The sequence below is a fragment of the Streptomyces sp. NPDC096079 genome (assembly GCF_040303145.1).
In the GTDB taxonomy this organism is placed as follows: domain Bacteria; phylum Actinomycetota; class Actinomycetes; order Streptomycetales; family Streptomycetaceae; genus Streptomyces.
Map to the genome: position 1 here is coordinate 56,102 of NZ_JBEOST010000012.1, position 181,150 is coordinate 237,251.

Sequence of the window (181,150 nt, forward strand, 5' to 3'; positions counted from 1 at the left end):
GACTACCGGTCCTCGAACGCGCTCGGCCACCACGGTCGCCTGCCCGGGTGGTGGGACGACCTCGACGCCGACGCCGTGTCGGCCCGGTGCGTGGCCACGGCCCTGCGTCAGGTCAGGGACACGGGGTGGACGCACCACATCCCGCGCCTGATGGTCCTGGGCAGTTACGCCCTCCAGCGCGGCTGGGACCCGGCCGCCGTGACGGACTGGTTCCACCGCTGCTTCGTCGACGGGTACGACTGGGTGATGCTGCCCAATGTGGTCGGGATGTCGCAGTACGCCGACGGCGGCCGGATGACGACCAAGCCGTACACCTCCGGCGGCGCCTACATCGACCGCATGAGCGACCTGTGCGGGCCCTGCCCCTACCGGCCGGACCGGCGCGTCGGCGAGGACGCCTGCCCGTTCACCGCCGGGTACTGGACGTTCCTCGACCGGCATCGCGACACCCTCGGCCGCAACGCCCGCATGGCCCGCGCGGTGCGGGGCCTCGACCGGCTGAAGGACCTGCCCGCCCTCCTGGAGCAGGAACGGGAGCGCGAGCGCCTGCGGGGTGACCGACCGCCGTGACGGGCGGTGGACCGGCCGGCCGGCCGAGCCCCCCGCTCAGTGCCGAGCAGCCCGCGACGCGCCGAGTTCCTCGTTCAGGGCGTCCAGGTACCGCAGGACGACGGCGAGTTCGTCCTTGCTGAACCGGTCGCGCGCCCGGCCCGCGGCCTCCGCGAGCGGCATGAAGTGGGTCCGCGCCAGGGCTCTCGCTCCCGGGGCGTAGCGGATGCGGACCACCCTGCGGTCGTCGGCGGCCCGGCTGCGCTGGATGTGTCCGGCCTTCTCCAGGCGGTCGAGGCAGGCGGTGACCGCTCCGGAGCTGAGCCCCAGGTGCTCCCTCAGGAGACCGGGGGTGGCCGTGTCGGGGTGGTCGAGCACCAGCGCCAGGGCGTGGACGTCGGTGGGATGCAGGCCCTCTGTGGCCGCGAAGTCGTGGACCAAACGGTTCGTCTCGCCGATCGTCCGTCGCAGGGCCACCGCGAACCTCTGCAGGTCGGCCATGCCCCCGTCGTCCGTCACGATCATCTCCGTCTGCGCGTCACCCACCCGGCAAGCCTATGCGGACGCCCACCGGGCCGTGCCGCCGCACGGCGGATCCAGAGCGGAACGCATCCGGGCGGGCGGTGGGACCGGAATCGGGCAGGAGAGGCTCCCGCTCCTGGAGGCAGACATGGCGGACGGCAGACGAGTGCTCGTCGTGGGGGCGACCGGAGCCGTCGGAGGTCTGGCGGCACGGCTGCTGGCCGACCGGGGGGCCGCGGTGGCGCTGGCGGGGCGCGACCGCGTACGGCTGGAAGAGCGGTCCCGTGGGCTGGACGGCTGCCCGGCGCTCCCCTTCGAGGCGTACGACCTCGAACGCTGCGCCGCGCTGGCGCCGTGGGCGGCCCGGGCCCTGGGAGGGCTGGACGCCGTCGTCGTGACCGTGGGCGTGGCGGGCTTCGGCTCCGCGGAGGAGGTCACGAACGCGGCGGCCGAACACCTCATGACCGTCAACGCCCTCGCCCCCATGGCGGTGGTACGGGGAGCCCTGCCGGTCCTGGGAGCCGCGGGTTCCGTCGCGGTGGTCACCGGCGCGATCGTGGACAGGCCGATGCGCGGCACGGCCGACTACGCGGCGGCGAAGACCGCCCTCGCGGCCTGGCTCGGCGTGGTGCGGCGGGAGCAGCGCGGCCGCGGGACCTCGGTCCTGGACGTACGGCTCCCCCACCTCGACACGGGCTTCGCCGACCGGGCGGTCGTCGGGAGCGCCCCGAGCCTGCCTCCCGGTGGGGACGCCGCCACGGAGGTCGACCGGCTCCTGGTCACCCCTGTCATGTCGGGCGCCGCCCCGACGTGAGCGCGCCGGCGGATCCCCGACCGCGCGAGCGGTGAGATGCGCCACAGCGGCGCGGGGCGCGGTGGTCCGCCGTCCGCCCCGTGCGCCGCCTCATGTCGGTGTCGGCGCCAGCACGGGCGACCACCCCCACAGGGCGAAGGTGATTTCCACCCTTTCGCGCCCCGGACCCGTTCTGGTAGACGTGGCGGATCCCGTTCGACTCCCGTCGAACGCATCAGGCTGTCCCTCCCGAGCACCGGCGAAAGCACTCCCATGAACCAGGCCCCCGATCCCGACCACGTCACCTTCAGCATCGACCTCACCTTCGAGGAGGCCCGCCGCCGGGCCGAGGTCGTGGCGGCGCTGGGGCCCGACTGGGACCCCGTCGCCGTCCTGCGCGAGGAGCAGGCCGCGCACGAGCTGCTCTACTCGGGTCTGGACGAGGAACAGCAGCGGATCCACTCCATGCTGGTGGCGGCGGGTGTGCTGCCGGGAGAGGAGCCCGGCCGTGCGGCTGCCCATTGACCCCCACGCCGACCGGGCCCGCCGCGCCTGGGTCGCCTGCCCGGGCTGTGACGACGCCCGCGGCTGCGGGCCCTGCACCGAGCGCCGCAACTGCGCGGAGCACTGGCGCTACCTGATCGCCAACAAGGGGCCCAAGGTCCATCTGCAGTGCCCGAACTGCACCCACACATGGACCCTGGACACCGCCCGCGACCGTCGCCGCGACAGGCGGGCCTGACGCTCAGCAGATGCGCGGCAGCTGCTCCCCGAGCGGCATGTCCACCACGCGCGTACCGCCCAGACCCGTACGGGCGACGACCATCCCCGGGTGCTCCCCGACGACCTCGCCGATCACGGCCGCCTCGGCGCCCAGCGGATGCGCGCGCATCGCGGCGAGCACGCCGTCGGCCTGGGCGCGGGGGACGAAGGCGACCAGCTTCCCCTCGTTCGCCACGTACATCGGGTCGAGACCGAGCACGGCGCAGGCGTTGGCCACCGGTGCGGGGACGGGCACGGCCCGTTCCTGGACGACGATGCCGGTGCCCGACGCGGCGGCGATCTCGTTGAGCGAGGCCGCGAGGCCCCCTCGCGTGGGGTCCCGCAGCGCGTGCAGGTCGGGGGTGACCGCGAGCATCGCCTCCACCAGGCCGCCGAGCGGCGCGCAGTCGCTCTCGATCTCGACCCCGAACTCCAGGCCCTCGCGCACGCTCATGATCGCCACGCCGTGGACCCCGACGGGTCCGCTGACGATCACCACGTCCCCGGGTACGACGCGCTGGGGCCGCAGGTCGACGCCGGGCGGGATCAGGCCGATGCCGGAGGTGTTGATGTAGACGCCGTCGCCGTGGCCGGCCTCCACCACCTTGGTGTCGCCGGTGACCACGCGGACGCCCGCCGCGCGGGCCGCGGCGCCGAGCGCGTTCGCCACGCGCGTCACGACGTCGGTCTCCACTCCCTCCTCCAGGATGAAGCCGCAGGAGAGGTAGGCGGCGCGGGCACCGCTCATGGCGAGGTCGTTCACGGTGCCGTTGACGGCCAGGTCGCCGATGCTCCCTCCGGGGAAGAACAGGGGGCGCACCACGAACGAGTCGGTGGAGAACGCCAGCCTCGCGCCGCCGAGTTCGACGGTCGCGGAGTCGGTCGTGACCGAGAGCGCGGTACTGCCGAAGGCGGGCGCGAAGATCTGCTCGACCAGTTCGGCGGAGAGCGTGCCGCCTCCGCCGTGGCCCATCACCACGCGCGGCCGGTCGCGCAGCGGGGCGGGGCACGTCCAGGCCAGCATGTCGGGTGCTTCCGCCCCGGGGGTGTCGCGCGTGAGCTCAGACAACGGAACTGCCTTCCAGGGCCGGGGAGTCGACGGTCGAGGACTTCGGCGACGGAGTTCCGAGGTCGAGGCGCCGGTAGAGGTAGTAGGCGGCGCAGGCACCCTCGCTGGAGACCATCGTGGCGCCGAGCGGGGAGCGGGGGGTGCACGTCGTGCCGAAGGCCTCGCACTCGTGGGGCTTCAGCAGCCCCTGGAGCACCTCGCCGCTGCGGCACTCGGCCGGTTCGCGGGTGTCGATGCCCTCGACGGAGAAGCGGTGCTCGGCGTCGTGCTCGCGGTAGCGCTCCGAGAGCCGCCATCCGCTGTCGGGGATGACGCCGATCCCCCGCCAGGCGCGGTCGGTGACCTCGAAGACGTCGTCCAGCATCGCCCGGGCGGCGGGGTTGCCCCCGGGCAGGACGGCGCGCGGATAGGCGTTCTCGACGGTGTGCTCCCCGCGCTCCAGCTGGAGCACCGTCCGCCGTACGCCTTCGAGGATGTCCAGGGGTTCGAATCCGGTGACGACGATCGGAACCTTGTGGCGTTCGGCGAGTTCGGGGTACTCCGCCGTGCCCATCACGCTGCACACGTGGCCCGCCGCCAGGAAGCCCTGGACGCGGCATTCGGGTGAGCGCATGATCGCCTCGATCGCCGGGGGGACCCGGACGTGCGAGACGAGCAGGCTGAAGTTGCGGATCCCGAGCTTGCGCGCCTGGTGGACCGTCATCGCGTTGGGCGGCGCGGTCGTCTCGAAGCCGATGCCGAAGAAGACGACCTCACGGTCGGGGTTCTGCTCGGCGATGCGCAGCGCGTCGAGCGGCGAGTAGACGACCCTGACGTCTCCGCCCTGCCCACGGACCTGGAACAGGTCCCGGCCCGTGCCGGGAACCCGGAGCATGTCCCCGAACGAGCAGAAGATGACGCCGGGGCGGGAGGCGATCTCCAGCGCCTTGTCGATCACGTCCAGCGGCGTCACACACACGGGACAGCCCGGGCCGTGGATCAACTCGATCTCGGGGGGCAGCAGTTGGTCGATGCCGTGTCGGATGATGGTGTGGGTCTGACCGCCGCAGACCTCCATGAGCGCCCAGGGGCGGGTCACCGTCGCCCGGATCTCGTCGAGCAGCCGCCGGGCCAGCCCGGGGTCCTGGAACTCGTCGATGTACTTCACTGCCGCGCCTCTCCGGCCACGCCCTCATGCGCCGGCCGCTCGTTTCCCGTCGCTTCGGCGGCCGACTCCCAGGGGTCGCCGAACTCCTCCTGGAGCATGCCGAGGGTCTCGAACAGCTCCAGCGTCCTCCTGGCCGACTCCTCGTCGAGGCGCTGCAGGGCGAACCCGACGTGGACGATGGCGTACTCGCCGGGCTTCAGGTCCGGCAGGTACTCCAGGCAGACCTCCTTGACCACGCCGCCGAAGTCGACCGTGGCCATCCGGGTGCCGTCCCGGTCCTCGACGTCCAGCACTCTTCCGGGTACCGCCAGGCACATGGGTGTCTCCTCACTGTCGCTCTCGTGGTGGCGCGCCGGGGCCCGCCCCGTCCGTGACCCGGGCGGCCACGACGAGCTGGCCGAGGGCCAGTCCGCCGTCGTTCGGCGGGACCAGGCGATGGCGCAGCACGGTGAAGCCGTCTTCCCGCAGCCCCGCGGCGCAGACCGAGGAGAGCAGTGTGTTGGCGAAGACTCCCCCGGTCAGCGCGACGGTCTCCACGCCGGTCCGGTCGCGGGCGGCGGCGCACACCGTCCGCACCAGCCGCGCCACGGCGTGGTGGAACCGCGCCGCGACGACGGCGGGCGGGGTCCCGTCGAGCACGTCGGCGACGGCGGCCGTCAGCAGGGGCGCGGGGTCGGCGCTGAGCGCGGTCCCGGGCCGTGGGGGGCCGATCCGGAACGCGTACCGTCCGTCCTCGGCGACGTCGGGCGCGCGCAGGGCCGCCGCCTCCAGCTCGATCGCGGCCTGTGCCTCGTAGGCGGCGTGGTGGCAGATCCCCGCGAGGGACGAGACGGCGTCGAACAGGCGCCCCATGCTCGATGTGGGAGCGCAGTTCACCTCGCGGTCCAACTGCCTTTCCAGGAGCGGTAGTTCCCCGGGAGGACAGACGCTCGCGCAGGGCAGTGCGAGGTCGGCGGCAAGCCCCGCGGCCCTGAGGTGGGCCAGGGCCATGCGGTAGGGCCGCCGGACGGCCGCGTCGCCGCCCGGCAGGGGTACGTAGGCCAGGTGGGCGAACCGCTCGAACCCCGCGTAGTCCGCGAGCAGGAACTCACCGCCCCAGACGGCGCCGTCCAGGCCGTAGCCGGTGCCGTCGAAGGCGACGCCGATCACGGGAGCGGTGCCGTCGAGGCCGTTCTCCGCCATGGCGGCCGCGACGTGCGCGTGGTGGTGCTGCACGGGGACGACGGGCCGCCCGGCGGCGCGGTCCCGGGCCCAGCGGGCCGACCGGTAGGCGGGGTGGCGGTCCACGGCCAGCACATAGGGCCGTACGCCGGTGACGGACTCGAGCTGCGTCTCGGCGGAGGTGAGGGCCAGCTGGGTGGCGAGGTCGTCCATGTCGCCGATGTGGGCGGAGAGCCACGCCTGGCGCCCGGCGCCGAGACAGAAGGCGTTCTTCAGGTCCCCGCCGACGGCGAGGGCGGGGGCGACGTCCACGGGCAGCGCGACCGGCAGCGGCGCGTAGCCCCGGGAGCGGCGCAACGTCAGCTGCTCGCCGTCGCAGACGCGGACGACGGAGTCGTCGCAGGGCACGTGGATCGGGCGGTCGTGCAGGAGCCAGGCGTCCGCCAGACCCGCGAGCCTGGTCAGTGCCTCCGCGTCGTCCGTGACGATCGGTTCGCCCGAGCGGTTGCCGCTGGTCATCACCAGCAGCCGGGGGCCTTCCGGGTCGGTCGTGCCGAGGCCGAGGAGGAGGTGGTGCAGGGGGGTGTACGGGAGCATGAAGCCGAGGTCGGGGCTGCCGGGTGCCACCGTCGGTGCGGGGACGGCCCCTCGGTGCTCCGGGGCGTCGAGCCGGCGGCGCAGCAGGACGACGGGCCGGACGCCGCCGGTGAGGAGGGCGCGTTCGAGCGGGCCGAGCAGCGCGAGGGGCTCGATGTCCGCGAGCTCCGCGGCCATCATCGCGAACGGTTTGTCACCGCGCGCCTTGCGGCGGCGCAGTTCGGTCACCGCGTCGGGGTTCGTCGCGTCGCAGGCCAGGTGGTAGCCGCCGAGGCCCTTCACCGCGAGGATCGCGCCCGCCGCGAGCATCCGGCGCGCCGCGGCGACGGGGTCCTCACCCGAGCCGGAGGACGAACCCGAGGACGAACCGGAGTACGGGCCGGAGTACGGGTCGGAGTACGGGTCGGAGTACGGGCCGGAGCCTGCGGACGGGTACGGATCGGCGTGCGGATCCGTGCCGGCGGGAGCCGGGCCGTCCGCCGCGGTGACCAGGCGCAGCCGGGGTCCGCACCGGTGGCAGGCGACGGGCTGTGCGTGGAAGCGCCGGTCGGCGGGGTCCGCGTACTCGCGGGCGCAGTCCGGGCACATCGGGAAGCCGGCCATGGTGGTGTGGGCCCGGTCGTACGGCAGACCCGTGACGATCGTGAACCGGGGCCCGCAGTGGGTGCACGTGATGAACGGGTGCAAGTACCGCCGGTCGGCGGGATCCGCCAGCTCCGCGAGGCAGGCTTCGCAGGTCGCGGTGTCCGGCGGGACGAGGGTGCGCACCGCGCCGCCCCGACGGGAGGGCACGATCGTGAACCCGCTGCCGCCGCTCGCGGTCACCTCGGCCGCCTCGACGGACTCCACCCGGGCCAGCGGCGGGGCGTCGGGGGCGAGGCGGGCGCAGAAGGCGGCGACGTCCTCGGGGGCGCCCTCGACCTCGGCGACGACGCCGTCGGCCGTGTTGGTGACGTGGCCGGAGAGGCGCAGCCCGGTGGCGAGGGTGTAGACGAAGGGCCGGAAGCCCACTCCCTGTACGACGCCGCGGACGACCACCCGGGTGCGCCGGGCGACCGCGGCGGGTGCGGGGCCGGGTCGCGCCGTGGTCACGCGCCGGCCCGTGCCATCACCGGGGTGTGGACGCGGTTGCCTTCGGCGACCGCGAGGGCCCGGTCGAGGAGCGCTCCGGTGCCCCGGCCGTCCCGCACCGAGCTGAGGACGACCTCGACGCCGGGGTTGACCTGTTCGACGTGGGCGCGGAAGGCCGTCTCGTCGAACTCCGCCGCCTCGGCCATGTCGGTCTTGGTGACGATCACCAGCTGGGCGAGCCCGAACGCGGTGGGGTACTTGAGCGGCTTGTCCTCCCCTTCGGTGACCGAGGCGAGGACGACGCGGAGCGACTCGCCGAGGTCGTATCCGGCGGGGCAGACGAGGTTGCCGACGTTCTCGACGAACAGGAGCCGGGTGGACTCGGGCAGCCAGTCGTGCAGGTGCCGGGCGACCATGTCGGCCTCCAGGTGGCACAGCCCGTCGGTCAGCACCTGCTTGACGGGGGCGCCCGAGCGGGCGAGGCGGCGGGCGTCGTTCTCGGTCGCCAGGTCGGCGGTGAGCGCGGCGGCGGTGACTCCCCGTTCGCCGGCGAGCAGCAGTTCGCGCTCCAGGAGGGCGGTCTTGCCGCTGCCGGGGCTGGAGAGGAGGTTGACCACGGTGGTGCCGCGGGCGGTCAGTTCGGTGCGCAGGATCTGCGCCGCCGCCTCGTTCCTGGCGAGGACGGCGCGCTGGAGATCGACTGCTCGGCACATGCTCAGCTCTCCTCGGTGATCGGTCGGCGGTGTTCTTCCCGCGGCGTCCCGGGTTCGGTCCAGCGGACCTCCCGGATCCGCAGTTCGCGGCCGGAGACGAGTTCGTCGGCGGCGCCGCCGCAGCCGGGGCAGAGCAGTCGCGGCGGCATGCCGACGGCCCAGACCTCGTCGCAGGGCGCGCAGCGCGCGGTGCCGGGGACGGTACGGGTGATCAGCTCGGCGCCTTCGAGGACCGTTCCCGCGCAGGCGAGTTCGAAGCTGAAGGCGAGGGCGTCGGCGACGACGCCCGCCAGTTCGCCCACGTCGAGTTCGACGCGGCTGACCCCGACGGCCCCGCGGGTCCTCGCCGCGGTCTCGACCTGGTCGACGACGGCGACCGCGAGGGACATCTCGTGCATCGCTCTCCGTCCTGGGCGCGGGGGTGGGCCTCGGGCGCCATTAGAGGACGGGTGCCGGCGCGCCTCCGTCCGGCGCGCCGGTGCCGCGGTGCGGTGTCGTCCGTTCGGTGCAGCCGCCGTCGCACCCGCGGGGGTTCACATCCTGCTGATGCGCAGATAGCGCCGGAGGTCGGGGAGGACGGCGACGGCGACGGCCGCCGCGGCCACGGCGAGGGTGGCGGCGAGGAGGGTTCTGGGCATGGTGCTCTCCGTTTCGGTCTTCATACGACGGCTTCCTGGCGGACCAGTTCGGTCACCATGCGCACCGCTTCGGGCACGGCCGCGGCGACCTGCGGGCTGAGCCCGATGCCCTCGTCGAGGCAGGCCGGTTCGCAGCCGACGACGAGGATCCGCCGGGGCGGCGCGGCCCCGGTTCCGGCGCAGAGGGTGTCGAGCAGGGCGAGGACGGCGTCGGGGGTCATCCGGTGGCCGTCGAGCGGCGCGGGTTCCGGGTCGCGGTCTCCGGGGGCGGAGGCGTCGATCAGGTAGAGCGTTCCCGGTTCGCCTCCGCGGGCGGTGACGTCGACGAGGACGAGGGTGTCCCAGCCGTCGAGGAGTTCGTAGGCGAGGTGGACGCCGCGTACCCCGACGTCGGCGAGTTCGACGGTGGCGGGGAGTTCCTCGCGGGTGAGCCACCGCAGGGTCTCCACGCCGAAGCCGTCGTCGCCGAGGAAGATGTTGCCCACTCCGGCCACCAGGGTGCGGGCCGTGCCGGGCGCCGGGCCCTGCGGCGCGGGGCTGTTCATCTGTCCTCCAGGGCTTCGACCTCGTCGGTCTTGAAGTAGAGGAACCGGCCCTGCTCGCGGCGGATGTCGGCGCCCGGGTCGTCCTCCACGGTCACCGCGACGTGGACTTCGCCGTCGACGTCGTGGAGGACGGCCTCGACGACGGCGCTGCGGCCGTCGAGGAACAGGTCCTGTGCGTCCGTGCGGCGCAGCCTGGGGCGCAGGACGACCCTGCTGCCCGCGCGGACCGCGCGTCCGTCGACGAGGACGTGGTCGCTGGCCGGGTCGACGCCGGTGTCGCCGCCCGGGTCCCACCAGGGCGTCTCCGGTTCGAGGATGTTCCCGGTGGGCTTCGGCGGCCCGGTGACGCTCTGGAGGCTGCGTACCGCTCCGTGCAGACGCTCCAGGACTTCGGGGGGCATGGTGTCCGCCAGCTCGATCACCGCCGCCGCCCGGGCGTCGGTCCCCCTGGCCTCGCGCTTCTCCTCGTCGGTGAGGGCCGCCGTGCGCAGGGCGAGGATCTCGTCGATCTCGGTCGCGTCGTAGAGGGCGCCGGGGCTCTCGGGCGCGATGGCCGGATGGTCCTCCAGGATGATCGGCGAGGAGAGCATCAGGTCGTCACCTCCCGGTTCGCCGGCGAGGACGGGCCAGGTGTGCAGGTTCCGGCAGGCGGCGACCGCGCCTCCGGCCCATTCCGGCGGGTCGGTCATCGACAGGAACGAGCCGCCGTCGACACGGAGCAGGGTGTGGGTGGCGACGAGGGAGTACGGCAGGGCCGCGTGGCGGTCGGCCGCGGGCTCGGCGGTCCAGTCGCTGGTGTTCTCTACGGTGACCGTGAGGCGCTCGACGCGGTACGGGCCGTCGAGTTCGGCCGCCGAGAGCCTCAGGGTGCCGCTGATCTCCTCCCGGCGGCGTACGAGCCGGCCGAGGACGCGTCCGCCCGCGTCGGCGACCTCCTCCGTCTCCTCGGCGGCGGGGCGGGTGAACGGCAGGGCGACGCCGTCACCGCGCAGTTCGGCCACGGGTACGGTGAGGGTGACGCGCTCCTCGACGCCTTCGTCCCAGGCGACCAGGACCCGGTCGGCCAGGCGGAGTTCGGTGGCCGGAGCGAAGGTGCCGTCCTCGCGGAGTTCCTCGACGGTGCGTCGCTGGGCGCGCAGGAAGCGGACCTCCACGGCGAGTTCGGCGCCGGTCCTGGGTTCCATGAGGCACTCGGTGAGCTGGAAGTCGTGCTCCTCGCCGGCGGCGCTCCAGGACGGGGGCACCAGGACCCCGAACTGCCAGCGGAGCCGGTTCTTCGCGGCGGACGCACGGTACGGGTAGAGGACGTAGCCCTCGAAGAGGACGGCGTCGGCGACGTGCCGGGCGACGGCGAACCGGGCCTCGGTGCCGGGGCTGAACGCGACGGTGGTCATCGTGTCCTCTCCCCCGCCGCTTCGAGCAGGGAGTCGAAGGTGGCTTCCCAGGACGGAAGGGCCCGGCGGGAGCGGTAGGCGAGCAGGGCGTCCATCGCGTCGCCCGGGAGCCGGATCCATCCGCAGCCGGGGAAGTGCTGGTCGATCATCTCCCTCCACACCTTCACGGGCATGCGGTGGGAGACCTCCTTGTCCCAGGGGACGGGCTCGACGTGGAAGCCGCCCGCGCCGGTGAAGGCCGTGCCGGAGAAGAGCAGCAGCAGGGGCACCTCTCCGTCGGACAGCGCCCGGAAGTACCGGGAGGCCGCGATGTCGGTGTCGTACGTGCAGGGCACGACGAGGTCGGTCTCGATCTCGCCGGTGAAGCCCGGCACCATGACGGAGGCGTGGGCGAACTGCACCGGGTTGAGGCTGCTGCCCCACCGGGACCGCTCGCCGAACAGGTCGCCCAGGGCCGCGGCCTCGTGGTCGTCGTATCCGCGCCGGGCCGGCTCGATGCGGATCTGGCACCGCAGGGCCATGGCGTGGACCCGGGTGCCGCCGGTGGCGGTGATCCGCAGCCGGAACACGAGCGTGGGTCCTGCGGCGTAGGCGTCGGCGCGGACGTCGGTGCAGTCGAAGGAGAACTCGGTCATGGCCGGCTCCCCTGCGGCTCGCGCGCGCGGTCGCGGACGTGGGCGAAGAGCGCGTCGAGCTCCGCCCGCGCCTGCGCGCCTCCGTCGAAGCCCTGCCAGTGCAGTCGCATGCGGCCCACCAGTTCGTAGCAGAGGTCGATCGGAACGAGGAAGCACTCGGTACGGCCCTCGTGGCGGCGCAGCAGCAGGGCCTCCACGTCGGGTTCGAGGAGCCCGGCGAGCCGGGTGGCGTCGAGGACGGAGCGCCAGGCCTCGTCGTCCGGTTCGCTCTCGGTGGCGCCGGCGGGGCTCGGGTAGAGCGCCACCGTCCGGTCGAGAGCGGAGTTGCGGAAGAAGTACGCGACCGAGACCGGGATCCGCAGCGACTCCCAGGCCCGGTCGTCGATCCGGTGGTCCGGGTCGCTGAGGAAACGGCCGGGGACCGCCCGGAACCGTCCCGGGGAGGCGCCGGAGCGGTCCATGAGCTGCGCGCACGGACCGCAGGCGCAGACCAGGGCCCGCTTGTCCGTGTCGACGAGATGCGGGTGCCGCTCCTCGGCCGCCAGGAGGGCGCCGCACAGTTCGCAGCGCTCCTCGCGGGGCGGTCGCGGGGTGGTGAACCGGCGCAGTCCGGTGGGTGCCGGGGGGCGTGCGGCGCCGTGCGGCGGGCCGTTCACCGGGCGGCCGACGAGCGGTCGGCGGCGCCCGTGAGCGAGGGGCGGGTGCCGATCTGGAGCAGCGCCGGTTCGCGCGGGGCGCTCTCCAGCTCCACGCCCGTGACCTCGGGGGCGAAGCAGGCGAGGGCGTCCGCGGCGGCCTGCCGGACGGAGTCCTGGGTGCCGGAGCAGCCGCAGCCCGCCGAGGCGGTGACCCTCAGCCGCAGCACGCCCGTCGCCCGGTCGAATCCGGCGCTCTCCACGGAGTGCGGCACGGTGGACAGGGCACGGCCGATCCGGGCCTGGACGTCCTCGGGGTGCAGGCCGTGCAGGGTGAGGAGGCTCGCGACGAGTTCGTCCGCGAGCAGCGGGTCCAGCGGTTCGGCGTGCGGACCCGCGGGGTGCCCGAGGAGCTCGACGACGCGGGCGAGGCCGCTGCCGTAGAACTCCATGAGGACCCGTACGACCTCCTCCGCCGCCGCGCGGGCCTCGGTGTCGCCGTGCTCCGCCAGCCGGTCCAGGACCTCCTCGACCCGGCGGCCCGCTTCCTCCGCGGTGACCGCGCTCATCCGGCCAGGCCGCTCAGGCCGGTGGGGACGTGCATCTGCTTCACGGTCCGACCGTTGCCCGTGTACATGTGGACGCCGCACGGCAGGCAGGGGTCGAAGCTGCGCACGGCGCGCATGATGTCGATGCCCTTGAAGTTCTCGGGGGTGTTCTCCTCGAAGATCGGGGTGTTCTGCACGGCGTCCTCGTAGGGACCGGGTGTGCCGAACGTGTCCCGGGTGGAGGCGTTCCACGGCGTCGGCGGATAGGGGTGGTAGTTGGCGATCTTGCCGTCCCTGATCACCATGTGGTGCGAGAGGACACCGCGGACGGCCTCGGTGAAGCCGACGCCGATGGACTCGTCCGGCACCTCGAACTTCTCCCAGGTCTGCGTGCGTCCGGCCCTGACCTCCTCAAGGCCCTTCTCCGCGCAGTGCAGGGCGACGGCGGCGGCGTACGCCTGGAAGTAGGTCCGGGCGCGGTTGCGCTCCAGGGCGTTGCTCCACTTCGGGATCTTCCACTCGAAGGTGGTCTCCGGCTTCGTCATCGTGCGGGGCAGGTTGATGACGACGCTGTGCCCGGTGGCCTTGACGTAGCCGATGTCGACGAGGCCGGAGAGCGCGGTGGACCACAGGCGCGCGATCGGTCCGCCGCCGGTGTCCAGTGCCAGGTGGTCCTTGCCGTCGAACCAGCGCGGGGACATGACCCAGCTGTACTTGTCGTCGAAGTTCCGCTTCTGCGGGGCCGGGATCGTGTGCTGGTTCCACGGGTGGCGCGGGTCGACCGGGTTGCCCAGGGGGTCGTGGGTGACGAACTGCTCCTGACCCTGCCAGTCCTCGTAGTACGAGCTGCCGAGCAGGATGCGGATGCCGAGGTTGATCTCCGTGAGGTCGTTGGTGACCAGCTTGCCGTCGACCACGACACCGGGGGTGACGAACATCCTCCGGCCCCAGTCGGTCATGTTGGCGTAGGTGAAGTCGCAGTGCTCGGGGTCGTTGAGCGCGCCCCAGCAGCCGAGCAGCACGCGGCGGCGGCCGACCTCCTCGTAGCCGGGCAGTGCCTCGTAGAAGAAGTCGAAGAGGTCGTCGTGGAGCGGGACGACACGCTTCATGAACTCCACGTAGCGCATGAGGCGGCTCATGTAGTCCGTGAAGAGCTGGACGGAGGCGACCGTGCCGACACCGCCGGGGTAGAGCGTGGAGGGGTGGACGTGCCGCCCCTCCATGAGGCAGAACATCTCCCGGGTGTAGCGGCTGACCTGGAGCGCCTCGCGGTAGAACTCGCCTTCGAGGGGGTTCAGGGAGCGCATGATGTCGGCGATGGTGCGGTAGCCGTGCTCGGCGGCGTGCGGTGCTTCGGTGCGCTCGGCCAGCTCCAGGACCCCGGGGTTGGTCTCGCGGACCATCTTCTCGCAGTAGTCGACCCCGACCAGGTTCTCCTGGAAGATGTTGTGGTCGAACATGTACTCGGCGGACTCGCCGAGGTTGATGACCCACTCGCCGAGGTGCGGGGGCTTCACGCCGTACGCCATGTTCTGCGCGTACACGGAGCAGGTGGCGTGGTTGTCACCGCAGATGCCGCAGATGCGGCTGGTGATGAAGTGCGCGTCGCGGGGGTCCTTGCCCCGCATGAAGACGCTGTAGCCGCGGAAGACGGAGGACGTGCTGTAGCACTCCGCGACGCGCTTCTGCTTGAAATCGATCTTCGTGTGGATGCCGAGGCTGCCCACGATCCGGGTGATGGGGTCCCACGCCATCTCCACAAGGCCGGAGCCGTCACCCGTCGTCTTCGCCGGAGATGCCATGGTCGCTGCGATGCCCTTCGTCACACTCTTCGACTGCGCGAACAGTGGGGTTGGATGGAGAGGTGGGGGGTTGGTGCGGGGGGGGCGACACGGTCACCAGGGGGGCCGGTAGCCGGTGGTGATGCGGTCGCCGGTGTGCCGCCACTTCGGCTCCTTGTCCACGGTCCTGGCCGTGATGGTCCGCAGGCGGCGGATGACGGAGCCGTACACGCCGCTGGCGGTGCTGGAGACCTTGCCTCCGGGAGGTTCGTCCATGAACGGCATGAACTTGTCCGGGAATCCGGGCATCGTGCAGGCGATGCAGATTCCGCCGACGTTCGGACAGCCGCCGACGCCGTTGATCCAGCCGCGCTTGGGGACGTTGCACTTCACGACCGGCCCCCAGCAGCCCAGCTTGACCAGGCACTTGGGCGAGTCGTAGGTCGAGGCGAACTGGCCCTGCTCGTAGTAGCCGGCCCGGTCGCAGCCCTCGTGCACGGTCGCCCCGAACAGCCAGGTCGGACGGAGCTTGTCGTCCAGCGGGATCATGGGCGCGGAACCGACCGCCTGGTAGAGCAGGTAGGTCAGCGTCTCCGCGAAGTTGTCCGGCTGGATGGGACAGCCGGGAACGCAGACGATGGGAATGCCGGCGTGCGACTTCCAGTCCCAGCCGAGGTAGTCCGGGAGGCCCATCGCGCCGGTCGGGTTCCCCGCCATGGCGTGGATGCCGCCGTACGTGGCGCAGGTGCCGATCGCGACGACGGCGAGGGCCTTGGGCGCGAGCCGGTCGATCCACTCGCTGGTGGTGATGGGCTGACCGGTCTCCGGGTCGTCGCCGAAGCCGCTCCAGTAGCCCTCCTGCTTGATGGCCTCGTTCGGGATGGACCCCTCGACGACCAGCACGAACGGGTCGATCTCGCCCCGCTCCCCCTTGAAGAACCACTCGATGAACGTGTCGGCGCCGCCCACCGGACCGCACTCGAAGTCGATCAGCGGCCAGTGGACCGCGATCCCGGGCAGCCCGGGCAGCCCCGCGAGGGCGATCTCCTCGATGCTGGGCTGCATGGCGGCGGTCAGGGCCACCGAGTCGCCGTCGCAGCTCAGACCCGCGTTGATCCAGAGGATGTGGATCGGCTTCTCTTCGCTGCCGGGCGCTGCACCCTGGTCGTGGACGGGGGCGGGCGTTGCTGCGCTCATGGGTGGCCTCCTGAGGAGGGGTGGGGCGAGGGGCTCATGTCAGGCCCGGGTCTTGCTCAACAGTCGTCCGATCCGTCCGCGCGCGCACCCCGACCGTCCGGAGACGGGGCTCGGGCGGCTCCTTCCGGACGAAGGAACGGCGCAGCGCGTGGTAGGGCGCGGCGGGGTCCTCGAAGATCCCCCGCATCCGGGCGAGCTCCCGCTCACGGTGGGCCGCAAGGGGGGCGACGGACTCCCGGCGGTCGTGCTCGGCCTTCTTCGCGGCGATGCGCGGCTGGAGCCCTTCACGGGACGCGAGGCGCAGGGCCATCCGGGTGACTTCCGCGGCGAACTCGCCGGGTCCGCGGTCGACGACGCGGTCGACCAGGCCCATGTCGAGCGATGCCGCCGCGGACACCGGCCGCGCCTCTTCGACGAGGCGCGCGGCCAGGGCCTCGCCGACCCTCCCGGGCAGGGTGCGGGTCCAGTACTCCGATCCGCACAGGCCCATGAGCCGGTAGTGCGGATTGAGCACGGATCCCGTACGGCACCAGACCTCGTCGGCGGCGAGGGCGAGCATCACCCCGCCGGCCGCCGCGTTGCCGCCGATCGCGCTCACGACGAGCCGGTCGGTCGTGGTGAGGACGGCCTCGACCAGGTCGTTCATGGCGTTGATGTTGGCCCAGGACTCGGCGGCGGGGTCGGCGGCCGCCTCGATGACGTTCAGATGGATGCCGTTGGAGAAGAAGTCGCGCTGTCCGCCGAGGACGAGGACGGAGGTGGGACGTGTCAGGGCGGTCCGGTACGCCGCCAGCAGACGGCGGCACTGGTCGGTGCTCATCGCCCCACCGGGAAAGGCGAAGGACAGGACACCGACCGGTCCCTGCTCGCGGTACCGGATGTCGGTCCAGGTCCGCCGTCCCGGCGCCGGGTCGGCGGGGGCCGGGAGTTCGGGGAGTGCCGGCAGCCGGCCCGCGAGGGCCAGCGTGGCGGGGAGCTTGCAGGCGCGCGGCCCGCCGGGGCCGGTGCGGGCGCGCAGCTCGGGGAGCCACACCGCGCCGTCGACGGTGGCGCGGCAGACCGCGCCCGCCCGGGTGGCGAGCAGCGCGCCGGGCCGCCCGCGCAGGCCGTCCTCGGCGTGGCCCCCGTGCAGGAACCATGCGGCGCCGAGGAGCCGGTCCGGTACCCCGGGCTGCGAGTCGGCGGCCCGCAGCGTGCGCAGGACGGTCTCGGTGGTGTCCTCGTCCCACGAGATCCGGCGCTCCGTCTGCCGCAGGGCGGGGCGGACGCGGATCCCGCCGCTCTGCGGACGCGGTGTCGCCCCGGCGGCGACCCTCTCGACGGCTAGGAGCACGGCGGCCACGGCGGCGTCGGACAGCTCGTTGCGGTACAGGTCGCTCTTGCCGACCGCCGGGACGGGGAAGGACGCGGACGCCCAGACGTCACCCGCGTCCATCTCCTCGTCGGCCTGGAGGACGGTGACGCCCCACTCCTCGACCCCGTCGAGGATCGCGTGATCCAGCGAGGACGGGCCCCGGTCGCCCACCGGCCCCGGGTGCACGATCAGGCAGCGGTGCGCCGACCACACGTCGCGCGGCACGGCGGCCTTCAGCATGGGGGCCACGACCAGGTCCGGCGCGTGGCGCGCCACGGCCTCACGGACGGCGGCCCCGTCGGGGGTGACCTCCACGGGAACGGCGTGCCCGCGGTCGCTCAGCTCGACCAGCACGCGCTGGGTGAGGCTGTTGAAGCTGCCGGCGACGAGCAGGATGCGCATGGGCGGCCTTTCCGGGTCGCGGTGGACGGTGCGGGCCCTGGGGAACCGCGTCCACCGAGCGCTTGCGATCCTCGGGCAGCGCGAGCCGCACAGCGGGGCGACGCAGCCCGCACCTCACCCGTTCGAGGTGTCCCTCCGACCGATTGGCGGGCCGGTCGCCACCGTGGCCGGTCCTTCCTCCGCGGCCCCGGTCCCGCCGACGCGCGGAATTTTCTCCGGCCCGTCGCATCCGGGGCTCCCCCTCCCCCGGTAGCAAGCATCAGAGTCCGGGATGCCGCCGGAGGGCCGGCGGCGGAGAGGGAGGCCGCGCGGTGATCGACGTGGAGAGGATTCTCGTGGTGGGCCTGCCCCTCCCCGAGCTCGTGGCGTACCTGGAGGACTTCGGCCACGCCGAGGAATGGGACCCCGGGACGGTGTCGTGCGTACGGCTCGACGACGGGCCGGTGCCCGCCGGAGCCCGATGGCGCAACACCTCGGTGTTCCGGGGCCGTACGACCGACCTGGAGTACCGGCTCGACGTGCGCGAGCCGGCCCGGCTGCGGTTCGTCGGGGAGAACAGGACGGTGACCGCGGTCGACGACCTCCGCTTCACCGCCGAAGGGAACGGCACACGGCTGACGTACCGGGCCTCGCTGACGTTCCACGGCGTCGCGAAGCTGGCGACGCCGTTCCTGCGGGGAGAGTTCGAGCGGCTGGCCGACGGAGTCGCCACCCGCCTTCCGGCTGCCGCCGCGGCGAAGGGCACATGACCGGGCGCGCACTCCGGGTCACCCGATGCCGCGGCGGCGTGGGGGCTGGGGGCTGGGGGCGTCAGCCGGTCTCGTCGCCGCGCGCCTCTTCCAGTGAGGCGCTCATGATGGCCGTCGCGCGCGTGAGCCAGTCGGACAGTACGGCGATCTCCTGTTCGGAGTAGTCGGCGAAGAGTTCCCCGATGCGGCGGTAGTTGGCGCCGTAGACCGCGAACAGGCGCTCCGCGGCCGTGGCGTCGGCCACGACATGCACCCGCCTCCGGTCGCTCGGATCGTTGCGGCGCTGGGCGTACCCCGCCCGTTCGAGCCGGTTGATGACACCGGTGATGGCCCCGGTCGTCAGGTTCGCCCGCTGCGCCAGGTCACCGGCCGTGAGCGCCGTGCCCGCGCCGTCGGCTTCCAGGATGAATCCCATGCACGTGAGATCCGTGACGTTCAGCCCCAGGCGTTGAGCCATGTGGTGCTGGGCCACGATGCCCAGCGCGATGAGGTGATCCATCTGAGCGTGTGCCTGCTCAGGGGTGGAACGGGGGCGCTCCTTGCCGGCCAACGCAAATTTCCCTTAGTCTCTAAGTAGCTTAGCTTGTGAGATAAAACTTCCTCCTCATCAGCGTATCTCCAGCCCCTACAGACAGAAGGGATGCCATGAGCGCACACGGCCACGTCGACCTGGGCCACACCGTCGCCGGCTGGACCGGAACGGTCATCGGCCTCGTCAGCCTGAGCGTCCTCGGACTCTCCGTCATCACCGTCTCCCCGCCACTCGCCCTGACCGGCGCGGGCGTCGGCGTGCTCGCCGGCCTCGTCACCTGGTGGCTCCACCTCGCGGGATGGGGGAAACCCACCGGCCCCCGACCCGAGAGCGAATGGCCCTGGCGCGTGAAGGACGACACGGCCCGGCACGGACACCCCGGCTGCCTCGGATGCCGCATGGCCGGGCGGCGTCGCACCCGGCAGCACCTCGTCCCGACCCCCGGGATCGTCGGCGCCCGTCAGGGCCGCCAACGCGGGGCGGCGCCGGACTCGGCGGGGAGTCCGGCACCGCTCGGGTGATTCAGCCGGGCCACGTGCCGGTCAGCCGCCGGATCGCGGTGGCTCCCGTACGGTCGACGGCTGCCTTGACGACCGCGAAGATCGCCCCTTGCAGGGCGGCCGACACGAGGATCTCCCGCCAGGCGCGGCTCTCGTCGGTGGCGGCCGGCGCCTCCCCCTCATGGCCCAGCGCCTTCCACGCCTGTCGGAAAGCGAAGCCGGCGACGAGGCCGCTCGCCGCGCCGAAGGCCAGCCCGACCGGCCTGTAGGCGATCTTGGATGCCTTCATCGTCGCCTCCGGCTGCGCCGCAGGAGCAACACGGCGACGAGCGCGGTGGCGGCCCCGATCAGAGGGGCACGCTTGCCCCGGGCCAGGGTCGCGGCGGCACCGGCCTTCTCGCGGACCGGTTCCGGGGTCCTCTCCACGGCGAGACGTCCGACGCGCGTCGCGGTGTCGTGGACCTGCGCCGCCGCCTGGGACGCCTTGTCCAGGACCGGATCCGGTGTCTTGTCCTTGACCAGCCGGGCGGCGTGCGCCGTGCTCTCCCGGATCCGGTCCGTGACGACGACGGCCTGCTCCTTGATCTCGGCCGCCTTCACCTTGGCGTGCGCCTTGACGTCGGCCTTGGCGGCCAGCGCCTCCACCGTCGTGCCGAGCTCGTCCCGGGTGCGCTCGACCTGCTCGCGCAGCGCCTCGGGCGTGGGCGCGGCCTTCTTCCCGTCATGCGAGGGGGTGTTCATCGGTGTGCTGCCTCCTTGATCTCGGCGACGTCGGCCTTGACGCCGTCGATGGCCTGCTCCGGCACGGGAGCGCCGGCCTTGGCGATCTCCTTCTTCCCCACGCCGGCCGTCACCGCGGCGACGGCCGCCAGCAGGGCTGCGGCGACCAGGCCCGCGGCCCACAGCGGGAGAACGAGCGCGAGGGCTGCGATCAGAGCGACCACCAACGCCTGCGCGGCCAGCAGGCCGAGCAGACCGGCACCGCCGAACAGGCCGCCGCCGATGCCGTACCGTCTGCCCTTCCGGCTCATCTCCGCCCGGCCCAGCCGCAGCTCCGCACGGACCAGCTCCGCGATCTGCTGTGACGCCCGTGAGACGAGGTCACCCACGGGTGCCTCGGTGTGGTCCGGGTCCCGTCCGACGGCGCTCATCGGATCCTCACCTTTCCGTGTCCCTGCACGTCATGTGCGTGTGTCGCTGTCACGGCCCGCGTACCCCGCGAGAGACGACTCACCCACCCGTGCCGGGACGTCTCCGGGGCGGACTCGGGACGGCCCCTCAGGCGGAGAACCACGCGGCACGGTGCGAACTCCCCGTATCCGCCGGTGGCGTGGCCCTGATCTCATGGGTTCCGCCAAGGGCCGGGGGGCCGCCCGGGCCGGTACGTTCACGCCGTCTGCGACTGGGGAGGGTCGGCGTGAGCGGTGTGGTGTCGGTGCTGGTGGCGGCGGTGTTGTGGGGCACCGTGGGGCCGGCTCAGATCTGGGCCGGGAGCGGGGCTCACCCGGTGTCGTTGGGCGCGGCCCGCATGCTGCTGGGCGGGCTGGTGCTGACGGTGGTCATGGTGCGGCCGGCCGGGCTGCGCACGCTGCTCCGGCCCGGTCTGCGGCGATGGGTCGTGGCGAGCGTGCTGGTGACGGCCGCGTTCCAGGTGTGCTTCCTCCAGGCCGTCGAGCGGTCGGGAGCGGCCCTGTCGACGGCGACGACCTTCGGGACGGTACCGGTCGTGAGCGGGCTGTGCGGCCTGGTGCTGTCCGGAGAGCGGCCGTCGAGGCGGTGGGGGGCGGCCACGCTGTGCGCGGTCGTCGGCATCGGGCTGTTGCTGCTGCCCGGGAGCGAGGGACGCGCGGACGTCCTGGGTTCGGGATTCGGAGTGGCCTCGGGCGCCGCCTACGGCGTCTACATCGCGGCGACCAAGGAGCTGGGGGCGCGGGGTGGTGATCTGGACGCCGCCGCTCCGGTGAGCGTGCTGGGCGCCGGTCTGCTCGTCTCCCCGTCTCTCCTGCTGGCTCCGGAGGGTCTGTCCACGGCGCGAGGTTCGGCGCTGGTGCTGTGGCTGGCGCTGGGGACGACGGCCCTGGGCTATCTGTTGTTCACGCGGGGCGTGGGCGGGCTCAGCGCAGCCACGGTGGGAACGCTGAGCCTGACCGAACCTCTGGTGGCCACCGTGCTGGGAGTGGCGCTGCTCGGCGAGCGGCCGGGACCGATCGCCGTCGTGGGTGGTGTGCTGCTGCTGGGCGGTCTGGTGGCCGTCTCACGGCCGACGCGCCCACGGGCGGCCGCCCGGGAGGCCCGGGAGATCCGGAAGACCGAAGAGGCCCAGGAGGCCCGGCCCGAGCCGGCCGGGCCGTGACGAGCGCGCCCTACCGGTCCTGGTAGCCGCTCATGTTCGCCCGTACGTGGTCGGAGAAGAACCTCGGGCCGATGGCGTCGGCGCGGGCCATGCCCTCCGGGGTCAGCAGCACCACCGTGCCCGCCGTCCGGACCCAGTGGCGTACCAGGAGGGTGTCGAGCTGGGTGGCGAAGTCGGTCTCGAAGCGGGTGCCGAAGTGGCGTTCGTAGCGGACGACGTCGAGCCCGGAGGCTTCGAGGAGGTGCTGGAGGACGTACATCCGGCGCCGTTCGTCCTCGTTCATGGCGAAGGCCCACTGGGCGCGGCGGAACCGCTCGCTCGGGGTCGCTATGTAGTCGTCGATGATGCGGCGCACTTCGGGGACGGCGACGGCGTAGTCGGTGGTGTAGTGGAGGCCGGTGGTGAAGGAGCGGGCACCGACGCCGAGGCCGACCATGCCGGCCTGCTGGTTGTACTCGTTGATGCTGCTGCCCTCCTCGTCCTCGGTGGCGGCGGTGCCGAGGCGCCGGAAGACCCGCATGGACGTCTGCTCGTAGCCGGCGGACAGGAGGTGGTCCCGACCGAAGCGGTAGAGGCGCAGCCGCTGGTCGTCCCAGTCGGCGGGGCCGGTGGTGTGCCGGGAGCTGAGTCCGGTCAGGGGGCGGACGTAGAGGGGGTAGAGGTAGATCTCCTCGGGTTCCCAGGCCAGGGCGGCGTCGAGCGAGACCTGGAAGGTGCGTTCGGTCTGGCCGTCGATGCCGTAGATGAGGTCGATGTTCAGGACGGGGAAGCGGGCGTCGCGCAGGCGGCCGAGCGCGGCTTCGACCTCGTGGCGCTTCTGCGGCCGGACGGCGGCCCGGACTTCGTCGTCGAGGAAACTCTGCACGCCGATGCTGAGTCGGGTCGCACCGCGTTCCGCGAGGACGGCGAGCCGGTCGGCGGTGGCCGTGTCGGGCGAGGTCTCGACCGACCAGGACGCCGCCTGCAGGTCGGCGCCCATGATGTTCTCGGAGATGTCGCAGAGACGGGTCAGTTCGTCGGCCGTGAGGTAGGTCGGGGTTCCGCCGCCGAAGGCGGCGAGGGTGAAGCGTAAGGGCTCTCCCTGGGCGTCGAGGGCTTCCCTGGTGACGCGGGCCTGTCGTTCGAGGGTGGCCAGGAAGGCGGAGGTGACCTCTTCGGGGGCGCCGGTACGGGTGAAGAGGTTGCAGAACCCGCACCGCATCTCGCAGAAGGGGACGTGGACGTAAAGGGAGAGGGCGTCGAGACGTTCGCCCGACCACAGATCGCTCAGGAGCGGCCCGTCGTCGAGGAGCCGGTAGGCCTTCTGGTGCGGGTAGGCGTAGACGTACTGCTCGTAGGGGGTCTCGGCCTCCGTGGACGTCAAGACGGGAAGGGAGGGGGACGGAAGCATGACGGGCTTGCTCACGGGCGATGCGCCTCGCTTTCTGAGGGTTCGTCACAGGCGTGGACAGCTCGGCACCTTAGGGCGCGCCGCGAGGTGATTTCTGTAGTGTGATCCACAAAAGATCGGGTTCGCCACCTAGAGTTTCGTCCGCACTTTTCGCGGAAGATGCGCTTCCTCCCGAAATGCCGCCCCGGGTGCGGGTGACGGACGATCCGGGCGGCGCGAAACGCCTGACGCACCGCGCGTTCCTGGGGTTGTGTGTCCGCCATGAAGCGACTTCTCATCGCCGCGGGAGGTGGCGGGGACGCCATCACGGCGGCCATGGTGCACGCCGCGCTGCACGGCGCGCGCACTCCGGCCCTGGTGCTCACCTACGCGTGGGAGCGACTCGCCGTCGACCCCGTGCCCGGCCCGCGCGGCACGGCCGACTTCATCGCCCTCGACCGTCCCGCGCCCCATCTGGCCCTCGTCACGTCCCGGAGCGCACCGAGGGCACCGGCGGGATCCCTGCTCCCCCGGCTGGCCGGCTCCCTGCGGCCCGCGCTGGGGCTGCTCGACCCGTACGGCGGAGTGGCCGGCCTGGCCCGTCAGATCGAGGCGGCGGCCCGCTGGTGCGACGCCGACCGGGTCGACCTCGTGGACGTGGGGGGCGACATCGTCGCGCGCGGGGACGAACCGACGCTGCGCAGCCCCCTCGGAGACGCGCTCGCCCTGGCCGCCTGCGCCGCGGCAGGACTCCCGACCACCGTGTACGTCGCCGGGCCCAGCCTGGACAACGAGGTGCCGCGGGCCGTCCTGGCGCCCCGGCTCGGCGAACCGGCGTTCGCCCTCGCACCCGAGGACACGGACGACGTCCTGCCCGTCTTCGACTGGCACCCGTCCGAGGCCGGAGCGATGCTCGTCGCCGCCGCCCGGGGCGTCCGCGGCGTCTGCGGCACCCGCGACGCGCCCGCTCCCGTCCTCCTGGACGACTCCTCCCACCAGGTGCACCGGCTCACCGGCGACGAGGCCCTCCGGCTCAGCCCGCTCGCGCGGGCCCTCGCCGACTGCCCCGGCCTGGAGGCCGCCGAGACCGTCTCCCGGACCGTCTGCGGCTTCTCCGAGATAGCCCGGGAACGCCGGCGCGCGGCCGCCCTCCCGGCACCACCCGGTCCCCGCCCGGCCGCGGCGGACGGCGCGGTCCTGGAGCGCTACCTCGCCTTCGAACGCGCCCTTCGCGCCGCGGGCCTCGGCTATGTCACGACCCGCAGGATCACCGAGGAACTCGACCTCACCCCGGCCGAGGCGGACGTCCTGCACCGTTCCCTGGCGGCCGGCTCGCCACCCCGGCGGGCTACCCCGCTCTGGCGGCTGGCGGCGGAGTGACGAGCGCCTCCGGCGGGGTCCGGAGGCGCTGAGCCGCCGGGCGGGCCGGACGTCGCCCCCCTGTGCCTCGTGTTCCGGACACGGCCCTTCCCGTCCGGGACAGCGGCATTCCCTCGCCCGGGCGCCCGGTCAGCTCGGACTCCGGGTCACAGCCCTCCCCACCGATGCCCCACGACGGGAATCTGCGCGGCGGGTTTCGGCGGCGTGTCAGGGGTGAGGTGGATCTTCCTCGGCAGTCGATCCTCGGCCGGAGCGGTCGTGTTCGCCGGCGAGCAGGCCGGGCGAAGGGTGACCGGGCCGAGGGGCGTACCGAGGGGGAGGCGGCCGGCCGGGCCGCGGGCGACGAATGAGGAGGGGGCCGCATGGCCGTGGTCGCTGGCAGGGGCAGGGACAGGGGTGAGCGCGCGATGCGACGGGAGGGACCCGCTGGGACTGTCCGCGACCTTGTGCTCGCGGTGGGGCTCGCGGGCGTGGTGGTCGGCGGCGTGGCCCTGATGTTCAAGACGACCCGCTCGACCGGCTCCCACCTGCCGGTGGTCCTCGTCGTCCTCGTACTGGTGCTGGGTGCCGGCGCGGCGCTGGCACGGTGGGGCAGGGGCCCGGTGCGCCGGACCGGTGCTTTCGGTGCCGGTGCGGGAGTGAGAACCGGTGGCGGGACAGAACGTACCGCGCGCCTGCTGGACGGGGATGCGGTCGCCGCCTTCCCGGAAGGGGGTGCTCCGAGCAGCCCCACCATCCCTTCGGACACTGTCCGGTTCGTTCCCGAGTCCGCTGCGCCGCCGCCCGCCGTCGGCTCCGAGGCACTGGACCACCTGGCCGTCGACCCCGACGGCTTCGAGCACACGATCGCCGCATTGTGTGCCCGGGACGGCTGTTCGCCGGTGGAGGTGGTCGGCGGCGCCGGTGACCTCGGCGCGGACGTGGTCGCGACGACCGCCGACGGAAGGCGTGTGGTCCTACAGTGCAAGCAGTACGGGGAGGAGCACCGGGTCGGTTCTCCCGACCTCCAGCGTTTCGGCGGCACCTGTTACGCCGTGCACGAGGCCGATGTGGCCGTCCTCGTCACCACCAGCTCCTTCACGGAGCCCGCCCTGGAGTACGCGGCCTCCTGCGGGATCGTCTGCGTCGACGGCACGGAGCTGGCTGCCTGGACCGAGTCGACGGTGCCGGCGCCCTGGGTCGCCCCGATGAGCCAACCGGTGACGGAATGATCACCGACAGCTGAGAGGGACGCGACCGGGGGGCTGGTGGTGCTCGTACGCCTCTGCTTCCTCCCGGCGGAGGGTGTCCCGGGTGAGGGTGCCGGGAGTGGGCACGGTTCTCGCGACCTCGCGACGTGGTGCTTGCGCGCAGAGAACGCGGGCATGCGGGTGGGGAGCGCATGGGACCGCTCAGGAATGGGCCTGCGGCCTCCCCCGTCCGTGGGGCCCGACACGGTGGAGACCGGCCCGCACGGGTGGGGTGTGCGGGCCGGTGTCTCAGACCGTGTTCTGTACGGACGTGGTGCCCGTGCCGTTGTCCGAGATCGCGGGGGTGCCGGAGCCGCGGGCGGTGAGGTCGTTGCCGACCAGCCAGGTGCCGCTGGAGCCCGCCATCACGCCGATCGCGGCCCCCGAAGCGCCTCCGGTGACCGTGCCCACGGTGGTGGTCTGGACGAAGGTGCCCGCCGCGCTGCCGCCGACCCGGACGGCGTAGCCGGTGGCTCCCGTGATCCGGTTGCCTCGCAGGGTGGCGCCGTTCACCCCCGCGTTGATGCCGGGGCCGGTCGTGGTGAGGACGGTGTTGTCGGCGATGAGTGCGCCGGTGGACCCGCTGTCGACGCCGATGCCGTCGCCCTGGATGTCCGTGAGGCTGTTCTGGGCGACGACGGCCTGCGGGGAGCTCTGGACGTGGATGCCCTGGCTGTTGCCGGTGGGGGTGGGGCGCAGAGTCGCGGTGACGGTGTTGCGGGTGACGGTGAGGCGGTCGGTCTGCGTGGCGTAGATGCCGGCCTCGCCCTTCACCGACTCGACGGTGTTGCCGGAGATGGTGATGTCGTTGTGGCGGGCGCCGCCGGCCGGGACGGTGACGGAGATGCCGCCACTGCCGTCGATTCCGCGGACGGTGTTGCCGCTGATCGTGATGCCGCTGAGTCCGTTGCCCTGGGGCGAGTTGACGTAGATGCCGTGCAGCGCGACGTCGCTGACGGTGTTGTCGGCGATGACGGAGTCCTGCCAGTCGGCGGCGCGGATGCCGAATGCGCCGCTCTTCTGGACCGTGTTGCCGATGACCCTGATCCGACGGTGGAACACGCCCTTGGCGCCCCAGTGGTCCCCGCACAGGGCACCGAACGGCCCGGTCGTGGTGCCGGCGCGCAGGGTGCAGCCGGTGATGAGGACGTCCTCGCAGCCAGTGGCGTCGTAGGCGGGCGCGGGCAGGTTCCCCTCGGTGGCGCAGGTGATCTGGACGGCTTCCTTGGTGGTCAGGCTCGCGCCGTCTCCAGGGTGGTGGCCGTCGAAGACGCAGTTCACGACGGCCGCGTTCCGCACGGCGTTCAGCTCGACGGCGTGCGCCGAAGGGGTGTCGACGAAGGTGCAGTCCTTGAGGAGGACGCCTTCGCAGTGGGCGAAGCCGACGGCGTCGCTCTGCTTGCTGAACTGGGCGCCGCGCATGTCCCAGGTGCCGCCGAGGACGGCGATGTTTCCCGCGCCCGCGTAGCCGTACACGGGGGTGACCGAGTCGAAGTTCTTGAGCAGCGCGCCGCTGTCCTTGGTGCGCACGACGCGGGCGCCGTACGCGGACACGGTGGTGTCGGCGGCGAGGACGAGGCTCACACCGACGGGATAGGTGCCGGGCGGCACCAGCAGGGTGGCCGCGCCCGGTACGGCCTTCACCGCGGCGAGGGCGCTCTGGAAGGCTGCCGTGTCGTCGGTGGTTCCGTCGCCCTTAGCGCCGTGTGCCGTGACGTCCACCACGGTTCCTCCGGCGGCCGCGGCGGGCGGCGCGGCCAGCACGGACGCGCCGCCCCATGCCCCTACGAATCCGCCCATGGCCAGTATCAATGCACGACGTTCCATGCGCCCTCCCCCGTTCGCTCGATGATCAACGGGAGCCTACGTCAAGGGCCCTGGCACAGCGGACGGCGGGTCGAGTGACAGCGCACACGGATGCCCCGACGCCACGTGCGTGGCCTGCTTGACCTGCCAGGCGGTCCCCTGCACAGTCGGGGTGCGGCGGTTCCGGGGCGACGTCCCGTCCTCGTGCCGGCCGCTCCCGCATCCGGAAAGCGACAGCCCCGAGCCACAGGAGTGACGGAACCGGTGCTCCTCGACCTGGCAGTGATCGGTCTGGCCATCACGTTGGGGCCGCTGCACAACAGCGCGTTCATCCTGCTGCTGTCCTCGATGCGCGGCGTCCGCCTCGGTCTGGCGTTCCTGTTGTCGTGGCTGGCCAACCTGGTCGTGGTGATCACCCTCGTGATGCTCCTGACGAACGGCCACCCCCCGACCCGTCACAGCACCCCTTCGACCGCTGCGATCGCCGCGAAACTCGCCATCGGCGTGGCGTTGGTTCTGTACGGCGCCCACCGCCGCCGCCGGCCTCCCCGCCCCCACGGACCGCCCCGCTGGGCCGCCCGGATCGACAGCGCTTCCACGGTCACCGCTGCCGGTCTCGCCTGGGCGCTCCAGCCCTGGGGGCTGGTCGCCGCCGGCGCCGCCACCGCACTCGACGCGGACCTCTCCACCGTCTCCGACTGGCTCGCGCTGTCCGGCTACTGCCTCCTGGCCACGCTCAGCCTGATCGTCATGGAGATGTACGTGGTCTGGGCCCCCACGAGCGCGAACGCCCGGCTCACCGCACTGCGGAGCTGGCTGAGCCGGCATCAGGAACAGCTGATCGTCACGCTTTCCCTGCTGGTCGGCCTCTGGCTCATGGCCCGCAGCATCTACGACCTGGTCTCCTGAGCCTCCCCTCGGCTCCCCGCGTGTGCGAGCCGGACCCTCCCGTCCGTCCGCCGGATCGGTGGAGGGCAGGGGCGAGGGACCCGGGACTGCCCTCGTGCACCTGTACCGGGTGCCCTCGGGCTCGGTAGGCATCGTTCGTGGCCGGAGTGGCGACAGGAACAGCGAAGGGGGTCCTGTGTCGGCGAGAGCCAAGGGGCGGGGCGACGCGTCCGGCGAGCGGGCGGCCGGGAGCGGCGGACACGCCGGCAGCGAGCGTACGGGGCAGGGGCAGGGTCCGGTTCAGGTCGGAGCGGCCGGGGCCGGTGCCGTGTCGCCGCGGCAGGCCGGGGAGCTTCAGTCGGTCATCGGGAACGGCGCGGTGGCCCGGGCCGTGCAGCGCGCCCGAAGCGCGCACGGCACGGACGCCGCACCCCGTTCGCTCGTGCCCGAGGTGCTGCGGTCGCCGGGCCGGCCGCTCGCCGAGCCGCTGAAGCAGGAGATGGAGGACCGGCTCGGCGCCGACTTCGCAGACGTACGGCTCCACACCGGCGCCGACGCACAGCGCTCCGCAGCCGACCTCGGAGCCCGCGCCTACACCTCAGGACACCACGTCGTCATCGGCCCCGGAGGCACCGACAAACACACCCTCGCCCACGAACTCACCCACGTCATCCAACAACGCAACGGACCCGTCCCCGGCACCGACAACGGAACCGGCCTGCGCGTCAGCCACCCCGACGACACCTTCGAACGCGCCGCCGAAGCCAACGCCACACGCGCCATGACCGGACCCCCCGTCCAGCGCGCCACGGAGCGGCCCGGGCCCTCGGACGGACCTGCGCCACGGTCCGCGGGCGGCGACGCTCCCGTACAGCGCATGATGGGTTTCGAGGCCGAGGTGGCCCTGCCGGTGCAGGACCCCGCGGGAGCGAAGTACCCGGGCGACACCGACCTGGCCCAGAGCACCGTGCAGGACTTCAAGGTGGTGTCCGACAGCCGGATGCTCAAGGACGGCCACGGCTACTCGAACATCGAGTTCGTGACCGGGGCCGTCGAGGTGGTCGGGGCGAAGAACGAGACCGGCCGGGAGCGGCTGGTCCAGCTGGCCGACGAGATCAAGCGGGTGCGGGACGGCTTCTACGCGGCCACGGACCGGACACCGCTGGCGGACGTGCCGCTGGACCTGCGGATCCTTCCGGCGGGCGAGGGGGCCCGGGTGGCGCCGGGTCTGCCGTACACCGAGGACGCGGGCCGGGAGGGCCTGGGCGACGGCCTGTTCGTGCACTACTCGGTCGGTGTGCCGCTGCGGGGCATGCCGCTGTTCTTCGACCATCTGCGGGAGGCGGCGCCGGACGTGCGGGGCGCGACGAGCCGCCGGGCACGGTTCCGGCTCGGGCAGGCGAGGAACTTCGCCGCCGACGTCCTGGAGCGGTACGAGAACTGGCGGGCGGCCCAGGAGCCCTCGAAGAAGCGCAAACGGGTGGAGACGGACGCGCTCGACGGCTTCGCCCAGCTGTTCTTCATGCAGATCGCGGCGGTGGCCGACTATCTCGCGGAGGACAAGGACAAGGGGCAGATCAAGAACCTGACGGCGGTGCTGTCCCGCTCCCGGCTCTCGGACGTGCGCGCGCTCCTCGACGAGGAGTTCCGCACCTTCCTGACGGCCGAGCACGAGCAGGTCCTCAACCGGCTCTCCGACTATCAGGAGGACTCGGGAGACGGCAGGAAGCTGGACTTCCGCGACAACGCCACCCGGCACATCGAGGGCGAACCGGTCTCGCTCATCGAGTTCGCCAACTCGGCGATCCTCGGCAGCACCCGGGTGGACCAGCAGAGCGTGTTCGGCGGCATGAACCAGATCGCCCCGCATCCGGAGGCAGGGGCGACGATGGTGCCGTTCGAGATCCGCACGATCGGCGCGTACAAGAAGACCTGGGAGCAGCTGAAGGCCGAACTGGACGACCTCGCGCGGTGGGCGGACGAGGCCTACCGGCACGACGTCGGCGAGGCGGGCACCGCCCGCCGGGCCCGCGGTGGAGGCCGGGGCGGGGCCGGGGGCAGTACGGACTGAGCGTCCGGGCGTGTCCACCGCGTGGGCGGGAAGGGCGGCGGCACCCTCGGCCCTTCCCCCGGTTCTGCCCGAACGGACATGTCCGCGCGGCTCGTTCGGGGGTATCCAGGAGGGTGACCCACCCCCGTCTCCCGGGAGGCAGAGACCCCATGCGCACCCCCGCCCACGGCAAGGCCCCGGCCGATGCCCCGAAGGACGGCACCGCCCGGTCCCGGCAGACCGGCCGGGCCGAGGAGCGGCCGGGCGCCGTGGCGCCGCCGGCGAACCCGACGGCCGGCGCCCTGCCCGCGCTCCAGCGGGCCGTCGGCAACGCGGCGGTGACCCGGATGCTGGCGCAGCGCCGTGCCGACGGCGTCCGGGCCGAGCAGGAGAGCGGCGAGGGCGCGCCGGTGCGGCGGCCCGCCGTGCCCGAGGTGCTGCGGTCGCCGGGCCGGCCGCTCGCCGAGCCGCTGAAGCAGGAGATGGAGGACCGGCTCGGCGCCGACTTCGCAGACGTACGGCTCCACACCGGCGCCGACGCACAGCGCTCCGCAGCCGACCTCGGAGCCCGCGCCTACACCTCAGGACACCACGTCGTCATCGGACCCGGAGGCACCGACAAACACACCCTCGCCCACGAACTCACCCACGTCATCCAACAACGCAACGGACCCGTCCCCGGCACCGACAACGGAACCGGCCTGCGCGTCAGCCACCCCGACGACACCTTCGAACGCGCCGCCGAAGCCAACGCCACACGCGCCATGACCGGACCCCCCGTCCAGCGCGCCACGGACGACGGGCACGACCGCGTCCCGGGGGACGGGCATCACGGGCCCCCGCACCACGGCGGTGCGGGCGTGGTGCAGCGCAAGGGCCACGAGAAGCTGGGCAAGGGCCTGCCGGCCCCGAGTCAGCCCGCGACGTCGAGCGGCAGCGGTCTGATGAGCCGCTTCAAAGCCTCGTTCAACCGCCCGCAGGCCGATCCCGGCGGCGCCCTCGTCGCCGCTGTACGCGAGGGCATCAGGTCGTACGACCAGGATCCCAACCGGGACCCCATGGACGGTCTGATGGCGCTGACCGGACTCCAGCACATGATCGCCCCGGAGGTGGAGGGTGCGAGCGGTGCGACGGCCGAGTTCCTGACCGCGGCGCTGACCGCGGTCAACGGCGAGCTCGACGTGGTGCGCCGGCAGATCACCCGCGACGACGCCCTGCCGGACGCGGCGCGCGAGCCGTTCCGGGCGATGACCGACGGCGGCATGCTGTGGAACCGTGAGGAGTGGGCCGACAGCGCCGCCGTGTTCAAGATGAAGGGGCCGAGCTACTTCCGCGAGCTGTCGGAGATCAACCGGGCCGGCATGGCCGAGCAGATCCGGCCGCAGAGCGGCGCGGCCTGGGTGTCCGAGGTCCGCACCAAGCTGGATACGGCGCTGCAGGGGAGCGTGCTCACCCACTACACGCCCAAGGAACGCGCCGAGCAGATGCTGGGTCTCGGCCACATGAAGTCCAAGACCGAGCTGCTGAAGGCGAATCCGGACGCGGCGAACAACTCGGAGGCGTACGACAAGCACGTGCTGGCCAACGAGGGCTTCGTCTTCTTCTTCCTGGAGGTGCCGGGCAGCCCGTTCCGCGAGACGCGGTTCGGCGGCTCGGAGCCGGCCCGGATCGAGATCCCCCTGGCCGGTTCTCCCCTGATCTCGCAGGGCTGGCTGATGCTCAGCGACTTCGCGCAGCGCGAGTTCCCGACGCTGCGGGCCCAGCCCGGTGACCCGGCGCGGACCCAGAGCCGGCTGGCCACCCGTACGGACGCCTTCTCGCCCGAGTACAGCCGGTCCGTCCGCAGGTTCGACCTCGGTTCCGCCGAGGGCGGGGCCAAGATGGACATGGACGCCATGATGGAGGAGATGGGCTCCGAGCAGGACCCGGACCGGCGCGGTCTCGTCCCGCTCGTGATGGGGCAGGCGCTGGCCGACGAGTTCAGCACGATGACGTACGGGGACGGGGCGGAGGCCGAGGTCCACGAGGAGCGGCTGCGGTCCAACACGCTGATGGGCGCGGACATCGTGCCCGGTCTGGTCGAGCGGGGGATCGTCGAGATCATCCGGATCGCGAAGGTCAACCCGCAGCTGGCCGAGCGGCTCAAGGCCATGTCGGGCGACGAGTTGATGCGCTATCTGCTCAAGGACCTGCTGCGGCCGCAGGCGATGCTGCCGAACACCGTCGACCTCAGCGGTGCCCGCGCCGTGACGGCCTCGGGCCGGCAGCTGGGAGTGCCGGTCCCGTAAGGGGGCGGTGCCGGCGGCCGGTCCTGCAGAGGGAGCGGTACTGGCGACCCGGTTCCGGTAAAGGGGGCGCGCCGGAGGCACGGCTCCCGTAACGTGCACGTCACATTCGCGCAGGGACGCGCGTGTGACGTGCACATCACGTGCACACCCGTCTTGACCTGCCGGAACGCGCGGGTTTCAGCCTTCCTGCAAGACTCGTCATCCGTGGGATGCAGGCCCCGAATGCGCCGATCTGTGCGCTTCTTCTACTCGTCCGTAACTCTGCAAAGTGGACAGGGCCGCTCCGGCCGAAGGCATCGCCTTCCGGTCAGAGCGGCCCCGGAACAGTTTGCGTGGGCGTGGAACTCATCCAGGATGAGTGAAGCCGCCCGGGTCACCTGAGGTCGCTGAGCACTCCGCTCACGTTGAGAACCTCATGGCACTCCCGCGCCTGTTTCCCGGTGGCCGGGGTGCCCGGCTTCGCGCAGGTCACCTGGATGGTCACGGTCTGGTTCTCGACGATCCTGATGGGGGTGACCCAGTGATAGTCCTGATTGCGGAAGGTCTCCAGCGCGATCGTGGTGATCTTCCGGTCGCCGAACTGAATCGTCATCACGCCCTCGTCGCCCTGGAAGTTGGCGACGACGATGTCCGTGATGTCGAAGGTCTTGTCCTTCGGCACGGTGTAGGTGCCGGACTCGGTGCGGCCGGCGGAGGTTTCGAGGTCGATCGTGGTCGAGCCCTGCGCGCCGCCACCGGTGCCACCGGGTCCCGTGCCCTGACCGGAGCCGCCGCCCTTTCCGTTGCCCTTCCCGTTGCCCGTGCCGGGCTGCCTGCCGTCACCGTTCCCGTCGGTGGGCGGTGCGACGCTCGGTGGCGCGCTGGGCGCGGGCCGCTTCTGGACGAGCTCGTCGGCGGCCTCCTTGGCGGTGCTGCGCACCGCCGGGCGCACCAGCGCGAACCAGGCGACGACGAGCGCGATGAGCAGCGCCAGGAGCGCGAGCAGCCAGCGCGGGAAGATCGGTATCTGGACGAACTCGACGTCGAGCGGCGGCCTGGCGAGCGCCGGGTCCTGGGGCTCCCCGTCGCCCTGCTCCTCGGTCACGTCCACGGTGAACGGCCAGGTGGCCGCCGTACCGAACCAGATCGGCCGGCCGGTGGCGACCCGCAGGCCGACCTCGGCCGACTCGCCGGGATCGAGCGCACGGGCGGTGGGCGTGAAGTCGAACTTCAGCTCCTCGCCGCGCTGCCCGGCCGCGAAACCGACCCGTACGGGCGCGTTGCCGTCGTTGCGCACGGCGAGCCGGTAGCGCCCGCGGAGCCAGCCGCGCCGGCGGCGCGGGACCGCGGCGGTACGCAGTTCCCGGAACTCCTCGACGTGCACGAGGGTTTCGGGGACGCGCACCGCCTCGGGATGCTCGGTGGGCAGGACGCGCACGGCGAGCGGCACATCACCTGCCGGCACCTGCGAGGAGCGCGGCGGCGCGAGACGGATCGTCACCGTCTCGGAGGTGCCCGGATACAGCGATACCCGTTCGGGTTCCACCGTCGTCCAGGCGGCGCATTCGCCGACCACCTCCAGGCCGTACGCCTCGACGACGTCGCCGTCGTTGCGGACGGTCAGGCTGGTGATCGCGGTGTCGCCCGGCGTCACGGACACCCGGGGAATCTCGGGTGCGGGCGCGCCGGGGCTGGAAGAGGCTGCTGGAGACGTCACCGCCCCGACGCTAGCGGCGGCGCCCCGGCCGCTCCACGGGCCGGAGGGCAGTCCCCCGGGCAACCTCGGTGCCCCGTCGGACTTCCCCACGACACGCCGAGTGGCCGCGCGCACCGGAACTCGTCCGTCCCGACCTGCATCTTCTTATTCCGTCACACCTCCTCGAACAGGGAACCCCACATGATCGGAACTCAGGCGCATGGCGCCGTCGGCTCGGCCGGCGCCGCACCGTCCACGCCCTCCGCGCCGTCCCGCACGTCCTCGCCCGCCGTCTCCGCGTCCGCGGTGTCGGCCGGGGCCTCGACGCCGCGGGTGCCCGGCCAGGCCGGACCGTCCGTCGGGCCGGCGCAGGGCGGCCCGTCCCGGGGCGGGTCGGTGATACCCGAACCCCGCTCGACGCGCCGGATCTCGGTTGCGGTGTACGCGGCGGACCCGGTGCTGCACGTCGGTGTGGTCCACCAGCTGCGGCAGCGACCTGAGTTAGAGCTCGTCGAGGGGGGACGGCCGGAGGGCGCGCAGGTCTCGCTGGTGACCGTGGACAGTGTCGACGACGAGACCGTGGCGCTGCTGCGGCGGCTGCGGCAGGACCCGCGCACCCGTACCGGGCTCGTGGTCGGCACCTTCGAGTCGGGCGACGCGCTGCAGCGGGCCATCGAGTGCGGGGTCACGGCGGTTCTGCGGCGCGCCGAGGCCGACCAGGACCGGCTGCTGCGGCTGGTCCTCGCGATGGCGAACGGCGAAGGGGTGCTGCCCGGTGACCTGCTGGCCCGGCTCCTGCACCACGTCGGCAGCATGCAGCGCGCCGCGCTCGATCCGCACGCCTCGTCGCTGTCCACGCTGACCGGGCGCGAGGCGGAGATGCTGCGGCTGGTGTCGGAGGGCCTGGACACGGCGGAGATCGCGCGGAGGACCTCGTACTCCGAACGGACCGTCAAGAACGTCCTGCACGAGGTGATCACCCGGCTTGAGCTGCGCAACCGCACGCACGCGGTGGGCTTCGCTCTGCGCAACGGTCTGATCTGACCCCGGCGTTCGCGCGGGGCCCCTCGCACGGACTCCGGGGCGCGACTGCCCGAAAGCGCACCGCGCGCTTCCCCCCGGTGCGGCCTCCTGGCCCTCCCCGGGAGCCGGCGGGGGCGCGACAGTGGATCTGTCGTACGTCTCGTACGTCGTACGCGCAGCGAACAGAACGCGCCGGACTGTGAGGTGGACCCTGATGAGCACGGGTGGCTCTGGTGGCCGGCGGTACCGCTGGGGAAGAGTCACGGCAGCGTTGCTGCTGTTGGCGCCCCTTCTCGCGGTGACCGCCGCCTCCGCCCCGGACCGGGCCGAGGCCGGCCCCCGGGCCGCCGAGGCGGGTGACGCCCGGATGGCGTTCGCCGGGACCCGGCACCGCAGTCTCGGCACGGTGGCGTCGGACGAGTCGAGCACGCCGCTGTTCGGTCCGGGGCCGACCCACATGGACGTGCAGCCGGCCGCGCTCGGCGACCTGCTGGTGTTCGCCAGCCGTCGTGACGAGCGGTTCCCGCAGATCTATCTGCGGACCGCGGACACCGCGGTGCACCGGTTGACCAGCGGTCTCGACGCGGCGAACCCGCGGCTCACCCCGGACGGCCGGTCGGTCGTGTTCGACGCGGCCGGTCCGGACGGCGAACAGCGCGACATCTGGCGGGTCGGCGCGGACGGCACCGGCCTGACCCGGCTGACCGAGACCCCCGCGAACGAGGTTCACCCGACGGTGTCCCCGGAGGGCGCCCGGCTCGCGTACGTGAGCGACGCGGACGCGGCGGCCGGGCCGCAGGTGTACGTGCGCGCCCTGGACGGCGGGCCGGCCGCCCTGGCCAGCGACCCGGGCGACGGCGAGGCGTCGGAACCGGTGTGGAACCCGGTGGACGACGCCGAGAACCGCAACGTGATCGCGTACACCGCGACCGGGGCGGGGGGCCCGCGACTGAAGTGGACCGACGGGGTCGGCAGGGGTCCGCTGCTCTCGGGCGCGCAGGCACAGTGGCGGACCCACGGGGCAGCCTGGCTGCCCGACGGGGACGGTGTGCTGTTCCTCAGCCCGGACCGCACCTGTGTGTGCAAGGGCGACTGGAACCACGTCTTCCAGGTCCCCGCGCACTCGGAGGCCACCCCGGATCTCGTGCTCAGCGAGGACCGTGAGGTCGGCGAGGTCACCTGGCTCGGGCCCCGCGACGGCGGCCGGGCGATCGTCGAGCGCGTCACGGCCAGGGGACCGCACGAGGTCACCCTGCAGGACGCCCGGCTGGACGGTGCCGACCCGCGCGACCTGAACCTGCCGATCCTGAACGAGGACCCGGCGGCCGACACCAACACCGATCCGACGAAGGACCCCCTGTTCCAGCCGGGCGCCGGGTTCGACCCGTGGACCGAGCGGCAGAACTACACGCCCGACGGCCGCCGGATCGTGCTCTCCCGGTTCGTCGGGCCGAAGGACGCGCGGATCCAGCAGATCTGGATGGCGGACGCCGACGGCACCAACGAGTCGGTGCTGCCGCTCCAGGGGCGCGGCCCCCGGGACTGGGACACCGACCCGACGTTCTCGCCGGACGGGCGGTACCTGGCGTTCACCCGCACGTCCCCCGGCGGCGCCGGCGGGGAAGCGGGCCCCAGCCGCATCCTGATCGCGGAGGTCACCACCGGCGCGATCACCGGTGAGATCAGGCCGCCTGACGGTCAGCCGGCCGGCGGCGACGCCCAGCCCACCTGGTCGTCCGACGGCACCACGCTCGCCTTCACCCGCAACCAGGTGATCAACGGCAACGGCGGCAGCAAGCACGTCTGGACCGTGCCGGTGGACCGGCTCGACCAGCAGCGCGACCTGAGCGCCGTGATCTGCCCGGCCGGCTGCGAGGTGATCGACGACAGCCCGGCCTTCTCCCCCGACGGCACCACGATCGCGCTGAACCGGAAGGGCGGCGGCGGCCGGATCGACGAGCGCAACGGCATCGTGCTCACCTCGCCCACCGGGGACCGCTGTCAGGTTCTGCTGCCCGGGGCTGCCCGGGGGGAGCCGGACGCCTGCCTGCGTGAACTGCCGGAGAACCCCGGCCCGTTCCAGCCCCGGGACGCCGCCTGGACCTCCGACGGCACGAGCCTGATCGTCAGCGTGCGGCCCCAGCGGAAGCCCAACAGCCCGGAGAAGCTGAAGAGGGTGGACGTGACCACCGGCGAGATGGTCCCGCTCACCCTGGATCTGCCGGGCCGCCAGAAGGAGCCCACCGTCCAGCAGTCGGTGGACCTCGCGGTCCAGGCGCCCGGAACGGTCCCGGAGTTCACCATCGGCACGCCCGGCACCGTGCGCGTGGACGTGGTCAACCGCGGCCCGGCGGCCTCACCCGGCACCCGGCTGACCATCACGCCGCCCACGGGGCTGACCGTCACCGGAATCAGCGCGCCGGGCACCGACTGCGACGCGGCGGCCCTCTCCTGTGTCCTCGGCATCGTGCCGCCCGGCACCACGGTCCCGGTGACCGTGACCCTCACCGGGCTCGTCACCGGCGACCAGCCGGTGGACTGGAACGTGACCGGCGCCGTCCTCGACCCCCGCCCCACCGACAACACCGGCCGGACGGTGGTGCCGGTGCGCGAGGCACCGGAACCGACGCCCACCCCGACCACACCGACGCCCACGCCCACCACACCGGCCCCGACCACGCCGCCCCCCACTCCGGACCCGACCACACCGCGGCCGACGCCCCCGCCGCCGGTCCAGGAGGCCGGACCCGGCCTGCGGATCACCGCCCAGCCCGACCCGGGCTACGTCGGCGGCCGGGTCGTCCTCACGTACACCGTCCGCAACGGGCGCGAAGCGCTGGCCACCGGGCTGCGGCTCCGCGTCGGACTGCCCACGGGCATCCGGCACGACGGGCCGCCGCCCGGCTGCGACGCCGCCTGGTCCTGCGCGCTGCCGGACCTCGCGCCCGGTGCCCGGGCCGTCGTCCAGGTCGTGCTGCGACCCGACCGCGCGCTCACGGCGCGGGCCACCGGCCGGCTGACCACCAGCGGCACCGACGCCGATCCGCGCGACAACACCGCCCAGCAGCGGATCCGGATCCTCCAGCCGCGGATCGTCGCGGTCCCGCCGATCGGCAAGCCCGGCTTCGTCACCTCGGTGCGCGGCAAGGACTTCCCGCCCGGCGTGCCGGTCACGTTCACCTGGCAGCCCGGCATCACGGCCACGGCGGCGCCGACCGTGCCGCGCCGCGACGGCACCTTCATCGGCCAGTTGCTGATCCTCGCGAAGGACCAGACGGGTCCGCGGACCATCACCGCGAGCGGTCCCGGGTTCTCGCCGGTGAAGACCGACTTCCTCGTGGTCACGGGCACCGTGCAGCCTCCGGACACGGTGGCGCGCCGGTGATCCACGACGTCGACGAGGCGCTGCGGCGGCTGCTCATCGAGTCCGGTCTCGAGCAGTCGGGCGTCGAGGTGGTCTTCGACGCGCCGACGAAGGACTGGGCGGCCCGCCGCAGCGCCCCCACGATCTGCGTGTTCCTGTACGACGTCCGCGAGGACCCGGCGCGTCGCGGCAGCGGCGGGGGTGAGGTGTACGACGCCGACGGCTTCGTCGTCGCGCGCCGCACCCCGCCCCGCTGGTTCGACCTCACCTACCTGGTGAGCGCGTGGGCGGGCCGGCCGCAGGACGAGCACCGGCTGCTCTCCGAGGTGCTGTCCTGTCTGATCGGGCATGACGCCATCCCGCCGCGGCTGCTCGGGGGGAGCCTCGCCGAACTCGGCCTGCTGGTCCCGCTCGACGTCGGCGGCACCGGCGCGGACGCCCCGGCGGCCTCCGACGTGTGGTCGGCGCTCGGCGGCGAGCTGCGGCCGTCGATCGGGCTGCGGGCCTGCGCGCCGCTGGCCGGGATCACCCGGGGCACGGCCCCGCCGGTCACCGAGGGCCTGCTGATGCGGTCGGGGCCCGGGCTCCGCCCGGACGGCGGACCTGCCCGCCTCGATGGCGAGGGCATCCGGCTCAGCCACGGCGCAGGCGTCGGCGTCGGCGTCGGCACCGGCACCGGCACCGGCACCGGCGACAGCGACAGCGACAGCGACAGCGACAGCGACGAACAACACCGGCTGCGGTACGTCGAGCTGGGCGAACCCGCTCCGGGCGAGGGCTTCGGCCCGCTCCGGGAGCGGCGCCCGGCGCCCGCCCGCCGCCGCCGAGGAGGAAGACAGCCGTGACCAGCACCGCCCCGGCCGCGCCCGCGGCCCGGACCCCCGTACCGCCGTCCGCGCCCGAGCCCACGCCCGTACGCGATCGCGCCCCCTTCCCCGTACGGGATTCGGGCGCGTGGCTGTGGGAGCGGGTGCGGATCGCGGTCGCGGCGCGGCAGGCCGTCGACCCCGATCCGGACGATCCCTACCGGGGGCAGTACCTGACGCCGGAGGCGGTCGCCCGGGTGCTCGATCCGCCGTACGACCCCGGGCTGCCCGCTCTCGATCCCGCCGACCCGCCGCCCGGTTCGCCGGCGGCGGTGCTGGCCGCCCGCTTCGGGCTCGCGCCACTGGACCTCGATCTACTGCTCGTCGCGCTGGCACCGGACCTGGACTCCCGGTTCGAGCGGCTCTACGGCTATCTCAACGACGATCTGACCCGTCGTCGGCCCACGGTCGGGCTCGCCCTCGAACTCCTCGGGCGGGCGGGGATCCCCTCGGCGCGGTTCCGGCTCTCCCCCGGCGCACCGCTGGTCGCCGGCGGTCTCGTCGAGGTGGCCGAGCCGGAACGACCGCCGCTGTCGCGGGTGCTCACGGTGCCGGACCGGGTCACCGCGCACCTGCTCGGCGACGACACGCCCGATCCGCGGCTCGCCGAGGTGCTCGGCGAACAGCCCCCGGACCCGGTGACCGATCCGGACGTGCGGGACCGTACGGTCGCCGCGCTGGGCACCGGCACCGGGCATGTGCACCTGCGGGCCCGGGGCGGCGACGCCGCCGGGCTCGGCGCCGCCGCGCTGCGGGCCGCCGGGTTGCCCGCGCTGCCGCTGGACGCGTCGGCGTTCGGCCACGACGAGCGGGCGGTGCCCGCGCTGGCCGGGGCCGTGGCCCGGGAGGTGCGGCTGACCGGCGCCGGCGTGCTGCTCGGCCCGCTGGAGGCACTGCCCGACCAACCGGGGGTACGGGACCGGATGCTGCGGGCGGTGTGCGCGGCGCTGCGCGGGCTGCCGCTGCTGACGTACGGCGCGAGCGGCTGGGAGCCGGCCTGGGCTGCCGACACCCCGGTCACGCTCGCCGTGTCGGCGCCCGCGCCGGAGACCCACGCGGCGCGCTGGCGGCACGCGCTCGGGGAGGCGTCGGCCGGGCTCGGGGCCGTCACGGCGCCCGGCGGCACCGCCGCGTCTGCCGACCGGGGCGAGGTCCCCGGCGTCGACGCGCTGTCCGTCACCCCGGGCGAGGTCCCCGGCGTCGACGCGCTCGCGCTGTCCGTCGCCGCCCACCGTCTGGACGGCGGACAGGTGCGGCGCGCGGCCGGTACGGCGGTGCGCACGGCGGCGCTGGAGGGCCGGCCGGTCGACGCCGACGACCTGCGCGCGGCGGTCCGCGGCCAGAGCGGCGCGGGCCTGGCCCGGCTGGCCCGCCGGGTCGAGCCCGGCGTGGGCTGGGACGACCTCGTGCTGCCCGCGCCGACCCACCGGCAGCTGCGCGAACTCGCCGTGCGCGCCCGGCACCGCGACCAGGTGCTCGGGCAGTGGGGCATGCGGCCCGGCGGCGGGCGCGGACGGGGTGTGATCGCCCTGTTCGCGGGCGCCTCCGGCACCGGCAAGACGATGTCCGCCGAGGTGGTCGCCGCCGATCTCGGCATGGACCTCTATGTGGTCGACCTGTCCACGGTCGTCGACAAGTACGTCGGCGAGACGGAGAAGAACCTGGAACGGATCTTCACAGAGGCCTCCTCCGTCAACGCGGTGCTGCTGTTCGACGAGGCGGACGCGATCTTCGGCAAGCGCTCGGAGGTCAAGGACGCCCACGACCGGCACGCCAACGTCGAGTCGGCCTATCTGCTGCAGCGGATCGAGTCCTTCGACGGCATCGCCGTCCTGACCACCAACCTGCGGGCCAACCTGGACGAGGCGTTCACCCGGCGGATCGACGTCATCGCGGACTTTCCGGTGCCCGATGCCGTGCAGCGGCTTGCCCTGTGGGAACGCTGTCTGGGTGACCGGTTGCCCCGCGCGGCCGAGGTCGACCTGGCCTTCTGCGCGGAGCGCTTCGAACTGGCCGGCGGCAACATCCGCGCCTGCGCCGTCACGGCGGCCTACGCGGCGGCCGCGGCAGGCGGCCCGCTGACCATGATCCAGCTGGTGACGGCGATCGCCGAGGAGTACCGCAAGCTCGGCCGGCTGGTGCTCGCCGGGGAGTTCGGCGCGTACCTGTCCGCGGTCACCGGGCGCTGAGGGACGGCGGGGCGGGCCTGCCCCGTCAGCGAGGGCACCCGCCTTGCCCCCGCGCTGGTCCGCGTGCCCCTTTCGCCCCGGCGACCTGCGGGAAAGGCTGGACCGGGCTTGGCCGCCCCGGGGTGCCGGATTCCGAGACCCCGGCTTCGCGCGCTCCGCCTCCCGGCACTGGGCCCTCAGTCCTGGGCCTTGGGCTTTGGGCCCTGGGTCCGCAACGGTGCCGGGGCGTCCGGCGGGCACGGGCCGCGCCACGAACGAACCCTGATCGAACGAACGAAGGAGCGAGCATGCCGACGTACCTCACCCCGGGCGTGTACGTGGAGGAGGTGCAGTCCGGTGCTCGCCCGATCGAAGGCGTAGGCACCGCCGTGGCCGCGTTCGTGGGCTTCGCCCGCAGCGGCCCCTTCCACGAGCCGACCCTGGTCACCAGCTGGGACCAGTACACCGAGACCTTCGGCGGCTTCGCGGAGGGCACCTACCTGCCGCACTCCGTCTACGGCTACTTCGCCAACGGCGGCGGCGCCGCGTACGTCGTGCGCGTCGGGCAGTCCGCCGAGGGCGGCGCCGGTTCCGCCGCCGCGGGCGGCCGTCCGGAGCTGCCCGGTCAGCCGGTCGAGCTCGGCGGTTTCCTGGTCGCCGCGAAGCCGGGCATCGCGGGGGTGTCCGTGGAGATCGCGGACGTCGAGGGCGACAACCCGCCCGAGGACCGCTTCAAGGTCGTGGTCCGCACGGGCGACCAGGTCGCCGAGACCTACGACGTCTCCACCCGCAAGTCCGTCAAGGGCTACTTCGTCACCCAGACCCGCGGCTCGAAGCTGATCGAGGTCGCCGAGCGCGAGGGCGCCCAGACCCGCCCCCAGGCCCAGACCGTCGCGCTTCCTGCCACCGCCGCCCCGGCCGCGCCGGGCCGCGGCGGCCCGGCGCGCCTCGACCCGGCGGAGTACATCGGTGAGGCCGGCGCCCGCACGGGCTTCGCCGCTCTGGAGACCATCGACGAGATCACCATGGTCGCGGTGCCGGACCTGATGAGCGCCTACCAGCGCGGCGCGATCGACGACGAGGGGCTGCGCACCGTCCAGCTCGCCGTCATCTCGCACTGCGAGCAGATGGGCGACCGCGTCGCCGTCCTGGACGCCCCGCCGGGGCTGAACGCGCGGCAGGTGCGCGACTGGCGGATGGACGAGGCGGGTTACGACTCCCGCTTCGCCACCCTCTACTACCCCTGGGTGCGGGTCTTCGACCCCGCGGCCGGCCACAACACGACGGTCCCGCCGAGCGGTCACATCGCCGGTGTGTGGGCACGCAGCGACGCCGAGCGCGGAGTCCACAAGGCCCCCGCCAACGAGGTGATCCGCGGCGCGGTCGACCTGGAGATCCGGCTCAGCAAGGGCGAACAGGACCTGCTGAACCCGATCGGCGTGAACTGCGTGCGCGCGTTCCCCGGTCGCGGCATCCGGATCTGGGGCGCCCGCACCCTGTCCTCCGACCCTGCCTGGCGCTACCTCAACGTCCGCCGGCTCTTCAACTACCTGGAGGAGTCCATCCTCCTGGGCACCCAGTGGGTGGTCTTCGAACCGAACGACGACCGGCTGTGGTCCAGCATCCGGCGCAACGTCACCGCGTTCCTCACCGAGGAGTGGCGCCGCGGGGCGCTGTTCGGCCGCACGGCCGCGGAGGCGTTCTACGTCAAGTGCGACGCCGAGAACAACCCGCAGGAGTCCATCGACCAGGGCCGGGTCGTCTGTGAGATCGGCGTCTCGCCGGTCAAGCCGGCCGAGTTCGTGGTCTTCCGGCTGGCGCAGTTCTCCGACAGCACCAGCCTCATCGACGAGTGACCCGCGGGTCCGCAAGGAAAGGTTGAGAGACACACATGGCAACGGGCGATGCTCTTTCCACCCATGTCTTCGGCGTGCAGCTCGGTGGCTACCTGGTCGAGTCGATCCAGGAGATCAGCGGCTTCACCGTCGAGGAGGACGTCGTCGAGGTCAAGCAGGTGACCTCGGAGGGCAAGCAGATCATCCGCAAGCAGCCGGGCGCCCGGCAGGCCGGCGAGATCACGATCACCCGCGGGCTCGACCAGAGCAGCGAGTTCACCAAGTGGATCAAGGAGACCCTCAACAACGGGGCCGTGAACGCCGCTCGGCAGAACCTCACGATCGAGATCAAGGACACCGAGGGCAACACGATCCGCCGCATCCAGTTGATGCAGGGCTGGGCCTCCAAGTGGGAGGGCCCGTCCCTCAAGGCCGGCGAGTCGTCGGCGGCGACGGAGACCGTGACGATCGTGTTCGAGGAGATCGTCGTCGAATGAGGCGTCGTACCGTCACGGCGGGCAACCTGGACGAGTTCCTCCAGGCCACCGCGCCACCCGCACCGACCGGGGCCGGCGAACAGCCGGCGCCGGCCGCGCCCCCGGCGCCCGCTCCCCCGACCGCGCCGCGCGCGGCGGACCACGGGCTGCGCACCGAGTTCGAGTTCGAGCTGCCGCGTGGCTACGTGGACGAGGCGGGCACCGTGCATCGGCACGGTTCCATGCGGCTGGCCACCGCCCGCGACGAACTGCGCCCGCAGATCGACCTGCGGGTCAAGGAGAACCCCGCGTACCTGAGCGTGGTCCTGCTCAGCCAGGTGATCACCCGGCTCGGTTCGATCACCGACGTGCACGCGGGGGTCGTGGAGCGGATGTACGCGACGGACGTGGCGTTCCTCCAGGACTTCTACCGGCGCGTCAACAGCGAGGGCCACACCCGCGCCGCGGTGACCTGCCCGCACTGCGAGGGCGGCTTCGAGGTCGACCTCTCCGGTGGGCGCCTGGGGGAATCGTGACGTACGCCCTCCCCCGGCTCCGGGAGGAGATCGCGTACATCGCCTACCACTTCCACTGGCAGCGCGACGAGATCCTCGACCTTCCGCACCGCGAGCGGCAGGAGTGGGTCAGCGAGATCGCGCGCATCAACACTCGCGTGAACGAAGGCGGTTGAGCACATGGGATGGCGGGACTGGCTGCGTCGGCGGCCCGTCGCGCCGGAGACCGCACCCGCCCGGCGGGCGGCGGCCTCCGGTGCCACGGCGGACGCCGCCCCGGACTCCGGCGTGCCCGGGACACCGGCTGTGCCCGGGGACTGGGACGGCGGCTGGCGCGCGACCTCGCCGCCCGCGCTCACCGTCTCGCGCGCGCCGCTGGGCGTGAGCGACGGGCTCGCCTTCCGGGACCGCCTCGCCTCATGGCACGACCCGTCCTTCGACAGGGGCCTCGCCCACGCGGTGCTGCCGTCCGCGCCGTCCGGCCTGCTCCGCGGCGTGGCCCGCCCCGCCGCCGCGACCCCGCGCTCCTCGGCGCCGGGCGGACCGCTGCTGCTGCGCGCGATCCGTCCGCGGGGCACCGAGGACGCCGCGGAGGGCCCGGTCGAGACGCCCGGACCGGCAGCGCCGGAAGCGGTCCTGGGATCACCTGCACGTACGCAGACGCCGACTGGCACCGGTTCGGGCGCGGGTACCGGCGGCGCGCCGGTCGTGCTGCCCGAGTCCGGGCGCCCGGGGCGCGGCGGCGCGGGGCCGGTGGGTCCGGTCGTGGCACGTGCGGTCGCGCCGGACGCGGGCCGGCCCGGTGCTTCCGGTGCTTCCGGTGCTTCCGCCACTTCCGGTGCTTCCGGTACGGCTCCGAGCGCACCGTCTGCCGGGACCGGGAGCGGTCCGGCTGGGGCGACGGTGCAGCGGGCGCGGGCGCAGAGGCCTTCGCGGCCGAAGGATGGGGGCCGCACGGGCGCCGATCCTGGTACTTCCCGTGGCTCCGGTGCTTCCGGTGCTTCGCTCCGTTCCCGTACTTCCGGTGGCTCCGGTGGCTCCGGTGCGGGGGGTCGCACCAACGGTCCCTTCGGTGACTCCCCCGCCCAGCGGGCCGAGGCGTCCGGTGCGACGTCCGGTGGAGTCGCCGCTGAGCTTGACGGCGCGGCCGGTGCGCCGGGAGCCGCGTCGCCGGGAAGGCCGGCCGGGCCGGGCTCCGCCGCGAAAGGTTCCGCCGTAGAGCGCGCCGGGCTGACGGGCCACGGAGACTCCCCCGCCACCGCGGCGAGTCGGGAGCTCGTCTCCCCACGGTCCCCCGCTGTGCTCGGGCCGGTTCAGCGCACGGACGCCGGGCCCGCTGCCCGCGCCGTGCCCGGGCCCGCGATGCCTACGTTTCCGCTGGTCCGCCGGATCGCCGTGGTACCCGAGGCGTCGTCCGGAACCTCAACCGGACCGTCGACAGGGGCTGTCGCGGCGGCTTCCGCCCCGCGCGTGCAGCGCGCCGCGACGCGGGACGCGCAGGAAGTCCCCGGAACACCCGTTGCCGCCAGTCGGGCCGCCGTACGTCCGGGCACGGTCGGGCGGAACCTGACGGTCGCCGCCCACGTACCGGCTGTACCCCGGCGCCGGGTGAGCATCGTCCCTGCCTCGGCGACCGCCGCACCACCGCCCGCGCGGCCCGTGCGACGCGACCAGCACGGGCCGAAGGCTTCCGAGGGCCGTGCGCCGCTCGGTGCCGCAGCGCCCGAATCGCCGTCCGCCACGGGAACGACGCGGACGTCCGAGCCCGCTCCGGCACGGTCGGCCCCCACGGCCGCCGCGGTGCCCGCGATGCCCGTGCTCCAGCGCGCGACCGACTCGTCTGCGGACGGCCCGGCCGTGCCCACCCGTACGGCCGCGCAGCCTTCCAGTCTCACGGACAGGGCCGCGCCGTCAGCACCCGTCCTGCGCAGGGCTGAGGCCACGACCGGCGGGCCGGCCGGCCCGCCCCGGCTGGGCGCGCCGCTGACCGAGCTCCCCGCCACCGCGATCCCGACGCGGACTCCGAACCCGTCCCGAGCCCCTGCCCCTGCCCCTGCCCCTGCCCCGAACATGCCGGTGCTCCAGCGGAAGTCCGACGAATCCCCGGACAGCGCGACCACCCCGCCTGTCACCCCCGCCACACCCACAACACCCGCCACACCCACCGCGCCGATCCCGCGGCGCGATGCGGCCGAGCGCCCGAACGCCCCGGTACTCCCACGCGCCACGGGCGGCTCCTCCCCCAGTGGCCGGAGACGCGGGCCCGTCGTGGGGCTCGGTGCGCCGCTGAACCACCTGCCGCCGACCGCACAGCCGGCCGGCGGCTCTCCCGGCGCGCCCCCGGTCCCTGCCGCGCCCGCCGCCGCGAGCCTCCCCGTCGTGAACCCGTCCACGTCCCAGAACCCGGACGCGAGCGCGCCCGGCCGTGTCGGTGTGACGGGTCCGGTGCCGCTCGTGATCGCCCGCCGGATCGCGGACCTCGGCGACCGGGCCGCGCCGCAGCAGCCGCGCACGCCCGACGCGCCGCGTGGGCTCCAGTTGCTCTCCGCCCGGTCTCTGACGCCGGGACTGGGCGTGGCCCCGCCCGGATTCCCCGTGGCGCCGGCTCCGCCCGGCCCCGGCGGCTCACGCCCCGTGGTCCCGGCCCGCTGGGCCGACTCGCCGGGCACCGGTACCGCCCATCCCATCGGATCGGCCGGTTCACCCGCCGTACAGCGCGCGGCGGTCGCCGCGGTCTCCCCGGATCGGGCCCCCGCGCGCGCCGCTTCCTCCTCCGCCGCGCTGCCCGAGGCGCGCCGGGCGGGCGGGCCGTTGCCCGTCGCCGGGCCGCACGGGCCGGTCGTGGTCCAGCCCGGTCCGGCGCCGCTGCCGCCTCTCGGCGCGGCACGGCCCGAACCGCACGCACCGGCCGTCCCCATGGTCCCCGCGGTCCCCCAGCTGAGGTCACGGCCCGCGCCCTCGCAGACCACCCCTCCGGTGCAGCGGGCCGCCTCCGGCCCGCCCACGGCCACGCCCGCACCCGTGCAACGGAAGGACGGTGGCGGGCCGAGGTCCTCGTCGGTGCCGGTCCGCGGCGAGCGCGACAGCGGCAGCACCAAGCAGAGCACCTCAGCCGACACCGACCTCGACGACATGGCGCGCAAGCTCATCGAGCCCGTCACCCGGCTGCTCCGGGCCGAGCTGCGGCGCGGCAGGGAACGCGCGGGCCGGCCCTTCGACGGACGCCGTTGAGCAGCCGCACCCGAACCCGCAGCACGCACGAGAAACGGACCACCGACCGATGACCGACAACATCTTCGCGACCAGCGTGTTCTTCCGGCTGGCGATCGGCGGCAACGACCTGGGCGCCTTCAACACCTGCTCGGGGATGGGCGCCGAGGTCGAGATGGAGAGCTACGCCGAGGGCGGCAACAACGGCTTCACCTGGCAGTTGCCGGGCCGCGTTACCTGGTCGAACATCACGCTGACCAGGCCGGTCACCGCCGACACGGCGAAGATCGGGCGCTGGCTGGACGAGACGCTGCGGAAGGTCGAGCCGAAGGACGGCGAGATCGTGGCGCTGCGGCCGGACCGGAGCCGCATCATCAGCTGGCAGGTGTTCGGGATCGTGCCGGTGCGCTGGCAAGGGCCGTCGTTCGACCCGTCGAACTCGGAGGCCGCGCTGGAGACTCTGGAGATCGCCCACCAGGGCCTGGTCCCGAGCTGATCCCGGGCCCGTGCCCGTACGGCCGCCGTCCGCACGTCCACCCCTCCGAACCGTACGAAACCGTCCACCGCACCCTGCTTCGTCCCCGTCACCCCGGAAAGGAGTTCCCGGCATGGCCGCATCGGCTCGCGCCCATCGCGCACGGGCGCAGCTCACCCTCAAGGAGCCCCCTGCCTCGGTCGGGGCCAAGCCCGGCGGGACGATCGCCAAGCTCGACCTCCAGTTCAACCCTTCGACGCTGCAACTCGGCAAGACGACCGAGTGGCGGCGCTCGCCGTCCCGGATGGCGGGGCAGTCGGCGCTCCCCGAGTTCGTCGGCAGCGGGCCGCGCACGCTGAGCCTTGAGGTGTTCCTCGACGCCACCGCCAAGCACGACAACTCGGTGGAGCAGGCGGTGGAGAAGCTGATGAAGGCGTGTGTGCCGACCCCGGCGAGCCTCGGCCGCAAGAAGCCGGCCAGCCCGTGGGTGCGGTTCGAGTGGGGCAACGCGCGGACCACCTCGTTCGACGGGGTGCTGTCGAACCTCTCGGTGTCGTACACGCTGTTCGACGTGGACGGGAAGCCGCTGCGTGCGACCTGTTCGCTGTCCATCGAGGAGGCGAGCGTCGATCCACCGGGGCAGAACCCGACTTCGGGCTCGCGCACCGCGCGCAGCACGCACACCGTGGTGGCGGGCGACAGTCTGGCGATGCTCGCGTGGCGCGAGTACGGGGACGCGACGGCCTGGCGGGCCATCGCGGAGGCGAACGGGATCGACGATCCGATGGCCCTGGTCCCCGGCACCGAACTCGTGGTGCCGGGGCTGCGGGACGCGGACGCCGAGGAGGAGGACCGATGAGTACGTCCGACAGCGGTGGGCGGTCCTTCGCCGCCGATCCGATCGTGGAGGCGCCCGGTCCGCTGCCGCCGGTCTGGGCGGCGCAGCTGGTGAGCTGTGTCGTCGACGAGAACGTGGGCCTGCCGGACACGGCGCTGCTGACGTTCCGCGACCCCGACCACGAGTTCCTGCGGACCACCGGGATCACCATCGGCACCCCGCTGAAGGTGTCGGTGGTGACCGTCAAGGGCCAGGCTCGGGAGCGGCTGTTCAACGGCGAGGTCGTCGCCCTGGAGATCGACCGGGACCGCACGGGTTCGTTCACCGTCGTGCGGGCCTACTCGAAGGCACACCGGCTGCAGCGCGGCCGGAAGGTGGTGGCCTTCCGGAACATGACGGCGGCCGCGATCGTCCGCAAGGTGGCCGCGGGAGCGGGCCTGGCGGTCGGAAGGGTGGAGGCCGCGCCCGTGACGTACAAGCAGCTGTCCCAGGCGAACGTCTCGGACTGGGAGTTCCTCCAGTACCTGGCGGGTGAGAGCGGCGCCCAGGTGCGGGTGGACGACAAGGGCGTCCTGCAGTTCACGAAGCCGGAGAAGGCCTCGGGCGCGCCGGCACCGTCGACCTCGGCCACCCGCAGTCCCATGGTCCTGGAGTACGGGCGGAACCTGCTGGCGCTGCGGGCCTCGCTGTCGGCGGGCGACGGCGCGGCGAAGGTGCGGGTGCGTGGCTGGGACACCACGACCAAGCGTCCGCTGAAGGCGGAGAAGCCTGCCGTGGTGAGCGACACGGTGGTGCCGGGTCTGCGTCCGCAGGCCGCGGCCGCGTTCGGCGCGCCGGTGGTGACCGTGGCGGACACTCCGTACCGTACGCAGGCGGAGACGGCGGCGGTGGCGGACGCGACGGCCGCGCAGATCAGCGCGGGCTTCGGGGAGCTGGAGGCGCTGGCCGAGGGCAATCCGATGCTGCGGGCGGGCAGGCCGATCGCGCTCGGCAACGCCGGTCCGGCGTTCTCCGGCAAGTACACGGCGACGGCGGTGCAGCACGTCCTGGAGCCGCACGGCGGCTACCGCACGACGGTGTGGGTGAGCTCCAGTCCCGACCGCTCCCTGACCGGTCTGGTGACCGGCGCGAACGCGCCGGGCCGTGGGCCCCGGATGCCCGGTCTGGCGATCGGGATCGTCACGGACGTGCGCGAGCCGAACGGTTCGCAGCGCGGCGCGGTGCGACTCCGGTTCCCGTGGCTGGACGACTCCTATGTCACGGACTGGGTGCGGACGGTGCAGTGGGGCGGCAGGGGCGGCGGCGGGGTCGTGAGCCCCGAGGTGAACGACGAGGTGCTGGTCGGCTTCGAGCAGGGCCTGCTGGACAGCCCGTACGTGATCGGCGGCCTCTACAACGGGGTGGACCAGCCCTCCCCGCACGACGTACCGCTGATCGACAGGAGCAGCGGCAAGGTCAACCGCCGTTCGGTGGTGTCGCGTTCCGGGCATCGTGTGGAGTTGCTCGACGCCCGGGCGCCGGGCCCGTCCGGGCTGCGCCTGGTGACCGGTGACGAGCGTCTTGAGGTGCGCATGGATGACCGGCGCGACCGGATCGTGCTCACCGTCTTCGCCGGCAAGAACCGCCCGCTGAGTTCGGTGCGGCTCGACCGGGACGGCATCTCGCTCGACGCGCCGAACGGCACCGTGAAGGTGAACGGCCGTCAGGTCGACATCAGCGGCGCCGTCGGCGTCAGCGTCGACGGACGGTCGGTCAAGGTGTCCGGCAAGACCGACGTCACGGTCGACGGCGGTCTGCTCGCGGTGCTCAAGGCACGGCTCATCCGGATCAACTGAGTGCCGTCGCTCCCCTGCCCCTTCCCTGCTCACGTCAAGGAGTCCGAGATGCCAGCCGCGGCCCGTACGGGCGATCCCACCGACCACGGAGGAGCGATCGGCACCCCGCCGCCCGCCGCCGCGAGCAGCGTGGCCACGGTGCTGATCGGCGGCCGGCCGGCCGCCGTGACCGGAAGCCTGCACGTGTGCGTGGTGCCGCCGCACGCGGCGCTCGGACCCGGCAACGTGATCATGCCCAATCCGGCGGCCGCCACGACGGGACCGGTGCTCATCGGGGGGCTGCCCGCCGCCCGCGCCCGGGACCGGACGACCTGCGGCGCGACCATCCTGACGGGCGCGCCCGACGTCCTGATCGGGGGTGTGTGATGAGCGAGCGGTTCATCGGCCGCGGCTGGGGCTTCCCCCTGCGGGTGGGCCCGACCGGCGGCATCGTCCTGGTCGAGCGTGAGCGGGAGCTGGAGGAGGCGATCCGGCTGATCCTCGGCACCGCGCCCGGCGAGCGCCCGATGCGGCCGGAGTTCGGCTGCGGCATCCACGAGTACGTGTTCGCCCCGGGCGACGGCGACACCGCCGGCCGGGTCGCGCAGCAGGTGCGCGAGTCCCTGGAGCGGTGGGAGCCGCGGATCTCGGTGGACGAGGTCGTGGTGGCCTTCGACTCCGTGGACGAGGGCACCCTCTACATCGACGTGCACTACACCGTGCGCAGCACCAACGACCGGCGCAACCTGGTCTTCCCCTTCTACACGATCCCCTCCGAGGAGGGGGCCGAGGAAATGGTCGCGGACTGATGGCCCTCCCCTCCCCCAACCTGGACGACCGACGGTTCCAGCAGCTCGTCGACGAGGCGAAGCGCTACGTGCAGCAGCGGGCGCCCGAGTGGACCGACCACAACGTGTCCGATCCGGGCGTCACGCTGATCGAGACCTTCGCCTATCTGGTCGACCAGCTGCTCTACCGGCTGAACCGGGTCCCGGACAAGAACTACCTGGCGTTCCTCGACCTGTTGGACATCCGGCTGTTCCCGCCGTCGGCGGCCTCGGCCGAGGTCGACTTCTGGCTCTCGGCCCCGCAGCCCGAGACGGTCTCGGTACCGGCCGGCACCGAGGTGACGACCGCGACCGGTGACACGGAGGAGGCCGTGGTCTTCGCCACCACCGAGGAACTCGCCATCCTGCCCAGCGAGTTGATCACGCTGCTGACCGCGCCTCGGACCGGTGAGCAGACCGACCGGACCGCGGAGCTGGCCGAGCGGCGTGACATCCCGTGCTTCCAGGCCGCGCCGGAGCCGGGCGACGCGCTGCTGTTCGGGCTGCCGTCGGCGGTGCCGCGGTGCGTGGTCGTGGTGAATCTCGACAGCCAGGTGCAGGGTGTCGGTGTCGACCCGCGCCAGCCACCGCTGGTGTGGGAGGCGTGGGACGGCGGGCGCTGGCAGCGCTGTGAGACCGGCGAGGACACGACCGGCGGCCTCAACCGGCCGGGCGAGGTCGTCGTGCACGTGCCGGCCGGACACCGCGCCTCGCTGATCGGCGGCACCCGCGCGGGCTGGCTGCGCTGCCGGGTCACCGAGGCGGAGCCGGGCCAGCCGTTCTACTCGGAGTCCCCGACGGTCCGCGAGGCCTCCGTCTTCACCATCGGCGGCACCATGACCGTCGAGCACGCCGAGACGGTCACGGACGTGCCGCTCGGCACCTCGGAGGGTGTGGCCGGTCAGCGGTTCCGGCTGGGCCGGCCTCCGGTGCTGCTCGACGGCGAACCGCCGGTGGTGGAGGTGTCGTCCGCGGACGGCTGGCAGCGCTGGGCCGTGGTGGACCACTTCGGGCGCTCGGGCCCCGAGGACCGGCACGTCCAGGTGGACGCCACCACCGGTGAGTTCGGCTTCCCGCCGGTGCTGCGCGAGCCGGACGGCTCGCTCGGCGCGCGCGGCGCCGTGCCGCCCAAGGGCGCGCACATCCGGGTCGCCCGCTACCGCACCGGCGGAGGCCCGGCGGGCAATGTGGCGCGCGGCGCGATCTCCGTGCTGCGCAGCTCGGTGCCGTACGTGGCACGGGTCGACAACCGGGAGGCGGCACGCGGCGGGGTCGCCGGAGAGACCCTGGAGAACGCGAAGCTGCGGGCCCCGGAGGCCCTGCGCATGCAGGAGCGCGCGGTGACCGCCGAGGACCACGAGGTGATCGCCCGGCAGGCGGCTCCGTCGGTGGCCCGGGTACGGTGCCTGCCGGCCGCCCCGGGCGGTTCCGGCGGCGCCGGGGACGGCGCGGTGCGCGTCCTGGTGGTGCCGGACGCCGTCGCCGACGAGGGCGACCGACTCCGATTCGAGCAGCTCATCCCCTCCGAGCAGATGCTCGGCTCGATAGCCCGCGCGCTCGACGAGCGGCGGCTCATCGGCACCCGGCTGGTCGTGGAACCGCCGGTCTACCAGGGCGTCACCGTCGTGGCCCGGCTGTCCGCACCGGCCCTGGTCGCCGACCAGGTCCGGGAAGCGGCGCTCGCGGCGCTGTTCCGTCACCTCAATCCGCTGAACGGCGGGCCGGAGGGCAAGGGCTGGCCGTTCGGCAGGCCGGTGCAGTACGGAGAGCTGTTCGGGGTGCTGCAGCAGGCCGTCGGAGACGCGCTGGTGGAGGAGATCCGGATGTTCGCCGCGGACCCGATCACGGGCCGACGCGGCACGCCGGTCGAGCGGATCGACCTCCCTCTCGGCTCGCTGGTCTTCTCCTACCAGCACCAGGTGGTCGTCACCGCCACGGACCCGGAGGCCGGGGCGTGAGCCGGGCGGCCGTCCCCGGCCTGCCCAGCCGGCACCCGATCGGCGAGCAGCTGCCCGCGCTGTACCACGAGGACGATTTCGCGCAGCGGTTCACGGCGGGGCTCGACACGGTCCTGGCCCCGGTCTTCGCCACCCTCGACAACCTGGCGGGCTACTTCGACCCGCGGCTCGCACCGCCCGACTTCGTGTCCTGGCTGGCCGACTGGGTGGGCGCCTTCGACGACCCGCGCCGGCCGCTGGAACTGCGTCGCGAGGCGGTGACCCGCGCCGTCGAACTGCACCGCCTGCGCGGCACTCGACGTGGCCTGACCGAGGCGCTGCGGCTCGTCCTCGGCGTCTCGGCGGACGTCAGCGGCGACGGCGGCACCACCTGGTCCACCACCGCGGGCAGCGCCCCGCCGCCGCCGGCCGTGGACACCGTGCGCGTACGGGTCTGGCCGGGCCGCACGGCCGTGGTCGACGCCGACCGCGTCGAGGCCCTCGTCCGCACCCTGTGCCCGGTCCACGCGGTCTGCCGCGTGGAGGTCCTGCCGGGCCCACCAGCCGATCTCGAGCGACTCGACGAGAGTGATCCCCGTGCGTGACTGTCCCGTGTGCGGAGCGTCCAACGCCCCGACGGAAGACTTCTGCCACAACTGCGGCTCCTACCTGGGCTGGTCCACCGAGGGCCCGCCCGCGGGCCCCCGGAGCTCCGCGTCCGACGCCCCGAACCCCTTGGACGCACTGCTCGAACCGGAGCGCCCCGCGGGTCCGCGGGCCGTCGGCCCCGCCGCGTCGCCCTCGCCGGGGGCGGAGCGGGGCGGGACCGTCGAGCCGACGGGCCCGGTCGTCGCGGGGAGTCGCGACGAGCGGGCGGCGACACCGCCGCGTACGGGCGCGGGCGCGGGGGCGTCGGCCGGGGCGGGCACCACCACGTCGGCGGGGTCGGCCGAGGTTCCGCCCCACGTGCCGGACACCGACGGCCGAACGGCTACCGCGCCTCCCCCGGTGGCGAGCGTGCCCGCACCGACCGCCGCCCGCGACGCCGGAGGCGGGAACGCGCCCTCAGGGGGCCGGGCGAACGAGGTGGACGAGGTGGGCCCGGACGGACCCTTGTCAGGTACGGCGACGAACCTGGGGGCGGCCACGCCGAGCGGCGGGGTCCCGGTGCCGCCGCCCCCCGCGCAGCCGCACCCCACGACGCAAGGCCCCGGCCCCCGCCCCAACGGCGACGTCGCCAAGGGTGATTCCGACGACGCCCCACGGCCCGAGGGCCGAAGCCAATCGCGTCGCCCCGACGACGAGCCCGGGCCGGCTTCCGGGTCCACGTCCACGTCCACGTCCACGTCCACGTCCACGTCCACGTCCACGTCCTCGGTCGGATCCGGGCACGAGAACGCCGAGATGGCGCGGGCCGGGGCCGGTTGGCTTCGGCAGGTGGCGCAGCGGTTCGGGCTGGCGCCCGACGTGCCGACGATCACGCCACCACGGTTGCCCTCGATCCCCGGCATGCCGTCGACGTCGCTGGGCGATCCACGGTCGGACCAGGGTCAGGACGACGGTCGGCGCCGGGACGATGACGACGATGTCGTCGAGTCCGCGTCCCCGACCGCGGCCCAGTCCCCGTCCGTGCCCCCTCCGGTGCGCCCCGGCGTGCCGCCGCCCCCGTCAAGGCCCCACCGCCCCGCGACGCCCGGGCAGCAGCCGTCGGCGCCGGTCGAGGAGGGTTCGCCCAGGCCTGTGCAACCCGCGAAGGCGGTGGCCGCGCGGCCGGTGGTGCGGCCGGTGCCGGTGGACGAGGACGCGTCGGGTGCGCCCTGTCCGGTGTGCGGGACGCCGAACGCGCCCGGGCGGAACTTCTGCCGCACGTGCGCGGCGCAGCTGACGGCGGCGACGGCCTCGGAGCCGTTGCCGTGGTGGCGGACGGTCTGGCCGTTCCGGCGGCGGGTCCGCAGTGGTTCGGGGCGCTTCGCGCGGTTCCTGACGGTGCTGGTCGTGGTGCTCGCGCTGTGCGCGGGCGGTTTTCTGCTGCTGCCGGCCGGGCGGGCGCTCATCGAGGACACCCGGGACAAGCTGGGCAAGGCGAAGCCGGTGACGCCCGCCGGCGTGCGTGCGAGCGCAGAAGTGCCGGGGCACGCGGCGACCAGGACGACCGACGGGCTGACCAACCGCTACTGGGGTGCGTCACGTTCGGGCGCGTCCGTGACGTACGGCTTCGCGACGCCGTTCCGGATGGTCGACGTGATCGTGACCAACGGCGCTTCGGCGGAGCCGGAGGTGTACGCGACGCAGGGGCGGGCGCTGCGCATCGAGATGGAGGTGACGTCGAAGGACGGCGAGGTGGTGCGCAAGACGCTGAATCTCAGCGACAAGCCGGGCCCGCAGACCTTCCAGACCGGGATCAGCGACGTGGCCACGGTCCGGCTGACGCTCGAATCGCCCACCGGGCTGACGGGCGGCCGGCATCTGGCGGTGGCGGAGGTGGAGTTCTTCCAGCGCGGCTGAGCCGCTGCCGCGCCCCGCCGCGCAGGACTGGTGCGCCGCAGGGGGTCCGCGGGGCACGGCCGGACGCCCGCGTGGGGCGCCGGCCGGGCCGCCGCGATCACCAGGCGGGTGTCAGCATCGATGACGACCCGCCCCGTGGTCCGGAGCGCGTGCGGCCCCGACGGAACTACGGGAAGCTCACCCCGTACCGCTGCCAGGCGTTCCACGTCCCGCTGGGCTGGCGGTACTTCGACCACCAGTACCCGTCGGTGCCGATGACGCCGATGAGGATGGCGTCCTGGGTGAAGTGCTCCTTGACCGCCACGGCGGACCGGGCCTCCCCGCCCATCGACTCCCAACTGGACCAGCTGGTGCGCTGCGGGTTGGTCCAGCGCGTCCACACCGCCGAGTCCGTACCGATGACGAACTGCTGCAGTGAGCCGTTGCTGAATCCATGCTCGGCGATGGCGTAGTCGCAGTTGATCGTGACACCACCGAACTTGCAGTTCGAGGCCTCAGCCGGCGCCGTCGCCACCGCGAGAGCCGCGGCTGCGACGACCGCCATGATTCCGGCCTGGAACTTCTGGAACTTCACCACGTTCTCCCAAAGTCTGAGAAGGCCGGCCCGTCGACACGGGGCCACGCCTTGAGGACGGCCCTCATCGTGTCCCGCGCCGCTTGCGTCCCACTAACGCTTCTCTCACGCGTCACTACTGCGAGGAGTCAGTCGCAGTCCTCTGGGTGATCGCCCGCGCCCCCTTTGAGTACACGTACTCACGTCATGGCAGTCATACGGCGGCAAGAGTGGGGCAGAGCAAGCGACCAAGTGACTGGAGATCAGCATGCCCGTGTTCCCCACGACGAGCCGCCCCGCCCGTGCCCCGCACGCTGCGCGACTCCGTTTCGCTGCGGCCGCACTCGTCACCGCGGCGACAGCCGTGGCGCTGACGGGATGCGCGGGCCTCCAGTACGAGGAGCACATCTGCAGCAGCGGCGAGTACCCCGTCATGTCCGTCGGCGGCACCGGCTCCGCCTGCGTCTCGGACGGGCAGGAACCCCCGGCCGGCTTCGTGCGCTACCCCGAGGGCAAGGTGCCGCAGAAGGTCGGCGACACCTGGGACCTGTACTGGGACACCCATACCCTCGACAAGAACGGCAACATCATCGACGCCCCGAGCGCCGGCTGACCTGGCGAGGGTGGATCCGACCACGTCGTCGCCCGCCTGCGGACGTGTCGTGGACCGCCTCGGGGGCCCGGCGGCAGTCGCTCCCAGGAGGCCGTCCCTCTACCTCAGGTGCGGCGCGATCCTCAGGATGCTCTTGCCGAGCGTCCTCCCCTCCGCGAGCCTGCCCAGGGCCTCATCGAGGTCGGCCAGCTCGTACTCGACGGTCACATCGGGCCGTACGGTGCCCTCCGCGACCGCCCGCAGTGCGTGCCGGGCGCTGTCGGCGAGCCGTTCCGGGTGGGTCCGGCTGAGCAGGTCGCTGTTGTAGGAGAGCGCGGACCGGCCGCTCATCAGCAGTTCGTCGCTGTCGAGCGCGGCGGGTGCGGGGCCGCCCAGGGTGCCGTACATGGCCAGCCGGCCGTGCGGGGCCAGCTGTCGCAGGCCTGCCAGGCGGGTGGGGCCGCCCACTGGATCGAGGACGACGTCGAACTCCTCCTGTTCTGCTCGCCCGTCCGCGATGTCGGCGAACTCCGCCCGGGTGATCAGACGGTCGTACCCGAACCGGGCGGCGTAGGCGGCCCGTTCGGTGTCGCCGACCACGCCGACGATACGGCCCGCTCCGGCGGCCCTGGCGAACTGGGCGGCCATGGTGCCCACGGCACCGGCCGCCGCATGGATCAGGACGCGCTCGCCCGGCCGCACCCGGGTGACCGTGTGGATCAAGTCGTACGCGGTCGGGGTCGCCCAGCCGAACCCGGCGGCGGTGCGCGGGTCGAGCCCCTCGGCGTCGAAGGTGAGCGCGGCCGATGCGGTCACCACCTCCGCGAAGGCACCCCCGCCGGTGAGAGCGGTCACGGACCGTCCCAGCAGGGACTCGTCGGCACCCGGGCCGACGCCGACGACCCGCCCGGCGGCCTCGAACCCCGGCACGAAGGGCCGCGGCACCGGGAAGTGGCCGCGGCGCACGAGTACGTCGCCCCACTGGATTCCGGCGTGGGTGACGGCGATGGCGACCTCGCCGGGGCCGGGCACGGGCCGGTCCCGTTCGGTCAGGCGGAACCGGTCGTCGGTGTCGAGAACGGCAGCCTTCATGTCTCTACCCCCAGGTGAATCAGTATGCTGATACGCGCGGATGCACCGACCGTATGCGTCTCAGCATGCTGAGTCAACTAAGGGAGCTGATTAACGGTGACAGGATCGACGGCCGGCGCGGCCGCGCACCGGAAGGCCCAGACCCCGGCCGAGGACTACCTCTGCGGCCGCATCCGGCGTGCCGAGCAGGCCTTGATGGGCCACCATGAGGCCGTCCTGCGGGGCTACGGACTGACCATGACGCAGTACACCGTGCTGCTCGCACTCTCGGCCGAACCCGATCAGTCCGGCGCACAACTCGCCCGGGCCTGCGGCGTCACCCAGCAGACCATGGCCACGGTCCTGACCGGCCTGCACAAGAAGGACCTCATCTCCCGCACACCGTCGCCGGCCCACGCCAAGGTGCTCCTCACCTCCCTGACCGATCAAGGCCGCACCGTGCTGGACGACGCCTACCGGGAGGTCATCGTCCTCGAACGCGCCCTCGCCAAGGCGTTCGAGCCCGAGGAACTCACCGCTCTCTGCGCCCTGCTGGAACGCGCCACCAGCGTGCTGACCCGGCAGACCCCCCGCCGCCAGTAGACAGCGCTCCCGTAGCAGCAGGTGGGGGCGGAGGATACGGTCCTCCCCGTGACGCGGATCGACATCACGCCCGCGTCGCTTCAGGGAGGGAATTCATGCGTACACCCCTGTTCCGGCGTCTGGCCCCCACGGCTGCCGCGCTGGGACTCACTTCGCTCGGCCTGCTCGGCGCGGGCGCCGCACCCGCACAGGCCGCGGTGAGCGACTGCCCCACGGGGTACTTCTGTGCGTGGGCGAACACCGACAGCACGGGCTCGATGTTCAAGACGCAGTCGAGCAAGGCGACACTGGGCACGTGGGACAACAAGTTCCGCCTGATCATCAACCGCACGCCGGGTTTCGCCTGCACCTTTGACGAGCCGAACTACGAGGACGCTGCCGGGCGGTACGAGAACGACGGATATTCCACCAGCATCGCCAGCAGGTCCGTCAGCTCGGTGAAGGTCGTCCGCACGATCCGGGAGTGCGAGGGACCCGCGTACCCCCACTGGCTCGCGGAGACCTCGCCCAAGGTCGCCGGATTCGGCGACCTGAACGGCGACCGGAGGGCGGACGTCCTCGTCCGTGACCTGGTCGGACGCCTGTGGTTCCTGCCCGGCGACGGCAGTGGCCGACTGGTCGGCACGGGCGGCTGGAACGTCTTCAACGCCCTGGTCCGGCACGGCGACTTCAGCCGTGACGGACGGGAGGACGTGATCGCCCGCGAGACGTCCACCGGCAAGCTGTGGCTCTACCCCGGCACCGGGACCGGCGGCCTGGGCGCGCGCAAGCTGATCGGTTCCGGCGGCTGGAACGCCATGAGCCGGATCGCCGCGTTCGGCGACATGACCGGCGACGCGCGGGCCGACCTGCTCGCGGTGGAGAAGTCCACCGGCAAGCTGTGGCTGTACCCGGGCACCTCCACGGGCACCCTGGGCGCACGCAAGCTGATCGGCGCCGGCGGCTGGAACGGCATGAACGCCCTGGTGGGCGTCGGTGACATGAACGGCGACGGCCGGGCCGACCTCTACGCCCGCGAGGCGTCGACCGGCAAGCTCTGGCTCTACCCGGGCAAGGCCGCCGCACTCGGTTCGCGGGTCCTGGTCGGCAGCGGCGGCTGGAACGGCATGCCGACGATCATCGCCAACGGCGACTGGTCGGGAGACGGCCGACCGGACCTCATCGCGACGAGGGCCGACGACGGCATGCTGTACCGGTACGCGGGCACGAGCAGGGGCGGTCTCGGAGCGGGCGACTGGCTCGGCGGCGGCGACTGGCAGAATCTGAACGGCGCCTTCTGAGTCTTGCTCGAAGGGGCCACAGCCGGGCGGATCTCTTGGTGCGTGGGCGGGTTACGTGACGGGGAAGCCCTCGTTCGTCAGGATCTGGGCGGTCCAGCGGGTGAAGTATCCGTTGCCGGTCCTCCGCGCCAGCTCCATGGCCTGTCCGCAGACGGCTGTGGCCTCTTCCTCGTTTCCCGTGTCTCTGAGTGCCAGGCCGAGGATGAGCAGGGCCGCCACTCTGCCCTGCTGGTCGTCCGTCTCTCCGGCCAGGGCTTCCGCGCGGCGCGCGGCGGGGAGGGCCTGGTCCGGACGGCCCGACCGGTAGAGGGCGTTGGCCAGGGTACTCAACGCACGGCCCGCCCCGGCTCTGTGGTCGTTGTCGACGAGCAGGTCGATGGCCGGCTCTGCCGATGCGGCGGCCTGCTCGTAGTCGCCGAGCAGGAGGAAGGTATGGGCCAGCTCCGCGAGGGCCGTGCCCTGGCCGGCCGTGTCGCCGAGTTCCCTGAGGAGAGTGAGCGCGCGACGGTGGCCGGAGACCGCCAGGCGGTAGTCGCCGGACTCGAAGCCTTCCCGCGCGAGGCCGCTCTGGAGCCGTGCCTGCCCGGCACGGTCGCCGAGCCGCCCGTAGGCGAGCACGGCGGTGTCGGTGGCGGCCTGGAGGAAGCGCAGCCCTTCGTCGCGCCAGCGTGTCGCGTTGAACGTGCCCTCCGCGCGCGCGGTCCGGCCTTCCGTCGCCAGGGCACGGCAGAAGCGCTCAAGGAGTGCGCACACCTCCCGCCAGGACGCGGCTTCGTCGTGGCCCCCCTCCTCGGGTATGAGCTCCAGCGCGCGCGTGCATCCGTCGAGGGCACCGGTCATGCGGCCGGTGCGGTGCCGCTCCAGGGCGAGGCGGGCGCTGGCCAGGGCGTTGTCGAGGTGGTTCCCGGTGCGTCGTGCCGTCTCGGCGGCGGTCTCCAGCGAGCGCAGGCCGAGGTCCGCGTAGGCCTCGCCGAGCCCATACCGGCCGAACTCGGCAACGGTCTCGGCGATCTTCACGCACAGGTCGTACACGAGCCGGCCGTCGTGCTCCCCGAGCAGACGGTCTCCCTCCAGCACCGCGTCGAGCGCCTGGCGCAGGGCCTCTCCTGCGTCGTAGGCCGACGCCGCGTTCCATGCGGCGTCGACCACCTCGTACTGGAAACGCAGCATCTGCTCGGTCGTCTCGGCCGCCTCCTCCGGGCGGCCCGCCGCGGCGAGGGCGAGGGCCACGTTGTCCAGCGCCCACGTGTGGCCCGCGTGGTCGTCCGCCTCGACGGCGAAGCGCAGCGCCGACCGGGCGGCCGCTTCCCATTCCGTGGTCTGGCCGCGATGGGCGTGGAGCGCGACCAGCCCCTCCTGGAGGCGCAGGGCGCCGTCCCTGTCACCGAAGGTCGCGGCCATCGAGATGGCGGCTTGGAGGTTGGGGTGCTCTCGGTCGAACCAGCCCAGGGCCTGCTCGTCGTCGTCGAAGTGCGGGGTCGCCCGGCCGGTCCCGTGCCGCAGGATCCGGACCGCCTCCGCTGCCAGCGAGACGTAGTGGTCGAGCAGCCGGTTCGACGCCTGGTCCTGGTCGTCGCCCTCCTGGTTGAGGATCTCGATCGCGTAGGCCCGGATGAGGTCGTGCTGGCGCCACAGTCCCGCCCCGGCACGCTCGATGACGTGGGCGCGGGCGAGTTCACGGATCACCCCTCCGACCGTGCCGTCGGTGCCGTCGACGAGTCGGGCGGCGGCCTCGGTGCTGATGTGCGGGCCCGGGTTGAGCGGCAGCATCCGGAAGAGGCGGGCCTGGTCGGGTGTCAGGCGGCGGTACGAGAGGTCGAAGGCGGCACGGACGGCGCGTTCCCCGTCGTCGAGCACGTCGAGTCTGCTGTGCGCGCGGGCCAGTTCGTCCGCGAGCGCGCCCGGAGTCCGGTCGGGGTCCCGGGCGAGCAGGGCGGTCGCGATGTGCAGGGCCAGCGGCAGGTGTCCGCACAGTGCGCAGAGACGTGCCGTCCCGTCCGGGTCGTGCCGGACGCGTCGGTCGTGCGGGACGAGCAGGCCGAGCTGCTCCTCGACGAGCGTACGCGCGTCGGCCGGGGAGAGCGTTCCGAGGACGAGGGTGCGTGAGCCGCGGGCGCTGAGCGTGTGCCGGGAGGTGATGAGCGCCCGGTGTGCGCGGGAGCGTGGCAGGAGGTCGGCCACCTGGGTGGTGGTGGAGGCGTTGTCGAGGACCAGCAGCACCGGGCGGCCTTCGGCGGCGCGTTCGACGAGCAGCCGGTGGTACTGGGCTGCTTGCCCCCGCGGGTCGGTGTCGACCGGGTCCCGCCAACCGAGCGCGTGGAGCATGGGCCCGAAGACGTGATGGGGCATCACCTGGTCGGTGGGGTGCGGTGCGTACCCGTTGAGGTCGACGAAGACCGCTCCGCCCGGATACCAGCCGCGCGCGACGGCTTCGGCGGCGCAGGAGCGGGCGAGGGCCGTCTTGCCGATGCCGGCGAGCCCGGCGACGGAGGAGACGACGACCATGCCGGTGGCGCCGTGGGCCGGATCGAGGATGGCGAGGACGTCGCGGGATTCCTCGCCGCGGCCGACGAAGACGTCTCCCACCGCCTCGTCGGCGGGCAGGACGGGTTCGACGACGGCCGCGGGCCCGGCGGGGCCCGCGTGCTGGTGGATCTCGGACAGATGGAGGTCGCGTGCGGCCTGGTAGACCCGGCCGCCGCCGGTGGCCACGGCCTCCAGGTGGGGGACGTGCGGGGGGACGCCGGGGATCGCGGGGGCGGAAGCGGGCGGAGGAGCGGGGTTCGGGGGTGACGGCTCGCGCGCGGGCTCCGTTGCCACCGTCGCCCCTGTCAGTGCTCGGTGATGTTCATGTCGCGACCGGCCTGGTAGACCCGGCCCCCGTCGGAGGCGTGCGCCTCCATGTGCTGGGTGTCGACGACCTGGCCGTCGGTGCCCCGCGTCCCGATCTCGTCGGCCAGGCGAACCAGCCGGTCCATGAGCTCAGTGGTGAGTGCCGCGTCGGCGAGGAGCAGGTCCCGCAGCCGCGTCTGCCACACCTGGACCATCGCCTCGGTGACGTCGCTGCTGCCCTGTCCGTCGCCGACGAGCGTGTGCAGTCGGGTCAGGTCCCGCTCCACGTCGGCGGCCCGGTCGGGGTGCACCCGCTGCCAGAGGGCGACGACGCCGTCCCTCGCTTGCTGCCAGGCGTCGGTGGCCATGGCGCCGACGAGTGCCGTACCTGCCAGACCTGCTACAGCGATCGGATCCAACGCATCCCCCTCGACGCAACTCCGAACACCTGTCCCCTGGGTGCTCAGGATAGGGCCTCGGTGCCAGGAGTGCGGGGCAGTTCACTCCTCGGTGCTGGGTGCGTCTTGATGGTGTGGCCGACCGTCACGTCCAGGGGATGCCGAGGCTGTGCCCGTGGTCCTGGCCGTCGGCGAGGATGCGGTGCTATGTCGGGGAGGCGGCCGTCGGGCTTGGCGGCGGGCTTGGCGGCGGCGCGCGCGGCGGGGGCAGGTGGTGACGCTGCCAGTCCGGGGGCCCGGTGTCTGCGGCGACCGGCGGGCCGGCCGTGTGCCTCGCCGTCGGACGGGCGCAGGTTTGCGGAGCCGGCCGGACTCGCGGCACCCTGGTAGTCGAGAGCAGGTGCCGACGTGCACACCAGTGACGAGATCTACCACCGCGTGCTCTGGGACCCGCGGTTCGATCCCGAGCGGTTCGTGATCGGGATCGCGGAGCGCGGAGCCCCGCCGAAGCGTGTCCTGCTCGGCGATTTCGTGCCCGGCGGGGAGATTCCCTGGCACCGGGTCGTGTTCTTCGAGGCGGACGGCCAGGTCGTGTGGGACCGCGCCTCGGGCGTCGACCGGCTCGACGAGACGCTCGCCGGGCAGACCGGCCCCGTACCCGTCCCTGCGCCCGGCGACATCCTCGCCGTCTCTCCGACGAACCGCAGTGCCGTCGCCTGGCTGCCGCCCGAGGAGTTGTGGCCACCGATCCAGCACATACGCCGCACACACGACCGGCAGATCCGCCGCTGGCCGCCGCACGTCAACGTGCTCTTCGGCTTCGTCCCCGAGGGCGAGTTCCCCCGGGCCCTGCCGCTGATCTCCGCGGCACTCGCCGAGACGCCGCCGTTCACCGCACGCCTGTCGGGCGTCCACTGGTTCGGACACCGCGAGGACGCCACCGTCTGGCTCGACCCGGCCGCCGCCGGTCACGATCCTTGGGCACGGGTGCGGGAGTCCCTCGAACTCCGCTTCCCCCTGTGCGGATCACAGTCCCACGGCTTCACCCCGCACCTGTCCCTGGGCCGCACACCCGACCCGCAGGACCTCGCCCGCACGGCGGAAGCGCTCCTGAGCCCCATGTCCGCCCGGGTCGACGAGCTGGTCGTCCTGTCCCGCCGCGGCGACGAGCCGATGCAGGTACGAGCCCGTGTCGCCCTCGGCGACGGCGACATACGCCACCCGCACGAACCAGCTGCCTCCCCGACCGCCGCCCCTGAGCCACCACCACCCCCACCCCGGTGACTCCTCGGCCACGAGCCGGCACCTCGCCCGGTCAGACGGCCGTGTCCTCGCTGTCTGCTGTGATGCGCTCCCGGGCAGACGCCGCGGATGCCGCGTCCCCGTCGAGTCGTTGGGCCCGCAGTGCCGCCCGCGCCGCGGCGGCTTCCCGCTCGACATGGGCCGTCAGCAGCCGGATACGAGCTTCTCTCTCCGCGCCGGTCAAGCCCGTCAGGCCCAACCTGGCGTCACGCGCCTCCTGCGACACCGCACCTCTCCCTTCCACAGCCGGCCCCGGAGGTCCGCGCGCCCCACGGAGTGCGGTCGCCGAACCCGCCGGCCGGCAGCCAGAACAGCGATCGCCTCTCTACCGCTCGGCGCTGTCGTCCTCACCGTCGACCTCGTAGATCCGCTCTTGGAGCCGTTCACCGGCCCACTCCAGCCCGGCGCCCAGATCGAACCAGTGCCGATCCCTCCGTCCTCGGGAGGTACGTAGCCGTTCGGGTCGTCGATGTACGTCGGGTCGATCTCGGCGACGCTGCCACCGGGATTCCCGGCCGCCGCGGCCAGCAGCGCCGGCTCGTCCGGCATGCCTTTGCGTCGGCTTCGCGAACCGAAGAGGCCCACGTCCCCACCCCCACCGTCGGCCAACTCGTCGGCTCCGATTGTGCCGCAGCGGTCAGGACCGCATGAGGCGGGTGCGGCGGGAGCAGCCACGGCTTCGGCGCGGCCGCTGCTCGAACTAGTCTTCGCACCATGGCTTTGCGACCTGACGAGTTCTACGACCACGCGCTTGCGGTCTCAGACGCCGAGCAGCGGCTTCCACTGGCGCGGATGACCGGCTGGGACATCAGCCCGTTCGAGGAGGACGGCCTGCGCGTCTCGCCCTTGCGGCCACCCGTCCTGCCCGAGCCTGCACGGCACGGCGAGGATCCGTCGGACTGCGGTGCGTGCCGCGACCGTCGTGACGGCATCTGGTTCAACGACAACTGGCGGCTGACGCGGATCACGGGCGTCGGGGTGCCGCTGGTGCTCATGCTGCATCCGCTCGACCACCACGACATGGCCGACCTGCCCGACGAGCTGGCGGCCGAACTGGGCGTGCTGACCACGCACATCGTCCGTCACGTGCATGCCTTGGAGCACGTCTCGCGCGCTCACGTGTACCGGATCGGGGACGGTGGGGCGCACCTGCACATCTGGTTCTTCGCCCGGCCCGCGGGGCAAGCCCAGCTGTACGGTTCGTGGCTGCCGGTGTGGGACGACCTGCTGCCGGAGTATCCGGCGGATGTCGCGGAGGCGGACGCGGCGGTCGTCGCGGACGCGCTGGTCGCCTCCGCGGGAGGGCGCCGCCGGGCCGACGGAGAGACACCCGGCGGCTGATCCCCCCGGCCGGCCACCCGCTCGGTGATCGGGACATGCCCGGCCCGTACCCGGAACCGGCGCCGCCGGCGGGGCGGGGACGCCGCTGCGGGTACCCGGGGCCCTTGCTCGTACGATCCGTCCGCCGGACAGAACCACTGGAGGACGTATGGCTGACACCAGTAACACCCGATCCGCCGCCGGGGAGTCGCCCGCGGCGTCACCGGGCGGACTGCAGCGCCTGATGCGGTACCTCCCCTTGATCGCTCCCGTCCTTCTGTGGTCGGTGCCGTGCTGGGTCCTCCTGCACGCGGGGCAGCACTGGCCTCTGCCCGTAGCGGTGACCGGGACCGCGCTGTTCGCCCTCGGCCTGATCGGGATGCCGCTCGCGATGGTGCGCGGCCACGGGCGGCGCCAGCAGGACCGGGCCGCGATCGTGGGCGACACGTTGCTGGGCGGCGTCTGGGTCCTGTTCACGTGGTCGGTGCTGCTCGGCGTCCTGTTGCGGCTCGCGCTGACCGTGGCCGGTGTCGGTGACGGACAGGACCGCGCGCGGATCGTCACCTGGGCGGTCCTCGGGGTGACCGCCGTACTGCTCGGGTGGGGGTACGTCGAGGCCCGGCGCGTACCACGCGTACGCCGGCTCGACGTGCGACTCCCGCGTCTGGGCGCAGGCCTCGACGGCACCCGGGTCGCCCTGATCACCGACACCCACTACGGTCCCCTCGACCGCGCCCGCTGGTCGGCCCGGGTCTGCGAGACGGTGAACGACCTGGAAGCGGACCTGGTGTGCCACACCGGCGACATCGCGGACGGCACGGCCGAACGCCGCCGTGCGCAGGCCGCCCCGCTGGGCACCGTGAAGGCGACCCGGGCCCGTGTCTACGTCACCGGCAACCACGAGTACTACAGCGAGGCCCAGGGCTGGGTGGACCTGATGGACGAGCTGGGCTGGGAACCGCTGCGCAACCGCCATCTCCTGCTGGAGCGCGGGGGTGACACCCTCGTGGTCGCCGGCGTGGACGACGTCACGGCCGAGTCCTCCGGGCTGGTGGGGCACCGCGCCCACCTCGCCGGAGCCCTCCAGGGCGCCGACCCCGACCTGCCCGTCCTGCTCCTCGCGCACCAGCCCACGTTCATCGACCGGGCGGCGGAGCACGGCATCGACCTCCAGCTCTCCGGCCACACGCACGGTGGCCAGATCTGGCCCTTCCACTACCTGGTCCGCCTCGACCAGCCCTCCGTCGCGGGGCTCAGCCACCACGGCGCTCGCACCCTGCTGTACACCAGCCGGGGCACCGGCTTCTGGGGCCCGCCCTTCCGCGTCTTCGCCCCGAGCGAGATCACGCTGCTCGTACTCCGCTCCACGCGAGAGCCCGCGTCGGAGTAGAGCGTGTCGGAGCAGGCCACGTCGGAGCAGGCCGCGTCGGAGTAGGCCGTGTCGAAAGTTGCCGAAGGGCAACCTCGTGGCGGGCCGGCGCGTCCATGGGACTGTCGGACTCGGCTTGGCCAGGGTGTGTCGAGGGGGCTTGTGGAGCGGGGCGAGGGGAAGCAGGACGGTCCGAGGCGAGAGCCGAACGCTTACGAGAGGGTTCTCGCAGAGGACCGTCGCGTCGTGCGCGACATGTTCCGCGTGAGCGTCGGCGGTGCCCACGCCGGGTTCGTCATCACGCTCCTCATCGTCGTACGGACCTCCCTCGTCGTAGCCTGGAACGCACCGCGGTCGACCGGCGCGGCCCCTACGACGCACACACCCGGCATCCGGCGACCGGTATCGGGCAGGAGATGGGCATGGACGGATCCTTCTGGGCCATCGCGGCCGTGGTGCTGCTGCTCGTACTGGCCGGCTTCGCCGCCGTACTGCTCGTCCGCGTCTTCCGCGCCCGTCGGCTGCTGCTGGACGCCGGCGTCCCGTTGCAGTCCAAGGCCCTGTTCTGGGCCGCCGTGGCCTACACCATCTCGCCCGTCGACCTCATTCCGGACCCGGTCTACCTGGACGACATCGGTGTGCTCCTGATCGCCCTGCGGGTGCTGCACGCGGCGGCCACGAAGAGCAAGGCCGCGACCGAACAGCTTCCCGAAGGCCCGTAGCGGAGCTCCAGGCCCCCCGCCGACGTCCGGGCCACACGGTGTCTTCGCCGAGGAGGTACCGGCAGGTGGTCTTCCACTCCGATGATGCAGGCGGCGGAATGCGTCGCCCGCGCTTCGAGGTGGCCACCGCCGGCTGCGGGAAGGACGTCGGCGCCGCGGCCTCGCCCCGATGCCCGAGGAACCCGCCGGATACCGCCGGATACCGCCGGGCACCGCCGCCAGACCTGCGACGGAGAACCCCCTCATCAGTGACCCGCGGGTGATTCATCCGCTTTTCTCATATCGGCGCAATGTAGGCCACGCGCCCCGGGCACCCCGGGGCCACGGTCGACGCGCCCTCGCGTGACGTCATGAAATCGGTATAAATCGGCATCTGAGCAGTTAGATTCCCCTGTTACTGCCGCAACGGAACGCTCCCGTCTACGAGGTGCCCCATGACCCATGCGGAAAGCAGCACCGAGGCCTCCTCAGGCGGTTCCCCGCCCACGGCCAAGCTGACGCTGCTGACGCTCACCGCCATGGTCGTCGGCTCCATGGTCGGAGCCGGCGTCTTCTCGCTGCCCCGGCGGTTCGCCCAGGAGACCGGGGTCGCCGGCGCGCTGATCGCCTGGGCGGTCGCCGGCCTCGGCATGCTGATGCTGGCCTTCGTCTTCCAGACCCTGGCGGTCCGGCGCCCCGACCTGGACGCCGGCGTGTACGCGTACGCCAAGGCCGGCTTCGGCGAGTACCTCGGCTTCTTCTCCGCCTTCGGCTACTGGGCCAGCGCCTGCGTCGGCAACGTGACCTACTGGGTCCTGATCATGTCGACGATCGGCGCCGTCGCCCCGGCGCTGGGCGACGGCGACACCGCCCTGGCGATCATCCTGTCCTCCGTCGGGCTCTGGTGCTTCTTCCTCCTCATCCGCCGGGGCGTGAAGGAGGCGACGGCGATCAACCGGATCGTCACCATCGCCAAGATCGTGCCCATCCTCGTCTTCATCATCCTGGCGCTCTTCGCCTTCGAGCCGTCCGTCTTCGCCGACAACTTCGCAGGCGCCGACTACGCGGGATCGCTCTTCAACCAGGTCCGCGGGACGATGCTCGCCACCGTCTTCGTCTTCCTCGGCGTCGAGGGCGCGAGTGTCTACTCGCGGCACGCCAAGCGCCGGGAGGACGTCGGACGGGCCACGATCCTGGGCTTCCTCAGCGTCTTCGCGATCTTCGCCTCGGTGACCATCGTGTCGTACGGGATCCTGCCGATGAGCGAGATCGCCGAGCTGCGGCAGCCCTCCATGGCGGGCGTCCTGGAGGCCGCCGTCGGGACCTGGGGCAAGGCCTTCGTCAGCGTCGGTCTGATCGTCTCCGTGCTCGGCGCCTATCTCGCCTGGACGCTGATGGCCGCGGAGGTGCTGTTCGTCGCGGCCAAGGACAAGGACATGCCCCGCTTCCTCGGGCGCTCCAGCGGCGACGACGTTCCCGTCCCGGCCCTGCTCCTGACGACGGCCCTCAGCCAGGTCGTCCTGGTCGTGACGGCCTTCTCCGACGACGCGTTCAACTTCGCCCTGGACCTGACGAGCGCCCTGAGTCTCATCCCGTTCCTGCTGGCCGCCGCCTTCGCCGTGAAGATCGCGCTGCGGCCGGAGGCGGAGCGGGTGACCGGGCGCGGCACCCGGCGGGAACTGGTCGTCGCCGTCGTCGCCACGCTCTACACGGCCTTCCTCCTCTACGCGGCCGGACTCAAGTTCGTCCTCGTCTCCTTCATCCTCTACGCCCCCGCCACCTTCCTGTTCGTCAAGGCCAGGCGCGAGCAGAACCGGCGCCCGTTCTCCCCCGCCGAGGCCCTCATCTGCGCGGTCTCCGTCGTCGGGGCGGTCATCGGTGTCGTCGCCCTCGCCGCCGGCTGGATCGAGCTCTGAACCCGCACGGACACGTATCCGGTCGGAACCGCGGCCGCACGGACACGCACCCGACCGGACACGCACCCGACTCCCCTCGGAAAGGCTGACCATGAACAGCACCCAGACCGGCTCCGCACCGTCCGCGCTCGGCGTCCACTCCGAGGTGGGACGGCTGCGCAAGGTCCTGGTCTGCTCCCCCGGTCTCGCGCACCGGCGGCTGACGCCGACCAACTCCGACGACCTGCTCTTCGACGACGTCATGTGGGTGGAGAACGCGCAGCGCGACCACGCCGACTTCGTCAACAAGCTCACCCGACGCGGTGTCGACGTCGTCGAGCTGCACCAGCTGCTCGCCGAGACCATGGCGATCCCCGAGGCGAAGGCCTGGCTCCTCGACCGGAAGATCGCGCCCAACGAGGTGGGCCTCGGACTGGTCGACGACACCCGAGCGTTCCTCGACTCCCTCGACCCCCGCGCGCTGGCGGAGTTCCTCATCGGCGGACTGTCCACGGCCGACCTGCCCGATGACTTCCGCTCCGGGTACGTGTCCCTCGCCCGGGAGGGAATCGGGGCACGCGAGTACCTCATGCCGCCGCTGCCCAACACGCTCTACACCCGCGACACCACCTGCTGGCTGTACGGCGGCGTCACCCTCAACCCGCTGTACTGGCCCGCCCGTCACGGCGAGACGCTCCTCATGAAGGCCGTCTACACCTTCCACCCGGACTTCAAGGGCTCCACGGTCTGGTGGGGCGATCCCGAGCAGGACTGGGGCCAGGCCACCTTCGAGGGCGGTGACATCATGCCGGTCGGCAACGGGGTCGTGCTCATGGGCATGAGCGAGCGCACCTCACGCCAGGCCGTCACCCAGGTCGCCGCCGCCCTGTTCCGGAACGGCGCGGCCGAGCACGTGATCGTGGCCGGCATGCCGAAGCTGCGCGCGGCGATGCACCTCGACACCGTGTTCACCTTCGCCGACCGCGACATCGTCACGGTCTATCCGACGATCATGGACGCCGTGCACACCTTCTCGCTCCGGCCGACCGACAGGGCGCCGGGTGTCGAGATCACCGACGAGGGCTCCGCCCCGTTCGTCGACGTCGTGGCCAAGGGCCTCGGTCTGCCCGGGCTCCGGGTGATCGAGACCGGCGGAGACGTCTACGCTTCCGAGCGCCAGCAGTGGGACAGCGGCAACAACGCCGTGGCCCTCGAACCCGGTGTCGTCTTCACGTACGACCGCAACACCCAGACCAACACCCTGCTGCGCAAGGCGGGGGTGGAGGTCATCACCATCGTCGGCGCCGAACTCGGCCGCGGCCGGGGCGGCGGGCACTGCATGACCTGCCCGCTCATCCGCGACGCCGTGGACTTCTGAAGCGCCCCGGCCCCATGTGCCCCCGTCGGCCACGGGCTGCCGACTCCCCGGTGAGGGGTGTCGGCAGCCCGTGGAGGTGCGGCGGTGGCGGTGGGACGGTGCGATGGCGGTGGGTGCGGCGGTGGCGGTGGGACGGTGCGGATTCCGCGTCAGCCCGCCGTCTCGGGCTCGGGACCCGCGAGCTGCTCGGCGAGTTCCCGCTCGCTCTCCTCCGGGAGGGAGGTCTTGAGCACGGTTCCGCCGAAGGGCTCCATGGCCGCGGCGAACCGGTCCTCGGTGATCGTGGATGCCATGATCACGACGGCTGCCGCACCGGGCTCCAGGAGATCGCTCACCTTCTTCCGGAACCCGTTGTCGACGCCCATCTGGGTCAGTTTGCCGATGAGGCCTCCGAGTGCCGCGCCCACCACTCCGATGCCCGGGGTGAGGATCAGCATGCCGAAGACCATGCCCCACAGCGCGCCGGCCGTGGCGGAGAGGGCGACCTCCTCCTTCTTGGCGGGGGTGTCCACATGGGTCTCGCCGTCCTCGTCGACCCTGACGACGGCGAGACCCTTCAGCTCGACCACACGGTCGTCGCGGAGCTTCTGGACCTCTTTGAAGGCCTTGGTCGCAACCGCGTGATCGTCGTACCCGATGACGATGAGCTCGGACATGCGGTGATCCTCTCTCCGTACCTCTGCGCCTTGGTGAGTCGCGGCATGAGCACCGGCTCGGGGGGCTGCCTGCTGATGACCAGGGGCTGCTTCCGCTCGCAGTTCACGGTGCCCTCCGGTGGCGTGCGGTCGTGGGCCGTCGTCAGTAGCGCAGGGCCGCGGCGATGCGGTTCACGTCCGCCAGGGCGTCGTCGCGGACGAACCGCACCTCGGCGCCCGTCTCCAGGGCCTTCTCGACGATCTCGTCCACGATGTCGTCGCGGGAGTCGAGGTCGGACGCGTCCGCGGGTTCGAGGTGATCGCCGTAGTCGCGTACGACGGTCCGGTAGTGCTCCTCGACGGCGAGCAGGCGGATCCGGCCCTCCTTCGCGGCCTCGTGCACCTCGTCGAGGCCGCCGGCGTACTCACGCCGGCCGCGTGCCGCGTCCAGCTCGGCCAGCACCGTGGCCGTCACCGCCTCCTCGTGGGCGGTGAGGAGCGGCTCCACGGCCTTGCGTACGGCCGCCTCGGGTCCCTGGCCGAGACCGCCCTGGTGGAGGGTGGACGTGCCCTGCGGCAGCGAGCCCGTCTCCTCGAGGAGAGCCACGGCGGGCGGCTCGCCGATCACGTACAGCTGGCGGGGCTCGGAGGCGAGGACGGTCCGCAGTGCCTCGTGCGCCTCCCGGAAGAAGGTGCGCGCGTCCTCGTCGCGGAAGGTGCTCGGCAGGTCCCCGATGCGTTCCTTGCGTTCGGCGTCCGGGTCCTCCAGGCTCCGCGTCAGCGGGAAGCCGTCCCCCGTGTGCTCGACGGCCCGTTCGCGTGAGCCGTTCCACAGCGAGATCCGGTCCGCCGCGACCGTCAGGGCCCAGTAGGGCCGCTCGGCGGAGCGGGCGGCGACGAGGTTGCGCGTGAGGAACGTGTCGGCGACGACCACCCGCTCGGGGACGGTCCGGGACACCGTCCACACGTGGTGCTCGCCCGGCGCCACGTAGATCACCAGCCCGTCCTCCGCATGGACGAGGTCGACCTCGGCGATCGCCCGCTCCAGCCGGCTCAGCACGTCCGCACGCCGCTCCCGCGTCACGCCGGGGTCGTCCTGGAGGTCCTTCTCCGCCCGGGCCAGGAGGTTGCGCAGGCGTACGGGATCCTGCGCGTTGTCCGGCTCGCGACGGTGGGTCGGCATCAGGAGCGACACGGCGGGGTACGGACGGGGCTGACGCAGCTCGGCGAGCGCGGTGGTACTGAGCTCGGGGTTCATCAACTCACCTTTCGATGGGCGGGAGGGACTCCGGCCGCACGGAGGGCGGGCCGGGCCGCTGCTCGACGCCGCTGAGCCGCCCGGTCGAGTCCTGCCGTGCCGAGTCCCCGTCGGGGACGAAGAACCCGCCGAAGGCCGGTCCACACTCCGCCATCCTTGCCCGAAATGACCCCTTTCGCGATCTGGCGTACCGCCGTCCGAGGGCCGACGACGACGGGAGTGTGGAGGGGTCACGCGGCCCGTTGCGATCCGAGCGCCGCCCGTGCGGCCACGGCTGTCAGCGGGTGCCGGTGGCGGTCCGCGTGACGTACGCGTCGATGTGGGTCTGGGTCAGCGTGTTGCCCAGTACGTCGGTCAGCTGCGCGCGCAGCGACACCGTCATGCCGGGAGCCGGTGTCGTCACCGTGATCCGTCCGCCGGTCACCGCCGCCGGCGTCCAGGTGGCGCCCCGGTCCGTCGACACGGAGACGGTCAGCGACCGCACGCCCGACTGCCGGGCCGCGCCTTCCACCGTCACCGCCACCCGGCTCGTGGTGTGCGCGGGGGCGGTGCCGTCGAGCGCGAGGTCGGGGCCGAAGCGTACGGCGCTCAGCGGGAGGTCGGTGGCGGTGGCCGTCGCGGCGGAGGTGAACGTCCACGCCGCCGTGACGCTGCCCCGCGACCGCGTCGCGCTCGCCGTCAGCCGGTAGGCGGCCCGCCCCGCCGGCACCGTGAACCGGGCGTGCCCGGGCTTCTCGCCGCGGAGGGTCGCGAGCAGCGTGCCGTTGCGGTGCAGCGTGACGGTCGACGCGGTGAACCGGGGCGAGGACGGCGCGTGGCCGTCGCCGTCGGCGAGCAGCGGCACCGCCAGGTCCAGGGTGTCGCCGGTGCGCTGCGCGAGTGGCCGGGCGCCGTGCGAGGAGTCCAGGGTCGGGCCGAAGACCGGGGTGTCGAAGGTGTGCACCGTGGTCGAGCCGGGCGTGAACGACTGCCCGAGCAGGAAGTAGTTGTTGGCGGGCACCTCGGGTTCGGACGGCGAGCCGTACACCAGGTCCCAGGGGCCGCGCTCGGGCGTGAGGAGGAACGTCCCGGTGCCGCCCGGCCGCACCGGCAGCCCGAGTGCCGGGGACGCTCCCTGGGACGGCGAGAAGGAGACGAGGGCCGCTGCCTCGCCGGACGTGGACGCCGCGGCGCGGACCTCCAGCGTGGCCAGGTCGCCGAGCGCGGGGTGCCGGACCAGCCCGTTCAGGGCCCGCTCGCCCCGGAAGGCGTAGCCGAGGGCGCAGACGCCGCCCGGCCGGCTCCAGTACGCGTCCACCCAGGTCCGCACGGACCCGCGCTCGGCGGCCGGCCCCAGGTGTGCGACCCGCAGGTCGGGCGACATCGTCAGCAGGTGCACGAACCCGGTGACCCCCTCGTACGTCACCTCGGCGAACACCCCGTTCTGTTCGAACCTGGCGTCGGCGACCGGCGGCAGGATGTCCACCGGGCGCGCGACCCGGGCGTCGAGCACGACGGTCATGTCGCGGTCCACGTCCAGCCGGGGCTGCACGAGCCAGTCGTTCCCCCAGTTCTCGTCCCCCACCGGCTTGGTGGAGATGCTCGCGTCGAGCACGTACCGCCCGCCGGGCACCTGGAGGGTGACGGTGCTGGGCGAGTCCTTCAGCTCCCGTCCGCTGCCGGCGTCGGGTCCGGACAGGGCGGTCAGCAGGGTGCGGTAGGCGGTGGTGGGCGTGCCGTCGCGGCCCAGGTGGACGAGGGTCAGCGCGTACGTGCCGGAGGCACCGCGCGTCCGCCGCGCGGCGGGGCCGGCGGGCGCGGCGTGGGCCGTGACGGCCGGGAGGCAGACGGCGGCGGTGCCCGCGGCCGTCGCGACGCCGAGCCCGCGCAACACGGAGCGGCGGGTCGCCGTCCGGTCGGGGGCGGAGGCGACGGACGAGGGAGAGTTCTTCGAGTTGACGTTCATGATCAGCACTGGACGGGCCCGCCCCCTGGTTCCCGTGAGCCGGATCACATCTCCGGGATGGACCGCCACCCGTTCTGCGTCCTGCTCCCCGGGGTCGTCCAGGCCCCGCGCTCCACCAGGTCCAGGACGAGGGCGGCGATGTTCCAGGCGTCGTCCTCGCCCCGATGGTGACGGCCCTCCAACGGCAGTCCCGCGAGCCGGAGGGCGCCCGCCATGCCCGGCCGCTTCCGCAGGCCGTACGCCTCGGTGAAGACCGCCTTGGCGTTGGTGTGCCCCCGTTCGGCCGGCCGGCCGAACGGGTAGGGCGCTCCGGCCGCCCGGCACTGCCGTTCGAACTGCTTGCGGTCGTAGTCTCCCCAGCTCGCCCAGGGGCGGCCGCGCGCGTCGTGATCGTCGGCGAGCGTCCGGCACGCCTCGGCGAAGCCGACGCCACGGGCGACCTCGGCCTGGGTGAGGCCGGTCAGCTCGGTGCAGAAGGCGCTCACCTGGGAGCGTTCGGGCCGTACGAGGATGCGGTGCCGGCCCGCGCGCCGTCGGGCCGTCAGATCGACGACGGTCAGTCCGATCTCGATGATCTCGCTCACCGCACCGGGCGGCGGCTGCCCCTCCCAGCAGGTGGCCTCGACGTCGATGACGTTCAGCAGGGCCGGTCCGTGTTCCATGACGGCAGGTTAGGGAGCCGGGGCGGGGCGGGGCATCCGGTTTTCGACCGGCCGGACGGCTCGGGGGAGCGGTGCGGGCTCGGTGCGAAACCGCCGGCGGGGCGGCCCGCAACTCGCTTGCCGGGTTGGCACGACAGGACGGGGTGCCCCCCGACGAAGGGGGCACCCCGTCCTGTCGTCTGCCGATCGTCAGCAGCTGATGGTGCCCTTGCGGATCGCGTGACCGCTGGTGTTGCTGTCGTCCGCCCAGTAGACGGGCTTGGTGCCGGCCACGCACTCGTCGGCGGCGGCGAGCGTGAAGCCCTCGTTGTTCAGGTTGGACATGCCGGCCGGGCGGTTGTAGACGGCGGCCGTGGCGAAGGCGCCGTCGGCGCCGATCCTCATGGTCCGGTGCTGACCGGAGCAGGTGTCGTCGCAGACCAGCCACAGGCGCGCGGCCTGCGGCTCCCACTGGACCTCCATGACACCGGCCATGCCGCTGCTGAGGGTGGCGACCCGGGTGGCGGTGCCGCCGTCCTCGAGTACGTAGCCGTAGACCGATCCCGTGCCCTCCACACCGACGAAGAAGACGCCGCCGGTGTGCGCGCCGAAGCGGTTCGGGTCGTAGGCCGCGCCGGTCGACTCGTCCTTGAAGCCCGCCGTGGCGAGCGTGGCGTCCGGGATCCAGGTGATGGCCTCGAAGCCGGCGTTGGAGCCGACCGCGGGCAGGCCGGCGGTCAGGTTCCACTCCTTGGTGGCGGTCAGGCTGGTGCCGGTGCCCGTGGTGACGTCGTACCGGAGGACGGACAGGCGGCTGGTGCCGGAGGCGTCGCCGTTGCGCTCGCTCGCCACGTACGCGCCGCCCGCGGCGCCCGCGGCCGTCAGGGTCACGGCCTCGCTGTCGGCGGTGCCGGTGCCGCCGGGGAACCGGAGGGTCTTGCCGGAGGTCCAGCCGTTCGCGGTGTCCGGCCGCCAGCCGCCGGACCCGTCACGGACCAGCCGCCACAGCTTGCCGGAGTTCTGGGCGCCCCACATCACGGAGCCCTCCTCGTACAGGCCGCTGAGGTCCGAACCGAAGACGTCGGAGCCGTCGGCCGTGGCCACGGAGCTGCCGCCGGGCCAGGCCTCCGGTCCCGTACCGCCCCCGCCGCAGGAGTTGAGGGTGCCGAGCGTCAGGGGCGCCTGGCGGAAGGCGCCGGTGCCGTCGGGGCACCGCGACCAGGACGGGGCGGAGTGACTCGTCCACGTGAAGCTGTCGACCAGCGTGCTGCCGCCGGGCAGGTAGAGGCGGGCCTTGTCGCCGGAGCCGAGACCGAACGACGCGGAGACGTCGAAGGCCTTCACGGCGCCCGCGCCGAGCGTGGTGCCGGACGGCACGGTGAACTTCGAGCTGTTGTTGTCGTCCTTGAGGACCCAGCCGGAGATGTCGACGGCGGCCGCGCCCTTGTTGAACAGCTCGATCGAGTCGTTGACGCTGCCGGTGGTCACCACCTCGTTGATGCGGATGTCGTCCGCCGGGGCGGCCTGGGCCGGGGACACGAGCGCCGACGCGGCCGCGGCCATCGTGGAGCCTGCCACGACCAGGCGGAGCGAGGCGCGGCGGAAGAGGGCGAGCCGACGACGCCCGCGGGGAGCGCGTACTTCGAACACGGTGTCCGTCCCGGGAGGAGAGGAGGAGTGGTGACTGGGCGAGACGAGAGTCCCGGCCGATGCCGAACGGCGGTCGGCGTCGGTCCGGTTGCCGGGTGAACGCACGTCGAACGACGGGTCGACGCGCTGCCGGGGAGCGTGCGCGAGGCCGTCGGAGCCGGGGAGACGGGGGCGCGCACCCGGTGTACGGGGAGGGGGACGGCGGCCCGTACGGTGGTCGCCATGACGATCAACCGTCCGGGACTGCCGGAGGACCTTCCGCCCGCCGAGAAGTTGTGGGCCCGCTGGGCGCTCGTCGCCGCGCTCGCGGCGACCAGCGCGGACGAGCGCGTGCCCGGCGTGCACCGCGTCGGTCGCTGGATCGACGACGACGGACTCCACTGGGACGACGCGGGCTGCACGTGGTGGGTGATGTCCCGCATGGGCGAGGGCCGTTACGTGCTGTACGGCGAGGACGAGTCGAGCGGGGTGAAGTGGCACGAGCCGCCGATCGACATGTTCGCGGGCGGCCCGGCGTGGCTGCCGTGGGACGAGCTGCGGGACCGGCTGTCGGGCAACGAGCTCGGCTGCGTCTACTGGTTCGAGGACGGCGCCTGGGCCCGCGCGCCCTACCCCGACAGCCTCGACGACGACGGCCTGGACTGCGGAATGAGCGCGCTCGCCGTCCGTACGGAGGCGGTCGGCCTGCTGGCCGAACGCCTCGTACCGGTGGACGGCGGGCCCGACGCCGACACCGTCCTCACCGAGGCGGAGGCCGGCCGGCTCCGGGACGTGGACGCGCTGCTGGCGCGCCTCCGCGATCCTGACGGGGACGGGCCGGACCCGTCCGCCGCGGCCCGTGCCCTCGCCCGCGGCGGGCTGGTGGACGGGGCCGGCGGCTGAGCGCTGCCCTTCGCCGAGACCGCCCCGGGCGGCGAACGCGTCGGTCGGGGCAGGGCCGCCCGTCCTTGCCCCGGGGCCGAATACTCGGGTGTGGCCGGGACGCCGGGGCTCTACCGTGGCGGCTTCGTACGTGGTGAAGGAGGGGCGCGGTGCTGGTCATGCCCGGTCGGCGGACGTCGACGATGGAGCTCTTGGCCGCTGAGGCGACGCGGCGGGGAATGAAGGTGCCGGCCGCGGAGGAGGTCGGTGCGGCGGTGGGACCGGCGTACTGGTACGGCGGTCCGGTGGCGGGGGCGCGGCTGGCCGGACGGCTCGGGTTCGCCTTGCTCGAACCGGCGGACGACTGGCTCGCCCGGCTGCCGGAGGATTTCACCGGGCGCACGGTCCGTGCGGCGACCCTCGCGGACGCGTGGGCGGTCGGGCGGCCGACGTTCGTGAAACCGCCGCGGGACAAGTCCTTCCCCGCGGACGTCTACGCCGACGGCTCCCGGTTGCCCGCCGATCTGGACCCGTCGACTCCGGTGCTGCTCTCCGAGGTGGTGACCTTCGCCGCCGAGTACCGGCTGTTCCTGCTGGACGGCCGGATCGCCACGGGCAGTCGGTACGCGGTGTTCGGCCGGCTGGACCCCGGCCCGCTCGACGGCCGAGGGGCGGTCGCCGGGGAGATCGCGGCGTTCGTCGAGCGTCTGGTCGCCGAGGCCGGGACCGCCCTCCCGAGCGCCGTCGTCGTGGACGTCGGGCAGCTCCTCGACCCGTACCGTCCGGGCCACCGGTGGGCGGTGGTCGAGGCGAACATGGCGTGGTTCTCCCACGCGTACGCCGCCGACCCGGCGCGCGTGCTGGACGTGGTGCTGCGGGCTGCGGGGCCGCGCGAGGCGGTGCGGCCCGGGGATCTGCCCTTCGTGCGGCACTGATCCGGTGAGACGCCGGTGGGGCGTGGTCGCGCCCGGGGTGCGCCGCGACGGTGGCCATTCGGCACAGTACGGCGTGCCGTGCGGCGGGCGCCCGGGCACAGTGGTGGGGAGCGGTGGTCGCAGCCGCTCACCATGCACGGAACGGACGGTGCCCTCCGATGACCTCGGGAAGCGACGACCTCCTCGACGTGGGGCACGCCGCCGCTCTCGTGGTGGACGCCCGGGGGACCGTCCTGGGGTGCACACCCGCGGCGGAGAACCTGCTGGGGCGGTCGGCGCGGGACCTGCACGGGCGGCTGGTCCGGGAGCTCCTGGCGGTTCCGGGGAGCTGGCGGACGGTCATGGAGCAGCGTGACGGACCGGTGTGGGAGGGGCGCGCGGAGCTCGCCGCGGACGGCGCGGGCGAGGTGGACTTCCGTGTCCTGCCGCTGACCGACGGGCTGGGCGGTTCCCCGCCCCGGTTCCTGGTGCTGGGCGCTCCCCGTGCCCTGGTGTCGCAGTGGCGTCAGGGCCATGCCTTCATGCGGGAGCTGTTCCTCCAGGACCGGATCGGTCTCGCGGTCTTCGACAACGGTCTGCGCCTGGTGAGGACGAACACGCACCTCCTCCCGTACACGGGTCTCCCGGGCGATCTGTACGGGGCCCGGCTGACCGAGTTCCTCCGGGAGTCGGACGCCCGCGTGATCGACTCCCGGCTGCGCGAGGTGCTGACGACCGGGATTCCGCTGGTCGCGGTCGACGTCGAGGTCCGCACGCTGGTCGACCCGGGTCACGGACGGACCATGGCGCTCTCCGCCTTCCGCCTCCAGGAGGCGAACGAGTTCGTGACGGGCGTGACGGCCCTGTTCGTCGACGTCACGGAGGAACGGCTCTCGCGTCGTCGCCTCGACCTGCTGCACCGGGCCACCAGCGTCCTCAGCACGAACCTCTCCGCCGAGGAGACCACCCGCGACCTCGTCGGCGTGCTCGTTCCGGCGCTGGCCGACGTGGTCGTCGTCGAGGTCGCCGAGGCGGTGTTCACGCACGAGGAGCCGGCTCCCGAGCACCGCCGTCGGCATGTGCTCCGCCGCACCGCGGTGGCCGGGATCGCCGCCGGCCTGCTCGGTTCCGTCACGTACGAGGTGGACACCGGCGGCGTGCTCACGGGCCGGGTGCGGCCGCACACCGCGCAGGCGAGCACCGGCCGTCCTGACGCGGTCGGCGCACTCGCGCACGGCATGACCGTGTGGCTGCGGGCACGCGGGGCGCTCCTCGGCCGGATCCGGGTCGGGCGGGACGAGAGCCGGCCGTCGTTCACCGACGACGACCTCGCCCTCCTGGAGGAGATCGCCTCGCGTACGGCTCTGGTCGTGGACAACGCGCGCCGCTACGCCCGCGAGCGGAACGCGGCGGTGGGTCTGCAGCGGAGTCTGCTGCCCTCCGCCACGACCGACACGTCCACGGTGCACACCGCGAGCGTCTACCTCCCCACCGACACGGCGACGGGTGTCAGCGGTGACTGGTTCGACGTCATCCCGCTGTCGTCCGGACGGGTCGCCCTCGTGGTCGGCGACGTCGTCGGGCACGGTCTCCAGGCGACCGCGACGATGGCTCGCATGCGTACCGCCGTGCGGACGCTCGCGGACCTCGACCTGGAGCCCGACGAACTGCTGACGCATCTGGACGACCTCGTGTCCCAGTTCGTCATCGACGCCGACGGTGCGGAGGCCACGCGGCCGCCGGGCACCGAGATCCCCTTCGGCTCCTTCGGCGCCACCTGCCTCTACATGACGTACGACCCGGTGACCCGGCGGTGTGTCGTGGCCAGCGCGGGGCATCCGCCGCCCGCCCTGGTGGATCCCGACGGCGGTGTCGTCTACGTCGATCTCAGCCCCGGTCCACCGCTCGGGGTCGGCGGGCTGCCGTTCGAACCCGTCGAGACGGAGGTGAGGGACGGCAGTGTCCTCGCGCTCTACACCGACGGCCTGATCGAGCGGGGGCACTCCGATCTGGACGAGGGGATGGAGGCCCTCCGCGACGCGCTGGGGTCGCTCGGGTCCGGGCGGACCCTGGAGGAGGTGGGCCCCGAAGTGGTCCGGCGACTCGTGCCGGCTCCGCTGTCGGACGACGTGACGCTGCTGCTCGCGGCGGTCCGCGGGGTCCCGGCGGAGTCCACCGCCGCCTGGACGTTCGCGGCGGATCCGTCGGTGGTGTCCGAGGCGCGGGCCCATGTGCTCGACCAGCTGACCCGGTGGGACCTGGACGAGCTCGCCTTCACCACCGAGCTGGTGGCCAGCGAGCTCGTCACCAATGCCATCCGGTACGCGGGCGGGCCGATCTCGCTCCGGCTGATCCGTACGTCGACGCTGATCTGCGAGGTGTCCGACGGCAGCAGCACCCAGCCCCGTATGCGCCGCGCGCACGCGACGGAGGAGGGGGGCCGCGGGCTGTTCCTGATCGCGCAGCTCGCCGACCGGTGGGGAAGCCGGTACACGCGCACGGGCAAGACCATCTGGACGGAGCAGTCCCTGCCGTCGCGGCGCTGAGGCCTCGGGCTCGACGCCGACGGCTCGGGTCCCGCGCGCCCGGCGGAAGGGACGCCGAGGGTCCCGCTCGCCGCCGTGGGGGGCGGTGCATCCTGCCCTATCGACGCACAACCGATGCGGGTTGCTGCGTGTCGTCGGCCTGGAAGAGGCTGACGAACGAGGGCAGGACACGACGTCACGATCGAGGAGCGGCTCCGCACAGCCTCCGACCGACAGCTCTTGCCCGCGGTCCCAGGTCACGGCAAGGAGGGGTGGGCAGATGAACCGCCGGAACATCGCGGTGGTGGGGGCGGGGGTGGCCGGGCTGACGGCCGCCCACATCCTGGCGCGCGCGCACGACGTCACCCTGTACGAGGCCGACGACCGCCTCGGAGGGCACGCCCACACCCATGAGCTGCCCCTGCGTGAGGGTGGCGTCGTCCGGGTCGACTCGGGGTTCATCGTCCACAACGAGCGGACCTACCCCCACCTCCTGCGGCTCTTCCGGGAACTGGGGGTGACGACCCAGGACGCGGAGATGAGCATGTCCGTACGGTGTGACGGCTGCGGACTGGAGTACGCCGGCGCCCGAGGTCCGCGGGGTCTCCTGGGCGGCGGCAACCTGCGGCGCCCGGCCCATCTGCGCATGCTCGCCGAGGTTCCCCGCTTCCACCGGGCCGCGCGCCGCCTGCTCGACGCCGGCGACGAGACGATGACATGGGGGGACTTCCTCCGGGCGCACACGTTCACGGCCTACTTCGTCAGCCACTTCGCGATCCCCCTCGTCTCGTCGGTGTGGTCGTGCGCACCGGAGACCTCGCTCCGCTACCCCGCGGCGTACCTCTTCCGGTTCCTCGGCCACCACGGGCTCCTGTCGGTGACGGGGTCGCCGCAGTGGAAGACGGTCACCGGAGGCTCCTCCGCCTACGTCGAGCGCGTGGCCAAGGGTCTGACCGCCGTCCGGACCGCCACGCCGGTCCGCTCCGTCCTGCGCGGCCCGGACCACGCCCGGGTCGTCACCGAGGACGGCGAATCGACCACCCACTCCGCCGTCGTCCTCGCGGTCCACCCCGACCAGGCTCTGCGGCTCCTCGCCGACCCGACCGCGCGGGAACGACGGGCCCTGGGAGCGTTCGCCTACTCCCGGAACCCGACCGTGCTGCACCGCGACACCTCGCTCCTGCCACGGAGTCCGCACGCGCGCGCGTCCTGGAACTACTGGCTTCCCACGTGCACGGCTCGTCCCGAATCGGTCCAGGTCAGCTATGACATGAACCGGCTCCAGCGCCTCACCGCCGCCGAGCCCCACATCGTGACGCTCAATCCCGGTGACCGGGTCGACGACTCCACGGTCCTGGCCCGCATGACGTACGAGCATCCCGTGTACACGCCTGGATCCGTCGCGGCCCAACGCCTCCTGCCGGGTCTCAACACCTCTGTCACGGCGTACGCCGGCGCCTATCACGGCTGGGGCTTCCACGAGGACGGCTGCCGGTCGGGAGTCGAGGCGGCCCGGGCCCTCGGGGTGACGTGGTGAGCGGGCGATCAGCGGGAACCGGAGGGGGCGGTACGCTCCCCCGCGTCCCCGCCCTCTACCGGAGCGAGGTCGTCCACACGCGGGTCGCCCCCGTGCGGTACGGGTTCCGCCACCGCACGTACTTCTGGCTGGTCGACCTCGACGCCCTCCCCCGCCTTCCCCGCGTGCTCCGTCCGCTCGCCCGGTTCGACCCCCGTGACCATTTCGGCGGGAACGCGCCCACCCTGCGCGCCGGCCTGGACGCCTTCCTCCGGGCCAACGGCGTTCCCGACGCCGACGGAACGGTCCTGATGCTCGGCCACGCACGTGTCCTCGGGCACGTCTTCAACCCGCTCACCCTGTACTGGTGCCACAGCGGCGCGGGGCGCCTGGTCTGCGTCGTCGCGGAGGTGCACAACACCTACGGGCAGCGCCACTGCTACCTCCTGCGACCCGACGCCCAGGGCCGCGACGAGACACCCAAGGTCTTCTACGTGTCGCCGTTCCTCGATGCCGAGGGCTCCTACCGGATGCGTCTGCCCCTCCCCGGCGACCGACTGGACCTCACCGTCCAGCTCCGGTACGGGGCGGGTCACCGCCCGCTGACCGCGACCGTCGTCGGCACCCACCGCCCCGCGGGGACCCGGACGCTCCTCGCCGCCGCGCTCCGTCACCCGTGGTCGACCGCTGCCGTCTCCCTCGGCATCCGCCTCCATGGGATCCGCCTCTACCTCAAGGGACTTCCCGTCCGGCCCCGGCCCACCCCTCCCCCTCAAGAAGGCATGCTGTGACACTCCTGTCGCCCTTGGTCTCCGCACGAGCCACCGAACCCGGCCTCCTTCCGATCGACGCCGAACGCTGGCCGGACGTGGCCCGGCTCCCCCGCGCCTCCGCTCTGCGCACCGCCGTCGCGCGCACGCTCGTGGAGCGCGCCCTCAGCCGCCTGCCGCTGCGGACGGTCACCCCCCGGGACCTGTCGTCGGCGGACGGCTCGTCGTCCGCGCCCACGCTGACGCTCCACGACCCCCGGGCCTTCCACCGACGCATCGGCGCGGACGGACTCATCGGCTTCGGCGAGTCCTACATGGCCGACGAATGGGACAGTGACGACCTCGTCGGTCTGCTCACGGTCCTCGCGCGTCACGTCGACGACCTCGCCCCGGCACCGCTCCGCCGGCTGCGCGGCGCCTGGGTGCACCACAGGCCCCGGAACGACCGCAACTCGCTCGACGGAGCCCGTCGGAACATCCACCGCCACTACGACCTGTCCAACGAACTCTTCGCGCTGTTCCTCGATCCCGGCCTGACGTACTCGTCCGCGGTGTTCGACTCCCTGCCCGCCCGGGCCGCCGACCTGGAGGCCGCCCAGCACCGGAAGATCGACCGGCTCCTCGACCTGGCACGGGTCGGCCCCGGCACCCGGCTCCTGGAGATCGGCACGGGCTGGGGCGAACTCGCGCTGCGCGCCGCCGCCCGCGGGGCCCACGTCCGTACCATCACGCTCTCCGCCGAGCAGCGGACCAAGGCGGTGGAACGCGTCCGGGCCGCCGGTCTCTCCGACCGGGTCGACGTCGAACTCCGCGACTACCGGCGGACGAGCGGACGCTACGACGCCGTGGTCAGCGTGGAGATGATCGAGGCCGTCGGCCCCGAGTACTGGCCCGGCTACTTCGGGTCCCTGCGTGACCTCCTGGCGCCCGGCGGCCGCGCCGTGCTCCAGGCCATCACCATGCCGCACGACCGGATGCTCGTCACCGCCCGCACCCACACCTGGATCAGCAAGTACGTCTTCCCCGGCGGCCTCATCCCCTCCCGGGAGGCCATCGCCCGGCACAGTGCCGCGGCCGGCCTCGGGATCGTCCACGACGCCGGTTACGGCGAGCACTACGCCGAGACGCTCCGGCTGTGGCGCGAGAGGTTCCTGGACCAGGAGAAGGCCGTCGAGGCACTCGGCTTCGACCGCGTCTTCCGGCGCATGTGGGAGCTCTACCTCGCCTACTCCGAGGCCGGCTTCCGCGCCCACTACCTCGACGTACGCCAGATCGTGCTCACCACGACCGGCGGTCAGGAGGGGTAGGAACGATGGAGCCGGACCTTCACGACCGTCACGGGCGAGGCGCGCGCGCATGACGGGCATCGACACCGGCGCCCTCGCGGTGCTCCTGGCCGCCTCGGCCGGCACGGCGACGGCCGTCATGCTGATCACGTTCGTCATCGGGAACACCAGGGGCCTGCACCGGATCGTCGACGTGGCGTGGGGTGTCGCCTTCGCCGCCGTGGCCGTCGTGTCCTGGTTCCTCTCCGACGGGTACGGCGACGACGGCCGCAGGGCCGCCGTCACGCTCGCCACCGTCGTGTGGGGGCTGCGGCTCGCGGTCCACATCGCGCGACGGGGGCGGGGGCACGGCGAGGACCCGAGGTACGCGCGGATGCTGGACCGGGCCCGGGGCAACCGAAGCCTCTACGCCCTGCGCACCGTCTATCTCCTCCAGGGCGGCCTGGTCTGGCTCGTCTCGCTGCCCGTCCAGGTCGCCTCGCTCGCGCCCCGGCCCCTGGACGCGACGGCGGGTGCCGGACTGGCGCTGTGGGCGGCCGGGGTGTTCTTCGAGGCGACGGGGGACCACCAGCTCGCCCGGTTCAAGGCCGACCCCGCGAACAAGGGGCGGATCATGGACCGGGGCCTGTGGAGCTGGACCCGCCACCCCAACTACTTCGGCGACTTCCTCGTGTGGTGGGGCCTCTACCTGACGGCGTGCGTCTCGTGGCAGAGCGCCCTGCTCACCCTGGTCTCCCCGCTCGTGATGAGCGGGCTCCTCGTCTTCGGGAGCGGCAAGCGACTCCTCGAGAACCACATGGCACAACGCCCCGGTTACGCCGAATACCGCGCGCGGACGAGCGGCTTCTTCCCGCGTCCCCCACGACGGACCGCCCGTCCGCCGCGTCCCGGCGAGCCGTGACGGCTTTTCGACGCACCATCGCTGCGGGCTCAGGGCTGCTTCCGGCCCCCGTCGAGGTCGGCCAGGACCTCCCGGGCGGCGCGGGCGCCGGACGCGAGCGCACCCTGGAGCGACCCCGTGGCCCGGTGGTCGCCGCAGACGTAACGGCCGGTGCGAACCCGCGTCGTGCGCGACAACGGATGGGGCGGGGGCATGGCCGGCAGCGCGTCGGGCACCGTGGTCCGGTGCACCGTCTCCCAGGTGGCGGTGTCCACCCCGTACACCTCGGCGAGAGCCGCGAGGAGCCGCCCGTGCCGTTCCGGAGAGAGGTCTCCCAGGACCGAGGTCGAGATCAGGGCCCGGCCGTCCTGCGCGAAGTGCGGGTGCACCTCGGTCAGGACACAGGTGTTCAGGAAGCGCCGACGGGCGTCCACGACGAGCGTCGGTTCGGTCAGCGGGGAGCGTTCGGCCGCGTGGTAGACCGTGCTCACGGTGCGGCCCGCGGGGATCTCCAGGCCCGGCAGCAGACGGGCCGCGGCGCGCGGGCCCGCGGCCACGACGACGCACCGGGCGTCGACCTCGGTGCCGTCGGCGAGCCGCACTCCCCCGTCGGTGAGGCTCTCGACCGGTGCCTCGGTGAGCAGCACGCCGGACGGCAGTGCGGTGGCGAGCTGGAGGGGCACCGCCTGGATTCCGTCGGCGGGCAGGCAGTGAGTGCCTCTCAGGAAGGTGCGCCAGACGAGATGGAAGACGCGTGCCGAGGTGTCCAGGTCCTCTTCGAGGAAGACACCGGACAGGAAGGGCCGGAAGAACGTCTCGATCAGCTCCTCGGAGATCCCGGCCTTCCTGAGGGTGACGTGCGTGGTGGTGTCGGGCCGGGAACGCAGCCGGGCCGTCGGCTCCAGCACGTCCCGGGCCGACAGGGCCCCCACGGCGAGCACGTCCCTCGGCGCGGCCACGCGGCCCGCCAGCAGGTCCTTGCCGCCACGGAGATCACGGCTGGGATCGGTGAACCGCCGGATCCCGCGCGGGGTCGCGACGAGTACGGCGGGGGTGAAGCGCCGGAGCCGCAGCCCGCGCAGGTCGAGACGCTTCCCGACCTGCGGGTAGGCCGTGTTGAACACCTGGAATCCGCGGTCGACCGTGAACCCGGAGACACGGTCGGTGCGCATCCGTCCACCGGGCGACGCGTCGGCCTCCACGAGGCGGACGGCGAGCCCGCGCGCGGCGAGGTCCGCGGCACAGGCGAGGCCGGCCGCGCCGGCTCCGACGACGATGACGTCGAGACGTCCTCCGACTGACGCGACCATGGGTGTGCCCCTCTGTAGGCCACGCGCCCGCCGTCGGTGTGTGGCGTCGCGACGGGCCCGCGGTGATCCGGGACGGCACCGCGGACGGCGCCGTCCTCTCCTCTTCCGCACCGGGACCGTGCCTGGATGCGGCTCCGGGCGGTGACCGGAGGCTTCGGTCACCGCCCGGGTGCGCGTCAGCGCACGCGGATGTGGTCCACCGCCCAGTACCAGTTGTTCCCGGCGTCGTACATCCGGAAGCGGAGGGTCACCGTGCGCGCGCCCGCCGGGACGGTGAGGTCCTGGCCGACGGACGTGTTCTCGGCGTCCGGCGAACCGGGGCCGTACCGCAGCACGGTCTGCTCCACGCCCGTGTCGAAGACCGCGCGGACCTCGGCCTTCTGGTCGCCCTCCTGCCGGTAGTGGGAGTCGAATTCCACCCGGAGCGTCGTACGGCCGGCCGGGATCGGGACCGCGGGCGAGACCAGGGTCGAGTCGAAGCGGCCCTTGCTCGCGGGGGCGCCCGTGTCGTCCCAGTCGTCCGGGTCGGCGACGGCGACGATGCCGAGGCCCCGGGTGAAGTTCGGCCTGTTCTGCGCGCCGGCGGACCAGGAGCGCCGGGTGTGGAAGGTCCAGCCCTGGAACATCGGCGTGCCCTGCGGCATCGCGGCCGCGTTGACGACCGACCAGCCCTCCGGCGCCGTCGCCGTCCAGCCCGGCACCTGGCCGCGCTTGACCAGCTTCCCGGCGAGGGACTGGAAGTCCTCCGCGAGCAGATGACCGGTCATGGTCGGGGCGATCCGGGCCTGGATCTCGCCGTCCGCGAGGCGCAGGCCGTCGGCCGCGCGCCCGCGGGCGACCGCGAGCAGCCGGGCGGAGCCGTACGCGGGGGCGTCGGCGGGGGCGGTGACGTCCCAGTCGGTGGCGTACGAGGCACCGGGGGCCAGGGTCCTCGGCGGGACGTCCGCGACGGGCTTCGCCGTCCATCCGGACGGCACCGTGAGGAGGACGGTCACGTCGTGGAGTTCGGCGGGGCCGCGGTGGGTGACGGTGGCGGTGAAGCGGGCCGTGGTCCCGCCCGCGACGACCGGCTCGTCACCGGCGGCCGTGGTGACCTCGGCGGTGAGGGCGTCGGCGAGACCCATCGCCGGGTCGGTGACGCCACGGGCGCGGCCCCGGCCGTGTCCCTGCTGCCGGTCGGCGAAGCGGCCGGCGAAGCGGCGCAGGAAGCGGGGGTCGTCGGCGGCGCTCACGGCGATGTCGTACCAGCGCTCGGCCGGTACCCGCAGCTTCACGGTGCGCTCGTCGCGTGCCCCGACCCGGACCTCGCGGACCCCGCCGCCGTAGGCGAGATCGCCGACGAGCACGGTGCGGGAGCGTCGGCCGCGGTTCTCGATCTCGATCTCGACGTACGCGCGGTCGTCCTCGGTCTCCTCCTTGAGCCGGGCCTCGAGGGCGTCGTCGGCGGCACCGCGCAGGGCCCACAGGGAGCCGTTGGGGCCGTGGATCCGCAGGTCGTACGTGTCGCCCTGGAGCGCGCGGCTGCCGGAGAGCCGCTCGCCCGCGCCGACGGTGTAGAAGTCGGGGGTGCTGCCGGGCTCCGCGTACACCTGGAAGACGGCGGCCTGGCGGCCCTTGTTGCGGAGGTCGAGCCCGACCTCTCCGTCGCGGACCCTGGAGCGCAGCGACAGGGCGTACGGCACGGGGCGGGCGGGCCGGGTGCCGCGCTGCTGGCGCGGGAGGAACTGCGGCGAGGGAACGGAGATCGACGGCTTCCCGGCGGCCGCGTCGGCCTTCGCCACGTTGCCGCCGGTGTCGGGCAGCTCGGGCCAGACGATGTCCTCGCCGGAGAAGTCGAAGACGGACGTCAGGTCGCCGGCGACGGAGCGGCGCCAGGCGCTGATGTTGGGCTCGCGCACCCCGAAGCGGCGCTCCAGGAAGCGGATGACGGAGGTGTGGTCGAGCACGGTGGAGTCGACGACGCCGCCGCGGGTCCACGGGGACACGACGAGCATCGGCACCCGCAGGCCGAGGCCCATGGCGTGCGGTCCCGAGACCAGGGTCTCCCCGGCGGGCAGGGTGTCCGACCAGGTGAGGGCGCCGTCGGCGGCGCGGACCCGGTAGCGGCCGTCCTGGGAGACGACCCGCATGGCGATGGCGCCGTCGGCCCGCTTCACCCGGACGACGACCTCGCCGTCCACGGACATGGTGGCCTTGCCTCGGTCGGCGGAGAGCGGCGGCACGGGCGGCATGCAGTGGTCGAAGAAGCCGCCGTGTTCGTCGTAGTTGAGGATGAAGACGGTCTTGGCCCAGACCTCGGGATGGTCCGCGAGGGCCTCGATCAGTCGCGCGGTGAGGTGTTCGCCGTACGGCGGGGGCCAGCTGGCGTGCTCGGAGAGGGCTTCCGGAGCGACGATCCAGGACACCTGCGGCAGGCGGTCGGCGGCGACGTCGGCGCGGAACGCCTCGACGAGCGCGTCGCCCATCTTGTGGCCGTCGCCCTGGTCGGCCGCGGCGCCGACCATCGCCATGCCCCGGTCGTGGAGCGGCTCGCCGGGCTTGGCCTGCTGGAACGGCCGGAACCAGGCGAGGGCGTTGTCGTCGTAGTTGTCCCGGGCCTGGTACGTCTTCCAGCTGATCCCGGCGTCTTCGAGCCGCTCGGCGTACGTGGTCCAGGTGTAGCCGCCCGGTATGGAGCTGTTGTTGTAGACGACGGTGTCGTTGACCGTGCCGCCGCTCGTGCCGGTCATGAAGTGGTCGCGGTTGGTGTTCGTGTTGCACTGGACCGACGCGTGGTACTGGTCGCAGACCGTGAAGGTGCCGGCGAGCGCGTTGTAGAACGGCATGTCGGCGGGCTCGTAGAAGCCGTGCCCCAGCCAGCCGCTGGTACGGCCGGTCACGTAGCCGTCGGCCCGGCCGTCGTTCCAGAGCGGGAAGGAGTCGACGAAGCCGAAGGCGGGGGCGCCGTTGCGGTAGGCGTTGGTGTGGGCCGCGTTCATCGCGAAGGGGACGAGGTGGCCCTCGGGGCGGGAGGGGTCCGGCTGGTGGAAGACGGACTTGCCGTTGACGCCGCGGACGGCGGCACGGTCTCCGATGCCGCGTACGCCGGGCAGGGTTCCGAAGTAGTGGTCGAAGGAACGATTCTCCTGCATCAGAACGACGACATGCTCGATGTCTTCCAGCCGGCCCGGGCGGGCGGGCGCCGCGAGGGCCTCGCGCACGCTGAACGGCAGCGAGGCCAGCGCGGCGGCGCCGGCGGCACCGCCGAGCAGCGCGCGACGGGAGACGTCGGGGGAGGGAGGCATGACGGGGGGACTCCTTGGATCTTTCACATCCGGACCTCTTTGGTCCAGACGCGTTATGTGTACGAGATCTTGGAGTCGCGGACTCCGGTCGCCGGTGAACGGAAGACGAACACCCTCGCCGAACCGGGGCACTCCGGCCGGATCCGTGAGCAACGCGGCACACACGGGCGCCGCGTGGCGATCCGGCCGGTGCCTCGCGATGATCCGGCCGGTGCCGCGTTCTCGGCCTGTCGCGTGCTCCCGCCCCGTGCGGCCGGATGTCAGCCGTCGGTGAGCGCCGCCACGACGAGGTCCGTGAGCAACGCGCCTGCCGTGCCCTCGGGGTCGAGGTCGGGGTCGTAGATGGTGACGTTGAGACCGACGCAGCGCGGCGAACGGACCAGCGGGCGGAGCAGGGCGGTCAGCTCGTCCGGGAGGAGGCCGTCCGGGTCCGGGCTGTCGACGGCCGGCATCACCGTGGGGTCGAGCACGTCGGCGTCCAGGTGCACCCAGAAGCCGTCCAGAGCCGAGGACTCCAGACTGACCGCGGTCGCGGACCCGAGCTCCCCCGGCCCCCACGCACGCAGTTCGGACACGGTCACGACGGGGACCTTCACCTCCCGGAGCTGGACGATCTCGGCGTCGTCCGCGTACACGTCACGGGTGCCGAGAACGCGGACGTCCTCGTCGCGGAGGTAGGGGCGCAGACCTTCCAGGTCGGTCAGGTCCCGCTGGCCGCGACCGGTGGCCAGGGCCAGCTCCTCACCGCCCGCCGCCCCGATCCGGTCCGAGTTGTCCGGGTTGCGGAAGTCCGGGGAGGCGTCGACGGAGGCGAGGCCGTACCGGCCGAGCCGGCGCAGGGCGAGCGCGGCACCGAGCTGGATGGAACAGTCGCCGCCCAGGACGAGCGTGAAGTCCCCGGCCGCCACGTGGCGTTCGATCCGGTCGGCGAGCCGGACGGTGTACGTGGCGAGAGCAGCCGCGTTGAACACGCCGTCGCCCTCCCGCCAGTCGCCCCGGTCGTACCTGGGCGGCACGACCACCCCGCCCTCGAACGCCCCGAGCCGCCTCATGAGGCCGTTCTCGCGCAGCGCTCCGGCGAGCTTGTAGCAGCCGGGCACGGTACCGGGAGCGGGCGGGCGCAGGCCGAGATTGGAAGGGGCGTCGATGACCACCGTGTTCCGCATGGGGCCATCCTCACGGCGCCGGGGCCGGGAGGCAACGGCCCGGGACGTCGTCGGTCAAACGCGGGGCCGACGCCGGTGACGAGCTCCCCGAGGAATCCCCGGAGGCCCCGGCGCGCGCGGCCGGCCCCGGGACCGGACCGCCCCTCACCGTCGAGGCGGCGGGCACTCACGTCGCCGTGACGACACCTCCCCGCCGGCTCACAGCGCCTGCGGGAACTCGAAGAGCCGGTTCGGGTCGTAACGCCTCTTCAGCTCGGACAGCCGGTCGGCGGCCGCACCGTAGTACGCGGCGCGCCAGTCCGTCAGGCTCGCGTCGGTGTAGTTCTGGTACGCCGCGCCCGAGGCGTACCGGCGCATCGCGGTGTGGGTGCCGTCCAGCCAGGCGGTCGCCGCCCCGGCGGCGTGGCCCGCGGCCCAGGAGGCCGTGTACTGCGCCAGGAAGCGCGAGTTGCGGTGGACGAAGGCGGTCGTCTGCGGGGAGACGCGGTTGACGGCCCCGCCCAACGCGGTGAGCGCGACGGACACGGCACCGCCGCCGCCGCTGCGCCCGTGACGTTCGACCTGGTCGAGCAGCGCGCGGATGCCGGCGGCGTTCAGCGAGCGGTTGTAGAAGTCCGAGCGCGCGGCGTACGTCTCCCGCTGGAGCACACCGGTGGGCTGCCGCCCCGGGACCTTGCCGGGCAGATGGCACCGGGTGGTGGACGTCGTCGCGCAGCCCGCGTACATCCGCATGGTGTCGAGGTAGCCGCGGCGGCGCATGGTGACGCCGGAGGCGGAGCCGGGGCCGCCCGCGCGGTCCGCCAGCCGGTCGACGGCGTTCTGCAGGGCGCCGTACGTGCCGAGCGAGAAGCAGCTGATGGAGACGGTGGGGGTCCGGCCGGCGACGGCGGAGAGGTGCAGCGCCGACCAGATCTCGTCGGGCTGACCGGGACCCCACTCCTGCCAGGAGCGGAGTGCGGCGGCGGCCTTGGACCAGGGCCACGTCAGGTGCGCGGTGACGCCGTCGGCGGCCTTGTGGGTGCGGAACCGCAGCTCGGTGACGACACCGAAGTTCCCGTTCCCGGCGCCGCGCAGGGCCCAGAACAGCTCGGGCTCCCGGTCCTTGGACACGTCGAGGGACCTGCCGTCGGCGGTGACGATGCGGGCGCCGGTGAGGTTGTCGGAGGTGAGCCCGTAGGCGCGCGAGACGACGCCGTGGCCGCCCCCGAGCGTCAGGCCGGAGATGCCGACCGTGGGGCAGGAGCCGCCGGGGATGGTGACGCCTTTGGCGCCGAGCTCGGTGTAGACGTCGATGAGCTTGGCGCCGGCGCCGATGACGGCGCTGCCGGAGGCGCTGCGGATGGACTTCAGGGCCGAGACGTCGATGACCAGGCGTCCGTTGCCGCTGGACCAGCCGGCGTAGGAGTGACCACCGTTGCGGATGGCGACGTGGGTTCCGTGGCGGCGCGCGAAGGCCAGGCACTCCGCGATGTCCGCGGTGTTGGCCACGTAGGCGACGGCGGCGGGGCGCAGTTGGTCGAAGCGGGTGTTGTACAGCTGGCGGGCGGTGGCGTAGTCGGCGTCGCCCGGGCGTATCAGACCGCCCTGGAGGCCCCGGTCGAGCGCGGACCAGTCGGCGGCGCCGGGCGCGACGGCGTGGCTGCGGGCCGCGGCGGACGAAGGGTCCAGGGGGCGCTGCCCGCCGGCCGGACTTCCCGCACTCGCCTGCCCGTTGGCCGTGGCCATCGTCCAGGCGGCCGCCGCCGCGTAGCCGGTACCCGCTGTGAGCAGTGTGCGCCGGTTCAAGGTGGCCTCCGTTCGCGATTCTCCGCCGTCGCTGAGACAGAGTGCGCAGGAGGGGCGATGGTTCCGCGCCGGCCTGGATTCCTGCCGGGAGCCCGGCCTGATCGGCACGACAGGCCCTAGGCTCGGTCTCATGGGACAGCCTGTGCGCGGCGACGGCGGTCGGCTCCTGGTGGCCGAGGAGTGGGGCGATCCCTCGGGGTCACCGGTGCTCCTCCTGCACGGGACGCCCGGAACCCGGCTCGGCACGCTGCTGCCCGGGGTCGCCGCCCAGCACCCCGGCTTCCGGTTCCTCGCCTACGACCGCCCCGGTTACGGGGGGTCCCGGCGCGCCCCCGGCCGCCGGGTCGCCGACGCCGCCCGGGACGCGGCGGCCGTCGCCGACGCCTTCGGCGTCGAGCGGTTCGCGGTCGTCGGACGGTCCGGCGGCGGCCCGCACGCGCTCGCGTGCGCGGCGCTGCTTCCGGACCGGGTCACGGCGGCCGCCGTACTGGTCGGGCTCGCCCCGCCGGACGCGGCCGGTCTGGACTGGTCCGCGGGCATGACCCCGTTCAACGTCCGCGAGTACGGCCTGGCCCGCGCGCATCTGGACGGGCGGGACCCCGGTGGGCTCGAACGGGACCTGGTCACCCGGGCCGTCGCCATCCGGCAGGACCCGGCGCGTCTCCTCGACGACCTGCGTGCCGGTCTCTCCCCGCACGACCTGCGGGTCGTCGAGGACCCCCGGGTGCGCGCGGTGCTGCTGCGCACGTACGAGGAGGCCCTGCGGGTCTCGCACCACGGATGGCTCGACGACTGCCTGGCCTTCGTGCGCCCGTGGGGCTTCGACGTCGCCTCCGTGGCCGCGCCCGTGCTGCTGTGGCACGGCCTCGACGACGCCTTCTCGCCCGTGACGCACACCCGGTGGCTGGCCGGCAGGATCCCCGGCGCCGAGCCCGTCCTCGTACCGGACGCCGGGCACTTCGCCGCCCAGCTGGCTCTGCCCGACGTCCTGCGCTGGCTGGACGGTCAGGGCGCCGGGCGCTGATACGAGGCGGAGCGGGCGCCCTTCAGGGCGTCGAGGATCCGCTCGTGGCTGTCCCCGACGACATCGCCGACCCGGACCCTGATGTGGAGCGCCTCGACCTCGTCGACGAAGCGCTGGGAGAACGCGCCGAGCATCGTCGTCTCATAGGAACCGGTGCCCACCAGCGGGAAGTTCCCCATGGTGACCAGCTGGAAGTCCTCGCCGACGGTGAGCCCCGCCCCGGTCAGCGCCTCCGCCACGCCCTGCACGTCGGTCCACGGCGCGGTGTCCCGCGGGTCCTCGCCGCGCAGGACGGCCCGGCACTCGTAGGCCTCGACGACCACCGTGTGCGAGCCGCCGTTGAGGAGACCGACCTGCCACTCCGGTACGCCGCCCCGCAGGTGCCCGGTCGTCCAGTCGGCACGCCAGCCCAGCGACGGCCGTACGGTACGGGCGTACTGGGCCCGGGCGAGGACCGCACCGGCCGCGACCGCGAGGAGGCTCCCCAGCGGCTCCATGTCGAGCAGCTCCAGCCGCCACGGCCACTCGGTCCGGGCCGCCGCCGTCACGTTCGCCCTGGCGACCTCCCAGCCGAGCACCGCCGTCAGCACGACGAGCAGCACGACGGGCACCGTGAACAGCAACGGGCTGCGTCTCACCCGCCGTTGGACTCCCACCTCGACCGTCGGCCCACCCCGCCCGAACCAGCCCACAACCGCTCCCCCGTGTCTCGCACGATGCTCCCCCGCCCCCGCGCACGGCCCGGGAGCCCCGACCGGTTCATCGTGCCCGAACCCGGGCGCGACCCACCAGGTCCTGGCGGGCCCGCTCGGGCGGCGGCGTTCAGGGCAGGGTCCAGAACTGCCGTGTCACGAGGTAGAAGACGAGCGCCCAGAACCCGAGGGTCCCCGCGACGACGCCGAGGCCGACGAGGTGGGTCCGCAGCGGCGGTGTGTCCTTCGCGGGCCACAGCCACCGCTTGAGCAGCCGGTTCACGTAGTGGGGCATCGTGAAGAAGCTCATGACGAGGCTCGACAGGAGGTTTCCTATCAGCAGCCCGATCCAGAGCGGAAGCTTCAGGGGGGACAGGGCGAGCGTCAGCAGGACGACGGTCGGGTAGAGGCCCACCCAGACGGCTATGGCGGTCTTGGTCTCCGACGGTGGCGGCGCTTCCCTGCCGTTCTCCTCGAAGGCGAACCAGCTGCCGAACGAGTTCTCGATCGTGCGCAGTTCGAAGTCGTCGAACCTGGCCCCTTCGGCGAGCATCCGCCGCCGTTCGTCCGAGGTCAGCCACGCGTCGAGGTGGGCGCCGGTGTCGTACCGGTACAGGGTCGTCCATGCGTCCTGAAGGCCCTCGATCGGGCGGAAGAGCTCCGTGCCGCGGTAGCCCGGGAACCGGCCTTCCGCCTCGCTCATGGCGCGCTGCCACCGGAGGAAGTCCTCTACGTGGTCCGGGTGGACCCGGTGGGTCACCACCACGGTCACGAGCGGGTCCGCGGGCCGGCTGCCGCCGGTGATCACCTGCTGGGTCCCGGGGCCGTCGAAGAACCGCTCTCCGGTGTTGAGGAGCCGCTGCCGGGTCGCGCCGTTCATCCAGGCCTGCAGGTGGGCGACGGAGTCGAACCGGTAGACGACGACCCAGTCGGGCTGCAGCTCCGTCGGCGGGGACACTTCGGCGCCCAGGTGCCCGGCGTAGTCGGCTGCGGCGGCGTTCACGCTCTCCTGCCACTTCGCGTACTGCCGGTCCATGCCGGGCCGGATCCTGTGGCCGATGATGACGGTGGCGACGGCGTCCGCCCGTGGCGCGGTGGTCATCGTCCCGGGCCCGGCCGGGCCGACTGGTTCTCCCCCAGCCGGCTGTAGATCCGCTCCGGAGTGAGGGGCAGCTCGCGGTAGCGGACACCCGTGGCATCGCGGAGCGCGTTCGCCAGCGCGGGCGCCACCGGGTTGATGCAGCACTCCGCCATCCCCTTCGAGTGCAGGGCGCCGACGGAGTCGACGGAGCCGACCAGGAGCAGTTCGGTGCGGGGGACGTCGGCGTAGGTGGGGATCCGGTAGTTGCGGAGGTTCGGGTTGGCCATGGTCCCGTCGGCGTCGATCCGGTAGTTCTCCGTCAGGGCGAATCCGATGCCCTGGGCGACACCACCGTCCACCTGGCCGCGGACCTGTTCGGGGTTGATGACCACACCGGCGTCGGTCGCGTGGACGCTGTGCAGGATCCGGATCTCCCCGGTCACCCGGTGCACCGCGATGCGGAACCCCTGGGTGTTGGAGGTGACGCTGCGGGGCGAGCCGTAGGCCTTGCGGGCGGCGGTGAACCGGATGCCCCGGGCCCTCGCCTGGGCGACCAGGTCGGCCAGGGGGACGCGTTCCTCCCCGCAGACGACGTGCTCGTCGTCCAGGACGCACATCACGACGTGGACGCCCGTCCGGGCGGCGGCGAACTCCAGGATGCGGTCGCGCACCGCGTCGGCCGCCCGGAGGACGGCGTTGCCCGCCACGAACAGTCCGGCGCTCGCGAAGGCGCCGGTGTCGAAGCCCGTACGGTCGGTGTCCGACTGCACCAGGCGGATCCGTGACGGTGTCGTCCTCAGCTGGTCGGCCGCGATCTGGACGTGCGCGGTCGACGTTCCCTCACCGAACTCGACGGTGCCGATGGCGAGTTCGTAGACGAGGTCGTCCCCCAGGGTGAGCCAGGCCTCGGAGATGTGCTCGGTCGGGGGTGCCGTCTCGTGCAGGGAGGCGGCCATGCCGGTGCCCACGAGCCACTCGGGGCCGGGAGAGGGCTGGTCGGCCGTCCGGGCCAGCTCTCCGGCCACGAGGTCGATGCACTGGGCGAGCCCGTCCTCGTTGAACATGACGTCGTCGGGACCATCGTGCAGCGCGACGAGGGGATCGCCGGGGCGCACGATGTTGCGGCGGCGCAGTTCGAGCGGATCCATGTGCAGGGCGACGGCCAGTTCGTCCATCGCGGACTCCACGGCGAAGGACGGCTGGGTCATCCCGTAGCCGCGCAGGGCGCCGCTCGGCACGGTGTTCGTGTAGACGGAGAAGGCGTCGTACTTCTTGTGGGGGCAGCGGTAGATCATGACGGCGGCGCCACCGGCGTAGAGCGTCTCCCCGCCGTGGTTGCCGTAGGCGCCCGTGTTGGACACGTTGCGGACCTGGATCGCGGTGAGGGTGCCGTCGTTCCTCGCGCCGAGCTTGACCGTCAGTCTCATGGGATGGCGGGGCGAGGCGGTGGTGAACTCCTCCTCGCGGGTGAACTCGAGAGAGGTGGGCCGCCCGGTGTCGAGGGTGGCGAGGGCGACGAGGTCCTCGGAGATCACCTCCTGCTTGCCGCCGAAACCGCCGCCGACACGCTTGCAGAACACGCGGAGCCGGTCCGGGCGCAGCGCGAACAGGTAGGCCAGTTTGACCTTCGCGATCGAGGGCGACTGCGAACTGGTGCGCACGTTCAGCCGGCCGTCCTCCATCCAGGCGATCGAGCCGTGGGTCTCCAGGTGCGCGTGCTGCACGCGCGGCGAGGAGTAGGTGCCCTCGTGGACCACGTCGGCCTCCGCGAATCCCGCGTCGACGTCCCCGATGTGCGCGTGGAGTTCGAGCAGGAGGTTGTGGGCGGAGTCCCGGACGAACGGGTCCTCCGCGTCGTGCAGCGCGGGCGCCCCGTCGGCCATGGCCTCCTCCGCGTCGAAGACCGCCGGCAGCGGCTCGTACGCGACGGACAGCCTCCGGCAGCCCTCCTCCGCCGCCGCGACCGTGTCGGCGAGGACGACGGCGACGCGCTGTCCGACGAAGCGGACGGTGTCGTCGAGGATGTAGGTGTCGTCCGGATCGACCAGGTGGTCGGTGTGGATGGCCGTGGTGAACCGTCTGCGCGGCACGTCCTGCCAGGTGTAGACGCGGTGCACGCCGGGGACGGCGAGCGCGGCGGATGCGTCGATCGAGACGATCCGTGCGTGGGCGTGCGGTGAGTGCAGCACCTTCAGGTGCAGCATGCCCTCCCTGTGGGTGTCCATCGTGAACTCGGCCCGACCGGTCACGACGTCCTCGGCCGCGGGCGGGCCGACGCTCGTTCCGACGGCCTTGCCCGGAGCGGCCGTCCGCACGTGCGCCACGCCCTTGACCGCGTCCTCGATCGCGCGATAGCCGGTGCACCGGCAGAGGTTGCCCTTCAGGGCGCGGGGCAGGTCCTCCCGCTGCGCCTCGGTGAGGGCCGCCGCCGTCATGATCATTCCCGCGGTGCAGAATCCGCACTGGAACCCCGGGGCGTCCCGGAACCGGCGTTGCACGGGATGCAGGTCGCCGTGTGATCCGAGGCCCTCGATCGTGGTCACCTCATGGCCTTCCGCGCGGAACGCCGGGGTGATGCAGCTGTGTACGGGGGCGCCGTCCACCCAGACCGTGCACGCACCGCAGTCGCCCGCGTCGCATCCCTTCTTGACGCCGAGGTGGCCCAGGCCGCGCAGGAAGGTCCGCAGGCACTGGCCGGGCCGCGGCTCCGTCTCGAAGCTCCGTCCGTTGACGAGGTAGTTCATGCCGTGCCCCCGTGGATGAGTTCGCCGCGGATCTCCTCGGCGAAGTGCCGGGTCAGGTGACGCCGGTGGTCGGGAGTCCCGTTGGGGTCGGCGAACCACAGGTCGGCGGGGATGGCGTCGACGCTCTCCCGCAGGGTGTGGGCGTCGGGCATGGCCGGGAAGGCGAACCGGACGGGCCGTGCGGTGCCCGCGGTCACGGTGAGCAGCAGGTCGCTGGTTCCGGGGGTGTGCGTGCCGATGAGGAACACGGTCGAGCGACCGAGCTTCGTCAGCGTGAAGCGGCGGTGCGCGGACCGCTTCCGCAGGGCGTGCGCCGGCACGTCGATCCGGCGCAGTATCTCCCCCGGCGCAAGGACGTTGCGGTGGTCCCCGGTGACGAAGTCGAGGGCGTCGACGGTGCGTACGGCCCCGTCGCGTCCCCACAGTTCGTACCGGGCCTCCAGCGCGACCGCGAGCGTGATCATCGGGCCGGCCGGCAGCGACATGCAGATGTTTCCGCCGACGGTGGCCGCGTTCCAGACCTTGAACGAGGACAGGAACGCCTCGCAGGCCGTCGGGATCAGGGCACCGGCGGTCCAGTCGGCCGGCGGGGCGAAGGCGTACAGGTCGCGGATGGTGCACGTGGCACCGATCTCCAGCCCCGCGTCGCTCGGGACGAGGGGGTCCCAGGGCAACGACGTCAGGTCGATCAGGCGCCGCAGCTCGGGCTGCTCCACGGAGTACAGCCAGGTGCCGCCCGCGAGCCAGGCGTCCCCCTCGCGCCAGGCGGATCCCGGCGGGTCGGCCGGTCGCCGGACCACTTCGGCGACGGTGTTCAGGTCCATGGGTATCGAGTTCCCTCACGAGGACGTTCGTGAATGGCTCATGGGTGGACCCGCCCGGCACGGAGCATTCCCTTTCACCGTACCCACAACGCTCGGGCCCCGCTCGGCGAGGAAGCCCGTCGTCCGCGGCCTCCGCGTCCGGCCGTGGACCTGCCCGGGGGTGGCGTGCCAGCATGACGCGGTGAAGCGGATCATCAAGGGGGAGAACCTGCCGATCCCCGGGCAGGCGTGGCGGATCGAGGTCGTCCGACGGGCGGCCGGCCAGGGGGTGCCGGGGGTGACGACACTGGTCCTGCTCCTGGACGCCGCCGGCGCGGCCGTCGGGCGGCCGGCCCTCGTACCGGCCGACGCCTCGGAGGGCCTGGCGGTGAACGGGATCGACCTCGACACCGAGCGTGCCGACCCGGACGTCCGGCGCGTCGTCGCCGTCGCCGTCGCCGAGAGCGGCACGCTCGGGCAGGTGCCCGGCCTGTCGGTGCGGACCCTGAGCGTCGCGACCGGAGAGGCGCTCGCCCTGTACGAGGTCGACGACGCCACCACCGAGACGGCGCTCGTCCTCGGTGAGTACTACCGGCGCGACGGCGCTTGGAAGTTCCGCGCGGTGGGCGAGGGCTACGACGCGGGGCTTGAGGCACTGGCGAAGGACTTCGGCATCCCGGTGCCGACACCGGCCCCGGGCGGTCCGGGGCCCGTCGAGCTTCCCGGCGCGGCCCTCGGCAAGACGGCGGACCCGAGCGGTCCGGGGCCCGTCGAGCTTCCGCACGCGGCCGTGGGCAAGTCCGCGGGGCCGGCCGTTGATACGGAGCCGGATCAGGGGTCGGGTGCGCCCCCGCGCCAGGGGCCCGGCGACGGCCCGGGGCCGAAGACGGGGTGGGACGGGACACACGGCTCGGGCTCGGGCGCATCGCAGGCGTCCGCCCAGGGCCCGTCTCAGCCCCGGTCCGGGCCCCGGCCTCCGTCCCCGGGGCAGGGTTCCCTTCCCGTGCTCGCCTCGCCCGCCCCGTCGCCCGAGGCGCTCGCCGCCGCCGCGGTCCTCGGCGGGGAGTTCGACGACATCGTGTACAGCGGACGGGGCAGCGCCAAGTTCGCCATGGACGCGGCTCCTCCGCCGGGCTTCGTCCTGGTCGACCTGGCCCGGACCGGCACGGGCTTCTTCGACCTGGACTCCGTCGACTGGGACGGCAGGGAGGCCGTCGACCTCGGGGACGCGGACACGTCCCACCGGTTCGAGCGGCGGGTGATGTGGTGCGACAACCTGTACCCGCTGCGCTTCCGCGTCGGCTGCGACGACCACGACGAGTGGACGATCGTCATCCGGCCCGTGAGCGCGGCGCGCCCCCTCGGCGAGACGGCCACCGGCCGGGGCCCCGAAGTGCTCCTTCACACCGGGCCCGTCGGCGAGCTGGTCTCCCGCCTGCGTCCGGCGAAGGGGAGCGGGTCCCTGTGGGTCGAGGGGCACAAGCCCCGCCGCCCCGACACCCCCGCCAGGTATCCGGTCCCGCTGGCGAGCGAGCTCGGCCGGAGCCCGCAGGCCGCGCGCGAGCTGCCCGAGGGGCCGCTGCTCGTGGCGGTCGTCCGGGGCGCGGGCGAGTGGTCGCTTGAGGTCCTTCCCCCGGGGACCGTCCCGCCCCAGGAGAAGCGGTCCGGGTTCTGGCGCCGCATCCGCGGATCGTAGGTCCGGAGGACGCCACGCCTCCTCAGACGTCGGGGAAGACCGGCGCGATCCCCAGGGACGGGGCGATGGCCGACCAGATCGTGGACTGGGCCGCCGGCAGGCCGACGCGCGGGTCGGCGAGCATCAGGCGGATGCCGAGGCCGTCACACAGGGCGAGGACCAGGGTGCTGACGGCCGCGACGTCGCACGGGGTGAACTCGCCCGAGGCGACGCCCCGCTCCACCGCCCCGCCGACCCAGGTGTGCAGCTGGTCGTACAGGTCGACGGCCAGCTGCCGGGCCGCCTCGTCGCGCTGTGCGCGGACCCAGAGCTCCTGCCAGAGCTTCCAGTCCTGGCGCAGCTCCTCGTCCGTGGGGAGCATGGTGCGCACGATGCGGGCGAGGAGGACGGCGGCCGGCAGATCGGTGTCCCCTCCGTCGAGGTCCGCGCCGGTCTGGGCGAAGGAGTGCGTCATCGCCTCGGCGAAGAGCTTCTCGCGGGTGTCGAAGTGGTAGTGGAGCAGCGCCTTCGACACTCCCGCGTGCTCGGCCACCTTGCGCATGCTGACGTTCTCGAAGCCGATGTCGGCGATCACCTCGCAGGCGGCCTTGAGGATCCGCTCCCGTGTCTCGAGTGCGCGCTCGGCCTTGGTCACGTCGGCGACTCCGCTTTCTGTCCGGTGGTGGTGGCGCTGTCGGGTACGGCCGGGGGCGTGGGGCCCCGGCCCTGGACGTCAGGGTCGTGCCATCATCCCTGCCCATCCTGCCTCGCCGGACCGTCCGGGTACGGGTGGAAGCCCCTGCCCGTCTTGCGTCCGAGGCGCCCCGCGTCCACCATCCGGGTCAGCAGCGGGGGCGGCGCGTACTGCGGCTCGCGGTACTCCTCGTACATCGACCGGGCGATGGCCCGCACGGTGTCCAGGCCGATCAGGTCGGCCAGCGCCAGGGGACCGAGCGGATGGGCGCAGCCCGCCGTCATGGCCCGGTCGATGTCCTCGGCGGACGCCGCACCGGAGTCGGCCATCCGCACCGCCGCCAGCAGGTACGGCACGAGGAGGGCGTTGACGACGAACCCCGCCCGGTCCCTGGCGTGGACGACCTGCTTGCCGAGGACCCCGCCGGCGAAGGCCTCCGCGCGCCGGGCCGTGTCCTCGCCGGTGAGCAGCGAGGGCACCAGCTCCACCAGGGGCAGCACCGGCACCGGGTTGAAGAAGTGCAGGCCGACGACCTGGGACGGGCGGGAGGTCACGGCGGCCAGCCTGATGACGGGCAGGGAGGAGGTGTTGGTGGCCAGGACGGCGTCCTTGCGCTCCACGACGGCGTCGAGCCGGGCGAAGACCTCGGTCTTCGCCCGCTCGTCCTCGGCCACCGCCTCGACGACCAGGTCACGGTCGGCGAGGCGCGCCATGTCGGTGGTGACCGTGATCCGGCCGGCCGCTGCCCGCTGGTGGGCCACGGTCAGCCGGCCGGCCGCCGCGGCCCGTTCCAGCGAGCGGGTGATCCGCCGCAGTCCGGCCTCCGCGGCCGCCGGGCCGCTCTCCACCACGACGACGTCGCGTCCGGCGCGGGCGCAGACCTCGGCGATGCCGGAGCCCATCAGGCCGCAGCCCACGACCCCCACCCGGGCGAGGTCGCTCACGAGCCCACCGGGAGCTGGAGGACTCCCGTACCGCGCTTGATCAGCTCGCCCGCGATGATGAGCCGCTGGATCTCGGAGGTGCCCTCCCAGATCCGGTCGACGCGCAGCTCGCGGTAGAGGCGCTCGACGGGGTACGAGCGGTCGTAGCCGCGCCCGCCGAAGATCTGCAGGCACCGGTCGACCACGCGGCCGGACGCCTCGCTCGCCGCGAGCTTGGCGATCGCGGCCTTCGCGTGCAGGGTCTTGCGGTCGGTCCGGCCCTCCCCCACCTCCCAGGCGACCTGGTGGGTGTAGGCGCGGTTGACGGCGATGTCGACGGCGCAGTCGGCGAGCATGCCCTGGATCAGCTGGAAGTCCGCGATGCGGGAGCCGAACTGACGGCGCCCCACCGCCCAGTCTCGGGCCAGCTCCAGCGCCCGCTCCGCTGCCCCCACCGTCCGGGCGGCGATCATCAGCCGCTCCTCGGAGAACCAGGAGCGGGTGAGGTCGTAGCCGTTGCCGACGCCGCCGAGGACCGCGTCCTCGGGGAGGCGGACGTCGGTGAAGGTGAACTCGGGGTGCTCGTAGACGAAGGTGTGCATCCACCGGGGCACCCTGCTCATCTCGATGCCGGGGGTGTCCTTGTCCACGAGGAAGAGGGTCGGCGCCCGCTCCTCGCCGGCCGCGGCGAGCACGATCATGAAGTCGGCGTGGTCCCCGACGGTGACGAACCACTTCTCGCCGTTCAGCACCCATCCGTCGGAGGTCCGGGTCGCGGTGGTGCGCAGGTTCTGCGGGTCGGAGCCGGCCTCGGGCTCGCTCACCGCGTAGCAGTCGCGCCGGTGCCCGCGGATCACGGGCACGAGGTACCGCTCGCGCTGTGCGGGCGTGCAGTGCGACAGGGCGTTGGCGGGCCGCCACACCGTGTCCCACAGGGCACCGGTGAGCCGGCCCAGCTCCTCCTGGACGACGACCTGTTCCGGGACGGTGAGCCCGGCGCCGCCCCACTCGGCCGGCATGTTGACGGCCTGGAGGCCGCTGTCGAGGACGGCGTCGCGGATCTCGGCGTGCGCCTGCGCCGGCAGTCCGTTGTTCTCCTCGCAGTCCAGCTCGTACTTCGTGAGGAACGCGGTGAGGTCGCGCGCCGCGTCCTTGAGTTCCTGCTGGCGTGCGGTGAGGCGGAAGTCCATGGGGGTCGTGGTCCTCTCGGATGTCGGTGACGGTGCGGCGGGGTCGCGGCGGGTGGGGGCGGGCGGGTCAGCTCAGCGCGGCAGCGCCAGGGCGCCCGTGCCGCGTTTGATCAGCTCGTTGGCGATGATGAGCCGCTGGATCTCGGAGGTGCCCTCCCAGATCCGGTCGACGCGCAGCTCGCGGTAGAGGCGCTCGACGGCGTACGAGCGGTCGTAGCCGCGCCCGCCGAAGATCTGCAGGCACCGGTCGACCACCCGCCCCGCCGCCTCGCTCGCGGCGAGCTTCGCCGTGGAGGCCTTGGCGTGCAGGGTCTTGCGGTCGGTGTGCGGCTGGTCGGCCTCCCAGGCCACCTGGTGGGTGTAGGCGCGGTTGACGGCGATGTCGACGGCGCAGTCGGCGAGCATGCCCTGGATCAGCTGGAAGTCCGCGATGCGGGAGCCGAACTGACGGCGCCCCAGTGCCCAGTCACGGGCCAGCTCCAGCGCCCGCTCCGCTGCCCCCACCGTCCGGGCGGCGATCATCAGCCGCTCGTCGGTGAACCACTCCTTCGTCAGCGCGTAGCCGTTGCCGACGCCTCCGAGCACGTCCTCGTCGGGCACGAAGACGTCGGTGAACCGGAACTCGGGGTGTCCGTTCACCGCGGAATGCATGAAGCGGGGAACGCGGGTCATCTCGACCCCCGGCGCCTGCTTGTCGACGAAGAACAGCGTCGCCGCCCGCTCCGGCCCGGCGTCGGCCTGCACCAGCAGGAAGTCGGCGATGTCGCCGCAGGTGACGAACCACTTCTCCCCGTTCAGGAGCCACCCGCCCGCCGTCCGGGTCGCGGTGCTCGTCCCCGAGCCGGGGTCGGAGCCCGCCCCTGGTTCGGTGACGGCGAAGGCGTCGAAGCGCTCGCCGCGGATCACCGGCAGCAGGTACTTCTCGCGCTGCGCCTCGGTGCCGTACGCGAGGACGTTGGCGGGCCGCCAGGGGATGTCCCAGAGACAGTTGGTGACCTTGCCGAACTCCTCCTCGACGATCACCTGGTCGAGCAGGGAGAGCCCGGCACCGCCCCACTCGGCGGGCATGTTGATGGCGTAGACGCCGGCGTCGATCGCCGCCCGGGTCAGTTCGCGCACGGTGTCGGCGGGCAGCGGGCCGCCCGCTTCCTCGGACTGTTCCTCGTGACGCATGAGGATCCGGGTGTAGGCCGCGGCGCGCGCCTTGAGTGCGCTCTGCTCGGGGGTGTAGCGGAAGTCCATGGTGCGGGTCTCCTCCGGGGCGGAAGCTGTGGGGTTACGGGGTGAGGCCGCGGACGTCAGCCGAGGACGGCTCTGGCGTCGAGCGCGAGGGCGCCGTCCGGGCGTACGAGCAGAGGGTTGACCTCCAGCTCGGCGATCTCGGGATGGGCCGCCGCGATCTCGGTGAGGCGGGCGACCACGGTGGCCGCCGCGGTCACGTCGACGGCCGGCCGGCCGCGTACGCCGTCGAGCAGGGCGGCGGTCCGCAGTCCGCGCAGCAGCCCGGCGGCGTGTTCGGCGGTCACGGGGGCGAGGGCGAAGGCGACGTCGCGCAGGGTCTCGGTGAGCACCCCGCCGAGGCCGACCATCGCCACCGGCCCGAACCGGGGGTCGCGTTGGACGCCGACGATCAGTTCGACGCCGTCCGAGAGGTCCGCCATGGCTTCGACGGAGTACGTCGGGGCACCGAGCCGCGCGTCCATGTCCCGGTACGCGGCCAGCAGCGCGTCCCGGTCGGCGAGCCGCAGCGCCACCCCGCCGGCGTCGGACTTGTGCAGGACGTGCAGCGCCTTCAGGACGTACGGGCCCTCGAACGCCTCGGCGGCGGCGAGCAGCCCGGCCTCGTCGGCGATCTCGCGTGCCGGCGGGAACGGCACGCCCGCCTCGGTCAGCAACGCCCGCAGACCGTGGTACGAGGGGTCGGCCGGGCGTGCCGAGGCCGGAGGTTCCGGGGCGGGCCCGGCGGGCGCGCCCGGCGGACGGCCGGTGAGAGCGGCGAGCGCGCGTGCCGCGTCCTCGGTCGCCGCGAACACCGGGATCCCGGCCTCCGCGAGCACCCGGCAGCTGGGCGAGCGGGGGTACATGGACTGCACGACGAGTGGTTTCGGCGCCGCGGCGAGGTGGCCGGCGATCTCCTTCGCTGCCCGGCGCTCCCCCTCGGCGAGGACGGATCCACCGGCCGGCCCGCCGCCCAGGCCGCCCTCGGCGGCGGCGTACCCGCCGAAGTAGCCCGTCATCAGGACGGCGTCGACCTCGTCGGCGGCCAGCAGCTGGCGGACGGCGTCGGCGTACGCGAGGGGGCGTCGCTCCCCCATTCCCGCGAGGTCGACGGGGTTGCGGACGGCGGACTGCTCCCAGAGCACGCTTCGCAGCCGCTCCTGGGTGGGGGCGCCCAGCTCGGGCACGGCGAGGCCGGTGTCCTCGGCGGCGTCGGCGGCGACGGCGCCGTGGCCGCCGCCGTCGGTGAGGACCGCCGTCCTCCGCCCCGGCGTGCGCCGCCCGCCGGCCAGGGCCGCGAGCACCACGGTCATCTCCCGGGGAGTGCGGACGAGTTCGACGCCCGCGTCGCGGCAGGCCGCGGCGACCACATCGGCCGAGCTGGTCAGTGCTCCCGTGTGCGACTGGGCGCTGCGGGCCGATGCGGTGCCACGGCCGGCGGTGAGGAGGACCACGGGCTTGCCCGCCGTGGCGGCGGCGCGGGCGAAGGCCCGGCCGTCGCCGAAGTCCTCGGCGTACACCGCGATGACGGAGGTCGGTTCGTGGCGGGCGCAGTCCTCGACGAGGTCGACGAGCGTCACGTCGGCCTGGTTGCCGAGGGAGACGAAGCGGGAGAAGCCCAGGTCGTGCGGGGCTCCGCGGAGTTGGAGTTCGAGGGCCAGGTTGCCGCTCTGGCTGAGCAGGGCCACCCGGCCGGGCGCGAACCGGTCCGAGGCCAGGTACAGCTCGGTGGTGTTGTCGGCGACGCCGAGACAGTTGGGGCCGACGAGCACGGCTCCGGCGGCCCTGACCCGCTCGGTGACGGCCCGCTGACGTGCCAGACCGGCTGAGCCGGCCTCCGCGAAGCCGGCGGTGATGGCGACGATGGCCTTCGCGCCGCAGACGAGGGCGTCGTCGACGGCCTCCTCGAAGCCGGTGCCGGGCACGGAGATCACCACCAGCTCGACCGGCTCGCCGATCTCGGCGAGGGAGGTGGCCGCCTTGCGGCCGAGCACGGTGCCGCCCCGCCGGTTGACCAGGTGCACCGGACGCCGGCCGGGGGCGCGCAGGGCCTGGGAGGCCACCGCGTGGCCGTACTTCGCCGGGTCGTCGCTGGCGCCGACCACGGCGACGGAGCGGGGGTCGAAGAGCGCGGTCAGATCGCGGGCCATCTCATCCCTCCACGCGGAGGGCGGAGTTGGGGCAGCTGTCCACGCAGGCGCGGGCCCGGTCCGCGGCGGCGGCCGGCACGTCGATGGCGACGACCCGGGCGTAGCCCCACTCGTCGAGTTCGACGAGTTCGGGGGCGTTCTCCTGGCAGAGGCCGTAGCCGTTGCACAGCGTGGCGTCCAGCAGCAGTTTCATGACGTTCCTTCCGGTGTGGCGGCCATGGGCACGACGGTTGCGATCGGGGTGGGCGGGGTCGGAGCGGACGGATCCGGGGTGGGCGGGGTCGGGATGGACGGGATCGGAGTGGGCGGGGTCGGAGTGGGCGGGGTCGGTGGGGTCACCGTCGGTACCGGCACGCTCAGGCGCGTCGGGTGGTGCGCGTCCCGCGCGGGGGCGTCGGCTCGGCACACCGGGCAGGGGGCGTCGAGGTGGGCGCGGACCGCTCCGGGGAAGGCGCGCAGCAGGCCCCCGGCGAGGCCCGCCGCGGCATCGAGCAAGCCGCACGCGCCCCGCCCGGGCAGCTCCCGCGCCCACCGGTCCAGGCGCTCGGCGGCGTCGGGTCCGGCGGTTCCGGAGGCGAGGCCGTCCAGGGCGTCGCGGATCGCGGTCGTGCCCGACACGCACACGCCGCACTGCCGTGCGCTCTCCGCCGCGAGATGGCCGACCGCTTCGAGGGTCACGCCCACCGGGCAGGCGTCGGGGGCGAGGAAGCGGATCGCTCCGCAGCCGAGGGTGGTGCCCGCGTCGGTGAGCGCGCCGGGTTCGAGGGACAGGTCCAGGGTGCGGGCCTCGACGATCCCCCCGAACAGCCCTCCCATGAGCGCGCCGGCCGCGTCGGGGGTGCCGTGGACGCCCGCGAGGGCCCGCAGGGGGACCCCGTACGGCACGTCCGTGAGGACGGGTGCGGCGCTCCCGCCCGACAGGGTGACGAGGGTGGAGCGCGCGATCGCCTCCCGCAGGTCGGGCCGGGCGGCGACGCGTGCGATCCGGGCGAGCGTCTCGACGTTGGCGATCAGGGTCGGCGCGCCCCGTACGCCCCTCTCGAAGGGGCGGGGCGGTTTGGCGGTCGGCAGGGCCGGACCGCCGTCGATCCGGCGGACGACCGCGGTCTCCTCTCCGGCGACGTAGGCCGGGTCGGTCAGCACGACGTCGACGGGCAGCGACGGTGCGCGTTCGGCGAGGGCCAGGCGGACGCGGCGAGCCGCCTCGGGGTCGGAGAGGTAGACGTAGCCGTGTGCGGCGCCGGTGATCGCGGCGGCGTGTGCGAGGCCGTCGAGGACGAGGTGCGGGCGGGCCCGCAGGAGCCAGCGGTCCTTGACCGAACCGGGCTCGCCCTCCTCGCCGTTGGCCACGACGACGGGGGCGCCGGCACCCGTGGTGGCGTCCGCGGCGCTCCCCCGTTCGCGGCGCCCGTGCTCGCGTACGGCGCGGAGCTTGACGGAGGCGGGGAATCCGGCGCCGCCGCGGCCGCGCAGACCACAGGCGTCGAGGTGACGCAGCAGCTCGTCGGGGTCGGGGGTGCCGGCGTAGCCGCCGGTGGCCTCGTACGCCGCGGCGCCCTCGGTCGCGTACGGCGTCGCGCCCAGGAGGGAACCGGGGGCGGGGGCGGTCGGGTGACGGATGGTGGTCGGGGTGCGTTCGGTGGTCGGCGCCCCGGCGACGCTCCGCGGGCGGTCGGCCATCGGAGCGCGGCTGGTGGTCACCGTGCGGCTCGTGGTCATCTGCCTTCTCCTGTACGGGCGGTGGGGGCGGGTTCCGCGGCGTGGGACCGGGCGCGCAGGAGCCGTATCGCGTCCTCCAGCGCGGCGCGGTCCCCGGCGGTGCGGCCGTATCCGGCTCCGGGAAGGCCGATGAGCATGCGGTGGTGGTCGAGGATCACCTCGGCGGCGAGCAGCGCGGCCTCGGTGGCCGTGTCCGCGTCGGTGCCCTCCTGGGCCCTCGGCTCGTCGAGTCCGTCGGCCACGGCGGTGATCAGCGCGGTGACCTCGGCGAGGTAGCGCAGCCAGCTGTGGCTGCCGCCCCGCAGGACCAGGCGTTCCACCCGGCGCCGCTCGGCGGACGCCGGCGGGGCCGGACCCACCGGGGGGTGGCGTGCGGTGGGGAGGGAGGCGCGCAGGGCGGCGACCGCTGCGGGCAGTTCCCGCTCCGGCTCGGGGGTGAGGCCGAGCCAGGCCAGGTGCCGTCGACCACTCATGTGTGCCTCCGGAGGGAAGAGGGGTGCCGTGGACGGCCGGCCGGTCGCCCTGACGGTTGCCCGTGCCCGGCCGGACGAGCCCGAGGCTCGTGCGCTTCGGTCGCGGCGGGCGGGGTGGGGAGGAGAAGGGAGGTGCGGGGCGTACACGTGCCGCGGCACGCGGAGCCGCGTCCGACGCGAGGGCCGACGCCCTGGCCGCACACCCAGCGCGACCGGACAAAGCGCAGGTCAGAGGTGCTGTAAGCGACGGAGCAGCAACAGGAACACGTTTACTGACCGATCGGTCAGGCAATAACCAAGTTAGCTGACCGATCGGTCAGCGACAAGTCTTGACCCGACGCGTTTCAGCCACCACCCTGGCTGTCCCATCGGTCAGCCGGTCCCGGCTCCCGCCCCGACCCGCTGCCCACAGCCCGGTTCGCACGCCATCGACACCCGACACCGATCGCCGCGTCCACGGCACGAGGAGTCACCGATGCACCCCAGAGCCCCCGCACCCACCACCGACACGACCCGCACGGCCGCCCAGGCCCTTCCCGCGTCCGCCCTGTCGGCCCGCCACTACACCGATCCCGCCCTCGCCGCCGCCGAGACCCGGAAGGTCTTCGCCAGGTCCTGGCAGCTCGTCTGCCACGAATCCGACCTCGCCGGCCCCGGGGCCCGGCTCACCGCCACCGTCGCCGACCGTGAGGTCCTGGTCGTCCGCACGGAGGACGGCGGCCTCGCCGCCCATCTGAACGTCTGCCGCCATCGCGGCACCCGGCTGGTCACCACCCCCGAACCGGCCGGAAAGGCGATCCGCTGCCCGTACCACGGCTGGACCTACCGCCTCGACGGCAGCCTGGTCGGCGCCCCCGAGGCCCGGCAGATCCCGTGTCTCGACCGGCCCAGCCTCGGCCTGTTCCCGGCCCGGGTCGAGTCCTTCCTCGGCTTCGTCTTCGTCAACCTCGACCCCGACGCCGTACCGCTCGCCGAGAGCTGCGCGGGACTCGCCGAGGCGATCGGCCACTACGCGGGAGCGGACCTGGTGCCGGTCGGCCGTGACCGGATCCACGACCTGGCACGCGCCGAGGTCCAGCAGGCCAACTGGAAGGTGGCCGTGGACAACTACCTGGAGGGGTACCACGTGCCCGTCGCCCACCCCGGCCTGATGCGGCTGCTCGACTACCAGGGCTACGGCTGCGAGATCCACGACTCCTACGTGCTGTTCACCTCGCCGCTGCGCGACAAGCCCTCCTCCAACTGGGCCGAGCGGCTCTACCAGCGCGTGGCCGCGCCGATGCCCGGCCTCACCGAGGCCGACCGGAGGGTCTGGCGGTACGCCGTGATCTACCCGAACACCCTCATCGACTTCTACCCCGACCACGTGCTCGCCTGGACCGCCCTGCCGACCGCGGTCGACCGGGTGGCCGTCCCCGGCGGCTTCTACACCCGTCGCGGAAGCGGCCTGCGCACGCGACTCGCCCGGCGCCTGAACATGCACATCGGCTGGATCACCAACGACGAGGACGCCGAGCTGGTCGCGCGGGTCCAGCACGGCCTGTCCACGCCGGGGTTCGAGCCCGGACCGCTGTCCCGGCGCGAACTCGCCGTCGGCTGGTTCGCCGACCGCGTCCGCGCGGACCTCGCCGAGCGGCCCGGACCCACGGAGCCGGCCGGACCCGACGAGGCCGCTCCCGGCCCCCCGGTGCCCTGAGCAGGCGGATCGCACCGCCGTACGGCCCCGTCGGCAGTCCACCGCGCCATCCCGCCGTACGACCGCGTCGGCAGTCCACCGCGCCACCCCGCCGTACGACCGCTTCGACGCCTCACCGTACGACCGCGTCGCACCCGCCGCACCGCACCCATCCCTCGCTCCACCCCACGCCGTACCGCCGGCGGCCGGTTCCGTCCGTCCCGTGCCGGAACTCCGCATCCCGCGTACGCGCCCGGACCGACGCCCCGCGCGCCACGGCGCCGTACGTTCTCACCCGCCGTCCCCCAGCGGCCCCTACGGAGAGGACCCCATGTCCCCCGAGGCACGTTCCCTGTCCCGCCGCTCGCTGCTCCGCGCGGGCATGAGCACCGCCGTCGGCCTGACGGCGGCCGGCTGCGGATTCGTCGCCGCCTCCGACGCCGCAGACCGGGCGGCCGCCGACGCCCCGATCGACGTCAAGGTCGACGGCGACCTCGTCTACTTCAACTGGGCCGACTTCGTCGATCCGGCCGTCTTCGCGGGTTTCTCCCGGGAGTACGGGGTCAAGGTCGTCCAGTCGAACTACGACTCCATGGAAGGCATGGCGGCCAAGCTCAACACCGGCAACCGCTACGACGTCGTCTTCCCCAGCGCGAAGTGGGCGGAGCGCCTCTCCCGAGGAGGCCGGCTGCGCCGGATCGACCACGCCCGCCTGAGGAACGCCGAGTCCGTGTTCGGCACGTACGACTACTTCGCCGACCCCTGGTACGACCCGGGCTCCGCACACACCGTCCCCTTCACCATGTACAAGACCGGCATCGGCTGGCGCCGGGACCGGCTCGGTGACCTGACCGGTTCCTGGGACGACCTGTGGGACGACCGGGCCGAGGGCAAGGTCTTCGTCCTCGACGACCGCGACGAGGTCCTCGGCATCGGCGCGCTCAAGCACGGCCTCCCCCTCACCACCGGCAGTCCCGGGGACCTCGACCGCGTCACCGAGACCCTGCGCACCCTGCGCCCCCGGCTGCGCGGCTTCTCCAGCGACAGCTACAACAACCTGCTCAACGGCAACGCCGACATGACCCAGGCGTGGAGCGGCGACATGGCCGCGATGCTCGCCCAGGCGAAGGACCCGTCCGTCTTCGGCTTCGAGACCGCGCGCGAGGGCGCCCCCGTCAACTCCGACTGCTACGCCATCCCGGCCGACGCACCGCACCCGGGCACCGCCATGCTCTTCATCGACTACATGCTCCGACCGGAGAACGTGAAGCGGAACATCGAGTACATCGGCTACCCGATGCCGGTGCGCGGCACCGAGGACACCTACAGCGCGCTCGTGGAGCCCTTCCCCCAGTGCCTCGTGACCGCCGGCGAGCTCAGGGACGACCGGTTCTTCCGCAACGGCACCGCGGCGGGCGAGAAGGCCCGCGATGCCGCCTGGACCGACGTGAAGGCGGGCTGACATGGCCGACACGGCCCGTACTCCACGCTCCGTCAGGAAGCACGCCCGGGAGCGGCTGTGGACCTGGCTGATGCTCCCCGGCACGGCGTGGATGACCGTCTTCCTGGTGGCCTCCCTGATCCTCGTGGCCACCCTGGCGTTCGGCACCACCGACCCCCTCGGCAACCCGCGCTTCGGGTTCGTCCTCGACAACATCACCGCCCTCGCCGACCCGGCGTACCTCACCGTCCTGCTGCGCTCCCTCGGCTACGCCCTCGTCACGTGCGTCGTCTGTCTGCTCGTCGCCTATCCCGTCGCCTACGCCATCGCGACCGGCGGCGGCCGGTACAAGAACCTGCTGATCGCGGCGATCGTCGTACCGTTCTTCGCCAACTACCTGGTGCGGATGTACGGCTGGTCGGTCGTCCTGTCCGACGACGGCCCGCTGCTGCGGGCGCTGCGCGCGATCGGCCTCGCCGACGCGGGGACCCGGATCCTGCAGACCGGCGCGGGGGTCGTCGCCGGGCTCGTCTACGGCTTCATCGTGTTCATGATCATCCCCTTGTACGCGGCGATGGAACGCATGGACACCTCGCTCATCGAGGCCGGCCGCGACCTCTACGCCGGACCGCTGCGGACCTTCCTGTTCGTCACCGTCCCGGCCACCCGGCAGGGCGCGGCCGCAGGCTGCGTCCTGGTGCTGCTGCCCGCCATGGGTGACTTCGTCAGCGCCCAACTGATGGGAGGACCCGACCAGATCATGATCGGCAACCTGATCCAGGACAAGTTCTTCCAGGGCCAGAACTGGCCCCTCGGTTCCGCCCTCACCATGCTGCTGATGGGCGTCCTCTTCCTCGGGATGCTCGGCTACCTGCGGCGCACCCGCAAGGACGAGGCGGAGGCGGTCCGATGACGGCCGTCCACGGCCGCCGTCGCGGCGCCGGGCGCCGGCCCCGGTTCGCCATCGCCGTCACCGCGGTGTTCTTCGCGCTCCTCTACGTCCCCATCGGCGTGGTCGTCCTCTTCTCCTTCAACTCGAAGAAGTCCCTGACCGTCTTCGACGGCGTCAGCCTCCGCTGGTACGGGGCGTTCCTGCGCGACGAGGTGCTCCTCGACTCGCTCGGCATGAGCCTGCGGATCTCCCTCGTCGCCATGGCGGGATCGGTGGTGCTGGGCGTCGCCCTGGCGCTCGGCCTGGTCCGCGCGCGCAACCGGCTCGGGTCCTTCGCGGGACTCGTGATGCTCGTCCCGCTCATCACCCCGGAGATCGTCACGGGCGTCGCGGCGATGCTCCTGTTCAAGGGCCTCGGCATCACCCTGTCCTCGACGACCGTGACGCTCGCCGAGATCACCTTCTCCATCTCCTACGTGACGGTGATCCTGCGCTCCCGGGTCGCCGCGCTCAACCCGGAGATCGAGGAGGCCGCCATGGACCTCGGGGCCACCCGTCGGCAGGCCGTGCGGCTGGTGACGCTGCCCGCCCTGCTGCCGAGCGTCCTGGCCTCCGCCGTCCTCGTCTTCGCCCTGGTCTTCGACGACTTCGTCCTCGCGTACTTCACCACCGGCGTCGATCCCCAGCCGCTGTCGGTCCGCATCTACTCCGCGATCCGGTTCGGCGTCCAGCCCACCATCAACGCCGTCGGCACCCTGATGCTGGCGGGCTCCGTGGGGCTCATCGCCCTCGCCCTCGTCATCCCGCGCCTGTTCGGCCGGCGCGGCGGCCTCGACCTGCTCTCCGGGAAGTGAACGCCATGCACCCGCTGCCCCCCGACCTCCTGCCCCCGCACCCCGCTCATGCCGATCCCGCCGTCCGGCTCGACCGGGTCGGCAAGCGCTACCCGGGCGCCGCCGCTTCCGCCGCCTCTTTGGAATCCGGTGACGCGTCCGGTTCCCGCGGTTCCTCCGCGTACGCGGTGCACGGCATCAGCCTGGACATCGCCCCCGGCGAGTTCTTCTCCCTCCTGGGCCCCTCCGGCTGCGGCAAGACCACCCTGCTGCGCATGATCGGCGGGTTCGCCGACCCCACCGAGGGCCGCGTCCTGCTCGCGGGCGAGGACGTGACGGGACTGCCGCCCCACCGGCGTGACGTCAACACCGTCTTCCAGAGCTACGCGCTCTTCGACCACCTCACCCTCGCCGACAACGTGGCCTTCGGCCTCAAGCGCAAGGGTGTCGCCCGCACCGAGATCCGGCGCCGCGTCGCCGACATGCTCGACCTCGTCCAGCTGGGCGACCTGGCCGGCCGCCGGCCGGCCACGCTCTCCGGCGGACAGCGGCAGCGCGTCGCCCTCGCCCGCGCCCTGGTCAACCGCCCGCAGGTGCTGCTGCTCGACGAACCGCTGGCCGCCCTCGACCTGAAGCTCCGGCGCCGGATGCAGGTCGAGCTCAAGCAGATCCAGCGCGAGGTCGGCATCACGTTCCTGTTCGTCACCCACGATCAGGACGAGGCCCTGACCATGTCGGACCGGCTCGCCGTCATGAACGAGGGCCGCATCGAGCAGTGCGGAACGCCCGAGGACGTGTACGAACGCCCCACCAGCAGCTTCACCGCCTCGTTCCTCGGCACGTCCAACCTGGTCCCCGGCACCTACCGGGCCGGACGCGTGCTGATCGACCAGGGGCCCGAGCTGCCCGTCGGCGAGCGCCCCGGAGTGACCGACGGCAGCAGGGTCAACGTCTCCCTGCGCCCCGAGAAGATCTGGCTCTCCGACTTCGAGGACGGAATGGCCCGGGTCACCGGCACCGTCCGGGAGACCGTCTACTCGGGGCCCACCACCACGTACCTCATCGATCTGGCCCCGGGCGTCACCGTGCACGTCCTGGAGCAGAACACCGCCCGCTCCCGCAGGGAGGACCGCTGGAGCGGCGGCGAGGAGGTCGAACTCGGCTGGCGTCCCGAGCACTGCCTGGTCCTGGACTGACGACGGCCCACCGGAGGAACACCATGAACCACGACGTCATCGTGCTCGGCGCCGGACTCGCCGGACTGGCCGCCGCCCGCGACCTCGCCGCCGGGGGTGCCGACGTCCTCGTCGTCGAGGCCCGCGACCGGGTCGGCGGCCGGGTGGAGCAGACCGCCCTGCCCGACGGCCGCCTCGTCCAGCTGGGCGGGGAGGTCGTCGGCACGGCCCACACCGCGTACACGGACCTCGTCGCCGAACTCGGCCTGACCCTGGTCCCCAGCTACGTCGCCGCACCGGGGCTCCTCGCCCGCGCCATCCCCGAGGGCGTCGGCGCCGGGGACCCTCCGCACTGGTTCGGGCCCGGCGACGAGGCCGCGCACCGGAAGGTGACCGCCGCCTTCGCCGCGCTGTCCGCGACCGTCGACCCCGACGACCCCTGGGCCCACCCGGAGGCCATCGCCCTCGACCGGCTGTCCGTGGCCGGCTGGCTGCGCGACCAGGGGGCGAGTCCGGCCGTCGTGCGCCTCTGGGAGATCGGCCAACTGGCCCTCGCCGACGGGTCGTACGAGCGCACGTCACTGCTCGCCGCACTGCGCAAGCACGCCGCCGTGCCGGGTCTCGGTCACTACGAGTACGACGCCTGGGAGGGGCTGCGGGTCGCCGAGGGCTCGGCGACCGTGGCCCTGCGGATGGCTGCCGGGCTCGACGGCAGGATCCGCACCGGCGCGCCCGTCGTGTCACTCACGGTCCGCGGCGGCGGCTGCTCGGTGGGGCTCGCGGGAGGCGAGACGCTCACCGCGGACGCGGTCGTCAGCGCCCTGCCCGCCGGCCCGTTCCGCAGCATCGCCGTCACCGGGGTGAGCGAGGAGCGCCTCGCCTCCCTGCACCGCCAACGCCACGCGCTCGCCGCCAAGTTCGTCGCCGTCTACGACCGGCCGTTCTGGCACGACCTCGGCCTCAGCGGCCTGTCCGAATGCGAAGGGGTCCTGGGCAGCACCTGGCCGCAGAACGAGGCCGTCCTGTCCGCCCTCGTCCCGCCCGAGAGGTACGCCGTCCTGCTCGGCGCCCCCGCGCCCGTGCGCGCCGCCGAACTCCTCGCCGAGATCGCCCGGTTGTACGGCGACCAGGCCCGCCGCCCCCTCGCCGCGTACCTGCGGCTGTGGGGCACCGACCCCTGGACCCAGGGCTACGTCACCCATTGGGTCCCCGGCGACGTCATGGCCGTCGGCCCCCGTCACGGCACCCACGAACCGCCCTTCTACGTCTGCGGATCCGACCAGTGGGTGGCCGGCTACATGGAGGGCGCCGTCCGCACGGGACGCGCCGCCGCGAAGGAGGCGCTGCGCCGTGGCTGACGCGCTGCTGAACCACATCGGCGGCGAGGACCGCCCGGCCGCCTCGGGCGCGACCTCCGAACTGGTCGCTCCCGCGACCGGGCGGGTGCACGGCCGCGCGCCGCGCTCCGGCCCGGTGGACACCGACGCGGCCTGCGCGGCCGCCGCGGCCGCGTACGGCCCCTGGTCCGTCACCTCGCCGGCCGAACGACAGCGGGCCCTGCTCGCCGTCGCCGAGGCCGTCGAGGCCCACGCGGACGAGCTGACCGCCGCCGAGACGACCGACACCGGGAAGCCCGCGGAACAGTTCCGTACGGAGGAACTCCCCGCCGTCGCGGACACCTTCCGCTACTTCGCCGGGGCCGCCCGCAACCTCCCGGGCCCCGCCGCGGCCGAGTACACCGAGGGCCGCACCTCCCTGCTGCGGCGCGAACCGGTCGGCGTCTGCGCCCAGATCACCCCGTGGAACTACCCCCTGCTGATGGCCGCGTGGAAGATCGCGCCCGCCCTCGCCGCCGGCAACACCACCGTCCTCAAACCCGCCGACACCACCCCTTCCTCCTCCGTCCTGCTCGCCCGGATCGCCGCCGCCCACCTGCCCCCGGGCGTCCTCAACGTCGTGTGCGGCGACCGCGACACCGGCCGCGCGCTCACCGCGCACCCCGCCGTCGCCCTGATCGCGCTCACCGGCAGCGTCCGCGCCGGCCAGGAGATCGCCGCCACGGCCGCCGACGGTCTCAAGCGGCTCCACCTCGAACTGGGCGGCAACGCACCGGTGATCGTCCACGACGACGTCGACGTCCCCGACACCGCCGCGGCCCTGGCCCGGATCGCCTTCTACAACGCCGGCCAGGACTGCACCGCGCCCACCCGCTTCCTCGTCCACGCCCGTGTCCACGACGCCTTCCTCGGCGCCCTCGCCTCCGCCGCCGCTGCCCTGCGCCCCGGCACCGATCTCGGACCGCTCAACAGCGGGGCCCAGCTGGCCTCGGTCCGCGCCCTGCTCGACCGGCTGCCCGGGCACGCGCGGATCGTCGCGGGCGGCACGCGGCCCGCACGGCCCGGCTTCTTCCACGCGCCCACCGTGGTCGCCGGGGTGCGGCAGGACGACGAGATCGTCCAGGAGGAGGTCTTCGGACCGGTCGTGACCGTGCAGCCCTTCACCGACGAGGCGGAGGCGCTGCGGCTCGCCGACGACGTCCGCTTCGGGCTCGCCGCGAGCGTGTGGACCCGGGACCATGACCGTGCGATGCGGGCGACCAGGGCCCTGCACACCGGGATCGTGTGGGTGAACACGCATGGCACCACCGTCTCCGAGATGCCCCACGGCGGGGCCAAACACTCCGGCTACGGCAGCGACCTGTCCCTGTCCGGCCTCCTCGACTACACCCGGCCCAAGCACGTCATGCTCTGAGCGCCCGCCGCGCGCACCCGTGCGCCGGGTTGGCGGCCTCCGGGGCAGGGGAAGCCACCAGGGGCCGCCGGGTCGGTCCCGTGCGTCGCGCGTACGGGCCGGAGGGGGGCGGCCGCCCGGTACTTCCCGTGACGGAATGGGGGGAGCTCAGCACATGACCACCGCCGCGTTCAGGAACAAGGCGACCCTGACGTACTCGATCGCCTTCTTCGGACACCCGGACATGGAAGGAAAGTTCGAGCGCCACTCTCACTCCCTCCCCGAGGGGGACAACTACTACCAGGACCTTCCCGAGCCCACCGGCTCGGTCTTCGCCCGCGAGAACGCCTACCAGCACGGCAAGGACGCCGAACGCCAGGTGATCAACCTCCTCGCCGACAAGATCTACGACCACCTGCGCTGCACGAGCACCGACGACTACACGACGCGGATCAGGACGGTCCGCGGGGGGACGCTGGACCTGTACTCCGACATGGGCCCCTGCCACTCCTGCCGCTCGGTGATCGCGGCCTTCCGCAAGGACTTCCCGGCACTGACCGTCACGGTCCGCTACCGCAACGCCGTGAGGGGTGGACGATCCGCGGCCCTGATGGAGGCGGGCGGCGGCCTGTACGGGGCCTACGGCATCGGCGACGCCACCCAGGGCCGCGACGAACTGTGGAGCAAGACCTACCCGGGCGTCCCGGTGTTCGGGGTCACCGGAACCTTCGCCGTCCAGCACGCCAAGGGCAGGTACACCGGCTCCGTGACCACCGCCGACGAACGGCCGTACTCCTCGTACCTGTACCCGGTACCGGGTGAGAACAGCGCGGAACGCGACGCGGTGACCGCCGTCCTGGACCTCATCGCCCGGGGGCTCGGCACCCAGCTGTCACCCCGGACGCCGTTGGACCCGCCCGTCTTCCGGCGTGCGGTCCAGGGCGCCTCGGGCACCGTCCGGCTCGACTGCGACCGCGGGATCGTCCAGCAGGGGCGGAAGTCGGTCGCGGCGTTCCAACGGGACTTCCCCAAGGTGTCCGTCGAGGTGGCCTTTCCGGGCACCGGACCGATGGTCGACGGCCGCGGCTACACCGACGCCCTCCGGCAGACCGACGGGACCTGGCTGAAGTCCTTCCCCGCCGCCACGTAGCGCCCCGAGCCGGAGGCTCCTCGCCGGCCGGGGGCACGAGCCACCCCCGGCCGGGATCCGGAACCTCCGGCACCGGGCCCTCGGGTCAGCGCAGGGCGAGGGCGACGATCTGGGTGACCGCGTCCTTGTCGAAGTTGTCGTCGCTGACGAGGACCAGCGTCCGCTCGCCGGTCGGGAGGACCGGTCCCCAGGTCATGCCTTCGGTGTTGTCGACCGTCGACAGGCCGAGGGTGTGGAAGTCGGCGACGAGCCTCTTGCGCATGGGCACGACCCGCTGCCCGGCCAGGGAGTCCGTCGCGCGCACGTCGGTGGCGCCGCGCGTGGTGGCGTCGTACAGACGGATCTTGTACCCGGAGCCGGCGACCCACGTCCGTTCGAGCACCAGGTAGCGGTCGGGGTCGTCGGGGAAGGCGAGGAGGGAGGGGACGCCCGTGTCGGGGCCCCAGGGGCTGTTCGGGTCGGACTCGGCGAAGATCTTCTCGATGGGGTAGGCGAACTGTCCCAGCACCCGCCCGCCGCGGCTCTGCTGCGTGACGCGCACCAGCGCGCCGTGCGTCAGGTCCGGCACCGGGCCGTCCTGGAGCAGCGGGCCCTCGATCGCGCTGGTCACGATCCGGCCCCGGGCGCCGAAGGTGAGCGCTTCGACCGCCTGGTTCCGGCGGGGGCCGCGCTCCGGCGTGATCAGGTAGTTCTCGGGCAGCCGCAGCCTCCCGCGGTGGGTGCCGTCCGGCTCGGAGATCTCGATGGACGGCTGGATCACGGGAGGGCCGACGACGGCGGGCCGGTCTCCCTCCTGACCCCACCAGTAGGCGCAGTCGAGCGGGTCGACGCGGATCTCCTCGGGGTCGATCGCCTTGCCGTCGCCGAGCGCGGGCGAGGGGTAGACCGATCCGTCCGGCTGAAGGAGGGGGTGGGTGCCGGTGAGGTCGACGGCGTGCACGCCGCCCGCGTCGACATCCAGCTTCGCGGTGTAGAAGCGCGCGGGCTGGAGGAAGGACCGGTCGTCGCTGATGAGGACGTACTCGCCGGTGCAGCGATCGCGGTCGATGCCGGAGAGGCCGCCGACCGTGGTTCCCCGGAAGTCGAGCTTGTGCGGAAGGATCTTCTCGCCGAGCAGTCGGGCCTGCACCGCGCGCGTGGCGTCCGGCCCCGGGGAGGCGGGTTGCGGTGCGGCCGCGACGGCGGGAGCCAGCGTGGACGTGAGCATCAGGGCCGCGGCGCAGGCGCGGCGGATCAGGGAGGCACTCATGCCGATGATCATGGCCCGGCCGGCAGGCGCTCCGCAGTCGCCCACGCGGGTGTTCCTTGCGGGTACTCGGCCGTCTTCTCGCCGACCGGTCGGACGGTCTGATGAACAGTCACCTGCCGCGTCTTCGATCGCGTCGGAAAACCTTGACGCGTCGGAGAATTCCGACGTATCGTTGCGGCATGCCGACCGACGTGTTCAGCGTTCTGGCCAACCCGGTACGCCGCAGACTGCTCGAAACGCTGCGTGACGGCCCCCGATCGACGGGCGAGCTGGCCGGGCTGTTCGAGCTGGGCAGGCCCGCGGTCTCCGAACACCTGGCGGTGCTCCGTACCGCCGGGCTCGTGCGCGAGGAGCCCCGCGGCCGGCACCGCTTCTACCACCTCGAAGCGGCCCGGCTGGCCGAGGTGGGCGAGTGGCTGCATCCGTTCGAGCACCACTGGAACCGGCGCCTGGACGCGCTGTCCGATCTCCTGGACGAGGAAGAGAAGGAGGAGAAGTCGTGAGCGACGCCGACTCGATCACCTGTGAGAGGTTCCTGCCCCACCCGCCGGCGGCGGTCTGGAGGGCCCTGACCGATCCCGCGCTGCACGCGCGCTGGTGGGCCGCGGGCGACATCAAGCCCGTCGTCGGGCACCGCTTCACCCTGGACATGGGGGGCTTCGGCCGGCAGCCCTGCGAGGTGACCGAGGTGGACGAGGAGCGACTGCTCGCCTACCGCTTCGCCGAGGGCTCCCTGGACACGACCCTCACCTGGACGCTTCGGCCGGAGAACGAGGGCACCCTCCTGACCCTCGTCCACGCGGGCTTCGACCTCGACTCCCCCATGGGCCGTCAGGCGTACGAAGGCATGGGCAGGGGCTGGCCCCACGTCCTGGACAACCTCGGCGAACTCCTCGGGCCGTCCGCCTGACACCGGCGGCCCGTCTGCGGGCGGAGCAGGGGAAGGCGACGGACACGCCGCCGAGGTACCCGACCCCTCGCGGAGCCGGCCGACGTCCGCCGGCGCCGATACGACCTGGTGGACGCGGCGTGCGCAGACCATACTGGTCGGGCCCCGATCACCCACTGAATGGTTCCATGGCCACCAACAGCACTTCATCGACCATCGCCCCCGGCACCGCGTGGCTCCTGCGGGGGCGTCATCTCGGGCCCGATGCGGAGCAGGACGTCCGGCGCAACCTGATCGCGCTCAAGTCGGCCCGGGTGATCGACGACTTCCTGGACCTCGACCCCGTCGAGGCGGCGCGGTCCACGGACCTGTTCCCCCGGGACGGGTCCGCCGACCCCGGTCCGTCGGCCCGTCGTGTCTTCGAGGCGCGCTGGCGCGTGGCCGACGACGTCACCGTACGCGCGCAACTGACCACCTACGACCCCGAGTCCCGCCGCGCCGGGCGGGACGGCACGTCCTGGGTGCTCGCCGCCGAGGCGGAGCGGGCGTGGGAAGAGGACTGGGCCTCCCCCGCCACCATGTTCTGGCCCGACAGCGACCAGGTCGCCTGGGACCACGAAGAGGCACCGGGCGTGCGTCTGCGGACGGCGAACCATCTGCCGAAGGACGACGGCGAGCTGCGGCGCCTGCTTAGGGACTGCACCCAGAAGAGCTGGGCCATCCACATCGTGGTGCACGAGGCGATGACGCCGGACGCCCCGGGCCGGCGACCGGTCACGGTGTTCCTGCCGCCGAGCCTCAGGCACCGGGTCGTCGAGCACCGGGCCACGCCGGACCAGGCACTGATCGCCGACTTCGCGATGAAGCGCGAGCTGGGCGTGGGACTGCCGCGCGGCGGCGCCGTCATCCTGCCCCCGGCGCCGCGGGCGCCTGACCACGACGCGGAGCGCTTCACGGTGCGCGACGTCTTCCTGGACGGTACGGAGCCGACCGAACTCCGCTCGAAGATCCTGGAGTTCGCCGCGCTGCCGCGCCCGCTTCCGGCCGACGCCGAGCGGGCACTGACACGGCTGCGGCAGGGCTGGCACCTACTCACCCAGGAGGAGGAACTCGTCCACGCGCGGGCCATGGTCACGACGTACGCCACGGCACTCCACGCGATGACGGAGTCCTGCAACCTCTATCAGGAGGCGGCGGAATCGGCGCTCGCCGCACTGGCCGAGGCGACCGGCGGCGAGCATCAGCTCCGGACACCCGCTCCGACGGCCGCCAAGCAGGACGCCTCCCCCTTGAAGAGCCTCACGAAGACCTTCAGCGCGTTCCGGCGCCCGAACAGATGAAGCGGGGGGTCCGGTGCCGTGCGCCCCGGGCCCTCAGGGAGCCGCCGGTACGGACTCCTCGGTCAGCAGGGAGAGCCGGCTCGCCGTACGGTCGATGTCGGTGGGAAGGCCGTCACCGCCGAGGGCCTCGGCCAACGACGTGCGGCCGATCAGCGTGAGGTGGACGTCGCGGTCGCACAGCACGTCGACGAGGTTGGCGAAGCGCTGGGCGGCGTCACTGCCGGCCTCGGCGAGACGGGGCAGCCCGGAGAGCACCCATCGTGGATGGGCGTCGGCGAGCGCGAGGTAGTCCATCGTGGAGTGGGGGCGGTCGCAGAGGTCGTCGAAGTCGAACCAGACCAGGTCGTCGCGTACGGCGAGGGCCTCGACGGTGCCGTGGCCGACCGGCACCGTTCGCCGCTCCTCGGGCCGCGGCGGCACCGTGCCCGCCCCGAGCGAGTCCAGGTCACCCGCGTGCCGGAGGTAGCGGCCCCCGGCGAAACCGGTGAGTTCGCGGGAGGCACCCCGGGCGGAGCGGTAGTCGGGGCCTCCGGTCAGACCGACGACGTCCAGGGAGCGTTCGAGGAGGGCGATGGTCGGCTCGAACAGCGGGTGGAACACCGGGTTGGGCAGCAGACCGGACGGCGGGTAGTTGGACGTGGCCAGGAGCGTCGTGCCGCGCGCCATGAGCGCGCTGACGACCCGGCCCATCAGCATCGCGTCGCCCGCGTCGTGCACGTGGAACTCGTCGAAGTACAGGAACCGGCAGTCCCCGAGCAGTTCGGCCACCGCGAGCTCGCCCGCCCGGGGCTCGTCGCGGTGCCGGGCGTAGGCGGCGTGGAACTGACGGAAGAACTCGTGGAAGTGGAGTCGCCGCTTCTCCTCGACGCGGACGGTCTCGAAGAGGGTGTCGGACAGCCAGCTCTTCCCGCGGCCGACCGACCCCCACAGGTACACGCCGCGCACCGGCTCGGACACGGCCCGGCCGAACCAGCGCCGCCGTCCGCCACGCTCCAGCGCCTCGCCGAGCAGGACCAGGCGCGCGGCGACCGCCCGCTGTCCGTCGTCCAGCACCAGGCCGTCTCGCGCCGCCGCCTGCTCGAACCGCTCCATCACGTCGCCCCCCTGAAAGGATCATGTTCATGATCTCCTCGGGCACCCTACGCGCATCGTGATCAACGACGCGCGCGGGGCGGACCGGGTGCGGGGGTCGTGGTGCCTCAGGGGCGGGGGCCGATCGGCCGGAAGGCGAGGCCTGTCGGCGTGTTCAGGCCGGTGAAGGGAAGGGTGGTCTGGCCGCCGCCCGTCTCCTGGACGCGGACCACACGGTTGTCGAAGCCGTCCGCGACGTACAGGCCGCCGCAGCCGTCGAGCGCGAGACCGAGCGGGTCGCTGAGGCCGGTGACGGGGACGGTGGTCTGGCCTCCGCCCGCGCCGATCCTCACCACACGGTTGTTGCCGCTGTCGGCGACGTAGAGATCCCCCGAGGCCCCGAGTGCCAGGCCGGTCGGCTGGGAGAGGCCGGTGGTGGGAACCGTGGACTGGCCGCTGCCGTCCCCCGCCACCCTGACGACCCGGTCGTTCACGAAGTCGGAGACGTACAGGTCCCCTGCGGCGTCCAGCGCCAGCCCCCAGGGGTGCAGCAGCCCCGTGGTCGGTACGAGCGTCTGGGTGCCGTCCGCCAGGGACACCTTGACGACCCGGTCGTTGAAGCTGTCGGCCACGTAGAGATGGCCGGTGCGATCGACGGCCAGCCCCAGCGGACGTGACAGACCGTCGGTGGGCACGGTCGACTGGCCGCTCCCGTCCGCCGCCCTCACGACCACGCGGTTGTTGCCGGTGTCCGCCACGTACAGGCGGCCCGCCGTGTCCCACACGATGCCCGTCGGCCGTACGAGACCCTCGAAGGGCACGGTCGTCTGGTCGCCGCCCTCCGTGGGCAGCGCGACGACCCGGTTGTCGCCGTAGTCGGACACGTACAGGACCCCGCGCCCGGAGGGCCGGCCGTCCTCGGGCCCGGTGGCGCCGGCGGATGCCGTGGGCAGCGGGCACAGCGCCCCCAGACCCGCCGCACCGGCGAGCCGAAGGGCCCACCGGCGCGTGACTCCCCCGTTCGAGGACGCGGACGTCACCGTCGCGGACCTGGCCGTCGTACGTTCCATGACTCCCCATCGGGTCCGAGCGGCCAGTCGACGCCGCACCTGGACCGACCCTAGGAAGGCGCGCCGCCCACCACGGCAACCACGCCGCCCGCCGGCTCCCGCACCACTCCAATGTCCCGGGCCCGCCTCCAGGGACCGCGCCGCTTGCGGTGGCCGCTCGGCGTCGGGAGGATTCGGCACATGTCCAGTTCAGCCGCCACGGGCGTTTTCGAGGTGCAGGAGTTTCGCGATCACGGTCGTGTCGACATCCGCAGCGCGATGGACCCCGTCTCACTCCAAGCCGATCCGCTCCGGAAGGCCGGTTTCAAGCAGGCGCTCGCCTCGGCCGTCCAGAGGGCCACCGTCGGTGTCTTCACCCACGACGTCGAGGTGTCCCTGGTCTGGTTCGTCGAGGAGTCCCGCCGCTACCGGACCCATCTCGTGGCCGATCTCGACAACGTCATGAAGCCCCTTCTCGACGCGGTCACCGGAGCCGACGGCATCATGATCGACGACAATCAGATCCAGTCGATCCGCGCCTCCTGGACGACCCCCGGCCCGCGGTCAGGATTCGAGCTGCAGTTCACAGCGCTGATGCGTGACGAGTACGTGTCCCGAGAGGGGCTCTCCTTCGTCGAGTTCAGCGCGGATCGCTGTTACCTGCTGCCCGGAGTGGACAGAGCCGTTCAATCGGAGTTCGTGGGGGCGTATCGTGCGGCCCTCGAAGCCTACGGGCGGATGCTCGACGAGGGCATCGCCGAGAGCGACGCGCGGGGCGTCCTTCCGCTCGCCCGACCGTTCCCGCGGGCCCGCCTGGGACGGTTCCGGGTGCTTCACCACACCGCTTTCTGACGGTCTCACCACCGCCACGCCCGGCGGCCTCGCGGTGGCGCCTCCGCTTCGAGGTGCGGCCGCGAGGCCGGGGCGTCACGCTGCGGCCAGTGCCAGGGTCGGGGACTGGCGGGCGGCGCGGACCGCCGGGTACAGGCCGGCCACCGAGCCGATCGCGAGGGTCGCGACGAAGCCCGCCCCGGCTGCCCAGGGCGGGACCACCCAGGGCAGTCCGCCGGTGGACGCGTACACGGCCGTCGCGGCGGCGCCCAGGGCCACGCCCGCGAGGCCGCCGAGGCCCGACAGCATCAGGGACTCCGTCACGAACTGGATCCGGATCTGGCCCCGCGTCGCGCCGAGCGAGCGGCGAAGGCCGATCTCGTGGCGCCTCTCGAGGACCGAGATGATCATGGTGTTCGCGACGCCGACCCCACCCACCAGCAGCGCGATCCCGCCCAGCCCGAGGAGCAGCGTGGAGAAGGCGCCCTCGGTCGCCGCCTTCGCCTTCAGCACCTCGGAGGGATCGCTCACCGAGACGTTCTGCGGGTTCTGCGGGTCGATCGTCGGGGCCAGGAGCCGCTGGACCTGGCGGACCGAGGCGTCGGTGGACCGCTCGTACACCGCGGTGGGATGTCCGTCGAAGCCGAGGAACCGCTGTGCGCCCTCCCAGCCGACCAGCGCCGAGCGCTCGATCTCGGGGGCGAGCGGCAGGGGGTCGAGGATGCCGACGACGGTGAAGTACCGGTCGTCGATCCAGACCTGCCGGCCGGGCCGGTCGATGCCCAGCCGTTCCGCGGCGACGTGCCCGAGCACCACGGAGGGGTAGCGGCCGTTGGCCGCGTTCAGCCACGTGCCCGACGCCGTCGTCCCGCGCAGCACGTCGAGCAGTCCCGGGGTCGCCGCCTTCACGGCGATGCCGCCGGTCTCCTCCTCCGGGATCATCTGTGAGCGGCGCACCGTGTGCGGGAGGTCCCCGCTCGCTCCGGCCTCCTGCACGCCCTCGATGCGTCCGACCATGCCGACGGCGTCCTTGGGCAGCTTCACCTCCTGTCCGCTGAACATGCCCTCCCCGGGTTTGGCGACCAGCATGTTCGTGCCGAGGGCGTCGAGGCGTTGGAGCAACTGCGCCTGGCTGGAGGCCGAGATGCCCACCACCGCGATCATCGTCGCGATGCCGATGGCGATCCCGAGCGCCGACAGCACGACCCGCACGGGCCGGCTGCGGAGCCCGGCCGAGCCGACGTGCAGGACGTCGCGCGGGCCCAGCCGGCGGGCGGTGAGCGCGACGGTCCGCTGTTCGGTCGCCCGCGGTGTCGTCCGCTTGCGCCTGCCGGGCATCAGACCACGACCTTTCCCCGGGCCGAGTCCGCGACGACCTTGCCGTCGCGGATCCGGACCGTTCTCGGCAGGCGCTGCGCGATCTCGGTGTCGTGGGTGATGACCGCGATCGTGGCGCCCTCCTGGTTCAGGGCGTGCAGCAGTTCCATGACCGCCTCGCCCGAGGCGGTGTCCAGGGCGCCCGTCGGCTCGTCCGCGAGCAGCAGATCGGGCTGTCCGACGACGGCGCGGGCGATGGCGACGCGCTGTTTCTGGCCGCCGGACAGCTCGTGCGGCCGGTGCCGTGCGCGGTCGGCCAGGCCGACGCGGGCCAGCGCCTCGGCGGCCAGTGCGCGGCGTCGGGCCCGTGGCAGGCCGGAGTAGAGCAGTCCCTCGGCGACGTTGTCCACGGCGGTGACGCCCGGGGCCAGGTGGAAGGCCTGGAAGACGAAGCCGATGTGGCGGGCGCGGAGCGCGGAGAGCCGGCGGTCGGTGAGGGAGGCGACGCGGTGACCCGCGATCGCCACCGTTCCCGCGGTCGGCCGGTCCAGTGTGCCGACGATGTGGAGCAGGGTCGACTTGCCCGAGCCCGAGGGGCCGACGATGCCGACGAGTTCGCCCTCGCCGATCGTCAGGTCGACGCCGTCGAGCGCGCGGACTCCCCCGGCGTACTCCTTGACGACGCCTTCGAGTTCGACGACGGGGACCCGGGTGGTGGCGGGGACCACGACGGCCGGTCGCGTGGTGTCGGTCATCAGGACGGCACCCCGACCTTCGTTCCCTCGCGCAGTCCGTCGCCGCTGATCTCGACCCTGCCCTGGGCGAACATGCCGAGCTCGACCTTGACGTCCCTCGTCGCGCCGTCCTCGACGACCTGGACGCCGAACCCGCCGTCGGGGAGGGCGAGCAGGGCGTTGACGGGTACGGAGAGGACGTCCCGGCGGGTCTCGCCGGTGAGGTCCACGGTGACCGGGGACTGGTCGACGCCCTTGGCCTTGGCCGGGTCGTCGAAGGAGACCGTGATGTCGATCTTCGGGGTCTTGTCCTGCGGGTCGTCGCCCGCCGTGGCGGTCCTGCCGACGGAGGACACCCTGCCCGGCAGGCGGGTTCCGTCCGGCAGCGTGATCCGGACCCGTGTCCCGGTCTTCGCCGAACCGGCCTCCGACGCCGGCACCTTGAAGCTGACGACCCGCTCGGAGCCGGTGACCGTGAGCACCGGGGCGCCGGGGGTGACGCGGTCGCCGGGGGCGATCCGCTCGCCGCCGCCCGCGCCCGTACCGGAGTCGGAGCCGGCGTCCTTGACCCGTACCGCGCTGCCCGCGAAGGCGATCCGGTCGGGGCCGACGGTGCCGGTCTGCTTCAGGTCGTGGGACTTCTGCCAGCGTGTGACCGCGGCGGCGGTCTTCGCCGTGTACTCCTCGTCGACGTCGAAGCCGGTGTACCCGAGGGCCGCGAGGTTCTCCTCCAGCTGCCGCACGTCCCTGCCCTCGTCCCCCGTCTTCAGGGTCCGGTACATGGGCTCGTCCCCGTACATCAGCCGGACGGCCTCGCCGTCGACCTCGTACAGCCGCTCGTCCCGCTCGACGACGGAGCCGGGCGGGGCGAGCCAGGTGAGGGTGCCGCCCGGGCCGCCCGCGTTGATCTTCCGTTCGCCGAGGTGGCCGAGCGTGCCGTCCTGCTGGGAGCTGTCGGCGAGGTCGCCCCGGGCGACGGGGGCCGTGGCGGGCGGGAGTCCCTTGGCGTCGGTGCGGTCGGGCGAGGGTTCCTCCGGGGCGGCCAGTGCGGTGACGGCGACGCCGCCTCCCGCGAGGGCGACGACCGTGAGGAGGGCGAGCCCGAGCCGGCGCCTCCCCAGCGGCCGCCGGTCGCCCGCGTGGGCGTCGGTCGCGCCGCCGCTCATCGGGCCGCGCCTTCGCAGGCCTTGGCGGCCTTGTCGAACTTCTCCTTCTGCGCGCCCTGCGGTATCGGCAGGGCCTGCTGTGCTCCGCCGTCGAACTTCGGGTCGGGCATGTTGAAGCCGTTCTCGCGCATGCACCTCGCGTAGGCGAGTGCCTTGTCCTTGTCGGCCTGTGTCGGCTCCTTGCCGAATCCGGCACCGCCGGCCTTGTCGGCGCACGCCTTGAAGGCCTTCTCCATCTTCTCCTTGGACATGCCGTCGCCGCCGATGGTGAGGCCGACTCCGCTCTCGCCCGGCTTGGGCTCGGGCACGTCGAGCCCCTGCTCGCGCAGGCACTTGCGGTGCTCGAAGGCCTGGTCGGCCTTCTTGCCCTCCTCGTTCACGCTCCCGTCGTCCTTCGCGCCCGGGTCGGTGCCCGAGCAGGCGGTGGCGAACAGGGCGAGGGCGGCGGCCAGCGAGGGCGCCGCGGCGGTCCGGATGATCCGTCGAATCGTCATGCCGCCGAGGCTGCCCCTCGGGGAGGTTTCGCTTCTCTCAACGGTTCCGTTTACATCGGCGAAAGGTCCCTTTCGGATAGACAGGGGCCATGCGCGTACTGGTGGTGGAGGACGAGGCGTTCCTCGCGGAGATGATCGCCGAGGGGCTGCGCCGCGCGGCGCTCGCCGTGGACGTCGCGGCCGACGGCCTGGAGGCGCTGCGGAAACTGCAGCTCGGGGAGTACGACGTCCTCGTCCTGGACCGCGATCTGCCAGGAATGCACGGCGACGACGTGTGCCGTCGGGTGGTCGAGCAGCGGCTGATGACCCGGGTCCTGATGCTGACGGCGGCCGGGACCGTACGCGACCGGGTCGAGGGCCTCGGTCTGGGCGCCGACGACTACCTGACCAAGCCCTTCGCGTACGACGAACTTCTCGCCCGGGTGCTGGCGCTCGGCCGGCGTGCCAGGCCCGCGCTGCCGCCCGTCCTCGAACAGCGCGGGATCGTGCTGGACACGGCACGCCGCCAGGCCAGCCGGGACGGCCGGCACCTGCACCTGTCGCCCAAGGAGTTCGGCGTCCTCGAGGCGCTGCTGCGCGCCGAGGGAGCCGTGGTCAGCGGTGAGGACCTGATCGAGCAGGTCTGGGAGGAGCACACCAGCTACCGCACGAACGCGGTCCGGGTGACGCTCAGCAAGCTGCGGGCCAAGCTCGGCGAGCCGCCGGTGGTGGAGACGGTGCCGGGCGCGGGCTACCGGATCGCGTCGTGAACGGCGTACGAAGGCTCCGCACCCGGCTGCGCCCGCGCGGATCGCGGGCGCCGGATCTCGGCGGACGCTCCGGCCGCCTGTTGCCGTTCCGCAGCGAACGGGCCCGGCTGACGGCCCTCTACACCGGACTGCTCGTGCTCGCCGGCGCGCTTCTCACCGGAGTCGTGTACGTGCTCGTGGAGGAGGGCATGTACTCGTCGATCCGCCTGGCCGTCACCATGGCGGTGCCCGCGCGACGACTGGAAGAGCTGCCGTCCGCCTCGCCGACCGACCTCGCCACCGCGCTGCCGAGTCCCGCTCTCGCGAGTCCCGCGCCCAGCTCGGGCACCGCCCTCCCGGGCGAGGCCGTCGCGATCACGCGGACGCTGAGCGACGCGGCCGAGTCCGCGGCCCTCGACCGCCTCCTGACCGTGTCGGTGACCGTCTTCGTCTGTTACGCGCTGCTGTCCCTCGCGCTGGCGTGGTGGACGGCGGGCCGGGTGCTCCGGCCGATCGCCGTCATCACCGAGACCGCCCGCCGCCTCTCCGGTGAGAACCTGCACGAGAGGATCGCCCTCGACGCGCCACCCGGTGAACTCAAGCGGCTCGCCGACACCTTCGACGGCATGCTCGGCCGCATGGAGCGGCTCGTCTCCGCCCAGCAGCGGTTCGCCGCGAACGCCGCGCACGAGCTGCGCACGCCCCTGGCCGTGCAGCGGGCGGCCGCCGAGATCGGGCTCGGCGGAGATCCCTCCCCCGAGCGGGTGGCGCGCATGCGGTCGAAGCTGATCGAGGTCGCGGACACCAGCGAGCAGATCATCGAGGGGCTGCTGCTCCTCGCGGCCTCCGAGCAGGGTCTCAAGGAACGCCGCCGGGTCGCCGTGGACGAGCTGGCCCGGCAGGTGGGGGCGGCGTTCGCCGACGAGGCGACGGAGCGGGCGGTCCGCGTCACGGTCCGGGCCCTGCCGCTGACCATCGACGGGGATCCCGTACTCCTGGAGCGCCTGCTGCACAATCTGGTCGCGAACGCGGTGCGGCACAACGTCCCCGGGGGCCGGGTACACGTGCGCACCGGCGCGGACGTCGGCATCGAGGTGTCCAACACCGGTCCGGTCGTGCCGTCCGCCACGGTCCCCCTGCTCTTCGAGCCCTTCCGCCGGCTCGGCGAACGCACCCACGCTCCCGGGGAGGGGGCGGGGCTCGGCCTGTCGATCGTCGACGCCGTCGCCCGGGCGCACGGGGCCGAGGCGTCGGCGTCGGCCAACCCGGAGGAGGGCGGCCTGACGGTCCGCGTGGTGTTCCGGCCGGTCACACCGTAAAGGTGAAGGTCAGGGTGAGGGTCGGTGAGGGGACCGGGTGTGGGGGGCGGTCATAGGACCGGGTGCCGGGGTCGGTCATGGGGCCGGGTGTGGGGTCGATCATGGGGCCGGGTGGGGGGGCGGACATGGGGCCGGGCATGGAGGTCGGTCATGGGACCGGGTGGGAGGGGGACGGGTCAGAGGGCGATGAACGGCTCGGTCAGGTGCGGTGTCGCGAGGTGGAGCGCCTCGGCGTTCCGGAGGCGCAGCACGCGCTCCCGTGAGGCCCTGGCCAGCGCGGGGTCCTGCTCGTGGGCGTAGGCCAGTTCCGGGTGGAGCAGCTGGACCGCGTGGACGAGCAGGTCACCGGTGACGGCGACGTGCTCGCGCCGGGAGGAGACGAGCACGCTCTGGTGGCCGGGTGTGTGACCGGGCGTGGCGAGGACGCGCTCGCCGCCGCGCAGTGGGGTCTCGCCGTCGAGGAGCCGGAGCCGACCGGTCTCGCGGAGGGGGTCGATCACGCCGGACCGCAGGTGCGGGTTGATGTCCTCGATCGCGTCGAGTTCGGCCCGCTGCAGGAGGTACTCGGCGTTCGGGAAGAAGGGCCGCGCCCGCGCGCCGCCGACGACGGCCCAGCCCACGTGGTCGGTGTGGAGGTGGGTGAGCACCACGGTATCCACCGCGGACGGTTCGATGCCCGCGGCGGCCAGCGAGGCCGGCAGTTCCCCGGGGACGGGCGCCCAGGAGGCCGCCGGGCCGTCGGCCGGTCCGATGCCCGCGTCGACCAGCGTGACGCCGCGGTCGCTGCGGATCGCGAACGCGCGGAACTGGAGCCACCAGCGCCCGTCGGGGGCGAGGGCCCCGGGATCGAGGCGGTCGGCCGCCGCCCACTGCTCGGTGGTGGCGTCGGGGAACGCCTCCGACCTGGAGGAGAAGAAGGGGCCCGCGGCGTCGGTGAGCGCCGTGACGGTGAAGGGGCCGACCTGGAGGGAGGGGAGCATCCCCCGGATCGTGCCACCGAAGGGTGGCCCAGGGCCAGCAGGTCTCTCCCCCCCCCGGGTGCCGGGCCGCGCGGTGTGCCGGCCGTCTCAGTCGTGGGGTTCGGCCGTCCAGGTGACGCGCGGCGGCACCACCCGCGCGCACACGGGTTCGCCGCAGGCGTCGGTCAGGCCCAGCCGTGCGACGAGCAGTCCGCCGCTGACGGCGGACTCCAGTGCGTGGGCGGGGACGGCGTCGAGCATCAGCTTCGCCCGTCGGAACATGGTGAACGAGCCCTCGTCGTCGACGGCGCCCCAGGACAGATAGACGAAGCGGTTGCCCGGGCGTCCCTGGATGTAGGGGCCCTTCACGTCCGTACCGCCGTCGGACGACGCGACGGCGGTGCACTCCAGTGTCCAGGTGACCCGCGCCGCGTCGCCGGGCTGCGGGTCGAGGAGTTCGGCCGGACGGTCCCGGCGCTGGACCGCCACATGGACGTTCCGGTGGGCGGCGTCGGAGGGGTCCCCTGGCGGGCAGGTGAGGCCGGGCAGCTCCACGGCGTCGATTCGGATGCGCATCCGCCCAGCATCCCAAGGATCCACGCGTTGTCGGTGTCCCGACCGTACGACATGATCGACTGCTGGTTCGGACGTCCCGGACCGGAAGGAGCGCACATCGGCATGGCTACGGACATGGGTATACGGGGGCGTGGGTTACGGCCCGTCCTCGGGCGGCGCGGCCCGGGAAGAGGCTCGCCGCGCTGGTCCGCACTGACCCTGCTGGTCTGCTGGGCGCTGCTGCTCGGCGTCCTCGCCGAGCCCGCCGCGGCGCGGGGCTCGGAGGCCGGGGCCGCCCCTCTGTGCGGCACCCACGCCACGTCCTTCGCCACCGAGAGCGAGCAGGGCGCGCCGGTGTCGGTGCGGCTGGGCTGTGCCAAGGACGCGGGGGGTCTGCGCTCGCTCGCGGTGCACGACGACGACCTGGTCATGGCCGTCGACTTCCTGCCCACCGCCGAGAGTCGCCCGCACGTGCGCGAGTTCATGGCGGCGCTGGTCGACCGGACCCGTGCCGATCAGGCCGCGGGCATGACGCTGGGTGCCTCGTTCACCAAGTGGGCCCGGGAGCACAGTGTCGGGATCTATCCGCCGCAGGAGGGGAGCGGCGACTTCGAGGGCACGGTGCACGCCGTGGAGGACAGCCTCGTGATCGTCGCCGCGACGGACGTCGTCGGCTTCGGTGCGACCCCGATGCAGAAGTTCATCGCCAGCGGCGTCGCGTGGGCGGTCACCGGCCTGGTCTGGGCCGGGTGCATGGCCGCCTTCAACGTCGGCGCGCCCGCCGCCGCTCCGGTGTGCGGCGCCGTCTCCGAGGGACTGGGCACGCTCGTCGGCGAGTTGCTCAACGCCCACTTCGACGACCGGTCGCTCGGCGACGCGGACGTCTGGGCGGGGGCGCTGGCAGCGTCGTTCTGGCCGGCCGTGAAGGGTGCCTTCCAAGGGGCGTTGCTGGCGTGGACCTCGGAGCGCGGTGCCACGGCCATCGCCCAGGTGCAGCAGGCCCTGCGCAACTTCGGGACGAAGGTCAAGTACTTCGGTACGGTCACCACCTACATGGCCGGCGCGATGGCGGGCCTGGCGCCGAAGCTGCTGGCATCGCTGCGAGCGCTGGAGCGGGGTATCGGCAGCACGGGCGCCCCCCTGCGGGTGATGGTGGTGGGCGATTCCATGACCCAGGGCATGGAGGGTGACTGGACGTGGCGGTACCGGCTGTGGGAGTGGTTCCGCGACCAGCACGTCGACGTCGACTTCGTCGGCCCCTACCAGGGCACCAAGCAGCAGGCGGCCCCGACCGGGCCCCCCGCGCCGCCCCGTCTCCAGGGGGAGGTGCTGGAGAACCCCTCGGTCGCGGATCCGCCCGTGACCGGGGCGTACGCGCAGGGCGTGCGGGCGGGTTTCGACAGCGATCACTTCGCCGTGTGGGGGCGGCAGGCCGCCCAGGACAAGGACCTGATCGGGCCGATGGTGGCCCAGTACAAGCCCGACCTGGTGCTGTTCGGCATCGGGTTCAACGACATGGGCTGGCTGGTCAGTGACGCGACGGGCACCTTGGACAGCATGAAGACCCTCGTCGACCGGGCCCGCGCCGCCAAGGGGGACGTCCGTTTCGCCGTGGCGAACGTTCCCATGCGGCCGCTCATCGACGGCCGTCAGGACCTGATCGTCAAGACCAGGCAGTACAACACGATGCTCAAGGACGCGATCCCGTCCTGGAGCACCCCCGCCTCCCCGGTGAAGCTCGTCGACTGGGAGGCGGCGTACGGCTGCGACACGAACACCTGCCCCGCCGGCTACGACGACCTGCATCCCAACGCCCTGGGAGAGTTCCAGATCGCGTCCGCCTTCGAGCGCACGCTCCACGACGCGTACGGCATCGGCCAGTTCGTGCCCGGCATCCCCACCACGATCCCCCGGCGGCCGATCTTCCCCGTGAACAGCCTCGTGGCCGAGCCGGTCCCGAGCGGCGTGAAGGTCACCTGGGCACCGGTCTTCGGCGCGCGCGGGTACACCGTCCGCTACCGCCTCGCGGGCGCGGCGAACTGGAACCAGACCCACGTGTCGACCAACCGCTACGACACGACCTGGACGGAGGACGGCTGGACCTGGGAGTACCAGGTCAACACCGACAACGGCAGCGACGGCGTGTCCGTGTGGTCCGGGACGGTCTCCGCGACCGCGCACCCGGAGACCGCCGCCCCGCCCACGAACGTCTCCACCCGTCCGTCCTCCACCGGCCTCGACGTCTACTGGGACGCGCCGACCGGCGCGCACACGGACAGCATCGACCGGTACGAGATCATCACCTGGGACAAGGACGTGCCGGGTTCCTACATCGACAGCACGGCGGTCAAGGGCACGTCCGCGCAGATCGACGGCCTCGTACCGGGCCACCACTATCTCGTGGCGGTGGCGACCTGGAACCGGGCGGGCGGCGGGATGCCCACCGTGGCCAGGTCCGTGACGGTCGGCGCGGGCGTGCCCCCCGTGCCGACGGACGTGCGGATCCAGTCCCTCGACGCCACGACCGTCCGCCTCACCTGGCAGGGCTCCGCCCAGGCGGCCGGATACCGGGTGTGGGTGCGCAACGCCTCTGCGGGCGGCCCGTTCACGGCGGACCAGTCCACCACCGACACGACCTCGCACGAGATCGCGTTCCTGTTCCCGGGCAACTGGAACTTCGAGTTCTGCGTCTCCGCGTTCAACGGCGCGCTGGAGTCGGGCCGGTCCGGCTGCGTCTCGGTCCCGCTCCCGCCGCCGTCGGCGGGTCTCGCCGGGCGATCCTCCACGGCCGTCGGCCGCTCACCGGATCCCGCGGCGCCGTCCCCTTGGGCAGAAGGGCGTTCGGCCGACCCGGGGCGTGACCTGGTCGCGGCCGCCCCCGGCCGCTGACGCCGAAGTCCCTCCGCCCTGGTGTGCCCGCGGCCCCACCCGGCCCGCGGGCACACCTGCGGAGGGGCCTCGTCGTCGCGCCGCTCCGTGGCCCGGCGCGTACGTGCGCGGGTACGCCCTCGCCTCATCGCCTTCCGGTCGTGCCCCCGGGCAGCAGTGCCTCGGCGGCGACCGCCGCGACGGCTTCGGCGACCGCGGACAGGGCGGGCGAGTCCAGCTTCCACTGCTGCCAGTACAGCGGGACGTCCATGGGGCGGCGTGGGGCGAGCTCCACGAGCCGTCCGGTCCGCAGCAGTGGCGCGGCCTGCGGTTCGGGCACCAGGCCCCAGCCGAGGCCGGCGGCCACCGCGTCGCGGAACCCGTCCGAGGCCGGCACCATGTGCCGGATCCTCCCGGCCCCCGACCGGCCGCGGGTCAGCGCCCGCACGAAGGTGTCCTGGAGTTCGTCGCGCCGGTCGAACACCACCGTGGGCGCCTCGCCCAGGTCCCGGGCCAGGGCTCCGGTCAGGTGCCGGGCCGTGAACTCCGGGGTGGCCACCGCCAGATAGCGGGCCAGGCCGAGGAGCCGTACGGTGCATCCGGCCACCGGGTCGGGCGAGGAGGTGACGGCCGCCATCACCTGTCCCTCGCGCAAGAGGGCGGTGGTGTGGGACTCGTCCTCCCGGTGGAGCTCGAAGCAGACCGGAGGGTCCTGCGGCACCCGCGTGAGCGCGGGCAGGAACCAGGTGGCGAGCGAGTCCGCGTTGACCGCCACCGGGACCCGGGCGGGGCCCTGCTCCGCCGCGAGGCCCAGCTCGGAGCGGGCGTCCCGCTCCAACCGGGCCAGCTGCCGGGCGAACCTGACCACCACCTCGCCGGACTCGGTGGCCCGCACGGGCTTGGTGCGCAGCAGCAGGACCCGGCCGGTGCGCTGTTCCAGGGCCTTGACGCGCTGGCTGACGGCGGATGGGGTCACGTGCAGGGCGGCGGCCGCGGCGTCGAACGTGCCTTCGTCGACCACCGCCAGCAGGGTCCTGACCTGATCCAGGGGAAGCTCATCCATAAGTACGGCTAAGGGTACGTAAGAATCCTTAGCTGTACTCATCGCTCGCCGATTCGTACGGTCGACGTCATGACCAGCACCATCGCCGCCGTGCTCGCCGGATTCGGTACCGGCCTCTCCCTCATCGTGGCCATCGGCGCCCAGAACGCCTTCGTCCTGCGCCAGGGCGTCCGTCGCCACGCCGTCCTCGCGGTCGTGGCCATCTGTGCCGTCTCGGACGCGCTGCTGATCACGCTCGGCGTCGCCGGGGTGGGCGCGGTGGTCACGGCCTGGCCGGCGCTGCTGACCGCGGTCGGTCTGGCGGGTGGGGCGTTCCTGCTCTGCTACGGGTTCCTGGCCGCCCGCAGGGTGCTGCGCCCGGATCCGGCGGCCGCGCTCGCCACCGGCGGCCCGGCCGCCGGTTCGGCCCGGCGGGCGGTCCTGACCTGCCTGGCGATGACGTGGCTGAACCCCCACGTGTACCTGGACACCGTCCTCCTGGTGGGCTCGCTCGCCTCCGACCGGGGCGACCTGCGCTGGGCCTTCGGCGCCGGAGCGGCCCTCGCCAGCCTGGGCTGGTTCTTCGCCCTCGGCTTCGGTGCCCGCCTGCTGTCCGGTGTCCTCTCCCGCCCCCGGGCCTGGCGGGTCCTGGACGGTCTGGTCGCGGTGACCATGCTGGCGATGGGCGCGATGCTCGTCGCGGGGGCGTAGACCGCCACCGCGCGACCCCGGGCGGTGGCGGTCTACGCCCCGCGCCGACCGCTACCGGCGCGGGGCGGGAACGAGGCGCAGGACGCTGTGGAGGACGGCATCGATCGTGTCCTGCGCGGGCTCGTCGCTCACATGGGTGAGCAGGCGGGCCAGGACCCTCAGCAGGTGCGGGGATGCCATCACCCGGGGGTGCAGGAGGGGACGGTAGCCGAACCGGGAGAAGAGGAGGTCGCCCGCGAGGTTCCCCAGCCGGTAGTAGCGCGCCCACCGGCGCTGGATCTCGGCCGGGTAGTGGTGCAGCGCGTGCTCCCGACGCGGTCCGGCGGGCCTGGCGAGTGCCAGGGAGACGATCTCCGCCGCCACCTCGGCGGCCTCCATCGCCTGGGCGATGCCCTCGCCGCTCCACGGGCTGACCATGCCGGCGCTGTCACCGACGAGGAGCAGGCCGCGGCGGTACTGCGGACGCCGGTTCAGTCCCATCGGCAGGGGCGCGCTGCGCAGCGGGGAATCGGCGCTCCCCTCGTGCACGTCCCACTCCTCGGGCAGCCGCGGCAGCCAGTGCTCCAGCGCCGCCCGCAGGTCCACGGGGCGGCGCCGCCGCTGCTGCGGCAGAGCGCCGAGGCCCACGTTGACCCGGCCGTCGCCCATCGGGAACACCCATCCGTAGCCGGGCAGGTCGAGTCCGGTGCGGGGACAGCGCAGGTCGGCCCACAGCTCCAGGTAGGGGTCGTGGGTGCGGGCCTCGCTGCGGTAGTACCGGCGGGCGGCCGCGGCGACGGGCCGCTTCGCGTCCCGTTCGAGCCCGAGGCCCAGGGCCGTACGGGCCGAGGCGCCGTCGGCGGCGACCACCAAGGGGGCCAGGTAGCGCACCGGTTCCGTCCCCGGTCCGCGGGAGGCGGTCACGCCGATGATCTGCCCCGCCCGGTCCGTCAGCGGGCCCGTCACCTTGACGTGGGTGCGCAGGCGCGCCCCGGTCGCGGTCGCGTGCGTGGCGAGCAGCTCGTCGAAGTCGTGCCGGCTCCGGGTGAGCCCGAAGTCGGGAAAGGCGCCCAGGCGCGGCCAGTCCAGCTCCGCACGGTGTCCGCCGCAGACCCAGCGCATCCCCTTGTTCCTCATCCAGCCCGGCGCGTCGATGTCGATGCCCAGGCGCACGAGCTGGTGCACGGCGCGCGGGGTCAGCCCGTCACCGCACACCTTCTCCCGGGGGAAGCCGCTCTTCTCCAGGAGCAGGACGTCCACACCGGCCCGCGCCAGGTGCGCGGCGGCGGCGGAGCCCGCCGGCCCCGCCCCGACCACGATGACCTGGGCCTCCTCGCCACCTACGCCGTCAGCCGCCCCGCGGCCGCCGTCACTGTCGCCACCCTCGTCACTTTTGGTGATCACTCCCCTACTATGCCCCTCGACGGGCGGCCGCAGTCCGCGCGGCGCGACCGATGCCGCCCGTGGTGCGGGCTCATGCTCTGAGCAGCCGCTCCGTCACCTCGCGGTAGGTCCGCAGGGCGAGCCGGAGCTGCTCGGTGTCGGGGGTCTGTCCGTCCGGGTCGCCGTTCGGCCGCCATCCCGCCCGCAGAGCGGTCCGGCGGTCCCGCAGCGACGCGATGAGGTGCCGCTCCACCTCGGCGAGGACCTCGTCCGCCTCGGCGACCGAGGCGCAGGGCGCGTCGACGAACGTCGCGAGCACCTGGTGCAGGCGCTGCCCGAGACGGTCGCGCTCGGCTTCGTCGAGCAGCCGTCCGTCGACGCCCGCTCCGTCCGTGGCGGGCTCGCCGCTCCGGCCGCCGGACAGGGCGCCTTCGAGGGGGCCGTACCCGGGGTCACGCGCGTCGTCCGCCCCGCCCGTCGTGTCCCGTCCGCGCGGCGCGACGGGGGGTACGGAGGGAGCCTCGCTGCGGCTCCCACCGCTCCGGCCCGTGGCACTGGGGTCATCGGACGGAACGGCGGACGGCGGCGCCTGAGGGGGCGTCACCGGCGGCCGGGCGGGCGGCGGGGGGACGGGTGGGCTCGCCTCGGACAGTGGTGCCGGGGAAGGGCCGGTCCGCTGAGCGGGCACGGACACGGGCGCACCCGCGTCGCCGGCAGGCCTCCGGTCCCCTGCGGCACTGTCCGCGCCCGGGCGTGCGGGCCGCCGCCGCGCGCCTCCGTCGTGCTCCCCCGACGGCTCCTCGTTCCGGTTCTCGCCTGCCATCACGCTCCACTTCCCTTCGGTCCCAGCAGGTGCCCACGGCCTCGCCCCGGGCCGGGTCGGACGGCGCGGACGCCGGTCGGACTCCCGGTCTCCATCAGCGCGTCGAACAGCGCACGCGACTCGATCAGTGCCTCCCTCAGCTCCTCGGTGGAGGCCGTCGAGGAGTCCCTCGCACGCCGGAGCGCGCGCAGGCCCCCGACATGGCTCGGATGGTGGACGGACAGGGCGGCGAGCTGCATTTCGCGGTGGTCCGCGTCGGGGAAGCCCTCGGTCGCCGCGACCCGCGCGAGGAGTTCGTCGGCTTCGGCGACGGCTTGCTGCGGCGCGTCGACGAAGCGCTCCTGGAGGAGGGTCCACTGGGCGGCGCATCGCTCGCGGACCGCCGGTTCCAGTGGCAGGGCGCGGATGCACCCGTACGTGTCGAGCCGCTCGCGCAGATCACGGTGCGCCGACTCGGTGTCGCCGCCGTGCCAGGCGAGCGTGCGGTCGTACTCGGCGCCGAAGCGCCGTGCGAGGGGGCTCGCGCTTCTGTCCGTGCCCGAGAGGGCTCGGACCAGGAAACCGGCCGCCACGAGGACGGCGACCGCCGCCGCGAGGACGAGTAGTGCGTTCTGGGTCGACATGACTGCCCTTCTCTCCGTCTCGCGTCTCCTTCCCGGTTATGCCGCGGTCGCCCCGGTCTCCGGGGACGGCTGACGCTCGCTCACCGTGCGGCCGCCCCAGACTCCGTACGGCTCGGACACGCTGACGGCGTGCCGCAGGCACTGGGCCCGCACGGGGCATTGGTCGCACACCGCCTTGGCGGCCCGCTCGCGGTTCACCCGGCTCTCGCCGCGCTCGCCCTCCGGGTGGAAGAACACCTCGGTGCCCAGGCCGCGGCACGCGGCCGCCCTCTCCCAGGCCCACTCGTGCTCCGCCCGCCCGGGGAGGTGTGAAATCTTCGACATGTCAGCCCACTCCTTCGCTCCGGTGGTCGAACGGTTCTCTTCATCGTCTGGCCGCGAAGCCCCGCGTGAAACGTGCCGAGGGCTCGCCCGCTCCGTCGGAGCGTCCTCGCGCGGGGCGCACGCGGTCACTCCGTGTCGACGAAGCTGTACGGCGGCAGGGGTCCGGTCGCCTGGGTCCGGAGATGTGTGTGCTCCTGGTGCAGGCCGCGCAGCGCCTCCTCGAACTCGTGGCGGCGCTCTCGCTCGACCAGGAACGACAGGTCGGCCAGTCGGCCGACGGCCCTCGGTCCGCGGACCACGGCCGTCGCGTGGGCGGCGAGCACGCGCTCCACGAGCGCCGCGTCGGACCTTCCCCGTTCGAACACGGCCCGGGCGACCAGCTCGCCGAAGGTGGCCGTGTCGTGACCGTCGACGCCCGCCGTGCGGCCGGCCGGACGCCGGCTCGTCAGGTGGGGTTCGTCGGCCAGCACCACCTGCCGTACGGCGTCCTCGCCGTGATGCACCGTCACGTGGAACTCGTCCTTGCCGCCGAGCTCTTCCAGCCGGGCCAGGTAGCGGTCGTGGTGCTCCTCCAGGACCGCGGCGACGGTCTCGTCGTCGGGGGAGATCCCTCCGAACCGCAGGGGCAGGACCGCGCCGTCCTTGCCGGCCTCGATCACGACGTGCAGATGCGCCAGCAGATCGCGGCGTTTCGGTACCAGTTCGTTCGGGGCGTCGCTGCACAGGGCCACCAGGTCGCCGCTGCGTACGGCGCGCACGGGCCTGGGCGGGTCGCCCACGCCCTCGATGTCGCCTGAGAGCGTCCGGCCGGCCGGGGCTATGCCGTAGACGTACGTGGTCATCGTTGATCCTCTCGTCCGGTGCGCAGCCGTCTCCGTCCCGTCGGCACGGGTCCTCACGGAGGGCCTCGGGAGCGCCCGGGGCGCCGCGCGGGCGCCCCGGGGCCGGGAGCACGCGTCGGACCGGGTGACGTCGTGGGGGCGGTACGGTGCCGTGGCCCTGTCCGTCTTTCCGGCCGTCCCGCTCCCAAACCGGGCGGGGTTCCCGGTCGGTGACGGACTCTTGCGCCCCGCCCGTGGGAGCGGGTAGATGTCGAGCATGGACATGCCAATTCGGGAGCCCCGCCTCGGCGTGGGCCCACGGTCACGAGTGCGCTCGGTCCGGACCGCTTCCGCACGGCGGGCCGGACCCGTCGCCGTGATCCTGCTCCTCCTGTTGGGCCTCGCCGGAATCCCGGCCGCGGCCGGCGCGACGCCGCCCGACGCCCCCGCCCGCGCGTCCGCGGTGGCGTCGGACGCGAACGGCGCGGCCGTCGCCCAGGCCCGGGCTCGCTGGGGCGACCGGCGGCTCGACGAGGTCACCTTCCTGGGCACCCACAACGCTTTCACCAACTACGAGGACTCCCGCTGGAGTTCGGTCTCCCAGTCGGAGTCGCTGCGTCATCAGCTCGACAACGGGGTACGAGGCCTCAGCCTGGACACCCACTGGTACGAGCGCAGCACCTGGCTCTGCGTCATCAGCTTCGGCAGCGACTGCTACCCGAGCGACGTCTACCTCTGCCACGGCGACTGCAAGACCTTCGCCGGGGCCACGTACGCGCTGCCCCGGCAGTCCTTCCAGAGCAGCATGCAGACCGTGGTGGACTTCCTCGCGGCGAACCCCCAGGAGTTCGTGACCGTCTTCCTGGAGGACTACGTCAGCGCCCAGCAGCTCGGCGACTCGCTCGGCCGGGTACGCGGCCTCGACCAGCTGCTCTTCCGGCCCGACGCGTGGAACGTGCGCCAGCGCGGGTGGCCGGGCATGACCGAACTCGTGGGCTCGGGAAAGCGCCTGCTGATCTTCAGCGACGCACCCGGCCGTGAGCACCTCGGTGTCATGTACGACAAGGACTGGACCGTCAGCAACTTCTGGAGCCTCGGCGACCTCGGCGACGACGTCTCGTGCGTCAGCCGGTGGTCCGACGTGCCGCTGGACCGCCAGGAGCCCGGTTTCCGCCGGCTCTTCACCATGAGCCACCACCGGAACGTACCCACGGTCATCAACGCCGCCCTCGACAACGGGACCAAGCTGCGGGACCGCATCACCGGACGGTGCCGCCCCGCGGCCGGCGGCCGCGACCCGAACTTCGTCTCCGTCGACTTCCATCGGGTGTCCGACAGCAGCGGTCACACACCGGCCTCGATCGTCGCGGAACTGAACGCCCGGAACTGAGGCTCCGCGCGCGCCGTCCAGCGGGATCCGGACACCCGCCGGATCCCGCTGCGGATGCTCGCGGAGCATGATGCGGATACTGTCGATGGGCGCGCCGCGACCGAGGAGGTGCCCCGTGCGGGACGCGGCGACGGCCGCACGCGCGGTCCGCCGTGGAGCGGCCGCCAGGCTGTGACTCGCTGTGACTCCGCATCCCCACCTGGTCAAGGAGCGTGGTCGACGTGGCCCGCAACCGCCGTCTGATCCTCAGCTCGCCGTCCGAGGTCTGGGACCTGTTGTCCGATGGCCATCGCTACGGAGAGTGGGTGACCGGCACCCAACAGGTGCTCGCGGCGGACGCGCACTGGCCGCAGGCGGGGGCGCGCCTGCGCGTCCGGGTCGGCCTGGGCCCCCTCACCCTCGACGACGCGTGCGTCGTCCGCATCTGCGATCCGGGACACCGGCTGGAGCTGGAGGCGAGGGCCCACCCCTTCGGCGCGGCACGCATCGCCATGAACCTGATCCCCTGGGGCGACAACACCCTGTTCATCCTGGACTGGCATCCGCTCCGCGGTCCCGGTACCCGGATGCACGGACTCCCCGTGGACTACGTCGTCGCGGTCCGCAACGGCATGATGCTGACGAAACTGTCACGGATCGCGGTACGCGAGCACAACGCACACGCGGGGTGAAGGCTGAGCACCACGCACTCCCTCGATGTTTAAAGTCGAAGCAACTGCGCACACGCACATCGAGAAGGTGGAAGCCACGGGTGATCCGGTTCCCCCGGTCACCCGTGGCTTTCGAGGTACGAGTGCCCGGCGCATGCGATCGCGAGGGGATTCCCGTGAGACTCGGCTTGGGCCGCCACGGTCACAGGAGACACAGAGTTCTGTCCCGGTGGACACCCCGGGCGGTCGTCCGCCGGAGCCTGGTGCGCCTGACCAGATGGGAGCTCGGCCTGATGGCCTGGGGCGTACGGATGACGCTGCGAAGGGCCCTGCACGGCATGCTCCCCGCGCCGGTGCGGCGCAGGGTGTGAGCCGGCGCGCGGCAGGACCCGGGGAAGGACGAGAGATGAGCACCTGGGAGAAGACCAAGGGGCAGATGGAAGAGGTGGCCGGCAGCGCCATCAGGAAGTCCGCGCACGCCCTGGGCAACGAGAAGATCGCGGCCAAGGGCGGCGCGCTGCAGATGCGCGGCAAGGCCCGGCGGCTGAAGGAGAAGGGGAAGGACACGCTTTCCTGATCCGGCCGGAGAGCCGAAGACGCCGGGGGCCGTCAGCGCCCACCCGTCACACCCATCACACACGTCACTTCACACAACAGAAGGAATCATGGGAATTCTCGCTTGGATCCTCCTCGGGCTGCTCGCGGGCATCATCGCCAAGATGTTGATGCCCGGAAAGGACCCGGGCGGGATCATCATCACCACACTCATCGGCATCGCCGGCGCCCTGCTCGGCGGATGGCTCGGCAAGGTCATCTTCGACGTCGACTCCGTCGACGGATTCTTCGAACTCTCCACCTGGGTCGCCGCCATCGTCGGGTCGCTCATCCTCCTCGCCGTCTACCGCCTGTTCGCACGGCACAGGTGACGCCTCGGCGCACCCGCTCCCACCCGCCGGCCGCCCGTCAGCCGGCGGGTGGGAGCAGGGTTCCCAGAGGACCCAGGTCCAGGTTGAGGTCGTCGAGGGCGTAGCCGTGCTCGGCGCACAGGTCGGTCATGCGGTCGTGGAGGGCCAGGAGGGTGGCTCCGAGTTCCTCCTCCTGTTCGTCGCTGAGGTCACCCGCGTCGACGCGGCGCAGCGCCTGGCGTTCGATCAGCTGCCGCAGGAGTTCGACGAGGGTGAGGACGAGCTTGAGCAGGTCCTCGCCGACGGCGTCGGGATCGGTGCGGACGCGGTGGGCCGGGGGCCCGGTCTCGCCGGGCGCGGCCGGAGGTGCCTGGAGGAGCCGGAAGGCGTGTGCGAGGGGGGCACCGACGGCGTCCGGGTCGGGAGGCCGCGATCGGCCCGTGGGCTCCGGCGTCATGGCCGGCTCCGGAGGGCGAAGGGGACGTCCTCGTTCGTGACGGAGGTGATGAGGGCCCGCAGGGAGATGCGTACGAGGTCGATGTCGGCGATCGACAGCACGATGTCGCCCGTGATGACGACGCCTCCGGCCAGGAGGCGGTCGAGGAGATCGACGAGGGCGACCTGCCTGCCGGGCAGGGGTTCGGATCGTCCGGCGGGGGTCATGATCGTGCACCGGGGCGGCCGGTCGTGTCGGCCGCCTGCGTCGGGGGCATGGCGAAGGAGTAGGGCGCCCAGGGTCCGGTGACCTCGACGCGGATCCCGGGCAGGCCCCGGCCGGCCCGTTCGAGCGCGGTGCGGAAGGCCTCCGCCTCCTCGTCCGGGACGAGATAGGCGTCGTTGAGGACGTTCTCCCCGGACTCGCCCCGGGTGAGCGGACCGGTCTGCGTGGGATGGCGGACGGTGTGGGTGGCATGGAGGGCCGCGGTGGCGGCGATGCGGTCCGCGGCCTGTCGGGCTTGCCGGTAGCGGTCCTCCCGGGCGTGGTGCTGGGCCCGGCGTGCGTGGAGGTAGGCCTTCCCGGGACTCGGAGCGTCCTCCGGCACGGTGTCGTGCGCGGTGGTGGAGCGGACGTCGCCGGCCGTGTCGGGTTCGGCGGCCGCGACATAGACCTTGACTCCGTACTCGGCGTGGCGGGCCAGCAGCGCCAACCGGGCCGAGAAGACGTCCTGCTGCTCGCGCAGGGCTGCCAGGGCGCGTGCGCTGTCCTGGTAGAGAGTGGCCAGCCGGAGGGGCAGGACGACGGTCTGCTCGGTGAGGGCCTGGATGACGTCGTGATGGGCCCGCGCGGTGCTCTCCAGCCAGGCGAGGTCCTCGAACCGGGATCTGAGGGCCTCCTCCCGCCATGGGCCGGCGGGGACCCGGCTGATGACGAACACCGGGCCGGGGGTCTCGGCGCCCTGCGGGTCGAGGAGCGTGCCCTGGGCGTCGAGGAGCGTGACCGGGGCGTCCCCCACGCCGCGCAGACCCGCGAGTGACTCGCCCAGCCGCGGGGCGGGAGCCGCCACGGCGTAGACGTAGGTGAGGGTGGGTTCGCCGTTCACGGTGCGCGCCTCCCCTTCTCGGTGGCCTGGGGCCGAACCGCTTCGGGTGGCTCCGGGCCTTCTGCCGCGCGGTCGCCGGGGGCCGGCTCCAGCCGGTCGCGCAGGGCGTCCAGCTCGGCGCGCAGGCGGCGGTTCTCCTCCGCCAGCTGACCGCCGCTGTGACGGGAGGACAGCGAGGGGTCGTGCTCCCACCAGTCGATGCCCATCTCCTTGGCCTTGTCGACCGACGCGATCAGGATCCGCAGTTTGATGGTCAGCAGCTCGATGTCGAGCAGGTTGATCCGGATGTCCCCGGCGATCACGATGCCCTTGTCCAGGACGCGTTCGAGGATGTCGGCCAGGCTGGCCGACGAGGACGGCGGATACGACATCGGGGTCGCCCTGGACGGCACCGGGGCGATCCGGTGGGCGAGCGGGTCAGTCACGGTGCCCGACCTCCTGGGTCACGGCTGGTTCTGCCGGAATCGTGCGATCTCGTCGAGTCGGTCGAGGAGTTCGTCCTCCTGGCGGTCGAAGCCGGCCTGGTCGATCTCGCCGTCCCGCAGTGCGCGTTCGAGCTCGGCGAGGGCGGCGTACACGGGGGCGGGGTCGTAGTACTCCTCGTTCGCCTGGTCCAGGGCCCGCTGCGCCGCCCAGGTCACGAGCCGCACGGGCAGCAGCGGTGCGGTCAGCAGCTTGGTGAGCATTCCCATGGCTCTTCTTCCTCGGCGCCTACACGAAGCTGTAGGGGGGCAGCGGCCCGTTGAAGCGGAACCGGACGCGCTCCGTCTGATCCGCCAGGCGGGTCTCCGCCCGCAGGAAGGCGTCCTTGTTGTCGTCGTGGACGAGAAGGGAGATGTTGAGGATGTCTCCGTCGGACGGAGCGCGGACGCTGTGGTCCTCCGCGAGGGCGACGAGCGACTCGACCAGGCCGGCGGCCAGGCGTTCCTGTCGCTCCCCCACCTCGGCGGCGACCAGCTCCCCCAGTTCCAGCGGCAACCGGGGATCGGCGTCGCCGGCCTTGATCCGCTCGTTGAGCTGCCGCGCCCGGTCGGATCCGCCCAGGATCTCCCGCAGGAGGGCCTCTTCGTCCTGCGAGGCCTTCACGTGGTGCTCGGCGCAGTTCCGCAACCGTTCCAGCGCCGCCAGATAGCCGTCCGCGTGCTCCAGGAGCACCTCGGACACCGCTCGGTCGTCGGGCGCGGTGTAGCCGAACTGGAGGGGGAGGACCGTTCCGTCCGCGATGAGCCGGTCCTGCACTTCCTGGTGAGCGGTCAGGTCCCGGCGTTTGGGCCGGATCTCCTCGTCGACGTCCGACACGACCGCTCGCAGCCGCCCCGCCGTGATGGCGCGCACCGGCGCGGGATCGGTGCCGACTCCCGTGAGTCCGTCCAGTCGGCACGGGTGCGTGGCCGCGGTGATGGAGTACACGTAGAGAGGCATCGTCTACTCCCTCTCGCGGCGGGCCGTGCGCCGGGCGGGCCGACGCCGCCGGGGAGCCTCTTCCTCTTCCGCCTCTTCCTCGGGCTCTTCCTGTTCCTCCTCGTCGTCGGAGGTGCCGGTGAGGGACTGCGTCACCGCGTCCATGACACCGCCGATGGCACCTTTGGACTTGCCGCGCGCGCCGCTCTCGACGGCGTCGCCGACGACGTCGGTCAACTGGGCGGGAGCCTTCCTGCCGGCTTCCAGGTCGAGCCGGTTGCAGGCCTCCGCGAAGCGGAGGTAGGTGTCGACACTGGCGACGACGATCCGTGCGTCGATCTTCAGGATCTCGATGCCGACCAGGGAGACCCGCACGAACACGTCGATCACCAGGCCGCGGTCCAGGATCAGCTCCAGGACGTCGTAGAGACTGCTCGTGCCTCCGCCGGCACTCCTGCTGAGGTTGCTTCCGCTCTGCGGCACCACGGTCATGGCCGCTTCCCTTCACGGGGCCGGCCCGGTCAGGTCGGCCGGTCGATCATGCCCCGGCTGTACCGCCGGGTGCGCTCGTACGAGATCAGCTCACCCTCCGCGTCCACGGTGACCTTGTAGCTGGCGAGGATGCTGGTGGTGTCCGGGATCCGTTCCAGTTCGAGGACCTCGACCTGGGCCTCCCATCCGTCCTCGATCGGCCGGACGGACGACACCGACTCGGGAACACGTCCCAGCAGCTCCGCGAGCTGTTCCACCGCGGCCCGCATCGCCGCCGCCGCACCGGTGACCTTCCGTCGCGCGGGTGCCTTGCGTGCGGTCTTCTTTCGAGCCACGGCCTTTCGGGCGGTCACCTCTCGGTCCTGCCCTTCCTCCGGCGGAGGACGTCGGCTGCGGCCCGGCTCTGCTGAGGCCATGCGCCTGCTCCCCTCGCGAACTGATCCGTACGCCTGCCCACCCTCGTCCGCGACAAACACCGTGAAAAACATCGGATTTCTACTAACGGAACATTCCATGCATATCTGGCACCGGTCGGAGCAGTCCCCGTAGTAAGAGCGCGAGCGGTGCCGTCCCGTCGTCCGTACCCCTGCGTCCGCCGTGGCGCGGAGTCGCGGCGGCGGTGGCCCGGGCACCAGGTGAAGGGAAGAAGCTCATGGAGGACACGACCAAGATCGCCTTGGCGGCCGCAGTCGCCGGGGGCTACGTACTGGGGCGGGCGAAGAAGGGGCGTCTGGCCTTCTCCCTGATCACGTACGTCGCGGGCCGCCGTCTCGGCCTCGACCCGCGAGAACTCGCGACGCAGGGCCTCAAGAAGCTGAGCGAGATGCCGCAGGTGGAGGAACTCGGCGAGCAGATCAAGGGGGAGGCCCTCGACGCCGGGCGCAAGGCCCTCGTGGCCACCGCGAACCGCCGGATGGCCGGCCTCGCCGACTCCCTGCGCGAACGGACTCTCGCCCTGGAACGGGGCGGCGAGGACGACGAGGACGAGGACGAGGAGTACGACGAAGCCGAGGAGCCCTACGAGGACGAGGCGGAGGAAGAGGAGGAAGAGCCCGAGGAGGAGGACGAACTCGGCCCCGAAGAGCCCGCAGCCGAGGAGGAGCCGGACGAGGAAGAGGAGGAGGCAGAGGAAGAGGAAGAACCGCCGGCTCGACGCCGGACGGCCCGCCGGTCCGGTTCCGCCTCCTCGTCCAAGGCGGCCCCGCGTCGCACCTCGGCCCGCACGTCTCCGGCCAAGAAGGCAGCTCCGGCGAAGAAGGCGGCCCCCGCCAAGAAGGCCGCGCCGGCCAAGAAGGCGGCTCCGGCGAAGAAGGCCGCTCCCGCCAAGAAGGCCTCGACCGCCGGAACGAGGAGTTCGACGCGGAGGACGAGCGCCGGCACGACGGCCAAGCGCTCCACGAGCGGGACGAAGCGCAGCACCCCCGCCAAGAAGACCGCGTCGAGGCCGGCCGCCAAGAAGACCGCGCCGGCCAAGAAGAGCACGCGTGCGTCCGCCTCCAAACCGGCGGCCAAGAAGAGCACCGGCGCCAAGACGGCCGGCCGCAAGTCCACTGCCCGGAGGTGAACCATGGCCACGAATCGTGCGGCCGACGACGGCCAGTCCGGCTTCGACCGGCTGATGGAAGAGGCCTCCGCGTATCTGGCCAGTCAGGCTTATCACCTCGCGGACAAGGCCGTGGACAAGCTGGGCGATCTGACCGACGGCCTCAATGACGTCGCCGAGAACGGCGGGCGGCTCGGGGACCTCGGCGGCCGCCTGCTCCAGGGCGACTCCCCCGTGAAGGCCGTGCTCGGCCAGACGTTCGGCGGACTCAAGGACAAGGTCAAGGACGTGGGCTCCGGGCTGCTCGGCGGCAAGAAGAAGAACCGCAAGGGCGGCGGCAAGTCCATGAACATCGTCGAGTCGATCGACGTGGGCGTGCCGTTGCGCACCGCTTACGACCACTGGACGCAGTACGAGAACTTCAGCGGCTTCGCCAAGGGTGTGCGGAGCGTCTCCCAGGGTGATGACACGACCAGCGACTGGAAGGTCAAGGTCGGCCCGTCCACCCGCAGCTGGAAGGCCACCGTCCAGGAGCAGATCCCGGACGACAGGATCGTCTGGACCTCGGAGGGGGCCAAGGGGACCACACGCGGATGCGTGAGCTTCCACGAGCTGGCGCCGTCCCTCACCAGGATCCTTCTGGTCGTGGAGTACTACCCCTCCGGGCTCTTCGAGAAGACCGGCAACCTCTGGCGGGCCCAGGGACGGCGGATGCGCCTGGACCTGAAGCACTTCGACCGCTACGTCTCCCTGTCCAACGAGGAACCGGACGGCTGGCGCGGGCAGATCGAGGACGGGGAAGTCGTCCGCACGCACGAGGAGGCCCTCGAAGAGGAAGGCGAGGGCGAGGACCGGGGCGAGGAACCGGACGAGGACGAGGAGTACGAGGACTTCGAGGAGGGTGAGGACCAGGAGGAGGAACCCGGCGAAGAGGAAGAGGAGGAGTACGACGCGTACGAGGACGAGGACGAGGACGAGGACGCAGACGACGCCGAGGCCGATGAGGACGAGGAGCCACGTCCCGCGGGGCGCCGTCGCTGAGGAGGACGGCAGCCGGGAGGGCCGACAGCTTTTGCTGTCGGCCCTCCCGGCTGCCGCCGGTCAGTGCTTGAGCGCGTCCTTCGCCTTCTGGGCGGCCTGCTTCGCGTCGCCGAGCGCCTGCTCGGCCCTGCCCTTCGCCTCCAGGCTCTCGTTGCCGACGGCCTTGCCCGTGACCTCCTTCGTCTTGCCCTTGGCGGTCTTGCCCATGTTCTTGGCCTTCTTCCCAGCAGCCATCGCTGTCACCTCCCACGTGAACTATGGGTGCCGCTACCCACAGAGAACGTGCCGAAGCACTCCACGGGCACGCCGCCCCCTAGGGGGTGTTTCGAAAGTCCTGTGCGGTGCCCTCGGCGTGCCGGACGAAGGCCCTCGTAGCGGAGCTACTTGGGTCTTTGGCCGGTGCGGCGAGGGGGCGCGCCGGGCGCCGCGGGTGCTGTGCGGGACTTTCGAAACACCCCCTAGTCCTCGGGCAGGGGGCGGTCGTCGATGACGTTCTTCATGACCAGCGTGGAGGTCAGGCGCTGGACCCCGGGCAGTCGGGCGAGCCGCTGGTCGTACAGCTCCTGGAACGCGGTCAGGTCGGCGGTCGCGACGCGCAGGAGGTAGTCGGGTTCACCGAAGAGGCGCTGCGCCTGGAGTACGTGGGGCTCGGCGGTCACGGCCTCCTCGAAGGCCGTGACGGTGTCGGCGTCCTCCCAGCGCAGGGTGGCGAAGACCAGCGCCTCGAAGTTCAGGCCGACGGCGGCCGGGTCGACGACGGCCCGGTACCCGCGGATCGCCCCCTCCCGTTCGAGATCGCGCAGGCGCCGGTGGCAGGGCGAGACGCTGAGCCGCACGCGGGCGGCCAGCTCGGTGATGGTCAGGCGGCCGTCGAGCTGCAGCTCGGTAAGAATCTTCCGGTCCAGGGCGTCCATGGAGAAGATTCTTCCCTACTGCGCGCGATCATGGGGTAAAGACGCAAACACTTTCGGGCAATTCCGACCTAGCCTTCCCTCCAGAGCAAGACATGTGAGAGGGAACGATCGATGGACACGACGACACTGGCGGCCTTCCTGGTGGTGGACCTGCTGCTGGTGTTCACCCCGGGCGCGGACTGGGCCTACGCGATCTCCGCCGGTCTGCGGGGCCGCTCGGTCGTTCCGGCCGTCACGGGCTTGATCGCCGGCCACATGGCCTATGCGCTGGTGGCCGTCGCGGGTCTCGCGGTGATCGTCGCGAGCTCCCCGACCGCGCTCACGGCGCTGACCGTGGCGGGTGCCGGATACCTGCTGTGGCTGGGCTGGGGCGTTCTGCGGCAGCCGGTCGTCCCGGCGGCCGCAGGCGAGAGCACGGACACCTCCCGGGCACGGGTCATCCTCAGGGGGGCCGGGACCAGCGGTCTGAACCCCAAGGCGCTCCTGCTGTACTTCTCCCTCTTCCCGCAGTTCATCGACACGGCCGACGGATGGCCGGTCGCCGCGCAGACCGGCGTGCTCAGCACGATGCATCTGACCGCGTGCGCCGTCGTCTACCTCGGTGTCGGCGTTCTGGCGCGCACGGTCCTGAGCACCCGGCCCTCGGCCGCCCGGCTCGTCACCCGCATCAGCGGCGCCATGATGATCGTCATCGGCGTCCTCCTGTTGGTGGAACGGCTGACCGGCGGCTGAGGAACACGTACCGAGGCGGTCTCGCGCCGGGACGCCGGCTGTTGCGCGGCCGAGTGCCTGGACCAGGGCGACACCGACTGGGAGGTCGTCCGCACCCCTGGTCACACTCCCGGGCACCTGGCGCTGTGGCAGCCGGACGAGCGGCTGCTGGTGGTGGGTGACGCGCGGTCCGACCACGACGTCGGCTGGGTGGGTCGGCCGCGCACCCGCCCTGACGCCCGTACCCCTCCTGCTTCTTTGGCATCATGAGGCCGTGCATCCCGCGGACCCTTCCCTCCCTCCCCTGCTGGTGGTCGACGGCGCCAACGTCGTGGGGTCGGTGCCCGACGGCTGGTGGCGCGACCGGCGCGGGGCCGCCGAGCGGCTGCGTGACCGGCTCGCCGCGACCGGCGGACCGAGCGACGGCCTGCATCCGGGCCCGTACGAGATCGTCCTGGTCGTCGAGGGCGCCGCACGGGGCGTCGCCTCCGTGCCCGGCGTACGGGTCGAGGAGGCGCCCGGCAGCGGTGACGACCTGATCGCCGAGCTGGCCCGGCAGGCGAAGGGCCGACCGTGCCTGGTGGTCACCGCCGACCGCGAGCTGCGCCGACGGGTGGAAGCGGAAGGCGCCCGCTGCGCGGGTCCCCGCAGCGTTCTCCGACCGCCCACGTAGGGATCCGGGGCACTCCGGCCCGTCGTACCGCACCGCACCACCGTCTCGCCGTCTCGCCGTCTCTCCACGGATGGACCCCGCTGACGGCGATTCCTTCGTGACCGGAGGCCGTTTCGTGGTCTCATGCAGGCAGTCCGTGTCCGGTCGGTTCCTCACCCGGATGGCCTGATGAGCACTCCGTACCCTGCGGCCGCGTCGCCGCCGCCTTCGCCCTCGGGCCCGTCCGAGGGCGAGGCCGAGCCCCGGCACGCCGGATGGCTGGAGCTCTTCTTCGACCTGGTGTTCGTCGCGTTCGTCGCCCAGCTCTCGCACGGCTTGCACGGCGATCCCGGCTGGCGTGAGTTCGGCGTGTTCCTGGGGCTCTACTTCCCGCCCTGGTGGATGTGGGCCAACCTCACCGTCTCCGCCAACCTTTTCCAGGACGACAGCGCCCGGCGTCGCCTCGCCATGCTCGCCGCCATGTTCTGCCTCGCCGTGATGGCCGCGGCGGTCCCGGAGGCCGACGGGGACCGGGGGCCCGCCTACGCGCTCGGCTACGCGGGGACGCGCCTGGTCCTGCTGGCCCTGTGGTGGCCCGCCACGCGCTACCCCGCGCCGAACAGGGTCCCGCGCTGGCGGCCGCTGACCTACTGCCTGCTGTCCGCGGTGCTCTGGGCGGCGTCGGCGGCGGTTCCGGCGCCGTGGCGGTACGCCGTCTGGGCGGGACTGCTGGTGGCGGAGATGGCCCTGCTGCTCACCGCGCGGGGGCAAGGCGTCCCCCGGCGGGTCCACACCGGGCACCTGGTCGAGCGGGTCGGGCTGTTCGTGATCATCGTGCTCGGCGAATCGGTTCTCGGCCTCATCACCTCCACGGACCACACCTGGACCGCCCGGGCCGGGTTCGTGGCGCTTCTCGGGTTCATCCTGCTGGCCGCGCTGTGGTGGTCGTACTTCGACTTCGCGTCGACGGCGGCGGAGCGGGTCCTCGGCAGCGCGAGCGCCCGTGAGGCGTACCTCCTCGCCCGGGACGTCGGCGGCTTCCTGCACTTCTTCGTCACCGCCGCCGTGATCTCCATGGCCGCGGGGCTGGCCACGGCCGTGGACGAGTCCGCCCACGACCACCTCGCCCCGGGCACGGTATGGGCGCTCGCCGGCGGGCTCGCCGTCTACCACGCGGCACACGCCCTGATCGGCCTGCGCTTCGGCCGGCCCCTGCGCGAGGTCGCGACCTGGGCGGTGCCGGGGGTGGTGATCCCCCTGCTCGTGGTCCTCGGTGCGGACGTGCTCGCTCCCTGGCTGGTGGTCCTGATCCTGACGGCCGAGGCCATCGCCCACCTGCTGTACGCGAAGGCCGCGATGGCCCGCCGCACGGGGGCCGCCGCCGGCTGAGCGAGACGGAAGCGACGGGAGGAACCGGCGAGAAGGAACGGGCGGGACGGGCCCACGGGACAGACCGACGAGACGGACCGACGGTCGGACGAGGGGAAGGAACCGTTCCCCTCGTCCGGCCGTCCTGTGCACGGGAGTCGGTTCACACTCCCTCCGTCACTCCTTCACTCCCCCGTCCGAGGAGATCCATGGTCGACACCGTCAACTCGCTGGCCTCGCGCGTTCACGAGCTGCTGGTCGGCATCCTGACCCATGGGCCCACCACGAGGGACACCTCCGGGCTGCACGATGTCATCGCGCGCTCCACGTCGCTCGGGTCCGACGGCGCGTGGCTCGGTGCGGCGGGTCATGCCGTACTGGGGGTGCTGGCCTGCGTGCAGGGGCAGGAGGAGCAGGCCGTTCACCATCTCGACGCCGCGGTGACGGCCGGCTACAACGACTGCCTCACGCTGCACAGTCCGCCCATGCGTCCGCTGCACCGCGATCCCCGCTTCCGCGCCCTGTACGCGCGGATGCGCATCACCCAGGCCGACCTCGACGAGGTCCACTGGCTGCACCAGGAGATGCACATCCTGGCCGGGGAGGTCCAGCAGGCGAGTGTCGACAACATCGGCCGGCTCGACACCGGGGTGTCCCCGCTTCCGCTGGCGCCGATGCCGACCCGTGAGCCGCATACGCGCGGCGTCCTCATCACGCGCATCGATCTCGCCGCGACCCAGACCGCGCTCCACCAGGCGGTCATGAAGGCGGAGTTCGAGCGCAGCGCCGGGAACACCAGCCTCAGCCTCATCGACGACACGTGGGACCACCCCCAGGCGCGGCGCGACGCCTGGCACGCCGACGAGCTGGACGACCGGCGCCTGCGTGCCGCCGAGGCCCGTGCCTTCGTCGAGCGCCGCGGCGCCGGAGCGCTGCTCCTCCCCTGTCCTCCGCTGGGATCGATCGTCTACCCGGGCTGAGGGGATCTCAGCCGATCTGTTCGGCCAGGGCGAGGATGATGCCCGAGGGGCCGCGGAGGTAGCAGAGGCGGTAGATGTTCTCGTACTGCGCCACCTCGCCGAGCAGTTCGGCACCGTGGCGGCGCAGACGGGCGATGGTGTCGTCGATGTCGTCGACGGCGAACATGACGCGGTGCAGGCCCAGTGTGTTCGGCGGCGCGTCGTGCGAGGCGTCGCCGACCGCCGCGGGGGCGTGGTACTGCGCGAGTTCCAGCTTGCCGTGGCCGTCCGGGGTCCGCATCATCGCGATGTCACTGCGGACCCCGTCGAGCCCGACGGTCTGATCCGCGAAGAGGCCCTCGATCTCCGCCTTGGCCTCGACCTCCATGCCCAGCTCGGTGAAGAAGGCGACAGCGGCGTCCAGGTCCTCGACGACGATCCCGACGTTGTCCATGCGCCGAAGCGTCACGATGGTTCTCCCTCTGCGTTGCGCGGCCCTTCGAGGCCACCGGTATACCCGGGACGGAACCGGCGGGCCGTTCTCGACACCCCCGAGGCGGGGTGAGTTCCGTTCAGGACGAGACCCTGTCCTGGAGGGCCGACTGCCAGGCGGGGGCCGGGACCGCGGGCTTGGTCTCGGGGCGACGGCCGCCCTGGGCGAAGAAGTCGACCAGCGGCAGCAGGGCGGCCCCGACGGTGACGGCCTCGGGTCCGAGGGTGCCGAGGCCGATGCCGGTGCGGCTGGCCGGGTACCGGAGGGCGTACTCCCGGGCGTGGCCGGACACCGTCTCCAGGAAGCGGGTGCCGAGCTGGAGGCCCGCCCAGCCGCCGACGAGGATGCGCTCGGGCTGGAATAGGTTGATGAGGTCGGCGAAGCCGGCGCCCAGGTACTCGGCGGTCTCCGCGAGCACGGCGAGTGCCGTGCCGTCGGGTTCCGCTCCCGGCTCCGTCGGGTACGCCGCCGCGAGCATCGCGGTGAGGGCCGTCTCCTCGTCCGTGCCCGTCGGCGGCTCTCCGCCGGCCTCGCGCCAGCGGTCCAGGAGCGCCTCGGCTCCCGCGTACGCCTCCAGACAGCCCTGCGCGCCGCAGCGGCAGCGGCGTCCCCTGACCCGGACCGTCAGATGGCCCCATTCGAGGGCGCGTCCGGGCCCCATCGGGTCCGTCACCACGCACGCGCCGACGCCCGAGCCGAAGAGCACGACCACGGCGCTGCGCGCACCCCGGCCCGCGCCGAACCACATCTCGGCCTGGCCGAGGGTCTTGGCGCCGTTGTCGATCCGGTAGGGGACGTCCTCGGGCAGGTCGACGGCCGCACGGAGGAGGCGTTCGAAGGGGACGGCGTCCCAGCCGACGGTCTGGCCGTGCACGACCGCCCCGCTCCCGGGATCGCGGGCGACGATGCCGGGGACGCCGATCCCGACGCCGATGAGGCGGTCGGCGGGCACGTCCGCCGTACGCAGCACTTCGGCGATGCCCTCGCGGAGGTGGCCGACGACGAGGTCGACGTCGTAGCGGGCGGTACGGGGGCCGGAGCTGGCCAACGCGCGTTCGGTGCGGGCGAGTTCGGTGAGGGTGAGGTCGAACAGCTCGATCCTGACCCGGGTCTCCCCGATGTCGACGCCGATCATGAAGCCGCTGGCGGGGGTGATCCGCAGCAGCGTACGGGGGCGTCCGCCGGCCGAGTCGACGCTGCCCGCCTCCTCCACCAGGCCCTCCGCCACGAGCTCCGCGACCACGTTGCTGACCGATCCGGAGCTGAGGCCGGTCGCGGGGCCGAGCATGAGGCGGCTCATCGGGCCGTCGAAGTACAGCCGGCGCAGCACGGCGGTGCGGTTCTCGCGCCGCAGGTCACGCACCGTGCGGCCAGTTCTCGCGTGCACGTTGGTCCCCGTCTCCGTAGTCGTTCCTTGCAACATACCCGCAGTACAAGCCTTGACGCGACCTTCTCATGGGGTTTAACTCACATCCTAAATTAAGCCGGTGTCACGGCGAGGTCTCCTGACGCTCACCGCATCGGCACTCCCCTCGTCCCCGAAAGGGCCCAGGAGTCATGCGCAGAATCAGAGCCGCTGTCACCGGTGCCGTCACGCTCTCCCTCGCCTTCGGCGTCACCGCCTGCGGGGGCGGTGACGGAAGCGGGTCGTCACCGAAGACCCTCACCTACTGGGCCTCCAACCAGGGCTCAAGCATCGAGGTCGACAAGAAGGTCCTGCAGCCCGAACTCGACCAGTTCGAGAAGGAGACCGGGATCAAGGTCAAGCTGGAGGTGGTCCCCTGGTCCGACCTGCTCAACCGGATCCTCACCGCCACCACCTCCGGCCAGGGCCCCGACGTCCTCAACATCGGGAACACCTGGAGCGCCTCCCTCCAGTCCACCGGCGCCCTGCTGCCCTGGGACGCGAAGAACCTCGACGCCATCGGCGGCAAGGACCGCTTCGTCGACTCCGCGCTCGGCTCCACCGGCGTCCCCGGCAAGGAGCCGGCCGCCGTCCCGCTGTACTCGATGGCCTACGCGCTCTACTACAACAAGCAGCTGTTCAAGGACGCCGGCATAGCGAAGCCGCCGACCACCTGGGACGAGGTGATCGCGGCCGGCAAGAAGCTCGGCGAGGACGGCAAGTCGGGCATCGGCGTCGAGGGCTCCAACCTGTCCAACAACATCCACCAGGTCTTCGTGCTCGGGAAGCAGCACGGCGCGGACTTCTTCACCGCCGACGGCAAGCCGGACTTCACCTCCGACGGGGCCGTCGCCGCCGTCAAGCAGTACGTCGACCTGATGGCCGCGCAGAAGATCGTGGCCCCCGGCAACGCCGAGTACGCCCAGAACCAGTCCCTCAGCGACTTCGCCAAGGGCAAGACCGGCATGGTGCTGTGGCAGACGCCGCAGCAGACGTTCGCCTCCCAGGGCATGGCCCCGGAGGACTGGGGCGTCGCGCCCGCCCCGGTGTCCTCGGGCAAGCCCGGCCAGGGCACCCAGACCAACTCGATGGTCGCCGGCATCAACATGGCCGTCTTCAAGAACACCAAGAACCTCGACGGCGCGCTGAAGTTCGTGAAGTTCATGACCAGCGACGAGGAGCAGATCCTCCTCAACAAGGCCTACGGCTCGGTGCCGCCGGTGAAGGGCGCCCAGAAGGACCCCGTCTTCGCCGACCCGTCGCTCACCGTCATCCGGGAGACCCTCGCCTCCAGCGCCGCGGCCCTGCCGCAGGTTCCGGAGGAGTCGCAGTTCGAGACGGTCGTCGGCACCGCGGTCAAGGAGCTGTTCGCCGACGCCGCCGCAGGCCGCCCCGTCACCACGGAGTCCGTCAAGGCCAAGCTCGAAAAGGCCCAGCAGCAGATGCCCACGAAGTAGGCCGCCCCACCATGACCGAGACCGCCGTCACTCCCCCGAGTGAGCGGGCGGTGCGCAAGGCCGCACCCGGAGAGGCACGCGCACCGCGCCGCTCCGGGCGTCGCCGCATCGCCCTGCCGTACCTGCTGCTCCTGCCCGCCCTGCTCCTCGAACTGCTCGTCCACCTCGTCCCGATGCTCATGGGCATCACCATGAGCTTCCGGGAGCTCACCCAGTTCTACATCCGGAACTGGTCGGAGGCCCCCTGGTCGGGCCTGGACAACTACACCGTCGCGATCGACTTCGACGCCCCCGTCGGCCAGGCCCTCCTCAAGTCCTTCGTGACGACGTGCGTCTTCACCCTCGCGTCCGTGGGGCTGTGCTGGCTCCTGGGGACGGCAGCCGCGATCTTCCTCCAGGAGAACTTCCGGGGCCGCGGCTTCCTCCGGACGCTGTTCCTCGTCCCGTACGCCCTGCCGGTCTACGCCGCCGTCATCACCTGGGCGTTCATGTTCCAGCGCGACAACGGCCTGATCAACCACGTCCTGCACGACCAGCTCGGCATCGGCGACAGCCCCGCCTTCTGGCTCATCGGGGACAACAGCTTCTGGGCCCTGCTCGTCGTCTCCGTGTGGAAGGGCTGGCCCTTCGCCTTCCTCACCGTCATGGCCGGACTGCAGAACATCCCCCGGGACATGTACGAGGCGGCGGCCCTCGACGGGGCCGGCGTCTGGAAGCAGATCCGGCACATCACCCTGCCGTCGCTGCGCTCCGTCAACCAGGTCCTCGTCCTCGTCCTCTTCCTGTGGACGTTCAACGACTTCAACACGCCGTTCGTGCTCTTCGGCAAGGCGGCGCCCGAAGCGGCCGACCTGATCTCGCTCCACATCTACCAGTCGTCCTTCCAGACGTGGAACTTCGGCACCGGCTCGGCCATGTCCGTCCTGCTGCTGCTGTTCCTCCTCGTCGTCACGGGCGTCTACCTCCTGCTCACCAGCCGCGGAAGGAAGACCTCCGATGTCTGAGCACGCATCCCGGCGCGCGGCACCGCGCTCCCCCATGGCGGCGCCCCGCTCGTTCCTGTGGACGCGGCGGATCTTCCTCACCCTGCTCACCACGTTCGTGGTGCTGCCGGTGTACGTCATGGTGTCCAGCTCCCTCAAGCCGCTGGCGGACGTCTCGGGCGCGTTCGAGTGGATCCCCTCCGGGCTCACGCTCCGTCCGTACGTCGACATCTGGGAGACCGTCCCGCTCGCGGACTACTTCGTGAACTCGATCGTCGTCGCGGGCGCGGCAACCGTCTTCTCCGTGGCCGTCGCGATCTTCGCCGCGTACGCCGTCAGCCGCTACAGCTTCCGCGGCAAGCGGGTCTTCACCGTGACGGTGCTGTCCACGCAGATGTTCCCCGGCATCCTCTTCCTGCTGCCGCTCTTCCTCATCTACGTCAACATCGGCAATGCCACCGGCATCGCCCTCTTCGGCTCCCGCGAAGGCCTGATCCTCACCTATCTGACCTTCTCGCTGCCGTTCTCCATCTGGATGCTGACCGGCTACTTCGACTCGATCCCGCGCGAACTCGACGAGGCGGCCAAGGTCGACGGCTGCGGACCGATCAGCGCGCTGTTCCGCGTCATCGTCCCGGCCGCGTCCCCCGGCATCATCGCCGTCGCCGTCTACGCCTTCATGACCGCCTGGGGCGAGGTCCTCTTCGCCTCCGTCATGACGAACGACACCACCCGCACCCTCGCCGTCGGTCTCCAGGGATACGCCACCCAGAACGACGTCTACTGGAACCAGGTGATGGCCGCCTCCCTGGTGGTGAGCGTCCCCGTCGTCGTCGGCTTCCTGCTCCTCCAGCGCTACCTCGTCGCCGGCCTCACGGCAGGCGCGGTCAAGTGACGCCCCTCTCCACACCCATCACGAAGAGGTTCCCCGTGCCCGAATCCACCGACTCCCGCACCACGCTCGACCTGGAGGCCTTCCCGCCGGACTTCGCCTGGGGCACCGCGACCTCCGCCTACCAGATCGAGGGCGCCGTCGCCGAGGACGGCCGCGCCCCCTCCATCTGGGACACCTTCTCGCGCGTCCCCGGCGCCGTCGACAACGGCGACCACGGCGACACCGCCTGCGACCACTACCACCGCTGGCCCGAGGACATCGCCCTGATGAAGGGACTCGGCACCGACGCCTACCGGCTGTCCGTCGCCTGGCCGCGCGTCCTGCCCGGCGGCGACGGCCCCGTCAACACGGCCGGACTCGACTTCTACGACCGGCTCGTCGACGGACTCCTCGACGCCGGCATCACCCCCTCCGTCACCCTCTACCACTGGGACCTGCCGCAGGCGCTCCAGGACCGGGTGCGGGACAGCCACGGCGGCTGGACCGAGCGCGCCACCGCCGAACACCTCGCCTCGTACGCCTCCGTCGTCGCGGAGCGCCTCGGCGACCGGGTCACCCAGTGGGCCACGCTCAACGAACCGCTCTGCTCGGGCTGGATCGGCCACCTCGAAGGACGGATGGCGCCGGGCCTCACCGACCTCACCGCCGCGGTCCGCGCCTCGTACCACCTCCTGCTCGGCCACGGCCTGGCCACCGAGGCCATCCGCGCCGCCGCCCCCGGGGCCCGGATCGGCCTGGTCACCAACCACTCCACCGTCACACCCGCCTCCAGCCGGCCCGAGGACGTCGCCGCCGCCGCCCGAGCGGACGGCCACAGCAACCGCTGGTGGCTCGACCCGGTCTACGGCCGGGGCTTCCCCGCCGACATGCGCGAGCTGTACGGGGTCGAACTCCCGGAACGTCCGGGCGACCTGGAGGTCATCGCCGCGCCGCTCGACTGGCACGGCCTCAACTACTACTTCCCCGTCACCGTCGCCGACGACCCCGAAGGCCCCGCCCCGTACGCCCGCGAGGTGCGCCTCCCCGACGTCCCCCGCACCGGCATGGACTGGCAGGTCGACGCGGGCGGCCTGGAGGCCTTCCTGCTGCGGCTCACCGACGACTACGGCGTCCGGAAGCTGTACGTCACCGAGAACGGCTCCGCCTTCCCCGACGCGGTGGGCCCCGACGGCGAGGTCCACGACCCGGAGCGCACCCGCTACCTGGAGGAGCACCTCGCGGCCTGCGCCCGCGCCCTGCGCAAGGGCGTGCCGCTCGCCGGGTACTACGCCTGGTCCCTGCTCGACAACTTCGAATGGGCCTACGGCTACGACAAGCGCTTCGGGCTCGTCCACGTCGACTACGCGACCCAGCGCAGGACCGTGAAGACGAGCGGACGCCGGTACGCGGACATCGTCCGCGCCCACCGGGAGACGACCGCGGGCTGACGGGGAGCCCTTCGCGAAGCTCCGGAAGGCCGCCCCGCCACGACCGGGGCGGCCTTCCGGCGTCCGCCGGGCCCCGGCCACCGTCGTACGGCTCAGGTGGACGCGCGCACGACGAGCACCGGCTCGAACACCTTCGCGCCCGGCTCGGACCGGGTTCCGTCGAGCTGCTCGACCAGGAGTCCGGCCATCGCGGCCGCCATCCGCTCCACCGGCTGGCGCACGGTGGTCAGCTGCGGACGTGCCTTCCGCGCGGCCACCGAGTCGTCGAAGCCCACGACGGCCACCGCGCCGGGGACGGCCACACCCTGTTCGCGCAGGTACTGGCAGGCGCCCTGGGCCATCAGGTCGTTGGCGGCGAACACGGCGTCGGTGCCCGGGTGGTCCTTCAGGAGCTTCGCCATGGCGCGTCTGCCGCTGTCCACCGTGAACCGGCCCCGGACGACGGGGACCGATGTGATCCCTCGTGCCGCGAGGGCGTCCCTGAATCCGTCCAGGCGCGCGTCCGCCGTGGGGGCGGTGGCCGGTGCGGCGATGGTGGCGGGGCGACGGCGGCCGGTGGCCCACAGGTGCTCGGCCGCGAGACGCGCACCCGCGGTGTTGTCGAGGTCGACGAAGCCGCATCCGTCCCCCTCGCGGGGACGGCCGAACAGCACCGTGGGCAGGCCCGCCGCCGTCAGCATCGCCGGGAGCGGGTCGTGCTCGTCGAGCGGGACGACGAGGGCGCCGTCGGCGCCGCCCTGTCCGAGGTACTCGACGAGTCGGGTCCTGGCCTGTTCCGACTCGGCGACCAGCAGCACGGGCTGGATGCCGCGCCGGCGCAGGACCGGCAGGACGCCGTCCACCACCCGGCCGAAGAACGGGTCGGAGAACACCCGGGCGGTGAAGGACCTGCCCGTGGCGGAGAGCACGAGGGCGACCGTCCCGGTGCGGCGCGTCACCAGGGAGCGGGCGGCCTGGTTGGGCGTGTAGCCGATGCGGGCGATGGCGTCGCGCACGCTCCGCTGGATGTCGGGAGCCACGTTGCGCACGCCGTTGACGACGCGGGACACCGTCGCGCGGGACACCCCCGCCTCACGTGCGACGTCTTCCAGAGTCGGTGCTCGATTCCCCACTCACGCACCTTAACGGTGCCGTGTGTCCGGTGGGAGGACGGTCCGCGGGCGGGCCGCACCCCCCCAGAGTCGACACTTAATGAAAGCCAAAAGAAAAGGCGTGTCGTACGCCTTGACCGTCAACTCGCCCTGCGGGCAAGGTTTCGGGAGAGCGCTCTCCCACGTTTCCCCCCTGTATCCAGAGGAGACCCCATGTCTTCCGTCGGGTCCCCGCCGGTCTTCCGGCGACCCGCCTCACGCGTCCGCCGGGCCGCCGTCGGCGCACTTGTCACCTCCCTGGCCGGCGGCCTGCTCGCCCTGGCCCCCGCCACGTCGGCACAGGCCGCTCCCACCCTGCTCTCGCAGGGCAGGCCGGCCACCGCCTCCTCCACGGAAGGGGCCGCCTTCTCCGCCGGTGCCGCCTTCGACGGCGACCTCACCGGAACCCGCTGGGCCAGCTCCTGGCAGGACGCCCAGTGGATCCAGGTCGACCTCGGCAGCAGCGCCACGCTCAGCCACGCCGTCCTCACCTGGGAGGCCGCCTACGGCAGGAGCTACGACATCCAGGCCTCCGAGAACGGCACCGACTGGCGGACCGTCACCTCGGTCACCGGGGGCGACGGAGGCACCGACGACGTCACGCTCTCCGGCACCGGCCGGTACATCCGCATGAAGGGGGTCACCCGCGCCACCGGATACGGCTTCTCCCTCTGGGAGTTCCAGGTCTACGGCAGCTCCGGCGGCACCGGACCGACCCTCCCGGGCGGCGGTGACCTCGGCCCCAACGTGCACGTCTTCGACCCGTCGACCCCGGGCATCCAGGCCAAGCTGGACCAGGTCTTCCAGGAGCAGGAGTCGGCCCAGTTCGGCAGCGGCCGGCACGCCTTCCTCTTCAAGCCCGGCACGTACAACGGGCTCAACGCGCAGATCGGCTTCTACACCCAGATCGCCGGCCTCGGTCTGCGCCCCGGAGACACCACCATCAACGGTGACGTGACCGTCGACGCGGGCTGGTTCAACGGCAACGCCACCCAGAACTTCTGGCGCGGCGCGGAGGGCCTGACCCTCAACCCGGTGAACGGCACCGACCGGTGGGCCGTCTCGCAGGCCTCCTCCTTCCGCCGCATGCACGTCAAGGGCGGGCTCAACCTCGCGCCGAACGGCTACGGCTGGGCCAGCGGCGGCTACATCGCCGACTCCAAGGTCGACGGGCAGATCGGCAACTACTCGCAGCAGCAGTGGTACACCCGGGACAGCTCCGTCGGCGGCTGGTCCAACAGCGTGTGGAACCAGGTCTTCTCGGGCGTCGAGGGCGCTCCGGCCACTTCCTTCCCGGAGCCCCGCTACACCACGCTCGACACGACGCCGATCTCCCGCGAGAAGCCGTACCTCTACCTCGACGGGAACGAGTACAAGGTCTTCGCCCCGGCCAAGCGCGTCAACGCGCGCGGCACCACCTGGGCCAACGGCGCGCCGCAGGGCGAATCCATCCCGCTGAGCCAGTTCTACGTGGTCAAGCCGGGCGCCACCGCCGCCACGATCAACCAGGCGCTGGCGCAGGGCCTGCACCTGCTGTTCACCCCGGGCGTCTACCACGTCGACCAGACGATCAACGTGAACCGCGCGAACACCGTCGTGCTCGGCCTCGGCCTCGCCACGATCATCCCGGACAACGGCGTCACGGCGATGAAGGTCGCCGACGTCGACGGCGTCCGGCTCGCCGGCTTCCTGATCGACGCCGGCCCGGTCAACTCGCCGACCCTGCTGGAGCTCGGACCGCAGAACTCCACCGCCGACCACGCCGCCAACCCCACCACCGTGCAGGACGTGTACGTCCGCGTCGGTGGCGCCGGCGCGGGCAAGGCCACCACCAGCGTGGTCGTGAACAGCGACGACGCGATCATCGACCACACCTGGGTGTGGCGCGCCGACCACGGCGAGGGCGTCGGCTGGGAGACCAACCGGGCCGACTACGGCGTCCGCGTCAACGGCGACGACGTGCTCGCCACCGGTCTGTTCGTCGAGCACTTCAACAAGTACGACGTCGAGTGGTACGGCGAGCGCGGCCGCACGATCTTCTACCAGAACGAGAAGGCGTACGACGCCCCCAACCAGGCCGCCATCCAGAACGGCGCCACGAAGGGGTACGCCGCCTACCGGGTCGACGACTCCGTGAACACCCACGAGGCCTGGGGCCTCGGCAGCTACTGCAACTACAACGTCGACCCGACGATCGTCCAGGACCACGGCTTCAAGGCACCCGTCAAGCCGGGAGTGAGGTTCCACAGCCTCCTGGTCGTGTCCCTCGGCGGCATGGGGCACTACAACCACGTCATCAACGACACCGGAGCGTCCACCATCCCCGCCGGTACGTCCACCGTGCCGTCGACCGTCGTCAACTTCCCCTGACGGTCCGCCGGGACGCGCCCCCGCACCGGCGCGTCCCGGCCCTCCCCACCCCTTCCGGGCGGCGCTCCCGTCCCGTCGCGCCGCCCGGAAGGCGATCCCCTCCCTCCCCCGTCCTCCGTCCAGGAGCCCCCATGACCGCGACCACCACCCCACCCTCGCGAAGGTTCGCCCGCGCTCGCACGACCGGCTCACTCGTCTCCCTGGGTGCCCTGCTGGCCACCTCCGTCACCCTCCTCACCGCGCCGCGGGCCACCGCCGCCGAGACCCTCCTCTCCCAGGGGAAGACCGCCACCGCCTCCTCGACCGAGGGTGCCGCCTGGGGCGCCTCCGCCGCGTTCGACGGCGATCTCACCGGAACCCGCTGGGCGAGCCAGTGGAGCGACGCCCAGTGGATCCAGGTCGACCTGGGCAGCAGCGCGGACATCAGCCGCGTCGTCCTGAACTGGGAGGGCGCCTACGGCAAGGCGTACGACATCCAGCTGTCCGACAACGGCAGCGACTGGCGCACCGTCACGTCCGTGACCGCCGGCGACGGGGGCACCGACGAGCTGGCGGTCACCGGCACCGGACGCTACGTCCGCCTCCAGGGGATCACCCGGGGGACCGGATACGGCTACTCCCTGTGGGAGTTCCGGGTGTACGGCGGCGGGTCCACGCAGCCCGAGCCCGGCGGCGCCGTCCGCGTGAGCGGCTCCCAGGGCGCCTGGCGGCTGACGGTGGGCGGGCAGCCGTACACCGTCAAGGGCGTCACCTGGGGTCCCGCCATGGCGGACGCCTCCCGCTACATGCCCGACGTGAAGTCGATGGGCGTCAACACCGTCCGTACCTGGGGAACGGACGCCTCCAGCAAACCCCTGCTCGACGCGGCGGCCGCCCACGGCGTCAAGGTGATCAACGGCTTCTGGCTGCAGCCGGGCGGCGGCCCGGGCTCCGGCGGCTGCGTGAACTACGTGACGGACGCCGCGTACAAGGACAACGCGCTCAACGAGTTCGCGAAGTGGGTCGACACGTACAAGTCCCACCCGGCCACCCTCATGTGGAACGTCGGCAACGAGTCCGTCCTCGGTCTGCAGAACTGCTACGGCGGCACCGAGCTGGAGGCCCAGCGCAACGCGTACACGACCTTCGTCAACGACGTCGCCAAGAGGATCCACGCGATCGACCCGGACCACCCCGTCACCTCCACGGACGCGTGGACCGGAGCCTGGCCCTACTACAAGCGCAACGCCCCGGACCTGGACCTGTACTCGATGAACGCGTACGGCGACATCTGCGGGGTCCGCGAGGACTGGGTGGAAGGCGGCTACACCAAGCCGTACATCATCACCGAGACCGGGCCCGCCGGCGAGTGGGAGACCCCGAAGGACGCCAACGGCGTTCCCGACGAGCCCACCGACGTCCAGAAGGCCGACGGATACACCAAGGCCTGGAACTGCGTCACCGGCCACCAGGGCGTCGCCCTCGGAGCGACCGTCTTCCACTACGGCGTCGAGCACGACTTCGGCGGCGTCTGGTTCAACCTCCTGCCCGACGGGCTGAAGCGCCTCTCGTACTACGCCCTCAAGAAGGCGTACACCGGCTCCGCCACGGGCGACAACACTCCGCCCGTCATCAGCGGCATGACGGTCACGCCCGCCGGATCCGCCCCGGCCGGAGGGGAGTTCACCGTCCACGCCGACGTCCGCGATCCCGACGGCGACCCCGTCACCACCAAGATCTACCTGAGCGGCAACTACGCCAACGGCGACAAGCGCCTCGTCGACGCGCAGTACCGCTCCCTCGGCAACGGCACCTTCGCCGTCACCGCGCCCGAGAAGCTCGGCGTGTGGAAGGTGTACGTGCAGGCCGAGGACGGCCGCGGCAACGCCGGCATCGAGACCAAGTCCGTCAGGGTCGTCGCCCCGCCGGTCGCCGGGACCAACATCGCCCTGGGCAGGCCCACCACCGCCTCCTCCTTCCAGGCCTCCTACGGCGACTGCCCCTGCCCCGCCGCCAACGCCACGGACGGCAACGGCACCACGCGCTGGGCCAGCGACTGGAGCGACCCGCAGTGGATCCGGGTCGACCTCGGCTCGGTCCGCACGTTCAACCGGCTGCAGCTGGTGTGGGACCCGGCGTACGCCCGCGCCTACGAGGTCCAGGTCTCCGACGACGGCACGACCTGGCGGACCGTCCACACCACCACCAGCGGCAACGGCGACGTCGACACCATCGAGACCGGTGCCACCGCACGGTACGTCCGGCTCCAGCTCACCGCGCGCGGCACCGGCTGGGGCTACTCGCTCCACGAGCTCGGCATCAACAGCTGACCCCATCCCGAGGAGAACGAGGAGATCAGGATGAGAATCCGCGGCAGGACCCTGTCCGCCTTACTGCTCGCCGCCGCCCTGGGCACCTCCGCCCTGACCGTCGGCACCTACAGCGCGGCGGCCGACGGGAAGACCCCGGCACCGGCGTCCGCCCACGCCGGACACGCGGCGGGCAGCTCCGCCGGCGCGCACGTCATGGGCGCCTCCGCCCTGCCCTCGGCCGACGACCCCGACGGGGACGGCTACATACCGGCCGTCCCGCAGGTCACCGGTGTGACGCCGTCCGACAGGACACCGGCGCCCGCGTACCACCACGAGTTCCAGGCCAACTGCTCCGTCACGCACACCGCGCCGGACGACCCGATCGTCTACCCGGGCCGGCCGGGCGCGTCGCACGACCACACGTTCATGGGCAACACGTCCACGAACGCCCACTCCACCACCGCGTCCCTGACGGGCGGGGCGACCACCTGCAACGCGCCCGACGACTCCTCGGCGTACTGGATGCCCTCGCTGTACAAGGGCGACCAGAAGATCCTCCCCGTCGGACCCCAGGTCATCTACTACAAGTCGGGCGTCACCGACTACACGAGCGTCCGTCCCTTCCCCAAGGGGCTGCGGTTCGTCGTCGGCAGCCCGGCGCAGAGCGCCCAGGAGTTCCGCGGCCACAAGGGCTTCGTCGAGGGCTGGGAGTGCGGTGACAGCTTCTTCAACGTCGACTTCCCGGCGAGCTGTCCGAGCCGGCCCGACGTCCAGCTGAACATCCGCTTCCAGGCCCCCAGTTGCTGGAACGGCCTGTACCTCGACACCCCCGACCACAAGAGCCACATGGCGTACCCGGTGGTCAAGCCCGGCACCAACGACAACATGTGTCCGGCCTCCCACCCGGTCGCCCTGCCGATGATCGAGTTCAAGATGGCCTTCCCGGTCAACGGCGACATGTCGCAGGTCCGGCTCTCCAGCGGCCGCGGCTACTCCTTCCACTACGACTTCTTCAACGCCTGGGAGGAGCGCACCCTCAAGGCCCTGGTGGACCACTGCGTCGTCGGCGGCCTCCAGTGCGACACGCGCGGCTACGACCTGTACCACCCGGAGCGCGGCGCGGTCCTGAACGCGGACCACCGCCTGCCCTGACCCTCCCCGTCCCCAGCACGGCCCGGACGCCCGCGAGGCGCCCGGGCCGTGCCCGCGTCCCCCTCCCCTCCAGCCACCAGGAGCACCCATGACCGCCCACCACGACGCGCTCATCGACCTCCTCCCCCCGCACTTCCGCTTCGGCGCCGCCACCTCCGCCTACCAGATCGAGGGCGCCGCCGACGCGGACGGCCGCACCCCGTCCATCTGGGACACCTTCTGCCGTGTCCCCGGGGCCGTCGACAACGGCGACACCGGCGACGTCGCCTGCGACCACTACCACCGCATGCCCGAGGACGTCGCGCTCCTCTCCGCACTCGGCCTCGACACCTACCGCTTCTCGGTCTCCTGGAGCCGCGTCCAGCCGCGCGGGCGCGGTGCCGCCAACCCGGCCGGAATCGGGTTCTACGACCGTCTGGTCGACGAGCTGCTCGCCCGCGACATCACCCCCTGGCTCACCCTGTACCACTGGGACCTGCCCCAGGAGCTCCAGGACGCCGGCGGCTGGCCCGCTCGCGACACGGCCCACCGGTTCGCCGACTACGCGGAGCTCGTCCACGACCGCCTCGGCGACCGCGTCACCCACTGGACCACCCTCAACGAACCCTTCTGCTCGGCCGTGCTCGGCCACGTCGAAGGGGTCCACGCCCCCGGCGGGCGTTCCTTCGCCGACGGGGTACGGGCCGTGCACCACCTGCACCTCGCCCACGGCCTCGCGGTCCGGCGCCTGCGCTCCGCCGCCCGGCGCCCCCTCGACGTGGCCGTCACCCATCTGCTCGGGACCAGCAGGCCCGCCACGGACAGTGCCGCCGACCACGAGGCCGCCCGGCGGGCCGACGCCCTCGGCTTCCGCTTCTACCTCGACCCGGTCCTGCGCGGCCGGTACCCGGAGGACCTCGTCGACGACCTGGCCGCACGGGGCGTCGCGATCCCGGTCGAGGACGGCGATCTGGACGTCATCAGCAGCCCCGTCGACACCCTGGGCGTCAACTACTACCGGTCGATGCGCACCTCGGGGGCGGACGAGAACGGCGCCGGCGTCGACGCCCTGGGCCTCCCCGTCACCCGGAACCTGCCGCACGGCGGACTTCCGGTCACCGGCCTCGGCTGGGAGGTGATGCCGCACGACCTCACCGACCTGCTGCTGCGCGTCTCGCGCGACTACCCCGGCACGCCGATGGTGGTCACGGAGAACGGCGCGGCGTACGACGACGTCCCCGACGCCCACGGCTACGTCGACGACGCCGACCGCACGGCCTATCTCGCGGCCCACCTCGCCGCCGTGGCCGAGGCCCGCGCCCTCGGCGCCGACGTGCGCGGCTACTTCGCCTGGTCGCTCCTCGACAACTTCGAATGGGCCTACGGCTACGACAAGCGCTTCGGCCTCGTGCGCGTCGACTACGCCACCCAGACCCGGACGCCCAAGCGGAGCGCCCTGTGGCTGCGCGACACGGCCAGGCGCGTCCGCGGTGCCGCCGTGCACGGATGAGGAGGCGCGGGCACGGGCGCGGCATCCGTGCCGGCGTCCCGTGGGAGCCCCCCGTCAGGACCGGTCCCGTGTCTGCTCCTCCCGCCCCACACCGGGGCGCTCGCGCTTGTCCCGATGACCGCCCGCCCCCGGCAGGTCCGTGTCACCGGCTCGGCGCGTCACGGCGGCCTCGGCCTCCTCGCGCGCCTCCTTGTCGCCGCTCTCGCCCTCGGCGTGCGCCGGTGTGGTGGGGGCGGCACGGCGGTGCCGGCGCCGCTCCTGCTCGTTCGTCTCGTCCTTCACGGCGTTCTCCCTTCGTCGTGATCCCGGGCCGCGCCTCAGCCGGCGACGACCGCCCGCACGTTCTCGACGGTGCCGCAGTCGGACTCCAGCTGCCTCGCGCGCTCCTTCTGGAACGCGTCGCCCAGTTCGGCCCGGCGCTCGTCGGGGACGCTCTCCCTGGCTCCGTTGAGGATGGTCCGCTCCTCCTCGTCCACGTGGTGACCCACCGCCTCGACGAGGTCCTCCAGGCGCGCGTCCCACTCGTCCGAGCCCACGTCCTGCACCTCCAGCAGGGCGAGGAGTGCCTTGTTGCCCTCGGCGTGCTCCTCCGTGCCGTGCTCGACCTCGTCGTCGTCGACGCCCCTGAAGCGCTTGAGCGCCCCGTAGACCTCGGCCTCCTCGGCCTCGCCGTGCGCGATGAGCAGCGCCGCGAAGTCCTCCAGCGCGGCGGCGCGATCGGCCTCGACGCTCCGCATCCGGCGGAACAGGTCCTCCATCCTGCGGTGGTCCTCCAGGATGACCGCGACCACGTCACGGCCCTCGCGGACCTCGGCGTTCACCATCGCCCTCCTCCTTCGGTTCGCGGATCCGGCCGTTCCGCTGCTACCCCCCGGATGCGGGAGTAGTCACGGCCTAGCGCTCGCCCGGGGGCGTGTCACGACGCTTTTCGGGCGTTTCACCAGGTCCGGCACCTTGCAACCAATTCACGACGAAGCATCGCGAAAACCAGTCATATTCCCGTGACACTGTGCCGCCGTGTGAACGAACTGCGTAGGTTCTGGGCTCGGTTCGGGACGTTCTGTGACGCCCGGGCCGCAGAGTTCTTCCATCGGAACCGGAGGGGACATCTCATGGCGGACATCGACCTCGGCGTGGCGTCGGACTGGGACGAGGGTGACACGCACGGCCGCGTCAAGCTGCGGCAGAACCAGACGTACCCGAACTCCCCGAAGAAGGACGTGCTCATCAGCTCCCCGGTGAGCATCGAGCTGTCCGTGAACACCAACTTCTCCTCCTCCCAGGAGGCGGACAAGATCTACTTCACGACCCACCACGGCTCCACCAAGAAGATCATCGCGGTGCTCGACTCCGACGGCAATCTGCACATCGCCGGCCGCCTGATCCCCGAGCAGAAGGACCTGCGCTACTAGGACGGGCACGGGGGTGCGGTCGGCCCGGGTGGCGGCCGCACCCCCTCGACGCAGGGCATCGACCGGCCGCCGTCGGGCGCCGCAACCAGGTCTCAGCGCACTCCGCGAGGGCGGAACTGGACACTGATGCGGGGGCCGACGGCGCGGCTCGTCTTGGGTACGGCGTGCTCCCACGTCCGCTGGCAGGAGCCGCCCATGACGACCAGGTCGCCGTGGCCGAGCGGCAGCCGGAGGGCCGTCGGGCCTCCGGAGCGGGGACGGAAGACGAGGTCGCGGGGGTCACCGAGGGACAGGATGGCGACCATCGTGTCCCGGGTGGCGGAGCGCCCGGTCCGGTCGCCGTGCCAGGCGACGCTGTCGTGACCGTCGCGGTAGAGGCAGAGACCTGCGGTGGCGAAGGGCTCGCCCAGCTCGGCGGCGTAGTGGGCGCCGAGGGCGTCCCGGGCCTCGGCGAGCGCGGGGTGCGGGAGGGGGGCGCCCTCGCCGTAGTGGGCGAGGAGCCGGGGTACGGCGACGACGTTGTCGTACATGGGGCGCTCCTCGGCCCGCCAGGGCACGCGTCCGGCCAGCTCCTCGAACAGCGCGTCGGCGCCGTGGAGCCAGCCGGGCAGGTGATCGATCCAGGCGCCCGCGTCGAGGGGTGTCCTCCGGAGCCCGTCCAGCGGTCCGCACCGGATGTCGTCCCCCTGGTCGAACAGGGAGGCCTGGAGTCCGGGCAGGGCGGGTCGTGCTGCGGTCATGGTCCCAGCGTAGACCATGACCCGAACACATGAACGAATCGAAGGCCGGCGCGTCCTCCCGGTGGGGCCGCTACGCGCAGATGTGCTTGAAGCCCCGCGCCCCGGGCCGGGCGCGGAACCTCACCTCGTGCCCGGCGTCGTCGGTGAAGACCGCCTCCGTGTCGGACGTCAAGGTCATCGAGCCGCGCTGGCTCGGGTTTCCCCATCCCTCGGGCGGGTTTCCCGAGCCGTCGGACAGCGGGGTCTCCGCTTCGAAGTACGTCGAGCCGATCAGCGCCTCGTCGATCCCGCAGTGTGTGTACAGGTCGTACGGCATCGTCCGGGCGGACGGTGCCGCCCGGACGACCCCGGTGCGCTCGGCGCCGTCGTCCGTCTGGGCACAGCCCATGAGCGCCCCGGCAACCAGCGTGAAGGTGAGGGTCGTCCGCCCCGCTCTCGCAGTCATGGCCTTGCGACGTGCCGAGCGGGCCGACGGTTCCACACCGCGTGCCCACGGGACGGCGGCACGCCGGAGCGACGGGAAGGAGCGGTGTTCAGCCGAGGGGCCAGGGGACGTCGGTCTCGACGGGGGCGGTGTAGTCGACGCCGGGGACGGAGAAGCCGTAGAGGCGGCGGACCTCGTCGCCGAACCAGTCCAGATCGGCGAGTCCTGCGACGGTCTCGCCGGTCGCGGTGTCCCACCGCTCGGTGACGGCTTCCTGCACGTCGGTGGCCAGTTCCCAGGTGTCGAGGCGGACCCGGCCCTCCTCGTCGAGGGCGAGGGGGCGGGCGCCGGTCAACCGGTCCCACAGCTCCACCAGTTGCCCGACCGGCGTCACCATGGCCTCGCCGAGGACACCCCGCAGCAGGCCGACGTACAGGGCGATGCCGGGGATGGCGGTGGAGGACTGGGTGACGGCGGCGGCGTTGACGGACGTGACGGCCCGGCCGCCCACGGCCTTGCGCAGGCGCTCGTCCAGCGTCCGTGCCGTGGCTTCGAGATGGGCCTTCGCGGCACCGATGGTGCCCTGCCGGTAGATCGCCGCGGTGAGCGGCGAGCCGATGTACGACAGGGCCGCGGTCGTGAAGCCGTCGGCGAGCAGGGAGCGGTCCGCCAGGTACGTGATCCAGCGCTCCCAGTCGGTGCCGCCCATCACCGCCACGGTCTGCTCGATGTCGTCGCCCTCGGCCGGGGCCATGGTGACCTCCTTCACCTCCGGGTCGCCGAGGTCGTCGAAGACGAGGGTCCGGGTGGTGTGGGGCGAGCCGACGGGCTTGAGGACCGAGGCGTACAGGTCGCCGGTGTCCGGGTCGGTGCGGCGCGGGGCGGCCACCGAGTAGATCAGGTAGTCGAGCCGCCCCCCGAACCGCTCGGCGAGGAGCTCGGCGACCTGTTCCTTCATCGTGTCGCCGAACGCGTCGCCGTTGAGGAAGACCATGTCCCGCCCGTGCTCCCGGGCGATGCGCGCGGTCGCCGCGGTGCGGTACCAGCCGGCCGTGCCGGTGCGCCGGGCCGGCGCCTTCTCGAAGCTCACGCCGATGCCGCGGATGCCGACCCGGGCCAGGCCCGCGATCGTGGCGGCGAGGCCGTATCCGGCGGACGAGCCGATCACCAGGGCCACGGGCCCTTCGCCGCCCGCGGCGGCCGGGGCGGTCACGGCCCCCCACATCTCTTCCACGAGCTGTCGGCAGCCATCGGGATGGGAGTCGAGGAACAGGAAGCCCCGGTTCTTGGGCGCGATGACGCGTTCGGTCATGTGTGGTTCCCCCAGATGTCGTCACGGTCGAGGTCCGGGCGGCCGCGCGGGCCGCTCCTTCCCGTAAGTCTGGGGGCGCGCGGACGAGCGTGGTGATCTTGCCCGACACAACGATGACCGGCGGATATTGGAGGGTTCCCTCACGTCGCGCGTCCCCCGCTGCCGCGACGTCCCGACCGCGCCCGCCGTCAGGGCCGCTGCCACACGAGCGTGTAGCGCCAGAAGAGCCGTCGGCGCAGCCGCACGCCGGGGAGGACGCCTCCGGCCTCGCGCGCGATGTCGTCGAAGGTCATGTCCGCCGGGCGCGTGGGGGCCGTCATGGCGACGGGCCGCGCGGAGGGGCGGCCCTTGTTCTTGAGCCAGCCCAGGGCGGCGTTGGCCGGGATGGCGAGCGCGCCGAGCAGGTGGTCGACCGGGGTCCGCGCGCGGGACAGGCCCACGATCACGAGGGTTCCTCCGGGCGCCAGAAGGTGGCGGCACCGCGCCAGCGTCGGGGCGAACGGCATGTGGTGGACGGTGGCGACGCACGTGATGACGTCGTAGGCGCCGTCGGGGAGGTCGGTCGCCGCGTCGCCGACGGCGTAGGTGACGGGGAGCGTGGACGGGGTCAGTTGCCGGGCCCGTGCGGTGATCGCCGGATCGGCGTCGACGGCCCGCACCGCGTCGGCCCGTCCGGCCAGGAGCCTGGCGAGATCACCGCTGCCGGACCCGATGTCCAGGGCGAGGCGGAAGCGCGGGGGCAGCTGCCGCAGGATCCAGCGGTGGTAGTGGGCGTTGTGGTCCCACGGGTACGTGGCGTTGAACCGTTCGAGGGCGCGCAGGACACGGGGCGACAGGATCTTCATCCTGCCAGTCCATCAAGTCCCGGCGGCGGGTTCACCCCTTGCCCCCTGGATCAGCCTTCGCCCGTCCCTCGATGCCGTCCAGAACCGGTCGAGCCCCGACGCGTACTGCTCGTCGGAGACGAACCGCGCGAGGGTGTCCGCCGCCTCTGCCGTACGGGGGCAGCGCTCGGCCGGCACGGCGCGGAGCTGCTGCCGGCGGACCGCGACCCGCTCGGCGATCGGCGCGGGCGGTGCGGGTGAGGGGGGTGGGCGAGCAGGCGGTGGCGCAGGTCGGCGGCGAACGCCTGGACGCGGTCCCGCCAGGGTGTCGTGGTCGCGGTGGCGGTCCGGCTGCTCGGCGCCGGCGGCGCCGACGCCCTGAGCATCCGGGGGATCGCCGCCGAACCGGGGCTCGCGCCGAACGCCGTCCACACCTGCTTCCCCGACCGCGTCGCGGTGGTGCGCGCGGTCGTCGAGCACCTGCTCGGCCAGACCGACCTCATGGCCCTGACCACCCGCGACGCCACGTCGCACTCACCCCCCGCGCCCTCTCCGGCGTCCTGCACCATGGGCTCCTGCCCTCCACCGCTCCCGGCCGGGCCACCGGCCCGCACACCCTCCACGAGGTCGACGCATGAAGCACACCACCGCACCCCGTCACGTGATCTTCGGCACCGGCGCCGTGGGCACGGCCCTCGCCGAGGCGCTGGTGCGCCGGGGCGAGTCCGTCCGGGTCGTCAACCGGTCCGGACGCGCCGACGTCCCCGACGGTGTCGAGGTGGCCGCCGGCGACGCGGCCGATCCCGCGTTCACCACGGCCGTCGCGGCCGGGGCGGCCGTCGTCTACCAGGCGCTCAACCCGCCCTACCACCGCTGGCAGCAGGAGTTCCCCGCCCTCCAGGCCGGCGTGCTCGCCGCGGCCGAGGCGAACGGCGCCCGGATGGTGTCGATGGACAACGTCTACAGCTACGGGCCGCCCGCAGGCCGCGCCTTCACCGAGGAGTCCCCCGACGCCGCGACCACGCGCAAGGGCAGGCTCCGGGGCCGGATGGCCCGGGAGCTGCTCGCCGCGCACGAGGCCGGCCGCGCGGAGGTGGCGATCGGACGCGCCTCCGACTACTTCGGACCGCGCGGCGGCGCCCAGTCCAACCTGGGCGACCTGGTCTTCCCGGCCCTCCTGGCCGGGCGCACCGCGACCGTCCTCGGCGATCCCGGCCAGCCGCACACGTACACCTTCGTCCCCGACATCGGAGAGGGCCTCGCGCTCCTGGGGCTCCACCCCGACGCCCCGGGCCGTGTCTGGCACCTCCCCAACGACCCCCGGACCCGCAGCACCCGCGAGCTCGTCGACCTGGCGCACCGGGCCACCGGCCGGCCCGGCAGCGCCCGGCTGCGCCGGATGCCGACGTTCGCCCTGTACGCGCTGGGCGCGGTGAACCGCACCGTGCGGGAACTCATCGAGATGCAGTACGAGTTCGCCGAGCCGTTCGTCGTCGACTCCCGCCTCATCGAGGAGCGGCTCGGCGCCGTCGCCACCCCGACGGAGGAGGCCATGGAGCGGACCGTGGCCGCCTACCGGGCCCTCGGGAAGTGAGCCGGCGGCCTCGGCAGCGGCTCCGATAACTCCTGGACAGGTGTCCATGTATTCTGGACACCTGTCCAGGAAGACGAGGAGATCGGTTCCGATGCAAACGACCGCGAACGTGCTGGTGGGGCTGGTCGCCGCCCTCCACTGCTACATCCTGGTCCTGGAGATGTTCCTGTGGGAACGGGCCCCCGGCCGCGCCCTCTCGGGCTTCGACCCGGCCCTCGCCCGCGCCACCGCTCCGCTCGCCGCGAACCAGGGCCTCTATAACGGCTTCCTGGCCGCGGGCCTGATCTGGTCCCTCGTCGCGGACGACCCCACCGGGTTCCGCGTGCAGGTCTTCTTCCTCGCGTGCGTCGTCATCGCCGGCCTGTACGGCGGATTCACCGCCAACCGGCGCATCCTCCTGGCCCAGGCCACTCCCGGGGCCGTGGCCCTCGCCGCCGTTCTGCTCGCCCGGTGACCCCCGCGCCCGCCGATCCCCGAGCGGCACGGACCCGGGCGAAGCTGGGCCGGGCCCTCCTGGAGGAGTGCGCCGAGCGACCCCTGGCCGAGGTGAGCGTCGCCGCCCTGGTCCGCCGGGCGGGCGTGGGCCGGGCGACCTTCTACCTCCACTACGCCGACCTGGAAGCGCTCGCCGTCGACGCGTGCGCCGACATCGTCCGCGACGCCGTGGACGCCCTGCACGCCTGGCGCGGCACACCCGACCCCGAGTCCCCTCCCCCCGCCCTGCTCACCTTCTTCGAGCGCGTCGCCCCGCACACCGCGCTCTACCGGGAGCTGCTGCGCCCCGGCGGCAGCGGCCCGCTCGGCCTCGTCCTCCACCAGGACCTGCGGGCCCGCAGCCGCGCCGAGCGCGCCCTGGCCGGCGCCCCGGAGCCCGATCTGGTCGCCTCGGCCGTGGCCGCGACGTTCGCGGGCGTGTTCGCCGACTGGCTGCACGGCCTCATCGACGCCTCGCCGTCCGGGGTCGCGCACCGCGTCTGGCGACTCCTGATCAACCTGCACCGCACCCCGCTCCCCCGAGGGGACGCCGGGCGGATGCCCGACGCCTGATCCGCGGTGGCCGGGCGCGCGCGACGCGCCACGGCCACGGCCCGTCGGACCGCCCTCACTCGATCGCCGTGTCGCCCAAGGTCTCCAGCACCCGGCGCAGGCCGGCCGCCGTGCCGTCGATCACGTCGCGGTCCACGTCGGCGAGCAGCTGGGCGTAGTTCGCCAGGTGGTCGGCGAACGCGGCCCGGGTGACCTCGTGACCGTGCTCGGTGAGGCGGATCTTGACGTTGCGCCGGTCGTCGCCCTCCCGCACCCGCTCGACGAGGCCCTTGGCCTCCATCTTGTCGATGCGGTTGGTGATGGCGCCGGAGGTCACCATGGACGCCTTGATGAAGGCCCCCGCGGTGAGCGTGTAGGGCGGACCGGAGCGCTGGAGCGTGGTGAGCACGTCGAACTCGCCGTGCTCGACCCCGTGTGCCGCGGCCGCGGCCTTGGCGGACCTGTCGATCACCCGGGCCAGCCGCTGGATCCGCCCGAAGAGTTCCACCGGCCAGAGGTCGTCCACCACGTCGGGGCGCTCCTTGGCCCACTGGCCGATGATCGCGTCCACGGCATCGCTCATCGCCGCCACTCCTCTCAATGGACATCTTCTCAACGTTAAGACACTTGACGCTGAGAGAGTCGAGCTGCTTTTATCTCAACGTTGAGATTATCAAGGCTGAACGACAGGAGCACACCATGTCCGCGCTCGCCCTCCACCCCGCCGCCCAGGACCTCCTCTTCCGCGAGGCCCGGACCGCGAACGCCTTCACCACCGAGCCGGTGACCGAAGCCCAGGTCCGGGCGATCTACGACCTGGTCAAGTACGCTCCGACGGCCTACAACCAGGCGCCGCTGCGCGTGGTCCTGATCCGCTCCGACGAAGCCCGCGGGCGACTCGTCGGCCTCATGGACGAGGGGAACCGGCGCAAGACCGCCGCCGCACCGCTGATCGCGCTCCTCGCCGCCGACAACGAGTTCCACGAGGAACTCCCCGCCCTGCTCCCTCACTTCCCCCAGGCCAAGGACGCCCTCTTCGCCGACCGCCCGGTCCGCGAGGAGTCCGCGCTGCTCAACGCGACGCTCCAGGCGGCGTACTTCATCGTGGGCGTGCGGGCCGCGGGCCTCGCCGCCGGGCCGATGACCGGCTTCGACGTCGAGGGCGTCCGGAAGGAGTTCCTGGACGACGACCACACGCCCCTGATGGTCGTCAACATCGGGCGCCCCGGGGCGGACGCCTGGTACCCGCGCGCACCGCGCCTGGCCTACCACGAGGTCGTCACCACCGTCTGAGACCTCCGGCTCGACGCCGACCGCGCACGACCGACCTCTTCTCCTCCCGCTCACCCCTTCCGGAGCCTGCCATGTCCCTGCTCACCCGCCACCTCCCCCGCACCCGCCCCGCCGCCCCGGCCACCGCCGACGCGCCGCCCCGCCAAGTCCCCGCCGCCTGGCTGGCGTTGCTGGCCACCCCGGTCGCCGCGAGCGCCAACAGCCCGGTCCTGATCCTTCCCGACATGGCCGGCTCCCTCGGCATCCGTACGGCCACGGCGACCTGGCTCGTCACCGTCTTCGCCTGGGCCATGGCCGTCGGCACCCCGCTGATGGCGGCCCTGCTGCGCCGCCGCGGCCTGGGCACCACACTCCGGACGAGCGCCACGCTGATCCTGGCCGGGACGGCGGTGCTCACCGTGGCGCCCTGGCTGCCCCTGGCCATGGCCGGCCGCGCGGCCCAGGCCATGGGCGGTGCGGGCCTCATCACCGCGGCGATGAGCCTGGCGGGCTCGGTCCGCCGCATGGGCGTGATCACGGCGGGCTTCGGGACCCTGGGCGCGGTCGGACCCCTGCTCGGCTCCGCCCTGGCGGGCGTGGCGTCCTGGCGGCTCTCCCTCGCCGTCGGGGCCGTCGCCCTCCTCGCCCTGCCCGCGGTCATGCGCCGCGCCGAACTGTCGGCGCCCCGGCAGACCACCCCGTTCGACGGACGGGGCGCCGCCCTGCTGATCCTGACGGCGACCGCCCTGGTCCTCGTCCCCCGCTACCCGCTCCCGGCGATCGCCGCCTCGCTGCTGACCGCCGGCCTCCTGGCCCTGCACGTCCGGTCCCACCCCACGGGCTTCGTCCCCACGGCCCTGCTGCGCACCCGGGCGTTCGTCCTCTCCGCCCTGCTCGCCTGCGCCTTCGCGACCTCGTACTTCACCCTGCTCTTCACCGTCCCGCAGCTGCTGCGCGACCGTACCGACTGGTCGACCGCCACGATCGGCACCGGCCAGCTGGTCGCCCTCCTCACCGGTTCCGCGCTCTCCATGCTGCTGGCCGCGACCTCGTCCCGGCTGGGCCGCACCAAGGTCCTGACGCTCCTGCTCACGGTCGGGGCGCTGGCCCCCCTCACCGCCGTGCTGACCCCGTGGGCGCCGCCGCTGCTGCTCGTCGCGACGCTGGCCGTCTTCACCACGAGCGCGGGGCAGGCCACCCTCGCGGTCCACGCCACCCAGGCGTCGCCCGACGCGCAACGCCCCACGGCGATCGGCCTGTTCAACCTCTGCTACCAGCTGGGCGGCGCCTTCGGCCCGGCGATCGCGGCCCTCGTCACCCTGGGAGCCTGAGCGGCATCGGTGTGGGGCCCTCCGTCGGGACGGAGCCGAGGGGAGCCACGACATGGACCGCGCCGCGCTCTTCGACATCGACGGAACCCTCGTC

Annotated in this window: 173 protein-coding genes (1 of these 173 only partly in view); 88 read left to right on the forward strand and 85 right to left on the reverse strand. The window is 72.9% G+C overall.

Features of this window, described 5'->3' with window-relative positions; translation table 11 throughout:
• Positions 1 to 570 carry the end of a cryptochrome/photolyase family protein gene (locus tag ABTY59_RS23655; protein WP_352020998.1) on the forward strand. Its footprint begins 942 nt before the window's first position, so only the last 570 of its 1,512 coding nucleotides appear in the window; its start codon lies off the left edge, out of view; its stop codon occupies positions 568 to 570.
• A 36-nt stretch (positions 571 to 606) separates the two neighbouring features.
• Here ABTY59_RS23655 and ABTY59_RS23660 read toward each other — a convergent pair whose 3' ends face one another.
• Positions 607 to 1,074 (reverse strand): MarR family winged helix-turn-helix transcriptional regulator, encoded by a 468-nt coding sequence (locus tag ABTY59_RS23660; protein WP_352021154.1) that lies wholly within the window; start codon positions 1,072 to 1,074, stop codon positions 607 to 609.
• A 145-nt stretch (positions 1,075 to 1,219) separates the two neighbouring features.
• Here ABTY59_RS23660 and ABTY59_RS23665 point away from each other — a divergent pair, with 145 nt between their 5' ends.
• The 3 genes from ABTY59_RS23665 (at position 1,220) to ABTY59_RS23675 (ending at position 2,606) form a co-directional block, all read left to right on the forward strand.
• Positions 1,220 to 1,885 (forward strand): SDR family NAD(P)-dependent oxidoreductase, encoded by a 666-nt coding sequence (locus tag ABTY59_RS23665; RefSeq protein ID WP_352020999.1) that lies wholly within the window; start codon positions 1,220 to 1,222, stop codon positions 1,883 to 1,885.
• 252 nt (positions 1,886 to 2,137) lie between these two features.
• Positions 2,138 to 2,389 carry a DUF6400 family protein gene (locus ABTY59_RS23670; RefSeq protein ID WP_352021000.1) on the forward strand — a complete coding sequence of 84 codons (252 nt, stop codon included), beginning with the start codon at positions 2,138 to 2,140 and terminating at the stop codon, positions 2,387 to 2,389.
• Positions 2,373 to 2,606, forward strand: coding sequence for a hypothetical protein (locus ABTY59_RS23675; RefSeq protein ID WP_352021001.1), 234 nt, complete (start codon positions 2,373 to 2,375; stop codon positions 2,604 to 2,606). The genes ABTY59_RS23670 and ABTY59_RS23675 overlap by 17 nt, the downstream gene beginning before the upstream one ends.
• A gap of 3 nt (positions 2,607 to 2,609) precedes the next feature.
• Here the strand turns inward: ABTY59_RS23675 and hypE are convergent, their stop codons facing one another.
• The 15 genes from hypE to ABTY59_RS23745 all read right to left on the reverse strand — a co-directional run bounded on the left by hypE (position 2,610) and on the right by ABTY59_RS23745 (position 17,513).
• The gene (hypE, locus tag ABTY59_RS23680; RefSeq protein WP_403534052.1) at positions 2,610 to 3,650 is read right to left on the reverse strand and encodes a hydrogenase expression/formation protein HypE; all 1,041 of its coding nucleotides are present in this window, start codon (positions 3,648 to 3,650) and stop codon (positions 2,610 to 2,612) included.
• A gap of 37 nt (positions 3,651 to 3,687) precedes the next feature.
• Entirely contained in the window at positions 3,688 to 4,842 is a 1,155-nt protein-coding gene (gene hypD / locus ABTY59_RS23685) for a hydrogenase formation protein HypD (RefSeq protein ID WP_352021003.1), read from the reverse strand.
• Complete coding sequence (locus tag ABTY59_RS23690; RefSeq protein ID WP_352021004.1) at positions 4,839 to 5,159, reverse strand: HypC/HybG/HupF family hydrogenase formation chaperone; 321 nt, start codon at positions 5,157 to 5,159, stop codon at positions 4,839 to 4,841. The genes hypD and ABTY59_RS23690 overlap by 4 nt, the downstream gene beginning before the upstream one ends.
• Positions 5,160 to 5,169: 10 nt before the next feature.
• A complete protein-coding gene (gene hypF / locus ABTY59_RS23695; protein WP_352021005.1) occupies positions 5,170 to 7,692 on the reverse strand; it encodes a carbamoyltransferase HypF in 2,523 nt (840 codons plus the stop codon).
• Positions 7,689 to 8,384: a hydrogenase nickel incorporation protein HypB gene (gene hypB / locus ABTY59_RS23700; RefSeq protein WP_352021006.1), complete on the reverse strand. Its 696-nt coding sequence runs from the start codon at positions 8,382 to 8,384 to the stop codon at positions 7,689 to 7,691. Before hypB ends, hypF begins: the two co-directional genes overlap by 4 nt.
• 2 nt (positions 8,385 to 8,386) lie before the next feature.
• Positions 8,387 to 8,782 (reverse strand): hydrogenase maturation nickel metallochaperone HypA/HybF, encoded by a 396-nt coding sequence (locus ABTY59_RS23705; RefSeq protein ID WP_352021007.1) that lies wholly within the window; start codon positions 8,780 to 8,782, stop codon positions 8,387 to 8,389.
• Positions 8,783 to 8,917: 135 nt separating this feature from the next.
• Positions 8,918 to 9,022: a DUF6893 family small protein gene (locus ABTY59_RS37685; protein WP_403532935.1), complete on the reverse strand. Its 105-nt coding sequence runs from the start codon at positions 9,020 to 9,022 to the stop codon at positions 8,918 to 8,920.
• Between the two features lie 20 nt (positions 9,023 to 9,042).
• Positions 9,043 to 9,567 (reverse strand): hydrogenase maturation protease, encoded by a 525-nt coding sequence (locus tag ABTY59_RS23710; protein ID WP_352021008.1) that lies wholly within the window; start codon positions 9,565 to 9,567, stop codon positions 9,043 to 9,045.
• On the reverse strand, positions 9,564 to 10,961 hold the full coding sequence (locus tag ABTY59_RS23715) for a hypothetical protein (RefSeq protein ID WP_352021009.1): 1,398 nt from the start codon (positions 10,959 to 10,961) through the stop codon (positions 9,564 to 9,566). Before ABTY59_RS23715 ends, ABTY59_RS23710 begins: the two co-directional genes overlap by 4 nt.
• A complete protein-coding gene (locus ABTY59_RS23720; RefSeq protein ID WP_352021010.1) occupies positions 10,958 to 11,596 on the reverse strand; it encodes a DUF6084 family protein in 639 nt (212 codons plus the stop codon). The genes ABTY59_RS23715 and ABTY59_RS23720 overlap by 4 nt, the downstream gene beginning before the upstream one ends.
• A complete protein-coding gene (locus ABTY59_RS23725) occupies positions 11,593 to 12,252 on the reverse strand; it encodes a DUF5947 family protein (protein ID WP_352021011.1) in 660 nt (219 codons plus the stop codon). The genes ABTY59_RS23720 and ABTY59_RS23725 overlap by 4 nt, the downstream gene beginning before the upstream one ends.
• Positions 12,249 to 12,800, reverse strand: a complete 552-nt coding sequence (locus ABTY59_RS23730; RefSeq protein WP_352021012.1) for a NifU-related iron-sulfur-binding protein — start codon at positions 12,798 to 12,800, stop codon at positions 12,249 to 12,251. The genes ABTY59_RS23725 and ABTY59_RS23730 overlap by 4 nt, the downstream gene beginning before the upstream one ends.
• Positions 12,797 to 14,581 carry a nickel-dependent hydrogenase large subunit gene (locus tag ABTY59_RS23735; protein ID WP_352021013.1) on the reverse strand — a complete coding sequence of 595 codons (1,785 nt, stop codon included), beginning with the start codon at positions 14,579 to 14,581 and terminating at the stop codon, positions 12,797 to 12,799. Before ABTY59_RS23735 ends, ABTY59_RS23730 begins: the two co-directional genes overlap by 4 nt.
• Positions 14,582 to 14,674: 93 nt before the next feature.
• Positions 14,675 to 15,757, reverse strand: a complete 1,083-nt coding sequence (locus ABTY59_RS23740; protein WP_352021014.1) for an NADH-quinone oxidoreductase subunit B family protein — start codon at positions 15,755 to 15,757, stop codon at positions 14,675 to 14,677.
• Between the two features lie 34 nt (positions 15,758 to 15,791).
• The gene (locus ABTY59_RS23745) at positions 15,792 to 17,513 is read right to left on the reverse strand and encodes a hydrogenase maturation protein (RefSeq protein ID WP_352021015.1); all 1,722 of its coding nucleotides are present in this window, start codon (positions 17,511 to 17,513) and stop codon (positions 15,792 to 15,794) included.
• A 311-nt stretch (positions 17,514 to 17,824) separates the two neighbouring features.
• Between ABTY59_RS23745 and ABTY59_RS23750 the strand changes: the two genes are divergently transcribed.
• Positions 17,825 to 18,262, forward strand: coding sequence for an SRPBCC family protein (locus ABTY59_RS23750; RefSeq protein ID WP_352021016.1), 438 nt, complete (start codon positions 17,825 to 17,827; stop codon positions 18,260 to 18,262).
• A 61-nt stretch (positions 18,263 to 18,323) separates the two neighbouring features.
• Here the strand turns inward: ABTY59_RS23750 and ABTY59_RS23755 are convergent, their stop codons facing one another.
• The gene (locus ABTY59_RS23755; protein WP_352021017.1) at positions 18,324 to 18,812 is read right to left on the reverse strand and encodes a MarR family winged helix-turn-helix transcriptional regulator; all 489 of its coding nucleotides are present in this window, start codon (positions 18,810 to 18,812) and stop codon (positions 18,324 to 18,326) included.
• A 95-nt stretch (positions 18,813 to 18,907) separates the two neighbouring features.
• Between ABTY59_RS23755 and ABTY59_RS23760 the strand changes: the two genes are divergently transcribed.
• Positions 18,908 to 19,315: an HGxxPAAW family protein gene (locus tag ABTY59_RS23760; protein WP_352021018.1), complete on the forward strand. Its 408-nt coding sequence runs from the start codon at positions 18,908 to 18,910 to the stop codon at positions 19,313 to 19,315.
• A gap of 1 nt (position 19,316) precedes the next feature.
• Here ABTY59_RS23760 and ABTY59_RS23765 read toward each other — a convergent pair whose 3' ends face one another.
• Genes ABTY59_RS23765 through ABTY59_RS23775 form a run of 3 tightly spaced genes read right to left on the reverse strand, consistent with a single transcriptional unit; the run spans position 19,317 to position 20,445 of the window.
• Positions 19,317 to 19,583: a DUF4235 domain-containing protein gene (locus ABTY59_RS23765; protein ID WP_352021019.1), complete on the reverse strand. Its 267-nt coding sequence runs from the start codon at positions 19,581 to 19,583 to the stop codon at positions 19,317 to 19,319.
• Positions 19,580 to 20,035 (reverse strand): DUF3618 domain-containing protein, encoded by a 456-nt coding sequence (locus ABTY59_RS23770; RefSeq protein ID WP_352021020.1) that lies wholly within the window; start codon positions 20,033 to 20,035, stop codon positions 19,580 to 19,582. Before ABTY59_RS23770 ends, ABTY59_RS23765 begins: the two co-directional genes overlap by 4 nt.
• Positions 20,032 to 20,445, reverse strand: a complete 414-nt coding sequence (locus ABTY59_RS23775; protein WP_352021021.1) for a phage holin family protein — start codon at positions 20,443 to 20,445, stop codon at positions 20,032 to 20,034. Before ABTY59_RS23775 ends, ABTY59_RS23770 begins: the two co-directional genes overlap by 4 nt.
• Positions 20,446 to 20,711: 266 nt before the next feature.
• On the opposite strand from ABTY59_RS23775, the gene ABTY59_RS23780 reads away from it, so the two are divergent.
• Positions 20,712 to 21,647 (forward strand): DMT family transporter, encoded by a 936-nt coding sequence (locus ABTY59_RS23780; protein ID WP_352021022.1) that lies wholly within the window; start codon positions 20,712 to 20,714, stop codon positions 21,645 to 21,647.
• A 10-nt stretch (positions 21,648 to 21,657) separates the two neighbouring features.
• On the opposite strand, the gene ABTY59_RS23785 is transcribed toward ABTY59_RS23780, so the two are convergent.
• The gene (locus tag ABTY59_RS23785; RefSeq protein WP_352021155.1) at positions 21,658 to 23,037 is read right to left on the reverse strand and encodes an STM4012 family radical SAM protein; all 1,380 of its coding nucleotides are present in this window, start codon (positions 23,035 to 23,037) and stop codon (positions 21,658 to 21,660) included.
• A 261-nt stretch (positions 23,038 to 23,298) separates the two neighbouring features.
• On the opposite strand from ABTY59_RS23785, the gene ABTY59_RS23790 reads away from it, so the two are divergent.
• Both ABTY59_RS23790 and ABTY59_RS23795 read left to right on the forward strand, forming a co-directional pair.
• On the forward strand, positions 23,299 to 24,396 hold the full coding sequence (locus ABTY59_RS23790) for a DUF1152 domain-containing protein (RefSeq protein WP_352021023.1): 1,098 nt from the start codon (positions 23,299 to 23,301) through the stop codon (positions 24,394 to 24,396).
• 362 nt (positions 24,397 to 24,758) lie between these two features.
• Complete coding sequence (locus ABTY59_RS23795; protein WP_352021024.1) at positions 24,759 to 25,607, forward strand: restriction endonuclease; 849 nt, start codon at positions 24,759 to 24,761, stop codon at positions 25,605 to 25,607.
• A 267-nt stretch (positions 25,608 to 25,874) separates the two neighbouring features.
• On the opposite strand, the gene ABTY59_RS23800 is transcribed toward ABTY59_RS23795, so the two are convergent.
• Positions 25,875 to 27,452: a right-handed parallel beta-helix repeat-containing protein gene (locus ABTY59_RS23800; RefSeq protein ID WP_352021025.1), complete on the reverse strand. Its 1,578-nt coding sequence runs from the start codon at positions 27,450 to 27,452 to the stop codon at positions 25,875 to 25,877.
• A 243-nt stretch (positions 27,453 to 27,695) separates the two neighbouring features.
• Between ABTY59_RS23800 and ABTY59_RS23805 the strand changes: the two genes are divergently transcribed.
• The 3 genes from ABTY59_RS23805 (at position 27,696) to ABTY59_RS23815 (ending at position 32,657) form a co-directional block, all read left to right on the forward strand.
• Positions 27,696 to 28,340 (forward strand): GAP family protein, encoded by a 645-nt coding sequence (locus ABTY59_RS23805; protein ID WP_352021026.1) that lies wholly within the window; start codon positions 27,696 to 27,698, stop codon positions 28,338 to 28,340.
• Between the two features lie 370 nt (positions 28,341 to 28,710).
• Complete coding sequence (locus ABTY59_RS37690; RefSeq protein ID WP_502995410.1) at positions 28,711 to 30,390, forward strand: eCIS core domain-containing protein; 1,680 nt, start codon at positions 28,711 to 28,713, stop codon at positions 30,388 to 30,390.
• 149 nt (positions 30,391 to 30,539) lie between these two features.
• Positions 30,540 to 32,657 (forward strand): eCIS core domain-containing protein, encoded by a 2,118-nt coding sequence (locus tag ABTY59_RS23815; protein ID WP_352021027.1) that lies wholly within the window; start codon positions 30,540 to 30,542, stop codon positions 32,655 to 32,657.
• Positions 32,658 to 33,030: 373 nt separating this feature from the next.
• On the opposite strand, the gene ABTY59_RS23820 is transcribed toward ABTY59_RS23815, so the two are convergent.
• Positions 33,031 to 34,305 carry a COG1470 family protein gene (locus tag ABTY59_RS23820; RefSeq protein ID WP_352021156.1) on the reverse strand — a complete coding sequence of 425 codons (1,275 nt, stop codon included), beginning with the start codon at positions 34,303 to 34,305 and terminating at the stop codon, positions 33,031 to 33,033.
• Positions 34,306 to 34,533: 228 nt separating this feature from the next.
• Here ABTY59_RS23820 and ABTY59_RS23825 point away from each other — a divergent pair, with 228 nt between their 5' ends.
• The 16 genes from ABTY59_RS23825 (at position 34,534) to ABTY59_RS23900 (ending at position 54,285) form a co-directional block, all read left to right on the forward strand.
• Positions 34,534 to 35,376 (forward strand): response regulator transcription factor, encoded by an 843-nt coding sequence (locus ABTY59_RS23825; RefSeq protein WP_352021028.1) that lies wholly within the window; start codon positions 34,534 to 34,536, stop codon positions 35,374 to 35,376.
• 193 nt (positions 35,377 to 35,569) lie between these two features.
• Complete coding sequence (locus ABTY59_RS23830) at positions 35,570 to 38,740, forward strand: hypothetical protein (protein WP_502995411.1); 3,171 nt, start codon at positions 35,570 to 35,572, stop codon at positions 38,738 to 38,740.
• Entirely contained in the window at positions 38,737 to 39,564 is an 828-nt protein-coding gene (locus ABTY59_RS23835) for a Pvc16 family protein (protein WP_352021030.1), read from the forward strand. The genes ABTY59_RS23830 and ABTY59_RS23835 overlap by 4 nt, the downstream gene beginning before the upstream one ends.
• 113 nt (positions 39,565 to 39,677) lie before the next feature.
• Positions 39,678 to 41,774, forward strand: coding sequence for an ATP-binding protein (locus ABTY59_RS23840; protein ID WP_352021157.1), 2,097 nt, complete (start codon positions 39,678 to 39,680; stop codon positions 41,772 to 41,774).
• 287 nt (positions 41,775 to 42,061) lie between these two features.
• On the forward strand, positions 42,062 to 43,609 hold the full coding sequence (locus ABTY59_RS23845) for a phage tail sheath family protein (protein WP_352021031.1): 1,548 nt from the start codon (positions 42,062 to 42,064) through the stop codon (positions 43,607 to 43,609).
• A gap of 35 nt (positions 43,610 to 43,644) precedes the next feature.
• Positions 43,645 to 44,085 carry a phage tail protein gene (locus ABTY59_RS23850; RefSeq protein WP_352021032.1) on the forward strand — a complete coding sequence of 147 codons (441 nt, stop codon included), beginning with the start codon at positions 43,645 to 43,647 and terminating at the stop codon, positions 44,083 to 44,085.
• A complete protein-coding gene (locus tag ABTY59_RS23855) occupies positions 44,082 to 44,600 on the forward strand; it encodes a hypothetical protein (RefSeq protein WP_352021033.1) in 519 nt (172 codons plus the stop codon). Before ABTY59_RS23850 ends, ABTY59_RS23855 begins: the two co-directional genes overlap by 4 nt.
• Positions 44,597 to 44,755 carry a DUF6760 family protein gene (locus ABTY59_RS23860; RefSeq protein WP_352021034.1) on the forward strand — a complete coding sequence of 53 codons (159 nt, stop codon included), beginning with the start codon at positions 44,597 to 44,599 and terminating at the stop codon, positions 44,753 to 44,755. The genes ABTY59_RS23855 and ABTY59_RS23860 overlap by 4 nt, the downstream gene beginning before the upstream one ends.
• Before the next feature lie 2,203 nt (positions 44,756 to 46,958).
• Positions 46,959 to 47,810, forward strand: a complete 852-nt coding sequence (locus ABTY59_RS23865) for a ribosomal eL19 family protein (protein WP_352021035.1) — start codon at positions 46,959 to 46,961, stop codon at positions 47,808 to 47,810.
• 49 nt (positions 47,811 to 47,859) lie between these two features.
• Positions 47,860 to 48,285 (forward strand): phage tail protein, encoded by a 426-nt coding sequence (locus tag ABTY59_RS23870; protein WP_352021036.1) that lies wholly within the window; start codon positions 47,860 to 47,862, stop codon positions 48,283 to 48,285.
• Between the two features lie 112 nt (positions 48,286 to 48,397).
• The gene (locus ABTY59_RS23875) at positions 48,398 to 49,123 is read left to right on the forward strand and encodes a CIS tube protein (RefSeq protein ID WP_352021037.1); all 726 of its coding nucleotides are present in this window, start codon (positions 48,398 to 48,400) and stop codon (positions 49,121 to 49,123) included.
• Positions 49,120 to 50,937 carry a VgrG-related protein gene (locus ABTY59_RS23880; RefSeq protein WP_352021038.1) on the forward strand — a complete coding sequence of 606 codons (1,818 nt, stop codon included), beginning with the start codon at positions 49,120 to 49,122 and terminating at the stop codon, positions 50,935 to 50,937. Before ABTY59_RS23875 ends, ABTY59_RS23880 begins: the two co-directional genes overlap by 4 nt.
• Positions 50,938 to 50,985: 48 nt before the next feature.
• Positions 50,986 to 51,303, forward strand: a complete 318-nt coding sequence (locus ABTY59_RS23885) for a PAAR domain-containing protein (RefSeq protein ID WP_352021039.1) — start codon at positions 50,986 to 50,988, stop codon at positions 51,301 to 51,303.
• Positions 51,303 to 51,725 (forward strand): GPW/gp25 family protein, encoded by a 423-nt coding sequence (locus ABTY59_RS23890; RefSeq protein ID WP_352021040.1) that lies wholly within the window; start codon positions 51,303 to 51,305, stop codon positions 51,723 to 51,725. The genes ABTY59_RS23885 and ABTY59_RS23890 overlap by 1 nt, the downstream gene beginning before the upstream one ends.
• Positions 51,725 to 53,701 carry a putative baseplate assembly protein gene (locus ABTY59_RS23895; RefSeq protein ID WP_352021041.1) on the forward strand — a complete coding sequence of 659 codons (1,977 nt, stop codon included), beginning with the start codon at positions 51,725 to 51,727 and terminating at the stop codon, positions 53,699 to 53,701. Before ABTY59_RS23890 ends, ABTY59_RS23895 begins: the two co-directional genes overlap by 1 nt.
• Positions 53,698 to 54,285 carry a phage tail protein gene (locus ABTY59_RS23900; RefSeq protein ID WP_352021042.1) on the forward strand — a complete coding sequence of 196 codons (588 nt, stop codon included), beginning with the start codon at positions 53,698 to 53,700 and terminating at the stop codon, positions 54,283 to 54,285. The genes ABTY59_RS23895 and ABTY59_RS23900 overlap by 4 nt, the downstream gene beginning before the upstream one ends.
• A 60-nt stretch (positions 54,286 to 54,345) precedes the next feature.
• Here the strand turns inward: ABTY59_RS23900 and ABTY59_RS23905 are convergent, their stop codons facing one another.
• Together ABTY59_RS23905 and ABTY59_RS23910 are read right to left on the reverse strand one after the other, a co-directional pair.
• Positions 54,346 to 54,657, reverse strand: coding sequence for a hypothetical protein (locus tag ABTY59_RS23905; RefSeq protein WP_352021043.1), 312 nt, complete (start codon positions 54,655 to 54,657; stop codon positions 54,346 to 54,348).
• Positions 54,658 to 55,230: 573 nt separating this feature from the next.
• Positions 55,231 to 55,734: a hypothetical protein gene (locus ABTY59_RS23910; protein WP_352021044.1), complete on the reverse strand. Its 504-nt coding sequence runs from the start codon at positions 55,732 to 55,734 to the stop codon at positions 55,231 to 55,233.
• Between ABTY59_RS23910 and ABTY59_RS23915 the strand changes: the two genes are divergently transcribed.
• The gene (locus ABTY59_RS23915; protein WP_352021045.1) at positions 55,676 to 56,185 is read left to right on the forward strand and encodes an NADase-type glycan-binding domain-containing protein; all 510 of its coding nucleotides are present in this window, start codon (positions 55,676 to 55,678) and stop codon (positions 56,183 to 56,185) included. The genes ABTY59_RS23910 and ABTY59_RS23915 overlap by 59 nt on opposite strands.
• 166 nt (positions 56,186 to 56,351) lie before the next feature.
• Here ABTY59_RS23915 and ABTY59_RS23920 read toward each other — a convergent pair whose 3' ends face one another.
• Positions 56,352 to 56,759, reverse strand: coding sequence for a DUF8189 domain-containing protein (locus tag ABTY59_RS23920; RefSeq protein ID WP_352021046.1), 408 nt, complete (start codon positions 56,757 to 56,759; stop codon positions 56,352 to 56,354).
• Positions 56,760 to 57,006: 247 nt separating this feature from the next.
• Here ABTY59_RS23920 and ABTY59_RS23925 point away from each other — a divergent pair, with 247 nt between their 5' ends.
• Positions 57,007 to 57,351 (forward strand): SCO0607 family lipoprotein, encoded by a 345-nt coding sequence (locus ABTY59_RS23925; protein WP_502995412.1) that lies wholly within the window; start codon positions 57,007 to 57,009, stop codon positions 57,349 to 57,351.
• A gap of 99 nt (positions 57,352 to 57,450) precedes the next feature.
• Here ABTY59_RS23925 and ABTY59_RS23930 read toward each other — a convergent pair whose 3' ends face one another.
• A complete protein-coding gene (locus ABTY59_RS23930) occupies positions 57,451 to 58,422 on the reverse strand; it encodes a quinone oxidoreductase family protein (RefSeq protein WP_352021047.1) in 972 nt (323 codons plus the stop codon).
• Between the two features lie 96 nt (positions 58,423 to 58,518).
• Here ABTY59_RS23930 and ABTY59_RS23935 point away from each other — a divergent pair, with 96 nt between their 5' ends.
• Together ABTY59_RS23935 and ABTY59_RS23940 are read left to right on the forward strand one after the other, a co-directional pair.
• On the forward strand, positions 58,519 to 59,004 hold the full coding sequence (locus tag ABTY59_RS23935) for a MarR family winged helix-turn-helix transcriptional regulator (RefSeq protein ID WP_352021048.1): 486 nt from the start codon (positions 58,519 to 58,521) through the stop codon (positions 59,002 to 59,004).
• A gap of 95 nt (positions 59,005 to 59,099) precedes the next feature.
• Complete coding sequence (locus tag ABTY59_RS23940) at positions 59,100 to 60,284, forward strand: FG-GAP-like repeat-containing protein (RefSeq protein ID WP_352021049.1); 1,185 nt, start codon at positions 59,100 to 59,102, stop codon at positions 60,282 to 60,284.
• Between the two features lie 51 nt (positions 60,285 to 60,335).
• On the opposite strand, the gene ABTY59_RS23945 is transcribed toward ABTY59_RS23940, so the two are convergent.
• Both ABTY59_RS23945 and ABTY59_RS23950 read right to left on the reverse strand, forming a co-directional pair.
• A complete protein-coding gene (locus ABTY59_RS23945) occupies positions 60,336 to 63,104 on the reverse strand; it encodes an ATP-binding protein (RefSeq protein ID WP_352021050.1) in 2,769 nt (922 codons plus the stop codon).
• An 11-nt stretch (positions 63,105 to 63,115) separates the two neighbouring features.
• Positions 63,116 to 63,535 carry a hypothetical protein gene (locus tag ABTY59_RS23950; protein ID WP_352021051.1) on the reverse strand — a complete coding sequence of 140 codons (420 nt, stop codon included), beginning with the start codon at positions 63,533 to 63,535 and terminating at the stop codon, positions 63,116 to 63,118.
• A 387-nt stretch (positions 63,536 to 63,922) separates the two neighbouring features.
• On the opposite strand from ABTY59_RS23950, the gene ABTY59_RS23955 reads away from it, so the two are divergent.
• The 6 genes from ABTY59_RS23955 to ABTY59_RS23980 all read left to right on the forward strand — a co-directional run bounded on the left by ABTY59_RS23955 (position 63,923) and on the right by ABTY59_RS23980 (position 71,479).
• Positions 63,923 to 64,798, forward strand: a complete 876-nt coding sequence (locus ABTY59_RS23955; RefSeq protein WP_502995413.1) for an RNA repair domain-containing protein — start codon at positions 63,923 to 63,925, stop codon at positions 64,796 to 64,798.
• Between the two features lie 732 nt (positions 64,799 to 65,530).
• The gene (locus tag ABTY59_RS23960) at positions 65,531 to 66,157 is read left to right on the forward strand and encodes an HIT family protein (protein WP_352021052.1); all 627 of its coding nucleotides are present in this window, start codon (positions 65,531 to 65,533) and stop codon (positions 66,155 to 66,157) included.
• Between the two features lie 148 nt (positions 66,158 to 66,305).
• On the forward strand, positions 66,306 to 67,526 hold the full coding sequence (locus ABTY59_RS23965; RefSeq protein ID WP_352021053.1) for a metallophosphoesterase: 1,221 nt from the start codon (positions 66,306 to 66,308) through the stop codon (positions 67,524 to 67,526).
• Positions 67,527 to 67,927: 401 nt separating this feature from the next.
• On the forward strand, positions 67,928 to 68,227 hold the full coding sequence (locus ABTY59_RS23970; protein WP_352021054.1) for a YkvA family protein: 300 nt from the start codon (positions 67,928 to 67,930) through the stop codon (positions 68,225 to 68,227).
• Between the two features lie 434 nt (positions 68,228 to 68,661).
• The gene (locus tag ABTY59_RS23975; protein WP_352021055.1) at positions 68,662 to 70,122 is read left to right on the forward strand and encodes a basic amino acid/polyamine antiporter; all 1,461 of its coding nucleotides are present in this window, start codon (positions 68,662 to 68,664) and stop codon (positions 70,120 to 70,122) included.
• 91 nt (positions 70,123 to 70,213) lie between these two features.
• Positions 70,214 to 71,479: an arginine deiminase gene (locus tag ABTY59_RS23980; RefSeq protein WP_352021056.1), complete on the forward strand. Its 1,266-nt coding sequence runs from the start codon at positions 70,214 to 70,216 to the stop codon at positions 71,477 to 71,479.
• A 149-nt stretch (positions 71,480 to 71,628) separates the two neighbouring features.
• On the opposite strand, the gene ABTY59_RS23985 is transcribed toward ABTY59_RS23980, so the two are convergent.
• The 5 genes from ABTY59_RS23985 to ABTY59_RS24005 all read right to left on the reverse strand — a co-directional run bounded on the left by ABTY59_RS23985 (position 71,629) and on the right by ABTY59_RS24005 (position 77,608).
• A complete protein-coding gene (locus tag ABTY59_RS23985) occupies positions 71,629 to 72,135 on the reverse strand; it encodes a DUF1269 domain-containing protein (RefSeq protein ID WP_352021057.1) in 507 nt (168 codons plus the stop codon).
• Between the two features lie 142 nt (positions 72,136 to 72,277).
• Positions 72,278 to 73,372: a baeRF3 domain-containing protein gene (locus tag ABTY59_RS23990; RefSeq protein ID WP_352021058.1), complete on the reverse strand. Its 1,095-nt coding sequence runs from the start codon at positions 73,370 to 73,372 to the stop codon at positions 72,278 to 72,280.
• A gap of 277 nt (positions 73,373 to 73,649) precedes the next feature.
• Positions 73,650 to 75,317: a serine protease gene (locus tag ABTY59_RS23995; RefSeq protein WP_352021059.1), complete on the reverse strand. Its 1,668-nt coding sequence runs from the start codon at positions 75,315 to 75,317 to the stop codon at positions 73,650 to 73,652.
• Between the two features lie 44 nt (positions 75,318 to 75,361).
• Positions 75,362 to 75,979: a 3'-5' exonuclease gene (locus ABTY59_RS24000; protein WP_352021060.1), complete on the reverse strand. Its 618-nt coding sequence runs from the start codon at positions 75,977 to 75,979 to the stop codon at positions 75,362 to 75,364.
• A 189-nt stretch (positions 75,980 to 76,168) separates the two neighbouring features.
• The gene (locus ABTY59_RS24005; protein WP_352021061.1) at positions 76,169 to 77,608 is read right to left on the reverse strand and encodes a lamin tail domain-containing protein; all 1,440 of its coding nucleotides are present in this window, start codon (positions 77,606 to 77,608) and stop codon (positions 76,169 to 76,171) included.
• 222 nt (positions 77,609 to 77,830) lie between these two features.
• Here ABTY59_RS24005 and ABTY59_RS24010 point away from each other — a divergent pair, with 222 nt between their 5' ends.
• From ABTY59_RS24010 to ABTY59_RS24040, 7 genes are all read left to right on the forward strand, one after another.
• Positions 77,831 to 78,490 (forward strand): hypothetical protein, encoded by a 660-nt coding sequence (locus ABTY59_RS24010; RefSeq protein WP_352021062.1) that lies wholly within the window; start codon positions 77,831 to 77,833, stop codon positions 78,488 to 78,490.
• Between the two features lie 182 nt (positions 78,491 to 78,672).
• Positions 78,673 to 79,404, forward strand: a complete 732-nt coding sequence (locus tag ABTY59_RS24015; protein ID WP_502995414.1) for an ATP-grasp domain-containing protein — start codon at positions 78,673 to 78,675, stop codon at positions 79,402 to 79,404.
• Between the two features lie 158 nt (positions 79,405 to 79,562).
• Positions 79,563 to 81,929 carry an ATP-binding SpoIIE family protein phosphatase gene (locus tag ABTY59_RS24020; RefSeq protein ID WP_352021063.1) on the forward strand — a complete coding sequence of 789 codons (2,367 nt, stop codon included), beginning with the start codon at positions 79,563 to 79,565 and terminating at the stop codon, positions 81,927 to 81,929.
• Between the two features lie 259 nt (positions 81,930 to 82,188).
• A complete protein-coding gene (locus ABTY59_RS24025; RefSeq protein WP_352021064.1) occupies positions 82,189 to 83,445 on the forward strand; it encodes an NAD(P)/FAD-dependent oxidoreductase in 1,257 nt (418 codons plus the stop codon).
• A complete protein-coding gene (locus ABTY59_RS24030; RefSeq protein WP_502995415.1) occupies positions 83,442 to 84,215 on the forward strand; it encodes a DUF1365 domain-containing protein in 774 nt (257 codons plus the stop codon). The genes ABTY59_RS24025 and ABTY59_RS24030 overlap by 4 nt, the downstream gene beginning before the upstream one ends.
• Positions 84,216 to 84,229: 14 nt before the next feature.
• A complete protein-coding gene (locus tag ABTY59_RS24035; protein WP_502995416.1) occupies positions 84,230 to 85,501 on the forward strand; it encodes a class I SAM-dependent methyltransferase in 1,272 nt (423 codons plus the stop codon).
• Positions 85,502 to 85,550: 49 nt separating this feature from the next.
• Positions 85,551 to 86,381 (forward strand): DUF1295 domain-containing protein, encoded by an 831-nt coding sequence (locus ABTY59_RS24040; RefSeq protein ID WP_352021065.1) that lies wholly within the window; start codon positions 85,551 to 85,553, stop codon positions 86,379 to 86,381.
• Positions 86,382 to 86,410: 29 nt separating this feature from the next.
• Here ABTY59_RS24040 and ABTY59_RS24045 read toward each other — a convergent pair whose 3' ends face one another.
• The 4 genes from ABTY59_RS24045 to ABTY59_RS24060 all read right to left on the reverse strand — a co-directional run bounded on the left by ABTY59_RS24045 (position 86,411) and on the right by ABTY59_RS24060 (position 93,905).
• Complete coding sequence (locus ABTY59_RS24045) at positions 86,411 to 87,670, reverse strand: FAD-dependent oxidoreductase (RefSeq protein ID WP_352021066.1); 1,260 nt, start codon at positions 87,668 to 87,670, stop codon at positions 86,411 to 86,413.
• Between the two features lie 176 nt (positions 87,671 to 87,846).
• Positions 87,847 to 90,954, reverse strand: a complete 3,108-nt coding sequence (locus tag ABTY59_RS24050; protein ID WP_352021067.1) for a phosphocholine-specific phospholipase C — start codon at positions 90,952 to 90,954, stop codon at positions 87,847 to 87,849.
• 260 nt (positions 90,955 to 91,214) lie between these two features.
• Positions 91,215 to 92,120: an arginase family protein gene (locus tag ABTY59_RS24055; RefSeq protein WP_352021068.1), complete on the reverse strand. Its 906-nt coding sequence runs from the start codon at positions 92,118 to 92,120 to the stop codon at positions 91,215 to 91,217.
• Positions 92,121 to 92,318: 198 nt separating this feature from the next.
• Entirely contained in the window at positions 92,319 to 93,905 is a 1,587-nt protein-coding gene (locus ABTY59_RS24060; protein WP_352021069.1) for an FAD-binding oxidoreductase, read from the reverse strand.
• Positions 93,906 to 94,035: 130 nt separating this feature from the next.
• Between ABTY59_RS24060 and ABTY59_RS24065 the strand changes: the two genes are divergently transcribed.
• On the forward strand, positions 94,036 to 94,929 hold the full coding sequence (locus tag ABTY59_RS24065) for an alpha/beta fold hydrolase (RefSeq protein WP_352021070.1): 894 nt from the start codon (positions 94,036 to 94,038) through the stop codon (positions 94,927 to 94,929).
• Here ABTY59_RS24065 and ABTY59_RS24070 read toward each other — a convergent pair.
• From ABTY59_RS24070 to ABTY59_RS24085, 4 genes are all read right to left on the reverse strand, one after another.
• Complete coding sequence (locus tag ABTY59_RS24070) at positions 94,911 to 95,567, reverse strand: hypothetical protein (RefSeq protein ID WP_352021071.1); 657 nt, start codon at positions 95,565 to 95,567, stop codon at positions 94,911 to 94,913. The genes ABTY59_RS24065 and ABTY59_RS24070 overlap by 19 nt on opposite strands.
• Positions 95,568 to 95,751: 184 nt before the next feature.
• Positions 95,752 to 96,723, reverse strand: coding sequence for an antibiotic biosynthesis monooxygenase (locus ABTY59_RS24075; RefSeq protein WP_352021072.1), 972 nt, complete (start codon positions 96,721 to 96,723; stop codon positions 95,752 to 95,754).
• Complete coding sequence (locus ABTY59_RS24080; RefSeq protein ID WP_352021073.1) at positions 96,720 to 99,446, reverse strand: molybdopterin-dependent oxidoreductase; 2,727 nt, start codon at positions 99,444 to 99,446, stop codon at positions 96,720 to 96,722. The genes ABTY59_RS24075 and ABTY59_RS24080 overlap by 4 nt, the downstream gene beginning before the upstream one ends.
• The gene (locus tag ABTY59_RS24085) at positions 99,443 to 100,270 is read right to left on the reverse strand and encodes an FAD binding domain-containing protein (protein WP_352021074.1); all 828 of its coding nucleotides are present in this window, start codon (positions 100,268 to 100,270) and stop codon (positions 99,443 to 99,445) included. The genes ABTY59_RS24080 and ABTY59_RS24085 overlap by 4 nt, the downstream gene beginning before the upstream one ends.
• 181 nt (positions 100,271 to 100,451) lie before the next feature.
• Here ABTY59_RS24085 and ABTY59_RS24090 point away from each other — a divergent pair, with 181 nt between their 5' ends.
• Positions 100,452 to 101,945 (forward strand): TerD family protein, encoded by a 1,494-nt coding sequence (locus ABTY59_RS24090; RefSeq protein ID WP_352021075.1) that lies wholly within the window; start codon positions 100,452 to 100,454, stop codon positions 101,943 to 101,945.
• A gap of 22 nt (positions 101,946 to 101,967) precedes the next feature.
• Here the strand turns inward: ABTY59_RS24090 and ABTY59_RS24095 are convergent, their stop codons facing one another.
• The 8 genes from ABTY59_RS24095 to ABTY59_RS24130 form a co-directional block, all read right to left on the reverse strand.
• Entirely contained in the window at positions 101,968 to 102,579 is a 612-nt protein-coding gene (locus tag ABTY59_RS24095; RefSeq protein WP_352021076.1) for a TetR/AcrR family transcriptional regulator, read from the reverse strand.
• A 92-nt stretch (positions 102,580 to 102,671) separates the two neighbouring features.
• On the reverse strand, positions 102,672 to 103,562 hold the full coding sequence (locus ABTY59_RS24100; RefSeq protein ID WP_352021077.1) for a 3-hydroxybutyryl-CoA dehydrogenase: 891 nt from the start codon (positions 103,560 to 103,562) through the stop codon (positions 102,672 to 102,674).
• Positions 103,559 to 104,731 carry an acyl-CoA dehydrogenase family protein gene (locus ABTY59_RS24105; protein ID WP_352021078.1) on the reverse strand — a complete coding sequence of 391 codons (1,173 nt, stop codon included), beginning with the start codon at positions 104,729 to 104,731 and terminating at the stop codon, positions 103,559 to 103,561. The genes ABTY59_RS24100 and ABTY59_RS24105 overlap by 4 nt, the downstream gene beginning before the upstream one ends.
• Before the next feature lie 72 nt (positions 104,732 to 104,803).
• On the reverse strand, positions 104,804 to 105,973 hold the full coding sequence (locus ABTY59_RS24110; RefSeq protein WP_352021079.1) for an acyl-CoA dehydrogenase family protein: 1,170 nt from the start codon (positions 105,971 to 105,973) through the stop codon (positions 104,804 to 104,806).
• A gap of 56 nt (positions 105,974 to 106,029) precedes the next feature.
• Entirely contained in the window at positions 106,030 to 108,099 is a 2,070-nt protein-coding gene (locus tag ABTY59_RS24115; RefSeq protein WP_352021080.1) for an acetate--CoA ligase family protein, read from the reverse strand.
• Position 108,100: 1 nt separating this feature from the next.
• Positions 108,101 to 108,292: a ferredoxin gene (locus tag ABTY59_RS24120; protein WP_352021081.1), complete on the reverse strand. Its 192-nt coding sequence runs from the start codon at positions 108,290 to 108,292 to the stop codon at positions 108,101 to 108,103.
• Positions 108,289 to 109,818 carry an NADH-ubiquinone oxidoreductase-F iron-sulfur binding region domain-containing protein gene (locus ABTY59_RS24125; RefSeq protein ID WP_352021082.1) on the reverse strand — a complete coding sequence of 510 codons (1,530 nt, stop codon included), beginning with the start codon at positions 109,816 to 109,818 and terminating at the stop codon, positions 108,289 to 108,291. The genes ABTY59_RS24120 and ABTY59_RS24125 overlap by 4 nt, the downstream gene beginning before the upstream one ends.
• Positions 109,815 to 110,291, reverse strand: coding sequence for a hypothetical protein (locus tag ABTY59_RS24130; RefSeq protein ID WP_352021083.1), 477 nt, complete (start codon positions 110,289 to 110,291; stop codon positions 109,815 to 109,817). Before ABTY59_RS24130 ends, ABTY59_RS24125 begins: the two co-directional genes overlap by 4 nt.
• A gap of 475 nt (positions 110,292 to 110,766) precedes the next feature.
• Between ABTY59_RS24130 and ABTY59_RS24135 the strand changes: the two genes are divergently transcribed.
• The 8 genes from ABTY59_RS24135 to ABTY59_RS24170 all read left to right on the forward strand — a co-directional run bounded on the left by ABTY59_RS24135 (position 110,767) and on the right by ABTY59_RS24170 (position 120,187).
• The gene (locus ABTY59_RS24135; RefSeq protein WP_352021084.1) at positions 110,767 to 111,987 is read left to right on the forward strand and encodes an aromatic ring-hydroxylating oxygenase subunit alpha; all 1,221 of its coding nucleotides are present in this window, start codon (positions 110,767 to 110,769) and stop codon (positions 111,985 to 111,987) included.
• A gap of 310 nt (positions 111,988 to 112,297) precedes the next feature.
• A complete protein-coding gene (locus tag ABTY59_RS24140; protein WP_352021085.1) occupies positions 112,298 to 113,428 on the forward strand; it encodes a polyamine ABC transporter substrate-binding protein in 1,131 nt (376 codons plus the stop codon).
• Position 113,429: 1 nt separating this feature from the next.
• On the forward strand, positions 113,430 to 114,320 hold the full coding sequence (locus ABTY59_RS24145; protein ID WP_352021086.1) for an ABC transporter permease: 891 nt from the start codon (positions 113,430 to 113,432) through the stop codon (positions 114,318 to 114,320).
• A complete protein-coding gene (locus ABTY59_RS24150) occupies positions 114,317 to 115,153 on the forward strand; it encodes an ABC transporter permease (protein WP_352021087.1) in 837 nt (278 codons plus the stop codon). The genes ABTY59_RS24145 and ABTY59_RS24150 overlap by 4 nt, the downstream gene beginning before the upstream one ends.
• 5 nt (positions 115,154 to 115,158) lie before the next feature.
• Positions 115,159 to 116,328: an ABC transporter ATP-binding protein gene (locus ABTY59_RS24155; protein WP_352021088.1), complete on the forward strand. Its 1,170-nt coding sequence runs from the start codon at positions 115,159 to 115,161 to the stop codon at positions 116,326 to 116,328.
• A gap of 23 nt (positions 116,329 to 116,351) precedes the next feature.
• Positions 116,352 to 117,665, forward strand: coding sequence for a flavin monoamine oxidase family protein (locus tag ABTY59_RS24160; protein WP_352021089.1), 1,314 nt, complete (start codon positions 116,352 to 116,354; stop codon positions 117,663 to 117,665).
• Positions 117,658 to 119,058, forward strand: coding sequence for an aldehyde dehydrogenase family protein (locus ABTY59_RS24165; protein ID WP_352021090.1), 1,401 nt, complete (start codon positions 117,658 to 117,660; stop codon positions 119,056 to 119,058). Before ABTY59_RS24160 ends, ABTY59_RS24165 begins: the two co-directional genes overlap by 8 nt.
• A 154-nt stretch (positions 119,059 to 119,212) precedes the next feature.
• Entirely contained in the window at positions 119,213 to 120,187 is a 975-nt protein-coding gene (locus ABTY59_RS24170) for a deaminase domain-containing protein (RefSeq protein WP_352021091.1), read from the forward strand.
• Positions 120,188 to 120,272: 85 nt separating this feature from the next.
• On the opposite strand, the gene ABTY59_RS24175 is transcribed toward ABTY59_RS24170, so the two are convergent.
• Entirely contained in the window at positions 120,273 to 121,436 is a 1,164-nt protein-coding gene (locus ABTY59_RS24175; RefSeq protein ID WP_352021092.1) for an esterase-like activity of phytase family protein, read from the reverse strand.
• 179 nt (positions 121,437 to 121,615) lie between these two features.
• Between ABTY59_RS24175 and ABTY59_RS24180 the strand changes: the two genes are divergently transcribed.
• The 3 genes from ABTY59_RS24180 (at position 121,616) to ABTY59_RS24190 (ending at position 123,665) form a co-directional block, all read left to right on the forward strand.
• A complete protein-coding gene (locus ABTY59_RS24180) occupies positions 121,616 to 121,939 on the forward strand; it encodes an ArsR/SmtB family transcription factor (protein WP_352021093.1) in 324 nt (107 codons plus the stop codon).
• Positions 121,936 to 122,346, forward strand: coding sequence for an SRPBCC family protein (locus ABTY59_RS24185; protein ID WP_352021094.1), 411 nt, complete (start codon positions 121,936 to 121,938; stop codon positions 122,344 to 122,346). The genes ABTY59_RS24180 and ABTY59_RS24185 overlap by 4 nt, the downstream gene beginning before the upstream one ends.
• A 167-nt stretch (positions 122,347 to 122,513) precedes the next feature.
• Positions 122,514 to 123,665, forward strand: a complete 1,152-nt coding sequence (locus tag ABTY59_RS24190) for a hypothetical protein (protein WP_352021095.1) — start codon at positions 122,514 to 122,516, stop codon at positions 123,663 to 123,665.
• A 33-nt stretch (positions 123,666 to 123,698) separates the two neighbouring features.
• On the opposite strand, the gene zapE is transcribed toward ABTY59_RS24190, so the two are convergent.
• Both zapE and ABTY59_RS24200 read right to left on the reverse strand, forming a co-directional pair.
• Positions 123,699 to 124,757 (reverse strand): cell division protein ZapE, encoded by a 1,059-nt coding sequence (zapE, locus tag ABTY59_RS24195; RefSeq protein WP_352021162.1) that lies wholly within the window; start codon positions 124,755 to 124,757, stop codon positions 123,699 to 123,701.
• A gap of 107 nt (positions 124,758 to 124,864) precedes the next feature.
• On the reverse strand, positions 124,865 to 125,806 hold the full coding sequence (locus ABTY59_RS24200; RefSeq protein ID WP_352021096.1) for an SMP-30/gluconolactonase/LRE family protein: 942 nt from the start codon (positions 125,804 to 125,806) through the stop codon (positions 124,865 to 124,867).
• Positions 125,807 to 125,950: 144 nt separating this feature from the next.
• Between ABTY59_RS24200 and ABTY59_RS24205 the strand changes: the two genes are divergently transcribed.
• On the forward strand, positions 125,951 to 126,637 hold the full coding sequence (locus ABTY59_RS24205; protein WP_352021097.1) for a RusA family crossover junction endodeoxyribonuclease: 687 nt from the start codon (positions 125,951 to 125,953) through the stop codon (positions 126,635 to 126,637).
• Positions 126,638 to 126,712: 75 nt separating this feature from the next.
• Here ABTY59_RS24205 and ABTY59_RS24210 read toward each other — a convergent pair whose 3' ends face one another.
• Genes ABTY59_RS24210 through ABTY59_RS24225 form a run of 4 tightly spaced genes read right to left on the reverse strand, consistent with a single transcriptional unit; the run spans position 126,713 to position 130,327 of the window.
• Positions 126,713 to 127,954, reverse strand: coding sequence for an ABC transporter permease (locus ABTY59_RS24210; protein ID WP_352021098.1), 1,242 nt, complete (start codon positions 127,952 to 127,954; stop codon positions 126,713 to 126,715).
• Positions 127,954 to 128,688 (reverse strand): ABC transporter ATP-binding protein, encoded by a 735-nt coding sequence (locus ABTY59_RS24215; protein WP_352021099.1) that lies wholly within the window; start codon positions 128,686 to 128,688, stop codon positions 127,954 to 127,956. Before ABTY59_RS24215 ends, ABTY59_RS24210 begins: the two co-directional genes overlap by 1 nt.
• Complete coding sequence (locus ABTY59_RS24220) at positions 128,688 to 129,833, reverse strand: peptidoglycan-binding protein (protein ID WP_352021100.1); 1,146 nt, start codon at positions 129,831 to 129,833, stop codon at positions 128,688 to 128,690. Before ABTY59_RS24220 ends, ABTY59_RS24215 begins: the two co-directional genes overlap by 1 nt.
• Positions 129,830 to 130,327, reverse strand: a complete 498-nt coding sequence (locus ABTY59_RS24225) for a hypothetical protein (RefSeq protein ID WP_352021101.1) — start codon at positions 130,325 to 130,327, stop codon at positions 129,830 to 129,832. Before ABTY59_RS24225 ends, ABTY59_RS24220 begins: the two co-directional genes overlap by 4 nt.
• Before the next feature lie 89 nt (positions 130,328 to 130,416).
• On the opposite strand from ABTY59_RS24225, the gene ABTY59_RS24230 reads away from it, so the two are divergent.
• Together ABTY59_RS24230 and ABTY59_RS24235 are read left to right on the forward strand one after the other, a co-directional pair.
• Positions 130,417 to 131,076, forward strand: a complete 660-nt coding sequence (locus tag ABTY59_RS24230) for a response regulator transcription factor (RefSeq protein WP_352021102.1) — start codon at positions 130,417 to 130,419, stop codon at positions 131,074 to 131,076.
• Positions 131,077 to 131,156: 80 nt separating this feature from the next.
• Positions 131,157 to 132,374 (forward strand): ATP-binding protein, encoded by a 1,218-nt coding sequence (locus ABTY59_RS24235; protein ID WP_352021163.1) that lies wholly within the window; start codon positions 131,157 to 131,159, stop codon positions 132,372 to 132,374.
• Between the two features lie 176 nt (positions 132,375 to 132,550).
• On the opposite strand, the gene ABTY59_RS24240 is transcribed toward ABTY59_RS24235, so the two are convergent.
• Positions 132,551 to 133,354, reverse strand: a complete 804-nt coding sequence (locus tag ABTY59_RS24240) for an MBL fold metallo-hydrolase (RefSeq protein WP_352021103.1) — start codon at positions 133,352 to 133,354, stop codon at positions 132,551 to 132,553.
• A gap of 87 nt (positions 133,355 to 133,441) precedes the next feature.
• Positions 133,442 to 133,909, reverse strand: a complete 468-nt coding sequence (locus ABTY59_RS24245) for a DUF5990 family protein (protein WP_352021104.1) — start codon at positions 133,907 to 133,909, stop codon at positions 133,442 to 133,444.
• A gap of 102 nt (positions 133,910 to 134,011) precedes the next feature.
• On the opposite strand from ABTY59_RS24245, the gene ABTY59_RS24250 reads away from it, so the two are divergent.
• Positions 134,012 to 136,777, forward strand: coding sequence for a fibronectin type III domain-containing protein (locus ABTY59_RS24250; protein WP_352021105.1), 2,766 nt, complete (start codon positions 134,012 to 134,014; stop codon positions 136,775 to 136,777).
• Between the two features lie 124 nt (positions 136,778 to 136,901).
• On the opposite strand, the gene ABTY59_RS24255 is transcribed toward ABTY59_RS24250, so the two are convergent.
• The gene (locus ABTY59_RS24255; RefSeq protein ID WP_352021106.1) at positions 136,902 to 137,819 is read right to left on the reverse strand and encodes a LysR family transcriptional regulator ArgP; all 918 of its coding nucleotides are present in this window, start codon (positions 137,817 to 137,819) and stop codon (positions 136,902 to 136,904) included.
• 69 nt (positions 137,820 to 137,888) lie between these two features.
• Here ABTY59_RS24255 and ABTY59_RS24260 point away from each other — a divergent pair, with 69 nt between their 5' ends.
• Positions 137,889 to 138,509: a LysE/ArgO family amino acid transporter gene (locus ABTY59_RS24260; RefSeq protein WP_352021107.1), complete on the forward strand. Its 621-nt coding sequence runs from the start codon at positions 137,889 to 137,891 to the stop codon at positions 138,507 to 138,509.
• 51 nt (positions 138,510 to 138,560) lie between these two features.
• Here ABTY59_RS24260 and ABTY59_RS24265 read toward each other — a convergent pair whose 3' ends face one another.
• The 5 genes from ABTY59_RS24265 to ABTY59_RS24285 form a co-directional block, all read right to left on the reverse strand.
• Positions 138,561 to 139,892, reverse strand: a complete 1,332-nt coding sequence (locus ABTY59_RS24265; protein ID WP_403535912.1) for a geranylgeranyl reductase family protein — start codon at positions 139,890 to 139,892, stop codon at positions 138,561 to 138,563.
• Between the two features lie 70 nt (positions 139,893 to 139,962).
• On the reverse strand, positions 139,963 to 140,475 hold the full coding sequence (locus tag ABTY59_RS24270) for a hypothetical protein (RefSeq protein ID WP_352021108.1): 513 nt from the start codon (positions 140,473 to 140,475) through the stop codon (positions 139,963 to 139,965).
• A gap of 218 nt (positions 140,476 to 140,693) precedes the next feature.
• Entirely contained in the window at positions 140,694 to 141,317 is a 624-nt protein-coding gene (locus ABTY59_RS24275) for a hypothetical protein (RefSeq protein WP_352021109.1), read from the reverse strand.
• A gap of 36 nt (positions 141,318 to 141,353) precedes the next feature.
• Complete coding sequence (locus ABTY59_RS24280; protein WP_352021110.1) at positions 141,354 to 141,641, reverse strand: WhiB family transcriptional regulator; 288 nt, start codon at positions 141,639 to 141,641, stop codon at positions 141,354 to 141,356.
• Between the two features lie 125 nt (positions 141,642 to 141,766).
• Positions 141,767 to 142,483, reverse strand: coding sequence for a GvpL/GvpF family gas vesicle protein (locus ABTY59_RS24285; protein WP_352021111.1), 717 nt, complete (start codon positions 142,481 to 142,483; stop codon positions 141,767 to 141,769).
• A 355-nt stretch (positions 142,484 to 142,838) separates the two neighbouring features.
• On the opposite strand from ABTY59_RS24285, the gene ABTY59_RS24290 reads away from it, so the two are divergent.
• From ABTY59_RS24290 to ABTY59_RS24305, 4 genes are all read left to right on the forward strand, one after another.
• Positions 142,839 to 143,852, forward strand: coding sequence for a PI-PLC domain-containing protein (locus tag ABTY59_RS24290; protein ID WP_352021112.1), 1,014 nt, complete (start codon positions 142,839 to 142,841; stop codon positions 143,850 to 143,852).
• A gap of 221 nt (positions 143,853 to 144,073) precedes the next feature.
• Positions 144,074 to 144,523, forward strand: a complete 450-nt coding sequence (locus ABTY59_RS24295; RefSeq protein ID WP_352021113.1) for an SRPBCC family protein — start codon at positions 144,074 to 144,076, stop codon at positions 144,521 to 144,523.
• 385 nt (positions 144,524 to 144,908) lie between these two features.
• Positions 144,909 to 145,079 carry a hypothetical protein gene (locus ABTY59_RS24300; RefSeq protein ID WP_352021114.1) on the forward strand — a complete coding sequence of 57 codons (171 nt, stop codon included), beginning with the start codon at positions 144,909 to 144,911 and terminating at the stop codon, positions 145,077 to 145,079.
• Between the two features lie 88 nt (positions 145,080 to 145,167).
• Positions 145,168 to 145,428 carry a GlsB/YeaQ/YmgE family stress response membrane protein gene (locus ABTY59_RS24305; RefSeq protein ID WP_352021115.1) on the forward strand — a complete coding sequence of 87 codons (261 nt, stop codon included), beginning with the start codon at positions 145,168 to 145,170 and terminating at the stop codon, positions 145,426 to 145,428.
• A gap of 37 nt (positions 145,429 to 145,465) precedes the next feature.
• Here ABTY59_RS24305 and ABTY59_RS24310 read toward each other — a convergent pair whose 3' ends face one another.
• Genes ABTY59_RS24310 through ABTY59_RS24345 form a run of 8 tightly spaced genes read right to left on the reverse strand, consistent with a single transcriptional unit; the run spans position 145,466 to position 149,257 of the window.
• Positions 145,466 to 145,864, reverse strand: a complete 399-nt coding sequence (locus tag ABTY59_RS24310) for a gas vesicle protein K (RefSeq protein ID WP_352021116.1) — start codon at positions 145,862 to 145,864, stop codon at positions 145,466 to 145,468.
• Entirely contained in the window at positions 145,861 to 146,070 is a 210-nt protein-coding gene (locus tag ABTY59_RS24315; RefSeq protein ID WP_352021117.1) for a gas vesicle protein, read from the reverse strand. Before ABTY59_RS24315 ends, ABTY59_RS24310 begins: the two co-directional genes overlap by 4 nt.
• Positions 146,067 to 146,948 (reverse strand): GvpL/GvpF family gas vesicle protein, encoded by an 882-nt coding sequence (locus ABTY59_RS24320; protein WP_352021118.1) that lies wholly within the window; start codon positions 146,946 to 146,948, stop codon positions 146,067 to 146,069. Before ABTY59_RS24320 ends, ABTY59_RS24315 begins: the two co-directional genes overlap by 4 nt.
• On the reverse strand, positions 146,945 to 147,373 hold the full coding sequence (locus ABTY59_RS24325) for a gas vesicle protein (RefSeq protein WP_502995418.1): 429 nt from the start codon (positions 147,371 to 147,373) through the stop codon (positions 146,945 to 146,947). Before ABTY59_RS24325 ends, ABTY59_RS24320 begins: the two co-directional genes overlap by 4 nt.
• Positions 147,374 to 147,391: 18 nt before the next feature.
• Positions 147,392 to 147,640: a gas vesicle protein GvpG gene (locus tag ABTY59_RS24330; RefSeq protein WP_352021119.1), complete on the reverse strand. Its 249-nt coding sequence runs from the start codon at positions 147,638 to 147,640 to the stop codon at positions 147,392 to 147,394.
• A 19-nt stretch (positions 147,641 to 147,659) separates the two neighbouring features.
• Positions 147,660 to 148,370: a GvpL/GvpF family gas vesicle protein gene (locus tag ABTY59_RS24335; protein WP_352021120.1), complete on the reverse strand. Its 711-nt coding sequence runs from the start codon at positions 148,368 to 148,370 to the stop codon at positions 147,660 to 147,662.
• Between the two features lie 3 nt (positions 148,371 to 148,373).
• A complete protein-coding gene (locus tag ABTY59_RS24340) occupies positions 148,374 to 148,841 on the reverse strand; it encodes a gas vesicle structural protein GvpA (RefSeq protein WP_352021121.1) in 468 nt (155 codons plus the stop codon).
• Between the two features lie 29 nt (positions 148,842 to 148,870).
• Positions 148,871 to 149,257 carry a gas vesicle protein GvpO gene (locus ABTY59_RS24345; RefSeq protein WP_352021122.1) on the reverse strand — a complete coding sequence of 129 codons (387 nt, stop codon included), beginning with the start codon at positions 149,255 to 149,257 and terminating at the stop codon, positions 148,871 to 148,873.
• Positions 149,258 to 149,493: 236 nt separating this feature from the next.
• On the opposite strand from ABTY59_RS24345, the gene ABTY59_RS24350 reads away from it, so the two are divergent.
• Together ABTY59_RS24350 and ABTY59_RS24355 are read left to right on the forward strand one after the other, a co-directional pair.
• Positions 149,494 to 150,405, forward strand: a complete 912-nt coding sequence (locus tag ABTY59_RS24350) for a histone protein (protein ID WP_352021123.1) — start codon at positions 149,494 to 149,496, stop codon at positions 150,403 to 150,405.
• Positions 150,406 to 150,408: 3 nt separating this feature from the next.
• Positions 150,409 to 151,425, forward strand: a complete 1,017-nt coding sequence (locus tag ABTY59_RS24355) for an SRPBCC family protein (protein WP_352021124.1) — start codon at positions 150,409 to 150,411, stop codon at positions 151,423 to 151,425.
• Positions 151,426 to 151,485: 60 nt separating this feature from the next.
• On the opposite strand, the gene ABTY59_RS24360 is transcribed toward ABTY59_RS24355, so the two are convergent.
• The gene (locus ABTY59_RS24360) at positions 151,486 to 151,659 is read right to left on the reverse strand and encodes a CsbD family protein (protein WP_352021125.1); all 174 of its coding nucleotides are present in this window, start codon (positions 151,657 to 151,659) and stop codon (positions 151,486 to 151,488) included.
• 224 nt (positions 151,660 to 151,883) lie between these two features.
• The gene (locus ABTY59_RS24365) at positions 151,884 to 152,339 is read right to left on the reverse strand and encodes an Lrp/AsnC family transcriptional regulator (RefSeq protein WP_352021126.1); all 456 of its coding nucleotides are present in this window, start codon (positions 152,337 to 152,339) and stop codon (positions 151,884 to 151,886) included.
• A gap of 111 nt (positions 152,340 to 152,450) precedes the next feature.
• Here ABTY59_RS24365 and ABTY59_RS24370 point away from each other — a divergent pair, with 111 nt between their 5' ends.
• From ABTY59_RS24370 to ABTY59_RS24390, 5 genes are all read left to right on the forward strand, one after another.
• Complete coding sequence (locus ABTY59_RS24370; RefSeq protein WP_352021127.1) at positions 152,451 to 153,071, forward strand: LysE family translocator; 621 nt, start codon at positions 152,451 to 152,453, stop codon at positions 153,069 to 153,071.
• A gap of 57 nt (positions 153,072 to 153,128) precedes the next feature.
• Positions 153,129 to 153,320, forward strand: coding sequence for an MBL fold metallo-hydrolase (locus ABTY59_RS24375; RefSeq protein WP_352021166.1), 192 nt, complete (start codon positions 153,129 to 153,131; stop codon positions 153,318 to 153,320).
• Positions 153,321 to 153,324: 4 nt separating this feature from the next.
• Positions 153,325 to 153,723, forward strand: a complete 399-nt coding sequence (locus ABTY59_RS24380; RefSeq protein ID WP_352021128.1) for a PIN domain-containing protein — start codon at positions 153,325 to 153,327, stop codon at positions 153,721 to 153,723.
• Between the two features lie 168 nt (positions 153,724 to 153,891).
• Positions 153,892 to 155,091 carry a low temperature requirement protein A gene (locus ABTY59_RS24385; protein WP_352021129.1) on the forward strand — a complete coding sequence of 400 codons (1,200 nt, stop codon included), beginning with the start codon at positions 153,892 to 153,894 and terminating at the stop codon, positions 155,089 to 155,091.
• Positions 155,092 to 155,279: 188 nt separating this feature from the next.
• Positions 155,280 to 156,050: a hypothetical protein gene (locus ABTY59_RS24390; protein WP_352021130.1), complete on the forward strand. Its 771-nt coding sequence runs from the start codon at positions 155,280 to 155,282 to the stop codon at positions 156,048 to 156,050.
• Positions 156,051 to 156,057: 7 nt separating this feature from the next.
• Here the strand turns inward: ABTY59_RS24390 and ABTY59_RS24395 are convergent, their stop codons facing one another.
• Both ABTY59_RS24395 and ABTY59_RS24400 read right to left on the reverse strand, forming a co-directional pair.
• Positions 156,058 to 156,498 carry a VOC family protein gene (locus ABTY59_RS24395; RefSeq protein WP_352021131.1) on the reverse strand — a complete coding sequence of 147 codons (441 nt, stop codon included), beginning with the start codon at positions 156,496 to 156,498 and terminating at the stop codon, positions 156,058 to 156,060.
• Positions 156,499 to 156,601: 103 nt separating this feature from the next.
• Entirely contained in the window at positions 156,602 to 157,909 is a 1,308-nt protein-coding gene (locus ABTY59_RS24400) for an ROK family transcriptional regulator (RefSeq protein WP_352021132.1), read from the reverse strand.
• 170 nt (positions 157,910 to 158,079) lie between these two features.
• Between ABTY59_RS24400 and ABTY59_RS24405 the strand changes: the two genes are divergently transcribed.
• From ABTY59_RS24405 to ABTY59_RS24420, 4 genes are read left to right on the forward strand one after another with little or no spacing between them, the layout of a single operon-like run.
• Positions 158,080 to 159,384 (forward strand): extracellular solute-binding protein, encoded by a 1,305-nt coding sequence (locus tag ABTY59_RS24405; RefSeq protein WP_352021133.1) that lies wholly within the window; start codon positions 158,080 to 158,082, stop codon positions 159,382 to 159,384.
• An 11-nt stretch (positions 159,385 to 159,395) separates the two neighbouring features.
• Positions 159,396 to 160,388, forward strand: a complete 993-nt coding sequence (locus tag ABTY59_RS24410; protein WP_352021134.1) for a carbohydrate ABC transporter permease — start codon at positions 159,396 to 159,398, stop codon at positions 160,386 to 160,388.
• A gap of 34 nt (positions 160,389 to 160,422) precedes the next feature.
• Positions 160,423 to 161,262, forward strand: a complete 840-nt coding sequence (locus ABTY59_RS24415; protein WP_352021167.1) for a carbohydrate ABC transporter permease — start codon at positions 160,423 to 160,425, stop codon at positions 161,260 to 161,262.
• A 35-nt stretch (positions 161,263 to 161,297) separates the two neighbouring features.
• Positions 161,298 to 162,689 (forward strand): GH1 family beta-glucosidase, encoded by a 1,392-nt coding sequence (locus ABTY59_RS24420; protein WP_352021135.1) that lies wholly within the window; start codon positions 161,298 to 161,300, stop codon positions 162,687 to 162,689.
• A 92-nt stretch (positions 162,690 to 162,781) separates the two neighbouring features.
• On the opposite strand, the gene ABTY59_RS24425 is transcribed toward ABTY59_RS24420, so the two are convergent.
• On the reverse strand, positions 162,782 to 163,801 hold the full coding sequence (locus ABTY59_RS24425) for a LacI family DNA-binding transcriptional regulator (RefSeq protein WP_352021136.1): 1,020 nt from the start codon (positions 163,799 to 163,801) through the stop codon (positions 162,782 to 162,784).
• 192 nt (positions 163,802 to 163,993) lie between these two features.
• On the opposite strand from ABTY59_RS24425, the gene ABTY59_RS24430 reads away from it, so the two are divergent.
• The 4 genes from ABTY59_RS24430 (at position 163,994) to ABTY59_RS24445 (ending at position 171,121) form a co-directional block, all read left to right on the forward strand.
• On the forward strand, positions 163,994 to 166,189 hold the full coding sequence (locus ABTY59_RS24430) for a pectate lyase-like domain-containing protein (protein ID WP_352021137.1): 2,196 nt from the start codon (positions 163,994 to 163,996) through the stop codon (positions 166,187 to 166,189).
• 131 nt (positions 166,190 to 166,320) lie between these two features.
• A complete protein-coding gene (locus ABTY59_RS24435; protein ID WP_352021138.1) occupies positions 166,321 to 168,498 on the forward strand; it encodes a discoidin domain-containing protein in 2,178 nt (725 codons plus the stop codon).
• A gap of 30 nt (positions 168,499 to 168,528) precedes the next feature.
• A complete protein-coding gene (locus tag ABTY59_RS24440; protein WP_352021139.1) occupies positions 168,529 to 169,632 on the forward strand; it encodes a DUF1996 domain-containing protein in 1,104 nt (367 codons plus the stop codon).
• A gap of 88 nt (positions 169,633 to 169,720) precedes the next feature.
• Complete coding sequence (locus ABTY59_RS24445) at positions 169,721 to 171,121, forward strand: GH1 family beta-glucosidase (RefSeq protein ID WP_352021140.1); 1,401 nt, start codon at positions 169,721 to 169,723, stop codon at positions 171,119 to 171,121.
• 54 nt (positions 171,122 to 171,175) lie between these two features.
• On the opposite strand, the gene ABTY59_RS24450 is transcribed toward ABTY59_RS24445, so the two are convergent.
• Both ABTY59_RS24450 and ABTY59_RS24455 read right to left on the reverse strand, forming a co-directional pair.
• Positions 171,176 to 171,403, reverse strand: a complete 228-nt coding sequence (locus ABTY59_RS24450) for a hypothetical protein (RefSeq protein WP_352021141.1) — start codon at positions 171,401 to 171,403, stop codon at positions 171,176 to 171,178.
• 35 nt (positions 171,404 to 171,438) lie between these two features.
• Entirely contained in the window at positions 171,439 to 171,945 is a 507-nt protein-coding gene (locus ABTY59_RS24455; protein WP_352021142.1) for a hemerythrin domain-containing protein, read from the reverse strand.
• A gap of 288 nt (positions 171,946 to 172,233) precedes the next feature.
• On the opposite strand from ABTY59_RS24455, the gene ABTY59_RS24460 reads away from it, so the two are divergent.
• Entirely contained in the window at positions 172,234 to 172,533 is a 300-nt protein-coding gene (locus tag ABTY59_RS24460) for a DUF6342 family protein (RefSeq protein ID WP_352021143.1), read from the forward strand.
• Between the two features lie 92 nt (positions 172,534 to 172,625).
• On the opposite strand, the gene ABTY59_RS24465 is transcribed toward ABTY59_RS24460, so the two are convergent.
• The 4 genes from ABTY59_RS24465 to ABTY59_RS24480 form a co-directional block, all read right to left on the reverse strand.
• Positions 172,626 to 173,273, reverse strand: coding sequence for an alpha-ketoglutarate-dependent dioxygenase AlkB family protein (locus ABTY59_RS24465; protein ID WP_352021144.1), 648 nt, complete (start codon positions 173,271 to 173,273; stop codon positions 172,626 to 172,628).
• A gap of 70 nt (positions 173,274 to 173,343) precedes the next feature.
• Positions 173,344 to 173,718 carry a hypothetical protein gene (locus ABTY59_RS24470; protein ID WP_352021145.1) on the reverse strand — a complete coding sequence of 125 codons (375 nt, stop codon included), beginning with the start codon at positions 173,716 to 173,718 and terminating at the stop codon, positions 173,344 to 173,346.
• Positions 173,719 to 173,806: 88 nt separating this feature from the next.
• Complete coding sequence (gene fabV, locus ABTY59_RS24475) at positions 173,807 to 175,009, reverse strand: enoyl-[acyl-carrier-protein] reductase FabV (protein WP_352021146.1); 1,203 nt, start codon at positions 175,007 to 175,009, stop codon at positions 173,807 to 173,809.
• A 188-nt stretch (positions 175,010 to 175,197) separates the two neighbouring features.
• Positions 175,198 to 175,854, reverse strand: coding sequence for a class I SAM-dependent methyltransferase (locus ABTY59_RS24480; protein ID WP_352021147.1), 657 nt, complete (start codon positions 175,852 to 175,854; stop codon positions 175,198 to 175,200).
• A gap of 613 nt (positions 175,855 to 176,467) precedes the next feature.
• On the opposite strand from ABTY59_RS24480, the gene ABTY59_RS24485 reads away from it, so the two are divergent.
• The 3 genes from ABTY59_RS24485 (at position 176,468) to ABTY59_RS24495 (ending at position 178,474) form a co-directional block, all read left to right on the forward strand.
• The gene (locus tag ABTY59_RS24485) at positions 176,468 to 177,427 is read left to right on the forward strand and encodes an NAD-dependent epimerase/dehydratase family protein (protein ID WP_352021148.1); all 960 of its coding nucleotides are present in this window, start codon (positions 176,468 to 176,470) and stop codon (positions 177,425 to 177,427) included.
• A gap of 91 nt (positions 177,428 to 177,518) precedes the next feature.
• Positions 177,519 to 177,881, forward strand: a complete 363-nt coding sequence (locus ABTY59_RS24490) for a DUF1304 domain-containing protein (protein WP_352021149.1) — start codon at positions 177,519 to 177,521, stop codon at positions 177,879 to 177,881.
• Complete coding sequence (locus ABTY59_RS24495; protein WP_352021150.1) at positions 177,878 to 178,474, forward strand: TetR/AcrR family transcriptional regulator; 597 nt, start codon at positions 177,878 to 177,880, stop codon at positions 178,472 to 178,474. Before ABTY59_RS24490 ends, ABTY59_RS24495 begins: the two co-directional genes overlap by 4 nt.
• Before the next feature lie 55 nt (positions 178,475 to 178,529).
• Here the strand turns inward: ABTY59_RS24495 and ABTY59_RS24500 are convergent, their stop codons facing one another.
• Positions 178,530 to 179,036 (reverse strand): MarR family winged helix-turn-helix transcriptional regulator, encoded by a 507-nt coding sequence (locus ABTY59_RS24500; RefSeq protein ID WP_352021151.1) that lies wholly within the window; start codon positions 179,034 to 179,036, stop codon positions 178,530 to 178,532.
• 116 nt (positions 179,037 to 179,152) lie between these two features.
• On the opposite strand from ABTY59_RS24500, the gene ABTY59_RS24505 reads away from it, so the two are divergent.
• A complete protein-coding gene (locus ABTY59_RS24505) occupies positions 179,153 to 179,746 on the forward strand; it encodes a malonic semialdehyde reductase (protein ID WP_352021152.1) in 594 nt (197 codons plus the stop codon).
• Positions 179,747 to 179,817: 71 nt separating this feature from the next.
• Positions 179,818 to 181,056 carry an MFS transporter gene (locus ABTY59_RS24510; RefSeq protein WP_352021153.1) on the forward strand — a complete coding sequence of 413 codons (1,239 nt, stop codon included), beginning with the start codon at positions 179,818 to 179,820 and terminating at the stop codon, positions 181,054 to 181,056.
• Positions 181,057 to 181,150 lie beyond the last annotated feature (94 nt).

Bases quoted from the DNA above. Each gene is read 5' to 3' on its own strand.
- ABTY59_RS23660 (WP_352021154.1), bottom strand. From the start codon at position 1,074: ATGATCGTGACGGACGACGGGGGCATGGCCGACCTGCAGAGGTTCGCG.
- ABTY59_RS23665 (WP_352020999.1), top strand. From the start codon at position 1,220: ATGGCGGACGGCAGACGAGTGCTCGTCGTGGGGGCGACCGGAGCCGTC.
- ABTY59_RS23670 (WP_352021000.1), top strand. From the start codon at position 2,138: ATGAACCAGGCCCCCGATCCCGACCACGTCACCTTCAGCATCGACCTC.
- hypE (WP_403534052.1), bottom strand. From the start codon at position 3,650: ATGCTGGCCTGGACGTGCCCCGCCCCGCTGCGCGACCGGCCGCGCGTG.
- ABTY59_RS23690 (WP_352021004.1), bottom strand. From the start codon at position 5,159: ATGTGCCTGGCGGTACCCGGAAGAGTGCTGGACGTCGAGGACCGGGAC.
- hypB (WP_352021006.1), bottom strand. From the start codon at position 8,384: ATGTGCCGAGCAGTCGATCTCCAGCGCGCCGTCCTCGCCAGGAACGAG.
- ABTY59_RS23705 (WP_352021007.1), bottom strand. From the start codon at position 8,782: ATGCACGAGATGTCCCTCGCGGTCGCCGTCGTCGACCAGGTCGAGACC.
- ABTY59_RS37685 (WP_403532935.1), bottom strand. From the start codon at position 9,022: ATGCCCAGAACCCTCCTCGCCGCCACCCTCGCCGTGGCCGCGGCGGCC.
- ABTY59_RS23710 (WP_352021008.1), bottom strand. From the start codon at position 9,567: ATGAACAGCCCCGCGCCGCAGGGCCCGGCGCCCGGCACGGCCCGCACC.
- ABTY59_RS23715 (WP_352021009.1), bottom strand. From the start codon at position 10,961: ATGACCACCGTCGCGTTCAGCCCCGGCACCGAGGCCCGGTTCGCCGTC.
- ABTY59_RS23720 (WP_352021010.1), bottom strand. From the start codon at position 11,596: ATGACCGAGTTCTCCTTCGACTGCACCGACGTCCGCGCCGACGCCTAC.
- ABTY59_RS23730 (WP_352021012.1), bottom strand. From the start codon at position 12,800: ATGAGCGCGGTCACCGCGGAGGAAGCGGGCCGCCGGGTCGAGGAGGTC.
- ABTY59_RS23735 (WP_352021013.1), bottom strand. From the start codon at position 14,581: ATGGCATCTCCGGCGAAGACGACGGGTGACGGCTCCGGCCTTGTGGAG.
- ABTY59_RS23740 (WP_352021014.1), bottom strand. From the start codon at position 15,757: ATGAGCGCAGCAACGCCCGCCCCCGTCCACGACCAGGGTGCAGCGCCC.
- ABTY59_RS23745 (WP_352021015.1), bottom strand. From the start codon at position 17,513: ATGCGCATCCTGCTCGTCGCCGGCAGCTTCAACAGCCTCACCCAGCGC.
- ABTY59_RS23760 (WP_352021018.1), top strand. From the start codon at position 18,908: ATGAGCGCACACGGCCACGTCGACCTGGGCCACACCGTCGCCGGCTGG.
- ABTY59_RS23765 (WP_352021019.1), bottom strand. From the start codon at position 19,583: ATGAAGGCATCCAAGATCGCCTACAGGCCGGTCGGGCTGGCCTTCGGC.
- ABTY59_RS23770 (WP_352021020.1), bottom strand. From the start codon at position 20,035: ATGAACACCCCCTCGCATGACGGGAAGAAGGCCGCGCCCACGCCCGAG.
- ABTY59_RS23775 (WP_352021021.1), bottom strand. From the start codon at position 20,445: ATGAGCGCCGTCGGACGGGACCCGGACCACACCGAGGCACCCGTGGGT.
- ABTY59_RS23785 (WP_352021155.1), bottom strand. From the start codon at position 23,037: ATGCTTCCGTCCCCCTCCCTTCCCGTCTTGACGTCCACGGAGGCCGAG.
- ABTY59_RS23790 (WP_352021023.1), top strand. From the start codon at position 23,299: ATGAAGCGACTTCTCATCGCCGCGGGAGGTGGCGGGGACGCCATCACG.
- ABTY59_RS23795 (WP_352021024.1), top strand. From the start codon at position 24,759: ATGGCCGTGGTCGCTGGCAGGGGCAGGGACAGGGGTGAGCGCGCGATG.
- ABTY59_RS23800 (WP_352021025.1), bottom strand. From the start codon at position 27,452: ATGGAACGTCGTGCATTGATACTGGCCATGGGCGGATTCGTAGGGGCA.
- ABTY59_RS23815 (WP_352021027.1), top strand. From the start codon at position 30,540: ATGCGCACCCCCGCCCACGGCAAGGCCCCGGCCGATGCCCCGAAGGAC.
- ABTY59_RS23825 (WP_352021028.1), top strand. From the start codon at position 34,534: ATGATCGGAACTCAGGCGCATGGCGCCGTCGGCTCGGCCGGCGCCGCA.
- ABTY59_RS23830 (WP_502995411.1), top strand. From the start codon at position 35,570: ATGAGCACGGGTGGCTCTGGTGGCCGGCGGTACCGCTGGGGAAGAGTC.
- ABTY59_RS23845 (WP_352021031.1), top strand. From the start codon at position 42,062: ATGCCGACGTACCTCACCCCGGGCGTGTACGTGGAGGAGGTGCAGTCC.
- ABTY59_RS23850 (WP_352021032.1), top strand. From the start codon at position 43,645: ATGGCAACGGGCGATGCTCTTTCCACCCATGTCTTCGGCGTGCAGCTC.
- ABTY59_RS23855 (WP_352021033.1), top strand. From the start codon at position 44,082: ATGAGGCGTCGTACCGTCACGGCGGGCAACCTGGACGAGTTCCTCCAG.
- ABTY59_RS23870 (WP_352021036.1), top strand. From the start codon at position 47,860: ATGACCGACAACATCTTCGCGACCAGCGTGTTCTTCCGGCTGGCGATC.
- ABTY59_RS23875 (WP_352021037.1), top strand. From the start codon at position 48,398: ATGGCCGCATCGGCTCGCGCCCATCGCGCACGGGCGCAGCTCACCCTC.
- ABTY59_RS23880 (WP_352021038.1), top strand. From the start codon at position 49,120: ATGAGTACGTCCGACAGCGGTGGGCGGTCCTTCGCCGCCGATCCGATC.
- ABTY59_RS23885 (WP_352021039.1), top strand. From the start codon at position 50,986: ATGCCAGCCGCGGCCCGTACGGGCGATCCCACCGACCACGGAGGAGCG.
- ABTY59_RS23890 (WP_352021040.1), top strand. From the start codon at position 51,303: ATGAGCGAGCGGTTCATCGGCCGCGGCTGGGGCTTCCCCCTGCGGGTG.
- ABTY59_RS23895 (WP_352021041.1), top strand. From the start codon at position 51,725: ATGGCCCTCCCCTCCCCCAACCTGGACGACCGACGGTTCCAGCAGCTC.
- ABTY59_RS23910 (WP_352021044.1), bottom strand. From the start codon at position 55,734: ATGAGCGCCCGCCCGGCCGGCAGCAGCAGAAAACCGCCCGCGCACAGC.
- ABTY59_RS23925 (WP_502995412.1), top strand. From the start codon at position 57,007: ATGCCCGTGTTCCCCACGACGAGCCGCCCCGCCCGTGCCCCGCACGCT.
- ABTY59_RS23930 (WP_352021047.1), bottom strand. From the start codon at position 58,422: ATGAAGGCTGCCGTTCTCGACACCGACGACCGGTTCCGCCTGACCGAA.
- ABTY59_RS23940 (WP_352021049.1), top strand. From the start codon at position 59,100: ATGCGTACACCCCTGTTCCGGCGTCTGGCCCCCACGGCTGCCGCGCTG.
- ABTY59_RS23960 (WP_352021052.1), top strand. From the start codon at position 65,531: ATGGCTTTGCGACCTGACGAGTTCTACGACCACGCGCTTGCGGTCTCA.
- ABTY59_RS23965 (WP_352021053.1), top strand. From the start codon at position 66,306: ATGGCTGACACCAGTAACACCCGATCCGCCGCCGGGGAGTCGCCCGCG.
- ABTY59_RS23970 (WP_352021054.1), top strand. From the start codon at position 67,928: ATGGACGGATCCTTCTGGGCCATCGCGGCCGTGGTGCTGCTGCTCGTA.
- ABTY59_RS23975 (WP_352021055.1), top strand. From the start codon at position 68,662: ATGACCCATGCGGAAAGCAGCACCGAGGCCTCCTCAGGCGGTTCCCCG.
- ABTY59_RS23980 (WP_352021056.1), top strand. From the start codon at position 70,214: ATGAACAGCACCCAGACCGGCTCCGCACCGTCCGCGCTCGGCGTCCAC.
- ABTY59_RS23985 (WP_352021057.1), bottom strand. From the start codon at position 72,135: ATGTCCGAGCTCATCGTCATCGGGTACGACGATCACGCGGTTGCGACC.
- ABTY59_RS23990 (WP_352021058.1), bottom strand. From the start codon at position 73,372: ATGAACCCCGAGCTCAGTACCACCGCGCTCGCCGAGCTGCGTCAGCCC.
- ABTY59_RS23995 (WP_352021059.1), bottom strand. From the start codon at position 75,317: ATGAACGTCAACTCGAAGAACTCTCCCTCGTCCGTCGCCTCCGCCCCC.
- ABTY59_RS24000 (WP_352021060.1), bottom strand. From the start codon at position 75,979: ATGGAACACGGACCGGCCCTGCTGAACGTCATCGACGTCGAGGCCACC.
- ABTY59_RS24010 (WP_352021062.1), top strand. From the start codon at position 77,831: ATGACGATCAACCGTCCGGGACTGCCGGAGGACCTTCCGCCCGCCGAG.
- ABTY59_RS24015 (WP_502995414.1), top strand. From the start codon at position 78,673: ATGGAGCTCTTGGCCGCTGAGGCGACGCGGCGGGGAATGAAGGTGCCG.
- ABTY59_RS24020 (WP_352021063.1), top strand. From the start codon at position 79,563: ATGACCTCGGGAAGCGACGACCTCCTCGACGTGGGGCACGCCGCCGCT.
- ABTY59_RS24025 (WP_352021064.1), top strand. From the start codon at position 82,189: ATGAACCGCCGGAACATCGCGGTGGTGGGGGCGGGGGTGGCCGGGCTG.
- ABTY59_RS24040 (WP_352021065.1), top strand. From the start codon at position 85,551: ATGACGGGCATCGACACCGGCGCCCTCGCGGTGCTCCTGGCCGCCTCG.
- ABTY59_RS24045 (WP_352021066.1), bottom strand. From the start codon at position 87,670: ATGGTCGCGTCAGTCGGAGGACGTCTCGACGTCATCGTCGTCGGAGCC.
- ABTY59_RS24050 (WP_352021067.1), bottom strand. From the start codon at position 90,954: ATGCCTCCCTCCCCCGACGTCTCCCGTCGCGCGCTGCTCGGCGGTGCC.
- ABTY59_RS24055 (WP_352021068.1), bottom strand. From the start codon at position 92,120: ATGCGGAACACGGTGGTCATCGACGCCCCTTCCAATCTCGGCCTGCGC.
- ABTY59_RS24065 (WP_352021070.1), top strand. From the start codon at position 94,036: ATGGGACAGCCTGTGCGCGGCGACGGCGGTCGGCTCCTGGTGGCCGAG.
- ABTY59_RS24075 (WP_352021072.1), bottom strand. From the start codon at position 96,723: ATGACCACCGCGCCACGGGCGGACGCCGTCGCCACCGTCATCATCGGC.
- ABTY59_RS24080 (WP_352021073.1), bottom strand. From the start codon at position 99,446: ATGAACTACCTCGTCAACGGACGGAGCTTCGAGACGGAGCCGCGGCCC.
- ABTY59_RS24085 (WP_352021074.1), bottom strand. From the start codon at position 100,270: ATGGACCTGAACACCGTCGCCGAAGTGGTCCGGCGACCGGCCGACCCG.
- ABTY59_RS24105 (WP_352021078.1), bottom strand. From the start codon at position 104,731: ATGGACTTCCGCCTCACCGCACGCCAGCAGGAACTCAAGGACGCGGCG.
- ABTY59_RS24110 (WP_352021079.1), bottom strand. From the start codon at position 105,973: ATGGACTTCCGCTACACCCCCGAGCAGAGCGCACTCAAGGCGCGCGCC.
- ABTY59_RS24115 (WP_352021080.1), bottom strand. From the start codon at position 108,099: ATGGCCCGCGATCTGACCGCGCTCTTCGACCCCCGCTCCGTCGCCGTG.
- ABTY59_RS24120 (WP_352021081.1), bottom strand. From the start codon at position 108,292: ATGAAACTGCTGCTGGACGCCACGCTGTGCAACGGCTACGGCCTCTGC.
- ABTY59_RS24125 (WP_352021082.1), bottom strand. From the start codon at position 109,818: ATGACCACGAGCCGCACGGTGACCACCAGCCGCGCTCCGATGGCCGAC.
- ABTY59_RS24130 (WP_352021083.1), bottom strand. From the start codon at position 110,291: ATGAGTGGTCGACGGCACCTGGCCTGGCTCGGCCTCACCCCCGAGCCG.
- ABTY59_RS24135 (WP_352021084.1), top strand. From the start codon at position 110,767: ATGCACCCCAGAGCCCCCGCACCCACCACCGACACGACCCGCACGGCC.
- ABTY59_RS24140 (WP_352021085.1), top strand. From the start codon at position 112,298: ATGTCCCCCGAGGCACGTTCCCTGTCCCGCCGCTCGCTGCTCCGCGCG.
- ABTY59_RS24145 (WP_352021086.1), top strand. From the start codon at position 113,430: ATGGCCGACACGGCCCGTACTCCACGCTCCGTCAGGAAGCACGCCCGG.
- ABTY59_RS24150 (WP_352021087.1), top strand. From the start codon at position 114,317: ATGACGGCCGTCCACGGCCGCCGTCGCGGCGCCGGGCGCCGGCCCCGG.
- ABTY59_RS24155 (WP_352021088.1), top strand. From the start codon at position 115,159: ATGCACCCGCTGCCCCCCGACCTCCTGCCCCCGCACCCCGCTCATGCC.
- ABTY59_RS24160 (WP_352021089.1), top strand. From the start codon at position 116,352: ATGAACCACGACGTCATCGTGCTCGGCGCCGGACTCGCCGGACTGGCC.
- ABTY59_RS24170 (WP_352021091.1), top strand. From the start codon at position 119,213: ATGACCACCGCCGCGTTCAGGAACAAGGCGACCCTGACGTACTCGATC.
- ABTY59_RS24175 (WP_352021092.1), bottom strand. From the start codon at position 121,436: ATGAGTGCCTCCCTGATCCGCCGCGCCTGCGCCGCGGCCCTGATGCTC.
- ABTY59_RS24180 (WP_352021093.1), top strand. From the start codon at position 121,616: ATGCCGACCGACGTGTTCAGCGTTCTGGCCAACCCGGTACGCCGCAGA.
- ABTY59_RS24190 (WP_352021095.1), top strand. From the start codon at position 122,514: ATGGCCACCAACAGCACTTCATCGACCATCGCCCCCGGCACCGCGTGG.
- zapE (WP_352021162.1), bottom strand. From the start codon at position 124,757: ATGGAGCGGTTCGAGCAGGCGGCGGCGCGAGACGGCCTGGTGCTGGAC.
- ABTY59_RS24200 (WP_352021096.1), bottom strand. From the start codon at position 125,806: ATGGAACGTACGACGGCCAGGTCCGCGACGGTGACGTCCGCGTCCTCG.
- ABTY59_RS24210 (WP_352021098.1), bottom strand. From the start codon at position 127,954: ATGCCCGGCAGGCGCAAGCGGACGACACCGCGGGCGACCGAACAGCGG.
- ABTY59_RS24215 (WP_352021099.1), bottom strand. From the start codon at position 128,688: ATGACCGACACCACGCGACCGGCCGTCGTGGTCCCCGCCACCACCCGG.
- ABTY59_RS24220 (WP_352021100.1), bottom strand. From the start codon at position 129,833: ATGAGCGGCGGCGCGACCGACGCCCACGCGGGCGACCGGCGGCCGCTG.
- ABTY59_RS24225 (WP_352021101.1), bottom strand. From the start codon at position 130,327: ATGACGATTCGACGGATCATCCGGACCGCCGCGGCGCCCTCGCTGGCC.
- ABTY59_RS24230 (WP_352021102.1), top strand. From the start codon at position 130,417: ATGCGCGTACTGGTGGTGGAGGACGAGGCGTTCCTCGCGGAGATGATC.
- ABTY59_RS24240 (WP_352021103.1), bottom strand. From the start codon at position 133,354: ATGCTCCCCTCCCTCCAGGTCGGCCCCTTCACCGTCACGGCGCTCACC.
- ABTY59_RS24245 (WP_352021104.1), bottom strand. From the start codon at position 133,909: ATGCGCATCCGAATCGACGCCGTGGAGCTGCCCGGCCTCACCTGCCCG.
- ABTY59_RS24250 (WP_352021105.1), top strand. From the start codon at position 134,012: ATGGCTACGGACATGGGTATACGGGGGCGTGGGTTACGGCCCGTCCTC.
- ABTY59_RS24255 (WP_352021106.1), bottom strand. From the start codon at position 137,819: ATGGATGAGCTTCCCCTGGATCAGGTCAGGACCCTGCTGGCGGTGGTC.
- ABTY59_RS24260 (WP_352021107.1), top strand. From the start codon at position 137,889: ATGACCAGCACCATCGCCGCCGTGCTCGCCGGATTCGGTACCGGCCTC.
- ABTY59_RS24275 (WP_352021109.1), bottom strand. From the start codon at position 141,317: ATGTCGACCCAGAACGCACTACTCGTCCTCGCGGCGGCGGTCGCCGTC.
- ABTY59_RS24280 (WP_352021110.1), bottom strand. From the start codon at position 141,641: ATGTCGAAGATTTCACACCTCCCCGGGCGGGCGGAGCACGAGTGGGCC.
- ABTY59_RS24285 (WP_352021111.1), bottom strand. From the start codon at position 142,483: ATGACCACGTACGTCTACGGCATAGCCCCGGCCGGCCGGACGCTCTCA.
- ABTY59_RS24300 (WP_352021114.1), top strand. From the start codon at position 144,909: ATGAGCACCTGGGAGAAGACCAAGGGGCAGATGGAAGAGGTGGCCGGC.
- ABTY59_RS24305 (WP_352021115.1), top strand. From the start codon at position 145,168: ATGGGAATTCTCGCTTGGATCCTCCTCGGGCTGCTCGCGGGCATCATC.
- ABTY59_RS24310 (WP_352021116.1), bottom strand. From the start codon at position 145,864: ATGACGCCGGAGCCCACGGGCCGATCGCGGCCTCCCGACCCGGACGCC.
- ABTY59_RS24315 (WP_352021117.1), bottom strand. From the start codon at position 146,070: ATGACCCCCGCCGGACGATCCGAACCCCTGCCCGGCAGGCAGGTCGCC.
- ABTY59_RS24330 (WP_352021119.1), bottom strand. From the start codon at position 147,640: ATGGGAATGCTCACCAAGCTGCTGACCGCACCGCTGCTGCCCGTGCGG.
- ABTY59_RS24335 (WP_352021120.1), bottom strand. From the start codon at position 148,370: ATGCCTCTCTACGTGTACTCCATCACCGCGGCCACGCACCCGTGCCGA.
- ABTY59_RS24340 (WP_352021121.1), bottom strand. From the start codon at position 148,841: ATGACCGTGGTGCCGCAGAGCGGAAGCAACCTCAGCAGGAGTGCCGGC.
- ABTY59_RS24345 (WP_352021122.1), bottom strand. From the start codon at position 149,257: ATGGCCTCAGCAGAGCCGGGCCGCAGCCGACGTCCTCCGCCGGAGGAA.
- ABTY59_RS24350 (WP_352021123.1), top strand. From the start codon at position 149,494: ATGGAGGACACGACCAAGATCGCCTTGGCGGCCGCAGTCGCCGGGGGC.
- ABTY59_RS24355 (WP_352021124.1), top strand. From the start codon at position 150,409: ATGGCCACGAATCGTGCGGCCGACGACGGCCAGTCCGGCTTCGACCGG.
- ABTY59_RS24360 (WP_352021125.1), bottom strand. From the start codon at position 151,659: ATGGCTGCTGGGAAGAAGGCCAAGAACATGGGCAAGACCGCCAAGGGC.
- ABTY59_RS24365 (WP_352021126.1), bottom strand. From the start codon at position 152,339: ATGGACGCCCTGGACCGGAAGATTCTTACCGAGCTGCAGCTCGACGGC.
- ABTY59_RS24370 (WP_352021127.1), top strand. From the start codon at position 152,451: ATGGACACGACGACACTGGCGGCCTTCCTGGTGGTGGACCTGCTGCTG.
- ABTY59_RS24385 (WP_352021129.1), top strand. From the start codon at position 153,892: ATGAGCACTCCGTACCCTGCGGCCGCGTCGCCGCCGCCTTCGCCCTCG.
- ABTY59_RS24390 (WP_352021130.1), top strand. From the start codon at position 155,280: ATGGTCGACACCGTCAACTCGCTGGCCTCGCGCGTTCACGAGCTGCTG.
- ABTY59_RS24405 (WP_352021133.1), top strand. From the start codon at position 158,080: ATGCGCAGAATCAGAGCCGCTGTCACCGGTGCCGTCACGCTCTCCCTC.
- ABTY59_RS24410 (WP_352021134.1), top strand. From the start codon at position 159,396: ATGACCGAGACCGCCGTCACTCCCCCGAGTGAGCGGGCGGTGCGCAAG.
- ABTY59_RS24415 (WP_352021167.1), top strand. From the start codon at position 160,423: ATGGCGGCGCCCCGCTCGTTCCTGTGGACGCGGCGGATCTTCCTCACC.
- ABTY59_RS24430 (WP_352021137.1), top strand. From the start codon at position 163,994: ATGTCTTCCGTCGGGTCCCCGCCGGTCTTCCGGCGACCCGCCTCACGC.
- ABTY59_RS24435 (WP_352021138.1), top strand. From the start codon at position 166,321: ATGACCGCGACCACCACCCCACCCTCGCGAAGGTTCGCCCGCGCTCGC.
- ABTY59_RS24440 (WP_352021139.1), top strand. From the start codon at position 168,529: ATGAGAATCCGCGGCAGGACCCTGTCCGCCTTACTGCTCGCCGCCGCC.
- ABTY59_RS24445 (WP_352021140.1), top strand. From the start codon at position 169,721: ATGACCGCCCACCACGACGCGCTCATCGACCTCCTCCCCCCGCACTTC.
- ABTY59_RS24455 (WP_352021142.1), bottom strand. From the start codon at position 171,945: ATGGTGAACGCCGAGGTCCGCGAGGGCCGTGACGTGGTCGCGGTCATC.
- ABTY59_RS24460 (WP_352021143.1), top strand. From the start codon at position 172,234: ATGGCGGACATCGACCTCGGCGTGGCGTCGGACTGGGACGAGGGTGAC.
- ABTY59_RS24465 (WP_352021144.1), bottom strand. From the start codon at position 173,273: ATGACCGCAGCACGACCCGCCCTGCCCGGACTCCAGGCCTCCCTGTTC.
- ABTY59_RS24470 (WP_352021145.1), bottom strand. From the start codon at position 173,718: ATGACTGCGAGAGCGGGGCGGACGACCCTCACCTTCACGCTGGTTGCC.
- fabV (WP_352021146.1), bottom strand. From the start codon at position 175,009: ATGACCGAACGCGTCATCGCGCCCAAGAACCGGGGCTTCCTGTTCCTC.
- ABTY59_RS24480 (WP_352021147.1), bottom strand. From the start codon at position 175,854: ATGAAGATCCTGTCGCCCCGTGTCCTGCGCGCCCTCGAACGGTTCAAC.
- ABTY59_RS24485 (WP_352021148.1), top strand. From the start codon at position 176,468: ATGAAGCACACCACCGCACCCCGTCACGTGATCTTCGGCACCGGCGCC.
- ABTY59_RS24490 (WP_352021149.1), top strand. From the start codon at position 177,519: ATGCAAACGACCGCGAACGTGCTGGTGGGGCTGGTCGCCGCCCTCCAC.
- ABTY59_RS24500 (WP_352021151.1), bottom strand. From the start codon at position 179,036: ATGAGCGATGCCGTGGACGCGATCATCGGCCAGTGGGCCAAGGAGCGC.
- ABTY59_RS24505 (WP_352021152.1), top strand. From the start codon at position 179,153: ATGTCCGCGCTCGCCCTCCACCCCGCCGCCCAGGACCTCCTCTTCCGC.
- ABTY59_RS24510 (WP_352021153.1), top strand. From the start codon at position 179,818: ATGTCCCTGCTCACCCGCCACCTCCCCCGCACCCGCCCCGCCGCCCCG.